Annotated in this window: 182 protein-coding genes, 3 tRNA genes and 3 pseudogenes (2 of these 188 running past the window's edge); 85 read left to right on the top strand and 103 right to left on the bottom strand. The window is 64.7% G+C overall.

Features of this window, described 5'->3' with window-relative positions:
• Positions 1-456, bottom strand: partial view of a helix-turn-helix domain-containing protein gene (locus tag ACW7G0_RS05775; RefSeq protein WP_456988238.1) — the 5' portion only. Its footprint begins 318 nt before the window's first position; the window shows 456 of its 774 coding nt (coding positions 1-456); it begins with the start codon at positions 454-456; its stop codon lies beyond the left edge, outside the window.
• Between the two features lie 218 nt (positions 457-674).
• Between ACW7G0_RS05775 and ACW7G0_RS05770 the strand changes: the two genes are divergently transcribed.
• On the top strand, positions 675-1,544 hold the full coding sequence (locus ACW7G0_RS05770) for an NAD(P)-dependent oxidoreductase (RefSeq protein WP_456988236.1): 870 nt from the start codon (positions 675-677) through the stop codon (positions 1,542-1,544).
• Positions 1,545-1,717: 173 nt separating this feature from the next.
• On the opposite strand, the gene ACW7G0_RS05765 is transcribed toward ACW7G0_RS05770, so the two are convergent.
• Positions 1,718-2,686, bottom strand: coding sequence for a LysR substrate-binding domain-containing protein (locus tag ACW7G0_RS05765; protein WP_456988234.1), 969 nt, complete (start codon positions 2,684-2,686; stop codon positions 1,718-1,720).
• Positions 2,687-2,801: 115 nt separating this feature from the next.
• Here ACW7G0_RS05765 and ACW7G0_RS05760 point away from each other — a divergent pair, with 115 nt between their 5' ends.
• The 3 genes and pseudogenes from ACW7G0_RS05760 to ACW7G0_RS05750 all read left to right on the top strand — a co-directional run.
• Positions 2,802-3,683 carry a PhzF family phenazine biosynthesis protein gene (locus ACW7G0_RS05760; protein WP_456988232.1) on the top strand — a complete coding sequence of 294 codons (882 nt, stop codon included), beginning with the start codon at positions 2,802-2,804 and terminating at the stop codon, positions 3,681-3,683.
• A gap of 127 nt (positions 3,684-3,810) precedes the next feature.
• Positions 3,811-5,208, top strand: a complete 1,398-nt coding sequence (locus ACW7G0_RS05755; RefSeq protein WP_456989460.1) for a leucyl aminopeptidase family protein — start codon at positions 3,811-3,813, stop codon at positions 5,206-5,208.
• 22 nt (positions 5,209-5,230) lie between these two features.
• Positions 5,231-5,443 (top strand): annotated as a pseudogene (locus ACW7G0_RS05750) (pirin-like C-terminal cupin domain-containing protein); the annotation flags it as partial.
• Here the strand turns inward: ACW7G0_RS05750 and ACW7G0_RS05745 are convergent.
• Positions 5,440-5,634 carry a hypothetical protein gene (locus tag ACW7G0_RS05745; RefSeq protein ID WP_456988230.1) on the bottom strand — a complete coding sequence of 65 codons (195 nt, stop codon included), beginning with the start codon at positions 5,632-5,634 and terminating at the stop codon, positions 5,440-5,442. The pseudogene ACW7G0_RS05750 and the gene ACW7G0_RS05745 sit on opposite strands and share 4 nt — an antisense overlap.
• Positions 5,635-5,642: 8 nt before the next feature.
• The gene (locus ACW7G0_RS05740; protein ID WP_456988229.1) at positions 5,643-6,122 is read right to left on the bottom strand and encodes an NADPH-dependent F420 reductase; all 480 of its coding nucleotides are present in this window, start codon (positions 6,120-6,122) and stop codon (positions 5,643-5,645) included.
• Positions 6,123-6,459: 337 nt separating this feature from the next.
• Between ACW7G0_RS05740 and ACW7G0_RS05735 the strand changes: the two genes are divergently transcribed.
• On the top strand, positions 6,460-7,284 hold the full coding sequence (locus ACW7G0_RS05735) for a S1 family peptidase (RefSeq protein WP_456988227.1): 825 nt from the start codon (positions 6,460-6,462) through the stop codon (positions 7,282-7,284).
• 250 nt (positions 7,285-7,534) lie between these two features.
• Here the strand turns inward: ACW7G0_RS05735 and ACW7G0_RS05730 are convergent, their stop codons facing one another.
• Positions 7,535-7,654, bottom strand: coding sequence for a LytTR family DNA-binding domain-containing protein (locus ACW7G0_RS05730; protein WP_456988226.1), 120 nt, complete (start codon positions 7,652-7,654; stop codon positions 7,535-7,537).
• 284 nt (positions 7,655-7,938) lie between these two features.
• On the opposite strand from ACW7G0_RS05730, the gene ACW7G0_RS05725 reads away from it, so the two are divergent.
• The 3 genes from ACW7G0_RS05725 to ACW7G0_RS05715 all read left to right on the top strand — a co-directional run bounded on the left by ACW7G0_RS05725 (position 7,939) and on the right by ACW7G0_RS05715 (position 14,467).
• On the top strand, positions 7,939-9,420 hold the full coding sequence (locus ACW7G0_RS05725; protein WP_456988225.1) for a hypothetical protein: 1,482 nt from the start codon (positions 7,939-7,941) through the stop codon (positions 9,418-9,420).
• A gap of 110 nt (positions 9,421-9,530) precedes the next feature.
• Entirely contained in the window at positions 9,531-12,524 is a 2,994-nt protein-coding gene (locus tag ACW7G0_RS05720) for a TonB-dependent receptor (protein WP_456988223.1), read from the top strand.
• A 95-nt stretch (positions 12,525-12,619) separates the two neighbouring features.
• Positions 12,620-14,467, top strand: coding sequence for a fibronectin type III domain-containing protein (locus tag ACW7G0_RS05715; RefSeq protein ID WP_456988222.1), 1,848 nt, complete (start codon positions 12,620-12,622; stop codon positions 14,465-14,467).
• Positions 14,468-14,625: 158 nt separating this feature from the next.
• Here ACW7G0_RS05715 and ACW7G0_RS05710 read toward each other — a convergent pair whose 3' ends face one another.
• A complete protein-coding gene (locus ACW7G0_RS05710) occupies positions 14,626-15,393 on the bottom strand; it encodes a SapC family protein (protein ID WP_456988221.1) in 768 nt (255 codons plus the stop codon).
• A 38-nt stretch (positions 15,394-15,431) separates the two neighbouring features.
• On the bottom strand, positions 15,432-29,867 hold the full coding sequence (locus ACW7G0_RS05705) for an autotransporter-associated beta strand repeat-containing protein (RefSeq protein WP_456988220.1): 14,436 nt from the start codon (positions 29,865-29,867) through the stop codon (positions 15,432-15,434).
• A gap of 562 nt (positions 29,868-30,429) precedes the next feature.
• On the opposite strand from ACW7G0_RS05705, the gene ACW7G0_RS05700 reads away from it, so the two are divergent.
• Complete coding sequence (locus ACW7G0_RS05700) at positions 30,430-31,992, top strand: sulfotransferase (protein ID WP_456988219.1); 1,563 nt, start codon at positions 30,430-30,432, stop codon at positions 31,990-31,992.
• A gap of 72 nt (positions 31,993-32,064) precedes the next feature.
• On the opposite strand, the gene ACW7G0_RS05695 is transcribed toward ACW7G0_RS05700, so the two are convergent.
• Both ACW7G0_RS05695 and ACW7G0_RS05690 read right to left on the bottom strand, forming a co-directional pair.
• Positions 32,065-34,476 (bottom strand): catalase, encoded by a 2,412-nt coding sequence (locus tag ACW7G0_RS05695; protein WP_456988217.1) that lies wholly within the window; start codon positions 34,474-34,476, stop codon positions 32,065-32,067.
• 152 nt (positions 34,477-34,628) lie between these two features.
• Positions 34,629-38,630: a GH36-type glycosyl hydrolase domain-containing protein gene (locus tag ACW7G0_RS05690; RefSeq protein ID WP_456988216.1), complete on the bottom strand. Its 4,002-nt coding sequence runs from the start codon at positions 38,628-38,630 to the stop codon at positions 34,629-34,631.
• An 85-nt stretch (positions 38,631-38,715) separates the two neighbouring features.
• On the opposite strand from ACW7G0_RS05690, the gene ACW7G0_RS05685 reads away from it, so the two are divergent.
• From ACW7G0_RS05685 to ACW7G0_RS05665, 5 genes are all read left to right on the top strand, one after another.
• Positions 38,716-40,008, top strand: a complete 1,293-nt coding sequence (locus ACW7G0_RS05685; protein WP_456988215.1) for a glucoamylase family protein — start codon at positions 38,716-38,718, stop codon at positions 40,006-40,008.
• A 5-nt stretch (positions 40,009-40,013) separates the two neighbouring features.
• Complete coding sequence (locus ACW7G0_RS05680) at positions 40,014-41,492, top strand: mercuric reductase (RefSeq protein WP_456988213.1); 1,479 nt, start codon at positions 40,014-40,016, stop codon at positions 41,490-41,492.
• The gene (gnd, locus tag ACW7G0_RS05675; protein ID WP_456988211.1) at positions 41,489-42,394 is read left to right on the top strand and encodes a phosphogluconate dehydrogenase (NAD(+)-dependent, decarboxylating); all 906 of its coding nucleotides are present in this window, start codon (positions 41,489-41,491) and stop codon (positions 42,392-42,394) included. Before ACW7G0_RS05680 ends, gnd begins: the two co-directional genes overlap by 4 nt.
• Positions 42,391-43,155: a 6-phosphogluconolactonase gene (pgl, locus tag ACW7G0_RS05670; protein WP_456988210.1), complete on the top strand. Its 765-nt coding sequence runs from the start codon at positions 42,391-42,393 to the stop codon at positions 43,153-43,155. Before gnd ends, pgl begins: the two co-directional genes overlap by 4 nt.
• A gap of 244 nt (positions 43,156-43,399) precedes the next feature.
• Positions 43,400-44,074, top strand: coding sequence for a hypothetical protein (locus tag ACW7G0_RS05665; protein WP_456988209.1), 675 nt, complete (start codon positions 43,400-43,402; stop codon positions 44,072-44,074).
• Positions 44,075-44,103: 29 nt separating this feature from the next.
• On the opposite strand, the gene tkt is transcribed toward ACW7G0_RS05665, so the two are convergent.
• The 5 genes from tkt to zwf all read right to left on the bottom strand — a co-directional run bounded on the left by tkt (position 44,104) and on the right by zwf (position 52,059).
• The gene (gene tkt, locus ACW7G0_RS05660) at positions 44,104-46,152 is read right to left on the bottom strand and encodes a transketolase (protein ID WP_456988207.1); all 2,049 of its coding nucleotides are present in this window, start codon (positions 46,150-46,152) and stop codon (positions 44,104-44,106) included.
• Positions 46,153-46,172: 20 nt separating this feature from the next.
• The gene (pgm, locus tag ACW7G0_RS05655; protein ID WP_456988205.1) at positions 46,173-47,825 is read right to left on the bottom strand and encodes a phosphoglucomutase (alpha-D-glucose-1,6-bisphosphate-dependent); all 1,653 of its coding nucleotides are present in this window, start codon (positions 47,823-47,825) and stop codon (positions 46,173-46,175) included.
• Complete coding sequence (pgi, locus tag ACW7G0_RS05650; protein WP_456988203.1) at positions 47,825-49,471, bottom strand: glucose-6-phosphate isomerase; 1,647 nt, start codon at positions 49,469-49,471, stop codon at positions 47,825-47,827. The genes pgm and pgi overlap by 1 nt, the downstream gene beginning before the upstream one ends.
• Entirely contained in the window at positions 49,468-50,580 is a 1,113-nt protein-coding gene (tal, locus tag ACW7G0_RS05645; protein WP_456988202.1) for a transaldolase, read from the bottom strand. Before tal ends, pgi begins: the two co-directional genes overlap by 4 nt.
• Positions 50,581-50,652: 72 nt before the next feature.
• Positions 50,653-52,059: a glucose-6-phosphate dehydrogenase gene (gene zwf, locus ACW7G0_RS05640; protein ID WP_456988200.1), complete on the bottom strand. Its 1,407-nt coding sequence runs from the start codon at positions 52,057-52,059 to the stop codon at positions 50,653-50,655.
• Between the two features lie 141 nt (positions 52,060-52,200).
• On the opposite strand from zwf, the gene ACW7G0_RS05635 reads away from it, so the two are divergent.
• Positions 52,201-52,626, top strand: coding sequence for a hypothetical protein (locus ACW7G0_RS05635; RefSeq protein ID WP_456988199.1), 426 nt, complete (start codon positions 52,201-52,203; stop codon positions 52,624-52,626).
• A 50-nt stretch (positions 52,627-52,676) separates the two neighbouring features.
• On the opposite strand, the gene ACW7G0_RS05630 is transcribed toward ACW7G0_RS05635, so the two are convergent.
• Positions 52,677-53,711 carry a LysR substrate-binding domain-containing protein gene (locus ACW7G0_RS05630; protein WP_456988198.1) on the bottom strand — a complete coding sequence of 345 codons (1,035 nt, stop codon included), beginning with the start codon at positions 53,709-53,711 and terminating at the stop codon, positions 52,677-52,679.
• A 377-nt stretch (positions 53,712-54,088) separates the two neighbouring features.
• On the opposite strand from ACW7G0_RS05630, the gene ACW7G0_RS05625 reads away from it, so the two are divergent.
• The 4 genes from ACW7G0_RS05625 to ACW7G0_RS05610 all read left to right on the top strand — a co-directional run bounded on the left by ACW7G0_RS05625 (position 54,089) and on the right by ACW7G0_RS05610 (position 61,007).
• The gene (locus ACW7G0_RS05625) at positions 54,089-54,898 is read left to right on the top strand and encodes an SDR family NAD(P)-dependent oxidoreductase (protein ID WP_456988197.1); all 810 of its coding nucleotides are present in this window, start codon (positions 54,089-54,091) and stop codon (positions 54,896-54,898) included.
• Between the two features lie 32 nt (positions 54,899-54,930).
• The gene (locus ACW7G0_RS05620; RefSeq protein WP_456989459.1) at positions 54,931-56,133 is read left to right on the top strand and encodes an efflux RND transporter periplasmic adaptor subunit; all 1,203 of its coding nucleotides are present in this window, start codon (positions 54,931-54,933) and stop codon (positions 56,131-56,133) included.
• 235 nt (positions 56,134-56,368) lie between these two features.
• Positions 56,369-59,539 carry an efflux RND transporter permease subunit gene (locus ACW7G0_RS05615; RefSeq protein ID WP_456988196.1) on the top strand — a complete coding sequence of 1,057 codons (3,171 nt, stop codon included), beginning with the start codon at positions 56,369-56,371 and terminating at the stop codon, positions 59,537-59,539.
• Positions 59,532-61,007 (top strand): efflux transporter outer membrane subunit, encoded by a 1,476-nt coding sequence (locus tag ACW7G0_RS05610; protein WP_456988195.1) that lies wholly within the window; start codon positions 59,532-59,534, stop codon positions 61,005-61,007. Before ACW7G0_RS05615 ends, ACW7G0_RS05610 begins: the two co-directional genes overlap by 8 nt.
• 274 nt (positions 61,008-61,281) lie before the next feature.
• Here ACW7G0_RS05610 and prpB read toward each other — a convergent pair whose 3' ends face one another.
• Positions 61,282-62,166, bottom strand: a complete 885-nt coding sequence (gene prpB / locus ACW7G0_RS05605; RefSeq protein WP_456988193.1) for a methylisocitrate lyase — start codon at positions 62,164-62,166, stop codon at positions 61,282-61,284.
• A gap of 74 nt (positions 62,167-62,240) precedes the next feature.
• Here prpB and ACW7G0_RS05600 point away from each other — a divergent pair, with 74 nt between their 5' ends.
• Both ACW7G0_RS05600 and ACW7G0_RS05595 read left to right on the top strand, forming a co-directional pair.
• The gene (locus ACW7G0_RS05600) at positions 62,241-62,411 is read left to right on the top strand and encodes a carbohydrate porin (protein WP_456989458.1); all 171 of its coding nucleotides are present in this window, start codon (positions 62,241-62,243) and stop codon (positions 62,409-62,411) included.
• 75 nt (positions 62,412-62,486) lie between these two features.
• Complete coding sequence (locus ACW7G0_RS05595) at positions 62,487-65,075, top strand: glucose/quinate/shikimate family membrane-bound PQQ-dependent dehydrogenase (protein ID WP_456988192.1); 2,589 nt, start codon at positions 62,487-62,489, stop codon at positions 65,073-65,075.
• Positions 65,076-65,204: 129 nt separating this feature from the next.
• On the opposite strand, the gene ACW7G0_RS05590 is transcribed toward ACW7G0_RS05595, so the two are convergent.
• From ACW7G0_RS05590 to ACW7G0_RS05565, 6 genes are all read right to left on the bottom strand, one after another.
• Entirely contained in the window at positions 65,205-65,909 is a 705-nt protein-coding gene (locus ACW7G0_RS05590; RefSeq protein ID WP_456988191.1) for an OmpA family protein, read from the bottom strand.
• A gap of 122 nt (positions 65,910-66,031) precedes the next feature.
• Positions 66,032-67,456: a replicative DNA helicase gene (locus ACW7G0_RS05585; protein ID WP_456988189.1), complete on the bottom strand. Its 1,425-nt coding sequence runs from the start codon at positions 67,454-67,456 to the stop codon at positions 66,032-66,034.
• Between the two features lie 224 nt (positions 67,457-67,680).
• Positions 67,681-68,133 carry a 50S ribosomal protein L9 gene (gene rplI, locus ACW7G0_RS05580; protein WP_456988187.1) on the bottom strand — a complete coding sequence of 151 codons (453 nt, stop codon included), beginning with the start codon at positions 68,131-68,133 and terminating at the stop codon, positions 67,681-67,683.
• A 63-nt stretch (positions 68,134-68,196) separates the two neighbouring features.
• Positions 68,197-68,427: a 30S ribosomal protein S18 gene (gene rpsR, locus ACW7G0_RS05575; RefSeq protein ID WP_456961590.1), complete on the bottom strand. Its 231-nt coding sequence runs from the start codon at positions 68,425-68,427 to the stop codon at positions 68,197-68,199.
• Between the two features lie 26 nt (positions 68,428-68,453).
• The gene (rpsF, locus tag ACW7G0_RS05570; RefSeq protein WP_456961591.1) at positions 68,454-68,918 is read right to left on the bottom strand and encodes a 30S ribosomal protein S6; all 465 of its coding nucleotides are present in this window, start codon (positions 68,916-68,918) and stop codon (positions 68,454-68,456) included.
• 223 nt (positions 68,919-69,141) lie between these two features.
• Complete coding sequence (locus ACW7G0_RS05565; protein WP_456961592.1) at positions 69,142-69,480, bottom strand: HesB/IscA family protein; 339 nt, start codon at positions 69,478-69,480, stop codon at positions 69,142-69,144.
• A 141-nt stretch (positions 69,481-69,621) separates the two neighbouring features.
• Between ACW7G0_RS05565 and asnS the strand changes: the two genes are divergently transcribed.
• From asnS to ACW7G0_RS05495, 14 genes are read left to right on the top strand one after another with little or no spacing between them, the layout of a single operon-like run.
• The gene (gene asnS / locus ACW7G0_RS05560; protein WP_456988186.1) at positions 69,622-71,022 is read left to right on the top strand and encodes an asparagine--tRNA ligase; all 1,401 of its coding nucleotides are present in this window, start codon (positions 69,622-69,624) and stop codon (positions 71,020-71,022) included.
• 29 nt (positions 71,023-71,051) lie between these two features.
• Entirely contained in the window at positions 71,052-71,357 is a 306-nt protein-coding gene (locus ACW7G0_RS05555; protein ID WP_456979506.1) for a hypothetical protein, read from the top strand.
• Positions 71,354-71,662: a hypothetical protein gene (locus ACW7G0_RS05550; RefSeq protein WP_456988184.1), complete on the top strand. Its 309-nt coding sequence runs from the start codon at positions 71,354-71,356 to the stop codon at positions 71,660-71,662. Before ACW7G0_RS05555 ends, ACW7G0_RS05550 begins: the two co-directional genes overlap by 4 nt.
• A 1-nt stretch (position 71,663) precedes the next feature.
• The gene (locus ACW7G0_RS05545) at positions 71,664-72,452 is read left to right on the top strand and encodes an SDR family oxidoreductase (protein ID WP_456988183.1); all 789 of its coding nucleotides are present in this window, start codon (positions 71,664-71,666) and stop codon (positions 72,450-72,452) included.
• Positions 72,453-72,482: 30 nt separating this feature from the next.
• The gene (locus tag ACW7G0_RS05540) at positions 72,483-73,907 is read left to right on the top strand and encodes an aldehyde dehydrogenase (RefSeq protein ID WP_456988182.1); all 1,425 of its coding nucleotides are present in this window, start codon (positions 72,483-72,485) and stop codon (positions 73,905-73,907) included.
• Between the two features lie 6 nt (positions 73,908-73,913).
• Positions 73,914-74,576: a carbonate dehydratase gene (can, locus tag ACW7G0_RS05535; protein WP_456988180.1), complete on the top strand. Its 663-nt coding sequence runs from the start codon at positions 73,914-73,916 to the stop codon at positions 74,574-74,576.
• Position 74,577: 1 nt separating this feature from the next.
• On the top strand, positions 74,578-75,003 hold the full coding sequence (locus ACW7G0_RS05530) for a RidA family protein (protein ID WP_456988178.1): 426 nt from the start codon (positions 74,578-74,580) through the stop codon (positions 75,001-75,003).
• Positions 75,004-75,006: 3 nt separating this feature from the next.
• A complete protein-coding gene (locus tag ACW7G0_RS05525) occupies positions 75,007-75,552 on the top strand; it encodes a 3-hydroxyanthranilate 3,4-dioxygenase (RefSeq protein ID WP_456988177.1) in 546 nt (181 codons plus the stop codon).
• Between the two features lie 22 nt (positions 75,553-75,574).
• Positions 75,575-76,585, top strand: a complete 1,011-nt coding sequence (locus tag ACW7G0_RS05520) for an amidohydrolase family protein (RefSeq protein WP_456988175.1) — start codon at positions 75,575-75,577, stop codon at positions 76,583-76,585.
• A 40-nt stretch (positions 76,586-76,625) separates the two neighbouring features.
• Positions 76,626-77,900 carry a kynureninase gene (gene kynU / locus ACW7G0_RS05515; protein ID WP_456988173.1) on the top strand — a complete coding sequence of 425 codons (1,275 nt, stop codon included), beginning with the start codon at positions 76,626-76,628 and terminating at the stop codon, positions 77,898-77,900.
• A gap of 33 nt (positions 77,901-77,933) precedes the next feature.
• Positions 77,934-79,322 (top strand): FAD-dependent oxidoreductase, encoded by a 1,389-nt coding sequence (locus ACW7G0_RS05510; protein WP_456988171.1) that lies wholly within the window; start codon positions 77,934-77,936, stop codon positions 79,320-79,322.
• Between the two features lie 4 nt (positions 79,323-79,326).
• Positions 79,327-80,805, top strand: a complete 1,479-nt coding sequence (gene sbcB, locus ACW7G0_RS05505) for an exodeoxyribonuclease I (RefSeq protein ID WP_456988170.1) — start codon at positions 79,327-79,329, stop codon at positions 80,803-80,805.
• Positions 80,802-81,488 carry a DUF2461 domain-containing protein gene (locus tag ACW7G0_RS05500; RefSeq protein ID WP_456988169.1) on the top strand — a complete coding sequence of 229 codons (687 nt, stop codon included), beginning with the start codon at positions 80,802-80,804 and terminating at the stop codon, positions 81,486-81,488. Before sbcB ends, ACW7G0_RS05500 begins: the two co-directional genes overlap by 4 nt.
• Positions 81,489-81,491: 3 nt before the next feature.
• Positions 81,492-82,049 carry a DUF2939 domain-containing protein gene (locus ACW7G0_RS05495; RefSeq protein WP_456988167.1) on the top strand — a complete coding sequence of 186 codons (558 nt, stop codon included), beginning with the start codon at positions 81,492-81,494 and terminating at the stop codon, positions 82,047-82,049.
• 30 nt (positions 82,050-82,079) lie between these two features.
• Here ACW7G0_RS05495 and ACW7G0_RS05490 read toward each other — a convergent pair whose 3' ends face one another.
• The 4 genes from ACW7G0_RS05490 to ACW7G0_RS05475 form a co-directional block, all read right to left on the bottom strand.
• Positions 82,080-82,985, bottom strand: a complete 906-nt coding sequence (locus tag ACW7G0_RS05490) for a 5'-nucleotidase (protein ID WP_456988166.1) — start codon at positions 82,983-82,985, stop codon at positions 82,080-82,082.
• Positions 82,986-83,026: 41 nt separating this feature from the next.
• Entirely contained in the window at positions 83,027-83,800 is a 774-nt protein-coding gene (locus tag ACW7G0_RS05485) for an NAD kinase (protein WP_456988164.1), read from the bottom strand.
• Positions 83,801-83,905: 105 nt separating this feature from the next.
• On the bottom strand, positions 83,906-88,924 hold the full coding sequence (locus ACW7G0_RS05480) for an NAD-glutamate dehydrogenase (protein WP_456988162.1): 5,019 nt from the start codon (positions 88,922-88,924) through the stop codon (positions 83,906-83,908).
• A 213-nt stretch (positions 88,925-89,137) separates the two neighbouring features.
• Positions 89,138-90,319 (bottom strand): acyl-CoA dehydrogenase family protein, encoded by a 1,182-nt coding sequence (locus ACW7G0_RS05475; protein ID WP_456988158.1) that lies wholly within the window; start codon positions 90,317-90,319, stop codon positions 89,138-89,140.
• 142 nt (positions 90,320-90,461) lie between these two features.
• Here ACW7G0_RS05475 and ACW7G0_RS05470 point away from each other — a divergent pair, with 142 nt between their 5' ends.
• Genes ACW7G0_RS05470 through metH form a run of 3 tightly spaced genes read left to right on the top strand, consistent with a single transcriptional unit; the run spans position 90,462 to position 95,278 of the window.
• Positions 90,462-91,442 carry an ArsR/SmtB family transcription factor gene (locus ACW7G0_RS05470; RefSeq protein ID WP_456988157.1) on the top strand — a complete coding sequence of 327 codons (981 nt, stop codon included), beginning with the start codon at positions 90,462-90,464 and terminating at the stop codon, positions 91,440-91,442.
• Between the two features lie 18 nt (positions 91,443-91,460).
• Positions 91,461-92,567, top strand: coding sequence for a homocysteine S-methyltransferase family protein (locus ACW7G0_RS05465; protein WP_456988156.1), 1,107 nt, complete (start codon positions 91,461-91,463; stop codon positions 92,565-92,567).
• Positions 92,568-92,587: 20 nt separating this feature from the next.
• Positions 92,588-95,278, top strand: a complete 2,691-nt coding sequence (metH, locus tag ACW7G0_RS05460) for a methionine synthase (protein ID WP_456988154.1) — start codon at positions 92,588-92,590, stop codon at positions 95,276-95,278.
• A gap of 189 nt (positions 95,279-95,467) precedes the next feature.
• Here the strand turns inward: metH and ACW7G0_RS05455 are convergent, their stop codons facing one another.
• The 5 genes from ACW7G0_RS05455 to ACW7G0_RS05435 all read right to left on the bottom strand — a co-directional run bounded on the left by ACW7G0_RS05455 (position 95,468) and on the right by ACW7G0_RS05435 (position 99,769).
• Positions 95,468-96,187, bottom strand: coding sequence for a DUF2058 domain-containing protein (locus ACW7G0_RS05455; protein WP_456988153.1), 720 nt, complete (start codon positions 96,185-96,187; stop codon positions 95,468-95,470).
• Between the two features lie 39 nt (positions 96,188-96,226).
• Positions 96,227-96,469 carry a SlyX family protein gene (locus ACW7G0_RS05450; protein ID WP_456961615.1) on the bottom strand — a complete coding sequence of 81 codons (243 nt, stop codon included), beginning with the start codon at positions 96,467-96,469 and terminating at the stop codon, positions 96,227-96,229.
• The gene (locus ACW7G0_RS05445; protein ID WP_456988151.1) at positions 96,466-97,845 is read right to left on the bottom strand and encodes a UDP-glucose dehydrogenase family protein; all 1,380 of its coding nucleotides are present in this window, start codon (positions 97,843-97,845) and stop codon (positions 96,466-96,468) included. The genes ACW7G0_RS05450 and ACW7G0_RS05445 overlap by 4 nt, the downstream gene beginning before the upstream one ends.
• Before the next feature lie 44 nt (positions 97,846-97,889).
• Positions 97,890-98,675 (bottom strand): FKBP-type peptidyl-prolyl cis-trans isomerase, encoded by a 786-nt coding sequence (locus ACW7G0_RS05440; protein ID WP_456988149.1) that lies wholly within the window; start codon positions 98,673-98,675, stop codon positions 97,890-97,892.
• 125 nt (positions 98,676-98,800) lie between these two features.
• On the bottom strand, positions 98,801-99,769 hold the full coding sequence (locus ACW7G0_RS05435; protein ID WP_456988147.1) for an FKBP-type peptidyl-prolyl cis-trans isomerase N-terminal domain-containing protein: 969 nt from the start codon (positions 99,767-99,769) through the stop codon (positions 98,801-98,803).
• 195 nt (positions 99,770-99,964) lie between these two features.
• On the opposite strand from ACW7G0_RS05435, the gene ACW7G0_RS05430 reads away from it, so the two are divergent.
• The 7 genes from ACW7G0_RS05430 to ACW7G0_RS05400 all read left to right on the top strand — a co-directional run bounded on the left by ACW7G0_RS05430 (position 99,965) and on the right by ACW7G0_RS05400 (position 104,919).
• Positions 99,965-100,204: a hypothetical protein gene (locus tag ACW7G0_RS05430; protein ID WP_456988146.1), complete on the top strand. Its 240-nt coding sequence runs from the start codon at positions 99,965-99,967 to the stop codon at positions 100,202-100,204.
• Positions 100,205-100,208: 4 nt separating this feature from the next.
• Positions 100,209-100,583, top strand: coding sequence for a GntR family transcriptional regulator (locus ACW7G0_RS05425; protein WP_456961620.1), 375 nt, complete (start codon positions 100,209-100,211; stop codon positions 100,581-100,583).
• Positions 100,580-101,491 carry an ABC transporter ATP-binding protein gene (locus ACW7G0_RS05420; RefSeq protein WP_456988145.1) on the top strand — a complete coding sequence of 304 codons (912 nt, stop codon included), beginning with the start codon at positions 100,580-100,582 and terminating at the stop codon, positions 101,489-101,491. The genes ACW7G0_RS05425 and ACW7G0_RS05420 overlap by 4 nt, the downstream gene beginning before the upstream one ends.
• A complete protein-coding gene (locus ACW7G0_RS05415) occupies positions 101,488-102,549 on the top strand; it encodes a hypothetical protein (protein ID WP_456988143.1) in 1,062 nt (353 codons plus the stop codon). Before ACW7G0_RS05420 ends, ACW7G0_RS05415 begins: the two co-directional genes overlap by 4 nt.
• Positions 102,550-102,576: 27 nt before the next feature.
• Positions 102,577-103,266, top strand: coding sequence for a hypothetical protein (locus ACW7G0_RS05410; RefSeq protein WP_456988141.1), 690 nt, complete (start codon positions 102,577-102,579; stop codon positions 103,264-103,266).
• 208 nt (positions 103,267-103,474) lie between these two features.
• Entirely contained in the window at positions 103,475-104,098 is a 624-nt protein-coding gene (locus tag ACW7G0_RS05405) for a DUF2884 family protein (protein ID WP_456988139.1), read from the top strand.
• A 50-nt stretch (positions 104,099-104,148) separates the two neighbouring features.
• A complete protein-coding gene (locus ACW7G0_RS05400; protein WP_456988138.1) occupies positions 104,149-104,919 on the top strand; it encodes a DUF4097 family beta strand repeat-containing protein in 771 nt (256 codons plus the stop codon).
• A gap of 58 nt (positions 104,920-104,977) precedes the next feature.
• Here ACW7G0_RS05400 and ACW7G0_RS05395 read toward each other — a convergent pair whose 3' ends face one another.
• Positions 104,978-106,369, bottom strand: coding sequence for a class II fumarate hydratase (locus ACW7G0_RS05395; RefSeq protein ID WP_456988136.1), 1,392 nt, complete (start codon positions 106,367-106,369; stop codon positions 104,978-104,980).
• A gap of 90 nt (positions 106,370-106,459) precedes the next feature.
• Here ACW7G0_RS05395 and purB point away from each other — a divergent pair, with 90 nt between their 5' ends.
• From purB to ACW7G0_RS05340, 11 genes are all read left to right on the top strand, one after another.
• Positions 106,460-107,836, top strand: coding sequence for an adenylosuccinate lyase (gene purB / locus ACW7G0_RS05390; protein WP_456988134.1), 1,377 nt, complete (start codon positions 106,460-106,462; stop codon positions 107,834-107,836).
• Positions 107,837-107,839: 3 nt separating this feature from the next.
• The gene (bla, locus tag ACW7G0_RS05385) at positions 107,840-108,760 is read left to right on the top strand and encodes a subclass B3 metallo-beta-lactamase (RefSeq protein ID WP_456988133.1); all 921 of its coding nucleotides are present in this window, start codon (positions 107,840-107,842) and stop codon (positions 108,758-108,760) included.
• Positions 108,682-109,953 (top strand): JmjC domain-containing protein, encoded by a 1,272-nt coding sequence (locus tag ACW7G0_RS05380; protein ID WP_456988132.1) that lies wholly within the window; start codon positions 108,682-108,684, stop codon positions 109,951-109,953. Before bla ends, ACW7G0_RS05380 begins: the two co-directional genes overlap by 79 nt.
• Positions 109,950-110,390, top strand: coding sequence for a GNAT family N-acetyltransferase (locus ACW7G0_RS05375; protein ID WP_456961629.1), 441 nt, complete (start codon positions 109,950-109,952; stop codon positions 110,388-110,390). The genes ACW7G0_RS05380 and ACW7G0_RS05375 overlap by 4 nt, the downstream gene beginning before the upstream one ends.
• Positions 110,391-110,566: 176 nt before the next feature.
• The gene (locus ACW7G0_RS05370) at positions 110,567-113,383 is read left to right on the top strand and encodes a 2-oxoglutarate dehydrogenase E1 component (RefSeq protein WP_456988131.1); all 2,817 of its coding nucleotides are present in this window, start codon (positions 110,567-110,569) and stop codon (positions 113,381-113,383) included.
• Positions 113,384-113,455: 72 nt separating this feature from the next.
• Positions 113,456-114,688 (top strand): dihydrolipoyllysine-residue succinyltransferase, encoded by a 1,233-nt coding sequence (sucB, locus tag ACW7G0_RS05365; RefSeq protein WP_456988130.1) that lies wholly within the window; start codon positions 113,456-113,458, stop codon positions 114,686-114,688.
• 17 nt (positions 114,689-114,705) lie between these two features.
• Positions 114,706-116,136 (top strand): dihydrolipoyl dehydrogenase, encoded by a 1,431-nt coding sequence (gene lpdA / locus ACW7G0_RS05360; RefSeq protein ID WP_456988129.1) that lies wholly within the window; start codon positions 114,706-114,708, stop codon positions 116,134-116,136.
• 89 nt (positions 116,137-116,225) lie between these two features.
• Positions 116,226-116,819: an LOG family protein gene (locus tag ACW7G0_RS05355; RefSeq protein ID WP_456988127.1), complete on the top strand. Its 594-nt coding sequence runs from the start codon at positions 116,226-116,228 to the stop codon at positions 116,817-116,819.
• A gap of 69 nt (positions 116,820-116,888) precedes the next feature.
• On the top strand, positions 116,889-117,881 hold the full coding sequence (locus ACW7G0_RS05350; protein ID WP_456988125.1) for a YhdH/YhfP family quinone oxidoreductase: 993 nt from the start codon (positions 116,889-116,891) through the stop codon (positions 117,879-117,881).
• Between the two features lie 58 nt (positions 117,882-117,939).
• Positions 117,940-118,305, top strand: coding sequence for a response regulator (locus ACW7G0_RS05345; RefSeq protein WP_456961635.1), 366 nt, complete (start codon positions 117,940-117,942; stop codon positions 118,303-118,305).
• Positions 118,302-118,436: a hypothetical protein gene (locus ACW7G0_RS05340; RefSeq protein ID WP_456988124.1), complete on the top strand. Its 135-nt coding sequence runs from the start codon at positions 118,302-118,304 to the stop codon at positions 118,434-118,436. The genes ACW7G0_RS05345 and ACW7G0_RS05340 overlap by 4 nt, the downstream gene beginning before the upstream one ends.
• On the opposite strand, the gene ACW7G0_RS05335 is transcribed toward ACW7G0_RS05340, so the two are convergent.
• Positions 118,391-119,317 (bottom strand): DnaJ C-terminal domain-containing protein, encoded by a 927-nt coding sequence (locus ACW7G0_RS05335; RefSeq protein ID WP_456988122.1) that lies wholly within the window; start codon positions 119,315-119,317, stop codon positions 118,391-118,393. The genes ACW7G0_RS05340 and ACW7G0_RS05335 overlap by 46 nt on opposite strands.
• 138 nt (positions 119,318-119,455) lie before the next feature.
• Here ACW7G0_RS05335 and ACW7G0_RS05330 point away from each other — a divergent pair, with 138 nt between their 5' ends.
• A complete protein-coding gene (locus tag ACW7G0_RS05330) occupies positions 119,456-119,935 on the top strand; it encodes a redoxin family protein (RefSeq protein WP_456988120.1) in 480 nt (159 codons plus the stop codon).
• An 80-nt stretch (positions 119,936-120,015) separates the two neighbouring features.
• Here ACW7G0_RS05330 and gyrA read toward each other — a convergent pair whose 3' ends face one another.
• From gyrA to ACW7G0_RS05295, 7 genes are all read right to left on the bottom strand, one after another.
• Positions 120,016-122,658: a DNA gyrase subunit A gene (gyrA, locus tag ACW7G0_RS05325; RefSeq protein ID WP_456988118.1), complete on the bottom strand. Its 2,643-nt coding sequence runs from the start codon at positions 122,656-122,658 to the stop codon at positions 120,016-120,018.
• A gap of 232 nt (positions 122,659-122,890) precedes the next feature.
• Positions 122,891-123,949: an S-methyl-5-thioribose-1-phosphate isomerase gene (mtnA, locus tag ACW7G0_RS05320; protein ID WP_456988116.1), complete on the bottom strand. Its 1,059-nt coding sequence runs from the start codon at positions 123,947-123,949 to the stop codon at positions 122,891-122,893.
• Positions 123,950-123,956: 7 nt separating this feature from the next.
• Positions 123,957-124,940, bottom strand: coding sequence for an EF-P lysine aminoacylase EpmA (epmA, locus tag ACW7G0_RS05315; protein ID WP_456988114.1), 984 nt, complete (start codon positions 124,938-124,940; stop codon positions 123,957-123,959).
• A 7-nt stretch (positions 124,941-124,947) separates the two neighbouring features.
• Positions 124,948-127,350 (bottom strand): NAD-dependent DNA ligase LigA, encoded by a 2,403-nt coding sequence (gene ligA, locus ACW7G0_RS05310; RefSeq protein WP_456988113.1) that lies wholly within the window; start codon positions 127,348-127,350, stop codon positions 124,948-124,950.
• Between the two features lie 37 nt (positions 127,351-127,387).
• Complete coding sequence (zipA, locus tag ACW7G0_RS05305) at positions 127,388-128,140, bottom strand: cell division protein ZipA (protein WP_456988111.1); 753 nt, start codon at positions 128,138-128,140, stop codon at positions 127,388-127,390.
• A gap of 51 nt (positions 128,141-128,191) precedes the next feature.
• Positions 128,192-131,695, bottom strand: coding sequence for a chromosome segregation protein SMC (gene smc, locus ACW7G0_RS05300; RefSeq protein ID WP_456988109.1), 3,504 nt, complete (start codon positions 131,693-131,695; stop codon positions 128,192-128,194).
• A gap of 166 nt (positions 131,696-131,861) precedes the next feature.
• Positions 131,862-132,998, bottom strand: coding sequence for an ABC transporter ATP-binding protein (locus ACW7G0_RS05295; protein WP_456988107.1), 1,137 nt, complete (start codon positions 132,996-132,998; stop codon positions 131,862-131,864).
• Between the two features lie 142 nt (positions 132,999-133,140).
• Between ACW7G0_RS05295 and ACW7G0_RS05290 the strand changes: the two genes are divergently transcribed.
• Positions 133,141-134,499: a GH1 family beta-glucosidase gene (locus tag ACW7G0_RS05290; protein WP_456988105.1), complete on the top strand. Its 1,359-nt coding sequence runs from the start codon at positions 133,141-133,143 to the stop codon at positions 134,497-134,499.
• Positions 134,500-134,515: 16 nt separating this feature from the next.
• On the opposite strand, the gene ACW7G0_RS05285 is transcribed toward ACW7G0_RS05290, so the two are convergent.
• The 10 genes from ACW7G0_RS05285 to ACW7G0_RS05240 all read right to left on the bottom strand — a co-directional run bounded on the left by ACW7G0_RS05285 (position 134,516) and on the right by ACW7G0_RS05240 (position 148,921).
• Complete coding sequence (locus ACW7G0_RS05285) at positions 134,516-134,785, bottom strand: hypothetical protein (RefSeq protein ID WP_456988104.1); 270 nt, start codon at positions 134,783-134,785, stop codon at positions 134,516-134,518.
• A gap of 2 nt (positions 134,786-134,787) precedes the next feature.
• Positions 134,788-136,101 (bottom strand): TFIIB-type zinc ribbon-containing protein, encoded by a 1,314-nt coding sequence (locus ACW7G0_RS05280; RefSeq protein ID WP_456988102.1) that lies wholly within the window; start codon positions 136,099-136,101, stop codon positions 134,788-134,790.
• Positions 136,102-136,122: 21 nt separating this feature from the next.
• Complete coding sequence (locus ACW7G0_RS05275; protein WP_456989457.1) at positions 136,123-137,274, bottom strand: SPFH domain-containing protein; 1,152 nt, start codon at positions 137,272-137,274, stop codon at positions 136,123-136,125.
• Positions 137,275-137,424: 150 nt separating this feature from the next.
• Positions 137,425-140,715 (bottom strand): discoidin domain-containing protein, encoded by a 3,291-nt coding sequence (locus ACW7G0_RS05270; RefSeq protein WP_456988100.1) that lies wholly within the window; start codon positions 140,713-140,715, stop codon positions 137,425-137,427.
• 20 nt (positions 140,716-140,735) lie between these two features.
• Positions 140,736-141,557 carry a carbohydrate ABC transporter permease gene (locus ACW7G0_RS05265; RefSeq protein WP_456979561.1) on the bottom strand — a complete coding sequence of 274 codons (822 nt, stop codon included), beginning with the start codon at positions 141,555-141,557 and terminating at the stop codon, positions 140,736-140,738.
• Positions 141,558-141,576: 19 nt separating this feature from the next.
• Positions 141,577-142,455 (bottom strand): carbohydrate ABC transporter permease, encoded by an 879-nt coding sequence (locus tag ACW7G0_RS05260; protein WP_456988098.1) that lies wholly within the window; start codon positions 142,453-142,455, stop codon positions 141,577-141,579.
• Complete coding sequence (locus tag ACW7G0_RS05255) at positions 142,452-143,780, bottom strand: sugar ABC transporter substrate-binding protein (protein WP_456988096.1); 1,329 nt, start codon at positions 143,778-143,780, stop codon at positions 142,452-142,454. The genes ACW7G0_RS05260 and ACW7G0_RS05255 overlap by 4 nt, the downstream gene beginning before the upstream one ends.
• Positions 143,781-143,805: 25 nt before the next feature.
• A complete protein-coding gene (locus ACW7G0_RS05250; RefSeq protein ID WP_456988094.1) occupies positions 143,806-145,485 on the bottom strand; it encodes a glucoamylase family protein in 1,680 nt (559 codons plus the stop codon).
• A gap of 3 nt (positions 145,486-145,488) precedes the next feature.
• On the bottom strand, positions 145,489-148,503 hold the full coding sequence (locus ACW7G0_RS05245; RefSeq protein ID WP_456988093.1) for a TonB-dependent receptor domain-containing protein: 3,015 nt from the start codon (positions 148,501-148,503) through the stop codon (positions 145,489-145,491).
• 118 nt (positions 148,504-148,621) lie between these two features.
• A complete protein-coding gene (locus tag ACW7G0_RS05240; RefSeq protein ID WP_456988091.1) occupies positions 148,622-148,921 on the bottom strand; it encodes a YciI family protein in 300 nt (99 codons plus the stop codon).
• A 355-nt stretch (positions 148,922-149,276) separates the two neighbouring features.
• On the opposite strand from ACW7G0_RS05240, the gene ACW7G0_RS05235 reads away from it, so the two are divergent.
• From ACW7G0_RS05235 to ACW7G0_RS05225, 3 genes and pseudogenes are all read left to right on the top strand, one after another.
• Positions 149,277-150,182, top strand: a complete 906-nt coding sequence (locus ACW7G0_RS05235; RefSeq protein WP_456989456.1) for a segregation and condensation protein A — start codon at positions 149,277-149,279, stop codon at positions 150,180-150,182.
• Positions 150,183-150,248: 66 nt separating this feature from the next.
• A pseudogene (scpB, locus tag ACW7G0_RS05230) lies at positions 150,249-150,992 on the top strand (SMC-Scp complex subunit ScpB); the annotation flags it as partial.
• Positions 150,993-151,015: 23 nt separating this feature from the next.
• Entirely contained in the window at positions 151,016-152,548 is a 1,533-nt protein-coding gene (locus ACW7G0_RS05225; RefSeq protein WP_456988090.1) for a pseudouridine synthase, read from the top strand.
• Between the two features lie 61 nt (positions 152,549-152,609).
• Here ACW7G0_RS05225 and ACW7G0_RS05220 read toward each other — a convergent pair whose 3' ends face one another.
• Positions 152,610-154,424, bottom strand: a complete 1,815-nt coding sequence (locus ACW7G0_RS05220) for a 3-hydroxybutyrate oligomer hydrolase family protein (protein ID WP_456988088.1) — start codon at positions 154,422-154,424, stop codon at positions 152,610-152,612.
• Positions 154,425-154,543: 119 nt separating this feature from the next.
• Between ACW7G0_RS05220 and ACW7G0_RS05215 the strand changes: the two genes are divergently transcribed.
• Positions 154,544-155,209: a response regulator transcription factor gene (locus tag ACW7G0_RS05215; RefSeq protein ID WP_456988086.1), complete on the top strand. Its 666-nt coding sequence runs from the start codon at positions 154,544-154,546 to the stop codon at positions 155,207-155,209.
• 35 nt (positions 155,210-155,244) lie between these two features.
• Here ACW7G0_RS05215 and ACW7G0_RS05210 read toward each other — a convergent pair whose 3' ends face one another.
• Complete coding sequence (locus ACW7G0_RS05210; RefSeq protein ID WP_456988084.1) at positions 155,245-158,613, bottom strand: PAS-domain containing protein; 3,369 nt, start codon at positions 158,611-158,613, stop codon at positions 155,245-155,247.
• A gap of 99 nt (positions 158,614-158,712) precedes the next feature.
• Positions 158,713-160,986: a TonB-dependent receptor gene (locus ACW7G0_RS05205; RefSeq protein WP_456988082.1), complete on the bottom strand. Its 2,274-nt coding sequence runs from the start codon at positions 160,984-160,986 to the stop codon at positions 158,713-158,715.
• A gap of 172 nt (positions 160,987-161,158) precedes the next feature.
• On the opposite strand from ACW7G0_RS05205, the gene ACW7G0_RS05200 reads away from it, so the two are divergent.
• Positions 161,159-162,562, top strand: a complete 1,404-nt coding sequence (locus ACW7G0_RS05200) for a GntP family permease (protein WP_456961661.1) — start codon at positions 161,159-161,161, stop codon at positions 162,560-162,562.
• Between the two features lie 65 nt (positions 162,563-162,627).
• On the opposite strand, the gene dsbG is transcribed toward ACW7G0_RS05200, so the two are convergent.
• Both dsbG and ACW7G0_RS05190 read right to left on the bottom strand, forming a co-directional pair.
• Positions 162,628-163,395, bottom strand: coding sequence for a thiol:disulfide interchange protein DsbG (dsbG, locus tag ACW7G0_RS05195; RefSeq protein ID WP_456988080.1), 768 nt, complete (start codon positions 163,393-163,395; stop codon positions 162,628-162,630).
• Entirely contained in the window at positions 163,395-164,258 is an 864-nt protein-coding gene (locus tag ACW7G0_RS05190) for a redoxin domain-containing protein (RefSeq protein WP_456988079.1), read from the bottom strand. Before ACW7G0_RS05190 ends, dsbG begins: the two co-directional genes overlap by 1 nt.
• A gap of 62 nt (positions 164,259-164,320) precedes the next feature.
• On the opposite strand from ACW7G0_RS05190, the gene ACW7G0_RS05185 reads away from it, so the two are divergent.
• Complete coding sequence (locus ACW7G0_RS05185) at positions 164,321-164,986, top strand: response regulator (RefSeq protein WP_456988077.1); 666 nt, start codon at positions 164,321-164,323, stop codon at positions 164,984-164,986.
• 10 nt (positions 164,987-164,996) lie between these two features.
• Positions 164,997-166,328 carry an ATP-binding protein gene (locus tag ACW7G0_RS05180; protein WP_456988075.1) on the top strand — a complete coding sequence of 444 codons (1,332 nt, stop codon included), beginning with the start codon at positions 164,997-164,999 and terminating at the stop codon, positions 166,326-166,328.
• A 56-nt stretch (positions 166,329-166,384) separates the two neighbouring features.
• Here ACW7G0_RS05180 and arsC read toward each other — a convergent pair whose 3' ends face one another.
• Together arsC and arsH are read right to left on the bottom strand one after the other, a co-directional pair.
• Entirely contained in the window at positions 166,385-166,804 is a 420-nt protein-coding gene (arsC, locus tag ACW7G0_RS05175) for an arsenate reductase (glutaredoxin) (protein ID WP_456988074.1), read from the bottom strand.
• Between the two features lie 10 nt (positions 166,805-166,814).
• On the bottom strand, positions 166,815-167,666 hold the full coding sequence (gene arsH, locus ACW7G0_RS05170; protein WP_456988072.1) for an arsenical resistance protein ArsH: 852 nt from the start codon (positions 167,664-167,666) through the stop codon (positions 166,815-166,817).
• Between the two features lie 17 nt (positions 167,667-167,683).
• Between arsH and ACW7G0_RS05165 the strand changes: the two genes are divergently transcribed.
• Both ACW7G0_RS05165 and ACW7G0_RS05160 read left to right on the top strand, forming a co-directional pair.
• Positions 167,684-168,034: an ArsR/SmtB family transcription factor gene (locus ACW7G0_RS05165; protein WP_456988071.1), complete on the top strand. Its 351-nt coding sequence runs from the start codon at positions 167,684-167,686 to the stop codon at positions 168,032-168,034.
• Positions 168,035-168,037: 3 nt separating this feature from the next.
• Complete coding sequence (locus ACW7G0_RS05160) at positions 168,038-169,324, top strand: arsenic transporter (RefSeq protein WP_456988069.1); 1,287 nt, start codon at positions 168,038-168,040, stop codon at positions 169,322-169,324.
• Positions 169,325-169,462: 138 nt separating this feature from the next.
• On the opposite strand, the gene ACW7G0_RS05155 is transcribed toward ACW7G0_RS05160, so the two are convergent.
• From ACW7G0_RS05155 to ACW7G0_RS05120, 8 genes are all read right to left on the bottom strand, one after another.
• Entirely contained in the window at positions 169,463-170,053 is a 591-nt protein-coding gene (locus tag ACW7G0_RS05155) for a COG4315 family predicted lipoprotein (protein WP_456988067.1), read from the bottom strand.
• Between the two features lie 79 nt (positions 170,054-170,132).
• Entirely contained in the window at positions 170,133-170,465 is a 333-nt protein-coding gene (locus ACW7G0_RS05150) for a YnfA family protein (RefSeq protein WP_456989455.1), read from the bottom strand.
• Between the two features lie 171 nt (positions 170,466-170,636).
• On the bottom strand, positions 170,637-171,209 hold the full coding sequence (locus ACW7G0_RS05145) for an OmpA family protein (RefSeq protein WP_456988065.1): 573 nt from the start codon (positions 171,207-171,209) through the stop codon (positions 170,637-170,639).
• A gap of 337 nt (positions 171,210-171,546) precedes the next feature.
• The gene (locus ACW7G0_RS05140) at positions 171,547-171,861 is read right to left on the bottom strand and encodes an MliC family protein (protein ID WP_456988064.1); all 315 of its coding nucleotides are present in this window, start codon (positions 171,859-171,861) and stop codon (positions 171,547-171,549) included.
• 80 nt (positions 171,862-171,941) lie between these two features.
• Complete coding sequence (locus tag ACW7G0_RS05135) at positions 171,942-172,706, bottom strand: slipin family protein (RefSeq protein WP_456988063.1); 765 nt, start codon at positions 172,704-172,706, stop codon at positions 171,942-171,944.
• The gene (locus ACW7G0_RS05130; protein ID WP_456988061.1) at positions 172,703-174,262 is read right to left on the bottom strand and encodes an NfeD family protein; all 1,560 of its coding nucleotides are present in this window, start codon (positions 174,260-174,262) and stop codon (positions 172,703-172,705) included. Before ACW7G0_RS05130 ends, ACW7G0_RS05135 begins: the two co-directional genes overlap by 4 nt.
• Before the next feature lie 175 nt (positions 174,263-174,437).
• Positions 174,438-175,235 carry an amidohydrolase gene (locus ACW7G0_RS05125; RefSeq protein WP_456988059.1) on the bottom strand — a complete coding sequence of 266 codons (798 nt, stop codon included), beginning with the start codon at positions 175,233-175,235 and terminating at the stop codon, positions 174,438-174,440.
• Complete coding sequence (locus ACW7G0_RS05120) at positions 175,232-176,401, bottom strand: pyridoxal phosphate-dependent aminotransferase (RefSeq protein WP_456988057.1); 1,170 nt, start codon at positions 176,399-176,401, stop codon at positions 175,232-175,234. The genes ACW7G0_RS05125 and ACW7G0_RS05120 overlap by 4 nt, the downstream gene beginning before the upstream one ends.
• A gap of 162 nt (positions 176,402-176,563) precedes the next feature.
• Between ACW7G0_RS05120 and ACW7G0_RS05115 the strand changes: the two genes are divergently transcribed.
• From ACW7G0_RS05115 to ACW7G0_RS05060, 12 genes are read left to right on the top strand one after another with little or no spacing between them, the layout of a single operon-like run.
• Complete coding sequence (locus ACW7G0_RS05115) at positions 176,564-177,073, top strand: DUF3293 domain-containing protein (RefSeq protein ID WP_456988055.1); 510 nt, start codon at positions 176,564-176,566, stop codon at positions 177,071-177,073.
• Positions 177,074-177,112: 39 nt separating this feature from the next.
• Complete coding sequence (gene ccmA, locus ACW7G0_RS05110; protein ID WP_456988053.1) at positions 177,113-177,772, top strand: heme ABC exporter ATP-binding protein CcmA; 660 nt, start codon at positions 177,113-177,115, stop codon at positions 177,770-177,772.
• Positions 177,769-178,458: a heme exporter protein CcmB gene (gene ccmB, locus ACW7G0_RS05105; RefSeq protein WP_456961688.1), complete on the top strand. Its 690-nt coding sequence runs from the start codon at positions 177,769-177,771 to the stop codon at positions 178,456-178,458. The genes ccmA and ccmB overlap by 4 nt, the downstream gene beginning before the upstream one ends.
• Before the next feature lie 5 nt (positions 178,459-178,463).
• A complete protein-coding gene (gene ccmC / locus ACW7G0_RS05100; protein WP_456979590.1) occupies positions 178,464-179,237 on the top strand; it encodes a heme ABC transporter permease CcmC in 774 nt (257 codons plus the stop codon).
• Complete coding sequence (gene ccmD, locus ACW7G0_RS05095; protein ID WP_456988051.1) at positions 179,234-179,422, top strand: heme exporter protein CcmD; 189 nt, start codon at positions 179,234-179,236, stop codon at positions 179,420-179,422. Before ccmC ends, ccmD begins: the two co-directional genes overlap by 4 nt.
• Positions 179,419-179,922 carry a cytochrome c maturation protein CcmE gene (gene ccmE / locus ACW7G0_RS05090; protein WP_456988050.1) on the top strand — a complete coding sequence of 168 codons (504 nt, stop codon included), beginning with the start codon at positions 179,419-179,421 and terminating at the stop codon, positions 179,920-179,922. The genes ccmD and ccmE overlap by 4 nt, the downstream gene beginning before the upstream one ends.
• Positions 179,923-179,924: 2 nt before the next feature.
• Complete coding sequence (locus ACW7G0_RS05085) at positions 179,925-181,874, top strand: heme lyase CcmF/NrfE family subunit (protein WP_456988048.1); 1,950 nt, start codon at positions 179,925-179,927, stop codon at positions 181,872-181,874.
• Positions 181,871-182,443, top strand: coding sequence for a DsbE family thiol:disulfide interchange protein (locus ACW7G0_RS05080; RefSeq protein WP_456988046.1), 573 nt, complete (start codon positions 181,871-181,873; stop codon positions 182,441-182,443). Before ACW7G0_RS05085 ends, ACW7G0_RS05080 begins: the two co-directional genes overlap by 4 nt.
• On the top strand, positions 182,440-182,898 hold the full coding sequence (locus ACW7G0_RS05075) for a cytochrome c-type biogenesis protein (RefSeq protein WP_456988044.1): 459 nt from the start codon (positions 182,440-182,442) through the stop codon (positions 182,896-182,898). Before ACW7G0_RS05080 ends, ACW7G0_RS05075 begins: the two co-directional genes overlap by 4 nt.
• A complete protein-coding gene (locus ACW7G0_RS05070; protein WP_456988042.1) occupies positions 182,892-183,902 on the top strand; it encodes a tetratricopeptide repeat protein in 1,011 nt (336 codons plus the stop codon). Before ACW7G0_RS05075 ends, ACW7G0_RS05070 begins: the two co-directional genes overlap by 7 nt.
• Before the next feature lie 19 nt (positions 183,903-183,921).
• Positions 183,922-185,055, top strand: a complete 1,134-nt coding sequence (metX, locus tag ACW7G0_RS05065) for a homoserine O-acetyltransferase MetX (RefSeq protein ID WP_456988040.1) — start codon at positions 183,922-183,924, stop codon at positions 185,053-185,055.
• A gap of 53 nt (positions 185,056-185,108) precedes the next feature.
• On the top strand, positions 185,109-185,702 hold the full coding sequence (locus ACW7G0_RS05060) for a cysteine dioxygenase (protein ID WP_456988038.1): 594 nt from the start codon (positions 185,109-185,111) through the stop codon (positions 185,700-185,702).
• A gap of 70 nt (positions 185,703-185,772) precedes the next feature.
• On the opposite strand, the gene ACW7G0_RS05055 is transcribed toward ACW7G0_RS05060, so the two are convergent.
• The 6 genes from ACW7G0_RS05055 to ACW7G0_RS05030 all read right to left on the bottom strand — a co-directional run bounded on the left by ACW7G0_RS05055 (position 185,773) and on the right by ACW7G0_RS05030 (position 189,756).
• Positions 185,773-185,859 (bottom strand) — tRNA-Leu (locus tag ACW7G0_RS05055).
• 65 nt (positions 185,860-185,924) lie between these two features.
• Positions 185,925-186,353 carry a hypothetical protein gene (locus ACW7G0_RS05050; protein WP_456988036.1) on the bottom strand — a complete coding sequence of 143 codons (429 nt, stop codon included), beginning with the start codon at positions 186,351-186,353 and terminating at the stop codon, positions 185,925-185,927.
• Between the two features lie 38 nt (positions 186,354-186,391).
• Positions 186,392-186,595 carry a PspC domain-containing protein gene (locus ACW7G0_RS05045; protein ID WP_456961699.1) on the bottom strand — a complete coding sequence of 68 codons (204 nt, stop codon included), beginning with the start codon at positions 186,593-186,595 and terminating at the stop codon, positions 186,392-186,394.
• 79 nt (positions 186,596-186,674) lie between these two features.
• Positions 186,675-187,781 (bottom strand): class III poly(R)-hydroxyalkanoic acid synthase subunit PhaC, encoded by a 1,107-nt coding sequence (locus ACW7G0_RS05040; RefSeq protein WP_456988034.1) that lies wholly within the window; start codon positions 187,779-187,781, stop codon positions 186,675-186,677.
• 1 nt (position 187,782) lies between these two features.
• Positions 187,783-189,075, bottom strand: a complete 1,293-nt coding sequence (gene phaE / locus ACW7G0_RS05035; RefSeq protein WP_456988032.1) for a class III poly(R)-hydroxyalkanoic acid synthase subunit PhaE — start codon at positions 189,073-189,075, stop codon at positions 187,783-187,785.
• Between the two features lie 60 nt (positions 189,076-189,135).
• Positions 189,136-189,756, bottom strand: coding sequence for a CDP-alcohol phosphatidyltransferase family protein (locus tag ACW7G0_RS05030; protein WP_456988031.1), 621 nt, complete (start codon positions 189,754-189,756; stop codon positions 189,136-189,138).
• A gap of 228 nt (positions 189,757-189,984) precedes the next feature.
• Between ACW7G0_RS05030 and dinB the strand changes: the two genes are divergently transcribed.
• The 6 genes and pseudogenes from dinB to ACW7G0_RS05000 all read left to right on the top strand — a co-directional run bounded on the left by dinB (position 189,985) and on the right by ACW7G0_RS05000 (position 197,917).
• Complete coding sequence (gene dinB, locus ACW7G0_RS05025) at positions 189,985-191,076, top strand: DNA polymerase IV (protein ID WP_456988030.1); 1,092 nt, start codon at positions 189,985-189,987, stop codon at positions 191,074-191,076.
• A gap of 322 nt (positions 191,077-191,398) precedes the next feature.
• Positions 191,399-192,034: a transcriptional repressor LexA gene (lexA, locus tag ACW7G0_RS05020; RefSeq protein ID WP_456988029.1), complete on the top strand. Its 636-nt coding sequence runs from the start codon at positions 191,399-191,401 to the stop codon at positions 192,032-192,034.
• Positions 192,034-192,639 (top strand): annotated as a pseudogene (gene imuA / locus ACW7G0_RS05015) (translesion DNA synthesis-associated protein ImuA); the annotation flags it as partial. The gene lexA and the pseudogene imuA, both read left to right, overlap by 1 nt.
• Positions 192,640-192,780: 141 nt before the next feature.
• Positions 192,781-194,205, top strand: coding sequence for a Y-family DNA polymerase (locus tag ACW7G0_RS05010; RefSeq protein ID WP_456988028.1), 1,425 nt, complete (start codon positions 192,781-192,783; stop codon positions 194,203-194,205).
• An 85-nt stretch (positions 194,206-194,290) separates the two neighbouring features.
• Entirely contained in the window at positions 194,291-197,545 is a 3,255-nt protein-coding gene (locus tag ACW7G0_RS05005; RefSeq protein WP_456988026.1) for an error-prone DNA polymerase, read from the top strand.
• A gap of 114 nt (positions 197,546-197,659) precedes the next feature.
• Entirely contained in the window at positions 197,660-197,917 is a 258-nt protein-coding gene (locus ACW7G0_RS05000; protein ID WP_456988025.1) for a hypothetical protein, read from the top strand.
• An 82-nt stretch (positions 197,918-197,999) separates the two neighbouring features.
• Here ACW7G0_RS05000 and pnp read toward each other — a convergent pair whose 3' ends face one another.
• The 32 genes from pnp to truA form a co-directional block, all read right to left on the bottom strand.
• On the bottom strand, positions 198,000-200,108 hold the full coding sequence (gene pnp / locus ACW7G0_RS04995; RefSeq protein ID WP_456988023.1) for a polyribonucleotide nucleotidyltransferase: 2,109 nt from the start codon (positions 200,106-200,108) through the stop codon (positions 198,000-198,002).
• A gap of 137 nt (positions 200,109-200,245) precedes the next feature.
• Positions 200,246-200,506, bottom strand: coding sequence for a 30S ribosomal protein S15 (gene rpsO, locus ACW7G0_RS04990; RefSeq protein ID WP_456961709.1), 261 nt, complete (start codon positions 200,504-200,506; stop codon positions 200,246-200,248).
• A gap of 188 nt (positions 200,507-200,694) precedes the next feature.
• A complete protein-coding gene (truB, locus tag ACW7G0_RS04985) occupies positions 200,695-201,633 on the bottom strand; it encodes a tRNA pseudouridine(55) synthase TruB (RefSeq protein ID WP_456988022.1) in 939 nt (312 codons plus the stop codon).
• Between the two features lie 32 nt (positions 201,634-201,665).
• A complete protein-coding gene (rbfA, locus tag ACW7G0_RS04980) occupies positions 201,666-202,031 on the bottom strand; it encodes a 30S ribosome-binding factor RbfA (protein ID WP_456961711.1) in 366 nt (121 codons plus the stop codon).
• 4 nt (positions 202,032-202,035) lie between these two features.
• Positions 202,036-204,612 (bottom strand): translation initiation factor IF-2, encoded by a 2,577-nt coding sequence (gene infB / locus ACW7G0_RS04975; protein ID WP_456988020.1) that lies wholly within the window; start codon positions 204,610-204,612, stop codon positions 202,036-202,038.
• A 122-nt stretch (positions 204,613-204,734) separates the two neighbouring features.
• Entirely contained in the window at positions 204,735-206,222 is a 1,488-nt protein-coding gene (gene nusA / locus ACW7G0_RS04970; RefSeq protein ID WP_456988018.1) for a transcription termination factor NusA, read from the bottom strand.
• A gap of 4 nt (positions 206,223-206,226) precedes the next feature.
• Positions 206,227-206,853: a ribosome maturation factor RimP gene (locus ACW7G0_RS04965; RefSeq protein ID WP_456988016.1), complete on the bottom strand. Its 627-nt coding sequence runs from the start codon at positions 206,851-206,853 to the stop codon at positions 206,227-206,229.
• 216 nt (positions 206,854-207,069) lie between these two features.
• A tRNA-Met gene (locus ACW7G0_RS04960) sits at positions 207,070-207,146 on the bottom strand.
• Positions 207,147-207,361: 215 nt separating this feature from the next.
• Positions 207,362-208,804, bottom strand: a complete 1,443-nt coding sequence (gene nuoN / locus ACW7G0_RS04955; RefSeq protein ID WP_456988015.1) for an NADH-quinone oxidoreductase subunit NuoN — start codon at positions 208,802-208,804, stop codon at positions 207,362-207,364.
• Between the two features lie 53 nt (positions 208,805-208,857).
• Positions 208,858-210,357, bottom strand: a complete 1,500-nt coding sequence (locus ACW7G0_RS04950) for an NADH-quinone oxidoreductase subunit M (RefSeq protein ID WP_456989454.1) — start codon at positions 210,355-210,357, stop codon at positions 208,858-208,860.
• A 40-nt stretch (positions 210,358-210,397) separates the two neighbouring features.
• Positions 210,398-212,455, bottom strand: a complete 2,058-nt coding sequence (nuoL, locus tag ACW7G0_RS04945) for an NADH-quinone oxidoreductase subunit L (protein WP_456988013.1) — start codon at positions 212,453-212,455, stop codon at positions 210,398-210,400.
• 13 nt (positions 212,456-212,468) lie between these two features.
• Positions 212,469-212,786 (bottom strand): NADH-quinone oxidoreductase subunit NuoK, encoded by a 318-nt coding sequence (gene nuoK / locus ACW7G0_RS04940; RefSeq protein WP_456962966.1) that lies wholly within the window; start codon positions 212,784-212,786, stop codon positions 212,469-212,471.
• Between the two features lie 5 nt (positions 212,787-212,791).
• Positions 212,792-213,445 (bottom strand): NADH-quinone oxidoreductase subunit J, encoded by a 654-nt coding sequence (locus ACW7G0_RS04935; protein WP_456988011.1) that lies wholly within the window; start codon positions 213,443-213,445, stop codon positions 212,792-212,794.
• An 8-nt stretch (positions 213,446-213,453) separates the two neighbouring features.
• Positions 213,454-213,942, bottom strand: coding sequence for an NADH-quinone oxidoreductase subunit NuoI (nuoI, locus tag ACW7G0_RS04930; RefSeq protein ID WP_456961718.1), 489 nt, complete (start codon positions 213,940-213,942; stop codon positions 213,454-213,456).
• 9 nt (positions 213,943-213,951) lie between these two features.
• Positions 213,952-215,013, bottom strand: a complete 1,062-nt coding sequence (gene nuoH, locus ACW7G0_RS04925; RefSeq protein ID WP_456961719.1) for an NADH-quinone oxidoreductase subunit NuoH — start codon at positions 215,011-215,013, stop codon at positions 213,952-213,954.
• A gap of 5 nt (positions 215,014-215,018) precedes the next feature.
• Positions 215,019-217,280 carry an NADH-quinone oxidoreductase subunit NuoG gene (gene nuoG, locus ACW7G0_RS04920; RefSeq protein ID WP_456988010.1) on the bottom strand — a complete coding sequence of 754 codons (2,262 nt, stop codon included), beginning with the start codon at positions 217,278-217,280 and terminating at the stop codon, positions 215,019-215,021.
• Positions 217,277-218,632: an NADH-quinone oxidoreductase subunit NuoF gene (gene nuoF, locus ACW7G0_RS04915; protein WP_456988008.1), complete on the bottom strand. Its 1,356-nt coding sequence runs from the start codon at positions 218,630-218,632 to the stop codon at positions 217,277-217,279. The genes nuoG and nuoF overlap by 4 nt, the downstream gene beginning before the upstream one ends.
• Positions 218,633-218,640: 8 nt before the next feature.
• Positions 218,641-219,168, bottom strand: a complete 528-nt coding sequence (gene nuoE / locus ACW7G0_RS04910) for an NADH-quinone oxidoreductase subunit NuoE (protein WP_456961722.1) — start codon at positions 219,166-219,168, stop codon at positions 218,641-218,643.
• A gap of 28 nt (positions 219,169-219,196) precedes the next feature.
• Positions 219,197-220,426 carry an NADH-quinone oxidoreductase subunit D gene (locus tag ACW7G0_RS04905; RefSeq protein WP_456962967.1) on the bottom strand — a complete coding sequence of 410 codons (1,230 nt, stop codon included), beginning with the start codon at positions 220,424-220,426 and terminating at the stop codon, positions 219,197-219,199.
• Positions 220,427-220,524: 98 nt separating this feature from the next.
• Positions 220,525-221,253, bottom strand: coding sequence for an NADH-quinone oxidoreductase subunit C (locus ACW7G0_RS04900; RefSeq protein ID WP_456988007.1), 729 nt, complete (start codon positions 221,251-221,253; stop codon positions 220,525-220,527).
• Positions 221,246-221,824 carry a NuoB/complex I 20 kDa subunit family protein gene (locus ACW7G0_RS04895; RefSeq protein WP_456961724.1) on the bottom strand — a complete coding sequence of 193 codons (579 nt, stop codon included), beginning with the start codon at positions 221,822-221,824 and terminating at the stop codon, positions 221,246-221,248. The genes ACW7G0_RS04900 and ACW7G0_RS04895 overlap by 8 nt, the downstream gene beginning before the upstream one ends.
• Entirely contained in the window at positions 221,815-222,171 is a 357-nt protein-coding gene (locus ACW7G0_RS04890; RefSeq protein ID WP_456961725.1) for an NADH-quinone oxidoreductase subunit A, read from the bottom strand. Before ACW7G0_RS04890 ends, ACW7G0_RS04895 begins: the two co-directional genes overlap by 10 nt.
• Positions 222,172-222,261: 90 nt before the next feature.
• A tRNA-Leu gene (locus tag ACW7G0_RS04885) sits at positions 222,262-222,346 on the bottom strand.
• Positions 222,347-222,478: 132 nt separating this feature from the next.
• On the bottom strand, positions 222,479-222,919 hold the full coding sequence (gene secG / locus ACW7G0_RS04880; protein ID WP_456988005.1) for a preprotein translocase subunit SecG: 441 nt from the start codon (positions 222,917-222,919) through the stop codon (positions 222,479-222,481).
• A gap of 43 nt (positions 222,920-222,962) precedes the next feature.
• On the bottom strand, positions 222,963-223,715 hold the full coding sequence (gene tpiA / locus ACW7G0_RS04875) for a triose-phosphate isomerase (RefSeq protein WP_456988003.1): 753 nt from the start codon (positions 223,713-223,715) through the stop codon (positions 222,963-222,965).
• 107 nt (positions 223,716-223,822) lie between these two features.
• A complete protein-coding gene (locus ACW7G0_RS04870; RefSeq protein WP_456988002.1) occupies positions 223,823-224,770 on the bottom strand; it encodes an isopenicillin N synthase family dioxygenase in 948 nt (315 codons plus the stop codon).
• Positions 224,771-224,814: 44 nt separating this feature from the next.
• The gene (gene glmM, locus ACW7G0_RS04865; protein ID WP_456989453.1) at positions 224,815-226,197 is read right to left on the bottom strand and encodes a phosphoglucosamine mutase; all 1,383 of its coding nucleotides are present in this window, start codon (positions 226,195-226,197) and stop codon (positions 224,815-224,817) included.
• Positions 226,198-226,239: 42 nt separating this feature from the next.
• A complete protein-coding gene (gene accD, locus ACW7G0_RS04860) occupies positions 226,240-227,130 on the bottom strand; it encodes an acetyl-CoA carboxylase, carboxyltransferase subunit beta (RefSeq protein ID WP_456979622.1) in 891 nt (296 codons plus the stop codon).
• A 77-nt stretch (positions 227,131-227,207) separates the two neighbouring features.
• Positions 227,208-228,020 carry a tryptophan synthase subunit alpha gene (gene trpA, locus ACW7G0_RS04855; protein WP_456988001.1) on the bottom strand — a complete coding sequence of 271 codons (813 nt, stop codon included), beginning with the start codon at positions 228,018-228,020 and terminating at the stop codon, positions 227,208-227,210.
• Positions 228,017-229,258, bottom strand: a complete 1,242-nt coding sequence (gene trpB / locus ACW7G0_RS04850; protein ID WP_456989452.1) for a tryptophan synthase subunit beta — start codon at positions 229,256-229,258, stop codon at positions 228,017-228,019. Before trpB ends, trpA begins: the two co-directional genes overlap by 4 nt.
• A 132-nt stretch (positions 229,259-229,390) precedes the next feature.
• Positions 229,391-230,050, bottom strand: coding sequence for a phosphoribosylanthranilate isomerase (locus ACW7G0_RS04845; RefSeq protein ID WP_456987999.1), 660 nt, complete (start codon positions 230,048-230,050; stop codon positions 229,391-229,393).
• 10 nt (positions 230,051-230,060) lie between these two features.
• Positions 230,061-230,686, bottom strand: partial view of a tRNA pseudouridine(38-40) synthase TruA gene (gene truA, locus ACW7G0_RS04840; RefSeq protein ID WP_456987997.1) — the 3' portion only. 169 nt of this gene lie beyond the right edge of the window; 626 of the gene's 795 nt are visible here — the last part of the coding sequence; its start codon lies off the right edge, out of view — the gene reads right to left on this strand; its stop codon occupies positions 230,061-230,063.

Here is a 230,686-nt window from a genome sequence, read left to right as displayed (position 1 = left end):
TTTTGACAAGCCTCGTAAGGGCGGTTGTGGGACGCGGTGGCGGCTGACCAGGTATGTCGCCAATGCTGTGGTGAGGCTATCGACATACAACCTCCCGCCAGGGTTCCCCGCCTCGCGGTCGGCATCCAATGCCCAGGCAATGTGCTCGATCTGTGAGTCGCGCAACTTGTGCCGCGGAATGAGGCCTACCCGCGATCCATCCAGGCCCAGTTCGTCGGCGACCCCCACCAGCAGCGACGGTGGGAGTTGCAACATCACCGATGTGCTGCCGGTGTCCTCCTCCCAATGATCCGAACTGCCTGCAGGAAGCAGGTCGATGTCACCGTGGTCGTAGCGAAATCGGTTGCTGCCGCAACTGCCGGTGACGGGCGCACCGGTATGGACCTTGACCCGGTGGTACGGGACGGCCGCCAGGATCACTTGGCCTGGCCGGGTGACATGGCGTCCGATCCGCATAGCACTTGCGTGGATCGAGCTTGAGACGGAGAGGTCTGTGGTTGCCATCGGACGGGGCCGCGCTCGGAATCTGCACTGATTGTCGGTGTTCAATTGGCCCATGGGGACGAAGACAGCATCCCATTGTCCGAACGTGCTCCAGCCGCGGCCGATTTGGAGCGACCCCGATTCCCGACCACCGCAGGATGGCTCCTCCAATCCAACGTGTAGGGGGAATCATGAAAAGTGCAACGGTGATCGGACTCGGGCAGATGGGCAGCACGTTGGCCCGGCTGTTGCTGGACAGCGGCTATCGGGTGAGCGTGTGGAACCGGACCGCGGCGAAAGCGGAACCACTGGTAGCCCGGGGTGCGGTGCGCGCACCCACCGCGCTGGCGGCGGTGTCGGCCAGCACGGTCGTGGTGGTTTGCGTGCATGACTATGCGGCGACGCATGACATTTTGGGAGCGGACGACATTGCCGCTGCCCTGGCAGGAAAAGTGCTGGTGCAGTTGACAACTGGCAGCCCCGTCGAGGCGCGCGAGGGCGATGCTTGGGCACGCGCTCACGGAAGCGACTACCTTGATGGCGCCATCCAAGCCGCCCCGAGCCAGATGGGACGTCCGGACACACCGATCCTGCTCTCCGGCACGGAAGCTACCTATCGCGAACACGAGGCGCTATTGCGGGTATTCGGTGGCGGACCCCGCTACCTGGGCCCGGATCCCGGCGCCGCCGCCGCGATCGACATGGCAACGCTGTCGTACATCTATGGCGCCTCGATCGGCTTCTTCCATGGCGCGCGTATCGCAGAAGCCGAGGGTTTCCCGGTGGACCAGTACGGTGCCCTGGTAGCGGACATCGGTCCAACCTTCGCCGACTTCCTCAAGTACGAGGGCGAGGTAATCCAGTCCGGCGACTTCAGTGTTGGGGAGAGTCCACTGAGCATTTCGGTGGAAACCACCGAACGGATCGCACGCGCGGCGCGCGCGAGCGGCATCAACGACGAGTTCCCATCCTTCGCTTCCGATCTGTTCAAGCGCGCTGCCGAGGCCGGACTCGGCGGCGAGGAGATTGCAGCGATCGTCAAGGTGCTGCGCGTGACGTAGACGCTTCAGAGCTGGGCACGCGCATAACCGCGCTGTAAGGACGATAAGGTTGCGTCGGCCGTAAATCGATTGGCGTCGATCTCTGGGTGAGCACCAATTGACGCGACGCCTCTCCACGCCAGGCGACCCCGGTTACGATCGGTGCACCGCATACGAGCTATGTGGCTCTGTCCCTACGAACGTAGCGAGGTATTCGTTTTTCCGGCTTCGAGCGCTATCCACCTGTGAAACGCTCCTATGCGAGCCTCTTTCACCCGATCCTTCCGGCGCCCAATCCAATAGAAAAACGGGTCAGGAATGCTTATAGCGAACGGTGTCGTAAGCCGTCCTGATCGAAGAGCGTCCTGAACCAGAACGGCGGGAGCGAGCGCAATGCCGCGCCCAGCCATCGCTGCTTCCAGTGCTAGCTGCGTACTGTCGAAAAGCGGACCACGCTCCGCCGCGCGTGTCGCGACGGTACCCGTCATGCCCGCTGCTGCAAACCAGGCCAACCAATCGGGCCGTCCCGCAATACCAGTCCCCTCTGGGGGCACCGTCCGCAGCAGCGCATGAAGAACAAGATCTTCGGGGCAATCGAGGGCTCCGCTGGCAGCTAAAGACGGCGCACATACGGGAAACACCTCACCCGAAGGCCAAAGTCGTTCCACTTCCAGCTCGTCGCTATAAGACCCCGGACCGTAGCGCAACACGACATCGACACTTACGTCGCGCGCCAGATCCACAATCATGTTGTCAGCTGCAAGCCGGAGCTCGATTGCCGGATGCAAAGCTTGGAAAAGATGCAGTCGCGGCGCGAGCCACATCGCAGCGAAAGAAGGAACGGCGCTGATGCTCAAGGTCGAGGGCCCCGCGGCGAGCCCATCAGACTTCAACTCCATCAGCGTTCGACCAATATCCTTGAACGCCTGCTGTGTGGTGGCAGCCAACCGCTCGCCAGCGCTTGTCAGTCGCACGGCGCGATAGAGCCGGTCAAACAGTACTGCCCCCAGATAGGCTTCGAGCGCCTTGATCTGATGACTTACCGCAGCCGGCGTCACAGCGAGTTCTTCGGCGGCGGCTTTGAGGCTACCGAGACGGGACGCCGCCTCAAAAGCGCGGATCGCGGCGAGTGGCAGGCTTGAAAGCGGAGCACGCGGTTGCATCAAATGTCTTACAAGTTAGTTTATCTAACCTTACTCCCTAAAAACATCATTTGGCGAGCGTGTGGCGTGGAGGCACCCTTCCGTTGTTGAACTTCAACCACCTAGGAGATGATTCATGTCCAAGCTCGACTTTGCCATCATCGATGTGTTCGCGGAGAGCCCTCTGAGCGGCAATCCCTTGGCCGTCGTGAGCGGCGGTGATGCTCTGCCAGATGACGTACTTCGTGCAGTGGCGCGCGAGTTCAATCAAGCGGAAACCACTTTCGTTCATGCACCTATGGCGGCGGGGGCCGACCGGAAATTGCGTTCCTTCACTGCAAGTGGAGCGGAGGTATTCGGTGCCGGTCACAACGCTCTGGGAGCGTGGCTGTGGTTGGCCGAAACCGGGCAATTGGGCGACTTGAGTACAGAGCGGGAATTCTGGCAGGAGATAGGGCCGCTTGTGTTGCCGGTGCGCATCAAGGTTGAAGGTGGGCGCGCCAGTGCGGTCATGACGCAAGGCCCACCGGAGTTCCTCGCCTACGGCGCAGATATGGCGGGCCTTGCGGATGCGCTCGGGATTGACCCGCAGGATATTTGCTCTCCTCCGCCACAGGTAGTGTCGACCGGAGCGCCTCACTTGCTCGTGGCCGTGCGAACGCGCGCGGATGTGGACAAGGCGCGCCCCGATGCGCAGCGCCTTCTCACCCAACTGGGCGCCGCTGATGGTGAGGGTTGCTACCTCTTCTCGATGGAATCCAATGGAGATGACATCACGGCGTACGCTCGGTTCTTCAATCCGACGGTCGGCTTGTGGGAGGACTCGGCGACGGGCACCGCGGCGGGACCGCTCGCAGCATCCCTCGACGTCCATGGGCTCGTTGAGAGGGGTCGACCGATCGTTATCGAGCAAGGCCGATACATGGGCCGCCCCAGCAGGCTCAACCTCGATCTCCGGCACGGAGTAAAGCTTTCCGGCAGCGGAGTCATCGTGATGACGGGTGCACTAACGCTCTGATGCGCTGGTGCATCGAATCGATCGGCAAGGCGCCGACCTGCACCTGATCACCGGATTTTCAGCCTCGCGCACTCGCCGACTGGCTGTGTCCTTTTTTCCTTTGCTCTTCCTTCGCAGACCGCCACACATGACTTCCCCACATGGCCTTGCGGCCGACCCCAGCGTGAACCTACGCCCGCTGCATTTGATCAACCATAGCGATCTCGCCCGCTGGAGCGAGCAGCAACCGCCGAAGATGACGCAATGGCTGATGGCGAACGGCTTCGATGCCACCCCCGGCTCGTGGCTGGCGTTGCCCGGCGACGACGGAAACCTGGCGGGCGCGGTGCTAGGCGTCGGTGACGCGCTTGACCCCTATAGCTACGCACATGCGCCTTATGCGCTGCCGACCGGCGACTGGCGGGTGGTAGGTGAACTCGACGAGGCCACAGCCGCCGCGCTGCAGCTCGGCTGGGGCCTGGGCAGCTATCGCTACACACAGTTCAGTGGTCCGCCGCGTACCCCGGCACGGCTGCTGCTCGACGTGCCGGACGCCGAAACCTCCGATGTGCTGGCCGCCTGCACGCGTGTGCGTGATCTGGTCAATACGCCGACCGAACAGCTGGGTCCCGAACAGCTTGAGCAGGTCGTTCGGGAAATAGCGACAACGTATGGCGCGAAGTTTGAGAGCATCGTCGGTGACGCATTGCTACAGCAGAACTTCCCCGCGATCCATGCCGTCGGTCGCGCCTCGCACCGCGCGCCGAGACTGATCGAACTGCAGTGGGGCGACGCTGCGCACCCGCACGTCGCGATTGTCGGAAAGGGCGTTTGCTTCGACACCGGAGGTCTTTCCATAAAGGCCGCCGACGGCATGCGCAACATGAAAAAGGACATGGGTGGGGCGGCGCACGCGATCGCGCTGGCCGAACTTGTCATGGCACGCAAGCTGCCACTGCGGATCACATTGCTGGTACCTGCAGTGGAGAATGCAGTCGGCCCGGAGTCCTTCCGTCCGGGCGACGTGGTCCATACCCGCGGCGGGGTGCACGTGGAGATCGACAACACCGACGCCGAGGGCAGGGTGGTGCTCGGCGATGTGCTGACGTATGCCGGCGAACAGTCGCCCGCGCTGTTGCTCGACTTCGCCACCTTGACCGGTGCCGCGCGTGTCGCGCTTGGACCCGACCTGCCAGCGCTCTATGCCAACGACGATGCCCTTGCCGATGCCTGGCTTGATGCGGGCAAGCGCGTGCGCGATCCGCTTTGGCGCATGCCGCTGTGGCGACCGTATCTGCGCTACCTCACCAGCACCATCGCCGACATCGCCAACTCCAGTGCAACGCGGATGGCCGGTAGCGTCACCGCCGCGTTGTATCTCGAGCGCTTCGTGCCTGTACAACAGAAATGGGCGCACCTGGATGTCTACAGCTGGAACGACAACGACCGTCCCGGTCGTCCGACTGGCGGTGAAGCACAGGGCATGCGCGCTGTGTTTTCGATGCTAAAGCAAGATTTTCGTCGGGAAAGGCTAGAGACTCCGTGACGTCAACGGAGTTGAAGTCGACGGACAGCGGGTCGAGCCCGTGGCAGTGCTCACCCCCGGCAAGGCCGTCACCATCGCCGCCCTCGACGATGCCGTGATCATGGCCCTGGGCGGCGAGCCGGTGGGGCCGCGCTATATCGACTGGAGCTTCGTGTCGTCGTCGAAGGAGCGTATCGACCAGGCGCGTGAGGACTGGAAGGCCGGGCGCATGAAGCTGCCCGACCTCGACAACTAGAAGTAGGCGCGCGCGGCTTCATCCGCTTGCGCACGGTATTCCGGGATCTGCGCGGCGTCCGCCTTGGCCAGGGCGGCTTCAAGTCCCGCGGCATCCAGATCCTGGCAGTACGCCGGTGTGCCTGGCTGCTGCCGCCAGGAGTCAGCGAGCGAACCGGCGTCGACGCCATCAAAGCCAATCGCGTCGATCAAGCCCAGCGTCAACTCCTTGGCGTGCTTATCGTCACCGGCGACGGAAAGGCTGATGCGCCCTGGTGTGCCCGCTGGCGCGCCGCGTGACGCAAGACTACTGGCGAGACTATGTTGTTGAATGCCTTGACGACAGGTCGACCGAGCACCCCCGTGACCCATTCGCTTTCGGTCAATCCGCCATCGATCTCGGCGATGCGACCGTCGCGGGACGGGTAGTAGTTCCCAGTGTCGACAACCACAGCCGATGTGGTGGCGAGGCTATCGCGTGGCAGTTGCGGAACCGCTTTCTCCGGGACAGTGATGATGACCAAGTCTTGCGCGCGTGCTGCCTGCTCCACCGTCACTGCGGTTGCGCGCGTTTCCGCGGCCAGCGTCGCCAGCGAGGCGGGGCCGCGCGAGTTGGCGATCGACACCTGGTGACCGAGACCCGTGAGGTGGCGCGCGAGAGTGCTGCCGATGTTCCCCGAACCTATGATTCCAATGTCCATGTTCATTTCCTGTGCCAGCGGAGTTGGCATCCAAACACCTATATGGGGGCGCACATCGGGCTGCGAAAGGCCATCTACGCAGGCTGCTTGAACCGCCGCGAAAAAATTAGCCTATTGGCCAACCTTTGGGTGAACGCGCATGACGGCACAGTCGACCCGCCAGCAAAGGATGGCCGCTTCTGGTCGGAAAACGGACACCGGCCGCAGGAAAGGGCCAGCCGGTCTTGTCGGGGTAGGGAAGGCAGCTTCCGACCCTCAGCAGACATCTCGAGATGGGCATATAGCCAATCAGCGTCTCGGGCTCGACAATGAGCGTTCCTGACAACGGATGTTGAAAATGCGTCGTGCAGCCTTTCTGCTCCTCTTGGCCTCTTTCGGCGCCGATGCAGTCGTCATCCGCGACGACGTCCCGGATCTACAGTATCGGATGGCTGCATCCGAGTTCCCGGCGCTGGCGGATCTACCTGGCGAGGGCCATGGAGTCCTCATCGCGCCCGAATGGATTATTACGGCTGCCCACGCGGTCAGCTGGCAGCACTCGGTGGATGTGGTCGTTGTCGGTGGCACTCCCCGTGCCGTCAGCCGTGTCGTAATCCACCCGGGTTACAAGAAGGCGCCCCAAGCGATGATCGACGCCGCTATGAAGTCAGGTGATTGGGCGGGTTTCTTCGACTTCATCGTGTCGTCCGACGATATCGCGCTGATTCAGCTCGCCGAGGCGGTTCGCGACGTTACACCTGCCCGGATCTACAACGGCTCGGCATTGGGGCAGGTCGTACGAATCATGGGGCGTGGGGCCACGGGAACCGGCTCCAAGGGACACCCTCTGCACGGTCCTAACCGGACTGACCTGCGTCATGGCTATAACGAGGTCTCTATCTCGGACGGTCGATGGATCGGATATACCTTCGACAAGCCGCCGAATGCGCTCCCCCTCGAGGCAACGACCGGTAGTGGGGACAGCGGCGGGCCGATCTTGGTCGCCGTGGATAACGAGTGGCACGTTGCAGGGATCACTGCATGGAAGCGTGCCGAGGTCAACGGTACGGAACTCTGCCCAGGCAGGTACGGGGAGACAAGTTACGGCGTGCGGCTGGGCAACTACGCTGACTGGATCGAAACGACAATGGCCAAGGGCAGCGCTGTCGGAAAGGCGCGCTGAGCATCAACACAGCGGCAGTCCAAGATCTCTCGATCCCTATGGAAAGAGCTTTCAAGGCGCCCAACCGGACGCCGCCTAGTGGCAAAGTTCAACTCAGGTGTCGACTGGCACGACAATGGCCGCTGTTGGCGGCGGTTTCATACGATCGATGCAACACGTCGAAGGTTGTGAGTTACCAGACAGACCGTTCACATCGTACGGAACAGGTGCAGATAGCTGCGGCTGACCGGTAGCACCTCACGGCGCCCCTTCAGGTGGATGCCCCGGCGGTTTCGTTATCGCCGCGGACGACATGGCTGATAGCCCGGAGATTGACCACGACGGATCGGTGGATCTGCGCGAAGTGTGCGGGGTCGAGCTGTGCGACCAATTCCTTGTTTCTGCGCCGGCGCTCCTAACATCTCTGCGATGAACACGTAGTTTGATGAAAACTGGGGCGGCAGGCACCTTCTTGCGGGGCCTTCGTACTTCGCATAATGCATATTATGTAAATACACGTAACAGAAACGTCACTTGGTTGTTCCCCTCCCGTCACCTCTCACAACGACCATGAGCCCTGTTCATGAAGCGGCGAATGCGCCATACCGCGCAACGCCTGAAGTCGCCCGACTCGGATGAGGTATGCCTCCGGCCAGCCCTGAGGGGATGCAACGAATGAAAATTGGAACTCTTGCCTGCGGTTTGTTGCTCGCGGGTCTGTCTGGTTGCGCGCTGCATCAGGGCCAGGTGCTTGAAACCGCCGGTGCGGCGGATCTGGTCTTCGATACCGGCGAGCGGCGCTGGCTGGCCGGCGATCACCACATCCACAGCGAGTTCAGCGCCAAGTACGTCGACAGCACGAATCCGGGCCAGCCACCCACTCCGGTGTTCGGTGGCGACGGCCGCTATTCCATTACCGACAATGCACTGAAGGCGCGTGAGCATGGACTGGCCTGGATGGTCTCCACCGACCACGGCGGCCCCAACCACTCCAAGATCAACCACGATGACGCCTGGCCGGCGCTGCAGCAGGCTCGGCGGGAAGTGCCCGAGGTGGTGCAGTTCTTCGGCATGGAGTTCGATACGCCGGGCGGCGATCACAGCAGCCTGATCATGCCGCACAGCCACGACGAGCGAAGCCACCTGCACACGATCGAATCGCGTTGGTCGCAGCGGGATGCCTGGCCGCGCGACCCGGCCCGCGACGCCGAGCCGAAGATGCTCGAAGCGCTGGAGCACATGCGCCAGTTGGAGGCACCGCCGGTGCTCATCGCCAACCACCCGTCCCGCTCAGCGACGGACGTGGGCGTGTACGGCAAGTACGCCCCGGCCGAGTTCCGGGCCTGGAACGACACCGCGCCGCAGGTCGCGGTCGGCATGGAAGGCGCGCCCGGCCACCAGGCCGCAGCCATTGCCCCGGATGGCGGCATCGACCCCGAGGGCGCTCGCGGCGGTTACAAGAATGCGCCGACGATGGGCGGCTTCGACCAGATGACCGCGCGTCTGGGCGGGTTCTGGGACTCGATGCTTGGCGAGGGCCGGCGCTGGTGGGTGACCTCGACCTCCGACGCCCACCGCCACTGGCGCGAAGGCGGCAGCGACTTCTACCCCGGCGAGTACTCCAAGACCTACGTGTTGGCCGAGCACGGGCACGACGACATTCTCGACGGCATCCGCAACGGTCGCGTGTTCGTCACCACCGGCGACCTGATCTCGGAGCTGGATGTGGTCGTGCGCAGCAGCACCGAGCCGGACACCCGCGCCGGCATCGGCGGCAGCCTGCACGCCCATTCCGGCAGCGACGTCGAGGTCGCGATCCGGGTTCGCGATCCGGCCGGCACCAACTACGGCGGCCACTCGCCGGAGGTTGCGCGCATCGACCTGATCATCGGCGAGGTCACCGGCCCAGCCGTTGACCGCAGCAACGACTCGAATCCAACCACCCGCGTGGTGCGCCGCTTTACTGCCACCGACTGGGTGCGCGACGGCGAGTACCTGACGATGACCCACACCCTGCCCGCCATCGCGACGCCGGGTTACCTGCGGGTGCGCGGCACCAGCACCACCGACCTCGAGCCGGCCGCCGACCCGCGTGGCGAGGACCCGTGGACGGATCTGTGGTTCTACAGCAACCCGGTGTTCATCGACGTCCATTGACCCGGGCGGTCTCAACGACTGCCCCGCCCTCTCCTACCGCACTCCGCATCCCGCTGGTCACCCGATGACCGGCTCCACTTCCGTACAACTTCACTCCAGGGAAAATCACGATGTTCAGGACCACCTCGCTCGCCACGGCGCTGGCTATCGCGCTGACCATGCATGTCCAGGCGCACGCCCAGACCGTTTCCGGTCCGTCTCCGGATCCGGCCGGCATGGGTGACCCAGCCTCCCGCGCCGAGAGCGGCACCATCTCCGGCGTGGTGTCCGACAGCGGTCGCGGCGGCTACCTCGCGGGTGCCGAAGTCCGCGTGAGCGGACTCAACGTGGTCGCGGTCACCGGTTCGGACGGCCGCTTCACCCTGCACCGCGTGCCCGCCGGCCAGCACCAGCTGACCGTCAGCTACGTCGGCCGCCCGGACGTGCGTGAGAACGTAACCGTCACCATCGGGCAGACCACCCCGGTCAGCCTCGACGTGGCCGCCAATGGCAACGCCACCGACCTGGACAGCGTGGTAGTCACTGCGCCGCGCCCGATCGCCGAATCCGAGTACGCCGCACTGCAGGCTCAGCGTGCTTCGACCTCGCTGGTCAACGTGGTCGCCGCCGACTCGATCGGCCGCTTCCCCGACCAGAACGTCGCCGCTGCGCTCAGCCGCCTGCCCGGCATCGCGGTCGAGCGCGATCAGGGCCAGGAACGCTACGTCAACCTGCGTGGCGCGCCGTCGCGCTGGACCACCATCGCCTTCGACGGCGTCAACGTGATCAGCCCGGCCGGCCGCACCGCGCGCCTGGACACCATCCCCTCCTCGATCGCCAGCCAGGTCATCGCCCGCAAGGCGATCACCGCGGCCATGCCCAGCGAGACGCTGGCCGGCAACATCGACATCATCACCCGCAGCCCGTTCGACTATGAAGGCCTGAAGGTGGGCGCCGACATCGGCATCGGCTACAACGACCTGGGCGGCGGCAAGCAGTACAACTGGGGCGGCTTCATCTCCAACAAGTTCGCCGACGACCGTTGGGGCGTGCTGCTGTCCGCGTCCAAGTACTCGCGCGACATGGTCACCGACAACTTCGAGTCCGATCCCGAAGTCGCCAGCGAGGACCAGGAGCCGGGTGGCGATGAGCGTGTGTGGTTCGACGCCCACCAGAACAAGCTCTACCGCCTGACCCGCGAGAACGAGTCGGTCAGCGGCCGCCTCGAGTTCCGCCCGAATGACCAGCACCGCTTCTTCCTGAGCTCGATCTATACCGAGTTCAGCGACCACGAGATGCGCAATGCGATGGAGTTCGACCTGGACGCGAACGCGGTCAAGACCTCCGATACCCGTCCGCAGTCCGAGGCGCAGCGCACTGGCTATGCCGACGTCCGCACCGGCAACACCCCGTGGAGCGGCACCGTGTATGGCGTGGAGATGGACAGCACGCTCAACATCAACAACACGGTGCAGAGCATCTTCACCACCACCCTGGGCGGCGACCAGGACTTCGACGCCTGGCGCACCAGCTGGCGCCTGAACTACACCAAGGCCGAGGAGGACAAGGGGCCGTCGTTCAACTCCAGCTGGGTCAGCCCCGCCGAGCGCACCCTGCGTCCGACCGTGGACTACGACTTCACCAACCGCGAGCTGCACCGCGTGACCCTGTGGGACACCATCCGCAACGCCGATGGCTCGTTCTCCAAGGGCAACCTCAAGCGTTCGCTGGACTCACACGACTACAACTTCGTCAATCTGCGCAGCAACCGCGGCCTCGCGGTAACCGACTCCTATAGTGGGCGCATGGACCTGTTCCGTGACACCGAGCTGTTCGGCCGTCCGACCGAACTGCAGTTCGGCGTGCAGTACGACGACCGCACCAAGGAGAACAACCAGAGCCGCTTCGAGATAACCGCCGCGCAGCTGTCCGCGATGGGCATCGCTCAGCCGACCATGGCCGACTTCGCTTCCGACAAGCCCTACAAGGGCAACCTGCCGCTGGGTTACAGCTTCCGTTACCACGACGAAGGACGCGCCTGGGACCTGCTTGACGACCTGCGCGGGCAGGGTGCCGGCCGGATGGTGGACAGCGTGGCGATGGACGAGTGGTACGAGGTTTCGGAGAAGATCGGTGCCGTCTACGGCATGGCCACCACCCACTTCGACTGGGGCAACATGGTTGCAGGCGTGCGCGGTGAGTACACCCGCAACGAGTCCTCGGCGTTCATGGAGGACGACAACGGCTACGAGCGGATCACCGTCAGCGATAGCGGCGTGGAGTTCTTCCCCAGCGTGCATGTGAACTGGGATCTCAACGACGAAATGAAGTTGCGCTTCTCGGCTAACACCGGTGCCGCGCGCCCGGACTACACCGACCTGCGGCCGAACTTCGCCATCAGCGACGAGGACCAGGAGATCGACGGCGGCAACCCGTATGCCGACACCGAGAAGTCGATCGGCTTCGACGCCTACTTCGAGTGGTACATGCGCCCGCAGGGCTTCTTCTCGGCCGGCGTGTACTACAAGGACCTGCGTGACGTGCTGTTCGACGTGGCGATTCCGCAGTTCGGCAGCAACGACCTCAACACCCCGGACATCGACCGTTCCGAGTACACGTATTACACCCTTGCCAACGGTGGCGAGGGCTACCTCCAGGGCCTGGAGCTGGCCTACTCGCAGAAGTTCGGAGGGCTGGCCGAGCGCTTCAACCTGCCGATGTGGGTCGGTGACTTCGGCATCACCGCCAACGTCAACTTCAACGACAGCGAGGCCACGACCCCGGACGGCCGCAAGGTGTCCCTGCCGGGCACCTCGGACGTGATCTACAACGCCTCGGTGTACTACGAGGCCCACGGCCTGTCGACCCGCCTGAGCTGGCAGCACCGTGATGAGTGGATCGACGGCATCGGTGAGGGCGGCGTGATGGGCGACGAGTATTGGAGCGACGTCGGTCGTCTCGACTTCTCGCTGCGCTACGCGTTCAACGACAACGTCGAGATGTACTTCGACGCCAACAACCTGCTCAACGAGTCGGGCATCCGCTACCAGGGCGATCGTCAGCGCACCACCGAGTTCGAGCAGTTCGGCAAGCGCTTCATGATCGGCGTGCGGATGAACTTCTGATCCGATTCCGCGCCTCCTTCGGGCCGGGCCGTGCGGTGGATGCCGCCTGGTCCGGCCTTTTGCGTATTTCGCGACACCCGTTATGGAGACCTCTGATGAACCTGCACCCCACCCTGCGCTCGCTGCTTTCCACCGCGCTGGCCATCGGCCTGCTTGCCGCCTGCTCGCCCGCACCCGACAGCGGCGCCACGCCGGAAGTCACCGCGGTCGTAGCGGCCAATGCCGGCGTCGAGGCGGCGACTCCGGTCACCGCCGCGGTTGGCGCGATCCGCGCGCGCATGCTGCAGCAACTGCCTGCCGTCGACCTCGCCGATGCGGGCGTGGACGACGTCCTGCCCTTGCTCACTCCGGACGAGCTGGAACTGCTTTCGACCGGCTTCCTGCACTTCACCGTCGACGCGCCGGCCAGCATTTACGTGATGCAGTCGCCGGACTCGGAAGCCGAGCCGTTCTGGCTTGAAGCCCAGGGTTTCGAACGCGCCGCCCTTGATGCCGTTGTCGATGGCGACGACACCTACATCGCGTGGCGCAAGCAGGTCCCGGCGGGTCCGGTCGACCTGGGCGTCCCGTCCATCGAGGGCGGGATCAAGCCCTACTTCGTGCTGGTCGGCCCGGCCGAAACAGGCGGTGCCGCACCTGCGGTCGTTGCGATGCAGCCTGCCGCAATGTCCTTGGGCACCGCTACGGTCGGGGAACCGGTCTACGCCGACGAGGAGGACGCGCTCGACCGGATCGATCCGGCACTGGACGGCCTGACCCTGGTGCGCACGTTGGAAGATCGCGAGGACGAGGCGCGCCTGCTGGGCTGGTTCCGCAACACGCCTCACCCGAGCAGCGCCGATGCCGACCATGTGGTGCTGACCTGGAACGGCGACCCGCGCACCACCCAGTCGGTGCAATGGCGGACCGCGCCGGGCAGCGCCAACAGCCGCCTGCGTTACACCGTGGAAGGCAGCGATGCGGCCCCGGTTGTGATCGAAGCCGATAGCCATGAGATCCACACGCCCGACGTGGCCAACGACCCGAAGGTCACGCGCCACACCGTCGCGCTGCAGGGTCTGCAGCCGGGCACCGCTTACCACTATGCGATCGGCGACGGTCAGGCATGGGGCGAGACGCGTCGCTTCACCACCGCACCGGCGCAGGACGAGGCCTTCAGCTTCGTCTATATGGGCGACGCCCAGAATGGCCTGGATACCTGGGGCGGACTGGTTCGCAAGGCCCGCACCGCGCACCCGGAGGCCGCGTTCTACGTCATGGCCGGCGACCTGGTGAACTGGGGCGAGCGCCGCGACGACTGGGATCTGCTGTTCCAAAACTCCGGTGGCGTCTACGACAATCGCCCGCTGGTGCCGGCGCTCGGAAACCACGAAGTCGACCAGGGCCGCGCCGCGCTCTACGTCGACCAGTTCGACCTGCCTCGCAACGGCCCGGCCGGCGTCGAACCCGAACGCGTCTACGCGATGGAGTACGCCGGCGCCCAGTTCGTGGTGCTCGACTCGAACCTGCCGCCCGAGCATCAGACCGAGTGGCTGGATCGGACCCTGGCCGCCTCGGACGCACAGTGGAAATTCGTGGTCTACCACCATCCGCTGTATTCGACCAAGCCCAATGACCGCGGCCAACCCGAGCTCAAGGCGGCGTGGGGACCGGTATTCGAGAAGCACGGCGTCGACCTCGTCCTGCAAGGTGACGACCACGCCTACCTGCGCACCTTCCCGATGAAAGGCGACCAGGTGGTGTCCTCGCCGGCCGAGGGCCCGGTCTACATCCATGCGGTGGCCGGCACCAAGATGTACAAGCAGTCCGACGCCCCGTACATCGCCAAGCGCTTCACCGACACCTCGACCTATCAGGTGATCGACATCGATGGCGGGCGTCTGGCTTACAAGGCCTATGACCTCCAGGGCAACGTGCTGGACGAATTCACGATCGAAAAGTAGCAGCGGCATTGCTGGCGGCCTCTCTCATCGTCAAGACGATGCTTCGGGCCGCCAGTTCATCCGATCTTTGCCAACGCGCGGAATAGCCGACCAGGCACGCGCAGGTCAGTTCGGATGTTTCTTCCTGGTACTCACGGCGATGTCAGGTGTCTGGGGACTTAGCCGCCTTGCGCCACGCGACGGACCTGCCGTTCCATGAGAGCCGACAGCCGTCCAAGGGAGGCCAGATGCAGACTGACCAGCGAAAGCCAGCCCTTGCGATGCCAATCCACGATCGTCGCCTGGTCCAGATCCCTGAAACGATCCGGATCGACGACCTGGAAGCCATCCAGCGCGTAGCGTCTGCCGTCGGCAAGCGTCGCGTCCGCCCGCTTGTCGATCAGAAGATCGTGGTCCCGAAGCGCGGCAACGAAGGACTGCGTGCCCACGAATTCCGCCTGATAGGCCTCGCAGAACTGCAGGGCCTGACCAGTGAGATGGCTGGGGCCGCCCTCCTCGAACAGCGGCATGCCCTCCTCACCCTCGCGGACGACGCGTTCGGACGCCGTATCCAGGGCCAGCGCAAAGCGCTCCGATTGCGGAATCGAGACAAAGCCGAATGGATAGCGCCTCACGTAGGCGGGAACATAATGTTCCGGGGCCCATGTGCTCTCCTCGACGAAGAGATTCTCTCCTTCGCAGAGTCCCAGGATCACGACGGGAAGGAGTGTGTCGCCGGCAAAGACCACCGGATAGCTACGGCTGGCCTCGCCGATTTCGCCTATGACGATCGGCACATACGGCGTGCTGGCGGCAAAAGCCGTATCACCGTCCTTCAACCGCCAGCTTGCGTGCGTTTCCGAGTGAAGAACCGTGGGCTTGCGGTAGAACAGCGGCAGTGCTGATGCCGCGGGAGTATCCGTAGTGTTGGCGAAACCGGTGGTCATAATGTCTCCTGTAGATGTTGAGTGCTTCAGGCGCTCGCTCAGAAGCTGGCCCTGATGCCGATGGTTCCCTTGAAGCCGTATGCATTACCGAAGTCGGCGATGGGCGTGTCGGCAGAGATTTCAGTGTAAATCGTGTATGCGCCGCGGCCCCAGTTATAGCTGCCGCCGAGGCCCAGTTCGCCCCACATCCTGCGATCGCGGCTGCCGATCGACGTGCCGGAGACATCGACGCCGGTGCCGTCGCGCCATTCGTAGGTCAGATTGGCCAGGCCATACAGATGCGTGCGACGGACGTCGCCCGAGGCGCTGCTCCAGCTCGTCTGGTGGTCGAGCGAGACCCCCCCGCGGGTCTTCAAGCTGCTGCCCTTGTCCGCCGAAACGATTGCGCCCGCCGGGTCGGCATAGCGATCGAAGTCGACATGGGCATAGATCGCCTGGAACTGCGGCGTCAGCGCAAGCTCGTCGCTCACCGCGTACCGCTTGCCGACCTCGACGCTGACCGCTTCGCCCTTGCCGTTGTTGCTTTTGACGAGATTACCAAGCGTGGCTGAGTTCAGGTCACTTGCGAACCAGCTGAGCTTCGTCTGGGCATCCAGGTAGAACCCCTGTGGGCCGTACCATGTGAGCGTTGCGCCAAGACCATGGGCGTGGGTATCGATCGAACCGTTGCCGAAGATCGAAGTGACGCTGGCATCGGCCCTACCATCGTGCACGCTGACCCCGCCAATCAGCACCGAGCCATCCTCACGCTCGGACACGAGCGCATCGATGCCCATCTGAATTTGCCGGCTGTCGATGTTCCGATCGGCACCGCTGGTCGAGGAGATGGGCTCCGGGCGCTGATTACTGGACTCCACCCGGCCCCAGATACCCACGCCGGCTCCGACGAGTTCCACCCCCCAGAAGCGGTTCCCGACCCGCTGTTGCAGGGTCGAAAGGTTACTGAGCGCAAGCAGGGTCTGCGAATAGCCTTCATACACCGGGACGCCAGGTTGGTAGAGCGTATCCGTGTCCGGATCGCCGGGCGAGGAACCGTCGAGCAGCGACGAACGCAAATACCAGTCGCCGTCCCCGGGCTCAGCAACGCCGTTCTTGTAGAGGCGATAGCCGAAGGCGCCGGCGATCACCGCCTGCTCGCCCTGGAACACGTAGTCGCCATCCAGTGCGAACGCGCCGTTCGAGGCGCCGGCGACATCGACGATCTTGATGCCTTCGACGGTCTGCGCGCCGAGCCCGCCGCGGTTGATCACGGTGACCAGGGTGTCGCCGGAGGTGGCGCCGTTCACCACCAGCCGGTCCGTGGCCGAAAGATCGTCGCCGAGCGCGGCCTCGATCTCCAGCGTGCCGCCGCTGCCCACATAGTCGCCCGCGACGGTCAGCGTGCCGATACTGCTGCCGGGCGCCACGACACCCGCGTTGGTGATGCTGCCGACCCGACCGGTTCCTTGAAGGCGTCCGTTCGTCTGCACGTTCAACTCACCTCCCAGGCTGCCCTGCACATCGAGCGTGCCGGCGGTAACCGCCGCCATGCCGGCAAAGCTGTCGTTGTCGCCGGTGACGAGCAGCGTGCCTGCTCCGGCCTTGGACAATGTCCCCGAACCGGAGAACAGTCCACCGAAAGTGAAGGTCGTATCCGTCGCGGTCGCGATCGTCCCGTTGCCCGCGAGTTCGATCCCGCGTGCGCTGGTGAGGTCGGCGCTCGTCGCCAGCGTACCGCCGCCGAGCGTGACGTTGCCCGCCGCCGCACCGAGATTGGTATCGCTTGCGATCTGGAGCGTGCCGCCGCTGATCAGCGTGCCGCCGGCATAGCCGTTGTCCGCCGTCAGCACCAGCGTGCCCGCATCGGTCTTCACGAGCCGGGCCTCGCCATCGAGCACCGAATCGATGGTGGCGGTGTAGCCAGAGCCGACCGTGGTGCCGTCACCGACCCGGATCGTCGCCTCCAGTCCGGCAAGGGCGATGTCGTCGCCGACGATCGTGTAGCCATCGGCCGCGAACTGCATGCCGCTCGCCGAGACGGCGCCCAGGCCGTTGTCGACTTCGACAGTACCGCCGGTGCCACCGAAGACCGCGAAAGCGTCGTCGGTGTACGGTGCATTCACCGCTCCGGTCGCATTGGTCCAGTTGTCATTGCCGGCGCTGTTCTGCCACACGCCGCCGCCACCATTGATGACGCTATCGTTCTTCGGACCGGCCGCACCGTCCCAGAAGTTGAGCGTGAGGCCCGCGCTGTTGACCAGGTTGACCTGCCCCGTGATCGAGGTCTGCACCGCCGCGTTGCTGCCATCGGGCAGCGTGCCGAGCTCGAGGCCGTTGTTGGTCAACGATCCACCGTAGTTGAACACCCGGTAGACGCCGGCCCCGAAGTCGCCGCCTGCCGGCACGGACACGTCGATCATGCCGTCGAGCACGAGGTCGCCGCCTACGTTGACGAGGTCATTGAGCGCTCCGCCTGCTACGTTGGCTTCGCCGAACTCGAAGGCAAGCAGGCTGCCGGAGGCGAGCGAGAGATTGCCGTCGATGGTGAGCGTGCCCGGCCCGCCTGCCCCTGGAGTGAGGACCGCGCCGTCGGCAAGCGTCACATCGCCGCCGATCGTGCCGGTGCCACCCAGTGTCGCCCCCAGCAAGACGTTGGTCGGACCCGTCGCGGCCGCATAGTTGCCGTTGAGAAGCAGCGTGCCTGCATCAACGCTCATTCCGCCGCTGTTGCTGCCTGCTCCGGACAGCACCAGCGTGCCGTCACCGAGCTTGGAGAAGCCGCCCGCGCCCGACAGTGCGCCGGAAAGTACGAGCGAGGTGTCCGCATCGACATCGGTCCCACCTGCGCCGGTGAGCACGACATCGCGGCCCGATGCCACATCGGCCGTCGTATGAAGCGTGCCGCCATCGAAGCCGAGCCCGCCCGCCACCACGCCGAGGTTGGCGTCGTTCGAGATCTGGAGCGTGCCGCCATCGATCAGCGTGCCGCCCGCATAGCTGTTTGCGCCCGACAGGACCAGCGTGCCGGCGTCGCTCTTCACCAGTTGCGCCGAACCGGCCAGTTCCGCCGCGATGGTGGTGGTGTAGTCACTCCCCTGGTCGGTGCCGTCGCCGACGCGGAGGATCGCCTGCGACCCGACCAGATCGATACGGTCGCCCTCGATCTCATAGCCGTCGGCCGCGAACTGCATGCCGGTGACGTTGATGGCACCCAAGCTGTCGTCCACGGTGACGGTGCCTCCCGTCCCCTGAAAGATCGCGAACGCGCTGTCGAGGAACGGCGCGTTGATCGAGCCGTCGTCGGTCGTCCAGTTGTCGTTGCCGGCCGTGTTCTGCCAGATGCCGTCGCCGCCGGTGATCGTGCCGTCGTTGCGCCCACCTGCGGCACCGTCCCAGAAGCGCAGTGCCAGGCCGCTGGTGTTGATGAGGTTGACCTCATGAGCGACTGACGTCTGCACATAGAAATCCGTGCCCGACGGCAGGGTGCCCAACGTCAGGCCCGGCCCGCTCAGCGCGCCTCCGTAGTTGAGCACGCGGTAGATGCCAGGTCCGAAGCTGCCGCCGGCGCTCGTGGCGACGTCGAGGGTACCGCCGAGCACCAGATCGCCACCGACGTCGATCAGGTCGTTGAATGCGCCACCGACGACATCGGACTCTCCGAAGTCGTAGTTGAGCATGGCGCCGCTGGCGAGCGACAGATCGCCATTGATCGTGAGCACGCCGGGCGTTGCGCCGGCAAGACCGGGGTTGATGCTGGCCCCGCTGGCGATGGCAACGTCACCACCGATAATGCCCGCGCCACCCAGCGTCGTGCCGCCACTCGCCGTGGTGGCGCCGGTCGCCGCCGACTGGTCGCCGTTGACCAGCAGCGTGCCGGCGTTCAGTACCGTCGCGCCGCCATAACTGTTATCGGCCGTCAGCGTGACGACACCGGAGCCGTTCTGGACGACTACGCCGCTGCCGGAAACGAGACCGGTGAAGGTCGCGTCGTCGGATCGGTCGAACTCCAGCGTGCCGTCGTTGGCGACATCGCCCAGGATCCAGCCGCTGGTGCCGCCCGCGCCGAGTTGCAGTGTGCCGCCCGCGATCGTCGTGCCGCCGCTGTAGTCGTTGTCGGCGGTCAGCGTGAGGATGTTGCCGCCCTGCTTCACCACCGTGCCGGTGCCGGAAACGAGACCGGCGAAGGTCACGTCGTCGGAACGGTTGAACACCAACGTGCCGTTGTTCGCGACGTCGCCCAGAATCCAGCCGCTGGTGCCGCCCGTGCCGAGCTGCAGCGTGCCGCCCGCGATCGTCGTGCCGCCGGCATAGTCGTTGTCCGCCGTCAGCACCAGCGCGCCTATGCCCGCCTTGGTGAGATCTCCTGCGCCAGAGATCGTGCCGCCGACTTCGAAGCTCGTGTCGGCGTCGGTCAGGATCGTGCCCGCATCCGCGAGTACCGCACCGCGGCCGCTGCTGATGTCGGCCGTCGTGTTCAGCGTGCCGCCGTCGAACGTCAGTCCGCCGGTGACGGCGCCGAGATTGGCATCGCTCGAAATCCGCAGCGTGCCGTCCGCGATTGTCGTCCCGCCGAGGTAGCCGTTGATGGCGGTGAGCGTGAGCACGCCGCCGCCCTGCTTCACGACCGCGCCGTCGCCGGAAATCGTTCCGTCGAAGGCCAGGTCGTCCGAGCGGTTGAACGCCAGCGTGCCGTCGTTGGCGACATCGCCCGTGATTGAACCGGTGGCGCCGCCATTGCCGATTTGCAGCTGGCCGCCCGCGGCGATCGCCGTTCCACCCGCATAGGTGTTGGTGCCGGTCAGGACCAGTGTCCCCAGGCCTGTCTTGGCAAGTCCGCCCGCGCCCGAGATCGTGCCGCCGAGTTCGAAGGTCGTACCCGCATCGGTCAGGATCGTACCCGCGCCCACGAGTACCGCATCTCGGCCGCTGGTGATGTCGGCCGTCGTGTTCAACGTGCCGCCGTCGAAAGTCAGTCCGCCCTCGGCGGCGCCGAGATTGGCGTCGCTCGAAATCCGGAGCGTGCCGCCCTCGATCGTTGTCCCGCCCAGGTAGCCGTTGGCGCCGGCGAGCGTGACGACACCGCCGCCCTGCTTCACCACCCCGCCACTGCCGGAGATGATCCCGTCGAAGCTCACGTCGTCCGAACGGTTGAATGCCAGTGTGCCGTCGTTGACGACATCGCCCAGGATCGAACCGCTCGCGCCGCCATCGCCCAGCTGCAGCGTTCCTCCGCTGATCCTGGTGCCATCCGAATAGGTGTTTTCGCCTGTCAGCACGAGCGTGCCGAGGTCGGTCTTCACCAGCTGCACGCCGTCGCCGACAAGTTCCGCCGCGATGGTCGTGGTATACCCCGCACCCGCCTCGGTGCCGTCACCGACACGGATCACCGACTCCGCTTCGGCCAGCGTCAGCGCGTCACCGGTGATGACATAGCCGTCGCTCGCGAATTGCAAGCCCGACGCCGTGACCGCACCGTCGCCGTTGTCGATCGTGACCGAGTCACCGACGCCGGCGAAAACCGCGAAGCTGCCGTCCGCATAACCGGCGTTGATGGATCCGTCCAGACCCGTCCAGTTGTTGTCGGTGCCGCCCAGGTGCCAAGTACCCGCACCGCCATCGACCATGTCATTGAACTTCGGACCGGCATCGCCGTCCCAGAAATTCAGTTCCAGCCCCGCGGAATTGACCAGGTTGACCTGACCGGCCACGGATGTCTGGACCGTGACTTCGGCACCAGCGGGCAGCGTGCCGAGGTTGAGGCCGTTGTCGGCCAGCATGCCCCCATAGTTGAAGACACGGTGGATGCCGCCACCGAAGTCGCCGCCTGCGGACACGCTGACATTGATCGTGCCGTCGAGCGCGAGGTTGCCGCCGACCTCGACGAGGTCGTTGAGCGGACCGCCAACAACATTCGCTTCGCCGAATTCGAAATCCAGCACGGAGCCGGTGGACAGCGACAGGTTTCCGCCGATCGTCAGCGTGCCGACGCTGTCGCCTGGCGACAGGGTGCCGCCATTGTTCACGACGACGTCGCCGCCGAGGACGCCGAAGCCGCCCAGCGTCGCACCGGAATTGACCGTCGTCAGCCCGGTCGCCGCCGCCTGGTCGCCGTTGACCAGCAGCGTACCGGTGTTAAGCACGGTCGCCCCGCCATAGCTGTTGTCGGCCGTCAGCGTGACGACACCGGAGCCGTTCTGGATCATCCCGCCGCTGCCGGAAACGAGACCGGCGAAGGTCACGTCGTCGGAACGATCGAACACCAGCGTGCCGTTGTTCGCGACGTCGCCCAGGATCCAGCCGCTGGTGCCGCCCGCGCCGAGTTGCAGCGTGCCGCCCGCTATCGTCGTGCCGCCGCTGTAGTCGTTGTCGGCGGTCAGGGTGAGGATGTTGCCGCCCTGCTTCACCATCGTGCCAGTGCCGGAAACGAGACCGGCGAAGGTCGTGTCGTCGGATCGATTGAACACCAGCATGCCGTTGTTCGCGACGTCGCCCAGGATCCAGCCACTGGTGCCGCCCGCTCCGAGCTGCAGCGTGCCGCCCGCTATCGTCGTGCCGCCGGCATAGTCGTTGTCCGCCGTCAGTACCAGCGTGCCCGCGCCCGACTTGGTGAACGCGCCCGCGCCCGAGACCGTGCCGTCGAGTTCGAAGGTGGTGCCCGCATCGGTCAGCACCGTACCCGCACCCGTCAATGTCACGTCACGACCGCTGGCGATGTCGGCGGTGCTGCGCAGCGTGCCGCTGTCGAACGTCAGCCCGCCTGCGGCGGCGCCGAGGTTCGCGTCGTTTGACATCTGCAGCGTGCCGGCGTTGATTGTCGTCCCGCCGGCATAAGTGTTAGTGCCGGTCAGGATCAGTGTCCCGAGGCCCGCCTTGGTGAGATCACCTGCGCCAGAGATCGTGCCGCCGAGTTCGAAGCTCGTGTCGGCGTCGGTCAGGATCGTGCCGGTGTCCGCCAGCGTCACGTCGCGACCGCTGGCAATATCGGCGGTGGTGTTCAGCATGCCGCCGTCGAACGTCAGTCCGCCAGTGACGGCACCGAGATTGGCATCGCTCGAAATCCGCAGGGTGCCGTCCTCGATTGTCGTCCCGCCGAGGTAGCCGTTGATGGCGGTGAGCGTGAGCACACCGTCCCCTTGCTTCACCACCGCGCCGTCGCCGGAGATGGTTCCGTCGAAGGCCATTGCATCCGAGCGGTTGAACGCCAGCGTGCCGTCGTTTGCGACATCGCCCGTGATTGAACCGCTGGTGCCCCCATTGCCGAGTTGCAGCTGGCCGCCCGCGTCGATCGTCGTTCCACCCGCATAGGTATTGCTGCCGGTCAGAATCAGTGTTCCGAGGCCTGTCTTGACGAGATTGCCCGCGCCCGAGATCGTACCGCCGAGTTCGAAGGTCGTACCCGCATCGGTCAGGATCGTACCAGCGCCCGCGAGTGCCGCAGCGCGGGCGCTGGTGATGTCGGACGTCGTGTTCAGCGTGCCACCGTCGAAGGTCAGTCCGCCGCTCGCGGCGCCGAGATTGGCGTCGCTCGAAATCCGGAGCGTGCCGCCCTCGATCGTCGTCCCGCCCAGGTAGCCGTTGGCGCCGGCGAGCGTGACGACACCGCCGCCCTGCTTCACCACCCCGCCACTGCCGGAGATGATCCCGTCGAAGATCGCGTCGTCCGAACGGTTGAATGCCAGCGTGCCGTCGTTGACGACATCACCCAGGATAGAACCGCTGGTTCCACCGTCGCCCAGCTGCAGCGTGCCTCCGTTGATCCTGGTGCCGCCCGAATAGGTGTTCGTGTCCGTCAGCACCAGCGTGCCGAAGTCGGTCTTCACGAGCCCCGCGTTGCCGGCGAGTTCGGCCGCGATGGTCGCTATGAATCCGGCGCCAGTCGCGGTGCCGTCACCGACACGGATCACCGACTCCGCTTCGGCCAGCGTCAGCGCGTCACCGGTGATGACATAACCATCGCTCGCGAATTGCAAGCCCGACGCCGTGACCGCACCGTCGCCGTTGTCGATCGTGACCGAGTCACCGACGCCGGCGAAAACCGCGAAGCTGCCGTCCGCATAACCGGCGTTGATGGATCCGTCCAGACCCGTCCAGTTGTTGTCGGTGCCGCCCAGGTGCCAAGTACCCGCGCCGCCATCGACCATGTCATTGAACTTCGGACCGGCATCGCCGTCCCAGAAATTCAGTTCCAGCCCCGCGGAATTGACCAGGTTGACCTGACCGGCCACGGATGTCTGGACCGTGACTTCGGCACCAGCGGGCAGCGTTCCGAGGTTGAGGCCGTTGTCGGCCAGCGTGCCACCATAGTTGAAGGCGCGGTAGATGCCGCCGCCGAAGTCGCCGCCCGTGGGCACGCTGACATTGATCGTGCCGTCGAGCACGAGGTTGCCGCCGACCTCGACGAGGTCGTTGAGCGGACCACCGACGACATTCGCTTCGCCGAATTCGAAATCCAGCACGGAGCCGGTGGACAGCGACAGGTTTCCGCCGATCGTCAGCGTGCCGGCGCTGTCGCCTGGCGACAGGGTGCCGCCATTGTTCACGACAACGTCGCCGCCGATGACGCCGAAGCCGCCCAGCGTCGCGCCGGTATTGACCGTCGTCAGCCCGGTCGCCGCCGCCTGGTCGCCGTTGACCAGCAACGTGCCGGTGTTAAGCACGGTCGCGCCGCCATAGTTGTTGTCGGCCGTCAGCGTGACGACACCGGAGCCGTTCTGGATCATCCCGCCGCTGCCGGAAACGAGGCCGGCGAAGGTCACGTCGTCGGAACGATCGAACACCAGCGTGCCGTTGTTCACGACGTCGCCCAGGATCCAGCCGCTGGTGCCGCCCGTGCCGAGCTGCAGCGTGCCGCCCGCGATCGTCGTGCCGCCGCTGTAGTCGTTGTCCGCCGTCAGTACCAGCGTGCCCGCGGCCGACTTGGTGAGGGCGCCCGCGCCCGAGGCTGTGCCACCCAGTTCGAAGGTCGTGCCCGCATCGGTCAGCACCGTACCCGCACCCGTCAATGTCACGTCGCGACCGCTGGCGATATCGGCGGTGGCGCGCAGCGTGCCGCCGTCGAACGTCAGCTCGCCTGCGGCGGCGCCCAGGTTCGCGTCGTTCGAGATCTGCAGCGTACCGGCGTTGATCGTCGTCCCGCCCGCATAGCTGTTGGTGCCCGTCAGGATCGTCGTGCCCGAGCCGTCCTGGGCGACTGCCCCGCCGCCGGAGATGACACCGTCGAAGGTGTAGTTGTTGTTGCGGTTGAAGACCAGCGCCCCGTCGTTCACGACATCGCCGACGATGCTGCCCGTCGCCCCACCATCGCCGAGCTGGAGCGTTCCCGCGTCGATCGTGGTGCCGCCCGAATAGCTGCTCGAGCCGGTGAGAACGGTCGTGCCCGTCCCCGCCTGGAGCAGGGAGCCGGTGCCTACGATCGAGCCGCCATAGGTGATGGCATCGCTGCGATTGAAGCCCAGCATGCCGAAATTGTTGATCGTGGCACTGGCGACCGAGCCAGTCGTGCCGCCATTGCCGATGAACAGCATGCCGCCGTTGACGTTGGTCGAACCGGTGTAGCTGTGGTTTCCCGTCAGCACCCAGGTGCCGCTGTCGTTCTTCGCCAGCGTGGTGACGCCGGTGCCAGCGTTTCCGATCGATCCGGCAAGCGTGTTGAGGCCGGTGTTGGTTCCGCCCAGCGCGATCGTGCGCGCCTGGTTGTTGCCTTGGAGCGTCACCGGACCGGTGTCGGTGAAGACGATCGCGCCCGTACCGGAGGATTCGATGAAGGTGACGCCAGAAGAGAGCGTGAACAGGCGGTTCGTGGTGTCGCCGGAGCCCGTGTAGCGCAAGGTCGAGCCGTTGCCGATGACCAGGTTCGCGGCGTCCGCGGAGGATGCGCCGATGCTGCTGGCAACGCCGCCGTCGGAAAATTTGTCCACGCCGAGGACGCCACCGCTGATCGTGGTGATGCCGGTGTAGTCGCTGGCGGAATTGGTCAGGATCCAGGTGCCCGCACCGGTCTTGCTCAGGCGGGTGACACCGGTTCCGTTGTCCGTGATCCGGGCGGCGAGCGTGTTGTCGCCGGTGCTGGTGCCACCGAGCGTCAGCGCCTGCGCAGTGTTCGGGGTCGAGAACGAGATCGCCGATGTATCGGTGAAGGCGATCGCCCCGGCTCCGGATGCGTCGAGCCCGCTCGTGGCCGATGGTCCCAGCGTGAACTGCCGGTCGGTGCTCCCGCCCGCGCCGATGTACTGCAGCGTGCCGCCATTGAGGACGAGATTGCTCGCCGCAGCCGAGGACGATCCGATCGAACTGTTGGCCCCGCCATCATCCAGGCATGCCACGGCGATCGTGCCGCCATTGATGGTGGTGACGCCGTCGTAGCTGCTGGAGCAGCCCGACAACTGCTGGATGCTTCCGCCATTCTTGACGAGGTCGCCGCTGCCCGTGATCGCGCCCGCGTAGTTGGCGTTCGCGTAGCTGTTGCCGGCATTTATGGTGAGCGTCGCGCCGTCCAGCTCGATGTCGCCGCCGTTCGCGCCGCCGCCGGCGAGAAAGCCGACGCTGTTGTCGAAGCCGTCGAGGTCGAGCAATACGCCCGCGGCATTGTCGAGCGTGAGCGCGCCGCTGCCCAGCGCCGTGGTCGACCCCGCGCGCAGGATTCCGCCGGTGACCCGGGCATTGCCCGTTGAGCTGTTCACGCCTGACAGGACGAGCGTGCCGGGACCATCCTTGCGCAAACCGCCCGGACCCAGGATGTCGCCGGTGAACTCGAGCGTCGTCGCGGCGGAATTCACGCGCATGGCGCCGGTGCCGGCCACCGTGAAGCCGCGATCCGTGATCGCCGTGCCGCCGGTGTAGTTCAGGATTCCGTTGCTGAGCACCAGGCTGGACGGTGCGTTGCTGGACGCGCCGATGCCGCTTGCCGCGCCGCCATCGGCAAGGCAGTCGGTGGCGAGCGTGGTGCCGTTGGTGATGGTGGTGGTGCCGGTGTAGGTGTTGTTGCAGCCGTCGAGGGTCAACGTGAACTGGTTGGTTCCCGAGCGCGTGAGTCCGCCGCTGCCGCTGATCGTGCCGGTGAACGTGCCGCCGCTATTGACGGTGAGGGTGGCCGAGCCGAGATCGATGTCTCCGGCTCCGTTCAACGTGGTGACCGCGTTGTTGAAGTTGTCGAGGTCGAGCAAGGTTCCAGCGGCGACGCTCATGCCGCCGCTGCCGAATACGTTTTCGGATCCGGCGCGCAGGATACCCTCGTTGATCGAGGTCCCGTTCGCGTAGGTGTTGGCTCCGCCGAGCACGAGCGTGCCCGCACCCGTCTTGCGCAGGCTGGTGCCAGTGAGAACACCGGAGAGCGTCAGTGTGCTGGCGGCATCGGTCACGCCGATCCCGCCGCCGCCGGCTCCGAACGTCATCCCCCGGTTGCTGCCGGTCGTGGCGCCGGTGTAGGCGAGCGTTCCGCCCGCGAGCACGATGTTAGCGGGGTCGTTCGATGCCGCGCCGATGCTGCTGGCGACTCCACCGTCGGTGAGCGTGGTCGCGGCCAGCGTGCCGCCGGTGACCGTGGTCACGCCGACGTAATCGTTCGCGGCGTTGGCGAGCGTCAGCGTCCCCGCGCCGGTCTTGATGAAGCCGGCGTCGTCCGGGCTGGTCACCTGCCCCGTGAACGTCAGGTCGGTCGCGCCATTGGAGACTTCGATCGTCCTGGAAGGGCTGCCGTTGACGAGCGTGAACCCGCGGTCGGTGGTGGCGGTCGCTCCCCCGTACTGAAGGGTTCCGCCCTCAAGGACGAGATTCGACGATGCCGCCGTGGACGCGCCGATATTGCTCGCGACGCCGCCGTTGCCGATGCTGCCGACCCGGAGGGTGCCGTCGGTCAGCGTCGTCGTACCGGTGTAGGTGTTGGCACCGGTCAACACCGCCAATCCGGCGCCGCCCTTGGCGAAGGACGTAACGCCGGTGTTGTCGACGATCGTCGAGCCGATCGTGAAGGTGCCCTCGCCGTTCTGCTGAAGCCCGAGCGCACCCCCACCGATGCCGCTGGTCAGGGAACCGCCGGTGATGGTCTGATCATTGTCGGCCACACTGGGCGCGACGATGATCGTCCCGTCGACGCCGAGCGTGTTTCCTGCCCCGATCGTGACAGTGGAGTCCGCGGCGGCGGTATAGCGCAGGCCGCCCAGAGCGACATCGCCGCCGACGGTGCCGAAGAAAGGCGAATCGGCAAGGCCTTCGGTGTCGCTGATGATCTCGCCGGTCAGCCAGGTGCCGGCATCGTCCTTGTCGGTGTAGTCGGTCTCGTCGAACGCGACGATGTCCCCGCCCACAACCTTGGCGTAGTCGGTTCCGGCGATGGTCGCCCAGCCGCCAAGCAATCCGTCTGCGTTGGTTGTGGAAATGGCACCGGCGGTCGGCAGTACGAAGTTGACGAGTCCGCCGGCGCGGGTGATCGCGCCGAGGCTGAGGTCCACCGACCCGCCCGCGCCCGCGATCGCGCGCACCGTGTTGCTACCCGCGTTCACCGTCAGCCCGTTGAAGGCCTGGCTGTTGTTTTCCCCTGCCGCGCCCAGGACGTCGAGGACGCCGCCGGACAGGACCAGGGGCGACGATGCCGAAAGAATGTTGTTGGCGGGGCCGCCGGCGCCGGTGAAGTCAAGCGCGAGCCTGCCGCCGTTGATCGTCGTGGCGCCACTGTAGGTGCTGGCGCCGGTAAGGGTCAGCGTGCCCGCACCGCTCTTGGTGAGACCGCCGCTACCAGCGATGCTGCCTGCATAGCTCTGCGCTGTGGTCGCCTTGACGGTCAGGGTGGCGCTGCCCAAAGCAATCGACCCGCCGGTTCCGGCAATCGAAGGTGCAATGAGATCGAAGCTGTTCAAATCCAGCGTGCCGCCGTTGACGGTGAAGCCCGTCGCCTCCCCGAACGCCGAGGCATTGCCGGCACGCAGGACGCCGTTGTTGACCGTCACCGACCCAATGAATGTGTTCGCGCCGTCCAGGCTCCAGGTTCCCAAACCGGCGCTGACCAGGTTGCCGTTGCCCGAGATGATCCCGGAGAAGCTGTTGTTGCCCGCGAAACTACCGCCAAGTGTCAGGGTGTCGATGGCTGGATTGCCGGGATTGAAGGCAAGACCCCCGCTCAGTGCCAGCGCGCCGCTGCCATCGTTGAGGATGCTGTTGGCACCGTTGACGCCCCATGTCCGGTTGCTGCTCGAACCGCCTCCCGTATAGCTGAGGATGCCGTTGCTCAGGTTGATGCTTGTCCCCATGCCCAGCGAACTGGCGCTGCCGACGTCCGCCAGCACCGATGCCCGCACCAGCCCGCCGATGCTCGCCGTGCCGGAAAACGTATTCGCACCGGCCAACGTGACGGTACGGCCGGGATTCGCGATGAAGTTGTAGTTGGCCCCGCTCAGGACACCCAGCAGTTCGATGTCCGCACCTTCCGCGTTGAACGCTGCGCCCGCGGAAACGTCGACATCGCCTGTGATCGTCAGGGTGCCCGTGCCGCGATTCCGGATCTGGGCGGCGCCGCCATTGATATCCCAGTTCCTGTTCGAACTGTCGCCGTCGCCGACGTAGATGACGTTGTCGCTGTACTGGCTGGCTTGGTTGAAGACGATCGTGCCGTCGACAACGGTCGTCGGCGCACCGAGCGAGCTTGCCAGGCCAAGATCGGCGATCGAGGTGAAATACGCGCTGCAAACGCCGTTGCAGCCGTTGAAGATCGTTGCGCCGGTATAGCTGTTGGCGTCATTCGTCAGCTGGACGATGCTGAGTGCATTGTTGGAAGGCGCGACATTGACCCTGCCATTTCCGCTGATCAGGGCCGAGCCGACGCCGGCACCACTCACGGTCAGGGTGCCGCCATCTCCGATCGTGATCGACCTCGCGGTTCCCGCGCCGTCTATTCTGAGGCCGACAGTGGTGCCTGCCGCGGTAGTGATGTCGTTGCCCGCCGCACCGAGTGCACCGTCGGTGACGCCATACAGGGTGCCGCCGAGAAGGGAGATGCCGCCGCTGTATGTATTTGCGCCCGACAGTTGCAGCGTCCCGGCACCGGCCTTGGTGAGACCCGATGTGCCGGCGATGATCGAATTGATCGTGGCGCTGCCAGCCGTGGTGATGGTGGGCGATGCGCCGCCGAGCGTCAGCGTACCGCCGGTGAGGACATAACCTGCCGTATTGAAGTTGAGGTTTTGAACCGCGATCGGATCACCCAGGTTCACGGTTCCGGCGGTGCCGCCGAAGATCGCGTTGTCGAGCAGCGCGTTGCTCCAGGGAAGCGCGAAAGGACCGCTGACGCCGTCGCCGTTGGGACTCCAGTTGAGGTTGCTCAGGTTCCACGTTCCGGAACCACCGGAACCGACAGCCGTGCCGTTCGCATCCCAGTAACGATCTTCCGCATGGGTGACCGATGGAACGCCGGCAGCCAGGACCGCCGCGAGCGCAGTGCACAGCAGACTCTTCGAAAGCGTTCTCGAACCACGAGTGCGTTGAATCTGCTTCGTCCTGTCGGCCATGGATTTTTCCCCTGTAGTGCAGCAGGCCTCATTCCACGAGTGGGCATGATGGCGGGATTGGTAAAACTCACCATCTAGGTGAGATGAACTGGATCAGTTCGACTGTCGAAAGCAATGGCACCGGGCCTTATCAGACCGGCGACTGTGACGATTTCTATCGTTCCCATTTTCCCCGCATACCGCCATCGCCGATCCCCGGAAAATAACCGAGTTGGATATTCCATCGTCGTCGACGTTTTTTACGTTAACCGATCGCCTTAGCTGGGTGTTTGTCTGGCGTCACGCTGGTGTTTGTCAGTCGTCACACTCCGCAACTCCCCTGAATGTCGACGTGAGTTTTCGAAATCAATGGTGATTTTCTCTCATGATCAGGATCAATGAGAACTCGCAAATGCTCCTGAAAATTCCATTCCAGATCATTTTTTTCGAAAAGCGCTGGGCCGCATTACCGCTTTATCGCCGGGACGCGGCACACTCGCGACAGTGAGTACATGGGATCCGACCAATCCCGAGCGCATCCCGATACAACCGCCATCGTGACGAACATCCATCCAGGCCACTCGTGACCACCGCACAAACGCCCCTGACAGCGGCTCTACACGCCTTGCAATCCAATGAACTGGCAAAAGCCGAGGCGCTCGTCCGCTCCCGTTTGGCGGAGGCGTCCGATGACGTCGAAGCCTTGCGTCTGCTCGCCATGACCGCAGTCAGAACCGGACGTGCCGCGGATGCCGAACGGTTGCTGCGAAGCGCCATCGCCTATCGACCAGATTTCGTCCTCGGTCATGCGGATCTGTCGTCGCTGCTTTGTCGCATGGGGCGGGACGATGAAGCACTCGTGCTTCTCGACCTCGAAATAGTCCGGCACCCGGCCAGCATCTGGCCGCTGTCGATCAAGTCGGGCGTACTCTCGGCCGCGCGCCGGATCGAGGAGTCCCTTCACGTCCACGAGGAATTGGTGGCGCGAGCGCCGGACTCGTCCGTGTTGTGGATGAACTATGGATACGCCCTGAAAACCATGGGCCAGACCGAACAGGCCGTAGCGGCCTATCGCAGGTCATTGCAGCTGGATCCCGAAAATGGCGCTGCATGGTGGAACCTTGCCAATCTGCGCACGATCCCGCTGGGCGCGGACGACATCCGGATGATGGAACAGGTATTGCCGGAGGCCCGCGATCCGTTTCAGAAAGTCCAGTTCCAGTTCGCACTTGGAAAGGCGTTCGCCGACCATGGGCGGTTCGAGCAGTCCTTCGGCCATTACCAACAGGCAAATGCTCTGCGTGGAACGCTCGTCCCTTACGATCCACGAAGAATCCGAGAGCTGGTTGTGTCCCATGAAGAAGCACTTTCTCCTTCATTTTTTTCCGAACGCCATGGTTGCGGACATCCGGCCGACGATGTGGTCTTCATCGTCGGCATGCCCCGCTCCGGCTCTACGCTCGTCGAACAGATGCTTGCAAGCCACCCGATGGTGGAGGGTGCCGGGGAGTTGTCCGAGCTTCAGGACATTGCGGCCTCGATCTCCGGCAATGATACGACAGGGGAATCGCTGCCCGGCGCCATGGCAAGGCTCACACCGAGCGAACTGGAGGCACTGGGGCGACGCTATCTTGACGCAACGCTTCGACACAGAAGAAGCGGCCGCCGCTATTTCACCGACAAGATGCCGGCCAATTGGCGATTCATCGCGCTTATCCGGCTGATCCTGCCGAATGCCAGGATCGTGGACGTCAGGCGAGACCCTTTGTCGTGCTGTCTTTCGACTTACTTCACTTATTTCAATCGGGAAAGCAGTTTGCCTGCCAATCTGCACGATCTGGCCCGATATAATAATGACTACATTCGAATGATGGATTATATCGACGCGATCCTTCCAGGGCATGTCTATCGACTGCACTACGAATCGCTGGTGGAAAACCCGGATGCGGAGATTCGCCGTCTTCTCAACTATATGGGGCTGGACTTCGATCAGTCCTGCCTCCGTTTCCACGAGAATCGCCGACCCGTTCACACTCCGAGCGCCCAGCAGGTCCGGCTCCCGATCAACCGGTCCGGACTGGATCGCTGGCGCAATTACGAACCGTGGCTCTCGCCGTTGATCAACGGCCTCGCATCAGTCCGGTAAGGCAGGTTCCAACAATCCGTCTCTGCATGACAAGCGCATTCACCGCAGCTTCGGCTGCAGCGATGGAGGCGATCACACCATGGGAGGATCGGTCTCACGCTCGGGGTGGCGATGGCGGGAAACAGCACTGATAAAACCCTCAATGCTGCGACCAAGCTTCTTGACACCCCCGATTACAATCCCGGGATCGTCTTCACCTGTCGGCAATGTATGGGGCACTCCGGCGCTCTCCAGAAGCGCCAGCGATTCACCCAATGCCAGGATCGCCTTGCCGTGACGGTACTGGTCCTTGATGAATTCGGCCGTGTGCCCGTCCTGTTTCAACGCTGCCACCCCGGCAGCACCATCGGGCAGCACCAGCGCGTCGAACAACACCGCCGGCTCATTCTCCATTGATGCATCCGCGTCGAGCATGTCGCCCGCCGCAGTCTTGAATGGGCCGATGCGACTACCGACCAGGCGCGGCACCGCGCCGGCCGCAAGCAATGCCGCCTGCACGGCGGTCACGGCCTCGCCGTCAACGCCGTCGGCGACCAGCAGCGCGACCTTGCGCGTGCGGATACCGCCATCGCCCGGGCGCGCCAGCAGTGACAGCGCGGGCGACCGATCTACTTCGGGCTTGGGCGGTTTGGCCAGTGCTCGCGGCATGGGCGCCGGCATTGCCATGCCCAGACCCTGCGCAACACCGTTCGCCAGTGGGTCGGACACGTTGCGCAACATCGACACCACGCGCTCACGGATCGCCGGCACGGTGCATTTGCTCAGCTCGAAACGGAACGCGGCGATGATGTGCGCCTGCTCGGGCGGGCTCTGGCTGTCAAAAAACAACGCCGCCTGGTTGTAGTGTTCGGCGAACTTCTCCGGCTTGCCGCGTACCTCGTCCTGCTGCACCGGTTCCGGGAACGACACGAAACCCGCCGTACCCGCCTGGAATGGACAACCGCCGCCGAGGCTGTTGGGCTCGTAAGCGGCAGCGCCACGATGGATCGCCTGCCGATGCATGCCATCGCGCTGGTTGTTCTGCACCGGCGCGATCGGCGCATTGATCGGGATCTCGTGGAAGTTCGGCCCGCCCAGTCGCGTCAACTGGGTGTCGACATACGAATGGATGCGGCCGGCCAGCAGCGGATCGTTGGTGAAATCAATGCCGGGCACGACGTGCGCGCTGCAGAACGCGACCTGCTCGGTCTCGGCGAAGAAGTTGTCGGGGTTGCGGTTGAGCGTCATGCGCCCGATCGGCGTCACCGGCACCAGCTCTTCAGGCACGATCTTGGTCGAGTCGAGTACGTCGAAGCTGAACTTGTTGGCCTGTTCTTCGGTGAATACCTGCACGCCCAGTTCCCACGATGGGTACTCGCCTGCTTCAATCGCCTCCCACAGGTCACGACGGTTGTAGTCCGGGTCCGCGCCGGCAATCTTGACCGCCTCGTCCCAGACCAGCGAGTGGGTGCCGAGCAGCGGGTTCCAGTGGAATTTCACGAACACCGACTCGCCGGCCTCGTTGACGAAGCGGAACGTGTGCACGCCGAAGCCCTGCATCATCCGGAAGCTGCGCGGGATCGCGCGGTCGGACATCAGCCACAGGATCGTGTGCATGGACTCGGGCATCAGCCCGACGAAGTCCCAGAACGTGTTGTGGGCCGAGGCGGCCTGTGGCATTGCGTTGTTCGGCTCGGGCTTGACCGCGTGCACTAGGTCGGGGAACTTCATCGCGTCCTGGATGAAGAACACCGGCATGTTGTTGCCGACAAGGTCCCAGTTGCCTTCGTCGGTATAAAACTTGACTGCGAACCCGCGCACATCGCGCGCAGTGTCCTTCGAGCCACGCTCGCCGGCGACAGTGGAGAAACGCACGAACACCGGCGTGGTCTTGCCGGCGGTCTGGAACGGCGCCGCGCGAGTGAGTTTGGTCAGCGGCTTGTAGCACTCGAACACCCCATGCGCACCCGACCCACGCGCATGCACGACGCGCTCGGGGATGCGCTCGTGGTCGAAGTGGGTGACTTTCTCGCGCAGGATGAAATCCTTTAGTAGCGCGGGGCCACGTAGGCCGGCCTTGAGCGAATTCTGGTTGTCGGCGACCGCCACGCCCTGGTTGGTGGTCAGGCGCTGGCCGCTGCCATCCACGCGCACGCGATCCAGCGGACCGACGGTCGGGTTGCTGCCCGCTACGGCCGGATTGCCGGTCTTGCTGGAGCGGTTCGCTTCGGCTAGCGTGCTGGCGCCGACGAGGTCGGATGGTGGTTCGACGTGCAGGCCTTCGGGTGGCGCGAGTGCATTTTCGTGACCGTGTTCGGCAGCCTTGTTGGCGTTGTGCGGCATAGCCGCGACGGTGGCCTCGACATCTGCCGCCCGTTGGGCGAGCGCGTCGCCGGTGCCCGAAGGCGGCGCAGTCGAGGCGCCGCTATCGGACGCTCGCGCTGCCGATTTTCCGGCAACCTTCTTCGCCTTGCCGTTGGAACGGGTACGCTTCGAAGTGGTCATTGGATTGGTCCTTTGCGCGTTCCTCTGGAGTACCAGAGTCGGTGACGGTGCACTCAACTTGAGCGGCTGGGCGTGACGCCAACGCGAAGCATTTCCACGGAGTAACGACCGCAGGCATGCCCCATTACCCCGGGTGAAATGGATCGGGCAATTCAGCCCAGCTGAATACGCACCTGGTGCTCCGCGCCGTCGTCCATCAAGGCGATCACCCCACCCCGCTGACCGTCTTGTTGCGATGGCACGACGACACCATCCAGCTCCGCCGTGGCAACGCCGTGGCTGACCCCATCCGGATTCTCCACGTTGATGACATACCGCGACGCACCATACCGATAGCGGATAGTGAAACCCGGCCATGTGGTGGGAATGCACGGGTCGATCAGCAGATGGTCGCCGCGCAGGTTGAAGCCCAACATCGCTTCCAGGCCGGCACGGTACAGCCATCCACCCGAGCCGGTGTACCAGGTCCAACCGCCCCGCCCCGCCAGTTCGTCTACCGAGTACACATCGGCGCAGGATACGTAGGGTTCGACCTTGTAGTGCTCGGCAGCGGCTGCGGTTTTGCTGTGGCGGATCGGGTTGAAGATGTCGAACAATTCGCCGGCCTTGTCGCCGTCGCCCAGTTTCGCCCAGGCAAAAATCGCCCACAGCGAGCCGTGGGTGTACTGGCCGCCGTTCTCACGGATGCCCGGCAGGTAGCCCTTGATGTAGCCGGGGTCATTCGTGGACTTGTCGAACGGTGGAGTGAACAACATCGCGACCTGGTGCTCCCGGTCGACCAGGTGCTTGTCCACCGACGCCATGGCCTGCGCGGCATGGGCCGGGTCACCCATGTCCGAGATGACGCTCCACGATTGGGCGATGGTGTCGATCCGGCACTCCTTGCTGGTGTGCGAACCCAGCGGGGTGCCGTCGTCGTAGTACGCGCGGCGGTACCACTGGCCGTCCCAACCGGCGGTTTCCAGTGCGGCCTTGACGGTCGTAGCGCAATCACGCCAGCGCGCAACCCGTTCGTGGTCGCCACGTGCTTCGGCGATCGGCGCAAAACGCTGGATATTGTCCAACAGGAACCACGCCAGCCAGATGCTCTCACCCCTGCCCTGCTCGCCCACCCGGTTCATGCCGTCGTTCCAGTCGCCGGTGCCGATCAGCGGCAGGTCGTGCGGGCCCAGCGACAGGCTGACATCCAGTGCCAGTGCGCAATGTTCGTACAGGCTGCCGTGCTGGTCGGACACCTTGGGCAGGAAGAACGCCTCGTGCTGGCCGTCCTCCAGCAGCGGCCCTTCCAGGAAAGGCAAGTCCTCATCAAGCACGCCGGTATCGCCGGTGGTGTCCATGTAATGCATCGCGACAAACGGCAACCAGATCCGGTCATCGGTCATTCGCGTGCGTACACCCTGCCCCGATGGTGGCAGCCACCAATGCTGCACGTCGCCTTCCACGAACTGCCGGGCGCCTGCGCGCAACAACTGTTCGCGCGCGATATCCGGCCGGGTGATACACAGCGCGGTGACATCCTGCAGTTGATCGCGGAACCCATAGGCGCCGCTGGACTGGTAATACGCCGTGCGCGCCCACATCCGGCACGACAGGGTCTGGTAGAGCAGCCAATCGTTGAGCAGGATGTCCATCGCCCGGTCCGGCGTCTGCACTTGCACCTGGTCCAGCACGTCGTCCCACAATGCCGTGACGTCCGCGAGCACGCGTTCGATGTCCTGGTCACGGTAGCGGGCCAGCAACTGCCGCGCCTCGCCGGCCGATGGCGCGTCGCCGAGCAGGAACATGACATCGACCTGCTCGCCAGGGGCCAACTCGATGCCGGTCTGCAGCGCGGCACATGGATCCAGCGCGGCGCCCACGTGACCAGACAGCGCCGCATCGGTCATCAGCGCGGCGGGCGCATCTACCGATCCCAGCCTACCCAGGAACTCGCCGCGGTCGCCGGTCCACGATGTCTGCCGGCCGCCCAGGTCGGCATAGGCAACGCGTTCGGCAAACTCGGCGCGCCAGCGGTTGCAGGCAAACACCGCGCCGGTCTCGTCGTCGTGGCGGGTGACCACGTACGGTGCCGGCACTTTCCCGTTTGGCCCCAACGCCCATTCGACATAAGCGGTGATCGACAATCGCCGTGCGTTGCCCGATGGGTTGCTGATGCGCAGTCGCGACAGCTTGATCGGGTCAGCTGTCGGCACGCATTGCAGCAATTCGATTTCCAGCTCGTAGGCGGTATGGGTGTAGCGGGTCCAGCCTTTGCCGTGCTCGCTGGTGTAGTCCGCACCCGGTACCCGGATCGGAGACGGCGTCGCGCTCCACAGCTCGCCACTGTCCAGATCACGCAGGTACAACACCTCGCCGGGCATGTCGCTGACCGGGTCGTTCGGCCACGGCGTCAGCGGGTTCAGCTGACTGGTTCCCGAGAACGTGTGCCCGCCCCCCTCGGCCGTTGCCATGAAGCCGAAGTCGGGATTGGCGACCACGTTGGTCCACGGTGACGGCGTACACCGACTGCCGGACAGACGGATTGTGTAGTGACGACCCTTGCCGGTGAACCCCCCGTATGTGTTGTCGAACTCGATCCCGGCAATCGGCGTTGTAACCGACCGTGGTTCGGGTTGGGTGTCAGGTCCAGACGTGGCCTGGCGTTGGTCGCTATCGCGCAGGTGCCCGTCGCCGGCTCGGCTGGGCTGTGCCCTGGACTGACCTGCCACGGCAGGACTCGCTTCTGCGTGATCCAACTTGGCCGCATCGCGATGTTTGCCACCCGTACCGGCGTCCAGGATCACCCGCGCAGCCGTTGCCAGGTTGTCGCGCTGCGCCTGATCGGTCTGGTCGCCGCGCACGAGGAACACACTGGCATCGACACCGCGACCCGCCGCCGTGGCATCGGATTCCAATGTCCCGGCTTGCGCCTCGATCCTGCTGGCGAGGGATTCTTGCAGCGTGTCGCCGTCATCGCCGGAGGCGCCGTTCAACAGCACGATGTCAGCGCCGAGTCCCTGCCAATGCAGGTAACGCTGTACCCGCAGCAGTTGGTCGATCCCTTCCAGGTCGGCCGCGCTGGAAACATGCAGCAACACGATGGGCCGGTCGCCGGATATGCCCAATGGCCACAGGCTCGGTTGGCCGCCAGCGCCCCGCTCGATCTGCTGCGCTGGCGCACGCCATGCTGGATCGGCATACAGCAATGGCGACGCAAGCTCACGGGCGCGATTGCCAGCGGCGTCATCGATACCGAACCGCTCACGCTGCTTGCGCGCCTGGGTAACTCCCGCCTCCAAGGTCTGCTCGCACCGTTGGCGGCTGCCGAGGCCATCGGCCAGCCTGCGCGCGGTTTCCAGCACCGCGTCCCGGTTCGGCCCGACACAGGTCCAGAACGTGATCCGCGCCGAGGAGCCCGGCTCGACGGACACTCGTCGGCGCAAGCTGAACACCGGGTCCAGCACCGAGCCGGCGGTGTTCGACAACGCCACGCCATCCTGCATTGCCGCCGCATTGCGCAATGTCCGGCCGCGGCCGAGGAACCGGGCGCGATCGCTCTCGTATTCACTGGTCGTGCTGCCCTGCCCTTCCACCACTGCCACGTGTGCCGCCCAGGTTTGCGACTCGCCGGCATCGCGGAGACGCCGGGTCGCCAACAGGATGCCGGCATCGGGCAGCCATTCGGTCTGCACGAACATCTTGGAAAAAGACGGGTGGGACGCATCCCCTGCCGCCGAGCCAAGGATCAGCTCCGCATAGGAGGTCAGCTCGACAACGCGCGCTTGATCGCCAGTATTGACCAGCCTGATGCGTCGCAGCTCCGCATCGACACCTTCCGTATCGAAGCCGGCCGCGACGGCAACCTGCAGGATCGTGTCCAAGCTCCCATCGCGTCGTTCAATGCGGAACATGCCATCTTCCGCGAACGTCTCGTAGCTATCCGGCCGTCCCGCGCAAGGCTGCAAGCCGGCCGACCATGAGGCACCGTTGCCGACGTCGCGCAACAGGATGTAGTTGCCCCACGGGTCGCGGGTCGGGTCTTCGCGCCAGCGGGTGACGGCCAGCCCATTCCAGTGACTGAAACCCGACCCGGCATCGGTGATCATTACCGTGTAACGGCCGTTGGACAGCAGGTTGGCGCGCGGCGCGGCGGCGACAGGCGGCATCGTTGGCATGGCAATCGGACCTCACTGAACCCGCTTTCCATCCTACGCGGCGGCCGTGACGGTTCCTTGCACGCCACTCCGCTACGCTCCGTGAATGGCGAACTTCGCTCCCGATGACGATGCGTTGCTGGACCAGTTGCAACACGCGGCGTTCGGTTACTTCCAGCAAGTCTTCAATCCGCTCAACGGATTGGTGGCCGACACATCGCGGCCCGGCTCTCCCTGCAGCATTGCGGTAGTGGGGTTCATGCTTTCGTCCTGCCCGGTTGCGGTTGAACGCGGTTGGATGGACCGAAGCGAAGCCACTCACCGCTGCCTGGCGTCACTACGGTTTTTCGCTGGCAGCGACCAGAGCGGGAGCGAGACGGCCACCGGCTATCGAGGCTTTTATTACCATTTCCTGGATATGGATACCGGCGCTCGCATGTGGCGCTCCGAGCTGTCGACCATCGATACCGCCCTGCTGATGGCCGGCGTATTGCTCGTGGCGGAATACTTCGACGCGGACAACCCGGATGAGACCGAGTTGCGGCAGCTCGCCGACACCCTGTATCGGCGCGTGGAATGGGAGTGGGCACAAGGCGGCAAGGCCACCATCCGGCATGGCTGGAAACCCGAATGCGGGTTCCTTCATTACGGCTGGGATGGTTATGACGAGGGCATCATCCTGTACATCCTTGCACTCGGATCACCCACGCATCCCATTGACCCGAAGCGCTACGACGCGTGGACGGCTACCTACCAGTGGGAGAACCTGTACGGCCATGAATTCCTGTTCGCCGGGCCGTTGTTCGTGCATCAGTTCTCCCACACCTGGATCGATTTTCGCGGCATCCAGGACGAGTTCATGCGCCAGAAGAATTGTGATTACTTCGAGAACACGCGACGAGCGGTGGCGGTCCAGCGTGAGTACGCATGGCGCAACCCGCGCTGGTTCCGCGGCTACGACAGGGACTGTTGGGGCCTGACCGCTTGCGATGGACCCAACGAGGGCACCGCCGCGGTCGTCCAGGGAGTGCAACGCCTGTACGGCTATGCCGCCCGCGCCGTGCCGTATGGCCCTGACGACGGCACCTTGAGCGGCTGGGCGGCGATCGCCTGCATGCCCTTCGATCCCGCCGCCTCGCTGGCCGCGGCGCGCCATATGCTGAAACGCTATCCGGAGATGCTGACGCAGGGCAAGTACGCGAGCAGCTTCAACCCGACCCTGGGCGGTGAGCAGCCGCCAGCATGGACATCGGATGGGTACTTCGGACTCGATCAGGGCATCGTGGTGCTGATGATCGAGAATTATCGTACCGGCCTGCCCTGGCGGCTGATGCGCGACTGCGACTATCTACAGCCCGGCTTGCGCCATGCCGGATACCGTGGAGGCTGGCTGGAATGAGCACGATGCATACGCCCAGCGTCAACGAGCGCGATCGGCTCGACAACCTGCGCCCGCCGGATTGGCGTAATCCCCCACCGGCGATGCGGTATGACCTGGTGGTGATCGGCGCGGGACCGGCCGGTCTGGTTGCCGCCCAGGAAGCCGCGGCACTCGGGTTGAGGGTCGCCCTGGTCGAGCGCGAAATGCTCGGCGGCAACTGCGTGAATACCGGGTGCGTGCCGTCCAAGGCAATGCTGCGTACGTCGCGGGTGTACGCACAGATGCATGAGGCAACCCGGTATGGCGCGCAGGTGCCACCGGAGATGCCGGTCGATTTTGCGGCGTTGATGGAGCGCATTCGCGGGGTTCGCGCGCGCATCAGTCGTGCCGACGCGGCGCACCGTTTGGCGCATGCCGGCATCGATGTGTTCTTTGGCCAGGCACGCTTCCTTGGCAACGACTCGGTTGAGGTGGACGGGGCGACATTGCGGTTCCGCAAGGCGATTATCGCAACCGGCGCGCACGCACTGATCCCTGACATTCCGGGTCTCGCGGCGGCCGGTTACCTGACCAATCACAACGCGTTCGAGATCACCGAACTGCCTCGCCGGCTGCTGGTCATCGGCGGCGGCCCGTTGGGTTGCGAGTTAGCGCAGGCGTTCTCCCGCTTTGGCAGCCGGACCACGATTGCCCAGCATTGGCCGCTGTTCCTGCCCAGGGAGGAGCGCGACGCCGCGCAGGTCCTGTCCAGCGTACTGGCCCGTGATGGGCTGGAGATCCGGCTCAATACCCGCGCCGTCCGGGTCCGGGTGGAGGCGGGACGCAAGCTCATCGACCTGGTCAGCGACGATTTCGAAAGCACGGTGGAGGCCGATGCCATTCTGACCGCAACCGGCCGCGCACCAAACGTCGATGGTCTGGAGCTGGAAGCCGCCGGGGTTGAATACGACCCGGACCGGGGGATCCATGTCGATGACTTCCTGCAGACCACCAACCCGCTGGTTTATGCGGCCGGTGATGTTTGCCTGGAGCACAAGTTCACCAATGTCGCCGAGGCTTCGGCACGGATCGCACTCCACAACGGTCTGTTCGATGCCGGCGAGAAGTTGAGCGAGCTGGTCATCCCCTGGTGCACCTACACTGATCCCGAGATCGCCCACGTCGGCCTGCACGTGCGCCGTGCCCGCGAGCTTGGCATCCCGGTGACCACCTTCACCGTCCCGATGCACGATGTGGACCGCGCGATTACCGACAACGAGGAGGTCGGCTTCGTGAAGATCCACGTCCGGGACGGCAGCGACCTGATCATCGGCGCGACCATCGTCGCCCGCCACGCCGGCGAGATGATCAGCGAGATCACCTTGGCCATGGTGGCGGGGATTGGCCTGAGCACGCTGTCCCGGGTCATCCACGCCTACCCCACCCAGGCCGACGCGATCAGGAAGGCCGCCCAAGCCTACGTCGCCGGCCTGGCCACCACATCGACAAGGAGACAATCATGAAACTTGGAATGATCGGATTGGGACGAATGGGCGCCAACATGGCCGAACGGCTGATGCGCGGTGGCCATGAAATCGTCGGCTTTGACCCCAGGCCCGAGGCGCGCACCGAACTGGAGGACAAGGGAGGTCAGTCGGCGGCCTCGTTGGAGGAGATGGTAGGCAAACTCCCGGCACCGCGAACCGTGTGGATGATGGTGCCGGCCGGCGACATCACCGAAAGCACCGTCACTGCCCTGTTGAAGCTGCTGCAGGCTGACGACATTGTGGTGGACGGGGGCAACTCCAATTACAAGGACACACTGCGTCGCGGCCAGCTGACGGCCGACAGGCAGATCCACTACGTCGACTGCGGTACCAGCGGCGGGGTCTGGGGGCTGGCGGAAGGGTTCAGCCTGATGATCGGCGGAGAGAAAGAGCCGGTCGAGCGGTTGCGGGGCGTGTTCGAAGTGCTGGCGCCGGGCAAGGACCAGGGTTGGGGCCACGTCGGCCCGGTTGGTGCCGGCCATTTCACCAAGATGGTTCACAACGGCATCGAGTACGGAATGATGCAGGCCTACGCCGAAGGCTTCTCGATCATGGAGCACAAGAAGGATTTCGGTCTGGACCTGCACCAGGTAGCCGAGATCTGGCGCAGCGGCAGTGTGGTGCGCTCCTGGCTGCTGGACCTCACCGCCCGCGCGCTGGACAAGAACCCGAGCCTGGACGGGATCGCACCATGGGTCGACGACTCCGGCGAGGGACGCTGGACGGTGGCCGAAGCCATCGACCTGGACGTCTCGGCACCGGTCATCACCTTGTCGCTGTTGCAGCGTTTGCGCTCGCGCGATACCGACTCCTATTCCGACAAGCTGCTGGCGGCGATGCGCCACCAGTTCGGCGGTCACGCGGTGAAAAAAGAATGAGCATCGTCGATGCAGCCGGCCCCCTGCCCCAGCGGGTGCGCTGGCATCAGGTCGAGGGTTCGGCGGTACTCACGCAAGCGGCCTGTCTGTGGGTCCTGGACGCGTCGAAGCGCGCCATCGCCGCACGGGGACAGTTCGTACTCGTCCTGTCCGGGGGCCGCACGCCACAGGATGTCCATGCGCTTCTGCGCACCGCCGACACCGACTGGTCACGCTGGGAAATCTGGTTTGGCGACGAGCGTTGCCTGCCGGTGGGCGACCCGGGGCGCAACAGCCTCATGGCCAGTGACGCCTGGCTCTCGCATGTCCCGATACCATCGGGCCAGGTCCATGTGATGCCGGCCGAACTGGGTGCCGAGGCCGCCGCGGTTGCCTATGCCGAAGCCCTGAAAGCGCCAGGGCCGAACGGATCGCCGCCGGCCAGTGCCGAGCCATTCGACCTGGTGATGCTGGGCATCGGCGAGGACGGACATACCGCCAGCCTGTTTCCGGGGCACGACTGGGGAGTACCGGACAATGCCGACGACGTATTGGCCGTCTTCGACTCGCCCAAACCGCCGTCGCAGCGGGTGTCGCTCAGCGCCGCCCGGTTGAGCCGGGCTCGCGAGGTGCTGTTCCTGATCGAGGGAGATTCCAAGCGCGATGCCGTGGCCCAGTGGCGAACGGGCAATGACTTGCCGGCCGCGGCCATCTGTCCACCCGCCGGAGTCGATGTGCTGCTGGACGCGTCGTTGCTGCCGTCGACGGGACACCCGGCATGAGCTGACAATTGGTCAAGCTACGATCAGCAACAGTATGGTCATACCTTGTCGAGATCATAGCTGCAGCCACTGGTTACGGCCGTTGCCAAGCGTAGGATTGCGGGCAGATTGAGGGTCAAGTGAAGCGATGGCAAATATCAGTACGAACCAGCTCTTCCTGCCGGCGGTATTGGGCATGCTATTGGCGACACCAAGCTTCGGATCCGAGCGTATAGCGCCTGCAGGCAACTGCCTGGATACCCGATTGGTCAATGAAGTGTTCCAGGCGGATGAGCGCACTCTTGCCGTGGCGGCATCCGACGGGCTGCGTTATCGATTGAGCTTCGCGGATGCTTGCGGTGACGTCACCACCGCCTCCGACGCGAAGATGCTGGCCAAGGACGGGTGGATGTGCGGCACCGGCAACGAGTTCATCGCGATGAACGATCGTCTCTGCCCGGTAGACAGTGTCGCCAGGATCAGTGCTGCCGAGTATGCCGAGCACGCCCGGGCCAGTCATACCAGCCCGGACGGCACCGTAACGCTGTCCACCGTCAAGGTACAGGGCGAACGGCGACGTGGATTCGCAGCCTCTTCCAACTACTGCATCAACCCTCGATATATACGGGGCTGGTCGGAAGACCCCGAAGGCGTGGTTGTGGAAATGGACCCACGCCGCTCCGGCGGTAACCGGTTCTATCGGGTGGAACTGACCGGTTCATGCCCTCAACTGTCAGGCGGCAGCGCCATGTCCATGCGTTCCGGCATGGGTATCGGTCTGGTTTGCGGAAACCCGGGGGACACGATCCAGGCTGGAACCCGCGCATTTGCCGGCGGTAGGCCGCCGGATTTCCTTATGACGGGAAGCGACCGACTGCAGATACTGGGGGCAAAGTTTGGATGCCCTGTCCGGTCCGTTTACCCTATGGATGCCCACTGATTCGAGCGATCTGCAGTCGGCGCGATACATCAGCGCCGCAGCGCCAGCGCGTGCTGGCAGACGTTGTCCACGGTCAACCCGTACTCACGCGCAATGTCAGCCGCCGGTGCCGAGGCTCCGAAGCGATCGACACCGATCACATCGCCGCCATCACCCACGTAGCGGTGCCAGCCGAGGGAACTGCCCGCCTCTACCGCCAGCCGCGCCGTGACTGCCGGCGGCAATACACCATTGCGATAATCCTGCGGCTGCGCATCGAAAAGATCCCAGCTGGGCATCGACACACACCGCACCACGATGCCCTGCTCGCGCAGACGGCTGGCCGCTTCCACGATGAGGCCGACTTCCGAACCGCTGGCGATCAGGATCAACTCGGGCTTGCCGTCGTCGGCGTCGCTCAACACGTAGGCGCCCTGCCGTAACCCGTCGGCGGATGCGAACTGGTCGCGGTCCAAGGTAGACAGATCCTGCCGGGTCAACACCAGTAATACCGGGCGTTCCTTCGTCTCTATTGCGACCCGCCAGGCCACCGCGGTCTCGTTGGCATCCGCGGGGCGTATCAGGGTGAGGCCGGGCACGGCGCGCAAGCCGATCAGTTGCTCGACCGGCTGGTGGGTCGGGCCGTCCTCGCCGAGCAGGACGCTGTCGTGGGTGAACACGTGGATGACGTGCAAACCCATCAGCGCCGCCAACCGGATCGGTGGCCGCATGTAATCGGAGAAGATCAGGAAGGTCGCGCCATACGGGATGAAACCACCATGGGCGGCCATGCCATTGACGATGGCGCCCATCGCATGTTCGCGGACGCCGAAGTGGACATTGCGACCGGCATAACTCCAACCACCACCGTCCGACCCTTGCAGGTCCTCGCCGGTGGTGGCGGGTGGATTGAAGTCGCCCAGACCTTTGAGCGCGGTCTTGGTGGACGGGTCCAGGTCCGCCGAACCACCACTCAGGGCAGGCAGCTTGGGAGCGATGGCGTTCATGACCTTACCGCTGGCGGCGCGCGTCGCCATGCCCTTGGCGTCGGCCGGGAACACCGGAATGTCCGCATCCCAGCCCGAGGGCAATTGAGCACGCAAGCTGCCCTGCAACTCCTTCGCCAGCTCGGGAAACGCTTGCGCGTAGGCCTCCATGCGCCGGTTCCATGCATCCTCCCCGGCAGCGCCGCGATCAAGCGCTCCGCGCATATGTGCCAAGGCCTTGTCGGGCACCAGGAATGGCGGTTCGGTCGGCCAGTCCAGGTTCTCCTTGGTCAGGCGGACCTCCTTCTCGCCCAGCGGTGAACCGTGCGCTTCGAAAGTGTTGTGCTTGTTGGGGGAGCCGTAGCCGATCACGGTGCGCACCAGGATCAGCGATGGACGCGTCGGTTCTTCGTGCGCCGCCTTCAGTGCGGCATCGATCGCGGCCACGTCGTTGCCATCGGCGACCGACACGGTATGCCATCCGTACGCCCGGAAGCGCGCCGCGCGGTCTTCGGAAAACGTGATATCCGTACCGGCGGCCAAGGTGATCTGGTTGTCGTCATACAGGCAGGTCAGCTTGCCCAGCTTCAGGTGCCCGGCCAGCGAGGCTGCCTCCGAAGCGACGCCCTCCATCAAGTCGCCATCGCTGGCCAGGACATAGCTGCGGTGGTCAACGATCGCGTGGTCGGGTCGGTTGTAGCGCGCGGCCAACTGCGCCTCGGCGATTGCCATGCCGACTGCGTTGGCGAAGCCCTGCCCCAACGGCCCGGTGGTCACTTCCACGCCGGGCGTGTGCTCGCGCTCGGGGTGACCAGGCGCCTTGCTGCCCCATTGGCGGAAGCTCTTGATGTCATCCAGTGACAAGTCGTATCCACTCATGTGCAGCAGGCTGTAAAGCAACGCCGAGCCATGTCCTGCCGAGAGCACGAAGCGATCGCGATCCGCCCAGGCCGGATTGCGCGGATTGTCCTTGAGCCACCGCGTCCACAACACGTAAGCCATCGGCGCGGCATCCAGCGGCAGCCCGGGATGTCCGCTCTCCGCCTTCTGCACCATGTCCACGGACAGGAAGCGCAGCGTGTTGATGCACAGTTGGTCGAGTTCGGCGGACATGGCGGAATCCTCTTGTGTGGTTACGTGTCGGCCAGTGCAGCGTCCACGATCGCTTGGGCCTCCTGCAGCAGGCGTTGCAAATGGGCCTCATCACGAAAACTTTCTGCGTAGATCTTGTAGATATCCTCGGTGCCCGAGGGGCGCGCGGCGAACCAGCCATTGGCGGAGGTCACCTTGATGCCACCAATCGGCGCGTCGTTGCCCGGCGCCTTGTCCAGCACGTCGACGATGGGATCGCCTGCCAGTTCGGTCTGGGTGACTTGCGCCGGCGCCAGCTTGGCCAGTACACGCTTCTGGGCCGGGTTCGCTGCCGCTTCGATCCGGTCTGCGAACACCTCGCCGTAGCGGTTGCACAGATCCCGGTAACCGATCGCAGGGTCCGCGCCGTTGCCGGCAGTGATCTCGCCAGCCAGCAATGCCGCGGCGATGCCGTCCTTGTCAGTGGTCCACGTCCGGCCGTCGCGACGGAGGAACGTAGCACCGGCGCTCTCCTCGCAACCAAAGCCCAACGAGCCGTCGAACAATCCGTCCACGAACCATTTGAACCCGACTGGGACCTCATGCAGACGGCGACCCAGGCCAGTCGCGACCCGATCGATCATCGCGCTGCTGACCACGGTCTTGCCGACCGCGGCGTTGTCGCTCCACTGCGGCCGGTGACAGAACAGGTAGTCGACGGCCACGCTGAGGTAGTGGTTGGGCGGCATGAGGCCAGCCTCGGGGGTGACGATGCCGTGGCGGTCGTGGTCGGTATCGCAGGCGAACGCGATGTCGTAGTGATCCTTGATACCGATCAGGCGTTGCATCGCATACGTCGATGAAGGGTCCATCCGGATCCGGCCATCCCAGTCCAGGCTCATGAAACCGAACTGCGGATCGACCTGCTCGCTGACGACCGCCAGGTCGATCCGGTAGTGCTCCGCGATGCGGGCCCAGTAGTGCACCCCCGCCCCGCCCAGCGGATCCACGCCCATGCGCAGGCCGGATGCGCGGATCAGGTCGAAGTCGATCACGTTGCCCAGGTCAGCGACGTAGGCGCCGAGGTAATCGTGCGCGCGCGTGGTGGATGCAGCACGCGCCCTTTCAGCCGGGATGCGTCGCACGTCTTTCAGCCCGGCCTCCAGGATGGCGTTGGCGCGCTGCTGGATCCAGCCGGTCACCTGGGTATCGGCCGGTCCGCCGTTGGGCGGGTTGTACTTGAACCCACCGTCGGCGGGCGGGTTGTGCGATGGCGTGATCACCACGCCGTCGGCCTGCCCGCTCGTGCGCCCCAGGTTATGGCACAGGATCGCGTGGGAAATTGCAGGGGTCGGCACATACTCGCCGCCCTGCGAGAGGCGGACTTCGACCTCGTTGGCCGCCAGCACTTCCAGCGCCGTGTCCAATGCGGGCCCCGACAATGCGTGGGTGTCGATGCCGATGTACAACGGCCCATCGATCTTCTGGCCAACGCGATACGCGCAAATCGCCTGGGTGATGGCGAGGATGTGGTTCTCGTTGAAGCTGCCCTCCAGCGATGAGCCCCGGTGCCCCGACGTGCCGAACGACACTCGCTGGGCGGCAGTCCCCGGGTCGGGCTTCACCTGGTAATAGGCATCCACCAGCTTGCCGATATCGACCAGGTCTTCCGGGCGCGCGGGAGTGCCGGCACGTGGGCTGACATCGGTGCCCATCAACGCGCTACCCGCACTTTTCGATAACGCCGGATCAAGGCGTTGCTGGAGCTGTCATGGGACAGCTCAGGCTCGGCTTCGGCGGTCAGCTCGGCCGCAGTCGCCTTCGCCAGCTGCTTGCCCAGCTCAACACCCCACTGGTCGAATGAATCGATGTTCCAGATCGTGCCCTGCACGAACACACTGTGCTCGTACAGCGCGACCAGCGTTCCCAGCGAGAATGGCGTGAGCCGTTCCGCGAGGATCGTGTTGCTCGGCCGGTTGCCCTCGAACACCCGATGCGGCACCACGGATTCCTCGGTGCCTTCAGCGCGTACCTGGGCCTCGGTCTTGCCAAACGCGAGCGCTTCGCTCTGCGCGAACAGGCTGGCCATCAGCAAGTCGTGCTGATCGCCCTCGGCGGTGGGCAGCGGGTTGAGCGGCTGGCAGAACCCGATGAAATCGCAGGGAATCAGCCGCGTGCCCTGATGGATCAGCTGATAGAACGAATGCTGGCCGTTGGTTCCCGGCTCGCCCCAGTAAATGGGGCCGGTCTGATAATCCACCTGTCGGCCATCGTTGGTGACGTGCTTGCCGTTGCTTTCCATCGTCAGCTGCTGAAGGTAGGCGGGGAAGCGCTTGAGGTACTGCGCGTACGGCAACACCGCAACGGTATCGGCGCCCAGGAAGTTGTTGTTCCAGATCGCCAGCAGGCCCATCAGCACCGGCAGGTTGCGTTCCAGCGGTGCGTGGCGAAAGTGCTCGTCCATGGCGCGGAACCCGGCCAGCATGTCCCGGAATCCATTGGCGCCGATGGCCAGCATCGTCGACAGACCGATTGCCGAATCCATCGAATAGCGCCCGCCCACCCAGTCCCAGAACTCGAACATATTGGCGGTGTCGATGCCGAATGCCTGCACACCGTCGGCGTTGGTGGATACGGCGACGAAATGTTTCGCGATTGCCGTCTCGTCAGCCAGACCCTCCAGGCACCATCGGCGCGCGGCATGCGCATTGGCCAGCGTCTCCAGCGTGGTGAAGGTCTTGGAACACACCACGAACAGGGTCTGGGCCGGGTCGAGGCCACGTGTCGCTTCCACGAAGTCGGTGCCATCGACGTTGGACACGAAGCGGAAGTCGATATCACGCTGGCTGTAATCGCGCAGCGCCTCGTAGGCCATGACCGGGCCGAGATCCGAGCCTCCGATGCCGATGTTGACCACATGGGTGATGCGCTTGCCGGTGTGTCCGGTCCACTCGCCGCTGCGGACCTTGTCGCTGAACCCTGCCATCCGCTCAAGCACCGCGTGCACGTCGGCAACCACGTCGTGACCATCGACGCGGATGCTTGCATCGACAGGCGCGCGCAGGGCGACGTGAAGCACCGCCCGCTGCTCGGTGGCGTTGATAACCTCGCCGCCGAACATCGCATCGCGGCGTTCGGTCACGCCGCATGCGCTCGCCAGCTGCAACAGCAAGTCGAGCGTCTCGTCGGTGATCCGGTTCTTGGAATAGTCCAGGTACAGCCCGGCCGCCTCTGCCGCCATGCGTTCACCGCGTTGCGGATCCTGGGCAAACAGCTCGCGCAGGTGTCGGGACTGGACCTGCGCCAGATGCTGCTTCAGCGCCGTCCATTGCGGTCGCGCGGTAAGTGGGACTGGTGTCACGCGCCGCCCTTCCCCGCCAATGCCTGGCCCTTGGATTCGATGCAGCCCATGAGCTCCTTCCATGAGTCGACGAACGACTGCGCACCTTCGTGCTGCAATTGCGTTGCCAGGGCGTCGATATCGACCCCGGCCTTGGTGAACTCCGCCAACGTCGCTTCCGCATCGCCGCCATCCACGGCCATCTCGTCACCGAGCGTGCCGTGATCCTGGAACGCGCGCAGGGTTTTCTCCGGAATGGTGTTGATCGTGTCCGGTGCGGCGAGCGCTTCGATATACAGGGTGTCGGACGCCTTCGGGTCCTTGGTCCCGGTGCTCGCCCACAACAGCCGTTGCGGCAACGCGCCTTGCCCGGCCAACCGTTGCCAGCGATCGGATGCCAGTAGTTCGCGGTAGGCGCGGTAAGTGCGTTGGCCTACCGCGATGCCCAGCCGGTTGTGCAGGCTGTCATCCACCTGGTCGGCCACCGCCTTGTCCCAGCGGCTGACGAATAGCGACGCAACCGATGCGACCTTGGGGTCGAGACCGGCCTGGAGTCGGCGCTCGATGCCGCGCAGGTACGCCTCGGCGGACGCCAGGTACTGGTCGGTCGAGAACAACAGGGTCACGTTGATCGGCACCCCGGCGAAGATCGACTCCTCGATGGCAGGAACGCCTTCCGGTGTGCCCGGAATCTTGACGAACAGGTTCTCGCACGCCGCCTCGTCGTGGATCTTGCGCGCGGCGGCGATGCTGCCCTGGGTGTCGGCGGCAAGCAGCGGCGAGACCTCCATCGAGACCCAGCCATCAACGCCGTTGGTGGACTGGTGGATCGGCTGGAACAGCTTGGCGGCCCGTCGCAGGTCCTCCAACGCGAGCTCGATGAACAATGTCTCGCCGGACTTCCCCGATGCCACCTTCGACCGGATTCCCTCGTCGTAGGTGTCGCCGCCGCCGATCGCCTGGTTGAAGATGCTCGGGTTGGAGGTCAGCCCGGTAATGGAGAACTTCTCGATGTAATCGGCCAATCCGCCGTTATCGAGCAGCTCGCGGGAGATGTTGTCCAGCCACAGGCTCTGACCCAACTGGTGCAGTCGTTCGGTGGTGGTGATGGGTGCATTGATCGTGCTCATGTGTCCTCCGGTGGATGCCGTCTGGACCCATGGTAGATCACGCAATGACGACTGGAAGGTTACGCCTGGCCATCAGCATGGATGGCTGGTCTCGGGCCTGGGGTCATGCCAGCCTTCGTCGCCGACGACAATATCCGACGCCGTCGACGGACCCCAACTGCCCGGCTCATAGATAGTGATCGGGGCGGCGTGATCGCCGTGCGAATCGGACAGCACCGGGCCCACCACGCGCCAGGCCTCCTCGACCGAATCATCGCGGGTAAACAGCGATGCATCGCCACGAATCGCATCGCCCAGCAACTGCTCATACGGTGATTTTCCCGCATCGGGGCGGCTGCGCGCGACGAGCTCCACTTGCTCGCCGACCATGGCTTCACCGGGCTTCTTGACCTGTGCGCCAGTGGCGATCACCACCTCCGGGCCGAGCCGGAAGCGGAAGTAGTTGGACTGTTCGACCGAAATTTCATCGAAGATCGGCAACGGCGGGCGTTTCAGGTCCACCACCACCTGGGTGCTCGTCAGCGGCAGGTGCTTGCCGGCGCGGATGTAGAACGGCACCCCGGCCCAGCGCCAATTGTCGATATGCAGCCGCAGCGCGACAAAGGTCTCCACCTGCGAATCGGGCGCGACACCCGCCACATCGCGGTAGCCGGCAAACTGACCACGCACCACCTCGTCCAGTTCCAGCGACCGGATGGCGCGGAACAGGCGCAGCTTTTCCGCGCGCATGGAATCGGGGTCGCCGCCAACGGGTGCGTCCATCCCGAGCAATGCAATGACCTGCAGCAAGTGGTTCTGGACGACGTCGCGGACCGCACCGACCTCATCGTAGAAGCTGCCCCGGCCTTGCACGCCAAAAGACTCGGCCATGGTGACCTGGACGCTGGCGACATAGTTGCGGTTCCATATCGGCTCCAGGAAGGTGTTGGCGAAACGGAAATACAGCAGGTTTCGCACCGCTTCCTTGCCCAGGTAGTGGTCGATGCGGAACACCGACGACTCCGGAAACACTTCATGCAAGGTGTGGTTGAGGGCCGCGGCGGAGGCCTGGTCGCGCCCGAAGGGCTTCTCCACGATCACCCGCGCATCCCTGGTGCAATCCGCCTGGGCCAGACCCTTTACGACGGCGCCGAACATGCTCGGCGGAATCGCCAGATAATGGATCGGCCGCGCCGCGTCCTTCAGTGCCTGCTTGATCTGGACGAAGGTCGACGCATCGTTGTAGTCGCCGTTGACGTACTGCAGTTGTGCGGACAGCTGGGCGAACGCCGCAGGATCCACGTCGCCGTTGTCGCGCAGGCTGTCATGCACGCGTTGGCGCAGCTTCTCCAGTGTCCAGTCGCCCCGGGCCACGCCAATCAGCGGCATCGACAAGCCACCCTGCTTGATCATCGCCTGCAGTGCCGGGAATATTTTCTTGTAGGCAAGATCGCCGGTGGCACCAAAAAACACGAAGGCATCCGAGCTGGGTATCGTCATACCGATTCACCTGATAGTTGGCTGACGCAAACTACAGTCTGCCCGGTGGCGCGTGATGAAATCCGAAAAAATCGCCCCCGGCCAGGCTGGCGCTGGTCATCGGACGTAAGCTGTCATCCATTGATAAAAGGGGGAGCCCGCATGTCGATCCAGTCCAAAGCCAAACGTGATGCGAACCGGAAGAAAGCGGCCCGCCAACGGGTGGTTACCGGCACCCTGCGCCCGGCGATCGAGGCACATGCCGAGCTGCGCCACGAAGACGGCACCCTGCTTGGCGGCATTGCCAGGCGCGATGGCGATTGGGAGCTCGGGCTGGACGGCAAGATGGTTGGCGGTTCCACCAGCGCCGCCACGATCCTGGCGATGATCAAGCGCGCCGCGGCGATGCTTGAGCGCACCGGCACCAAGGTCACCTTGAATTTCTCCGACGCGCTGCGCGACGCCGCCAACGAGGAGGCGCGCGCGCAGGGCCTGAGCCTGGAGCAGTTCGAGGCACGACTGGACGACGACATGACCGGGAGCCGGCCGGCCGCGACATCCGAGCAATCCGGATCCGCGGCCCACTGAAGTCCGGCCCGAGCGGGAGCTGCGCGGCCTGCACCACCCGGCGAGACACGTCAGGCAGCGACCTCCAGCTCCTCATCCTCGTCGGCTGACGCCATCGATGCGGCTTTCCCCTGCCGCGCCTCCATCGGATCAACCGCCTTCTGCTCCCCGCATTGGCGACGATTGGGACACAGGGTCTGCATGTAGTCGGCGTCGAAGTTGAGGCGTTCGACCAGGAAGTCGACGAACGCGCGGACCTTCGGCGAGGTCACCTGGCCGCGAGGGAACAACGCGTTGAGTTCGAGTTCCGGGCCGGTCCAGCCGGCCAGCACCCGGCGTACATAACCCTTCTCAGCGTAGTCCTTGACCATGATGTCACTGGCCAGCATCAGGCCTTCGCCGCACACCAATGCGCCGCGCACGCCGGCCGGGTCATTGGCGATCATGATCGGATCGATGCGGTACTCAACCGTGCTTTCGCCATCGCTCAGCGGCCAGTGGAAATGGCCGTTGCGACGCATCTTCTGCATGCCCAGGGTTCGATGGTGCTGCAGGTCGTCCGGATGCAGCGGTTCGCCGTGGCGTTCGATATAGGCGGGGCTGGCGTAGACCTGGGTGCGCAACACCGCAAGCCGGCGTGCGACCAGATTGGAATCAGGCAGGGTGCCGAGCCGCAGGGCGACGTCGATCTCCTTGCCGATCAGGTCCAGCGATTCGTTGGCCAGCAACATCTCCACCCGCACCTCGGGATGGCGGGCATGGAACTCGCCCAGCAACGGCGCGATGCGTTCGATGCCCAGCGAATACGGGGCGGTGATGCGGAGCCAGCCGCGTGGGCCGCCCTGCAACTGGCCGACCGCGTTCTCTGCTTCGGCGAGGTCGCTGGCAATGCGCTTGCAGTGTTCGTAATAGATATTACCGGCCTCGGTCAGGCCAAGCTTGCGGGTAGTGCGGTGCAGCAGCTGCGCACCAAGACGGGATTCCAGTTCCTGCACCTTGCGGCTGACGGTGGTCTTGGGCAGGCGCAGCGACCGGGCCGCGGCGATGAAGCTGCCGTGCTCGATCACCTGGACGAAGATCAGGGTGTCGTTGAGATCGCGGGCCATGTGGGGGCTCCTTTAAGCGCGTGCCAGCATTGGCCCGCAGCCGGGACAATTATTCCCCGATTTGCTGACTAATCAAGTGCCGGTTTCACCCCTAGGCTGTGTCGCATCCGAACAGGAAGTGCCGCAGGCCGTCTCGTGAACCTTATCCCGCTCAACCAGTTTGCCCCCACCGGCTCCATGCAGGCGGAGCTCGTTCCACGCGTTATTCGACGCCGGAACGGGTCAACAGCGGGTTCTGCCGCCCTCGACGGGCATCGGTGGCGGACGGCGGCATCGCTATCCAACCGCGGGGCGTTTGGCCTTTCGTGTCCGACGAATCACCTGTCGATGAAATATTCCGCGTCAATTTTGGGAGAGAAAATCCCGGGAGCGGGACAATGAAGGCCGCTCTCGTCATTCTCGGCGCGAGCGGCGGCATCGGCCGGGGTGTGGTCCAGGCAGCGCTCGAGCGCAAACATCCGGTGATCGCGGTGGCGCGCCACGCAGATGCCCTCGACGCTTTGGCGCTCGAAAACCCCGGCACCGACCTCACCACCCTGCCCGGCTCGGTTGCCAGCGATCTCGAAGGCGCCACCTTGGCCGATCGGCTGCGTGATCTCCAGCGCCCATTCGCCGGCATCGTCGCCTCGGTCTGCGGCAGCGCCAGCAGCGGCCGGGTACTCGACCAGCCCGCCGATTTCCTGCGCCGCAAGCTCGACGAGGACCTGCTGCCGCACCTTGCCGCGGCCCGACATCTGCTGCCATTGCTGTCCGAGGCCGGGCACGGCAATTACCTGCTGATCGGCGGCCCCGGCAGCGAGAGCCCCTGGGCCGGCTACGGCCACCGCTCGATCGGCGCGGCGGCGTTGCGGATGCTCGCCTGTGTCCTGCACGACGAGGCCCGTGCACTGGATGTGCGGGTGCAACTGCTGACCGTCGACATGCCGGTCTGCACCGGCGCCAACCGCAAGCACGCCTGCGATCGCTGGCCCAGCGCGCTGGCGATCGGCCAGCAGGCGGTGGCGCTGATCGAACGGTCCCCGCCCGACACCCCAGTGGTGCGTTACGCACCATCACCCGAAACCTCTTTTCACTTTGGCCCGGACAGCGCACCTCCCCCACCGGACAGCTGCCCCTCCCTCGTCGCCGTCCGCGCGCTGCTGGGCCGTTTTTCTTCCCCTGGTTCCAAAAAGGATATTTCGCCATGACCTCCCCCCTGATCAAAAAGCACGCCGCCCGGTTGAACCGCAGCGCCCTGCCCGAACTCACCCTCGCCATCGTCGCTGCCTTGCTGGCCCTGGGCCTGTCAGGCTGCGGCAGCCAGGCCGCCCCTGTTGACGCCATGCCGGCGCCTGCAGTCAGCGTTGCCCAGGTGATCGAGAAACCCGTCCAGCAATGGGACGAATTCACTGGCCGGATCGAAGCGGTGAAATCGGTCGAGTTGCGCCCGCGGGTCAGCGGCTACGTCGAACGCGTTGCTTTTGACGAGGGCGAGGAAGTCGCCAAGGGCGACCTGTTGTTCGTGATCGACCCGCGCCCGTACAAGGCGGCGCTGGCGCAGGCCCAGGCCAATCTGGAGCGCGCGCGCAGCGAAGCCGGACTCGCTCGGGCACAGAGCAAGCGCGCACAGACGCTGGTGGAAGCCAAGGCGATATCGCGCGAGGAAGCCGAAGCCCGCCGGGCCGGTGCAGCCCAGGGCAGTGCCGCAGTGCGCGCCGCCGAGGCGGCGGTCGCCACCGCGCGGCTCGACCTGCAGTTCACCGAGATTCGATCACCGATTGACGGCCGCGCGGGACGTGCGCTCATCACCGCCGGGAACCTCGCCCAAGCCGATTCCACGGTGCTGACCAGCGTGGTCTCGCTGGACCCGGTCCACGTGTATTTCGAGGGTGATGAGCAGACCTACCTGAATTATCGCGAGTTGACCCGCAACGGCGACCGCGCCAACTCGAGCAACCCGGTCCGGGTCGGCCTGGCCAACGAGACCGGTTTCCCGCATGAGGGCACGGTCGACTTCGTCAACAACCAGGTCGACCCGGCCACCGGCACCATCCGCCTGCGTGCGGTGCTGCCCGATCCGGAGCACGTGTTCACCCCGGGCCTGTTCGCCCGCGTGCAACTGGCCGGCGGCAACAAGTCCGAGGCGCTGCTGATCGACGACAAGGCGGTCATGACCGACCAGACCCGCAAGTACGTCTACGTGCTGGGCGAGGACAACAAGGCTGTGCGCAAGGACGTGCAACTGGGCGACAAGGCCGAGGGCCTGCGCGTGGTGACGGCGGGGTTGACTGCGAAGGACAAAGTAATCGTGCACGGGGTGCAGAAGGTGTTTTTCCCCGGCATGCAGGTCGATCCGAAGACCATCGCGATGGGCGGGCCACCGGCCGGAAAGCCGGTCGTGGAGCCGGTCGACCAGGTGGCCACCACGGCCGGCTCGAAGTGATGCCCTCGCCCACCTGACTTCCGTCCTCACCGTCATCCCCGCGAAAGCGGGGACCCAGTGACTTTGGCGCTCGACGTGGCACTGGATTCCCACCTTCGCGGGAATGACGGCCCTTCGCAATGACGACCCCTTCGCAATGACAGCTCCTCCGCTTTCGCTGAGGCACTGAATTCCGCTTTTTCCCGGCAACGACGGCTCCTCGCTGACACCACAAGCCCGAAACAGGACATCCCCCATGGATTTCTCCAAGTTCTTCATCGACCGGCCGATCTTCGCCGCAGTGCTGTCGATCGTGATCTTTGCCGCTGGCCTGATCGCGATCCCGCTGCTGCCGATCAGCGAGTACCCCGACGTCGTGCCGCCCTCGGTGCAGGTGCGCGCGGTCTACCCCGGCGCCAACCCCAAAGTGATCGCCGAGACCGTCGCCACGCCATTGGAGGAAGCGATCAACGGCGTCGAGGACATGATGTACGTCAAGTCGGTCGCCGGCTCCGACGGCGTCCTCGTCACCACCGTGACCTTCCGCCCCGGCACCGATCCCGACCAGGCCCAGGTGCAGGTTCAGAACCGGGTCAGCCAGGCGCTCGCCCGGTTGCCCGAGGACGTACGCCGGCAAGGCGTGACCACCCAGAAGCAGTCGCCAACACTGACCATGGTGGTGCACCTGATCTCGCCGGACGGCGAGTACGACTCGCTGTACATGCGCAACTACGCGACCTTGAAAATCAAGGACGAGCTGGCGCGCATTCCCGGCGTCGGCCAGGCCTCGTTGTTCGGTTCCGGCGACTATGCGATGCGGCTGTGGCTGGACCCGGACAAGCTCGCTTCCCGCGGCCTGACCGCGAGCGACGTGGTCAACGCGGTGCGCGAGCAGAACGTGCAGGTCTCGGCCGGCCAACTCGGCGCCGAGCCGACTCCGAACGACAGCGACTTCCTGATCTCGATCAACGCCCGCGGCCGCCTGCAGACCGAGCAGGAATTCGGCGACATCGTGATCAAGAGCGGCAACGACGGCGAGATCGTGCGGTTGTCCGATGTCGCCCGTATCGAACTGGGCGCCGGTGACTACACCCTGCGCGCGCAGCTGGACAACAAGGACGCGGTCGCGATCCCGATCTTCCAGTCACCCGGCGCCAACTCCATCGAGCTGTCCGACGCGGTGCGCGCGAAGATGGCCGAGTTGTCGACGCGCTTCCCCGAGGGCATGGAATACAAGGTCGTCTACGACCCCACCGTATTCGTGCGCGACTCGATCAAGTCGGTCGTCACCACCCTGCTTGAAGCGGTGCTGCTGGTGGTGCTGGTGGTGATCCTGTTCCTGCAGACCTGGCGCGCCTCGATCATCCCCCTGCTGGCGGTACCGGTGTCGATCGTCGGCACCTTCGCTGCGTTGTACCTATTGGGGTTCTCGATCAACACGCTGACGTTGTTTGGCTTGGTGCTGGCCATTGGCATCGTGGTCGATGACGCGATCGTGGTGGTCGAGAACGTCGAGCGCAATATCGAGGAAGGCAAGACTCCACTTGAAGCCGCACACCAGGCCATGCGTGAGGTCTCCGGGCCGATCGTTGCGATCGCGCTGGTGCTGTGCGCGGTATTCGTGCCGATGGCGTTCCTGTCAGGCGTGACCGGCCAGTTCTACAAGCAGTTCGCGGTGACGATCGCCATCTCCACGGTGATTTCGGCGATCAATTCGCTGACGTTGTCGCCGGCGCTGGCTGCTTTGCTGTTGAAGCCGCGCGGCGCGGCCAAGGATGCGCCGACGCGATTGATCGACCGGCTGTTCGGTTGGATCTTCCGGCCATTCAACCGCTTCTTCGGCAAGAGTTCCGAGCGTTATCAAAGCGCGGTGTCGCGTTCGCTCAACAAGCGTGGTGCGGTGTTCGCGGTCTATGCGGTGCTGCTGGTAGCCGCCGGCCTGATGTTCCAGGCGGTGCCCGGTGGCTTCATCCCGACCCAGGACAAGCTGTACCTGCTCGGTGGCGCCAAGTTGCCCGAAGGCGCATCGCTGGAACGTACCGACGCGATGATCCGCAAGATGAGCCAGATCGCATTGGAGACCGAAGGCGTCGATTCCGCGATCGCATTCCCCGGCCTCAACGCGCTGCAGTTCACCAACACGCCCAACACCGGCACCGTGTTCTTCGGCCTCAAGCCGTTCAGTGAGCGCGACCGCACGGCCACCGAGATCAACGCCGAGCTCAACCAGAAGATCGCCGGCATCCAGGAAGGCTTCGGCTTCTCGATCATGCCGCCGCCAATCCTCGGCCTCGGCACCGGCTCGGGCTATTCGTTGTTCATCCAGGACCGTGCGGGATTGGGCTACGGCGCGCTGCAGGATGCGGTCAGCGGCTTCCAGGGCGCAATCTCGCAAACGCCGGGCATGGGCTTCCCGATCAGCAGCTACCAGGCCAACGTGCCGCAGCTCGACATCGAGGTCGATCGGGTCAAGGCCAAGGCACAGGGCGTGTCGCTGACCAACCTGTTCGACACCTTGCAGACCTATCTCGGCTCGGCCTACGTCAATGACTTCAACCGCTTCGGCCGCACCTACCAGGTGATCGCGCAGGCGGATGGCCAGTTCCGCGACGAGATCGGCGACATCGCCGACCTGCGCACGCGCAACAACAACGGCGAGATGGTGCCGATCGGCAGCATGGTGAAGATCAGCCGCACCTTCGGTCCCGACCCGGTGATCCGCTACAACGGCTATCCGGCCGCCGACCTGATCGGTGACGCGGATCCGAGCGTGCTGTCGTCGAGTGAGGCCATGGAGACCCTCGTCGCGATGGCGCCGCAGGTGCTGCCCAATGGCATGGAGATCGAGTGGACCGACCTGAGCTTCCAGCAGGCGACCCAGGGCAATTCGGCACTGGTCGTGTTCCCGCTCGCGGTCATGCTCGCCTTCCTCGTGTTGGCCGCGTTGTACGAGAGCTGGACGCTGCCGCTGGCGGTGATCCTGATCGTGCCGATGACCCTGTTGTCGGCCCTGGTCGGCGTGTGGATGACCGGCGGCGACAACAACGTGTTCGTGCAGGTCGGGCTGGTCGTTCTGATGGGGCTGGCGTGCAAGAACGCGATTCTGATCGTCGAGTTCGCCCGAGAACTGGAGATGCAGGGCATGGGGATCGTGGAGGCCGCGCTGGAAGCGTGCCGCCTGCGCCTGCGCCCGATCGTGATGACCTCGATCGCCTTCATCGCCGGCACCATCCCACTGGTATTGGCCACCGGTGCCGGCGCGGAGGTGCGCTCGGTCACTGGAATAACCGTCTTCGCCGGCATGCTCGGCGTAACCCTGTTCGGCCTGTTCCTGACCCCGGTGTTCTATGTCGCCCTGCGCAAGCTGGTGTCGCGACGTGCCGGCAAGCGGGCGCACAGCGAACTGAAGGAGATCACCCATGCGTAACTTCAACCCCGCGGCGCGAACCGCCTCGCGCGCCTTTGCAATCGCGCTGCTGCCAATCGCCCTCGCCGCCTGCATGGTCGGTCCCGACCATGTCCGCCCCACCCTGTCGGTGCCAGAGCAGTTCGTCCGCGACGACACCAATCCCGTCGCGGTCGCGCCACAGCCCCAGCCGGATGCGGACTTCTGGAACGCCTTCGACGACTCGATGCTGACCCGGCTCGTCGATGAGGCGCTGGTGGCCAACTACGACCTGCGCATCGCCCTGACCCGCTTCGACCGCGCCAATGCCCTGCTGCGCGGCTCAGGCTTCGACCGGTTGCCGGCCGTTACCGCCGGCGCCGAGGCGAGCGATGGACGCGCCAGCGCCGACCAGACGCCGGGCCTGTCGCGCGAGCAACGCGACAGCGAAAGCTACTCGGCAGGTATCAACGTGGTCTGGGAACTCGACCTGTTCGGCCGCATCCGCCGTGGGGTCGAGTCGCAACGCGCCGAAACCGCCGCGACCGCGGCCGACCTCGCCGCGCTGCAGGTCGCCATCGTCGCCGAGGTCGCGCGCAGCTACATCGATCTGCGCGGCCTACAGGAGCGCCTCGATGTCGCCCGCGAAAACGCCGACAACCAGCGCGAGACCCTGCGCATCGTGCAGGTCCGGCTCGACGCAGGTAGTGCCACCGGCTTCGATCGCGCCCGCGCCAGCGCCCAGTTGCAGGCGACCCTCGCCCGCGTGCCGGCGCTGGAGGCCGACGCCGCGGTAATGATGCACCGACTCGCGGTGTTGACCGGCAAGGCACCGGGCGCTCTCGTCGTCGAACTGGAACAACCCGCCAACCTTCCGGCCCTGCCCGCCCCGATCGATCCCGGCACCCCCGGCGAGTTGCTGCGCCGTCGCCCCGACATCACCGCCGCCGAGCAGCGCCTGCACGCCGCCACTGCGCGCATCGGCGTCGCCACCGCCGACCTGTTCCCACGCTTCACCCTGGGCGGGCTGATCGGCAGCCAGGCCATCGACACCGGCAACCTGTTTGAACGCGACAGTGAAACCAGCCTGATTGCACTGGGCATCGACTGGTCGTTCCTCGACATCGGCCGCGTCCGCGCCCGCATGGCCGCCGCCGATGCCGATGCCGCCGGTGAGTTGGCGGCATACCAGCAGACGGTGATGCTGGCGCTGGAGGAAACCGAAAACGCGCTGGTCCGCTACGCCCGCACCCGCACCGAGGACGAGCATCTGCAGCAGGCCGCTACCGACAGCGCTCGCGCCGCTGAACTGGCCCACGTCCGCTACGACGCCGGCGCGACCAGTTTGCTGGAAGTGCTTGATGCCGAGCGCACGAAACTGCAGGCACAGGACGCGCTCGCCGATGTCCGCACCCGGGCAGCGACCAGCGCGGTAGCGCTCTACAAGGCCATGGCCGGGGGCTGGCCGAGCCGCATTCCGCTGCGGGAGGACGTGGCAAGCGCCGATTGAGCCCCCGGTGAATCAGGCGCTCGACAGCCTTGGTTGTGTTGCTGACCCCGCCGGCGGGCCTACTGCTGGGCGGCGCGCTGATCATATTGGGTGCGCGCACGCCGTCCGAAGCATTTCACTCGCCTTCAGTCCAGGCACTCCCATGGTGGAGTGTCGCCCCACCGCTCGGCGAGGAAATCGACGAACGCGCGCGCGAAACGACGGAGAGTTGCCAACCAGATGAGGCGAACCGGTAATCCCCTGGAGCGCGCCGAGGACGACATCCAGCTGCATCCTACCGACCTTGCGCGAACAACTGATCGAGTCTGTCCTCGTACGCGTGATAGTCGAGAAAATCGTAGAGTTCGGTCCGCGTCTGCAGCGTTTCCACGATGCTCTTCTGCGTGCCCTCGCGACGTACCGTCTCATAGAAGTTCAGCGCGGCCTTGTTCATCGCTCGATACGCGCCGCAACAGTAGAGTGCAATGTCGATCCCGGCATCCCCAAGTTCGCCGGTGCTGAAGAAAGGAGTCTCGCCAAACTCGGTGAGGTTCGCTACCACCGGCACCTTCACCGCCGCCTTGAACCGGCCGAAGTCCTCCAGCGTACTGATTGCCTCGGGGAAAATCATGTCGGCACCGGCCTCCACGTAGGCCGTCGCACGCTCGATCGCCGCATCAACGCCTTCGGCTGCCGCTGCGTCGGTGCGCGCCATGATCACGAACCCATCATCTGTGCGCGAATCCACCGCCGCCTTGATCCGGTCGACCATTTCCTGTTTCGTCACGACTTCTTTGCCAGGACGGTGGCCGCAGCGTTTCTGGCCAACCTGATCCTCCATATGAACCGCAGCGACGCCGGCGTTAATGAAAGAGCGGATGGTGCGGCCAATGTTGAAGGCGCCGCCCCAGCCGGTATCGATGTCGACCAGCAACGGCATCTGCGTGGCATCGACAATGCGACGCGCGTCCGTGAGCACATCCTCCATCGTACTGATACCCAAATCGGGCATACCCAGAGAGTTGGCTGCGACACCGCCACCGGAAAGATACAACGCCTTGTAGCCCGTACGCTTGGCCATTAGGCCGGCGTAGGCAGTAATGGCACCCATCACTTGAAGCGGGGACTCTTCGGAAACGGCTGCGCGAAAACGTGCGCCTGCAGAAATTGGGGTCGACATCAATGGTGTCCTTGTAAAATGCGCATGAAGTCAGCGGATTCAACTTTGAAGTGCGCGCTGATCATGGCTGAAGAATACCTCGCTCGGGGTCAGGCAACCGATATGTAGCCGAGTTGATCTATGCCTGGCGTCCCATCCCGGGGACTCACATTGCGGCCAACTTCCAATACGTCGTCCACCCGGGCGGCAACAGCCGCAACAGCGACGCGCTCGTGGTCGGACTCAAAAGCAGCCTCGTCTTCTGAGCGTCGAACGCTTGTATACATCTCGCAGACGTCCGCTGCGGGAAGGTTGCAGGGCCATCACCGGAGGAAATCACTGTGCCAGATACCCAGTCGCATCGCGCCCCCATGATCACCGGCGCCGTTTTCCTGGTGATCGGCTTGGCCCTTGTGGGCGGCGGCGGGTGGCTGGTGCTGCTTGGCGGGTCCTGGTATTACCTGCTCGCCGGCCTGGGTTTCGCATTGGTAGGGGTGCTTCTGTGCATGCGCCGCCGGATGGCGCTGATCCTCTATGCCTTGTTGATGCTGGCCACGCTGGTCTGGGCGTTGTGGGAGTCGGGGCTGGACTGGTGGCCACTGGCCAGCCGGCTCGGGGTGCCTTTCCTGCTCGGTATCTGGCTGTTGCTGCCCTGGGTCCGCCGCGGGCTGGATCAGCACCACTCCAGGATCGCCGGACCTGACCGGCAACCTGCTCCGCGCAGCTCCTGGATACCCCTGGCGGGCGTCGTCACCGCGACCTTGTTGCTGTCGGTTGCCTCGTGGTGGAACAACCCGCATCGCATCGAGGGCAATGCACCCGGTCCGCGACCCGCGACCGGCGCCCTCACCGAGGCCGTGCCCACCGACGAGTGGCATGCCTACGGACGTACCCAGCAGGGCCAGCGCTACTCACCACTGACCCAACTCACCCCGGCCAATGTGGCCGACCTGGAGGTCGCCTGGACGTACCGCACCGGCGATTTTCTGGGCCAGCCCGGCGACCCGGTAGAAACCACCTTCGAGGTCACGCCACTGAAGGTCGGCAATCGCCTGTTCCTTTGCACGCCGCATCAGTCCGTCATTGCCCTGGACGCCACCACCGGCGAGGAGGTATGGCGGCTGGACCCGAGGATCCAGGGCAAACTCGCACTGCAGCACCTGACCTGCAGGGGGTTGTCGTACGCTGCCAAGCCCGCTGACACGGGAGATAACGTGGATAACGCGGCGACTAGCGCAAGCCCGGGCGACCATCCGGAACTGGCTGGTGATGCGCTCGCCGCCGATGATGGCACCTCGCCTGTGTCCGGCACGCAAACCGATGCTGGCAATGATTCCGCGACGTCGCAGCGCACCTCCTCCGGCGCGCCCGTCGCCGTCACCCATCTGCCGATAGCCGACGGCTGCAGCGCTCAATTGTTCATGCCCACCGCTGATGGGCGCCTGATCTCGATCAATCCCGAAAATGGCAAGGTCTGTCCAAACTTCGGCGACGGCCGCGGCCAGATCGACCTGTGGCAGAACATGCCGAACGTCAACCCGGGTTCCTATTACTCCACCTCGCCGGTGGTGGTGACCGACTCACTGGTCATCGTCGGCGGCACGGTGCTGGACAACGTGAGCGTCAACGAAGCGTCGGGCGTGATCCGCGCGTTCGATGTCGATACCGGCGAGCTGGCGTGGAACTGGGATTCGGGCAACCCCGACGACACCGCGCCGCTGGCCCCCGGCGAGACCTACACGCCTTCCTCGCCCAACAGCTGGTCCATCTCCAGTGTCGACGAGGCGCTGGGGCTGGTGTACGTACCGCTCGGCAACCAGCCGCCCGACCAGTGGGGCGGTGATCGCAGCGAGTCGGTCGAACGTTTCTCCTCCAGCGTCGTCGCGCTCGATCTCGCTACCGGACAGGTGCGTTGGGTATTCCAGACCGTGCACCACGACCTGTGGGACTACGACGTACCGGCCCAGCCGACATTGATCGACCTCACCGTGGATGGCCGCACCGTCCCGGCGCTGGTGCAACCGACCAAACAGGGAGAATTGTTCGTGCTCGACCGCCGCACTGGCGAGCCGTTGTTGCCTGTCACCGAGATGCCCGCGCCACAAGGTGCCACGGAAGGCGACTGGACCGCCTCGACGCAGCCGGTGTCGGCGCTGTCGTTCAATCCGCCGCCACTGACCGGCGCCGACATGTGGGGCGCGACCCTGTTCGACCAGCTCGCCTGTCGGATCGCGTTGCGCAAGCTGCGTTACGAGGGTCGCTACACCCCGCCGTCCGAGCAGGGATCGCTGATCTACCCGGGCAACTTCGGCGTCTTCAACTGGGGTGGCATAGCGGTGGATCCGGTGCGTCAGATCGCATTCGCCATGCCGACCTACCTGGCGTTCACCTCCACCCTGGTTCCGCGCGAAGACGACGAAACGCTATACGTGCAGCCCGGCGGCGCACCTCCACATGGCGCGCTACCGAGCCTGAACGAGAACTTCGGCGCGCCATTCGCGGTCGAGATGGGGCCATTCCTGTCGCCCATCGGCCTGCCCTGCCAGCAGCCGCCATGGGGCTACGTGGCCGCCGCAGACCTCACCACTGGCGAGGTCATCTGGCAACACCGCAACGGCACCGTGCGCGACCTCTCGCCGGTGCCGCTTCCCTTCCGGATGGGCGTGCCCGGTATTGGCGGTCCGATCATGACCGGCGGCGGCGTGGCGTTCCTGTCCGGCAACCTGGATGATTACGTGCGCGGTTACGACGTCACCACCGGAAAACAGTTGTGGCAGCAGCGCCTGCCCGCCGGCGGACAGGCCACGCCGATGACTTACACCGGAACGGATGGGCGCCAGTACCTGGTGGTGGTCGCCGGTGGGCACGGCTCGCTGGGCACCACGCCGGGTGATTACGTGATCGCCTACGCGCTGCCGTCTGCTCAATGAACCCTTGAACCCCGGTCCGTCCGGGCGTCATGGGTTCTCGACCGCTCACATACAAAAACGGGCTCCCTGGGGAGCCCGTTTGAAGTTGCGCTGCCGGGGCAAGCCCGGCAGACACGCCCGTTAGATCGGTCAGGAGCGCAGCGGCACCAGCGTTATCTCGACGCGGCGGTTCTGCGCGCGACCCGAATCGGTGTCGTTACTGGCAACCGGACGGCTCTCGCCGGCACCGGTAATGATGAACCGGTCACGTATCACTCCCCTGGCCATCAGGTAATCGCCCACCGCGTCCGCCCGACGCACGGACAGTTGCTGGTTGTAGGCATCGGTACCCTTGCTGTCGGTATGGCCGGCGACCTCGATGATGGTCTGGTTATACTGGGTCAACGTGCCGGCCAGGTTGTTGAGCACCGGATAGAACTGGGCCTGCAGCGATGAGCTGTCAAAGCCGAAGGTGATGTTGTCCGGCATGCTCAGGGTGATGTTGTCGCCCTGGCGCACGATATCCACGCCGGTGCCCGCCATCTGGTCACGCAATGCGCGTTCCTGGCGGTCCTGATAGTTGCCGATCGCACCGCCGGCCAGGCCGCCGACACCAGCGCCGACCAGCGCACGCTGGCGGCGTTCGGTGGCGTCGCCGCCGCTGAGCAGGCCCGCAACCGCTCCCGCCACCGCACCGATGATCGCGCCCTTCTTGGTGCGGTCATTGCTGGGGTCGGTCTGCTGTGCATACGGGTCCTGCGGTTGGCCGTAGTACCCGCCGCCGCCGGTAGCGCAACCACCGAGCAACGCGGTCGTCATGGCAACGGCGAGTACGATCTTGACTGGGTTTTTCATGGGAGTGTCCTTCCTGACAGTGAGCCTGAGAAACATACGGCGAAGCTAACCACGTTCCTGTATGAACAAGGTGACGGCGAATTTTACCTGTTCAGCATTCGGCAGGCATAGCAGCCGGCAAGTTACTCGAAGCTGCCGATTGAATCGTGCGACAGGTTGTCGAATCGCGTGTACTCACCGAAGAACTTCAGCTTCAGCGATCCGGTCGGGCCGTTACGCTGCTTGCCGATGATGATCTCGGCCAAGCCCTTGTCGGGCGAGTTTTCCTTGTTGTAGTAGTCATCGCGGTAGATGAACATGATGACGTCCGCATCCTGCTCGATTGCGCCGGACTCCCGGAGGTCGGCCATCACCGGGCGCTTGTCGGCGCGGGTTTCCAGCGAGCGGTTAAGCTGCGACAGCGCGATCACCGGCACGTTGAGCTCTTTGGCCAAGTGCTTCAGGGAGCGTGAGATCTCGGAGATCTCGGTGGCGCGGTTTTCGGTATTTCCCGGCACTGCCATCAACTGCAGGTAGTCGACCACCACCAACCCCAGGTCGTGCTCGCGCTTGAGCCGACGGGCCTTGGCGCGCAGTGCGTCCGGCGACAGGCCGGGCGTGTCGTCGATGAATATCTTGGATTCCTTCAACATCCGGATCGCGCTGGTGACCCGGCTCCAGTCTTCGTCCTCCAACTGACCACTGCGCAGGCGCTGGGCATTGACGCGTCCGTTGGAGGAAATCAGGCGCAATGCTAGCTGGCTGGCCGACATTTCCATCGAGAACACCGCGACCGCCTTCTTGCTCTTGATCGCGGCGTACTCGGCGATGTTCAGCGCCAGCGTGGTCTTGCCCATCGCAGGACGCGCCGCCAGGATCAGCAGGTCGGTCGGCTGCAGTCCGGCGGTCATCTCATCCAGCTCGGTGTAACCCGTCGGCAGGCCGGTGACCGTGCCGCCGGCGGCGTAGCGCGTCTGCAGGACATCGAAGGCTTCCGACAACGCGGAGTTGATGGCGGTGAAATCGGTGCGGCCCCGCGCACCGGCCTCGGCGATCGCGAATACCTGCTGCTCCGCCGAAGACAGCAGCTCGCTGCTCTCGCGGCCCCCGGGCTGGAAACCATCGTTGACGATGGTGGTGCCGACCTCGATCAATTTGCGCAGCACGGCCTTGTCGCGGACGATTTCGGCGTAAGCCTTGATGTTGGCCGCCGATGGCGTGGTGCTGGCCAGCTCGATCAGGTAGGCGCCGCCAGCAACCTGCTCGCCCTCCCCCATCGATTCGAACCACTCGCCCAGGGTGACCGCGTCGAAGGGTTTGTTCTTTTCGGCCAGCTCGCGGATCGCGCGGAAGATCAGCTGGTGGTCGCGCCGGTAGAAGTCATGTTCGGCGAGGCTGTCAGCGACCTGGTCATAAGCGTCCGGAGCCAGCATCAGGCCGCCCAGCACGGCCTGCTCGGCTTCGATCGATTGTGGTGGAATCCGCAACTGGTCCAATCGTTGGTCGGAGCGGGTCTCGAAGCGCGAATCACTGCGCTGTTCACCGCGGAAGCCGGGGCGTGCACTCATCAAGGACAGGTTCCTGGCAGTGGCCGTGCGGCAGGGACGCGCGCAGGTCGAACAAGCATCCTAGTGCGGGATGCGCGTGAGGGTTGCAGACAAGTCTGTGGATAACTGGTGGATAGCGCGGGACAAGTCGGCAAAAACACGAAAGGCGCCTCGCGGCGCCCCTCGCTTTATCAGACAAACGTGCCCAGCGTGCGGACCGGGGCGAACCCCCGGGCCGGCAGCAATCAGGTGACGTCGCCTTCGACAATCACCGTAACGGTGGCTTCGACATCGGTGTGCAGGTGCACCACGACTTCGTAGGTGCCGGTGTGGTGGATGGGACCCTTGCCCATGATCACCTCGGACTTCTCGACCGGCTGGCCCAGCTTGGTCAGCTCCACGGCGATATCGTTGCTGGTGATGGAGCCGTACAGCTTGCCTTCGGCGACGGCGTTGGCGTGGATCGTGATGGACACGTCCTCGAGGCCGGCACGGCGGGCTTCGGCGTCGTCATGGCGCGTCTTGGCCTTGGCTTCGTACTCGGCACGACGGGTCTCGAACTCGGCCAGGTTGGCGGCGGTAGCCGGCGTGGCCTTGCCCTGGGGGACCAGGAAGTTGCGCGCGTAGCCCGGCTTGACGTCGACCTTGTCGCCGAGCCTGCCGAGGTTCTGCACGTTTTGCAGGAGGATCAATTGCATGGTGTTGCTCCGTATTCGTTAGCGGGACGCGAGGCCCCGCAACTGGTGGCTGTCCGAATGGTCTCAGGCGTGGTGGTTGTCGGTGTACGGGATCAGGGCCAGGAAACGGGCACGCTTGATCGCGGTCGCCAACTGACGCTGGTACTTCGCCTTGGTGCCGGTGACCCGGCTGGGAACGATTTTGCCGGTCTCGGAAACGTTCTGGCGCAAGGTATTGAGATCCTTGTAATCGATCTCCTTGACGCCTTCGGCGGTGAATTTGCAGAACTTGCGACGGCGGAAGAATTTGGACATGGGTGCGCTGCTCCAGGAGGGCGTGATCAGGCGGTTTCGGTGCTGTCGTCGGACGTGGCTTCCGGCTCGGCTTCAGGCTTGGCGGCGGGCTTGTCGCCGGCGCCGTCGTGGCTGCTGCCTTCGTCGTCGCGACGACGACGATCGCCACGGTCGGGCTTGTCACCCTTCTCGTCCTTGAACTTCATGATCAGCGACTGCTCGGTGTCCGCCTCGTCACGCTTGATGACCAGGTGGCGCAGGATCGCGTCGTTGAAGCGGAAGCTGTCGACCAACTCGGCCAGCACGGTCTGGTTGCACTCGATGTTCATGAGTACGTAATGGGCCTTGACCAGGTTCGCGATCGGGTACGCCAGCTGACGCCGGCCCCAATCCTCGAGGCGATGGATCTTGCCTTCGCCGCCCTCGATCAAGCCCTTGTAGCGCTCGATCATGGCCGGCACCTGCTCGCTCTGGTCGGGATGGACCAGGAACACGACTTCGTAATGACGCATGGTGTTGTCCTTGTGGATATCGGCCTTGTTGGCCGGTCAGCCCCCCGTGGCCGTGGCTCGACACGCGGTGGGGCAAGGTTCCTGCGGCAAGATGCCGAAGGAAGCCGGCGATTATCGCAGTTTTCCGGCATGGGAACCATAGGCGCGCTTCCACCTGGCAACCCGGCCCGCATGGCGAGCCGCTCCGGTACTTGCGCGCGGGTTCCGGCGCGCGCGGTTTCGTCTAGGCGAGGTCGGCGCTGGTGGTAAAACTTTCCCCACAGCCGCATTCGGCACTGGCATTGGGGTTGCGGAACAGGAACTGCTCGCCCAGGCGCTGCTTGACCACGTCAATCTGGGTTCCATCGACTTGCGGCAGGCTGAGCATGTCCACGTAGACGCGCACGCCGTCCTGCTCGAACACGGTGTCGCCGGGACGCTCTTCGGTGGCCAGGTCAGCATGATGCTGCCAACCCGAGCACCCGGTTTTGGCGGCCCCGAAGCGCAGGCCGATGGCATCCGGGCTGTCGCCGAGAAAGCGCTGCACGCGAGCCAGCGCGGCCGGGGTCATGGTGACGCTCATAAAAAAACCTCCGTTGATGCTGCCATTATAGGTGAACGGCAACGCGATGCCTCGCAAGCACGCCGGCCCACCCGTAAACTCCAACTCCCAACCATATCGGCCCCCAAGGGCAAGGAATCAAGGCATGACGGCGGTTTGCGCATGACGATAACCAGCGTCCAGCACGCGCTCGCAGGCCAACTGCCGGTCGGTGGTGAAATCACCGTCCGCGGCTGGGTGCGCACCCGACGTGACTCCAAGGCCGGCCTGAGTTTCGTGAATGTCAGTGACGGCTCCTGTTTCGCGCCCATCCAGGTCGTCGCGCCCGCCACCTTGTCCAACTACGAGGACGAGGTGAAGCACCTGACCGCGGGCTGTTCGGTGATCGCCACCGGTGAGCTGGTCGCCTCCCAGGGCCAGGGCCAGGGGTTCGAGATCCAGGCCCACAAGCTTGAGGTGGTCGGCTGGGTCGATGACCCAGAAACCTACCCGATCCAGCCCAAGGCCCACTCGCTGGAGTTCCTGCGCGAGGTCGCCCATCTGCGCCCACGCACCAACCTGTTTGGCGCCGTCACCCGCATCCGCCACTGTCTGGCCCAGGCCGTGCATCGGTATTTCCACGAGAACGGCTACTTCTGGATCAGTACGCCGATCATCACTACTTCCGATGCGGAGGGCGCCGGACAGATGTTCCGGGTCTCGACTCTGGACGTGGCCAACCTGCCGCGCGACAAGACCGGTGCGGTCGACTTCAGCCGCGACTTCTTCGGCAAGGAGACCTTCCTGACCGTGTCCGGGCAGCTCAACGCCGAGGCCTATGCGCTGGCGCTGAGCAAGGTGTATACGTTCGGGCCGACCTTCCGTGCCGAGAACTCCAACACCACCCGCCACCTGGCCGAGTTCTGGATGGTCGAACCGGAGATCGCGTTCGCCGACCTGATGGAGAACGCGCGGGTCGCCGAGGACTTCCTCAAGTACCTGTTCCGCGCGGTGCTGGACGAGCGCGCGGACGACATGGCCTTCATCGACCAGCGCGTGCAGAAAGGTGCGGTGGATCGGCTGGAAGGATTCATCAACGCGCCGTTCGAGCAGATCGACTACACCGATGCGATCAAGTTGCTGCAGGACTCCGGGCACAAGTTCGAGTTCCCGGTCGAATGGGGCCTGGACCTTCAGACCGAGCACGAGCGCTGGCTGACCGAGCAACACGTCGGCCGGCCGGTGGTGGTGACCAATTATCCCGAGCACATCAAGGCCTTCTACATGCGCCTGAACGACGACGGCAAGACCGTCGCCGCGATGGACGTGCTGGCGCCGGGCATTGGCGAGATCATCGGCGGCAGCCAGCGCGAGGAACGGCTGGACGTGCTTGACGCGCGCATGCGCCAGTTCGGGCTGGATCCGGAGCATTACCAGTGGTACCGCGACTTCCGTCGTTATGGTTCGGTGCCGCACGCCGGCTTTGGGCTCGGTTTCGAGCGGCTGGTGGTCTACGTCTGCGGACTGAGCAACATCCGCGACGCGATCGCCTTCCCGCGCGCGCCGGGCAACGCCGAGTACTGAATGCCAATGACCCGCCGAGGTGGTGATTCGTGATCCTGTTCTTTGCCCTGCTTTGCCTTGCCGTCGCCATCGCCGGCGCAACCGCGTTCGTCATCTTCTGGCCACTGACGCTGGTGCACATGCGTGATCGCCAGCCGGAACTGCTGGAAAGCCTCGGTCCCAACGCGTTTGCCCGCCCGCCGGCGTGGTTGTGGTTGCTGCGCGGCCACTATCGCTCGGCCGCCGACCACAACCTCAATGGCCTTGCCACCCCGGCACGGATCGCACTGCTGACCATCGTCGGCGGATTGCTGAGCTCCGGCGTGTTGACGCTGATCGCCAAGGCCGCGTCATGAGCGCCGGACAGTGGTGGCTGGCGACGCTTGGACGCACGGTGGTCTGGGCCCGGATGCGGGTACTGGAGGCCGGCACCGCAGAAATACTCGACAGCGATGGCAATACCCTGCCCTTCGACAGTGAGGACTCCGCCCGATCGACGTTGATGGATGCCGAGTTCGCGGAGCTGTCCGGCATGGACGAGGACGATGCCAACTCACGCGGCTTCATGCTTGCCGAGCTGATTGCGCCCCAGGCCGACGATGACGGGCAATTGCGCGCGCGGATGGTGCAGACGCTCACATCCAGACCAAAGGGGAACTGACATGGACATGGATCTCGGCGGGAAGCACGCGTTGGTGTGCGGTGCCAGCCAGGGCATCGGATGGGCCACCGCCAAGGCGTTGGCGCAGCTGGGCGCCGATGTCACGTTGCTGGCGCGCCGCGAGCCATTGTTGCGCGACTTGACCGCACAACTACCCATGCCTCGCAGCAGCCAGCAGCATGGCTGGATCGCGGTCGACGCCGCCGATACCGGGCGATTGCGCGCCCAGGTCGAATCGCTGGTTGCCGCCAGGCCGGTGCATATCCTGGTCAACAACAGCGGCGGGCCGCCGCCCGGAGCCGTGCATGGCGCCGACGTCGCCGCGTTCGAGTCCGCACTGCGCCAACACCTGCTCGGCAACCATGTGCTCGCCGAGGCGGTGATCCCGGGCATGCAGCGCGACGGGTTCGGCCGCATCGTCAACGTGATCTCGACCTCGGTAAAGGAACCGATCAAGGGCCTGGGTGTATCCAACACCACCCGCTGGGCCGTCGCCAGCTGGGCCAAGACCCTGGCCGGTGAGCTGGCACCGTCCGGCATTACCGTGAACAACGTGTTGCCCGGCTCGACCCAGACGCCACGCATCGAGCAGATCATCGACGCCACCGCGACCCGTAGCGGCCGCAACCGCGAAGAGGTCGTCGCCGACATGGTCTCTGCAATCCCGATCGGGCGCTTTGCCAAGCCGGAGGAAACGGCTGCGGCAATTGCGTTCCTGTGCTCTCCGGCGGCCAGCTACATCACCGGCATCAACCTGCCCGTGGACGGCGGCCGCACGCGGTCCCTGTAACCGAGCTGTCGCTGGCGGTAAGCTAGCCCAATGCACCTGACCCACTGGATCGACGGCAAACCATCCGGCCCTGCTGGCGATGGCGACATCGATGTGTTTGATCCGGCAACGGGACAGGTTTTCGCCACGGTTGCCGGCGGCGACAGCGCGGTGGTCGGCACCGCCGTCAGCGCCGCACAAACCGCGTTCCCCGGTTGGGCGGGCCTGCCCAATTCCGAACGATCACGCTGGCTGGAAAAGCTCGCCAACGCGCTGGAAGCGCGCGCCGAGGATTTTGCGCTGGCGGAGTCACGCGATGCCGGCAAACCCATATCGCTGGCACGCGAGGTGGAAATCCCACGGGCCATCAGCAACCTGCGTTTCTTTGCGCATGCCGCGACCCAGTTCGCCAGCCAGTCCCACCACGGCCAGGCCGGATTGAACTACACCCTGCGCCCGCCACTGGGCGTGGTGGCGACCATTTCACCGTGGAACCTGCCGCTCTACCTGCTGACCTGGAAGATTGCACCGGCGCTGGCCGCGGGCAACACCGTTGTCGCCAAGCCCTCGGAGATCACGCCTGTCACAGCGAGCATGCTGGGCGAGCTGGCGGCGGAGATCGGCTTTCCTCCCGGTGTGCTCAACATCATCCACGGACACGGCACTGCAGTTGGCGAGCCATTGGTGATCGACCCCCGTGTGAAGGCCGTGTCGTTCACCGGCAGTACCGCGGTCGGGCGCCGGCTCGCCGGCTTGACCGGCCCACTGTTGAAGAAGACCTCACTGGAGTTGGGTGGCAAGAACGCAACGCTGGTGTTTGCCGACAGCTCCTGGCGCGAGGACCTGGACCTGCTGGTGCGCTCCGCGTTCCAGAACTCCGGCCAGATCTGTCTGTGCGGTTCGCGGATACTGGTCGAGCGCGGCATCCACGACGAGTTTCGCGATGCCTTCGTCGAGCGTGTAAGCCAGCTGCGGATCGGCGAACCGGCTGCCCGGGACACCCAGGTTGGCCCGCTGGTCTCCCAGACCCATTTCGACAAGGTCGTCGCTGCGATCGAATGCGCACGCGAGGAAGGTGGCTCGATCAGGTGCGGCGGGCATGCGCTCGACCGCCCCGGCTGGTTCGTCAGCCCGACGGTGATCGAAGGCCTGCCGCCCGATTGCACAAGCAACCGCGAGGAGATCTTCGGCCCCGTTGCCACGCTGCAAACGTTCGACGATGACCAGCAGGCATTGGACCTCGCCAACGCAGGCGACTACGGATTGGCCGCCTCGCTCTGGACCCGCGACCTCAACCGCGCCCATCTCCTGGCCGCCCGGCTGCAGGTCGGCATGGTCTGGATCAACACCTGGCTGCAACGCGACCTGCGCACGCCGTTCGGCGGCATCGGCAACTCCGGGCTCGGCCGCGAAGGCGGCTTTGAGGCCATGCAATTTTTCACCGACGCCAAGAACGTCGGTCTCCACATCGGATAACCCTGCATGAACTCACTGAAAGACCTGCTCCACAAAAACCGCGAATGGGCCGACCGCATCAGCGCCGAGGACCCCGGGTTCTTCGAGCGACTGTCCCGCCAGCAGGCGCCGGAGTTCCTCTGGATCGGCTGCTCGGATTCGCGGGTGCCGGCCAACCAGATCATCGACGTCTCACCGGGCGAGGTGTTCGTCCACCGCAATATCGCCAATGTCGTCGTCACCACCGACCTCAACTGCCTGTCGGTGATCCAGTTTGCAGTCGACGTTCTCAAGGTCAAGCACATCCTGGTGGTCGGCCACTACGGCTGCGGCGGCGTGCACGCGGCCCTGCACGACCAGCGGCTGGGGCTGTCCGACAACTGGGTGCGACACGTCGCCGACGTCGCCGAGAAGCACGAGGCCAGCCTGCTCGCGTTCGAAGACGACGAGTTGAAGCATGACCGCCTGTGCGAGCTGAACGTACTGGAACAGGTGGTCAACGTCTGCCACACCACCATCGTGCGCGACGCGTGGGCACGCGGCCAGGCGGTGTCGGTACACGGCTGGGTCTATACCCTGCGCGATGGCCGCGTGCACGACCTCGGCGTCGACGTAGCCGCAGCCAAGAGCCTGTCCTCCATCTATGCCGAAGCGTTGGCTCGCATCCGCGCCGACCGGGAGGATCGATGAGATGAGCGGCGCAATACGCGCAACCGGCGCGCCGCGGCCGGTCGGCCTGTATCCACACGCGCGTCGTGTCGGCAACCTGCTGTTGCTGTCGGGCATCGGACCGCGCGATCCCGTCAGCAATGCGATCGTCGGCAACGTGCATGATGCCGACGACCGCCTGATCAGCTACGACATCGACGCCCAGACGCGTGCGGTGTTCGCCAACGTGCGCTCGGTGCTGGAGGCCAGTGGCGCGCATTGGCGGGACCTCGTCGATGTGACCGTCTACCTGACCGACATGGACGCCGACTTCCCACGCTACAACGCGGTCTGGGCCGAATACTTCCCCGACATCGACACCGCACCATGCCGCACCACCGTGGGTATCAGTGCCTTGCCGACGCCGATCGCCATCGAACTGAAGTGTATTGCTGCCCTGAAGGAGTAAGCCATGCTGCCCAGCCCACTCAACCTGCACGCCTGGATCGAGGAGCATCGCCAACTGCTCAAGCCGCCGGTCGGCAACAAGGTGGTCCACGATGGCGACTTCATCGTAATGGTGGTCGGCGGCCCCAACGTACGCAGCGATTATCACTTCGACGAGGGACCGGAATGGTTCTACCAGATCGAGGGCGAGATGATCCTGCGGATCCAGGAGGCTGGCGCGGATGGGCGTTGCGCGGTGCGCGACATCCCGATCCGCGCCGGTGAGATCTTCCTGCTGCCACCGCGGGTACCGCATTCGCCACAACGCATGCCCGGCTCCATTGGGCTGGTGGTCGAGCGCAAGCGGCTGCCCCACGAGGACGACGGGCTGATGTGGTTCTGCGAGCGCTGCAACCACAAGTTGTACGAGGAATTTTTCCACCTGGAGGACATCGAGACCGATTTCCCGCCGGTCTTCGAGCACTTCTATGCCTCCCGTGAGCACCGTAGCTGCAAGCAGTGCGGCCACCTCAACCCGGCGCCCGACAAGTACGTCATGGCCGACACCTGACCTGCACGGATAGACTGGACTCATGCTCAAGATCGATACCCACGCGCACTACCTGCCACGCGACTGGCCCGACCTGGCGCGCAAGTACGGCGAGCTGCGTTTTCCGGTGATCCACCACACCGAAGACGGACGGCACCGCATCTACAAGGATGGCAGGTTTTTCCGCGAGATCTGGTCCAACACCTGGGATCCGCAGGAGCGCGTGGCGGACTACGCCAAGTTCGATGTGCAGGTGCAGGTACTGAGCACGGTACCGGTGATGTTTTGCTACTGGGCGCGGCCGCACCACGCACTGGAACTGCACCAGGCGCTCAACGACCACATGGCCTTGACCTGCCACGACTATCCGCGGCATTACGCCGGCATCGGCACGGTACCGATGCAATCACCGCGGCTGGCGGTTCAGGAGTTGGAGCGATGCATGGACCAGTTGGGTCTGCAGGGCGTGCAAATTGGCAGCCATGTCGGCGACTGGAACCTGGACGCGCCGGAGCTGTTTGAATTTTTCCAGGCAGCCAGTGAGCTGGGTGCGGCAATCCTGGTGCACCCCTGGGACATGATGGGCGCCGACAGCATGCCCAAGTACTGGCTGCCGTGGCTGGTCGGCATGCCGGCGGAGCAATCACGCGCGGCCTGTTGCCTGGTCTTTGGCGGCGTGCTGGAACGACTGCCGAAGCTGAAAATCTGTCTGGCGCATGGCGGCGGCAGCTTCCCGTACACCATCGGCCGCATCGAGCACGGCTTCAACATGCGCCCCGACCTTGTCGCCACCGACAACCCGCGCAATCCCCGCGAATACCTGCGCAGGCTGTATTTCGATTCCTGGGTCGCCGACGATGCCGCCTTGCGTTATCTGCTCGATGCCTGCGGCGCGGACCGGGTGATGCTGGGCACGGACTACCCGTTCCCGCTGGGCGAGCAAACGCCGGGCGCGGGCATCGATGCGCTGGGACTGGATGAAGTCCAGCAAGCCCGGCTGTACCACGGCACCGCGCTGGAATGGCTGGGACTGCCAAAGTCGCGTTTTGCATGACCGCCACTGCCCGCCTTCCTTCTTCGAGGACCCTGACCAAGTGACCGATATCCAATCCCCGGACCATGCCCGGGCGCTCGATGCCGCCGATCCGCTGCCCAGCCTGCGTGACGAGTTCCATATCCCGCAGCACGAAGGCGGTGACCAGGCCTATTTCGTGGGGAACTCACTCGGCCTGCAGCCGCGAGGCGTGCGCGCCCAGGTCGATGACGTGCTGGACAAGTGGTCGATGGAAGCGGTCGAAGGCCATTTTCGCGGCAATTCGCAATGGATGAGCTACCACCAGCTGATGCGTGAGCCCTTGGCGCGCATCGTTGGCGCCCAGCCCGAGGAAGTGGTCGCGATGAACTCGCTGACCGCCAACCTGCACCTGATGATGGCCAGCTTCTACCGGCCAACGCGGCAGCGACCGGCAATCCTGATCGAAGCCGGCTCGTTTCCATCGGATCGCTATGCGGTGTCCTCGCAGATTGCGCTGCACGGATTTGCCCCCGAAACCGAGCTGATCGAACTGGAGGCCGACCAGCCCGGCGGCGTGTTCTCCATGGCGGCGATTGAGCGGGCGATCACCCAGCACGGCCATCGCCTGGCGCTGGTGCTGTGGCCCGGCGTGCAATACCGCACCGGGCAGGCTTTCGACATCGGCGAAATCACCCGACTCAGTCATGCAGCCGGTGCTGTGTGTGGAGTCGACCTGGCCCACGCGGTCGGCAACACCGAGCTGGCCTTGCACGACAGCGGGGTCGATTTCGCGGTCTGGTGCCATTACAAGTACCTCAACAGTGGCCCGGGCGCCGTCGGCGGCTGCTTCGTCCATGAGCGCCATGCCCACGCGAGCGTCCCGCGCATGGCCGGTTGGTGGGGCCATGAGCCCTCGACACGCTTCCAGATGGGCCCGCAGTTCGTACCCACGGCCGGCGCGGAGGGCTGGCAGTTGAGCAATCCGCCGATCCTTGCCCTGGCGCCGCTGCGTGCGTCGCTGGATCTGTTCGATCGGGTCGGCATGCACGCGTTGCGCGAGAAATCACGACGGCTGACCGGCTACCTGGAATCACTGATCCAGCACCATCTCGACGGCGTGCTGCAGATACTGACTCCCACCGACCCCGCGCAGCGCGGCTGCCAGTTGTCGATCCGGGTCCGTGGCGGTCGCGAGCACGGTCGCGCCTTGTTCGACCACCTCGCCGCCAACGGCGTGCTGGGTGACTGGCGCGAGCCCGATGTCATCCGCATCTCGCCGGCACCGCTCTACAACACCCATCAGGACGTCTTGCGCTTCGCCCACGGCGTCGAGACCTGGCAGCAGGCACGCTGACGGCACACCGCTTCGAAAGGCAGGCCTTCCCCAATGTCAGACTTCGATCCGACCGATTCCACAAAACACCTGACCATCATTGGCGCCGGCCTTGCCGGCGCCCTTCTCGCCACCCTGCTTGCCCGACGTGGCTGGCAAGTCGACGTTTACGAGAAGCGCGGCGACCTGCGCGAACTGGGTTACGAGCGTGGCCGATCGATCAATCTCGCCCTGGCCGAGCGCGGACGCCATGCGCTTCGACAAGCCGATGCGGACGATGCGGTAATGGCGCAGACGGTGATGATGCGCGGCCGCATGATCCATTTCGACGATGGTCGCGTCGACCTGCAGCGCTATGGCCGCGACGACAGCGAGGTGATCTGGTCGGTCCATCGTGGTCAGCTCAACGAGGTCCTGCTGAACATCGCCGAACAGGCCGGCGCCCGTATCCACTTCCACCACCGGCTTGACAGCGTCGACTTCGACCACTGCGTTGCCCGGTTTGGTGACGACCGTGGTGACGGGGTCCGCGAGATCCCGTTCCAGACCCTGGTGGGTGCCGATGGGGCCGGCTCATCATTGCGACAGGCGATGGCCGCTGCCACCGACCTGGGCGAGCGCGGCGAGTTCCTCGACCATTCCTACAAGGAGTTGGAGATCCCGCCCGGTCCGGACCAGGGCTTCCAGATCGAGCCCCATGCGCTGCACATATGGCCTCGCGGGCGTTACATGTGCATCGCGCTGCCCAACAGCGAGTCCACGTTTACCGTGACCTTGTTCCTGCCCAACCACGCGGCCGGCGAAACTCCCGGGTTCGACACCATCCGCACCGGCGCCGAGGCGCGGGCGCTGTTCGACCGGGACTTCGCAGATGCCTCAAAACTGATCCCGGAGCTGGAACACGATTTCGACCACAACCCGACCGGCGTGCTGGGCACCCTGTACCTCGACCGCTGGCATCTGGATCACCGGGCGGTACTGATCGGCGACGCCGCCCACGCCATGGTCCCGTTCCACGGCCAGGGCATGAACTGCGCCTTCGAAGATTGCGTGTCGCTGGCGAACCACCTGGCCCGCAGCGAGGACCGCGCCGACGCCTTCGCCGGCTTCCAGGCCGAGCGTCTTCCCAACGCCCGCGCAATCCAGCACATGGCACTGGAGAACTACCTGGAGATGCGCGATCGCGTCGACGATGAGGATTACCTGTTGCAGCGCCAACTCGAACATCGGCTGGCCGAGCGCCACCCCGCCCGCTTCGTGCCCCGCTACGCGATGGTCACCTTCCGCCACATGCCCTACGCACTGGCGCTGGAACGCGGCAACCTGCAACGTGAATTGCTGGTCGAACTGACCCGCGGCCGCGAAAACCTCGAAGGCCTGGACTGGGACGCCGTCGATGCCGCCGTCGTAGCACGCCTGCCACCGCTACCGCCGGAAGACTGAATCGATGCCCGCGACGTTCCTGTTCTACGACCTGGAAACCTTCGGCGCCGATCCTCGCAGGACCCGTATCGCCCAGTTCGCCGCGATCCGCACCGACGCCGACCTCAACCCGGTCGACGAACCGATCAGTATCTTCGTCAAGCCCGCGGACGACCTGCTGCCCTCCCCCGTCGCAACCCTGATCACCGGCATCACCCCACAGCAAGCGCTGCATGAAGGGATGCGCGAATGTGATGCGTTGGCGCTGATCTCCGAAGAAATGTCGCGACCGGAAACCTGCACGCTCGGCTACAACTCGCTGCGTTTCGACGACGAGTTCGTTCGACACGGCTTTTTCCGGAACTTTTTTGACGCTTACGAGCGCGAATGGCGCGGCGGAAATTCGCGCTGGGACTTACTTGACGTGTTCCGTTTCGCCCACGCACTTCGCCCCGAAGGCCTGGTCTGGCCAAAGCGTGAGGACGGCGCCACCTCGTTCAAACTGGAGCACCTGGCTGAAGCCAACCATGTCCGTGAGGGTGATGCCCACGAGGCACTGTCAGACGTGCGCGCGTTGATCGGCCTGGCCCGCAAACTCAAAACCGCCCAACCCCGGCTGTGGGACTACGCGCTGCGGTTGCGCGACAAGCGCCATGCCGCCAGCCTGCTCGACGTGGTCGCGATGACGCCGGTGTTGAATGTATCCCAGCGCTTCCCCGCCAGCCGCCTGTGCGCCGCACCGGTGATCCCGCTTGCGCGACATCCGTATATCGACAGCCGGGTGCTGGTGTACGACCTGACCCAGGATCCCGAGGCCTTGCTCACACTGGATGCGGACACGATTGCCGCACGCCTGTATGTACGTGCGGCGGACCTGCCCGAGGGGGTGGAGCGCATCGCGCTGAAGGAGATCCACCTCAACCGCAGCCCGGCCCTGTCGGCCTGGGATCACCTGCGGCCGACCGACTTCGAGCGCCTGGGCATCGACCGCGAACTGGCTGAGCAGCGGGCCCGGCGTTTGCGCGACGCCGGCCCGGCATTGGTGGAGAAGGTACGCGCCGTGTTTTCCCGCGAACGCGAGTTCGACACCCCTGACGTCGATGCCAGCCTGTACGACGGGTTTGTCGATGGCGCCGACAAACGATTGTTCTCCGACATCCGCAACACGGCCCCGGAAGCGCTGGGCGCGCGCAGGTTCGACTTCCGCGACCCACGTCTGCCGGAACTGCTGTTCCGCTACCGCGCCCGCAACTTCCCCGAGCATCTCGATACCGACGAACGCATCCGCTGGGACGACTATCGCCGCTCTCGCCTGCAATCGGGGACGACGTTGTCGGAGTACAGCTTCGCCAGTTTTGATGCCGAGCTGGCAAGCCTGCGCGATCAGCACTCGGCTGATCCAGCTCGACTGGCGTTGCTGGGCCAGATCGACCAGTGGCGTCAGGATATCGAACGCAGTTTGTCGCCCGCCGGCACGCCGCCGCGGCCTGCCGAACCCGCATGAACGCCTATTTCAGTCCCGCCACCTTCACGTTTTTCCGTGGTCTGGCGCGCAACAACTCACGCGACTGGTTCCATGCCAACAAGGCCCGCTACGAGAAGCATGTACGCGAGCCGTTCCAGCGCCTGCTGGACGACCTGCAACCCGTGCTGGCCGAGATCAGTCCGCATTACCGCGCCGAAAGCCGGAAAGTCGGCGGCTCGCTGTTTCGCATCCACCGCGACATCCGCTTCGCCAATGACAAGTCGCCCTACAAGACCTGGCAAGGGGTGAAGTTGTTCCATGAGCGCAGCCGCCAGATCGAAGCGCCGTCGTTCCACATCCATGTGCAGCCCGGCCGTTGCTTCATCGGCAGTGGCCTGTGGCACCCTGAGTCGGACACCTTGCGCCGAGTGCGCAACTTCATCCTCGACAATCCCGCCGGCTGGAAGGCCGCCGCGCACGGTACAAGCTTCCGCAAGCGATTCACCTTGGACGACAGCGAGATATTGATACGGATGCCGCGGGGTTTCCCCGCCGAGTTCGAGTTTGCCCAAGACCTGCGGCGCAAGAATTTCATCGGTTCGCGGGCACTGGAGGACAGCGTGGTCACTGGCCCCGACCTGTTGGAAACCCTCAAGACCGACCTCGCCGGCCTGGCCGGCTTCACCGATTACCTGTGCGCCGCCGTCGACCTGGAGTTCTGAGTCATGAGAAAGCTGCTTGTATTGGCGGGTCTGCTCGCGATCGTGTTGCTGGGCTATGTCGCCGCCGGCCCGTATCTGGCGTATAGCGCCATCCGCGACGCGGTGGAGACCAAGAACATGGCAAAGCTCGACAAGCATGTCGACTTCCCGGCCCTGCGCGAAAACCTCAAGCTGCAAATCGATGATTACGTGGTGCGTCGGGCCGGACCGGATCTGCAGTCCAGCCTGCTGGGCGCGGTCGCCACACGCATGGCCAGCGGCATGGCGGGGGTGGCCGTCGACACCATGGTCAGCCCTGCGGGACTGGCGGCGTTGCTTGAGGGCCGCAGCACCTGGCATCGGATCGTCGGCGATACGGGCGACAATGCCTTCACCCCGGAGCCACCGGCGAACCCGCTGCGCGAACCCAGCTACCGGTTCCAGTCGCCGTCGCGCTTCACAGCCACCGTCCACTCAGACGGCGGCGAGCCCATCCGGTTTGTCCTCACCCGGGATGGACTGCGCTGGAAGCTGACCGATATCCGCCTGCCCCTGGACGGCACGGAAATGCGGCACTACTGAACGACGCAGCCCGCGCGCGCGAAACTGCCGTCAGTACGGGTTGGCAACCCCATGCGGAACATGACCGGCTGTAACCAGTCCACGCGCAGATTCGATGTTGTGCTCGGAATCGTCGAAGAAAATGTCGGCGCCGAACGCTTCCAGGAAGGGCCCTTTCGAGCGTCCACCCAGGAACAGGGCCTCGTCGAGTCGGATACCCCAATCGCGCAGGGTGCGGATTACCCGTTCGTGCGCCGGTATCGAGCGAGCGGTAACCAATGCGGTCCGGATCGGCGCATCCTCTCCCGCCGGAAAGGCCTTCTGCAAACGCTGCAGGGCATCCAGGAAGCCGCGGAATGGCCCGCCCGACAACGGCACCCCGGCATGGCTGCGCTCATGCTCGGCGAACGCGAGCAGGCCTCCCTCCCGCGATACCCGCTCGCCCTCATCACCAAAGATCACCGCATCACCATCAAACGCGATGCGCAGTTGGTCCTGTCGCTGCAGCAGCGCCTTGGCCGGCAACAAGGTCGCCGCCGCCACTCCCGCGGCCAGCGCATTGCGCACATCCTCGGCGTGGGTGGACAGGAACAGGTCGGCCCCGAATGGGCGGATATAGGGGAACGGCGGCGCACCATTGCTGAATGCGGCACGTTGGATCGACAAGCCGTGGTGTGCAATGGAGTTGAATATCCGCAGGCCGGTGTCGGCCGAGTTGCGCGAGATCAGGATCACCTCGACCCGCGGCGCCTCCGGTGGTGAGCCATCGTTGAGGCCCAGCAGCTTCCGCACCAGCGGGAACGCGACGCCCGGCTCCAGCAGATCGTCTTCGTGGCTGCGCTGATACGTGGCGTAGGCTTCCAGGCCCTGGCTTTCGAACAGGGCGTGGCCATCCTCCAGGTCGAACAGGGTCCGCGAGGAAATGGCAACGATCAACGGGTCTACATGGTCTGGCATGACCCCATTGTGCGCGATCCCCGTCGCAGCCGATGAGATCGTCATCCACTGATGAACTGCTCGGCCAGCATCCTCTCCTCAAGGTTGTGTTCTGGGTCGAACAGCAGCGTGACGGTGCGGTCGTGCGATTCGCGGATGGTCACCTCCACCACGTCCCGGACCTCGTGCGAATCTGCGGTGGCGCTGACCGGCCGCTTGTACGGGTCCAGCACCCGGAAGCGAACCTCGGTATCGGCCTTGAGCACCGCACCTCGCCAGCGCCGCGGCCGGAACGCAGCAATCGGGGTCAACGCCATCACGTTCGCGCCCAGTGGCAGGATCGGCCCAAGCGCGGAAAAATTGTAGGCGGTGCTGCCGGCTGGGGTTGCCACCAACACGCCATCGCAGATCAGCTCCTCCAGGCGAATCTGGCCATTGAGCTCGATCGACAGGTGCGCGGCTTGCCGGGTCTGCCGCAACAGGGATACCTCGTTGTAGGCCAGCGAGCCCACCGATACGCCGGACTCGGTGTGCACCACCATCTCCAGCGGCCGCAGCACGGCAGGCTCGGCGGCATGGATGCGCTCGACCAGCCCGTCCATCTGGCAATGGTTCATCAGGAAGCCGACCGAACCCAGCTTCATCCCATACACCGGCTTGTTCAGTCCGCCGTGGCGATGCAGCGTCTGCAGCATGAAGCCGTCACCGCCCAAGGCCACCAGCGTGTCGGCTTGCTCGGGCGGATGGTCGCCGTGAATCGCGGCCAGCCGTTTGCACACCGCCTGCGCGTCGGCGGTGGGACTGGCAAGAAACGCAATGCGGGATGTCGCGGTCATCGGCGGCTCCGGAAGGTCGCCTGCAGGATAGCGCGAGTGGTGTCATGACCAGAAAAAACGGCGGCCCTGAGGCCGCCGCTGCGTGTGCATCATCAAACGAACCGCTTACGCGCCGGCTGCGGCTACCTGCGCCAGCCGACGTACCGCGACCGAGACGGTCGGGTAATCCAGGGTCTTCTGGGTAGTCAGCTCATCCAGCATCGACTGGGCAAAGCGCAGGCTGGCGTCGTCGCGTTGCAGCCAGTCAGCTACTTTCGATGCGGCCGGCTTCTTGCCGCCACTGGCAAGAATCTGGCTGGCCAGAACGCGTTGCTGGGTCGCAAGCTCGTCACGCAAAGCCCCCCGCGCCAGCGCCTGCCAACGACCGTCCACCGGCAATGCATCGATCTGCTCGTGCAACCAGGGCAGGTTCAATGCCGCCCCCAGGTCGAAGTACGCCTGCGATGCCTCCACCGGGGACAACTTGCGTGCGTTGGCGATCTCGATGATGTCGCAACCAAACTCGAGTGCCGGCAGCGCCGCCAGTTGTGCCGCCAACGCGCTCGGCACACCCTTGGCCTTCCACTCGGCCAAGTGGGTGTTGAAGGCCTCCTGGCGAACCGGAGACATGGTGTCGGGCAATGCCGCATGCACCGCCTTCAAGCCATCGCCAAAGCGAGCCATCGCCGTGGTGATCTCGGGCATCGGGCCGGGACGGGACAGCAACCAGCGCGACACCGAACGCAGCAGGTCCCAGACCGTCTGCAGGGCATCGATCTGGACCGATTCCATGACCTTGCCGTCCATCGCGTCGATCTTTGCCCACAGCGCCCGCGCATCCACTGCCTCGCGGGCAATGGTGTAAGCCTCGGCCACTTCGCCGGCGGAACGGCCGGTGTCTTCCTGCATGCGCAAGGTGAAGGTGGCGCCCATCCGGTTGACGATCGAGTTGGTCACCGCGGTGGCGATGATCTCGCGCTTCAGGCGGTGGTCCTGCATCGCCTTGGCGTACTTGTCCTGCAGTGGCACCGGGAAGTAGCGCACCAGCTCCTTCGACAGGTACTTGTCTTCCGGCACGCTGGAGTCGACCAGTTGCTGGAACAACACCAGCTTGCTGTATGACAACAGTACGGCCAGCTCGGGCCGGGTCAGGCCCTGTCCGCGTGCCTTGCGTTCGGCCAGTTCCGCATCCGAAGGCAGGTACTCGATCTGGCGATCCAGCAGGCCTTGCGACTCCAGGGTCTGGATGAAGTGCTGCTTGGAGCCCAGCCGTGGCGCGCTCATGCGCTCCATCAGGCTGATCGCCTGGTTCTGGCGGTAGTTGTCCACCAGCACCAGCCCGGCCAGCTCCTCGGTCATCGAGGCCAGCAACTTGTTGCGAGCCGGCAGGGTCAGCTTCTTCGACTTCACCAGCTCGTTGAGCAGGATCTTGATATTGACTTCGCGATCGGAGGTGCCCACCCCGGCCGAGTTGTCGATGAAGTCGGCGTTGAGCAACGTGCCCGCATGGGCCGCTTCGATCCGCCCCAACTGGGTCATGCCCAGGTTGCCGCCCTCGCCGATCACCTTGCAACGCACATCGCGACCGTCGATACGCAAACCATTGTTGCCGCGGTCGCCCACATCGGCATGCGACTCGCTGCTGGCCTTGATGTAGGTGCCGATGCCGCCGTTCCACAGCAGGTCGACCGGCGCCTTCAGGATGGCGCCCATCAACTCGTTGGGGCTCATCGCGGCGACGTCCGGGTCGATGCCAAGCACGGCCTTGACCGGCGCGGTCAGCGGAATCGACTTGGCGCTGCGCGGGAACACGCCGCCTCCCTTGCTGATCAGGTCCCGGCTGTAGTCATCCCAACTGGAGCCGGGCAGCTTGAACAAACGCTGGCGCTCCTTGAACGACGTCGCAGCCACCGGATCCGGATCAAGGAAGATGTGACGATGGTCGAACGCGGCCGCCAGGCGAATGTGTTTGGACAGCAGCATGCCGTTGCCGAATACGTCACCTGACATGTCGCCGATACCCACCGCGACGAAGTCTTCTTTCTGGGTGTTGACCCCGAGCGAGCGGAAGTGGCGCTTGACCGACTCCCACGCGCCGCGGGCAGTGATGCCCATGCCCTTGTGGTCATAACCCACCGAACCACCGGACGCGAATGCATCGCCCATCCAGTAGTGATGGTCGGCGGAGATGGCGTTGGCGGTATCGGAGAAGCGCGCGGTGCCCTTGTCGGCGGCGACCACCATGTACGGGTCGTCATCATCGTGACGCACCACGTCATCGGGATGCACGACCTTGCCGTCCACCAGGTTGTCGGTGATGTCGAGCAAACCGTTGATGAACATCTTGTAGCAGGCCACGCCTTCGGCTTGCAGCTCGGCGCGATCGGCCGGCGGACGCTTGACGATGAAGCCGCCCTTGGCACCGACCGGCACGATGATGGTGTTCTTGACCATCTGCGCCTTGACCAGGCCCAGAACCTCGGTACGGAAATCTTCGCGACGGTCCGACCAGCGCAAGCCACCGCGTGCCACGGGACCAAAGCGCAGGTGGATGCCTTCCACGCGCGGACCGTAGACGAAGATCTCGCGATACGGAACCGGCTTGGGCAGGTCGGGGACCAGTGCAGAATCGAATTTGTAGGCGACATAGCCACAATCGGCGCCGCCAATACCGTCCTGGTAATAGCTGGTGCGCAGGGTCGCTTCGATCACGTCCATGAAGCTGCGCAGGATGCGGTCCTCATCAAGGCTGGAAACCTGGTCCAGCAGCAGTTTGAGGGCCGTCCTGGTGGCGTCCAACTGGACGGCCCGGCTGCCGCTTCGTGCGCTGACAACCGGCTCCAACGCGGCGCGCAAGGCCTGGTCATCCCCACACAGGCGCCTGAGCTGGTCCTTGAACCGCTCTATCCCGGCCTTGACCTCGGCCTTGGACTCGCGACCGGTGGAAGGATCGAAGCGGGCTTCGAACAACTCCACCAGCAAGCGCGCCAGGGCCGGATAGCGGGCAAAGGTCTCTTCCACGTAACTGTGTGAGAACGGCACGCCCACTTGCTGGATGTACTTGCTGTAGGCACGCAATACGGACACCTGGCGCCAGGTCAGGCCAGCGGCCAGGATCAGGCGGTTGAAGCCGTCGTTCTCGGCATCACCGCGCCAGATCCGCCCGAATGCATCCTCGAAGTTCTCACCGACGCCCTCGATATCGGTATTGGGGTTGCTGGTCTCGACCTCGAAATCCTGGATATACATCAGGTTGGTGCCGGCATACATCCGGTAGGGGTGCTCGGAGATCACCCGCAGACCCATGTTTTCCATCAGCGGCAGGGCATCGGAAAGGGAGATGTCCTCGCGTTGACGGTAGAACTTGAAGCGCAACCCGCCAGCTCCGGGGCTGCGACGATACAGGCTCAGGCGCAGGTCGTCGGGACCGTCCAGCGCGGCCAGGTGCTCCACGTCGTCCGCCGCGACCGCCACCGACACGTCCTCGATGTAGCCTGCCGGCAACGCTCGTCCGTAGGTCTCGGCAATGCTCAGGCCGCGTTCCTCGCCGTGGCGCTGCACCAGCAGCTCGGCCAGGTCGTCACGCCAGTTGCGCACGATTTCCGCCAACTCGACCTCGATCGCCGCGTTATCGACCTTCACCATCCCACCCGGACCGGACTGGCCGGTCTTCGGTCGTACCAGCAAGTGCAACTGGGCCAGCGGTGATTCGCCCAGCAGCACCGTGGTGTCGATGCGTTCGCCGTGCAGGACGCGTTTCAGCATGGCCTCGATGCGCAGGCGCACATCGGTGTTGAAACGCTCGCGCGGAATGTAGACCAGCCCGGAGAAGAACCGGCCGTAACGGTCGCGACGCAAGAACAGCTTGCTGCGCACGCGCTCCTGCAAGCCGAGGATGCCCTGGGCGGTCTTCAGCAGTTCCTCTCCAGATGACTGGAACAGCTCGTCGCGCGGCAGCGTTTCCAGGATGTGGCGAAGCGCCTTGCCACTGTGGCTGTCTTCGGCCAGGCCGGACTGCTTCATCACGTATTCGTGGCGCTGGCGCACCAGCGGAATGTCCCATGGCCGCCGGGTGTATGCGCTGGAGGTATACAGGCCCAGGAAGCGCTCTTCGCGCGTCGGCTTGCCGTTGTCGTCGAAGCTCAGCACGCCGATATAGTCCATGTACCCGGGGCGGTGAACGGTGGCGCGCGCGTTGGTCTTGGTCAGGATCAGCGCATCGACCGATCCGGAATGGGGCATGTAATGCGCGGCCAGGGTGGCCAATGCACGTGGCTTGCCCGTGTCCTTGCCGCGCAGCAGGCCCAGCCCGCTGCCCTTGACGGCGCGCAGGAGGTCCTCGCCGCCCTGGTCGACCACGTCGTATTCGCGGTAACCCAGGAAAATGAAGTGGTCGTCGGCGGCCCAGCGCAGGAATTGCTGGCCTTCCTCGCGACCGGCCTCGCTGACCGGAAGCTTTCGTTCCGTCAGGTCGTCGGCGACCGAAACCATCTTGCCGTGCATTTCGGCCCAGTCACTGACGATTGCCCGCACATCGGCAAGCACGCCTTGCACCGCCTTCTCGATATCCGGCATCGCCTCGTGCGGCAGGCGGTCGAGCTCCAGGTGCATCATTGATTCCGGCTCGCCCTCGCCCACTTTCAGCAGCTTGCCGGTCTTGTCACGCGAGACCTGGATGACCGGATGGCCCAGCACATGCAAGCCGATATTCTGCTCGGCCAATGACATGGTCACCGAATCGACCAGGAACGGCATGTCGTCATTGGCGATCTGCAGCACCGTGTGCGGCGATTCCCAACCATGACTGGCCCGGGTCGGGTTGAACAGGCGCACCAACGCCACGCCAGGCTTGCGCTTGCGCGCGAAATCGAGCATGTCGGCAGCCAGTGCCGCCCAGCCCTCAGCAGTATGTTTGGGCAGCTCGTCATCACCCATGCGCTGGTAGAAAGCCTTGGCGAAGGCCTCGCCCTCGGCATGCTGCGCCTTGGGCAGGCGTTTGCGGATTGCGGCCAGGATGGGCTCCAGCGTCACGCCGTCGCTCGTGTTGCGCGGTGCGGTCTTTGCGGTCTTGGTCGCGACTGTTTTCTTGGTGGTGGCGGTCTTGCCGGCAGCGGCGCGCGCGGGGGCTTTTCGTTGAGTGCTCATGCGATCGTTGGGTCCAATGCAGTGAGGCCCACGCAATTGCGTGGGCCAAGGCTCGGGAATCAGTAGACAGAAAATGGCATGCAGGCAGCGTCCGGGACCCGTAAACGGACCCCATTGCCAGCTGCAACGATCGGGATATCGCGGCGATCGCAGCCGCGCTGCCCATGGAAGGCAGCGATCAAACGACAGTTATGGAAGTGCCGGGTCTGCATGTCAGCGCAGGCCAGTCTCGTTGCGCGCAATCACCAGGCGCTGGATCTCGCTGGTGCCCTCGTAGATCTCGGTGATCTTGGCGTCGCGGAAATAACGCTCGATCGGCATCTCTTTGGAGTAGCCCATGCCGCCGTGGATCTGCAACGCCTGGTGGGCGATCCACATCGCCGCCTCGGACGCGGTCAGCTTGGCGATGGCGGCTTCATTGCTGAAGCGCGCCCCGCCGTTGTCGAACTCGCCCTTCTGCCACGCCGCACGCAACGTCAGCAGCATGGCGGCGTCGAGCTTGCACTTCATGTCGGCGATCTTCGCCTGGGTCATCTGGAAGGCACCGATCGGCTGCCCGAATGCCTTGCGCTCCTTGACGTAGTCCAGGGTAGCCTCGTACGCCGCACGGGCGATACCGATCGCCTGGCTGGCGATGCCGATGCGGCCGGCGTCCAGCACCGTCATAGCGATCTTGAAGCCCTCACCTTCCGCGCCCAGCACTTCGTCGGGCTGGACCACGTAATCGTTGAACTCGATCTCGCAGGTCGCCGAGGCGCGGATGCCCAGCTTCGGCTCGGTCTTGCCACGATGGAAGCCGGCACGCTCGCCATCGATCATGAAAGCAGTGATGCCCCGCGCGCCCTTGTCGGGATCGGTCATCGCGAACAGCACAAAATATTTCGCGACTGGGCCGGAAGTGATCCAGCTCTTCTTGCCGTTGACCACAAAGCTGCCGTCCGCCTGTTTGGTCGCCTTGCAACGCATCGCCGTAGCATCGGAGCCCGATTGCGGCTCGGTGAGCGCGAACGCGCCGATCTCCTTGCCCTCCGCGATCGCGCGCACGTAAAGCTGCTTTTGCTCCTCGGTGCCGAACTTGAGGATGCCGTTGCAGAACAACGAGTTGTTGACCGAGACGATGGTGGAGTGCGCGGCGTCGGCCGCGGCAATCTCGATCATCGCCAACACATAGGAGATCGGGTCCATGCCGGCGCCGCCGTACTCGGTCGGCACCTCGATGCCCATCAGGCCGTTCTCGCCGAGGGTGCGGATATTGTCCAGTGGAAATTCGCCGGTGCGGTCGTGGTGCTCCGCGCTGGGTGCGATCTTTTCGCGGGCGATACGCCGCGCGACATCCTGGATCATCAACTGCTCTTCGCTGAAACGAAAATCCACGCTGATACCTCTGCTGGTCACGAATGCTGCAATTGTAGCCCTGCGCGAGAATTAACCGAACCCACAACCGGACTCGTGACTGAACTCCTCGGCGCGTCCCTCGCTTGACCCGGGCCCCACCACGGCAGCAAACTTATCGCTATATCGCGATAGGTGCATATGTATGGATCTGGAAGGCTGGTCATCACGCCTCAAGGTATTTGCCGACGCCACCCGGGTGCGGCTGCTGGCGCTGCTGGAGAGCGAGGAGTTGACTGTCGCTGAACTGTCGGCCATCACCCGGCTGGCACAGCCACGCGTTTCCACCCACCTGGCCAAGCTCAAGGAAGCCGGTCTGGTGCGTGATCGCCGCGCCGGGGTGTCGGCGTATTACCGGTTCGACGGACCGGCTCTGGACCCGGCGCAACGCGCGTTGTGGACGACCCTGCGTGAGGGTAGCGACGACCCGCTGCTGCGGCAGGACGCGGAACGGGTGGCGGATGTGCTGGCGATGCGCGCGGCCGACCAGAACTGGGCCGATACCGTGGCCGGTGACATGGAGCGCCATTACTCGCCCGGCCGGACCTGGGAGGCGATGGCACGCTCGGCGTTGCCGCTGCTTGAGCCCGGCGACGTGCTCGACGTCGCTTCCGGCGATGGCGTCCTAGCCGAACTGCTGGCGCCGCATTCCAATCGTTACGTGTGCCTGGACTCCAGCACCAAGGTGGTACTTGCCGCCTCCGAAAGGCTGCGCAAGCTCGAGAACGTGGAGGTGCAGGAAGGCGACATGCACGAACTTCCGTTTGCCGACGCCAGCTTCGACCTGGTGGTACTGATGCACGCGCTGACCTACGCCGATCATCCCGCCCACGCCGTCGCCGAGGCAGCGCGTGTGCTGCGTCCCAACGGTCGCCTGTTGTTGACCAGCCTGGCCAGCCACGAGCATCGCTCGGTGGTGGACGCGTATGGCCACGTCAACCTGGGTTTCAGCGAGAAGGAGCTGAGCCGGTTCGCCAGCAAGGCCGGCTTCGCGATCGAGAGCTGCGAGTCGGTGACCCGGGAGCGCCGCCCGCCACATTTCGAGGTGATTGCGCTGCTGGGCCGAAAGCCTGCAGACGGTAAAAAACCCAAGTCGACCAAAACCACCGCACCCACCAAACGTTAGCCAAAGCGAGATACCGCGATGACGACCCTGCCCTGGCTCAACCCCGACCGTGCCGAAACCCTGCAACGGGTCCTGCAAGAACGCATCCTTGTAATCGACGGGGCGATGGGAACGATGATCCAGCAACACCGATTGGAGGAAGTCGACTACCGCGGCGAGCGTTTCGTCGATGGCTTCGACCGCGATCACTCGATCGACGGCCACGCCCACGGCCCCGATTGCGGCTGCGTTCGCGACCAACGCGGCAACAATGACCTGCTGAGCCTGACCCGACCGGACCTCATCGGCGCGATCCATGCCGAATACCTCAATGCCGGTGCCGACCTGGTCGAGACCAATACCTTCAACTCGACCACCACGTCGCTGGGTGACTACGGCCTGCAGCACCTTGCCCGCGAGTTGAACGAGACCGGCGCACGCCTGGCTCGTGACGCTTGCGACGCGGCCGAGGCAACGACGCCGGAGCAACCACGCTTCGTGATCGGCGTAATCGGACCGACCAGTCGCACCGCGTCCTTGAGCCCGGACGTCAATCGTCCCGGCTTCCGCGCGGTCAGCTTCGACGACCTGCGGATCGCCTACCGCGAAGCCACCGATGGCCTGATCGACGGCGGCGCGGACGTATTGATGGTGGAAACGGTGTTCGACACCCTCAACGCCAAGGCCGCACTGTTTGCGATTGCCGAGGCGTTCGAGGCACGTGGCGCCCGCCTGCCGGTGATGGTGTCGGGCACGATTACCGATGCCTCCGGGCGCACGCTCTCGGGCCAGACCGCCGAAGCATTCTGGTACTCGTTGCGCCATGCCGAACCGCTGTCCATCGGCTTGAATTGCGCCCTTGGCGCCAAGGAGCTCCGGCCCCACGTCGATACCTTGTCGCGGATCGCCGACACCTGCGTCAGCGCCCACCCCAATGCCGGGCTGCCGAATGCGTTCGGCGGCTACGACCAGACGCCCGAAGACATGGCCGGGATGCTGGGCGAGTTTGCCAGGTCCGGGTTGTTGAACCTGGTAGGCGGCTGTTGTGGCACCACGCCGGCCCACATCGCCGCGATCGTCGAGGCCGTGCGCGGCGTTGCGCCGCGGCGGCTGCCGAGCCTTGCCGACGCGGCCGTCCCGGCATGACGACCGTCGAGGCCGCTGGAATGAATTCGCCCATCGCCCGCCAGACCCGCCTCAGCGGCCTGGAACCGCTGACGATCACGCCGCAAAGCAACTTCATCAATGTCGGTGAACGCACCAACGTCACCGGCAGCGCGCAGTTCAAGAAACTGATCAAGGACGACCGCTTCGACGAGGCGGTTGCCGTGGCGCGGCAACAGGTGGAGAACGGCGCCCAGGTGCTGGATGTCAACATGGACGAGGGCCTGCTGGATTCCGAGCAGGCGATGGTCACCTACCTCAACTTGATTGCCGCCGAGCCCGACATCGCCCGCATCCCGGTAATGGTCGACAGCTCCAAGTGGAGCGTGATCGAGGCCGGGCTGAAGTGCCTGCAGGGCAAGGGCATCGTCAACTCGATCTCGATGAAGGAAGGCGAGGACGAGTTCCTGCGGCAGGCGCGGCTGGTGCGTCGCTATGGCGCGGCGGTGGTGGTGATGGCGTTCGACGAGGAGGGCCAGGGCGACACCGTGCAGCGCAAGGTCGATATCTGTTCGCGCGCCTACCGGCTACTGACCGAGGAGGTCGGATTCCCGCCCGAGGACATCATCTTCGACCCCAACGTGTTCGCGATCGCCACCGGTATCGAGGAGCACAACGACTACGCGGTCGCGTTCATCGAAGCCGCCCGTGAGATCAAGCGTCGTTTCCCATACAGCCACATCTCCGGCGGCGTCTCCAACGTCAGTTTCTCGTTCCGCGGCAACGAGCTGGTGCGTCAGGCCATCCACGTCGTGTTCCTGTACCACGCGATCAAGGCCGGCATGGACATGGGCATCGTCAACGCCGGCGCGCTGCCGCTGTACGACACCCTCGACGCCGAGCTTCGTCACGCGGTCGAGGACGTGGTGCTCAACCGCAATCCGGAGGCCACCGAGACGCTGCTGGCGCTGGCCGAACGCTATCGCGGCAAGAAGGGCGAGAAGCGGGTCGAGGATCTGTCCTGGCGCGAGCAACCGGTGCGCGCGCGGCTGAGCCATTCGCTGGTGCAGGGCATCGACCAGTGGATCGTGGAGGACACCGAGCAGGCGCGCGCCGAAGCCACCCGCCCGCTGGACGTGATCGAAGGCGCGTTGATGGATGGCATGAACGTGGTCGGCGACCTGTTCGGCGCCGGCAAGATGTTCCTGCCGCAAGTGGTCAAGTCGGCGCGGGTGATGAAGAAAGCCGTGGCCTACCTGCTGCCGTTCATCGAGGCCGAGAAGCTGCGCACCGGCGACACCGGCAAGACCAACGGCAAGATCGTCATGGCCACGGTCAAGGGCGACGTCCACGACATCGGCAAGAACATCGTCGGCGTGGTACTGGCATGCAACAACTTCGAGGTGATCGACCTGGGCGTAATGGTGCCTTCCCAGGTCATCCTGGACCGCGCCATCGCCGAGAACGCCGACATGATCGGCCTGTCCGGCCTGATCACCCCGTCGCTGGAGGAAATGGGCCACGTCGCCCGCGAAATGCAGCGCCAGGGCTTCACCATGCCGCTGTTGATTGGCGGTGCGACCACGTCGCGGGCGCACACCGCGTTGAAGATCGACCCGTTCTACAAGCCGGCCACGATCTGGGTGAAAGACGCCTCGCGTGCCGTCGGCGTGGCCCAGACCATGATCAGCGCCGAACAACGCGCTGCCTTCGTGGCCACCACCGCATCCGATTACGCGGAGATCCGCGAGCGCCATCGCAAGCGTGGCAACGGGAAGCGGCTGGTATCGCTGGACAAGGCGCGCAGCCAGCGTTTCCAGGGTGGCTGGGACGACTACACCCCGCCCGCACCGAAACAGCCCGGCCTGCATGTATTCGACGACTACCCGTTGACCGAACTGGTTGAGTTGATCGACTGGACCCCGTTCTTCCAGGCTTGGGAACTCGCGGGCCGCTATCCGGCCATCCTCACCGACGAGGTCGTCGGTGCGTCCGCCAGCGACCTGTTCCGCGATGCCCAGGCGATGCTCAAGCGGATCATCGACGAGAAATGGCTGACCGCGAAGGCCGTGTTCGGACTATGGCCAGCCAACAGTGATGGCGACGACATCGTCGCCCAGGTCGATGGCAAGCCGGAAACGATCCATTGCCTGCGCCAGCAAGTCGACAAGCCCGTTGAGCGCCCGGATTTCTGCCTGGCCGATTTCATCGCCCCACAAGACAGTGGCAAACAGGACTGGATCGGCGCGTTCGCGGTGACCGCCGGGATCGGGATCGAGCCGCATATCCAGCGCTTCGAGGCCGACCACGACGACTACAACGCGATCCTGCTCAAAGCGCTCGCCGATCGTCTCGCCGAAACCCTGGCAGAGCGACTCCACCAGCGGGTGCGCACCGAGTTCTGGGGCTACGCGCCGGATGAGTCACTCGATGCCGAGGCGCTGATCGACGAGAAATACCTCGGCATCCGCCCCGCCCCCGGCTACCCGGCGTGTCCCGAGCACAGCGAGAAGGCGACGATCTTCCGCCTGCTCGACCCGACCACCAACGCCGGCATGACCTTGACCGAAAACTTCGCGATGACGCCGGCCGCGGCGGTCTCTGGCTTCTACTTCAGCCACCCGCGCAGCCAATATTTCGTGGTCGGCCGGGTGTCCAAGGAACAGGCAGTCGATTACGCCCGCCGCAAGGGCGTCGACCTGGCCCAGGCCGAACGCTGGCTGGCATCGAACCTCGACTACGACCCGGAATGAGGTTCCTCGCCCGACGGGCCTGCGCTTCTGGAACCACCGCCACGCTGGAACGACGGGTGCGAATGCCCTTGGGTGTGAAATAAAGGAGGAGGCACCGGCTTCATCGGTGCCGGGGGACATTCGCACCCAAGGGCATTCGTTCCCGGCGCCCCCGCCACCCCGCAGATGGATCGAACCGGAGCTGAAGTATCACCAGACCAGGTCGTCAGGCACCTGGTACTGCGGGTCGGCGTAGGAACCGTCGGCAACAGGCGCATCCGGATCGACCTTCAGGGCGACCGAAGGCGCGAAGACCTGCTCGGCCTGTGCCAGCAACTCGGCGGTAACCAGCAGGTAACGTCCGTCCATCTGCAGCACCCCCAACTCACCGGCATTCAGCGCCTTGAGCTGGTCGGCGGTGACGTGGATGCGCTTGATCTTGCCGCCGTAGGGGAAATGCCGGGCGATGTCGGCCGCTTCAGCATTGAGGGCCTTGCCTTTCAACAGCTCGGCCAGCTTCGCGCGCGCCTCACGCCGCAGGCGCGCTTCGTCCTGCTTGACTTTTTCCGCCGCGATACGCTCGTTCTTCTCGCGCTGGGCGCGGATGGCATACGCCTTGGCCAGATCGATGTCCTCGCGCGAGCGCGGGTTGCCCGGCTTACCTTGCCCTGGCTTGCCCTGCCCGCCACGGGATTGCCCTGCCCGGCCAGGCCCCGGACGAGCTGCTCCGGAAGGAGGCGGACTGGACGGCTTCCCAGACCGGTTCGCTGCGGTGCCCGAGCGGTTCTGCGCACCTGGGCGCCGCTCGCCACGGGCATCCGATGCTTTTCGATCCGGGCGGCCGTCGCGCGTGTGGCCCGCAGGACGCTTGGGTTCGGGCGCAGGCTTGAAGCCCAGCCCCAGCAGCTGATCGCGAAGAGTGTCGTTCATAGGGGTCGTCGGGTCCGGCGCGAAGCCGGGACGCGGCCTTCAATAATGAGGTGGTGGTGGTTCGCTGGACGGATCAGCCGAAAGCGGATTGGCGGCAACCGAGACCCGCAATTGCCTCAGCTCCTGCAGCGCACGATGCAATAGCAGTGCATTGCCTGCCTCCTCGTCGCGAGCCGCCGCGAGGGCATCGCTGAGTTCGCCAATGCTGTGCTCCTGGAACGACAGCCGCGTTTCCAGCTCGACCAGCCGTTGCTCGACACTGGTGCCAGGACGATCGCTCATCGGGGCACCCTGCCCGCCGGACCGGCATCATGATCGCCCGCCGCCAGGATCGAGCGGCCACGACCAATGCCGTAATAGGCGATACCCGCCGTTTCCACTTCGTCTGGCGGATACAGGTTACGCCCGTCGAAAATGACCGCGTCGGCAAGTTCCTCGCTGAGGCGGGAGAAGTCCGGGCTGCGGAACTGCTTCCACTCGGTCACCACCACGAGCGCATCGGCACCGGACAACGCGGCGTACTCCGAATCGCACAACAGCAGATCCTCGCGATCGCCGAAGATGCGGCGGGTTTCGGCAGCCGCCTCGGGATCGAACGCCTGCACCTTCGCGCCGACCGACCACAGCTGTTCCAGCAATCGACGGCTGGGCGCGGCGCGCATGTCGTCGGTATTGGGCTTGAACGCCAATCCCCATACCGCAACGGTCTTGCCCGCCAATGCATCGCCGTAGTGACGTTGCATCAACTCGAAAAGATGATCTTTCTGGCGCTCGTTGACCCTCTCGACCGCATTCAGCAGCTGAGGCTCATGACCATGTTGGTGGGCAGTGCGGGCCAATGCCTGCACATCCTTGGGAAAGCACGAACCGCCGTAACCGGCGCCGGGATAGATGAACTGCCAACCGATACGCGGGTCCGAGCCGATGCCCTGACGCACCATTTCGACATCCGCGCCGACCCGTTCGGCGATGTGGGCGATCTCGTTCATGAAGGAAATCTTGGTCGCCAACATGGCGTTGGCGGCGTACTTGGTCAGCTCGGCCGAGCGCACGTCCATCACCACGAAGCGGTCGTGACTGCGCACGAAAGGCGCATACAGGTGCCGCATCTTATCCACGGCATCGAGATCATCGGTGCCCAGGATGATCCGGTCCGGCCGCATGAAATCGTTGACGGCATCGCCTTCCTTCAGAAACTCGGGATTGGACACAACCTCGAAATCAATCCGGACGCCGCGTTTGTCCAGCTCGGCCGCGATCGTCGCGCGCACGGTGTCCGCGGTGCCTACCGGGACGGTCGACTTGTCGACCACCAACGTCGATTGCGACAGGTGCTGGCCGATGGTCGCCGCCACTGCCAGGACGTATTGCAGGTCCGCGCTGCCATCCTCGTCGGGCGGCGTGCCCACGGCGATGAATATCACCTCGCCATGAGCAATCGCATCGACCGCATTGGAGGTGAACTGGAGTCGGCCGGCCGCGTGGTTGGCTTGCACCATCGGGGTCAGGCCCGGCTCGAAGATGGATACCTCGCCGCGGTTCAGCCCGTCCACCTTGGACTGGTCGATATCGACGCAGACCACGTCGTGACCCACCTCCGCCAGGCAGGTACCGGTTACCAATCCGACGTAACCGGTCCCGAAAATACTGATCTTCATATACGCCCCGTTCGACACCGCTGCCGCAGCGGTGGTGGCTCATCTTATTCGGTCGGTGCCTGGACGATTTCCTGCAGCTCGACCTCGAACACCAGCACCGCGTTCGGGCCAATCGGGCCACCCGGGGTGCCAGTAGCGCCATAGCCCAACTCACCGGGAATCCAGAAGCGGTACTTGCTGCCCACCGGCATCAATGCGATCCCCTCCTGCCAACCCGGCACCACCTGCTGCAACGGGAAGACGGCCGGCTCACCACGATCGTAGGAACTGTCGAAAGTCTCGCCATCCAGCAAGGTGCCCTTGTAATGCACCTTGACCAGGTCATCAACGGTCGGTTTCGGACCCGTACCCTCGGTCAACACCTGGTACTGCAAACCCGACTCGGTCGTCTTGACGTCCGGCTTCTTGGCATTGGCGGCAAGAAATGCGGCGCCCTCGGTCTTGTTCTTCTCGGCCGTGGCAGCAGCTTCCGCCTCACGCTTCGCCTGCAGGCGCTCGCCGAACGACGCTGCAACGTCACTCGCCTGCTCGTCGGTCATCAGCGATTGCCCCCCATCCAGATGGGTCTTGATCGCTTTGGCGAGCGTGTCGACGTCGATCTCGTCCTTGATCTGCTCCAGCGACTTGGCCATGTCCATGCCGATCATGTAGCTGACCTGGTCCTTCTGGGTGGGCAGGCCCTTGATCTCCAGTGTCTCAGCCGATGCGCCGTCGGCGGCCTTGTCAGCGGTCTCGGCGGTGGTCTTGTCCTCCGGCTGGCACGCGGCAATGGCGAGGGTCAGGCTGGCGGCGGCCAGTAGGGCTGTGGCGGGACGGGCAAATCGCATCATCGGGTCGTAACTCCTGGTGTCAAAAGGCGCGGGCGGCGTTGTCGCCGACGCGCGCAAGCGTCGTACTGTGTCGCCCCGGGGCTGAACATGCCCCATCGGACGACCGCGTTGTCATACCTGGTTTGCTAGTCGAGGATCGACTGCAACTCGACATCGAACACGAGGGTCGCATTCGGGCCGATCGGACCACCGGGCGTGCCCTGACTGCCGTAAGCCAGGTTGCCGGGAATCCAGAAGCGGTACTTCGCACCCACCGGCATCAGGCCCAATCCCTCGGTCCAACCCGGAATCACCTGGTTCAGGCCAAACTGGGTCGGCTCGCCGCGCTCGTAGGAGCTGTCGAATACCGTGCCGTCAAGCAGCTTGCCCTCGTAGTTGACCTGTACCCGGTCGCTCGGCTTCGGCCGTAGGCCCGCGCCCTGGCGCAGGACCATGTACTGCAAGCCGGATGGGGTGCTGAAAACCCCCTTGACCTGCTTGTTCTGGGCCAGAAACTTCTCGCCTTCAGCCTGGTTGGCGCCTGCCTGTTGCTCCGTGCGTGCCGCCATCTCACCTTGCATCCGCTGCGCGAACGCGTCGCGCACGCTGGTGAGCTGGCCCTCGTCCAGCAACAACGTTTCACCGGAGAACGTGGCGCGCACGCCCTGCAGCAACACCGGCAGGTCCAGCTCGTCCTTGATCGTCACCAGCGAGCGGCCGACATCGGCACCGACCAGGTACGCCACCTTCTGCTTGTCGACCTCGGGGATCGTCGCATCCGCCGGCGCCTTGCCCGCCCGCGAGGCAATACGCATCATCAGCGCGCGCCCGGTGTCCTGCGCCTCGCCTTGGTCGATCAGCGGCTCCTTGCCCTGGAAGGCATTGCCAATGGCGCGCTCGAATGCCGCCAGGTCGATGTCCGGTGCGGCCGGAGTAATGGAGCGGGCAATGTCATGGCCAACCATGTAACTGGTTTTTGCGCGATCGGTGCTGAGCACGGCGTTATCCTGGGTTGAGACGCCCTGCGCATGGGCGGTGGTGGCGGAAACCATCGCAACACAGGACAGCGACGCGGTGGTCAAAAACACGGCAACGCCGCGTAGGAAGGGTGTCATCCGGTGTGCTCCTGTCGAATCGCAAGAATGGTGACGAAGGTGGCGACGTAAAGACGCCATTGTCGCGGCCGGAGACGATACCCGCAATCGTGAACGATAAACGGATCCGCGCGCCCCTCCCGAAAAACATTGTTGACAAGGCGTGTTCTGGTGTTATAGTTGCATACAACACCGACTGACCAAAGGCAGTGTCCCATGAACCGCAAGCTTCACAACACGCTCCCCGCGCTGACGGCCAGTGCTGCGTTGCTGGTGTCGGGACTGATTGCCATGGCGCCGGTGATGCAGCCGGAGGCGTCGGAAAACGCGACGTCAACGCTCGATTCCGCCGTCACGGTACAGACGGACGCCGATTCGCCGCGTACCACCACAACCAAGTCCAATCACCTGCGGATGTTCGCAATGCCTTATTTCTCATTTATCCCGCGGGGTTGACCCAATGACCGCATTCCAATGGAGCGATGGCGCTCCGATCTATCGCCAGCTGAAAGAACGCGTCGTGGCAATGATGCTCGACGGCGTGCTCAAGCCCGGCGACGCCCTGCCCTCGGTAAGGCAGGTCGCCGCCGAGTACCAGCTCAATCCAATCACCGTCTCGCGCGCCTACCAGGAGTTGGTGGACGAGGCACTCGTCGAAAAACGCAGGGGTCTGGGCATGTACATGACCGAAGGTGCGGCAAAAAAACTGCTGGCAAGCGAGCGCGATCGCTTCCTTACCGAAGAATGGCCCCTGGTGCTGGAGCGCATCGCGCGCCTGGGACTGGCTGTGGAAGAGTTGCTGGGCCCAGGTCTGTCCAAGGAGAACGCGCAATGAGCCCCTCATCCTCTCGCTCGGCTGTGGCAACGACCGAGCCGACGTTGGCCGGCACCGTGGTCAGCGCACGCAACCTGCGCAAGGCCTACAAGAACAAGCTCGCGCTCGACGACACCACGTTCGAGATCCCGGCCGGACGCATCGTCGGCCTGATCGGCCCCAACGGCGCCGGCAAGACCACCGCACTCAAGGCGATGCTCGGCCTGATCCCGTTCGAAGGACAGATGACCGTGCTCGGTCGCGACCCTCGCACCTCGCGTGACGAGTTGATGCGTGATGTCTGTTTCATCGCCGACGTTGCCGTGTTGCCGCGCTGGATCCGGGTGCGCGAGGCGATCGAATTCGTCGCCGGCGTGCATCCGCGCTTCGATCGAGCCCGCTGCCAGCGCTTCCTGAAAGGCACCCAACTCACACCGAAGATGCGCGTGCGTGAAATGTCCAAGGGCATGATCGTGCAGCTGCACCTGGCGCTGGTGATGGCGATCGACGCCAAGCTGCTGGTCCTGGACGAGCCGACCCTGGGCCTGGACATCCTGTACCGCAAGCAGTTCTACCAGCGCTTGCTGGAGGACTACTTCGACGAGGACAAGACCATTGTGATCACCACCCACCAGGTCGAGGAAGTCGAGCACATCCTGACCGACGTGATGTTCATCAGTGACGGCAAGATCGTGTTGAGCAGCGAAATGGACGCCGTCGGCGAGCGCTTCACCGAAGTGCTGGTCAGCGCCGACCATGCCGATGCGGCCCGCGCGCTGACGCCGCTGGATGAACGCTCCCTGCCGTTTGGCAAGACCGTGATGCTGTTCGACGGCGTACCACGCGAGCAGTTGGCCGGCCTCGGCGAGATCCGCACTCCGGGCCTGGCCGACCTGTTTGTCGCCACCATGAAGGGGACCTACGAATGAACGCTGTCGTCCAAACCCAAGCACCCCAGCCCAACCCGCCGGTAGCGGCGTCCCACACCACCCATAAATTCAAGTTGTTGCTGCGGCGCGAATTTTGGGAGCACAAGGGCGGATTCCTGTGGGCCCCATTGATCGCCGGCGGCATCTCGTTGTTGTTGACGTTGATGGCGGTCATCGTCGCCGAGGTCGCCGCTCGACGCGCCCTGGGCCGGGGCGACCTGATGATCGACGGCGATATCGTCGTCAACGGGTTGGACATTGGCGCGCTGACCGGCAAGCTCGACGCCGGGCACATGCAACAACTGGCCGAAGGACTGGACCTGTCATTGCTGCTGTCGTCGTTCTGGCCGTTCATCGTGTTGGCGTTCGTGGTGTTCTTCTACTGCCTGGGCGCGCTTTATGACGACCGCAAGGATCGCAGCGTCCTGTTCTGGAAGTCGCTGCCGCTGTCCGACACCCAGACCGTGTTGTCCAAAGTCGTCAGCGCCACGGTCGTCGCCCCGCTGCTGGCCATCGTGATGGCGTTTGCCACGATGGTCGGGTTCATGGTGCTGGTGAGCGCGCTGGTGCTGCTGCACGGCGGAAACCCGATCACCCTCTTGTGGGGACCGGCCAACCCGCTGTCGGTCAGTGCAAGCCTGTTCGCCGCCCTGCCCGTCTACGCCTTGTGGGCGATGCCGACCGTCGGCTGGCTGCTGCTGTGCTCGGCATGGGCCCGCACCAAGCCGTTCCTGTGGGCCATCATGATTCCGCTGTTCGCGGGCATCTTCGTCAGCTGGTTCGACCTGATGGAACTGTTCGACCTGGACAGCTCGTGGTTCTGGTCCAACGTCGTGGGTCGCATGTTGCTGGGTACGATGCCCGGTATTGATCTGGCTTATCGCAACAATGTGCTCGATGTTTCCGGGCCGGACGGCGCCCAGGCGTTGTTGCATACCTTCTCCGCGCAGAACGTCCTGTCCAGCCTGTCCATGCCCGGGTTGTGGATCGGCGTGATCGCCGGCGCGGTAATGATCTTCGCCGCGATCCGCCTGCGCCGCTGGCGCGATGAAGGCTGATCCGATCTCAACACAGAGAACCATGACATGAACCTATCCGTCATCAATTTGAGTCTCGCTGCGGCACTGGTCGCAACCCTCGCCGCGTGCGAGCCATCACCAACGCCGGCACAGAATGCGCCGGCACCGGCCGCCGTCACGATGCCCGATGGCGAGCCGCAGACCGTGCTCGGCAAAGCCGCCCAGCGGGGAATCGAAAAGGCGCGTGACGAACTGGCACGCTCCAACATCAACCTCAACAACGAGTTCCGGTACGACGGCGACCGTGGCCAGACGGTCGCCAAGACCAGCGACAAGGATCCGGCCGATCCACGCGCCAACGCCGAACTCACCCCGCAAGGCGAATTGCTGCTCGATGGCCGCAAGGTCGAAACCACCCCTGCGCAGCACGCATTGCTGGTGAAATACCGCCAGCAGATCATGGACGTGGCCGAGACCGGCATGGCCCTGGGCGTGCAGGGCGCCGACCTGGGCGGAACGGCGATCCGCGAGGTCGTCAATGGCCTGCTGAGCGGCAATCCCGGTCAGATCGACGCCAAGATCGAGGCCGAAGCGGCCAAGCTTGAAGTCAATGCGAAGCGCCTGTGCATGCAACTGCCCCCGCTGCACGAGACTCAACAGCAACTGGCCGTCGCACTGCCGGAGTTCAAGCCTTACGCGACCATCGAGAAGGAAGACCTCGAGGACTGTCGCGGCGGCAGCTTCACCACCCAATGAACCCCGCCCGGGCTCCATTGCCCAGCTTTATCCCAAAGGAAAAAATCATGCGCAAGATCCTGCTTGGCTGCGTGCCTGACCATGCCCGGGTTGTGGATCGGCGTGGCCGCCGGCGCGGTCATGATCTTCGCCGCGATCCGCCTGCGCCGCTGGCGCGATGAAGGCTGGCCATGAACGCGTCGCAACCCATCACCTGCCGAGATCTGACATGAACATCAAACTTTTTCCAATCCTGGTCCTGCTCGCGTGCACGCCTTGGTTGAGCGCCTGCGGCAAGGACGAGCCGGCGCAAGAGCCGACGCAATCTACGACCGGCGTATTCGCCGAAGTCAGCTCGGAGATCCAAAAGGAGATGCAGGGCGTCTCCCGGGAAGTACGCGAGACGATGGCCACCGAGAACCTCGACATCGCCGACGACAGCGAAACGCCCGCCGAGATCACCCCCCAGGGTGACCTGTTGATCGACGGCCGCACGGTCGACATCACCGCCGAGCAGCGCGCACTGCTGCTGGAGTACCGGGGCCAGATTGCCTACATGGCCGAGACTGGTGCTGCCATCGGCATGCAAGGCGCGAGCCTGGCCACCGATGCGATGGGCCAGGCTTTCGCCAGCGTGTTTTCCGGCAACACCGAAAAAATGGAAGCCGACATCGAGGCCAAGGCGGGAAAAATCGCGCAGCAGGTCCTGACCGAAGTGTGCGGCAGGATGCCCGCTTTGATGCAGACCGAGCAGCAACTAGCCGCGTCGCTGCCGGAGTTCGCTCCGTACGCCGACATCACCCAGGCCGACATCGACGACTGCCGCGACGGCGACGGCCACTTCAGCACCTGATGAAGCCCGCCCTGTCTTCAATCCCCACTTTGACTCCATAAGGAAAAATTATGCGCAAGATCCTGCTTGGCTGCGTACTGATGCTGCCCCTGGCGGCCTTCGCCCAACAGAAGTGCGAGCACACACGGGCGTTCGAACTAAGCCCCGACCTGGCCGGCATCGAGACCGTGGTGTTCGAGGTCGGCGGCTTCGATCTCGACCTCAAGGCCGCGGCCGGTGCGTCGGCACAACTGCAAGGCAAGGCCTGCGCATCCAGCGCGGAGAAGCTGGAGCAATTGCAATTCCAGCACCAGCGCCGCGGCGACAAGCTGGTGGTGTCGATGGACGGTGACGGTGACGGTTGGCAGTTCAGCCTGTTCGGCAACAACTACGCCTACATGCAGCTGACGGCCACCCTGCCCGACAATGTGGCGGTCCAGGTCGACACCGGTTCCGGCGATGCCAACATCGACGGCGTGGCCAGCCTCGACCTGGTGGTCGGTTCCGGCGATGCCGATGTGCGCCGCGTTCCCGGATTGGTGAGCGTGGTGGTCGGCTCCGGCGATGCCGAGTTGGCCGACATCGGGCCGCTGGAAGTCGGATCGGTGGGATCGGGCGACCTGGAGGCCAGCGACGTGGCCGGCGACGTCAAGATCGGCAGCATCGGTTCCGGCGACATCGACCTGGCCCGGGTGAAAGGAAGTGTCCAGGTCGGCACGATCGGTTCGGGCAGCCTGGACGTCGATACCGTCAGCGGCGACCTGCGCGTACGCAGCATCGGCAGCGGCGACGTCAATCACCGCGATGTGGGCGGGACGCGCGATCTGCCGGGACAGGGCTGACTAAACCAGAGCTGATCGTTGCAGGCGCGGCTTCGGCCGCGACCTGCCTGTCCCGCAACTATTTGTGGATACCGCCGCGGGTCAGCGCGACCGGATCCAGCAGCCGGCGCAGTGCCTGCTCGGTCATGCCGGTGACTTCCATCGCCACCTCCAGCACCGGACGCTGTTGCTTGTAAGCCTGCTTGGCAATGGCCGCCGCTTTCTCGTAACCGATCACCGGGTTGAGCGCGGTGACCAGGATCGGGTTGCGTTGCAGCGCATCGGCGACCACGTCGCGACGCACCTGCAGGTCGGCGATCACGTTGTCGGCCAGCAACCGCATCGTGTTGCCCAGCAGCCCGATGGAGTCCAACAAGTCCAGTGCGATCAGCGGCAGCATCACGTTGAGCTGGAAGTTACCGCTCTGGCCGGCTACGGTAATGGCGGTGTGGTGGCCCATCACCTGCGCGCAGACCATGCAGGCAGCCTCCGGGATCACCGGATTGACCTTGCCCGGCATGATCGAACTGCCCGGCTGCAAGGCCGGCAATTCGACTTCGCCCAAGCCCGCCAGCGGACCGGAATTCATCCAGCGCAGGTCATTGGCGATCTTCATCACCGCCACCGCCAGCACACTGAGCTGCCCGGACAATTCCACCGCATCGTCCTGCGATGCCAACCCTTCGAACTTGTTCTCGGCCGACTCGAACCGGGTTTTGCTCAGTGATGACAATGCCTTCGCCATCGCCTTGCCGAAGCGCGGATCGGCATTGATGCCGGTGCCGATGGCCGTGCCACCGATGGGCAGCCGTCGCAGACGCTTGAGTGCGTCCTCGATCCGCGCCTGCGCCGAGGCCAGCTGCGCCGACCACGCGCCGAACTCCTGACCGAAGGTCAATGGCATCGCATCCATCAAATGCGTGCGGCCTGTCTTGGTGACCTTGCCCAACGCCTTGCCGCGGCGGTCGATCACCCGTCGCAGGTGCTTGAGCGCCGGCAGCAACGACTCGACCGTCGCCAGCTGGGCCGACACCCGCAGCGCGGTCGGAATCACGTCGTTCGAGCTCTGGCCCAGGTTGACGTCATCATTGGGATGCACCGCCTTGCCACGCACCGAACGTGAGGCGAGCGTGGCGATCACCTCGTTGGCGTTCATGTTGCTGGAGGTGCCGGAGCCGGTCTGGAACACGTCGATCGGGAACTGGGCGTCGAACTCGCCGCCGGCCACGGACAGGGCCGCCTTGCGGATCGCCGCCGAACGTCCCTTCGGCAGCAGGCCCAGATCACCATTGACCTGCGCCGCCGCCGCCTTGACCAGCCCCAGTGCGCGGATGAATCCACGCGGCATCGGCCGGCCGGAGATCGGAAAGTTCTCCACCGCGCGCTGGGTCTGCGCGCCCCACAAGGCATCGGCGGGCACCTGGAGCTCGCCCATGCTGTCGTGTTCGATGCGGTAATCCTGCTTGGCCATGACGTCCTCCGTATGAGAAGCCGAGGATACGCCGCCGCGACTCCCGCCTCGCGCTAGAATGCGTGACTGCCACCCACACGCCCCAAAGCCATGCCCGCCAACGTTGAATCCCAGCTGCTCGCCCTGTCCCCGCTCGATGGCCGTTACGCCGGCAAGGTCGATGCGCTGCGGCCGATATTCTCCGAGTTCGGCCTGATCAAGGCACGGGTCAAGGTCGAGGTGGAATGGCTGCTGGCACTGGCCAATGAACCCGGCATCGAGGAACTCGCGCCGTTCTCGGCCGAAGCCACCGTACGGCTGCGCGAGCTCGCCGACGGGCTTTCGGTGGAGGACGCGGCGCGGGTCAAGGAAATCGAACGCACCACCAATCACGACGTCAAGGCGGTCGAGTACCTGATCAAGGAGCGACTGAAGGACGATGCCGAACTGGGCCCGGCGCTGGAGTTCGTGCACTTCGCCTGCACCTCCGAGGACATCAACAACCTCAGCTACGCGTTGATGCTGAACGAGGCGCGGCAGACGGTGCTGCTGCCCAGGCTCGACCAACTGATCGAGAAATTGCGCGCGATGGCGCACGAACACGCGGCGCTGCCGATGCTCTCGCGCACCCACGGACAGACAGCGTCGCCGACCACCGTTGGCAAGGAGCTGGCCAACGTCGTCGCCCGCCTGCGGCGCCAGGGCGAGACCCTCGCTGCCGCGCCGATGCCGGGCAAGATCAACGGCGCGGTCGGCAACTACAACGCCCATGTCGCCGCGTACCCGGACGTCGACTGGCCGGCTTTCTCGCAACACTTCGTGCACTCACTGGGCCTCAATTGGCAGCCTTACACCACCCAGATCGAGCCGCACGACGGCATCGCCGAGATCTGCGATGCCCAGCGTCGCATCGACACCATCGCCATCGACCTGTGCCGCGACATCTGGGGCTACATCTCGCTGGGCTATTTCAAGCAATCGGTGAAGGCCGGCGAAGTCGGCAGCTCGACCATGCCGCACAAGGTCAACCCGATCGATTTCGAGAACGCCGAGGGCAACTTCGGCATCGCCAATGCCCTGTTCGGGCATTTCGCGGTCAAGCTGCCGATCAGCCGCTTCCAACGCGACCTGACCGACTCGACTGTATTGCGTGCGCTGGGCACCGCGTTTGGCCACGCCCTGATTGGTTACGACGCATTGCTGCGCGGCCTCGACAAGCTGACCGCCAACCCGGAGCGCCTCGCCGCCGACCTCGATGCGAGCTGGGAAGTGCTGGCCGAGGCCGTACAGACGGTGATGCGCCGTCACGGCCTGCCCAACCCCTACGAACAGCTGAAGGCGCTCACCCGCGGCCACGGCATCAACGAGGCCTCGATGCGCGAGTTCATCGATGGTCTCGAGCTGCCGGCCGATGCCAGGCAACGCCTGCGCGGTTTGATCCCCGCAACTTACATTGGCCTTGCAGAAAAGCTCGCAAAGGAAATCTGACGCATGCGCGCTGCATTCGCTCTTGCTGCGCTGCTCGCGTTGCCCGCCTGCGCAGATTCCTCACCGCAACCTGCAGTCGAACCTGCGCTACCGACTGTCACACCGGCCAACGTTCCAGAATGCCCTGCTGATGCCGGCGTGATGGACGGTTGGAACGACCGTGCGCCACCACGCAAGATTTTCGGAAACGTGTATTACGTCGGAACCTGCGGCATCACTGCATTGCTGGTGACTTCGTTGCAAGGCCACATACTGCTCGACGGCGCCACCGAGCCAGGCGGCCCGGCGATTGCCGCGAACATCGAAGCGCTGGGCTTCAAGCTCGCGGACGTAAAGTTCATCCTCAACTCGCACGAGCATTCCGACCACGCTGGTGGCCTTGCCTATCTGCAACGCGTCACCGACGCGTCGGTTCTGGCGCGCGAGCCGTCCGCTGCGACGCTGGAACGCGGAGCGAGCGATCGCGGCGATCCTCAGTTCGGTGTGCTGGAAAAATTCCCGCCAGTGGCGAACGTGCAAGTGCTGCCCGACGACCAGACCGTCCGCATCGGCGATCTTGCACTAACCGCACACGCCACCCCAGGCCACGCCCCGGGCAGTACCAGTTGGACGTGGGCTTCCTGCGAGAGCTCGCATTGCCTGCAGATGGTTTATGCGGATAGCTTGAGCGCGGCTTCGGACAAGACCTACCTTTTTTCCGATCACGCGGATTACCTCGCCGCGTTCCACCGCAGCATCGACACGGTTGCGTCACTGCCCTGCGACATCCTGATTTCGCCACATCCACTGGTCTCCGATCTGTTCGCACGCTTCGACGGCAAGGCGCCGTTGATGGATGCCGACTCATGCAAGCGCTACGCCGACGACGCGCGCACCAACCTCGAACAACGCCTGCAAGACGAAAAGCAACACAGCGACCCATGATCGAAGTCCACGCCACCGCAAAGCATTTCCTCGGTATGCCGCCAGCGAAGTTCCTTCGCGAGTACTGGCAGAAGAAGCCGCTGCTGATCCGCAACGCATTTCCGGATTTCGACTCGCCGATGCAACCCGATGACCTCGCAGGCCTGGCCTGCGAGGACGGCGCCTTGTCGCGGCTCATCTCCCACGACAAGCCCAATGACCGGTGGACGGTCAGCCACGGGCCATTCCCTGAGGAGATGTTCCCGGGCCTGCCGCACCAGGACTGGACCTTGCTGGTGCAGGACGTGGACAAGTGGGATGCGGACGTCGCCGAACTGATCGGCCACTTCAATTTCCTGCCGCGCTGGCGGATCGACGACGTCATGGTGTCGTTTGCCGCGCCTGGCGGTTCAGTGGGCGCGCATGTCGATCAGTACGACGTGTTCCTGCTGCAAGCGGTTGGCCACCGCCGCTGGCAGGTCGATGCGAGCGACAGCCCGCCGATGGACTTTCGCGACGACGTCGAGCTGCGGTTGCTGCAGCAGTTCACGCCCAGCCACGACTGGGTGCTCAGCCCCGGCGACATGCTCTACCTGCCGCCGGGAGTGCCCCATCACGGCATCGCCGAGGATGCCTGCCTGACGTTTTCGTTTGGCATGCGTGCACCGTCGGCTTCGGAGCTGTTGGGCGACCTGGCCGACACGTTGACGGTGGATGCGGACGAATCACTGCGCTACCGCGACCCCGACCTGGCACCCGCGGATGACCCGGGCGAGATCGATGCTTCCGCGATGACCCGGGTGGTCGCCGCACTGGACCTGTTGCGCACCAGCGACCCGGAGCGGCTGGGCGACTGGTTCGGCAACTTCATCACCGTGTACCGCAACGCCGTCGACGTGGTCCCGGCGCAACTGCCACCCGGCGAGCTTCCCCGCTCGCGGATCGAGGTCGAATGGGACCTGCAGCACGGCGCCACCCTGCATCGTCATCCTTACTCGCGCATGGCCTGGCGCAAGACGACCAGCGGCGCACGATTGCATGCCAATGGCGAAGGCCACTCGCTGCCGGCCGCCGACGCGAGCCGGATTGCCAATACCACCGTCCTGGATGGCGCGACTTACGCCGCCCTGTCCGAAGGCGGCCGCAACTGCGTCCTCGGCCTGGTGGAAGCCGGCCACTACCACCTCGCGCTCCTGGAGGACGAAGACGAGTGAGTCCGACACCGGCTTTCCACGTCGAGGCGATCGATTACGCCAGCGGCCTGTCCGACCTGCGCACGGTCCGGGAATCCGTGTTCGTCCACGAACAGGGCGTTCCGCTGTCGCTGGAATGGGACGAGCTGGACCCGCGCTGCCACCATGTCATCGCTCGTGACCTGGAAGGCAAGCCTATCGGCACCGGCCGGCTCACCCCGGATCATTGCATCGGCCGGATGGCGGTGTTGAAACACTGGCGCGGATGCGGCGTTGGTGACGCACTGTTGGGCGCCCTGATCGAGCAAGGCCGGAGCCTGGGCTGGCGCGAGCTGTCATTGCATGCCCAGGTACAGGCGATCGACTTCTATGCGCGCCACGGTTTCCTGCCGCACGGCGAACGGTTCCAGGAGGCCGGCATCGAGCATCAGGCGATGCGCGTCAGTCTCGCTAACTGAACAGGGGCGAACCCAGAGCCGGCGTTATCGGCAACACCGCGTCTTTTTCGTGCCTGTCAAGGGCCTCCCCGCGGGTTCTAACGGCTATAATTCGAAGCCTTGGGTGTCTGAATAGCCGCAAGCAGGCCAATCCGGCGCTCTCAACTTCCCTCCCTGACGAGTTTCGCGACGCCATCGTGGCCAATCTCCTGAAGCAGTTCTCGCAGTCATCACAACTGGGCGCCAGCGGCGCATACATCGAAGACCTCTACGAGCAGTATCTGGTCTCACCGGAAAGCATCGAACCTGGTTGGAAAGCCTATTTCGACGGCTTTCAGGGTCGCCAGGCGGGTGACGTACCACATTCGGCCGTCATCGCCAGTATCACCGAGGCCGCCCGGCACGCCGGCAAGTCCAGCGCCACTGGCACCGCAGACGAGCGCGAACGCTTCGTGGGCAAGCTGATCACGGCGTATCGCTCGCGCGGCCACCTGGGTGCGAACCTGGATCCGCTCGGCTTGTTGCAAAAGCCCGATGCGCCCGACCTGAACCTCGGATTCCATGGCCTGTCCGGCAGCGACCTGGCCGACGAGTTCAGCACCGGCGGCGTGGCTGGCCAGGACCGGATGAAGCTGGGTGACCTGCTCAGCCTGCTGCAGGCGACCTACACCGGCTCGATCGGCAGCGAGTTCATGCATATCGCCGATGCCGAGCAACGGCGCTGGCTGTACAGCCGGCTGGAAAAAGCCGCCGGCAAGTATCACCGCAGCGCCGAAGACAAGAAGCGCATCCTGGAGCGGTTGACCGCCGCGGACGGGCTGGAGCGTTACCTGCATACCAAGTACGTCGGCCAGAAGCGATTCTCGCTGGAAGGTGGCGACGCGCTGATCCCGCTGATGGACACCGTCATCCGTCGTGCCGGCGAGCAAGGCACCCAGGACGTCGTGATCGGCATGGCCCATCGCGGCCGCCTGAACGTGCTGATCAATACGCTGGGCAAATCCCCGCGCAAGCTGTTCGACGAGTTCGAAGGCAAGTTCGACCATGTCGAGCTCGCCCACACCGGCGACGTGAAGTACCACCTCGGCTTCAGTGCCGACGTCGCGACTCCCGGCGGTCCGGTGCACCTGGCGCTGGCGTTCAACCCGTCGCACCTGGAGATCGTTGACCCGGTGGTCGTCGGTTCGGTTCGCTCGCGCCAGACCCGCCGCAGCGACACCGGCCGCACCCAGGTGTTGCCAATCCTGATCCATGGCGACGCCGCGTTTGCGGGACAGGGCGTGGTGATGGAGCTGTTCCAGATGTCGCAGGCCCGTGGTTTCCGGGTCGGCGGCACCGTCCACATCGTGATCAACAACCAGATCGGCTTCACTACCAGTGACCACGAGGACGCGCGTTCCACGCTGTACTGCACCGACGTGGCGAAGATGGTCGGCGCGCCGGTCCTGCACGTGAACGGTGATGACCCCGAGGCGGTGGCATTTTGCGCCGAGCTCGCGCTCGATTTCCGTAACACCTTCGCCAAGGACGTGGTCATTGACCTGGTCTGCTACCGCCGCCACGGTCACAACGAGGCCGACGAGCCTGCCGCCACGCAACCGGTGATGTACCAGGCGATCCGCCAGCACAAGACGCCGCGTGAGCTGTATGCCGACCGGCTGATTGCCGAAGGCACCCTGAGCGCCGACGATGCCAAGGCCGTGGTCGACCAGTACCGTGACAAGCTCGATGCCGGAGAGGTCACCACCGACCTGGTCACGGTCAAGCCCGATGAGTTCACCGTCGACTGGACCAAGTTCCTCAAGGGCACTCTGGCCGACATCGTCGACACCACGTTCGACCGCGACAACCTCAACCAGCTGGCCAAGCGGATCAACACGATCCCCGCCGACGTCAAGCTGCACCCGCGCGTGGCCAAGATCTACGAAGACCGTCGCAAGATGTCGGCCGGCGAGCAGGCCGGTGACTGGGGCTTTGCCGAAAACCTGGCCTACGCGTCACTGCTCAGCGAGGGTTACAAGCTGCGTCTGGTCGGCCAGGATTGCGGTCGCGGCACATTCTTCCATCGGCACGCCATCCTGCACGAGCAGACCAGCGACGAGTACTACCTGCCGCTGCGCGAGCTGGTGCAGAACCCGCTGGACGTGGAAATCATCGACTCGCTGCTCAGCGAGGAAGCGGTGATGGCATTCGAGTACGGTCACGCCACCGCAGACCCGGACACCCTGGCCATCTGGGAAGCGCAGTTCGGCGACTTCGCCAACGGCGCCCAGGTGGTGATCGACCAGTTCCTGTCCTCTGGCGAAGCCAAGTGGGGCCGGCTGTGCGGCTTGGCGCTGTTCTTGCCACATGGTTACGAAGGCCAGGGCCCGGAGCACAGCTCGGCACGGCTTGAACGCTTCCTGCAACTGTGTGCGCTGGACAACATGATGGTGTGCACGCCGACTACCCCGGCGCAGGCGTACCACATGATCCGCCGCCAGATGCGCATGCAGACCCGCAAGCCATTGGTGGTGATGACTCCCAAGTCGCTGTTGCGCCACAAGCTGGCGGTATCGTCGCTGGACGAGCTGGCCACCGGTGGTTTCCAGACCCTGATCCCGGATGCCAAGGCCGACCCGAAGAAGATCAAGCGGGTCGTGGTGTGCGGCGGCAAGGTCTATTACGACCTGCTGGAAGATGCCACCAAGCGGGGCGCCGATGACGTGGCCATTATTCGCGTGGAACAGCTGTACCCGTTCCCGCGCGAGGCACTGGCCGCCGAACTCAAGCGCTTCTCATCGGCCCGGGAAGTGATCTGGTGCCAGGAGGAGCCGCAGAACCAGGGTGCGTGGTATCAGATCGGCCATCACCTGACCTTCTGCCTGGCACCGAAACAGACCTTGCACTATGCCGGTCGCCTGCGATCACCCTCACCGGCGGTCGGCCACATGAGCGATCATCTCGCGGAACAGGCCCAGCTGGTCGCCGACGCGTTGGTGAATCCCGCCCAGGGCAACCCGGCTCCCGAATAACCGCATGCTTGTTCCGCTACTCTCAACCCTTCGCCATTCGTCCCACTTTCAAGTTACCCAGGATGTCTTTCCATGAGCACCGAGATCAAAGTTCCGGTCCTGCCCGAGTCCGTCTCCGACGCCACCATCGCTACCTGGCACAAGAAACCAGGCGATACGGTCAAGCGTGATGAGAACCTGGTCGACCTCGAAACCGACAAGGTTGTATTGGAGGTCCCCTCCCCGATTGATGGCGTGCTCAAGGAAATCAAGTTCGACACTGGCGCGACGGTGACCAGCGAGCAGGTACTGGCGGTCATTGACGACGCCGCGGCGCCCGCGGCCGACGCCGGCGACAAGAAAGCCGAGAAGATCGACAGCAAGAACGATGCCGCTGCGACCGACGTGGCCCAGCCGGTACAGCCCAAGGACGAGGCACCCAAGGCGGCCAAGGCTCCTGCGGCCGCCGGCAAGTCCGCTGACCTGCCTCCCGGTGCACGATTCACCTCGAACAAGGAAGGCATCGATCCGGCCAACGTCGACGGCACTGGCCGCCGAGGTGCCGTGACCAAGGAAGACCTGCTCAACTACGCGAAAAATGCAGGCGTCGGCAAGGCCGGTGGTGCGCGTCCGGAAGAGCGCGTCCCCATGACCCGGATGCGCGCACGCATCGCCGAGCGCCTGATGGAATCAAAGAATTCCACCGCGATGTTGACCTCCTCCAACGAGGTCAACATGAAGGCGGTCATGGACATGCGCAAATCCCAGGGCGAAGCGTTCAAGAACGCCTACGGGATCAAGCTGGGCTTCATGAGCTTCTTCGTCAAGGCTGCCGCCAACGCGCTGCAGCGCTACCCGCTGGTCAACGCGTCGGTAGATGACAAGGACATCATCTATCACGGTTACGCGGATATCTCGATCGCAGTGTCGACCGACCGGGGCCTGGTCACGCCGGTGCTTCGCAATGCCGAGTCGATGAGCTTCGCCGAAGTCGAGCAGGCCATCGACGGTTACGCCAAGGCCGCCCGCGAAGGTGGCCTGAAGCTGGAGGACCTCCAGGGCGGCACCTTCACCATCACCAATGGCGGCACGTTCGGCTCGTTGTTCTCGACCCCGATCATCAACCCGCCACAAAGCGCCATCCTGGGCATGCATGCCATCAAGGAACGCGCGATCGTGGAGAACGGCCAGGTGATCGCCGCGCCGATGATGTACATCGCATTGAGCTACGACCATCGCATTGTCGATGGCAAGGATGCGGTGCTGTTCCTGGTCGACATCAAGAACCAGCTCGAGAACCCGCATCGCATGCTGCTGGGCATGTAACCAAAGGATCATTTGAGATGAGCGAACAACAGAATTTCGACGTCGTGGTGATTGGCGCCGGTCCCGGCGGCTATGTGGCCGCGATCCGCGCCGCGCAGCTTGGCCTGAAGACCGCGTGCATCGACGCCGGAGTGGGCAAGGACGGCAAGCCCGCGCTGGGCGGGACCTGCCTGCGGGTGGGTTGCATCCCGTCCAAGGCATTGCTGGACAGCTCGCGCCAGTTCCACAACCTGACCCACATGTTTTCCGACCACGGCATCTCGGCCGACAAGCCGAAGATCGATGTCGGCGTCATGGTGGGGCGCAAGGACAAGATCGTGAACCAGTTCACTGGCGGCATCACGATGCTGTTCAAGGCCAACAAGGTCACCCCGTTCTACGGTTTCGGCACCCTGCACCAGGGCAACGTGGTCAAGGTCAAGCAGCACGACGGCTCCGAGATCGAGCTGAAGGCCGCCAACGTCATCATCGCCGCCGGTTCGGACTCCATCGAGTTGCCGTTCGCGAAGTTCGACGGCGACAAGATCGTCGACAACGTCGGTGCCCTGGATTTCGACAAGGTACCCAAGCGCCTGGGCGTGATCGGTGCCGGTGTGATCGGCCTGGAGCTGGGTAGCGTCTGGAAGCGCCTGGGCTCGGAAGTCACCATCCTAGAAGCCCTGCCCGGCTTCCTGGCGGCCGCCGACGCCGACATCAGCAAGGTCGCTGCGCGTGAATTCAAGAAGCAGGGCCTGGATATCAAGCTCGGCGCGAAGGTCAGCAAGGCGGAGATCAAGAAAGACGGTGTCCACCTGTCCTACAACGACGGCAAGCAAGAGCAGTCGCTGGTGGTCGACAAGCTGCTGGTGGCCGTTGGTCGCCGCGCGGCAACCAAGGGCCTGCTGGCCGACGACACCGGGGTCAAGGTCAGCGAGCGCGGCCAGATCGAGGTCGACGAGCATTGCCACACCGGCGTCGATGGCGTCTGGGCGATAGGCGACTGCATCCGCGGTCCGATGCTGGCGCACAAGGCGTCCGAAGAAGGCATCGCGGTCGCCGAGCTGATCGCCGGCCTGCCCGGTCATGTCAACCTGGATACCGTGCCGTGGGTCATCTACACCGAGCCCGAAATCGCCTGGGTCGGAAAGACCGAGGCCCAGTGCAAGGACGAGGGTATTCCCTACAAGACCGGGAGCTTCCCGTTTGCCGCCAACGGCCGTGCCGTAGCGATGAATGAACCCGCCGGCCTGGTCAAGGTGATCGCCCATGCCGAAACCGACCGCATCCTGGGCATGCACCTGTGCGGCCCGAGCGTGTCCGAGCTGGTCCACAGCGGCGTGATCGCGATGGAGTTCAATGGAGCGGCCGATGATCTGGCACGGATCTGCTTCGCGCATCCGGCGCTGAGTGAAGTAGTGCATGAGGCTGCCATGGCAGTCGAAAAGCGCGCCATCCACAAGGCAAACTGATCGCGTCATCATTGATCTGCGAACCAGAACGGCGCACCCAGGTGCGCCGTTCTGGTTTGGAAGCCCCCACCTTCGGAGCAAATACCACCATGCGGTCCATCTGCGTTTACTGCGGATCCAATCCCGGTGCCCGCCCCATCTATGCCGAGCGCGCCGCACTGCTGGGCACCCAACTGGGAAGCCAGGGCCTGACGGTCGTTTACGGTGGTGGCGATGTCGGCTTGATGGGCATCGTCGCCGATGCCGCGCTGGCGGCTGGCGGCGAGGTGATCGGGGTGATTCCCGAGCAACTGGTCAACCTGGAAGTTGCCCATCGCGGCCTGACCAGGCTCGACGTCGTGGCCAACATGCACGAACGCAAGAAACGCATGTTCGACCTGTCCGATGCTTTCGTCGCCCTTCCCGGCGGTTTCGGGACCATGGACGAGATGTTCGAGATGCTGACTTGGCGACAGCTCGGCATTGGCGACAAGCCATGCGCTTTCCTTGACGTGGATGGATTCTTCGCTCCGCTGATCGCAATGATGGATCGCATGGTCGCCGAAGGCTTCGTCCACCCCGGGCAGCGACAGGACCTGTGGCATGGCGAGGACATCGACACGATGTTGGACTGGATGCGCGCCTATACGCCCGCCCATGCAGAGAAGTGGCTGGAAGCGAAACGTCGCAGCGCCTTGCGCTAGCGCCATCGGGATATGATCCGGCAGACCTGTCCCACGCAGTAGCCGGCGGTTGCCGGAAGGAAGAACCACATGACGATCCCGGCCACCTTCAACGCCTTTCGCATCCATGATGACGAGGCAGGCTATCGCAGCGGTATCGAGCCGATCTCGCTGGATGACCTCGCCCCCGGCGAAGTCGTGGTCAAGGCCGTGCATTCCTCGGTCAACTTCAAGGACGCGCTGGCGGGCACTGGCAAGGGCAAGATCCTGCGGCGATTTCCGCTGGTCGGCGGGATCGATGTTGCCGGCCATGTGGTGGCCTCCACCGATCCGTCTTTCAAGGAAGGCGATGCCGTGCTGGCGACTGGCAGCGGCCTGAGCGAAACCCGCGACGGTGGCTACGGACAGTACGCCCGGCTGGAGGCGAAGTGGACCATTGCGTTGCCCGATGGCCTTGACCTGCGCGAGAGCATGATCCTGGGTACTGCCGGCTTTACTGCGGCACTGGCGCTGTTCCGCATGACCGAGAACCGGCAGCGACCCGAGATGGGACCGCTCGCGGTAACCGGCGCGTCCGGCGGCGTGGGCTCGTTGGCGGTCGATATTTTCAGCCGCGCCGGCTTCGAGGTACATGCCATCAGCGGCAAGGCCGACCAACATGCCTACCTGAGGGAAATTGGTGCCAGCCAGGTCCTGGGGCGTGACGCGTTGGCCACGACCCGGCCGATGGAGTCGGCGCGGTTCGGCGGTGGCCTGGACAACGTCGGTGGTCCGATGCTGACCAGCCTGCTCGCTCAATGCGCGCCGTACGGCAATATCGCCAGCGCCGGGCTGGCCGCTTCTGACGGACTCGATGCCACGGTGATGCCGTTCATCATCCGCGGCGTGTCACTGCTTGGTGTTGCCTCCGCCGGCACCGCACGTGCTATCCGTGAGGCGGTCTGGCAACATCTGGCCAGCGACTGGAAACCGAGGCACCTTGATCGCATCTGCACCCGCGAAGTGTCTTTGGCCGAGTTGCCACAGGTATTTTCGAACATGCTCGGCGGCGGTTCGCTGGGGCGCACGCTGGTGACGATGTGAGCCATTTGCGGCGTCGTCATACGAAGCTACAATCAAACCGATCTCCTGGGGGAAATACATGGCGCGCATCCTGATCGTCGACGACTCACCGTCACAACTGATGGGCATCCGCCGCATCGTCGAGAAACTGGGCCACGAAGCCCTGACTGCCGAAGACGGCGCCGCCGGGGTCGCCGCGGCCAAGCAGGAACTGCCGGACCTGGTGCTGATGGACGTGGTGATGCCCAACCTCAATGGGTTCCAGGCCACCCGCGCGATTTGCCGAGACGTCGATACCAAGCATATCCCGGTCATCCTGGTTACCACCAAGGACCAGCAAACCGACCGCGTCTGGGGCATGCGCCAGGGTGCGAAGGCCTACATCACCAAGCCGTTCAGTGAGGCCGATCTGGCCGAAGTGCTCGGCCAACTGCTACCCGGTTGAAGCAAGCCCGGTTGAAGCAAGCCCGGTTGAAGCAAGCCCGGTTGCAGCAAGCCCGGTTGCAGCAAGCCCCCGCGCCGAGCGAGCGCTACTCTCGGCGCCAATCCTCGCCGAACGCATCGCGCATGGTCTGATAGGCGTCGCTCTGTGCGTCGGTATGCGGTCGCGGCGCCAGCACTTCCAGCTCCACGATCTGGTCTCCTGCATCCGGCTTGGCGGGCAGGCCGCGGCCGCGCAGGCGAAGCTTGCTGCCGGCTTCCGAGTTGGCCGGGATCTTCAATTCCACTGACCCACCCAGGGTCGGCACGCTGATCGTCGCGCCCAACGCCGCCTCCCACGGCGCGATCGGCAGGACGTGGATCACATTGCGGCCGTCGACCTCGAACTGTGGATGGGCCGCGTAATCGATTTCCAGCAGCAGCGCACCGCCGTTGCTGCCCTGGCCACCCAACCGGATCGATTGCCCTTCGCGGATGCCCTTGGGCACGCGCACATCCAGGGTCTTGCCGTTGATCCCGACCCTGACGCTTGCGCCGGAATATACCGTCTCCAGTGGGACCGAGAGCTTGGCACGGGTATCGGCGTGCGGATTTGCACCCGGGCGCGGGGCGAATCCGCCATTGGCGCCAGCCGGGCCTCCTCCGCCCGGCCCACGACCGCGCCCAAACAGTGTCTCGAAGAAATCGCTGAAACCACCGCCCGCCCCACCGCCGGCAAATATCTCTTCGAAATCGACCCCCGAGCCACCCTGCCCGCCAAAGCCGCCGGCCGGCTGATGCACCTCATCGCCCGGACGATACCCACGCGTGCGCAACTGGTCGTAAGCCGCTCGCTTCTGCGGATCACGCAAAGCCTCGTAAGCCTCGTTGACGGCTTTGAACTTCTCCTCCGCACCCGCCTCCTTGCTGACATCCGGATGGTATTTTCGCGCCATCCTGCGATAGGCGGTCTTGATCTCGGCATCACCCGCGCTGGGTTCCACGCCGAGGGTTTGGTAATAGTCCTTGAAATGCATGGATACTCCGGAAATGCCCTTGACCGCAGCGTTGCGGGGCGTATGAATTTCAACGAGCGTTGACGTGCATTCTAGAAGCGTAGCCCTACACTGTCACTGCGTACATGCGCCAATCCGCGCGCCAGACAAGGAAACAAGATGACCATCCAGGTGGGAGAACGCCTCCCGGAAGCTCCGCTGCAACGTATTGCCGATGGCGTTGAAACCGTTGATGCCTCGGTACTGTTCAACCAGAAAAAGGTGGTGATATTCGCCGTCCCCGGCGCTTTCACCCCGACTTGCTCGGAGAAGCACCTCCCCGGATTTGTCGCCCATTACCAGAAGTTCCGCGACAAGGGAATCGATGTGGCCTGTGTGTCGGTCAACGACCCGTTCGTGATGCAAGCCTGGGGAAAGAGCCAGGACGTGCCAGAAGGACTGATGATGCTGGCCGATGGCAACGCCGAGTTCACTCGCGCCCTAGGTCTGGAGCTCGATGCCAGCTCCTACGGCATGGGCGTGCGTTCCAAGCGCTTCGCGCTGTATGCCGAGGACGGCGTGGTGAAGCAGCTGTACGTGGAGGCACCGGGTGAGTACCGGGTATCCACCGCCGAGCACATGCTTTCCCAACTGGCCTGACCCGCACCAAGCCCCTAGCGCCGGTAGACCCACGAAGAAACGCCGCCCTCAAGGGGCGGCGTTTCTTCTTGTCAGACCGATCAGTCCGGCGACTCTGGGGTGTGCGCGTCGTCGGCACGCGGGCCAACTACCAACGATGGGCCGGTAGTCGCCGCAATCCCCTCGTCGTCGCCCGTCCCGTCACCGAGTTCGTCGTCCAGTGATGCATCCAGACGTTCAACGGCCTGCAAGGTCTCGTTGGCCGCCAGCTTCATCAAAGTCACCCCTTGGGTGTTTCGGCTGACCTGGGATATCTCCGATGCGTGGGTACGCACCAAGGTGCCGCCGTCGGATATCAGCAACACCTCGTGGTCGTCGCTGAGCTGGATCGCACCGACCAGCTTGCCATTGCGCTCGGTGGTCTTGAGTGCAATCACGCCCTGGGTGCCACGCCCCTTGCAGGGGTATTGCTCCAGCTCGGTGCGTTTGCCGTAGCCACGCTCACTGGCGGTCAGGATATCGCCGTCGCCCTCGACCACGATCAGGCTGACCACCTTGGCGTCCTCACCCAGGCGCATGCCACGCACGCCCCGGGCGGTACGTCCCATGGAGCGCACGTGGCTCCCGGCGAAACGGACCGCCTTGCCCGCACTGGAGAACAGCATGATGTCGCAGCTGCCATCGGAAAGGCCGACGCCGATCAGTGCATCGCCCTCGTCCAGGTTGATCGCGATCTTGCCGCGTTGCAGGCGATAGGCATATTCCGTCAGCGGCGTCTTCTTGACGACGCCATTGCGGGTCGCGAAGAAAACATACCGACCACCGTCGTAATCACGCACCGGAACCACGGCCTGGACCTGCTCGTCAGGTTCCAGCGGGATCCAGTTGATGATAGGCCGCCCGCGGGCATTGGGCCCCGCGTCCGGCAGCTGGTACACCGGCAGCCAGAACACCCGGCCGGCACTGGTGAACGTCAGCAAGGTGTCGTGGGTGTTCACCAGCCACAAGCTGTCGATGAAGTCCTCATCCTTGGTCGCCGCCGCGTTGCGCCCCCGGCCACCGCGCTTCTGCGCGCGGTAACTGCTGACCGGCTGGCGCTTGGCATAGCCGGAGTGCGACAACGTCACCACGACGTCCTCGGGTGCGATCAGGTCGAGGATATCGAGGTCTTCCTCGCTCTCGCGGATCTCGGTGCGGCGCTCATCGCCGAACTCGACCTTGACGTTGTCCAGCTCGGTGCGGATCACCTCCAGCAGCACGTTGGGGTCTACCAGGATCTCGATCAGGCCACGGATGGCCTCCAGCAGCAGCTTGTATTCGTCGGTCAGCTTCTCCTGCTCCAGCCCGGTCAGGCGGTGCAGGCGCATCTCCAGGATCTGCTGGGCCTGGATTTCAGTCAGCTGGTATCGGCCATCAACCAGGCCGACGCCCTTGGGCAAGTCGTCCGGACGCGAGTCTTCCGCCCCGGCCGCGCCCAGCAGTGCACCGACCAGCCCGGGCTCCCAGGTCTTGGCCAGCATGCGCTCGCGAGCTTCGTTGGGATTGGCCGAGGTCTTGATCAGCTCGATCATCTCGTCGATGTTGGCCAGCGCGACAGTCAGGCCTTCCAAAATATGTGCACGTGCGCGAGCCTTGCGCAGCTCGAAGATGGTGCGACGGGTCACCACTTCGCGGCGATGGCGAACGAACGACTGCAGGATCTGCTTGAGATTCAGCAGCTGCGGGCGGCCGTCTACCAAGGCCACCATGTTGATGCTGAACGACGACTCCATCTGGGTCTGTTGATAGAGGTTGTTGAGCACCACGTCGGCCGAGTCGCCACGCTTGATCTCGATGTAGATGCGCATGCCGTCCTTGTCGGACTCGTCACGCAACTCACTGATGCCTTCGAGCTTCTTTTCCTTGACCAGCTCGGCGATCTTCTCGATCAACCGCGCCTTGTTGACCTGGTACGGGATCTCGCTGACCGCGATCGCCTCACGGCCGTTGTCGGCCACTTCAATCTCGGCCCTGGCGCGCATGCGCACGCGACCGCGACCGGTGTGGTACGCGTTGATGATCCCGGAGGTGCCGTTGATGATGCCGGCAGTCGGGAAGTCCGGGCCGGGCACGTGCACCATCAGCCCATCGATGTCGATCTCGGGGTTCTCGATCAACGCGATCGTCGCGTCGATGATCTCCGACAGGTTGTGCGGCGGGATGTTGGTCGCCATGCCGACCGCAATACCGGCCGAACCGTTGATGAGCAGGTTCGGGATCCGGGTCGGCATGACCGTCGGCTCGAATTCCTTCTCGTCGTAGTTCGGCTGGAAGTCGACGGTTTCCTTCTCGATGTCCGCCATCAACTCATGGGTGAGCTTGGACATGCGCGCTTCGGTGTAGCGCATCGCCGCGGCGGAGTCGCCATCCACTGAACCGAAGTTGCCCTGGCCATCGACCAGCATGTAGCGCAGCGAGAACGGCTGCGCCATGCGCACCAGCGTGTCGTAGACCGACTGGTCGCCGTGCGGATGGTATTTACCGATCACGTCACCGACGATTCGCGCCGACTTGAAGTACGGCTTGTTGGAGTGGGCACCCAACACGCTCATCGCGTACAAAACGCGTCGGTGCACCGGCTTGAGCCCGTCCCGAACGTCCGGAAGCGCGCGTCCGACGATCACGCTCATGGCGTAATCGAGGTAGCTGCGACGCATCTCGTCTTCGAGGTTTACCGGGATGATTTCCTTGGCAAATTCGGCCATCAGGTTTCCGTGTTTTGACAGGGGTTAGAGCGATATCGATCGCTGCCCGCGCCTATCGGAAACCACCCAAGCAATTCTTCCTGCGCGGCGATTTCTCGATCCGCGACAAGCAGATGAAAAAGACACTGAATCATAGCACAAAACGCGCTCTGACGCCCCGCTATTTTCCCCGGAAACAATGACTTAGCGCGGTTTTACGGTCGAATCGGACGCTGACGGAGACTCGCGCCGCTCAATCGGGAAATGCGAGCCGCATCGCAGCCTCGTCCGGACGCTCGATCACCCCACGCTCGGTAATGATTGCGGTGATCAGATCATGCGCCGTGACGTCGAAGACCGGGTTCCAGGCACGGATGCCATCGGCCGCCGTACGGGTCCCGGCGACGCCGAACAATTCGTCGGGGTCGCGCTCTTCGATATGGATGAAGTCGCCCGACGCGGTGTCCATGTCCACCGTCGATGACGGCGCGACCACCATGAACCCGACCCCGTAATGCCATGCCGAGATGGCGAGCTGGCAGGTACCGATCTTGTTGGCGACATCGCCGTTGGCGCAGATGCGGTCCGCCCCCACCACGACCCATTGCACCTTGCCGGTTTTCATCAGGTGCGCGGCTGCCGCGTCGGCGATCAGGGTCGGGGCAATACCGTCCTGTTGCAGTTCCCATGCGGTCAGTCGCGCGCCCTGCAACCATGGGCGGGTCTCGCCCGCATACACCTCCTCGATTCGCCCCTGGGCGACGCCGGCACGAATCACCCCCAGCGCGGTGCCGAAACCGGCGGTTGCCAGCGAGCCGGTGTTGCAATGGGTCAGGACGCTGCTACCGGGTGCGATCAGGGCCGAACCAAGCACACCCATCTGGCGATTGGCCGCCAGATCCTCGCGGGTGATTGCCTCGGCCTCGGCGGCGAGGACCCCGCGCCACTGCTCACCGGCACCGGTGAGGACGCGCCGCATCCGCGCCAACGCCCAGGCAAGGTTGACCGCCGTGGGCCTGGCCGAATTTAGGTGGGCGATGGTCGGGGTGAGCTTGCCGGCTGCCTCGGGGCCATCGGCCGCGGTGATCTCACGGGCCGCCAGCACCAAGCCCCAGGCGGCAGCGATTCCAATGGCAGGAGCACCACGAACGACCAGCGTGCGGATCGCGTCGAATACCTCGTCACTGGTGTGGCAGGTGACGTATTCCACGTGGAAGGGAAGCTTACGCTGATCCAGCAGCTCCAGTGCGTCACTGGTCCAGCGGATGGGCCGGACTCGGTCATAACGGTCGAAATCGAAGGTATCGGTCATGGCGCTCTCAAGCTCGAAAAAAGTCGAATGCCAGCACGTCGGCGATCCGGTCGGTACCCAGCATCGCCATCATCAGCCGGTCGACACCGAGGGCGACCCCGGCGCAATGGGGAAAGCCGGCGGCCAACGATGCAAGGAAGCGCTCGTCCAATTGCGGCACGATATCCCCACGACTCGCACGCACCTGCCGGTCCCTCTGGAAACGCGCCGCCTGCTCCACCGCATCGGCCAGCTCGTGATAGCCATTGGCAAGCTCCAGCGGCCCCAGATACAACTCGAAACGCTCGGCGACCGGTGGCTCGCCATTGCCGTCATCGCGCAGGCGCGCCAACGCGCATTGGCTGGCCGGGTAATCGTGGATTGCCAGCATCTGGTCGTCATCGAAGTGTGGCTGCAACCGGTGAGTCATCAACAGGTCCAGCCAATCGTCACGCACCAGCCCGCGCGGATCGATAACGACCTCACCCAGCGCGTGACGCAGCTCGTCTTCGCTGGCGGTCATCGGGTCCAGGCCCAGCCGGTCGCGATAGAGGTCGCGGTAGCGAACCTGGACCAACGGGACCTGGCGACCGATCAGCGCCAGGGCGGCATTGATCACCTCGGCGGTTTCCGCAATCAACGCACGATGGTCCCAGCCGAGGCGATACCACTCCAGCATGGTGAATTCCGGATTGTGGCGGACACCGGCCTCTCCATCGCGAAACACCCGGCCCAGCTCGTAGCAATCGCCAAAACCGGCCGCCAGCAGGCGCTTGAGCGGGTACTCGGGGGAGGTACGCAACCATCGCGTTGGCGGCGCGCCATCGGTGCGGCCGCTGAATTGCAGCGAGAACGAGGCGATATTGGGCTCGGTGTTGCCGGCCCCCGACATCATCGGCGTCTCGACCTCAGTGACGCCACGCTCGGCGAAGAACGTGCGGATGCAGGCGTTGAGTGCGGCGCGCAGGCGCAGCGCGTCGAAGCTCGCCGTCGGCGGCCAGTCCGACGTCATGACGATCTCATTCGTGTGCAGCCAGGTAGGCGATCAGCTTCGCCTCGTCCCAGATGGCGACGCCGAGCTCCTCGGCCTTGGCAAGTTTGGAGCCGGCAGCCTCGCCGGCGACGACAAAGCCGGTTTTCTTCGACACGCTGCCGGCGGACTTTGCGCCCAGGGCTTCCAGCCGGGCCTTGGCCTCATCGCGGGTCATCGACGACAAGGTTCCCGTCAGCACCACGGTCTGGCCGTCCAGCACACCGGTAACGCGTGTCTCGTTCTGCGGAACCCGCGCCTCCAATCGTTCCACCGCAGCGGCCGACGCGGACAGCAGCCCGGCGTTGCCGGCATCCTGCAACCAGTCGAACAGCGCCGTCGCGGTATCGTTCGGCAAACCGGCGGTAACAAAGTCATGTTGCGGCGCCTTCAGCAGGCGCGCCACCGCAGCGGTGGGCTGATCCGCAAGCGGAAATGCCGCTGCCACCTGTTCGGCGCGAATGCGGGTGATCTTCGGGATATCCAGGTCGACCAGCAGCGTCGCCACGCCCAGGTCATCGCGCAGCTTCGGCGACGGCTCATGGGCATCGTTGATGGTGACGCCGCGCGCCAACAACTCGTCGATGACCTGCTGGTTGCCCGGCTGATCCAGGAAATGGCCGATGGCACGGGCAACCTCACCACCTATATCGGGCACTCGCTTGAATAACGGCCACGGCAAGTGACGGATTATTTCCAGGTCGCCGAACCAGGTCGCCAACGCCTTCGCGGTGCTCTCGCCGACATGCTGGATGCCCAGACCGAACAGAAAACGCTCCAGCGTCGTGTCGCGGCTGCGGTCAATCGCCTCGATCAGGTTCTCAGCCCATTTGGTCGCGACCTTGGCCGGCTTGCCGTTGCTTGACGCGGGCACGTCCGTCGGCGCTTCCGGCAGCGCCCCCTGCGCGTCATCACCGCGGCGCTTCATCTCCAGCAGGTCATCGAGGGTCAGTTTGTACAGATCGGCAACGGTCGTGACGTAATCGAGATCCGACAGGTACTCGATGTAGCGCTCGCCGAGACCATCGATGTCCATCGCCCGGCGCGAGGCGAAATGCCCGATGGCTTCCTTGCGCTGGGCCGCGCAGGTCAACTCGCCCGAGCAGCGCCAAACCACGCCGCCCTCCTCGCGGACGATCTGCGAGCCGCAGACCGGGCACTGGGTCGGCATCACCCATGCCGGCACACCGGGCGCGCGCTGGTCAGGCACGACCCGGACGATCTCCGGGATCACATCGCCGGCGCGGCGCACGATCACCGTATCGCCGATCCGCACGTCCAGTCGCGCGATCTGGTCGGCGTTATGCAAGGTCGCCTTGCTGACCACCACGCCAGCGACCTGCACCGGGCGCAAGCGCGCCAGTGGCGTTGCCGCACCGGTGCGGCCGATATTGATATCGATCGCCTCAAGCACCGTCGACTGCTCCTGGGCGGGGAACTTGTGCGCGATCGCCCAACGCGGTGCGCGTGAGACAAAGCCCAACTCGCGCTGTCCCGCGTAATCGTCGAGTTTGTAGACCACTCCGTCGATATCGAATGGCAATCCGGCACGACGCTCGCCCAGACGCTCGTAATAGTCGAGCAGGCCCCGGGTTCCGGCCACCACCGAGCTTTCAGCACTGACCGGCAAGCCCCATTCGCGCAACCGCTGCAATGTCTCCGAGTGGGTTTCGGGCAGCTCGCCGCCTTCCACCACCCCCACCGCGTAGGCGTAGAACGCCAGTGGGCGGCGCGCCGTGATGCGTGGATCCAGCTGGCGCAGCGAGCCGGCAGCCCCATTGCGCGGGTTGGCAAGCACCTTGCCGCCCTCGGCCAATGCGCGCTCGTTGTAACGCTTGAACCCGTCCAGCGGCATGTAGACCTCGCCGCGCACTTCCAGCACGTCGGGCCAGTCCGCGCCACGCAGCTGCAACGCGATCGCCTTCACCGTGCGCAGGTTGGCGGTGACATCCTCGCCGGTGGCACCGTCGCCGCGGGTCGCGCCCTGGACGAAGCGGCCGTGCTCGTAGCGCAAGCTGATTGCCAGGCCATCGAGCTTTGGCTCAACCGAAAACAGCGGGTTGTCCCGGCCGGTCTTGTGCTCGATCCGGCGCACGAAGTCCGCCACTTCCTGTTCGGTAAAGGCATTGGCCAGCGACAACATCGGCACTGCGTGTCGTACCGGCGCAAAGGCGCCTGACGGTGCCGCCCCGACACGCTGGGTGGGCGAATCCTCGCTCGCCAGCGACGGAAACTCCGCTTCCAATGCCTCCAACTCGCGCAACAGCCGGTCGTACTGAGCGTCCGCCAGCGCCGCATCATCAAGCACGTGGTACCGGTAATTGGCGTCATCAAGCTGGCGGCGCAGCTCGGCGATACGGTTTTCAGCTTCAGCGGTGGCGGCTGCGGACATGACTTTTATGCACGGGACGGCGGTGCCAGGACACGGCTTACCAGCGCGTCGGCTTGCTCAACGGCGGGGCTTCGCGCTGGCGATCGTAGGCACGCAGCTCGTCGCGGATATGGCCGATACGCTGGCGCCCGAGGTTGTTGCGTTGCTCGTCCAGCACGATGCCGTCGAGCAGCTCGGCCATGCGCTCTGCGGTCGGCAGCATGGTCTCCCAGGCGTCCAGCGCGGCAATCGGCGCCGGCAGGGTCAGGAAAAACGCAATCGCCGGGGTTTCCAGCTCCTGGATGTTCGCCATGTCGAAGTTGCCGGACTTGGTGATATTGGCAACGCTGAACACCGGCCCGCGCTCGGGTCGTTGATCAAGCAGCCGGTGGAACACGCCCATGTGGCCGTACACCAGGCCGGCCTTCTCGGCCGCCACCACGATGTCGGGACCGCGGAGCTTGTGGCCGGCGCGGGCTGCCAGGTAAACGGTCACGATCTTGTCGAACTCGTCGCTGACCCGGCGCCCCAGCTCGGCGCTGGCGATATCGGCCGTGCCGTCGAGGCTGCGCTCAAACAGCTCCAGTTCTGCCTGACTGGTGGCATCACCGGTGGCGGGCAGCTCGCCAGCCAGCTCATCTTCCAGTTGCTCGCCCAAGGTGGGCTCGCGACGCTCGCCCGTCGTTTTGGCATCGCGGGGAACCCGCCTGCCCTGTCCGGGTTTGCGCGGGCGACCGAAGAATACGATCGCGCCAATCAGGATCAGGCCGGCGATCAGGATTCCGATCCGCAGCAGGGTCATGTCCGACATTGTTTCGCTACTCCTTGCTGGTGCGGTTGTACGGCAATGGTGCGCTGCCGATCACGCTGCGCCGGCCAGGCGGGTGGCCTCGGCCAGGTCCACCGATACCAGGCGGCTCACACCAGGCTCGCGCATGGTGACGCCAGCCAGCTGATGCGCTGCTTCCATGGTCGCCTTGTTGTGGCTGACGAACAAGAACTGTACCTGTTCGCTCATCTCGCTGACCATCGCCGCCAATCGTCCGACGTTGGCTTCATCCAATGGCGCATCCACCTCGTCGAGCAGGCAGAACGGCGCCGGATTGAGCTGGAAGATCGCGAACACCAACGCCACCGCGGTCATCGCCTTCTCGCCGCCAGACAGCAGCGAGATATTCGATACCCGTTTGCCGGGCGGCCGGGCCATGATCGCCACGCCGGCATCGAGCAGATCCTCGCCGGTGAGCTCCAGGTAGGCGTGCCCGCCACCAAACAGGCGCGGATACAGCTGCTGGACGCCGGCATTGACGCGGTCAAAGGTGTCCTTGAAGCGGCCCCGGGTTTCCCGGTCGATCTTCCGGATCGCCTCCTCCAGGGTCTCCAGCGCGGTGGTCAGGTCGGTGTCCTGGGCGTCCAGGTAATCCTTGCGCTGGGCGGCTTCGGCATGCTCGGCGATCGCGGCCAGGTTGACCGGCTCCAGCCGGCGCAGTTTGGCGTCCAGTTCGCTGACCGTCTTCTCCCATGCCGCTGGTTCCATCTCGTCGGTCAGGGTATTGGCGACATCCTCAAGCACGAAACCGGCCTCAACCACGTCCTCGGCCAGCGATTCGGCCTTCAGCACGATCGCTTGCTGGTCTAGCCGGCGCTGGCCGATCGCCTCGCGCTGCGCCAATGCCTGCTCATCGCGCTGCTGGCGGGTCTGCTCGAACCGGCGCAGATCATTGTCGATGCCATCCACGGCCGTACGCGCCGCGGTGAGCTTGTGCTCGACCTGAACCCGCTGTTCCAGGGTGGCTTGTCGCTGCTGCTCAAGCTCCAGCACCGGGTCGTCACCTGCGACCAGTTGGCTGGCCAGTTCACCCAGGCGCAGGTCGAGCACGCCGCGTTGGCCGCCCATCCGGTCCAGCGCCTGGGCCAGCGAGGTGACCTGGGCGCGTTGCGACTCCAGGGTCAGTGCCAGCGCATGGCTGGCGTCGCGCGATTCATGGGCCAGGTTGCGGGCCTGGTCGCGGGCTTCCATCAGGTGGCGGCGCTCGCCATCCAGCACCAGCCGCGCATCCTCCAGCTCGGTCATCCGCATGACCGCCTCTTCCTGGCGGTTGCGCGACTCGCGACCCTGCTCCCGCGCGTCGTCCAGCGACCCGACCAACTGGGTCAGTTCAACCTCGATCTTCTCGATCCGGCCGCGCGCCGAATCCAGTCGGCCCTGCTGGCTCTGCAACCGGCCAGCCATCTCCGAGACGCTGCGATGGGCCGTGTACAGGCTGCGCTGGGCGTCTTCGCGCTGCTGCTCGGCCGCCAGCAGGCGATCACGCAACTGGCTCAGGCCGGAGTCCAGCTCGCGCTCGCGCTCCTGCAAGACCTCGATCTGTTCACGCAGCGACTGGATCTCCTTCTCCCGGAGCAACGCGCCCTGCTGGGCCGCGCCCGAGCGCAATACCTGCATCCAGCCAGCGCCCAGGCGTTCACCATTACGGGTGATGACCGACTCGTCCGCAGCCAGTCCAGGCAGCAGCGCACGCGCGGCTTGCAGGTCCTCGGCCACATGCAATCGGGACAAGAGCCGGCGAATCGCCACCGGGCCGCGCACCTTGGACGCCAGCGAAGTCGGCGCGACATCAAGCGGGTCGGCTTGGGATGACACCAGCGATAGACGACCCTCGCCCAGCTCGCCAATCGCCGCCACCAACGCCTCGGGCGATTCGACCAACACCCCTTCGATCAGCTGGCCCAGCGCGTCTTCCACCGCGTTTTCCCAGCCCGCGTCGACCTCCGCCGCTTCGCCAACACGGGTTGCCGAGTCCAGCCCACGTGCCTGCAACCAGGCCGTCGCAGCGCCCTGCTCCTGGCCCAGCGCGGCATTCTGCAACGCCTCCAGGGACGACAGGCGACCACGCGCCGCCTGTGCCTGCTTGCGCACGTCGGCCAGCCCGGACTGGGTGGCGCGTTGTTGCTCCTGCAATCCGTCGACGCTGGATTTCCGGCCCTCCACGGCGTCGGTCAGGCTGTCCAGCGACAGTTTGTGGGTCTCGTGCTGCTCTTCCAGCTCGGCAAACGTCGCGGCCAGCGTGGTCAGGTCCAGGCCGGCACGTTCGGCGGTCAACGCCTCGCGACGGCGATCCGCTTCCAGCGCCTGGCGGTCCAGATGCTCGATCCGGGTACGTTCGACATCGGCGGCACGGGTCGCTTCGGACTGGGCACGGGTGTGCTCATCCCAGCGCTGCTGCCACGCTGCCAGCGCGGTCTCGGCTTCGCGCAGGACGTCCTGGCGGGCGACATCCTCCTCGCGCATCTGCTCCAACCGTGGCTCATCACTCTCGATTGCCGCGGCCAACACATCCAGGCGGGATTGATCGCTGCCGATATGCTCGGCGATCTGCGCCAGTTGGGTCTGCGCCTCGTCGCGCGCTTTCTGCAGCCGGGTCGACATCTCGCGTTGGTGCTGGATCTGCTGCTCGATCCGGGCCAGCGCGCCGCCGACCTCGTAACTGTTCGCCTGCGCCTTGCTCAGCGCCTCGGCGGCTTCTTCCCTTCGTACCCGGCCGGTCTCGATTTCACGCTCGGCCTCGCGCTGCTCCGCGATCAACTGCTGCAGGCGGGTCTCCTGCTGGGCCAGTTTTTCGCGTTGTCCCTGCAGCTTGCGGTCCAGCGCGCGATGCTCAAGCGCCTTCCATTCCGCGTCCCGGATTCTCCGGTCGGTCTGGATGGCTTGGTACTGCTCGGCCTGACGGGCCTGGCGGGCAAGATGCTCCAGCTGCTTGCCGACCTCCTCGCGCAGGTCGCTGAGCCGGTCGAGGTTCTCCCGGGTGTGCCGGATGCGGGTCTCGGTCTCCTTGCGACGCTCCTTGTACTTGGAGATGCCGGCCGCCTCTTCCAGGTACACGCGCAGATCCTCGGGGCGGGCCTCGATGATCTGGCTGATCATCCCCTGCTCGATGATCGAATAACTGCGTGGACCGAGTCCGGTGCCCAGGAACAGGTCGGTGATGTCGCGTCGGCGGCACTTGCTGCCATTGAGGTAGTACTGGCTGCCCCCATCGCGGCTGACCAGGCGCTTGACCGATATCTCGTCGAAGGCGCCGTACTCACCGGTGATGGTGTGGTCGGAGTTGTCGAACACCAACTCGACGGTGGCCTGCGACACCGGCTTGCGCGCCGAGGAGCCGGCGAAGATCACGTCGGTCAACGAATCCCCGCGCAGCCGGCTGGCCGAGCTTTCGCCCATCACCCAGCGCACCGCGTCGATGATGTTGGACTTGCCGCAGCCGTTCGGCCCGACCACGCCGGTCATGTTGGACGGCAGGTGCAGGGTGGTCGGATCGACGAAGGACTTGAAGCCGGACAGCTTGATCGTGGACAGACGCATGCGTCGCGGGAACCTCTTGAGCGCCACACGGGCGCTTCCATTAATGCCAAATGAGTTTAACTATATCGCCCAAGCTATTGAATCCTATGAAACAAGATCCTAGAGAAGCCTGCGCCCATCGGCAAGTATAACGGGCGAAGGCAAACGGCCGAACCACAACAAACCGTCATCCCCGCGAAGGCGGGGATCCATGGACTTCAAGCCCATCACCGTCCAGGCGCTCGCCGCTGTCGGGATCAAAGAAGTGGACGCTGCGCGGGGCAAGCGACAAGGGCAGCTTCTCCCCCACCTCGGGCAGTTCCTGGGGCGGACAGCGCGCAACCAGCGCATCGGAACCATGACGCAGGTTGACGAAGATCTCGTTGCCGACCGGCTCAAGCATCTCGATCCCGGCCACGAAACTCGGGCTGGCTCCATCGGTCGCCGGCTGCAGGTGCTCGGGCCGAAAGCCGATCGTCACGTCGCGCTGCAGCCATGGCGTCGGGACGTCTCCCGCGGCCTCGTCCAAGCCGATGCGATCGCCTTCGGCGGTACGCAGCGACAACCCCTGGTCGTCACGCAGCAACCGGCCGTGCAGCACATTCATTGCCGGGCTGCCCAGGAACGTGGCGACAAACAGGTTCGCCGGCTTGGCGTACAGGTTCATCGGAGTGTCGATCTGCTGGATCAGGCCATCGTTGAGCACCACGATCCGCTGCCCCAGCGTCATCGCCTCGATCTGGTCATGGGTCACATACACCATCGTCGCGCCCAACTGGCGATGCAGACGGGCGATCTCCACCCGCATCCCGGCGCGCAGCTTGGCATCCAGGTTGGACAGCGGCTCATCCAGCAGGAACACCTGTGGCTGTCGAACCAGTGCCCGTCCAAGCGCCACCCGCTGGCGCTGGCCACCCGACAGCACGGCCGGTTTGCGCTCCAGCAACTCGTCCAGCTGCAGCATCGTGGCTGCCTCACCGACCCGGGCGCGGATCTCGGCCTTGGCCATCCCGCGCAGCTTGAGCCCGAAGCCCAGGTTCTCCGCCACCGTCATGTGCGGATACAACGCGTAGCTCTGGAACACCATCGCGATGTCGCGATCCTTGGGTGGCAGATCGTTGACCACGCGCTCGCCAATCCGCAATTCGCCGGCGGTCACGGTTTCCAGCCCGGCGATCATCCGCAGCAGCGTTGACTTGCCACAGCCCGACGGCCCCACCAGCACCAGCAATTCACCATCGGCGACCACGAAGCTGGCCTCGGCAACGCCAACGTGACCATTCGGGTAGACCTTGCGCACACGCTCCAGGCTGACCTTGGCCATGCACCCTCCTGCGGTTGTGACCCAAGGTTACCGCGATGGGCCGGCCGGCGACCCGCCTGCCTCGGCTATCCTGCCACGCAACCACTTCACGCCTCCCGTCGATCCCGTCGCCGGGCCGCCATTTCCCAGAGATCCCGTATTCATGAGCGATGCACGCGTTTTCCCGGACGGCTTCCTGTGGGGCGCCGCCACGGCCGCCCACCAGATAGAAGGCTCGCCGCTGGCCGATGGTGCCGGCGCAAGCATCTGGACCCGCTTCGCCCACACCCCCGGCATGACTGTCGACGGCGCCACCGGTGATGTCGCCTGCGATCATTACCGGCGCTGGAAGGAAGACGTGGCCTTGATGCGCGAACTGGGCCTGACGGCCTACCGCTTCAGCGTGTCGTGGTCGCGGATCCTGCCGGACGGCACCGGCCGGGTAAACCAGGCCGGGCTGGACTTCTACTCCAACCTGGTCGACGAACTGCTGGCCAACGGCATCGAGCCGATGCTGACGCTTTACCACTGGGACCTGCCGGCGGCGCTGGACGACCGCGGCGGGTGGCTCAACCCGGACAGCGCCGACTGGTTCGCCGAGTATGCCAGCGTCATGTATCGCGCCCTCGACGGTCGGGTGAAGAAGTGGGTGACACTCAACGAGCCGTGGGTGATCACCGATGGCGGTTACCTGCACGGTGCCCTCGCCCCCGGCCACCGCAGCCGCTACGAGGCGCCGATTGCCAGCCACAACCTGATGCGGGCCCATGGCGCGGCGGTAAAAGCCTACCGCGACATCGGCCAACACGAGATCGGCCTGGTGGTGAACATCGAGCCGAAATACCCCGCAAGCGACTCACCCGACGACCATGCCGCCGTCGCCCGCGCGCACGCCTACATGAATGGCCAGTACCTGGACCCCGCCCTGCTCGGTCATTACCCGCCCGAGATGAAAGAAATATTCGGCGACGCGTGGCCGGATTGGCCGGCGCAGGACTTCGAGTTGATCCGGCAGGAGCTCGACTTCATCGGCATCAACTACTACACCCGCAGCGTCACCCGGGCCGACGACAGCTACCCGCTGAACGCCGGTGCCGTGCGCCAACCGCTCGGCACCTACAGCGAGACGGGCTGGGAGGTGTTCCCGCAAGGTCTGGTCGACCTGCTGTCCTGGGCCAGGGACCGCTACGGCAACATCCCCACCTACATCACCGAAAATGGCGCCGCGTTCTTTGACCCGCCGGTAGCCGAGGATGGCCGTGTGCGCGACCCGTTGCGGACCGACTACCTGCGCAAGCACATCGGCGCCGTGCACCAGGCGATAGCGGCCGGCTGCGACATCCGCGGCTACATGCTGTGGTCGCTGATGGACAACCTGGAATGGTCACTGGGCTACACCAAGCGCTTTGGCATGGTGCACGTGAACTACACCACCCAGCAGCGCACACCGAAGGACAGCGCCCGCTGGTATTCGAAGGTCATCGCCAGCCACGGCCGCCACCTGGAGGAGCCGTTGCCGTGACGCTCGCTCTGACGCCCTATTCCCCTTGTTCGGTAATGTCCCGGACACGCTGCACGCGCCTACGATACTCACCGACGTTGTCGCCATCGATACGTGTCTTCTGCGTGCCTTTCAGCTCTTTGACCTTCTGGTCCGAGCCGGTCACCGGCTTGGCTTCGACGGCGGTATCGCGTTCGAAGGCATGAGATTTATCGGTGTTGCGGTAATACCGGTACAAGGCCCAGTACAGGCCGGTGGCGCCGGCCGGGCCGAGCAGGAGCAGCCATAGTCCGCCATCGTCGCTCATCACTAGTTCCCCATCATGATCATGAGTGCAATGCCTTCGAGAAAGCTGCCGGCGGTGAGCGCAGCCAACAGAAGCTTCCATTGCTGCACCGGCACGCTGCCCATGGTCTCGCCGGTGCGACCGTTCACCGCGATGTAGTGCAGCATGCCGCCGTTGCTGCCCGGCTGGTGGTACGAGTACAGCCAGACCGGCAGGTACATAGCCACCCAGCGGGTGCCGTGAACGGTGAGGCCTTCCTGCTCCCAGCGCACGCCGCGATCGTAACGGTCTACCGATTTTTCGACCTGGGAGCGGGCGATCGACAGCAACTGGTCTTCCAGGCGTGGGCGCAGGTGCTCCACGTCCCGGTCGCGCTTCTCCGAGCTGAAGCCGGCCAGGAAGGAAGCGTTCCACTTCACGGCGTTCTTGGTGTCGAACGGCAGGATCGTGTTGATGATGTTGTTGGTGTTGGTGCCCGTGTCGAGGTTGCCGCGCTCGGTGGAGGATTCCATTGGCAGGTCATCAACGGTGAAGTCCACGTGCCGATCGATCTGGTACACGTCGGCGTCGTAGTAGGTCTCTTTTTTGTCGCCGCTGCCGCGCGTGTAACGGCGCGTCTCGATCTCGCCCTGACCAGTGACGTCGGCGCTCGCATTGCCATCGACGATCATGTACGGCAGGTAGACGCCAACAACGTTATCGGGGGTGAACTGCTCCTTGAATTCCTTCAGCGCGAACATTCGCCGTTTGTCCACGAACTGGCGGATGCGCGCGACCGCATCGTCCTTGCCGATGTGGAAAGGCAGCACCGCATCGGGCACCGCGCCGTTGGCCACCTGCTCGTTGACGCCGAAAACGTGACGACACCAGTGGCAGCGCGCCGTCATCGCGTTTTCGGTATTGATCGTCACCTCGGCGCCGCAGCCGGTGCACTTGAAGCTCATCAGGCTGGCGGCGTCGGCCTCGATCTCCCGCGCACCCGACGCGATCACCGTGCCGGTGAGTTCGTCGAGGCCTTCGCCGAGCCCGAATTCCTCCTCGACCCGCATGGCTTGCCATTGGTGGCGGCAAAAGAGGCAGACCAACAGGTCGCTGCCGGACTTTTGCCGGACCTCGGTGGCGCCGCATTTGGGGCAGCGGTTGAGGCCGTCCTCAAGCTCGGTGGCAGAGGTATCGATGGCGACCGGATCGGGCGCCAGCAATTCGTCTCGGATCGGTTCGGGCAGCGTGGCCGGGTCGACAGGAAAACTGCCGGGTGGCGGCGGCACGTCCTGCGGCGAGCCGGGGCCGGTATAGGGCGGCACCGGCGGCGGCGATGGCGTAGTGGTATCAGGCATGGTCGTTCTGCGAGTGCGGCCTTACAGGCCCAGTGCCTTGGCTTTGGCCGCGTCGTAGTCCGCCTGCGTAATCAGGCCGAGATCAAGCATTTCCTTCGCCTTCTTCAATTTCGCAATCGGGTCATCGGCGGCTGGCGCGGCTGGTGCCACCGGTTGCTGCAAGTTGCCGATGCCGCCCATCATTCCGCTCGCCATCCCTATGCCCATGACGCCTGCAGCACCGCTGGTTTCGCCTGCCGACTGGATGCCCTGCGCAACGCTGGCCTGCAGGTTGGAATTGCCGCGCGCACCGGCCAGCGCGTCGGCGCGCTGCACGGTCTTGAGCAGTTCCCGCGTATTCGGGTCGTACTCAATGGAAATGATGGCGGTCTTGAAGATGGCCAGGCCACGGTCGGATTTCCACTGATAGGCGTTTTCCACCGCGTCGGACAGGCTCTTGGCAAAACCAATCGAATCCTGCTGCAGCTTGGTGATGCGATTGCCCTTGGCCGGATCGTTCGTGTACAGACTGAAGGCCGGCGCGAGTGAACCCACCACTTCGTTGAACAGCTGGCTGGCGGCGGCATTGTCGATGTCGGTGAAATCGAAGACCTGGCCCGGCTGGAGATAGGCGGCCGGCACGAAGTTTTTCACGAACAGGATCGGATCGACGATCTTCAGCGTGTAGGTGCCACGCGTCACCGCGCCGACCTGCGTGCCCAGGAAGCCATCGTCCCAATAGATTTCCGATTGGGTACCGAAGCGGTTGTTCGGCAGTTCCTTCAGTGAGACGAAGAAAGCGGCCTGCTGCGAGCCGGGCTGGCCGCCGAACTTGAAGCGCTCCCAGCTCTGCTTGATCAGCGAAGAGACAAGACCGTCGCCTGCGAAGACCGACTTCGAGTTGAGGTCATCCGATCGCCATTCATAACCACCCGGCTCGGCCGCGAAGCCGGTGATCGCGCCGTCCTGGAACAGCAACAGCCCGTAACCCTCGGGCACGATGATCTTCGAACCGTTGGTGATGATGTTCGAGGACGCCTTGGTATTGGAGCCGCGCCCTGCATTGGTGCCATGCGGCACCGCGGCGAACAACGCCGCAGTCGACGGCAAACCCTCCGGCACCGTGTAGAAGTCCTTCCACTGGTCGGCGAGCGCACCACTGACCGAACCCACCACTGCTTGAATAAGCCCCATGCCAACTCTCCCCTGATTCCTTGCCGGGTACTGTACCCGCCATGCTGCGGGCAACTATACCTGCGCATAGTTATCAGTCAGGAAACCGCCATGAAAATGAATGGGTGCAAGCGATTTGTTCGCACCGGCCTGGCATATTGCATCTGCGCACTACTTCGGCGACACCCTAACCTCCACGTCTGCTTGCAATCGGTCGATTCGCAGCTCGCTTCCCTGCCACGTGCGCGGCTCGCCATCGATGCGTGCATTGCCGCCGGTCATCGGCTTCGGCAGCTGCAGCACCACGCCGCCGGGCGGCAGCCGGATGCCGGGGTGCAGCTTGAGCCGGACCGTGTCGCCATCGCGACGCAAGGTGTAGCCCAACTCGCCATACGGCGTGCGCAGGCCGTCAATGGTGATCCCCTGCCCGTCCAGCCAACTGGCCGGGATGCCGGCGGCGATCACCAGCGATTGGTCGATCTCGCGGCTGTAGGCAAACAGGTCCAGCGCGGAACGCACGTAGTCCGATGCCACCCAGGCGTGCGGCAGGTCACCGAGGAAAAACGGTTTGCGCGGCGTACGCGAGACTACCTCGGCCCACTGGTTCCAGCCTGGCGGCTGCTGGTCGGCGAAGAAGAACGCGAGCGCTTCATGGGCGCGCTCGCGCCAGCCCAGGCGGACGAAGGTACCGACGGTCCGCAGCTCATACGGGGTGTAGTCCTTCCAGTCCCGGGTGCCGTCACGACGACCCACAAACTCGCGCCAGTAACGCTCGAAGGTGTTCTGCAATAGATCTGTTGGCAGCCGACCCTGCTCTCCACCCGGCGCCAGCGCGATGGTGGTCGAGGTTGCGTCGAAATCGCCCAACTCGGCCGCGCCGGGGATGTAATCGATATCGTGTTGCCCGGTCGCCGCCTTGATGGAGGCATACAAATCGGCGCGGAACTGGTCGCGCGACGCCGCGAAACGCTTGGCATCGGCATCACGGCCCAGCCATTGCGCGATCAGCACCGCGTCCTTGTAGCCACGCAGCGTCCAGAAGTTGTCCCAGTACGAGTGCATCGGCTTGGCCGAGTAGCCCTCGTGGCTGATCGAGGCCGGCATCATGCCGTAGAACGCCGGGTTGATGGCACGGTTGGCCGCGGTGCGCTCGCTCAGGCGCAACTGGTCCATGTAGGCCACCGCAGCCGCCACGTGGGGCCACAGGTCTTCGAGCAATTGCCGGTCGCGGCGATGGCGGTAGACCTCGGCGATGGTGAATATCAGCTCGCCGTGGCTATCGTTCTCCGGCACCGGATCGCTGCCGCGGCCGTCGACGCAACACGGGACTTTGCCGCTATCGAACTGATACGGCGCGTACCAGCGCACGAAGGCTTCGGCGACATCCCCGCGGCCCAGCCGCAACAGGCCCTCGGAAATCATCGCTCCATCGCGGATCCAGGTCCGGGCGTAGGAACGAGTGCCCGGTCGCAGCTGAGGGCCATTGCGGCTGATCAGCATGTGGGCCAGCCCGGTGCGCAGGGTATCGACCGCGTGCTGGCCGGCAGCAGGCACCTCCAGGGTCACCCGGTCCAGTTTGTCGTGCCAGTCGATCGCCGCGCGCGCCTGCCGGGCCGCCGCATCGCCGGCCAGAACGCCGTCGACCGCAAGATCGCCGGTCAGTGGTGCACGCCAATCGAAGCTGCGGCTCTCACCCGCTGCCAGCCGGACCCGGTACAGCATCGCGCCCGACGCCAGGCCGGTGGGGTCGTGCTCGACCCGGGCACGGATTCCGACGGGGCCCGAATCGTCGCGTGGCTCGGGATCGGTCTGGAATCCGGCCGCCGCCCTTGCCCCGAGTCGCTCGACGACCGTGCCGGCATCGAAGGTGGAGGCGATGGTGGCATCGGGTAGTTGTGACGGTGCGATTTTGCGTTCGTCATTGACGGTCCAGACGCCCGCCTGCGCCGACAACGGGCCACCCGGAGCGTCGAATGCCAGACGGTTGATCGGGCTGACGCCACCGGGCGTGCTCAGGAACTGGGACGGCGGATTGACCTGCAGCGGCCGCAGCGCCAACGCCAGGGTGTAGTCGCGGGATTGCCCGCTGGTATTGGTGAGCACGTAACGGGCACTCAGCTGCGATTGCCCGGGCTGACCTTCGGCGAAGGCGGTGATCGCAAGATCGAACTGCGGATGACGCCACCCGACGGTCGGGATCGGCAGATAGCCATCGAGCAGCGACTGACTGGCCTCCACATCCGCCCAGCTGACCAACTCGCCATCGCTGATCACGAACGGTTCGATGCGCAAGCCGCCGCGCGCCACTTCCACCGCGCCATCCTCACCGATCAAGCCCTGCTCGGCGCCGCCGTCGGTCCCGACCACTGTCCAGTACGGCTGCACGCCAACGAAGCCGCGCGGGTAATGTCCACGTGGCTGGGTCGCGGCGATGGCGCGGATGAAATCGTTCGGGGTCGATGCAAACCCGAGTGGTTCGATGGTGATCCCGGCCAGCGCGAACGCCGCGCCCGTGCCGCCCATAGGTCGCAAACGCAGGTAGCGCGCCTCCGACTCCGGCAAGGCGATCCAGTCCTGGCCTCCGTTGCCGTCGGTCACCCGGCGGACGTCGCGCCACTGCCGGCGGTCGCTGGACAAGGCGATGGCGTAATCGCGGGCATGCCGGCCACCCCATTGCAGGCTGAGTCCGCCGAACTCGCGGAGGCGGCCGAGGTCCAGCACCAGTCCGGCGCCATCCCGGAAACGCGCCTGCCAAACGGTTTCGGGGTCATCGTCGGTGACGGCGTCCACGGCACCGACCGCAGGCTCGCCCTCGCCCACGCCCTTGCCTGCTTCGACACTTGCGGTGGCGGTCAACGGTGAGCCGTCGTCCGGCGTCCGCTCCCGGAACACCAGGCTATCGAAACAAACGGACCCGGCGCCGCCGGCGCTGCTGTAGACCGTGAACTCGATGCTGGCGCTGCGGTGCAATGCCGGATCGGGGGACGGCCCCCATGCCCGACTGATGTGGCGCTTCTTGTAGACCACCGGTGTCCACTGCGCCGGCAGTTCGACCTTGGGCCGGTTGACCCACCACACGTTGTCGCCGCTGGCATCCACCAGTTTGAACTGAAGGTCATTGACGGGTGCATCGCCGCGCAACTGGAACGAGAACTGATAATCCGCGGGGTACTCCATCGGCAGCTCACGTTGCAGACCAACGTAACCGGAGACGCCATTGAAATCGTAGTCCAGGCACAGTGCGCGACCCTGGACGCCATCGACTTCACGCAAGCTGCCACTGACCTGGTCGGAGGTGACGACGCTCCAGTCGGCCGCATGGTCGAAGCCATCCAGCGTGCGCGGCTGGCCGTGGGCAAGCACTGGCAGCGACTGCGCCGATACAAGCAACAGGCCGAACGCAAGCAGGACCCGCCGGCGAGTCTTCCCGCCGGTCGATTCCGGGTCAACACGACTGGACATATACATTGATCGTGCCTCCTTCAGCCCTTGACACTGCCCACCAGCAATCCCTGCATGTAATAGCGCTGCAGCACCAGGAACAACACCAGTACCGGCAGCACGGTGACCACCGAGCCGGCCATCATCAGTTCGTTGTCCTGCACGTGCTCGCGCGACAGCGACGCCAGCGCCACCGGCAGCGTGTACAGATCGGCATCACTAAGCACGATCAGTGGCCACATGAAGTCGTTCCAGGCGGCCAGGAAGCTGAAAATCGCGAGCGTCACCAGGATCGGCTTGAGCGCCGGCAGCACGATCTGGAAGAAGATCCGGAACTCGCCGGCGCCATCGATCCGCGCGGCCTCCAGAAGTTCATCCGGGATCGAGCGCGCGTACTGGCGCACCAGGAAAATGCCGAATATACCCGCCATCCCGGGCACGATCGCGGCGGCATAGGTATTCACCAGCCCGACCTGCTTGAGCATCAGGAACAGCGGCATCATCGCCACCTGCGCCGGGATCACCAGCGCCGCCAGCAGCACCCGGAACACCGGCTCGCGGCCGGCAAAACGCAGCTTCGCAAAGGCGTAACCAGCCAGGGTGTTGAGCAACACGGCGATCAGTGTGGTCAGCGTCGCCACCAGGAAGCTGTTGAACAGGTAGCGCCCCATCCCGGCCTTGGCGAACAGTTCGTGATAGTTGCCCCACGTCGCCGCGGATGGCAACAACGGCGGTGGAAAGCTGCTGGCCTCCCCGGGCTGCATGAATGACACCGACGCCATCCACAGCAACGGCGCCAGGCTCAACACCCCCAATGCCAGCATCAGGCCATTGACGATGCTTTGGGCGATGCGCGGGCTCATGCGCCCTCCCCGGCCCGCATCATTCGGCTCCCTTGCGCCGCGCGAACCACAGCAGCGCGCTGGTGATGGTGGTCATCAGCACGAACAACAGGAACGCGACCGCCGATGCGTTGCCCAGGTTCCACCACTTGAAGCCCTCCTCGTACATCAGGTACAGCACGCTGACGGTGCTCTGCAGCGGCCCGCCCTGGGTCATCACGTAGGGCTCGGCGAACAGTTGGAAGTAGCCGGCCAGGGTCAGGATGGTGACCAGCAGCATCACCGGCCCCAGCGTCGGCAGGGTGATATGCCAGAACTGCCGCCAGCGCGAGGCACCATCGATGCGCGCGGCTTCGTACAGATCCTCCGGGACCGCCTGCAGGCCGGCGATAAAGATGATCATGTTGTAGCCGAAGTTCTTCCACACCGCGAACGCGATGATTGTCGGCATCGCCCAGTGCGGGTCGCCGAGCCAGTCGACCGGGTTGATGCCGAACCCCGACAGCGCCCAGTTCACCAGTCCGTAGCGGGTATGGAACAGGTACCGCCAGATCACCGCCACCGCCACCACCGTGGTCACCACCGGCGCGAAAAATGCCGTGCGGAACAGCGGCTTCAGCAGCCCGAGCTTCGAGTGCAGCAGCAACGCGGCGCCCAGCGACACCGCGATCGACAGCGGCACCCCGACCACCACGAAGTACAGGGTATTGCCCAGCGCCTTCCAGAACAGCGGCGTTTGCAGCAGCTCGATGTAGTTGCCCAGGCCCACGAAACGCAGGTTGCCGATGTCGGCCAGGGCGTAGATGTCGAAATCGGTCAGGCTCAGCGCGAATGCGGCGAACACCGGCAGGCCGAAAAACAGGCCGATGACGATGAGTGCGGGCGCGGCGAAGATCCAACCGGCGGTTGAGGACTTCATGGCGCAACCTGCGCCGGGCCGTTGTCGTTGTCGCGATCACTTTCGCGGTCCAGCATCCAGCGGCGCTTCTCCAGTATCGCGTCGGTGCGACGGTCAAGCTCCGTGGCGGCTTCATCCACGCTCAGCCGGCCGGCGACCATGCGTTCGCTGACCACCAGCATCTCGTTGGCGATGCGCTCCCATTCGGGCACCTTCGGCGTGGGTTTGGCGCGTTCCAGTTGGTCGCGGAAGGCACGCGCGTAGACATCCTCGACCAACGCATCGCTTTGCCATGCGCTGCGTCGCGGTGGCAAGTCACCGGTGCGGGCATGGAAACGGGCCTGGATCTCCGGGCGCGACAGGAAACTGATCCACTCCCATGCCGCGTCCTTGTGCGGGGAGTCGCTGAAGATCACGAAGCTGGCCCCGCCGGCCACCGATGCACCGGGGCCGTCGGGGCCGGGCAGCGGCATGGTCATCCACGCCTCCGCCAGCTCGGCCGGCAGACGCTTGCGGAACTCGGCGATATTCCAGGGCCCGTTGATGTAGAAGGAGAAAAAGCCACGCCCGAACTCATCCCAGACGTTGGAAATCTGCGTGTTCGCGACCTGCGGTGCCCAGCCCTTGTCGAACATCTCCTTGTAGAACGCCAGCGCTCGCTTGAACCCGGGGCTGCGGAAGTTGCCGTAGCGGCCACCGTCGCGCAGCAGCGGCTCGGGCTGTTGCATGGCCAGGTTGAGCAGCGGTTCGGACTCGTTCAGTGGCAACAGGATCGCGTACCGGTCGGGGCCGACCATCTGCTTGACCGCGGCCATCGCGGTACGCCATTCGTCCCAGCTGGCGGGCGGCTGGTCGATCCCTGCCTGGCGCAGCAGGTCGCGCCGATAGAACGGCAGGCGGGTCTCCACGTACCACGGGACCGCGTAGGTATGGCCATCCACCACGCCGCTGTCCCAAGCACCCGGGAAATAGTCTTGCGGCTGGAGTTGCGGGGTCGCCACGATGTGCGGTTCCAACGCCGTCAACGCTCCCAGCAACGCGAACTCGGAAATCCAGGTGTTGCCAATCGCGCATACATCCGGCAAGGAATCGCCCGCGTAAGCGGTCAACAGCTTCTCGTGGGCGGCGGTCACGGGCAGTTGCTGCAACGCAATGCGGATGTGCGGGTGTTCGCGCTCGAACAGGGGCACCAGTTCGGCGACGACTTCGCCTTCGTACCCCATCGCCCAGAACTCGACCACGGTACGGCCGTCGTCCTGGCGCGCGCAGGCTGACAGCAACAAGAGGCCCAGGACCAGCGAGAGAATGCTACCGACGCAGGCCGTATCCGATATCCACCGCTTCATGCTCACTCTGGCATCTTCATGCCACTCACGGCACCGGCAACGGTACCGGGGCGGGTTCGGCAGGCGGACGCCGCGAACGTGCCTCGGCCTGCCCCATCGAGCGGGCGGCGCCGGCTTGAGCGTCGGCTTCCTCTTCGGCGGGCGTCGGCTCTGGCTCCGGTGCCAGCCAGCCACCGGTAAACCCGGCGTGCTCCAGACCGGCGCGGATGTACTTGTTGCGTTTCATGACATCCCAGACGAAATCATTGCGGTAGTTCGCGATCATGGTCAGGATCGGCCCCTGGTCGATCCCGATGTAGTCGCTGGACACCCAGCCCTTGCCCGGCACGATGCGTCCGTTCTTCAACGGGATCTCATAGTTGAAGCTGGGGTTGAACGCATCCAGGAACCCATAGCTCGAGTACAGGAAATCGCCGTAGCGCTTGTGCATCTCCACCGTTGCCGGGATCACGATCTCGGGCGCGAACGGCAGCGACGCAATCGCCGCAGTCGGCGCGATCGTGCCGTCGTCGAAGTTGATGCTCAACCCCGCGCCACGGGCGGTGTAATGGTGGAACTGGCGCTGCTCACCGGCATACTCCTGCAAGGTGTTTTGCGGACCGTCACTGGCAGTCAGTCCCCAGACGTTCTCGCCATACCCTTTCCAGCCCATCGGGTTGGCAATGGCGTAAGCGCGGTGGGCGTAGGCGGCGCGGCGGCTGTTCTCGAAATAATCGATCCCGCGCTCACGCATGTACTCATCCCGGATGCCCCGAAAGTCGATCCAGACGTGGCTGAACTGATGGCCGAACAATGGGCCGAATGACAGGTATTCCTCGCCTTGATAGACGCCCCAGACCTCGTTGTAGGTCCGGGTCCAGACCGTCCATGCCTCCGGCTCCACCGGGTGGGTGGGCGAGCCCAACGCCAGCACGTACAACAGCATCGCCTCGTCGTAGCCCTTCCAGTCGTACTCGATGAAGCCGCTCTCGGGATACCAGCCCATCGATATCAACGGTGGGTTGCGCTGCAGCCAGGTCCACTCAACGCGGCGGTACAGCTCATCGGCGATCTCGCGGATCTCCACCGCCCGCGGATCGTCGCCCTCGTAGTACGACTGTGCAAACAGCACGCCCATCATCAGCAGGCCGGTATCGACGCTGGACAGCTCGACCCAGCTGGAATAACGCTCACCGCTGTCGATATCCAGGAAGTGATAGAAAAAGCCGTGCCATGCGCCGTTGCCCGTCGCCTCCTTTCCGCTGGGAATGTCGCGCAGGAACTTCAGCGTGGTGAGGGTACGGTCGAGTGCCTGGGTACGGCTGATCCAGCCGTTCTCGATTCCGATCGGGTAGGCGGTCAGTGCAAACCCGATGGCGGCAACACTGGAAAACGGGCGCGACGGGTAACGGTCCGGGGTCAGGCCGTTGCGCTCATTGGTGGTGTCCCAGAAAAACTGGAACGTACGCCGCTCGATATCGTCGAACAGCTCGGGCAGCACCGGCTTTTCCGGCACCGCCTCCACCACCGGCTCGGCAGGCGGCGTGACCTGCACCTGTTGTGCCTGCTGGATCTGCTCCTGGCGCGCCTCGACCGAGGTCTTCGGCGGCTCGGCTGGTTTGCACGCAAACAGCAGCAGCGAACACAGCAACGCTGCAACCAGCCGGCCCGCGCCGCCACGGCGTGACTCAATGGCTCCCGGCGGCGAAACGGGCGATACCGTCATGCGTTACCAGTCCAGGCCAAACGACAGTTTGAAGGTGCGCGTTGGCAGCAGGATGCCGTCGCCGTTGCGGTCCCCGAATGCCATGTTGGGGTCGTCGGGTCCGCCACGCCAATTGTCGTAATCGGTCCAGTTGCGCCAGTTGAAGGCGTTGATCAGGTCGGCGCGCGCCCACAAGCGCAGTTCGCTGCCGGTATCCCATTCCTTCTGCAACGCCAGGTCGAACTGCTTGAACCCGATCGACTCATCAGGGATGAAGGGATCGAAATAGCAATTGTCGAAGGTCGCCGCCGCGTAGCAGTTGGTGGCATCGCGAGCGACCGGACTGGCCAGACTCAGCTTCGCCGATACGGTGATCCCCCACGGCGCATCGTAGATGCCGGTGGTCACCAGGCGATGCTTGGCGATCCCCACCGAGCGCAGGAATGGCTGCCCCACCAGGTCGCCGTAGTCGAACAGATAATGCTCGTCGGCATTGGCCGCGTTGAGGCGGTTCTCCTTGGCGTCACTGTAGGTATAGGCGATGGTCACCCCCCAGCCCGAGTCCTGGGTATAGGGCTTGTTCATCGATACCAGCAGGCTGTTGAGCTTGGTCTCGATGCCATTGCGGGCAATCAGCAGGGTGCCGTAACCCGGGATCGGATGGCCCCACGGCTGGCTTCCCCAGGTGGCGTCGGGCTTGGCCGGGTCGCGAAAGTCACCGTTCGGATAACGGTTGCCCAGCGCGAAATAGATGCCGTCGTAGCTGCGGATATGGGCCACGGTGACCGAGCTGTCCCAGTCCTGGCCGCCCAGGGTGATCATGTTGCGCATGCCCAGGCTGTACTGGTCCGAATAGGGCGTCTTCAGGTCGTTGTCGATCAAGTTGATTTCCACCCCCTGGTTGGGATTTGCCGCCACCAGTTGCGCCAGCCGGTCCGGATCCAGGTACGCCGCGTCCCATTCCAGGCAGTTGTCGACGCCAACCACGCAGGGGTGTTGCGCGGTGTCGAACCGGTACTGGTAGCTGGGGAAGGTGTGCTTGGCCTGCTCCAGCGCCAGGTAATCAAACAGGTTGCGGTCATAGGAGCGGCCGGCTCCGCCGAAGATCACGTGGCGGCTGTCGGCGTTGAGGTCGTAGGAAAACCCCAACCGTGGCTGCCAGGCATTCTTGAACGCCTTGCGGTTGTTGCCGGTGGAGATGAAATTCTCGATGTCGTAATTGGCGCCGTCGAGGTTGCTCCAGTCGCGCAACGCCGCGGCAATGCCCGGATCGGTCTGGTAATCCAGGAACCCCGGCGTCTGCTCGTAATCCCAGCGCAGGCCGAGGTTCAGGATCAGGTGCTGGTTGACCTCCCAATCGTCCTGCACGTAGACACCAAGCTGCTTGTTGCGGGAGCTGATCGCGCGGTCGCCGGTAACGGTGCTGGCATTGAAGTTGACCTGGTACGGCAGCATCGGGTCGCCGGCGATGTCGTAACGGAACTGCGGGTTGTACGGCTGTTGCTCCAAGGAGCTGACCTCGACGCTCTTGAACTTGATGCCGGCCTTGACCGTGTGGCCGGCCCAGCCCAGGAACGTGAAATCGTTCTGCAGCCCGTACCCTTCCTGGCCCTTGTCCTGGTAATCGCTGCCACCGCCGGAGGCCAGCACCAGCCGCTCCTGTGGATTGCCGGCATCGTCCAGTGGCCAGGTGTAGAGCAGGTAGCCGGGCGCGATCACGTTCGAGCGTGGGCTCCAATAGCTCTCCTCATAGGTGAGATGGACGTCATTGAGCCAGTTCTCGGCGTTGAACTGGTGGCGCAGGTCAATCCGCGTCTCCTCGTTGTTGTCGGTCTTGGCGCGGCTGGCGGTATTGACCCCGCTATCGAGCAGCAGGCCCTCCTCCACCCGATGCTTGGCGGTCAACTCGACCAGTTGGCTGTCACTGGCCTGCCAGCTCAGTTTCCCGAAGTACAGGTCCTCGTTGAAGGTGGCCTGGTTATTGCCAATCAGCGGGCGCAGGTGCGCGGGCAACTGATCCACGGTGAAGTTCTCGCCGATGCGCACTTCACGTGGCTGGGAGTAATCCTTGGCCTCGTAGGTGACAAAGAAATGCAGCTTGTCCTCGATGATGGGGCCGCCAAGGGCAAAGCCGTATTGCTCCTCGCTCGAGGGCACCTTCTCGCCGGTCTGGCTCTCGCGCACGGTCGGCGCCCGCCATTGATCCGACGTGCGGTCCCAGAAGAAACTGCCGTCGAACTGGTTGCCGCCGGACTTGGTGACCGCCGTCACCGCGGCGCTGCTGATCTGGTCGTATTCGGCCTTGTAGTTGGAGGTGATGACCTTGTACTCGCCGATCGCCAGCTGCGGGAACGGGTTGCCCCGGCTGCTGTCCTGTCCACTGATGCCGCCCTTGAGCACGTAGTTCTTCTGGCCGACGCCATCGATGAATACATTGATGCCGTTGGACGACTGGGCGCCGCTGCGCAGACTGGTGTAACCACTCTCCCCGGAGCCCGTGAACTGCATGCCCGGGACCGTGTCGGCGAAGGCCAGGAAGTTGCGCGATACCTGCGGCAACGCCTCGATCTGCTTCTGGCTGACGTAGGTCGCCACCTCCGAGGTCTTGGTCTCCACCAGCGCGTGCGCCGTGACCTGCACCGCCGCCACTTCGGTCGCCTCGCCCGAGGGGCCAGTCTCGGCCAGCCCACCCGCCGCCAGGTCCAGTGTTGCCGTCTGGCCGACCCTCACGGTCACCACCTGGGAATTGCTGCGGTCACCGGCGGTGACTTCGACCCGGTAGTTTCCTGGTGGTAGTCCTGCCAGCGAATAGCGGCCGTCGGCAGAAGACTGGACGCTACGGGTCAGTCCGCTGGCCAGGTTGGTCGCCGTCACCTGGGCATTGTCGGCCGGAGCCGCATCCAGGGTGACCTGGCCACGGATCGTGGCGGCGGTGCTCTGCGCAAGTACGGTGGGGGCGGCGAACGCGAGACAACTGGCCAATGCACAGGCGAGCAGCTTCGGGGTCGGACGGCGGAGACGATGCGGACACGGCTTCATTAGCAGTTCCTCGATCCAGCGTTCAATCGACTCTAACCGTTTTACACCCAATGTTTTCGCCAGATGCGGGGCAATACCGATTCTATGGATCAGTCGGCATCTGTCTCTGCCCCCGTGGTCAGGGCAATACCGGGTTGAACGGTCGCACCTCGGTGCGCACGTAAACCTTCGCGCCCACGTAGGGATCGGCCTGCGCCCAGTCACGGGCGGCCTCGAGGGATTCGAATTCGGCCACCACCACGCTGCCGCTGAAGCCCGCCGGGCCGGGGTCTTGTGCATCGATCGCCGGACACGGGCCGGCCAGCAACAATCGGCCCGCGTCACGCAGCGCAGTCAACCTAGCGAGGTGTTCCGCCCGCGCCTTCTTTCGTTGCGCCAGCACATCGTCACCGTCATACCCCTCGATCACGTACCACATGGCCTGTATTCCTCCTGGATGTCGCTGAATTGTAGGTCACACTGTCGCAAAAGCCGCTGGACAGCGGTTTCCCCAGCCCGTACCCTACGATCAACCTGAGGCCACTGAGCCGTTTGCCGAAGACGTCCGCGCGCCCAGCGTGGCACTTGTCTTCCACGGCCCACGTTCAACGCCACAGCGCGACACTCCAAGCCCGGGATTTCCGAAACCGTTTGCTGCCACGCTGCCACGTGGTGCGTATACCGGGGTCGCTGGAACGATTTCCCCGGCCGTGTTCCGTTCTTCCGATATTGCAGCGCCACGACCCAGAGGGGGTCGGCCCCGCATGACAAACGATCCCGCGCCCGACGCGAGCATGCAAAATTTGACGCTGGTCCAGGATGGGGACGCCTCACGGTTGGTACCACCGCGCCAGCAGGAAATGCCGCTGGCAATGGTGCATGGCCAGCCGGTGCTGCAGATTCCGCAGGACCTGTACATTCCTCCGGACGCGCTGGAAGTCATCCTCGATGCGTTTGAAGGCCCGCTGGACCTGTTGCTGTACCTGATCCGCCGGCAGAATCTTGAGATCCTCGACATTCCGGTGGCCGAGATCACCCGCCAGTACGTCGACTACATCCAGGCCATGCATCACTTGCGCTTCGAGCTGGCCGCCGAATACCTGGTGATGGCCGCGATCCTGGCCGAGATCAAGTCGCGGATGTTGCTACCGCGCGCCATGGCCGAGGAGGACGTGGAAGACGACCCCCGCGCCGAACTGGTACGCCGGCTGCAGGAGTACGAACGTTTCAAGAAGGCGGCCGAAGACATCGATGCCCTGCCCCGGCAGGATCGCGATACCGTTCCTGCGAACGCGTTCGTTCCGGATCGGGCATCAATCAAGCTGCCGCCGGAGGTCGACCTGCGCGAGATGTTGTTGGCCCTGCACGACGTGTTCAAGCGCGCCGAGCTGTACACCGAACATGCCATCAAGCGCGATGCGCTGAGCGTGCGCCAGCGGATGGCGGAGCTTCTGGCGCGACTGGAAGATGGCGCATTTCACCGTTTCGAGAGCCTGTTTGAAGTGCACGAAGGCCGGCTCGGCGTGGTGGTCACGTTTCTCGGCCTGCTCACTTTGGCCAAGGAACAGTTGGTCGACATCGTCCAGGAAGCCGCATTGGCGCCCATTTATGTCAAGTCACTTGCGCTTGGTACCGACCCGTCGGAGATCCAGCTCAGCGACGAGTTCGACCAGGCGGCCAACGACGACGCCACACCCTGAGCGGCATCGCCCGCGCACGGCCCCAAAGCTATTTTTCACCACAGAATCATCGCCATAGAATCATCCATGGACCAAATCCTGATTACCCGAATCGTCGAGGCTGCATTGCTCGCCGCCAGCCAGCCGCTGACGGTGGCCCAGCTCAACGAGTTGTTTGCCGCCGACGTCGCCACCGGTGAGCCGTCCCCGACTGGCAGCGTCGCCCAGGCACTGGAAACGCTGCAGGCCGCCTGCGCCGATCGGGGCGTCGAACTGGTGGAGCTGGCGTCGGGATTCCGCTACCAGGTCAAGGCCGACGTCCACCCCTGGGTCGCGCGCCTGTGGACCGAGCGCCAGACCCGCTACACCCGCGCCACGCTGGAAACGCTGGCGTTGATCGCCTACCGGCAACCGGTCACCCGCGGGGAGATCGAGCAGGTGCGCGGCGTGGCGGTCAGCAGCAACATCATCCGGGCGCTGGAAGAACGCGAATGGATCCGCGTCGTCGGCCATCGGGATGTCCCCGGTCGGCCGGCCTTGTTTGGCACCACCCGGGGTTTCCTGGACTACTTCGGACTCAAGCGGCTGGACGAGTTGCCGCCGCTGTCGGAGCTGAAGGAAATCGGCGAGCTGGAGCCACAACTGCGCTTCAACGACAAGGACGCGCCAAACCCACCACAGACAATCGATGCCGGAAGCATCGGTGTCGACGACACCGCTACCGACACTGCCCCCGCGCAGGACGCACGGGATGCAGACGAACCCACCACCGCCAACCCGGCCATCGACGCGATGCCGGGAACCGCACCACTCGAAGAAGACGACGCCTTGCTGGTCTCGTCGGAGCAACAGAAATGACTGAAGAAACCCGCGGAAAGCTTTCCCTCAAGCACGGCAACGACGCCGGTGACAACCCCGCTGTGCGCATGCAGGAACGGCTGCACAAAGTGCTCGCGCAAGCCGGTCTCGGCTCGCGCCGGGCACTGGAACAACGCATCGCCGATGGCCTGGTCAAGGTCAATGGCGAGGTTGCCCAGGTCGGTGTATCCATCGGCAGTGGCGACAAGGTCGAGATCGACGGCCGCCACTTCATCGCCAGCGCGCTGACCGAAGCGTCCCGGGTGTTGATGTACAACAAGCCCGAGGGCGAGGTCACCACGCGTGAAGATCCCGAAGGCCGTCCGACCATCTTCGACGCCCTGCCCGCCCTGAAGGGCGCGCGCTGGATCGCGATCGGCCGTCTGGACATCAACACCACCGGCCTGCTCATGCTGACCACCGATGGTGAGCTGGCCAATACCCTGATGCACCCCTCGTTCGAGGTGTCGCGCGAGTACGTTTGCCGGGTGCGCGCGCCCGAAGGCCAGGACCACGTTGAAGATTCCACTGCCGACCGCCTCAAGCGTGGCGTCGCACTGGAGGACGGCCCGGCAAAGTTCGATGAGGTCGAACGCATCGGCGGTGCGGACTCGCACGACTGGTTCCGGGTCGTGGTGAAGGAAGGACGCAACCGCGAAGTGCGTCGCCTGTGGGAATCACAGGGGTGTCAGGTCAGCCGCCTGAAGCGGATCAAATACGGCTCGGTCGACCTGCCCCGCGAATTGCTGCGCGGCCAGTCGCAGGAGCTGACCACCGAGCGTGTCGAGAGCCTGCGCAAGGGCTTGGGACTGGAAGACGGCGCACCGTCCGCGCTGACCCTGCAGCCGGTGATTGGCCAACGCAAGGCGGCCCGCTCGACCATCAACCTCACTGGCAGGGCACAGAGTCCCGGCTACGTCGGTGGCCATGTCACTTCGGCCGACGAGGGCCGCGAGTTGCGCCGTTTCGACAATGTTCGCGAGGACCGTGGTCGCGGCCGTGGCGCGCCCAAGCGGCATGGCGGATTGACCGTCAGCGGTGAAGCCGCCGCCAAGCAGTCGCAAAAGCCCTTCAAGCAACGCGCTCCCAAGGGCCAGAAGCCATTGCCGGACGGCAACCCCGCCGCATTCCGCAGTTGGTACGTGCCTGACGGCGTGAATACCGGCCCCACCGGTCACCGCAACGCGGATGGCCGCACCCCGAAGCCGTATGGCAAGCCGGGTGGCGGTCATGGGCGTCCGGGCGGCGCGGGTCGTCCGGGCGCTGGTCGTCCGGGCGGCGGCCAGGGACGCAGCGAGCGCGGCCCTGCCAGTTCGCCGAGCTTTCCGTCTGATCATGCCAACCCGGGCGGGTTCAATCCCTACGGCGACAAGTCACGTAGTTCGCGCGCTCCCGGCGGCAATCCGGGCGCACGGGCACCGGGCGGTCGACCGGGCAACAAACCCGGTGGGAATCGTTCCGGCGGTCCGGGTGGTCCGCGCCAGGGCGGGCCACACAGTGGCGGACGCGGGGGTTCGCGCGGCGCCTGAGCATCGGTAGTGCTTGATCGAATGCCGCCGCGCGCGGCATTCGATCATCAGGCGACGGCGATCAGCGTGGAATCGCCAGGTGGCGTGCTTCCAACGGATTCCCCGCGCCGCGCGGGATGGTCTCGATCACGGCGTCTGCCGGCATCGGTGCTCCTGCCTGCAGATGCGCCCAGGTCTGATCCAGTGCCTCATGGACGTACGGCAGCAACGGCAGGTACTGCGCGCCGTAGACCGGCAGGCCGAGGAATCCATCGAAATGCTGTGCGTTGCGCACCTGCCAGTAGTGCACGTCGCGACCCGCGGCCTGCGCGGCGGCGACATACGGCGCGCTGCTGAACGCCGGTGGGATCAGGCCGTCGTCGAGCCCGTGGATCACCATGATCGGCAGGTCCGCGCGCGGCAGGCTGGCGCGCACGGCAGCGATGCCATCGCGTACGCGTTCGGCGTCCGCACCTTCGCCGTCCCACAACCCGCGCAGGCATTGCAGCTGAGCCAACGGGGCGTCGGGATCGAGCGCCGGCGCGATGATGGCGACACCGGCTCCGGGCGGGATACCACCACCATCCGCCGACCAGGCGGCGCGTTCGACAGCCGTCGCGGCGCGTGGCGCGCCCTCCGGGGCCTGCGCGGCAAACGAATATCCACACGGATGCTCGGCCACGCCGTAGCGACCATAGGTGGACGCGTAGGTCACCGCCACCGAGCGCCACAAATCGAACGCCACGCTGATTGAGCCGGCCCGCAATGCCGCGGCGGTCCAGCCATTCGCGTGCAGGGTGTCGTACGCAGACTTCTGCTGCTCTTCGATGGTCGCGCCCGTCACCAGACCGGCTTCGGCCAACGCCTCGCACTGGGCCGCGGCCGTCGGCATCGGCGGGATGCCCAGCGCTGGCAACGCACAGGGCATCAGCAACGCCGCCTCGGTGGTGTAGTCATACAACGGGCGCGCACCTGCCACTTGCACGTTCGGCTCACCGGCCACCACCGCATCCAGCCAGTCACCGTCAAGCTCGGCCGCGCGCAACACCGCGCCGCCGCCATTGGACAGTCCGACCGCGATCACCGTGGTGTTGTCGAACTGGAACGCGGGCGAGTCCGGGAATGCCCGGTCCAGCGCCAGCAGGGCGAACTCGGCAGCCTGCTTTACGTGCCGGCCCCAGTCCGCCTCGGGGTTGTCACGCGAGTGCGCATGCTTGACCGCGACGCCGTGACCCGTCGCCGGTTCCGGCACGAAGGCCAGGCCCTCGTCCGGGCTGCCCACGGTTCCGTCGAGCCGGACCCCCAACCCTGCATCCAGGTCGAAGTAATCGTTGCCGCCACCCTTGTCGGTATAGGCGACCGCGCAACCCTTCGGCAACGCCCACGGCCCCGCAACCGCGATCGCGCCGAGCACTCCGCGCGACCCCGACGCCGGCGCCACCACAATGCAGCGGGTCTCATGGTCGAAGTTGTCGGGTACCTGCACCAGCACGCGATGCGGCTGGCTCGCGTCAGTGATCCGTGCGAATGCCTGGTACTCGCGACCCGGTACCGACGCGACGCTGCCGTAAAGCTCGCCATAGCCCCCGCCCGGTGCCAGGTCGGCGATGCCACGCCAATTGCTCCACATCGCACGACGGCGCACTTCCTCGACCGTCGGCGCAGCCGGGTCGGCGAATGACGGCGGGGTCATCGCGCGCAAGCCGTCCAGACCGAGACCTGCGGTCAGCAGATCATCATCGGGGCCGCGATGCTCGCTGACTCGTATCGATCCGAATGCCGTCGCGTCGGACTGGTTGGCGGAACTGACGTCGACAGGCGTGCTCCCGGTGTGATGGGCAGGTGTCGCGCAACCGGCCAACACGGCCAAGGCGGCAACCACGGATAACTCAAGCATGGAAAGGTTCATTTGCCGACCTTAGCAAGACCGGTGCTCGCCGCCATCGTACTTTCGTACCGTCCGCAATTCCCGGCCGCTTGCTAGGCTGAGCTACTACCTGTCCGACAAATCGTCCGATGCCCACCTTGCTCATTGCCGACGACCACCCCCTGTTCCGGGCCGCCTTGCGCGGCGCTGCGGTGGATGCGGTCGAGGATATCTCGGTACACGAAGCCGAATCGCTGGATGGCGTGCTGGCCGTGCTGGAAGCGCAATCCGATGTCGACCTGGTTCTGCTCGACCTGCATATGCCCGGCAACCACGGGTTGGCCGGCCTTGCCGCGATTCGTGCGCAGTACCCGGGTGTCGCCGTCGTGGTGGTGTCGGCCAACGACGATCCACGGGTGGTGCGTCGCGCGCTCGACCATGGTGCCGCGGGCTACCTGCCCAAGAGTTCCGGGCTGGACGAACTGCGCGACGCGATCCGCGCCGTGCTCGGCTGTGAGCAGTGGCTGCCGCCATCATTGCGGGCCGCTGTCTCGCGGACGCAAAGCTCCCGGGATGACGCCGACCTCGCCGCGCGGCTGGCGAGCCTGTCGCCGCAGCAGTTCCGGGTGCTGACCCTGGTCGCCCAGGGCTTGCTGAACAAGCAGATCGCCGATCGGCTGGACGTACAGGAACGCACGGTAAAGGCGCATCTGTCGGCCATTTTCGAACGCCTCGGGGTGCGCAACCGGACCCAGGCTGGCGTGGTGCTGCGCGAGTTGGAGCTGACCGATCCGTCGCGCCGAATCGCGGACTGACGCCCCGAAGGAAGCCCCCTTGGGAGACGTCGCTCCTAGATCCTGGCAGCGGGACGTATCTCGGTGGCGGCAATCAGCCGATCCAGCACCGACTTCAGCGCCAACGGCTTGAGTGGCTTGGCCAGCAGCGAATAGCCCGCTTCCAGCACGGCCCGGCGCACCGCGTGGGTACCATCGGCGCTGAGCAACAGGGTCGGACGCGGACCATGCCGTTCACCGAGGTAGGCAGCCAGCGCGATACCGGTATCGCCGTGGTCCAGGTGATAGTCGAATAACCACAGCGACGCGGGAGCCTCCACCACTTGCCGCTCCGCACTCTCGCGATCCACCGCCGCCGCCACCTCGCAGCCCCAGCCGCGCAACACCCCGGCAAGTGCATCCAGCGCCTGGGGGTCGTTGTCGACCAGCAACACCCGCAGGCTGGCGAGACTGCGCACGGCACGGGGCGCGACCACCGCAGCCGGCGTCGGGGCCTGCACCACCCGCATCGCGAACACCGTGCCCCGGCCCAGCGTACTGCGCAACGTCAACGGAGCATGCAGCAACTGGGCGATTCGATCGGCGATCGACAACCCCAGGCCGAGGCCCTGCCCCGGGGCATTCTCGCCACGCCGGAACTCCTCGAAGATCGCATCCTGCAGCGCCGGGTCGATACCGGACCCGGTGTCATGCACCTCGATCCGCAGGCCGCCGTGGTCGCGGCGAACCCCGAACAGGATGCCGCCGGCGTCGGTATAGCGAACCGCATTGGCAAGGAAGTTCTGCAGCGCGCGGCGCAGCAATTGGGGGTCACTGCGGACCCAGGCACTGGTGCGCACGAAACGGAACCGCAGTCCCCGCGCCGCGGCAATCGCGTTGAACTCCGAGGCCAGCGGCTCAAGCACCTCGGCCAACGGAAAATCCCGTAGCTCGGGTACCAGCCCACCCGCCTCCAGCCGCGACATGTCGAGCAGCCCGGTCAGCAGGTCACTGGTGGAATCCAGCGCACCGCCGATCTGCGCCAGCACGTCGCGCTGGGTTTGCCCGGCCAGCTGGGTGGTCAGCGCGTCGGTGAACAACTGCGCGGCGTGCAAGGGCTGCATCAGGTCGTGGCCGATGGCGGCCAGGAAGCGGCTCTTGGCATCGTTGGCGCGCTCGGCCTCGCGGGTGGCTACCTGGAGATCGGCGGTTCGCTCGGCCACGCGCTGCTCCAGGGTTTCGTTGGCTTGCAACAGGCCCCTCTCGGCATGGCGAAAATCAGTGACATCGGTGAAGGTCGCGACGAATCCTCCGCCGGGCATCGGGTTGCCGCGGATCTCGATGATGTTGCCGTCGGGCAGTACCCGTTCGCTCAGGTGTGGGGTACGGGCGCGCATGAACGCCAGGCGTCGTTCAAGCGCCCGTTCGAGGTCGCCCTTGGGAGGCAGTTTCCCCAGCGCCCAACGCGACAGGTCAGCGATTGGCCGGCCCACCTGCAGCAGCTCGGCGGGATACTGGAACAGCTCGGCGTAGCGCCGGTTCCATGCCACCAGACGCAACTGCGCGTCGACCACGCTGATGCCCTGGCTCATGTTCTGCAAGGCGGCCTCCAGAACCCGCTGGTTGAAGCGCAGGTCGGCCGAAGCCTCGCCGACGATTGCGGCGACGGTATCCAGGCCGCGGCCGCCCTCACTGCGGGCGGCATCCAGCAACACCCGGGCCGATGCCGAACCCAACACCGCCGCCAGCTCACGTTCGATCCCGGCCTCGATCGGCACTGGCACCGCGCCAACCGCTGGTACGCCATCCAACAACTGCAGCACCCTTTCCCGTGGCAGGAACCGCAGGCTCGCATCCCGGAGCGTCTTCGCATCCAGTCCACGATAGCTTTGACGCGGTGTATCGCGTCGCCAGATCCAGCCCAACACCGTGGCGATCGTCCCCAGGAACAGGCTCGCCCCCACGGCTCGTCCGAGCCGGCTCCAACCGGTCAATCCAAACAGCCCATCGGGCGACAACAGGGCCACGCCGAAAGGTCCGGACTCGATCCACGCCGGTGGCCTGCCGCCCAGCTCGAACATCGTCGGCAACAGCAGTACCCAGGCCCACGCCGCAAACCCGACCGCGACGCCGATCACGGCGGCGCGCGGCGGCGTCTGCGGTCGCCACACCGCGAACGCCAACGCCGGCGCCAGCGTCGCCAGCGCCGAGAACGACACCGCACCGACATCCGCCAACGCCTCGCTGCCACCGACCAGACGGCTGTAGCCCCAGGCCAGCAGCATGATCACCATGATGCCGCCGCGACGCAGCAACAACACGCTGCCGCGCAGGTCGCTGCCGTCGTTGCGCGACCACGCTCCACGCAACAACCCCGGCGCGAACCAGTGGTTGCCAATCATCAGGCCCAGGGTCAGGGTGCTGACCACGACCATCCCCGTGGCGGCGCTCAGGCCGCCCAGGAATGCGAACAGCGCCAAGCCTTCGTGGCCCTGCGACAACGGCAACGCGAGCACGTACATGTCCGATGGCACGCTATCGCCCAGCAGCGCCGCACCGGCGGTCGCCAGTGGCAGTACCGGCAGCGCGATCAACACCAGGTACAAGGGGAACTGCCAGCGTGCGGTGCGCACGTCGTCCTCGTCGCGGCATTCGACCACGCCGATATGGAACTGGTGCGGCAGGATGAACATCGCCAATGCACCCAGCAGTACCAGCGGCACGAAGCCGCCGGATGGCTCGGCCGGGGTCGCCGCAGGCAGTTGACCCTGCAATTGCTCCAGGCCCGCCGCGGATCCGATATCCAGGCCGAACCAGACGAATACCCCAATGGCCAGCATCGCGGCCAGCTTGAACAACGACTCGAACGCGATCGCCAGCACCAGCCCGCGATTGTGCTCGGTCGCGCTCGCGCGCCGGGTGCCAAACAGCATTGCGAACACCGCCATCGCCAGGGCGACGTACAACGCGCTGTCCTGCCAGGCCGCCGCAGTACTGCCGGCATCGCTGGTGGTCAGCAAGGCAAAACTCATCGCCACCGCCTTCAACTGCAGCGCGATGTAGGGAATCAGGCCCAGCGCGGCCACCAGGGTGACCGTCGCCGCCAGCCACGCATCCTTGCCCAGTCGGGTGGCGATCAGGTCGGCGATCGAGGTGGCGTTGGTCTCGCGCGCCAGCCGCACCAGCTTGATCATGAAGCCGACCGCCAGCGCGTACAGCACGATCGCGCCCAGGAACGTCGGTGGTAGCGGCCAACCGTAGCGCGCGGCCTGGGTAACGGTGCCGTAGAACGTCCACGAGGTGCAGTGCACCGCCAGCGACAACGCGTAGACATGTCGCCAGTGCCGCGCGAACGCGGCCGGACGGCGCTCGCCGTACAGCGCGGCGCCGAACATCAATGCAAGCCAGGCCAGGCTTGCCAGGGCGACAGTGGTCAGACTCAGCATGCAGCGAGGATACCCAAAAACAAAACAGCGACGACGAGCCGAAGCCCGCCGCCGCCGGACCGGGGGTCAGCCGGAAGCGGGTTGCCGGATGGATACCGGTCAGAAGTTGTAGCGCACCGACAGGTAGTAGTTCCGTGGCAGGCCGTAGTACGCCGTCTGGATGTTGCCGACGCTGGCGAACTCCTGGCCCTCGGTCATGTAGACCTCGTCGGTCAGGTTGCGCACACCGGCACGGACCTGCCAAACGTAGGCCGGAGAATCCCAGACGCCATAGGCGCCGGCCACGGTGTAGGCGTCCTGCTTGAGCACGTCGCGGTTGTCCACCGACAGCCAGGTGTCGGCGCGGTACGAGATGTCTGCGCCCAGGGTCAGCATGCCCGCGCCATCCAGCTGGAACCCATGTTGCAGCGCGACGCGCCCGGTGAACTCCGGCGAGAACGGCACGTGATCATGGTTCAGCGCCGGGTCGTAGCCGGGGTACGTGGGATCCAGGCGGAAGTCATCGAACCGTGCGTACTTCGCGTCCAGCCAGCCCAACTGCGCGCTGAGGGTGGTCGACTCGCCCAGCAACGCGATGCCCTCGAACTCGATACCGCTGATGTCGAGCTCGGCGGCGTTGAGTACCGGGAAGGTGCCGACGTCCTGCGAGACCCGCGCCTGGAAGTCGCTGTAATCACTCTTGAATGCCGCCACGCTGCCGCGCAACCGATTGTCGGACGAACTCGCCTTCAACCCGACCTCGTAAGTCCAGACGTACTCGGGGTCGTATTCGGCGTTCAGGGTGTCATAGACGGTGTTGGCGCGGCCGTTGAAGCCGCCCGACTTGAAGCCGCGGTTGGCCGATACGTAGCCCATCACATTGTCGCTGAAGGCTTTTTGCAGGCTCAGCGACGGCGTCACCGCAGTCCAGTCCGCCTCCGCGCTGAAGGCGACGGTCTCGTTCAGCGCCGGGAACGGCAGGAAGCCACCAAACAATGAAGTGGAATTCCAGAAAGTGCTGGTGGTGCGGTCGTATTCCTTGTTGTCACGGGTCCAGCGCACCCCGGCGGCGAGCGACCAGGTCGGCACGAACTCCCAGCTGGCATGGGCGAACGCGGCAATGCTGGTGGTGGTCAGGTCGTCGTCGATCGTGCGCAAAAAGTCCACCGGAACGCCAGCATTGGCGAACAGGTCATCGGCATAGGCCTCCTGGTGCGACGGCACGTTCTCGCGCATGTAGTAGGCGCCGAAAGTGGCCTGCAGGTTGTCGCCGTTGTCGTACTGCAACTGGAATTCCTGGCTGACCTGGTCCTGGTCCAGCGCCACCAGTACATCGCCGAGCTCGAACTCGGAGGCGTCGATGTCGATGAACGAATGGGTCGATAGTTCGCGGTAGGCACTGATGCTCTTGAACAGCCACTGGGAATTCAGGTCCCACTCCATCGCCAGCGACGCGCCGGAGTGTTCGAGGCTCTGGCCGTGTCCCGGCGGGGCAAACGAGGTGCGGGAGCGGTAGTCCCACTCACCCGTCTCCGCCGGGCGCAGCACGACCGGGCCAAACGCCAGGTCAGTCTGCATCAGTGGCGCCATCGGCCGGCCGAGGGTCGGCGCAACGTCCTGCTTGCTGTGGTCCAGTGACAACGTGGCGCGGAACCCATCACTCGGACGGAAGGCGAACTTCGCGCGCAGCGACTGGGTGTCGTCGTTGTTGAAATGGCGGCCGGTATCGGGGTCGCGGACATAGCCGTCGTTGCGGACAAAGGCGCCGGCGAGGCTGGCGGCGACCGTCTCGCTCAGCTGGTGGGCGACATAGAAGCGGCTTTCCAGGCGACCGTAGTCGCCGGCCGTCAACTCGACCGAGCCCCCGGTGTAGTCGAACGGATCCTTGGTGGTGACCTTGATCGCACCGCCGGTGGAGTTCTTGCCGTAAAGCGTGCCCTGCGGACCGCGCAACACTTCGATCTGGGCTATATCGAACAGCGAGAACATCGAGCCGTTGATGCGCGAGTAGTAGATGTCGTCGACATACATGCCGACACCCGGGTCGAAGGTCTGCAGCGCGTCGGGCTGGCCGATGCCGCGGATGAACACGTTGGTGCTGTTGGCCGAGCCGCGGCCCTGGACGATATTGAGGTTGGGCACCGCTCCCTGCAGGCCGGTCACGTCACTGGCCTGCAGATCCTTCAGCGAATCCTCGGTGAAGGCGGTGACAGCCACCGGCACGTCCTGGAGCGATTCGGCGCGCCGGCGCGCGGTCACCGTGACCTTGTCCAGCGTCAACGCCTGGTTGTCCGGTGCGGCATCCTCGCTCGTCGGGCTTGTGGACGACTGCGCCCAGGCACATGGCGCGAGCAATGCGGCAACGATGGCGACGGTCAATTGCTTGCGGTACATGCGGTGTCTCCCCTGGAAACTGTCGAATACGGATTGCGTGACGGACCCATGCCGTCATGGCAGCAAGATTAGGAGAGGACGCCCGTCGGAACAGTTGTACCTTCGGACAATGCCCCGATGGAGGCCCGACGCGGACACTCCATCCCCATTGGTCTGGCTTGGGGTGTGGCGTATGGATTTCCTGATCGTGCTGGGCGCACTGGCGTTCCTGATGTTCGTGGCCTACCGCGGTTACAGCGTGATCCTGTTCGCCCCGGTGGCGGCGTTGGGGGCGGTACTGCTGACCGAGCCAAGCCTGGTCGCGCCGATGTTCACTGGCCTGTTCATGGCCAAGATGGTCGGTTTCCTGCAACTGTATTTCCCGGTATTCCTGCTCGGCGCGATCTTCGGCAAGGTGATCGAGCTGTCGGGTTTCTCCAAGGCAATCGTCGCCGCGACCATCCGAATGTTTGGCGCGAGCCGGGCGATCCTGTCGATCGTGGTCGTCTGCGCGGTGCTGACCTACGGCGGCGTGTCGTTGTTCGTGGTGGTGTTCGCGGTGTACCCGTTCGCCGCGGAACTGTTCCGCCAGAGCGACATCCCGAAACGGCTGATCCCCGGCACCATCGCGCTCGGTGCGTTCACCTTCACCATGGACGCCCTGCCCGGCACGCCGCAGATCCAGAACATCATCCCGACCACATTCTTCGGCACCAACACCTGGGCCGCCCCGTGGCTGGGCACCATCGGCGGCGTGTTCATCCTAGCCGTCGGACTGGCCTACCTCGACTGGCGCCGGCGCGTCGCGCTCAAGGCCGGCGAGGGTTACGCGGGTGATGCGGTTCTGGTCAACGAGCCGGTTCCCTTCACCGGCGGCCACCTCGCCAATCCGTTCATCGCGATCCTGCCGCTGGTGCTGGTCGGTGTCGCCAACAAGCTGTTCACGATCTGGATCCCGCGGTTCTATGGCGAGAGCCATTCGTTCGACCCGGCAGTAATCGGCGACGCCGCACCCATCGTGCAGACCATCGCTTCGGTGACCGCGATCTGGGCGGTCGAGGGCGCCCTGCTGGTCGGCATCATCAGCGTGATCGCCTTTGCCTGGAAGCCGGTCATTACCAGCTTCGCGACCGGCACCAAGGATGCGATCGGCGGCGCCTTGCTGGCCGGGATGAACACCGCTTCGGAGTATGGATTCGGCGCCGTGATCGCCGCCCTGCCCGGCTTCCTGGTCGTCGCCAATGCGCTCAGCACGATTGACGACCCATTGATCAACGAGGCGGTCACCGTGACGGCGCTGGCCGGCATCACCGGCTCCGCATCGGGCGGCATGGGCATCGCCCTGGCGGCGATGGCCGACACCTTCATCGCCAATGCCAATGCCGCCGGGATCCCGATGGAAGTGCTGCACCGCGTCGCCGCGATGGCGTCCGGCGGCATGGACACCCTGCCCCACAACGGCGCGGTGATCACCCTGCTCGCGGTGACCGGTTTGACCCACCGGCAGGCCTACAAGGACATCTTCGCGATCACGATCATCAAGACCCTGGCGGTGATGGTGATCATCGGCGTGTTCTATGCGACCGGGATTGTTTGAGCGGCGCCAATCAGAGAGTCAGGACTTGAGCTGTTGGCAAGTACCGGAGACGTGATATCAACTCATCAACGCGGGCCCAGGACGGTGGCCAGGTCTTCCGGGCGTGGCATCCCGGCGCGGCGCTGCAGCAGCCCTTCGGCATCGAGGAACAGGATGCCGGGTGTTCCCTGGAAGCCCATCTCAAGCATCAACAGCTGGTTGGAGTCGAGCTTCTTGCGTACGGCTGCCGGCACCGTTGCGGCCGGCTTGATGCCACCGTTCGCGAACGCGCGCTCGTTATTGGCCAATGCCGCTTCGGGTGAAGGCGCGGCAAGTATCGCGGCCACCTTGTTGGCACTGTCCTGGCGGATAACGCCGACCATGACGTGGCGCAGTTGCACCTTGCCGGAGTCCACCCACGGCCGGGCGGCTTCCCAGAAACGGTTGCAGTAGGGGCAGTTCGGGTCGCTGAAGGTGTAAACCACGCGCGGCGCCGTCGCCTTGCCGTCGGCGATCCAGGTCGAGACCTCCAGCTTGTCCCAGGAGCGCTCGGTCATCGGCTTCATCACCAGTTCCTTCACCGCTTGCGCACCGACATCCTCACCCTTGGCATTGACCAGAGAGCCGACCAGCGCGTGCTGGCCATCTTCGGTCACGTAGACGGCGATGGGATTCTGGCCAGCCAGGCCGGCATAGCCGCTCAGCCCGGATGGCGCGTCGAATTCACCGATGACTTCAAGCCCCTGGGCCTCCAGCGCCTGGATCGGCGCCGGCCGCTCCTGCGCCTGACTGCAACCGGTGACCATCAACAAGGCCGAAGACAGCAACAGCCAGTGTGGGGTAATTCGAGCCATTACGGCATCTCCTCGGAGGGGTCGGCAGGCGCGCCAAGCTCGAAGCGCTGCAGTTTCTGGGTGAGGCTCGCCGCGGACAACTCGCCCATGTGGGTATCGACCAAAGTGCCATTGGCATCGAAGAACAGCGTGGTCGGCAAGCCGCGCGAACCCACTTGCTGCATCACCGATGAAAACGGGTCCAGCAACACATTATCCAGCACCAGGCCTTCCGCCCGCAGGTAGTCCCGGATCTCGTCGGGCCCTTCGCCCTGGTTGACCAGGACGATGCTGACATCGGCGTACTGCTGCTGCGCCTGTGCCAGTGCCGGCATCTCGCGCCGGCACGGCGGGCACCAGGTGGCCCACAGGTTGACCACCATCGGCCGGCCGGACATTGCCTGCAGGCTGGTCGAGCCGCCATCCAGGGTGTTGAGCGCCGTGGTTGGGAGTGCTGCCGATGAATGCTGCAGCAGCGTCAGGGCGCCGCCGAGGAAGGCCCATGACAGCAGGCCCGCCACCACACCGGCCGCCAGCGGACGACGCAGTGACGGCAGCTTTCGAATGCGCCAGACACCCCATCCGATCGCTGCGACAATACCGGCCCAGAGCGTAAAACCGCCATCGCCAATGCGTACCATCGACCATGGATCTTCCAGGTATTGCGGCAACCACTGGACGATGAAGGCGACCCGGGCCACGACGACCCCGATGAATGCCATGTCCACGATGATCGAACCTGGGCGGGCTGATCCAGAACGAGTTGATGCGGAACCGGCTGATCCGGAACCGGCCGTCGGGCCACCATCGACGGTGCGGCGGTGCAACCAGCGCGCCGACAGCACCGCAGACGCCAGCGCAATCAGCAGCACGACCAGTGACATGGGAAATGGACCAACACTAAGCATCCGCCAATGGTGGCGCATGCCGATTAAGTGAGCATTAAATGAGAGTTCTGGTAGTCGAAGATGACGCGCTGATCGCCCGCGGGATCGTCGCGGGCCTGAGGTCGCACGGCATCACCGCAGACGCCGTGGGCACTGCCGGCCAGGCCGAGGCGGCGGCAGCCACCGGGCACCTGGACGTCATGGTTCTCGATCTGGGCCTGCCCGATGCCGATGGCACCGAGTTGCTGCTGCGCCTGCGCGATGCCGGCCATACGCTGCCCATCCTGCTGCTGACGGCCCGTGACGCCGTGGAAGACCGCATCGCCGGTCTCCAGGGCGGCGCGGACGACTACATGGTCAAGCCGTTCGATCTGGGCGAACTGGTCGCCCGCCTGCACGTCCTGTTGCGGCGCGCCGGCGGGCGCAGCGTCAACCTGCTCGAATCCGGCCGACTGGCGATCGATCCCGCCAGCGGCGAGGCTTGGCTGGCCGGTGAACCCTTGTCCCTGTCGCGGCGCGAAACGGCCCTGCTCACCGCCTTGATGGAAGCCGGCGGCCGCTGCTTGTCCGCCAACCAGATCAAGGACAGCCTGTACGGCTATGAGCAGAATGTGGGCAGCAATGCGGTCAACGTCCACATCCACAACCTGCGGCGCAAACTCGGCGCCGGCGTGGTGGAAACCGTCCGCGGCATCGGCTACCGCTTTGGCGGTATGCCGTCATGAGCCCGCTGTCATGAGCCTGCGACTGCGACTGGCGCTGGGTATCGGCCTCGCCCTGACGGTGTTGTGGGTAGCAGCGGCGCTATGGATGCTGCGTGACCTCGACCATAGCCTGCAGCGCACCCTGGATGACCGGCTGGCGATGTCCACGCGCATGGTCTCGGGGCTGATCGAGCAATCGCTGACGCCGCAGGAGGGTGGCAACCTCGCGATCGACCAGGCAGTGACGGTGCCCGGCAACCGCAGCATGGCCTGCCAGGTGCGCTCATTACGCGGCGAGGTCATCGCCACCACCCGCGGCGCCGCCGGGTTGCCGCTGGACGGCAGCACCCCGGGCTACGACACCCGCCTGGCCGACGGCACCTACTGGCGTACCTACACCTTGCAGACCGACCACTTCAGCATTACCACGGCCGACCGCATGGACGAACGCGACGAGCTGCGCAAGAACATCGCCCTCGCCGCCGGCCTGCCATTCCTGATCGCGGCCGTCGGCGGATTGCTCGCGCTGTGGTTCGGGGTTGGCCGGGGCCTGTCGCCGCTGGAACGGCTGCGTCGCACCGTCGCCGCCCGCGAACCCAACGCCGTTACACCGCTGGATGCAGGTCCACTGCCCAGCGAGTTGCAGCCGCTGACCGACGCCCTCAACCATCACCTGCGCCACACCGCCGAGGCGATGCAGCGCGAGCGCCACTTCACCAACGATGCCGCGCACGAACTGCGCACCCCACTGACTGCGATCGACACCCACCTGCAAGTCGCGCGGATCACCAGCGGCGAGACCCACGAGCAGGCCCTGGAGGATGCGGAAGAAGGCGTGCACCGCATGCGCTCCACGCTGGAACAGCTGCTGCTGTTGGCGCGAGTCGAAGGACGCGTGTCGTTTGACCAGTCCGAAGCCATTGACGCCAACCAGGTACTCGACCGCGCGATCGCCGATGGCACCGAGGGCGCCGCCAAACGCATCGTGCGCCGAGCTGAAGACGCCGCGGTGATGGTCGCGATACCACCGGCGCTTGCCGTCACCGCCCTGCGTAACCTGACTGACAACGCGGTACGCTATTCGCCGCCCGACACCGCCGTGGAAGTTGTCATCGACACCGTACCGGGCAGCGTAATTTTCACCGTCATCGACCACGGCCCGGGACTCGGCCCTGATGTCACGCGCGTCAAGGAACGCTTCTGGCGTGGAGGCATCACCGGCGCCGGAACCGGCAGCGGCCTGGGCCTGACCATCGTGGAGGCGATCGCCTGCCGCTACGGCGGGTCACTCGAGCTCTCGCCCGGGAGCGACGGCGGCACCAGGGCGCGCCTGACTCTGCCGCGCCCATCGATGCAAGCGTAGCCGTTCGCCCCAACAGGGACGCGGCCAGGTCGTCCTTGGTGCCTGGCGCCGGCCTGCTACCTGACTCGATGACCACTCTGATCGATAACCACTTCGCCGTCTTCCTTGGCGAACGGACGGGTCACTGCCGGCAGAATGTCGAGCACGACCTCCGAGGGTCGGCACAAGCGGGTGCCCAGCGGCGTTTCCACGAACGGTCGGTTGATCAGGATCGGATCGGCCAACATCGCATCGAGCAGTTGCTCGTCCGACAGGGCCGGATCGTCCAGCCCGAGTTCCACGTATGGCGTGCCTTTCTGCCGCACAGCATCACGCACGCTCAGGCCCGCCGCCGCAATCAGCTCGATCAGGCGATCGCGCGCAGGTGGATTCCGCAGGTACTCGATGATCGTGGGCTCGATGCCCGCATGGCGGATCAGCGCCAGCGTGTTCCGCGAGGTGCCGCAGTTCGGGTTGTGATAGATCATCGCGTTCACGGCCGGTTCCTCAGCTGCAGGTCGATGTGGTCCCGCAACATGCGGCTCGCGCGGGCTGAGCGACGTCGGCATCCAATGCGGTCTCCGCCGAGGTTGCGGGCGCGATCGTCATAACCGGGGGCACGGTAACCGCGCCGGAGGCAGCGGCCAGCGTCGCGGCGGCCAGGTCGCCCTTGCGTTCGCTGTAGCGGTTGGTCAGATAGTCGCTGCGGTCGCGCACCAGCAGGGTGAACTTCACCAGCTCCTCCATCACGTCGACCACGCGGTCGTAGTACTGCGAGGGCTTCATCCGCCCGTCGTCGTTGAACTCCTGCCAGGCCTTCGGTACGGATGACTGGTTGGGGATGGTGACCATGCGCATCCAGCGACCCAGTTGGCGCAGCGCGTTGACCACGTTGAACGACTGCGAGCCGCCACACACTTGCATCACCGCCAGGGTCCGGCCCTGGGTCGGGCGCACCCCGGCCAGCTCCAGCGGCAACCAGTCGATCTGGTTCTTGAACACCGCCGTCATCGTGCCATGGCGCTCCGGGCTCACCCAGACCTGGCCTTCGGACCACTGCGACCATTCGCGCAGTTGCTGCACCTTGGGGTGGTCCGCACCCACACTGTCCACCATCGGCAGGTCGTGCGGGTCGAACACCCGGGTTTCCGCGCCGAAGTGGCGCAGCAGCCTCTCTGCTTCCAGCGCGAGCTTGTGGCTGACCGACTGCGGCCGCAACGCGCCGTACAGGATCAGGATCCGTGGCGGGTGCGTCGCCCCGTGAAGACCAAGCTTGTCATGGGCGGGGATGTCCACCGCCGCTGGGACAAGATTGTCGAGGTCGGATGTCGTCGAGGTGATTGCTTCATTCGGTTTCATTCCAGTATTCTAGAAACATGGAACTAAAGAATGCAACCACCGCATTGGCCGCCCTAGGGCAAACCACGCGGCTGTCCGTCTTCCGCCTGCTGGTCGAGGCCGGTCCCGAGGGGCGGATGCCCGGCGAGATCGCCGAAACGCTATCGCTGCCCGGGGCGACCTTGTCGTTTCACCTCAAGGAACTCACCGCGGCACGCCTGATACAGGGCCAGGCGCAAGGTCGCCACATCTGCTATCGCGCCGATTTCGACGCCATGAATGGCCTGATCGAATTCCTGACGCACAACTGCTGCAACGGCGACCAGAGTCGCTGTCTTCCTGTCTCCCGCCCCTCCCCCAAGGGTGCGCAGAAAGTGGGCAAGGTCTGAGCCGTGCTGGTTGCGCTGCTGATCTTCGTCGCCACCATCGTCCTGGTCATATGGCAGCCGAAAGGTTTGGGCGTTGGCTGGAGCGCCATGCTGGGTGCCGCATTGGCACTACTGACCGGCGTGGTGGGGCTGGCGGATATCGCAACGGTCTGGGGCTTTGTCTGGAACGCCACGTTCACTTTCGTGGCGGTGATCATCATCAGTCTGGTGCTCGATGAAGCCGGGTTTTTCGAGTGGGCAGCGCTGCACGTGGCGCGTTGGGGCAAGGGCAGCGGGCGCAGGCTGTTCGTGTTCCTGATACTGCTCGGCGCGGCGGTCGCGGCATTGTTCGCCAACGATGGCGCCGCGCTGATCCTGACCCCGATCGTCATCGCCATGCTTCTGGCGCTCAGGTTCACTCCGGCGGCAACGCTCGCGTTCGTGATGGCGGCCGGGTTCATAGCCGACACCGCCAGCCTGCCGCTGGTCGTTTCCAACCTGGTCAACATCGTCTCGGCGGACTACTTCGATATCGGCTTTGCCGAATATGCCTCGGTCATGGTGCCGGTCAACCTGGTCTCCGTTGCCGCGACGCTGGGCATGCTGATGTGGTTCTTTCGCCGCGACATCCCGGACAACTACGACGTGACCCAGTTGAAGGACCCGCGATCGGCGATTGTCGACCGCACCACCTTCAACGCAGGCTGGGGGGTGTTGGTGCTCCTGCTGGTGGGATTCTTCGGGCTGGAGAGGATTGGCGTGCCCATCAGCGCAGTGGCTGGCGCCGGGGCACTGGTGCTGCTGGCGGTGGCGGCGAAGGGGCACGTGATATCGACCCGCAAGGTCGTCCGGGAAGCGCCGTGGCAGATCGTGGTGTTCTCGCTCGGCATGTACCTGGTGGTGTATGGCCTGCGCAATGAGGGTTTGACCGACCATCTGGCGAAGCTGCTGGACGTTTTTGCCGGTTACGGCTTGTGGGGAGCGACGATCGGGACCGGCCTGCTGACGGCGTTCCTGTCTTCGGTCATGAACAACATGCCCACCGTGCTGGTTGGCGCGCTATCCATCGACGCCAGTCAGGCCGAAGGGGCCGTGCGCGAGGCGATGATCTACGCCAACGTCATTGGCAGCGACCTGGGTCCGAAGTTCACCCCGATCGGCAGCCTGGCCACGTTGTTGTGGTTGCACGTGCTGGCACGCAAGAACATCAGGATCACCTGGGGCTATTACTTCAAGGTCGGTGTCGTCCTGACGCTCCCAGTGCTGCTCGTGACCTTGGCGGCTTTGGCGATCCGGCTGAGCCTTGCGTGATGCGCTGACCGCTGCGATTGCCCAGTCCTACGAAAGATCGTTTGCTCGCCTGCGCGACACGACCTCAACGCCCGATAGCTGCTGCCCTCGAAGGAATCGCCTGAGCTGATCAGTGCATCTTCGATGCTATCGGCATCATCAATCCAGCTTGCCGACCTCCTCGCCCAACGCGTTGCCCTGCGGCGTGACCAGATACCACTCGCCCCACTCGTCATCGCGCTCATGCCCCAGCGTGCTGCCCGGCCGCGTGTCTCCCACGTAGTGGTACAGCGGGTGGCCGTTGTAGGTGACCTGTTTGGACCCGTCGGCGCGATCGATCGTGCCTACCAGTACCGGTGCGAGGTTGCCGCTGACAGTCGGTTCGGTGGTGGGCGGAAACAACGGCGCCCACTGGCGCAGGCAGGCATCAACGCACTGGTTGCCATCGGTATCGCCTTCCAGCAGGTAGACCGCACGACGGCTGTCGTCGGCCACGTAATCGGCCGGCCCGCCGACGGACATCACCGTCAAGCTGCCGGCGGCATCCGCCGCATCGGTCACCAGGGTGCCGCCCTCGCCCACGATTGATGGGGTTTCATCGGTTGCCTGCGCGGGCGACGGGTCCCCCAACGAGTTGCCTTCGCCGGGCTCGTTGCAACCGGCCAGACCGATGGCCAGCGCGACGCTCAACCATGCGGCCATCGGGCCCGGACCCACGCGGGGCCAATCCACCTTGCGTGAAATCGTCACGACATCTCCTTGCGCGGACCTTGCGTCCGCCTTGCAACCGACACTGCGGTCGTTGCATCGAGTGATAGACGGGCCGGCGTTAAGACCCGGTCGAGACCCAGTGACCGCTGATGATCACCACGGCTCCCGCAAGGATCAGCCCGCCGCCAAGCAGGTCGAACACACCCGGCCGCACGCCGTCCACCGCCCACAGCCACACCAGCGCGGTGGCGACATACACCCCGCCATACGCCGCATACACCCGACCCGAGGCCGCCGGGTGCAAGGTCAACAACCACGCGAACGCCGCCAAGCTGAGCGCCGCAGGCACCAGAAGCCACGCCGCACCTTCCGGCTTGCGCCACATCAGCACCAGCCAGCAACCGACGATCTCGGCGACCGCGGTCAGGGTGAACAGGCCAAGTGTTTGCAGAAGCGGCATCAGTCGTTGCTCAACGATGAAAGCAAACGGGCGTCGGAATACGCCGCCCTGTGGGGAGCCACGATATCCCAACCGTTTCCGGATCGACTGCCAGCGACGGAAAATGAGCGAAAAGAAAGGACGCCATCGGGCGTCCTTTCCGGTATCACCAAGCCGCGCCGATTACATCGTCGAGGCGGTCTTCGGACCAGCGTAGTCAACCACCAGCGCGACGCGGCGGTTGTCCTGGCCGGCATCACCGGTCGCACCCGGACGGACTTGGCGGTTCTTGTCTTCGCCATAGCTCACGGCACGGACCTGTTCCGCAGGCAAGCCGGCGGTGACGAGGTAGTCACGCACGGCGTCGGCGCGGCTTTGGCCGAGACGCTTGTTGAGCGCGGTCGAGCCGGACGGATCGGCGAAACCCTCCACGGTGATCAACGCATCGGTGTGGCTGCTGCTGATCGCGCGCGCAAAGTCATTCAGCAGCGGCTCGGCCTGTGCGCCGAGAGTCGCATCACCGACGCTGAAGTAGGCAGCGGTATCCACGCGGGTACGGCCGGCCAGTTGGGTCACCAGGGCGTCGTACTTCTGGCCCATGGTCTGGATCTGCGACTCCAGGCGGGCATCGGTGGCACGAAGATCGGCGATGGTGGCGTCGAACTCATCGCGTTTGATGAAGCTGCTGCAACTGGCAAGGGTCACGCTTGCCAATGCGACCGCAAGGACCGCTTTACGGGACAGGGAAGTGGCCATGATCTGAATCTCCTGGGTTCGGTGTGGCGCCCTGGCGCGAACTGCGCGCGCTAATCGGGGGATGGCGCCGGAACCGAAGCTAGCCGGGTGACTCTTTGCGTCAGGTGAACGGAGAACCCTGCCCTGCAAGGCATGGCGAGAAACGTGACAGAGGCCCTTGAAAGTGGTTGTAACCACAAGCGGACCGAAATCCATTTGCGAGCCACCGATGGGCATTACCGACACATCCGGGCGATATACGGGGACGAAGAGCTGACCGAGGGGCAACTTGTAAGGATTACTTACAAGTTCAAACCGAGGGCGTACTCCCGGTAACTATTTGCGTCAGGTGAAACGATCAGCTCGCCGTGCACTGGATCGGCACCATCCGGCCGATCTCGACCGTCAGGTCGTCGCCCTTGCCGCGGATCGTGTTCGGGCCGTTGCTATAGATGAAGCCCGAGCCGCTGGGCATCTGTTTCAGCTCGATCGCGTCGCCGTGGCGCGTCATGATCGCGACCTCACGTGACGTGATGAACCGCACTGACAGGGTCTCGTCGTTGTCGCAGGAGAACGTCACATCGTGCACATCTGCCGACCCGCTGCCGGGCGGAACCGTGCTGGCGCAGCCCGCGCCGATGACCGCCACCATTGCCGCTACGAGGACCTTCATGCCGCGCTCCTTCCGATATTGGGACACCGGTTATAACCGGGCGCATGTCGATCCGCAGTGAGCCTCGCGGCGCCAACGACTCATTCGCGCGGTGGCGCTTTCAACCGCGCCAGCATCGGTTCCACCAGGTCCAATGGCAGCGGGAAGACGATCGTCGAGCTCCTGTCGCCGGCGATCTCGGTCAGGGTCTGCAGGTAGCGCAACTGGATCGCGCGCGGGTCGGCACCCAGCAGCTTGGCGGCCTCGACCAGCTTCTCGGCGGCCTGCTGCTCGCCCTCTGCGTGGATGATCTTGGCCCGGCGCACGCGCTCGGCTTCGGCCTGGCGGGCAATCGCGCGGACCATGGTCTCGTTGATATCGACGTGCTTGATCTCGACGTTGGCGACCTTGATGCCCCAGGCGTCGGTCTGGCTGTCGAGGATGGTGCGCACGTCGTGGTTGAGCTTGTCGCGTTCGGCCAGCAACTGGTCCAGCTCGTGCTGGCCGAGCACCGAGCGCAGGGTCGTCTGGGCGAGCTGGCTGGTGGCGTCGTAGAAGTGTTCGACCGCGATGATCGCCTTCTCCGGATCGACCACGCGGAAGTACACCACTGCGTTGACCTGCACGGAGACGTTATCGCGGGTGATCAGGTCTTGCGATGGCACGTCCATGACGATGGTCCGCAGGTCGACCCGGACCATCTGCTGGACGATCGGGATCAGGAAGATCAACCCCGGCCCCTTGACCTTCCAGAAGCGTCCCAGCTGGAACACTACGCCGCGTTCGTACTCACGCAATATCTTGATGGCACTGAAAAAAAACAGCGCGATGACGATCAGGATCGGGAGAAACACGAGCATGTTCATGGACGAACTCCGGGTTCTGGGGTGTGCACGGCAGGCGATTCGACAACCGGGGCGACCTGCAGGACCAGGCCATCAAGGGCGAGTACCTGCAGCGTTTGGCCACGGGTGACGGGCGTGGTTGATACGGCCTGCCAGATCTCTCCGCGAATCCGCACGTGGCCGTGGCCGTGAAAGTCCGCGATCGCGGTTGCGTGGTGGCCGACCATCTCATCGGCGCCGGTGGTCACCGGTTTGGCGCGTGCGCGCATCGCCAACCAGATCAGGCCCATGAAGCCCAGCCCGCTGGTGACGCCAATCGCGGCGATCAGCTGCCCGGGCACGCCGAACCCGGGCACGTCGGTATCGAACATGATCAGCGAGCCGATCATCAACGCAATCAAGCCTCCTATGCCGAGCGCGCCGAAGCTCGGCATCGCGAACTCAAGCCCCATCAAGACGATACCGAGCACAATCAATCCCACCCCGGCGTAGTTCACCGGCAGCACCTGCATCGCATACAGGGCCAGTAGCAGGCAGATCGCACCGACCACGCCCGGCAGCACCGCGCCGGGGCTGTAGCCTTCCAGCAGCAGGCCGTACATCCCGGCCAGCAACAGCATGTAGGCCACCGTCGGGTTGGTCAGCACCGCGAGCAACTTGAAGCGCCAGTCGGGCTCGATGCTGGTAACCGACTGGCCTGCAGTGTCCAGGGTGACGGTGGCGTGGTGCAGTTTGACCTGGCGCCCGTCGGCCTGGGCCAGCAAGCTGTCCAGGTCGTTGGCGACAATTTCGATCACGTTGCGTTGCAGGGCCTGCTCGGCGGTCAGGGTGGCCGCTTCACGCACGGCACGCTCGGCAAAGTCGGCATTGCGGCCGCGCAACTCGGCCAGGCTGCGCAGGTAGGCGGCAGCATCATTGACGACCTTGTGCGCCATCGCGCCGCCGGCACCTGGGGCTGGTTTGGCCGCGACTGGATCGCCTTGGACCGGATTGTCTTGCGTCGGATTGTCTTGAGCCGGATTACCCTGGCCGGGACTGTCCCGACCAGGGTCGCTCCCGGCGGCACCTGCGGATGGTTCGTCTTCGGATTGCCCATTTCTGTCCCCGGGAACGATGTCCGGCCCACCACCGCCCATCGATACCGGCGTAGCAGCACCCAATGCAGTCGCCGGCGCCATCGCCGCCAGATGACAGGCATACAGGATGTAGGTACCGGCACTGGCGGCACGTGCGCCCTGGGGCGCGACCCAGCCGATCACCGGCACCGTGGACGCCAGGATCGCCTGGTTGATGTCGCGGGTGGACAGGTCCAACCCGCCTGGCGTGTCGATCCGCAACACCACGGCGACGGCGTTCTGCTCGGCAGCGCGATCCAGGCCACGCTTCACATAGTCGCGCGTGGCCGGGCCAATGCCGCCCTGAACCTCCAACAGCACCACCCCGGCGCGTGTCGTGTTACCCGGATCGAGCGCAGGCGTCGGCTCCGCCGACTGGGACACTGCGGCCAATGCCGGCAGCGAGACTGCCAATCCAACGCTGAAGATCAATAACCAGAACGCTCGTGCGATCAAGTTCATGACGCCCCCGAACCGCGGCGCGACTCCGCCCATGACCCCAGTTGACACTGATGGGTGTTAGGACAGTGGCAACACCGTGAATGCGGACACGCAAATCACCCGGCTCAAGCCGTAAGGCGCAATAACCGAAGCGCATTACGCCGTGCCGAGACGACGGTATTGCCTAAGCCCCGGCTCAAGTGATCTCGAACGCGTCCCCGTCCAGCATTGCCGGAAATCGCTCGCGGTGAGCCTGCAGTTCGGACGCAAGCAAGGTCGTGGTGGTGGTCATTTCCGAGTCGGTGCATTCGCTCAGCGCGTCACCGACGAAATCAATCACCGAGCTGTCGCCCGCATACGCAATGCCGTTGCCATCGGTGCCGACACGGTTGAGGCCAGCGACATAGCTCAGGTTCTCGATCGCTCGGGCGCGCAGCAACGTCTTCCAGGCGTGGGCGCGGGCGGCGGGCCAGTTGGCCACGTACAACGCCAGGTCGTAATCCGGCAGGCCCGGGCGCTCCACATCGAAGCGATTGCGCGAGAACACCGGGAAGCGCAGGTCGTAGCAGACCAGCGGACAGATGCTCCAACCCTTCCATTGCACCGTGATTCTGTCGCGACCGGCCGCGTACCGCTTGTGCTCGCCGGCGTAACGGAACAGGTGGCGCTTGTCGTAGGTGTGCAGCTCACCGTCGGGCTTGGCAAACAGCATCCGGTTGAACACCTGGTCGCCTTCGCGGATCTGCAGGCTGCCGGTCACGGCGGCATCCAGGCTCGACGCCTGCTCGCGGATCCAGGCGACCGTCGGGCCGTCCATGGTCTCGGCGTCCCCGATCGCGTCATTGGAGAAGCCGCTGGTGAAGGTCTCCGGCAGCACGACCAGATCGGTCAGTCCGTGCAACGGCGCTGCCAGCGCGCCGTAATAGTCGCGATTGCCGGCAGGGTCGTGCCACAGGGTGGAACCCTGGATAAGGGAGATACGCAGGTTCTTCATAATTTCCTCAGTCGTTCGATGGCCGCATCCAGGGTTGTCTCACTCTTGGCGAAACACAGCCGCACCAGACGCTGTCCCTTGGGCGGCGTGCCGTAGAACGGCGACAGCGGAATCGCGGCCACGCCATGCTCCACCGCCAGCCAGCGGCAGAACTCGGCATCGTCCAGATCGCTGACGGCGGAGTAGTCCACCAGCTGGAAATACCCGCCCGGCACCGGCAGCGGCTTGAACCGGGTGGTCAGCAATTGCTCGCGGAAACGGTCGCGCATCGGCTGGTAGAACGCGCCCAGTTGCTCATAGTGCTCCGGCTCGTCCTGGATCATCTCAGCGAACGCAAACTGCGCCGGGGTGAAGGTGCAGAAGGTGTTGTACTGGTGGACCTTGCGGAACTCGACGCTCAAGGCCGGCGGCGCAATGCAGTAGCCGGCCTTCCAGCCGGTGCAGTGGTAGGTCTTGCCGAAACTGGAGACCACGAACGCACGCTCGCGCAGCTCCGGATAGCGCAACACCGACTCGTGGCGGGCGCCGTCATACACGATGTGCTCGTAGACCTCGTCCGACAGCAGGATGATGCTGGTGTCGCGCAGCAGCTCGGTCAGCTGGCGGATGTCATCGGTGCTGAACGTTGCCCCCGATGGGTTGTGCGGGCTGTTGATCATCAGCATCCGCGTCTTCGGCGTGATGGCGTCGCGAACCAGATCCCAGTCGGGGGCGAAGGTTCGCGGATCCAGCGGCACATGCACCGCGATGCCGCCGGCCAGCTCGATCGCCGGCTCGTAGCAGTCGTAGCACGGGTCGAGCACGATCACTTCCTCACCCGGCCGCACCACCGCATGGACCGCATCCAGGATCGCTTCGCTGCCACCCGAGGTCACGGTGATCTCCGCCTCCACGTCGGGGCGATAGCCGTAGCAACGCTCGGTCTTGGCCGCGATTGCCTCGCGCAACGCGGGGATGCCGGTCATCGGCGAGTACTGGTTGCGGCCATCGCGCATGGCCCGGGTCAACGCCGACGTCAGTCTCTCCGGCGGGTCAAAGTCAGGAAATCCCTGGCCCAGGTTGACCGCGTCGTGCTCGGCGGCGAGCTGCGACATCACCGTAAAGATGGTTGTGCCGACCTTTGGCAGCTTGGTCTGCAAGTGGGGCGTCGCCGTATCTGGAGTCATCGGTTGTCGATCCGCGGAGTTGGGCTCCTTAGTCTACGAAATACCGGCCTCCGGGGATTTTGCCTTCCGGCACGCACCCTGGCCCGCGGCATGTGTTGAAATACAAGGAAAAAACAAGGTTCCGGACTTGCATCCCGGCCGTGACCGCCAGACACTGCGGAAATGCGAGAACTTACCGTCGTCGACCCCATCGAATTGTCCGCCGCCTACGCTTCAGCGCGATACGTGGTCAAGCTGGACGGCGATACGCTGCCGCTGCAGGTCGGCCATCACGCGGCTGACCTGGAGGCGTATTGGCCCGCCGGGCGTTACCTGTTCATCACCGCCTGGAATCCTGCTTCCGAACCGCGCTCGGACACGGCCAATACGGCCGCTGACGTCGTGCTGGAAACCCGACTCGACGCTATCGGTGCCGCGCGCCTGCGCGCCTGGGCCGAAGCTCCGGACGGCGGCTGGCAGGAACCGGGCTGGCTGTTGGCCGATATCGACGACAACACGGTCGATCGTCTCGCCAGCGAGTTCGGCCAGGCCGCCGTGCTGGCATGGTGCCGTGGCGAACCGGTCCGGTTACGGATGTCGATCGAGCGTCCGCCCGGTCACGATCCCGAGGAGGCGTTCGGTTCGCACGTCGACTGGATCGGCGAACGGGTGAACCCGGCGGCGACCGCGTAACATGGTCGTTTCGCATTCCGTTGGCTCCTGTCCCTGTCGATGAGTCCTCCTGATCGATCCGCCCCGCCGCTGCTCGCAGCCCGCGGGTTGTCCTTTGCCCGCAATGATGAACCGGTTTTCGGGCCGCTGGATTTCTCGGTCGATGCTGGCGAGGCGTTGCTGGTGCAAGGTGACAATGGCGCCGGCAAGACCACCCTGCTACGGGTACTTTCGGGCCTGTTGCGCGCCGATGCCGGCGAGGTGGATATCGACGGTCAACGCGCACGCGTGTCGCGACGTGCACGGGCGATCGCCTACATGGGCCATCTGCCCGGCTTCAAGGCCGACCTGAGCACGCTGGAGAACCTGGAGTTCCTGTGCGGTTTGCAAGGCCGGCGTCGTAACCAGAACTCGATCAACGCGTTGGGCATCGTCGGCTTGTCAGGTTATGAGGATGCGCTGGCCCGGCAACTGTCAGCGGGCCAGAAGCGACGGCTTTCGCTGGCACGGCTGTGGTTATCGCCGGCACCGCTGTGGCTGCTTGATGAGCCCTACGCCAACCTGGACTTGCAAGGCATCGAGCTGGTCAACCGCATGGTCCAGGCCCATCTGCGCGGTGGTGGCGCGGCGCTGGTCACCACCCACGGCGCCTACGCGGCGCCGCCGGTCCGCACCCGGATGCTGACCCTGCTGAAGCCGGCCGCGGAGTACACGGCATGAGTCTCGCGACTCCCGGTTTGGTCGGTTCGGCCAAGGCCCTGTTGCTGCGTGACCTGCGGCTGCTGTGGCGCCGCCGGGGCGATGCGCTGCAGCCGGCGCTGTTCGCGCTGTTGGTGGTGGTGCTGTTTGCACTGGCGCTGGGCGGCGAGGCGGAGACCTTGTCCCGGGTCGCCGCCGCGGTGCTTTGGGTCGCGGTATTGCTGGCCGGCCTGTTGTCGCTGGACACTCTGTTCCGCGGCGATGCCGAGGATGGCTCGCTGGAGCAATGGATGCTGGCACCGGTGCCACTGGGCTGGCTGGTCGCGGTGCGCACCTTCACCCATTGGGCGACCACGGCTTTGCCCCTGCTGCTGGCCACGCCGTTCCTGGCCGAACTGATGCACTTGCCACACCAGCAATTGCCGGTGCTGATGGCCTCGCTGGCATTGGGCACGCCGCTGTTGAGCCTGCTGGGCGCCGTAGTCGCCGCGCTGACCGTCGGCATGAGGCGCTCCGGTATACTGGTTGCGCTGTTGGCACTGCCCTTGTACGTGCCGGTATTGGTGTTTGGCGCAGGCAGCGTGGCCGCATCAACCCAGGGATTGGATCCGGTCGGCGCACTGCTGTTGCTGGGCGCCGGACTGGTTGTCGCGTTGGTACTGGCGCCGTTGACCGCCGCGGCCGCGATCCGGATCGCTCTGAATTGAGGCATATGAATCCAATCATCCTGTGGTTCCACAAACTGGGCTCGCCACCTAATTTCGACCGGTTTGCCGCGCGCTGGGCGCCATGGGCGTATGCGCTCGGCCTGGCGGTCATGGCCTGGGGCATGTACGGCGCGCTGTTCGTGGTCCCCGCCGATTACCAGCAAGGCGACAGCTTCCGCATCCTCTACATCCACGTGCCCAGTGCCTGGATGAGCTTGGCGGTATTCGGACTGATGGCGATTTATTCGGCGATTGCACTGATCTGGCGGATCAAGCTGTGCGAAATCCTGGCCATGGCCTGCGCGCCGATCGGCGCCGGGTTCACCCTGATCACCCTGTTGACCGGCGCGATCTGGGGCAAGCCGATGTGGGGTACGTGGTGGGATTGGGACCCGCGCCTGACCACCGAGCTGATCCTGCTGTTCCTCTACCTGGGCGTCATCGGTCTTTACAACGCGATTGACGACCGCCGCGCCGCCGCCCGCGCCGCCGGCCTACTGGCGATTGTCGGGGTGGTGTTGCTGCCGGTGATCCGATACTCGGTGGTGTGGTGGAACTCGCTGCACCAGGGCCAGACGATCCGCCTGTTTGGCGAGTCGACGATGGACGCGAGCATGGTCCAGCCGCTGATCTGGATGCTGGTCGGGACCAAACTGTGGTTTGTCGGCGCACTGCTGGTGCGTGCGCGGGCGGACAACCTGCGCCGCGAATCCGGCAAGGCCTGGGTGGCCGCGCTGGCCACCGGAAAACCTTCCATAAGGCGCGGAGCCGGATCGTGAGTTATCTGAATTACGTCATTGCCGGTTATGCGGTGTTCGTGCTTGTGCTTGGCTGGGATTTTCTCGCCAGCGCGTGGCAACTGCGACGGGAGCTGCGCAATGCCCGTCGCCGCGCGGCCAGGCAGGCGGCAAGAACCGATAATCAAGCCAGCCAACCTCCCATTTCCAATGAGTTGACCCGATGAATCCGATTAGACGTCGCCGCCTGATGTGGATACTGGCCCTGGTGGCAGCGGCTGCCGTTGCGACCGCGCTGGTCGCCATGGCACTGCAGCGCAACGTGGCCTACCTGTACACGCCCAACGAGATAATCACCGGTGAGGCCGGTGCCGAGGTCGCCTCTGGCCAAGCCCGGTTCCGCCTGGGCGGGATGGTCGCGGAGGGATCCCTGCAACGTCAGGAAGGAACGCTTGAATCGCACTTTGCCGTTACCGACGGCGATGCGCAGATGCCGGTGACCTACACCGGCATCCTGCCCGACCTGTTCCGTGAGAACCAGGCGGTCATCGCGACCGGCCGCATGGACGGCAACCGCTTCGTCGCCGAGGAAGTGCTGGCCAAGCACGACGAGGCCTACATGCCCAAGGAGGTTGCCGACAAGATGGGCATCGCCCACCAGAAGCATGACGTTGACAAGCCTGACGTTGACAAGCACGAAGTCGACGCACCCGCGGCGGGGCAATAACGATGCTGCCTGAACTCGGCCAGGTGGCCCTGCTCCTGGCGCTGCTGGTCGCGATGGTGCAGACGGCGCTGCCGCTGGTCGGCGCCCATCGCGACATTGGCAGCTGGATGGCCGTTGCGCGTCCGGCGGCATACGCCCAGTTGCTACTGGTCGGGTTGGCGTTCGTGATCCTGACCCTGGGCTTCGTCAACCAGGATTTCTCACTGCGCTATGTCGCCGAGAACTCCAATTCAATGTTGCCGGTGGGGTATCGCTATACCGCGGTGTGGGGCGCGCACGAAGGTTCGCTGCTGTTGTGGGCGATGGTGTTGGCATTGTGGAGCGGTGCAGTCGCGCTCTTTTCGCAGCGCTTGCCGACCCCGGTGATCGCCCGCGTGCTCGGCGTCATGGGCATTGTCAGCATCGGCTTCCTGGCGTTCCTGATCTTCACCAGCAACCCGTTCGAGCGCCTGTTGCCGGCGGTCGTCGAGGGTCGCGACCTCAACCCGCTGTTGCAGGACCCGGGGATGATCATCCACCCGCCGATGCTGTATTTCGGCTACGTCGGGTTCTCGGTGCCGTTCGCGTTCGCGATCGCCGCGCTGCTCGACGGCAAGGTCGATGCGCGTTGGCTACGCTGGGTCCGGCCGTGGACCAACGTGGCCTGGGCGTTCCTGACCTTCGGCATCGCATTGGGCAGCTGGTGGGCTTATTACGAACTGGGCTGGGGTGGCTGGTGGTTCTGGGACCCGGTCGAGAACGCGAGCTTCATGCCGTGGCTGGCCGGCACTGCGCTGTTGCACTCGCAGGCGGTGACCGAGAAGCGCGGCAGTTTCCGTGGCTGGACCTTGTTGCTCGCCATCGCGACCTTCTCGCTGTCGTTGCTGGGCACCTTCCTGGTCCGCTCGGGTGTCTTGACCAGCGTGCACGCCTTTGCCGCCGACCCGACCCGCGGCTTGTTCATCCTGATCTTCCTGGGCATCGTGATTGGTGGCTCGCTGGTGCTTTACGCACTGCGGGCCCCGAGCGAGGCAGATGGCAAGCCGTTTGCGGTGTGCTCGCGCGAGACCCTGCTGCTGGGCAACAACCTGCTGTTGTCGATCGCGTGCGCGATGGTGCTGCTGGGCACCCTGTACCCATTGCTGGCCGATGCGCTGGAACTGGGCAAGATCTCGGTCGGCCCGCCCTACTTCGCCCTGTTGTTTACCCTGCTGATGGCGCCGTTGGTGCTGCTGTTGCCGTTCGGCCCACTGACCCGCTGGCAACGCGACCAGGCCTCCAGGCCGGCGGCGATGTTGTTGCCGTGGGCCGGTGTGGCCGTGGTCATGGGCGTGGGCGCGTTCTTCCTCGCCCCGCAAGGTGGCTGGAAGGTCGTTGCCGGCGTGGCGGGTGCCAGCTGGGTGGCCTTGGGCACGTTGCGCTTCGTGTGGACGCGGCTGAAGGGCCGCGGCACGCGGATGACCGCGGAGATGCTGGGCATGACGCTCGCCCACCTTGGCGTCGCGGTATTTCTGGTCGGCGCCTTGCTGGTGGAAGGACTGGAACAGCAACACGAGACTGCGGTGAGGCCGGGCCAGACCATCGAGCTGGATAAGTACTCGTTCCGCTTCGATGGCGTAGCAGAGCGTAATGGCCCCAATTTCCAGGCCAGCTACGCCACCGTGCAGGTATTCGTCGGCGACAAGCCACTGGCCCTGCTGCACCCCGAAAAACGCACCTATCTCGGTGGCCAGGTGATGACCGAGGCCGCGATCATTGCCGGCGTCACCCGCGATGTCTTTGTCGCCATCGGCGAGCCGTTGGGGGGTGGTGCCTGGGCGCTGCGGGTGCAGGTAAAGCCATTTATCCGCTGGGTCTGGGCCGGCGCCATCCTGATGATGCTCGGTGGCCTGGTGACTGCGGCCGACAAGCGCTTCCGCCGGACCTCCGGCCCGAAGCGTGCGACCGGCAACGAACAGGAGGCTGCCAAATGAGCCCCCCAACCAGGCAACCGCCAAAATCGGCGATGCGCTGGCTGCCGCTGTTGGTATTCGCGCTGCTGGCCGCGCTGCTGGCGGCCGGGGTGAAGATGAGCCGCAACCAGAACCGCGACGCCCTGCCGTCTGCGTTGATCGGCAAGCCTGCGCCGACCTTCGAACTGCCGGTACTGCACGAGCCGGGGCGGTTGGTATCGTCCGAAGAATTGAGCGGCGAGCCCTACCTGATGAACGTATGGGGCAGCTGGTGTCCGGAATGCCGGGTCGAACACCCGATCCTGACCCGCTTCTCCGAGACCAAACGTGTGCGGGTGATCGGCTACAACCTGAAAGACGAACACGCCGACGCGCTGCGCTGGCTGGAGCAATACGGCAACCCGTATTGGCTGGTGCTGACCGACTACACCGGCGAGAAGGCGATCGACTGGGGCATTTACGGTGCGCCTGAGACATTCCTGGTCGACGGTGAAGGCATCGTGCGCTGGAAACATGTCGGCGCGGTCAGCGAGGAGATCATCCAGACCGAGATAGTGCCGCTGTTGGCCCGGATCGAGGCGGAACAATGAACCGCTACCTGGTGATGATCGTCCTGCCGGTCCTGCTTGCGCTGCTGCCGACCGTGGCACTCGCCCAGGCCACCGGTGACCGGACGCCAATCGAGTTCAGCGACCAGGCAGAGGCCGACCGCTTCCACGCCCTGACCGAAGAACTGCGATGCGTGAAGTGCCAGAACCAGTCGCTGGCGGACTCCGATGCGCCGATCGCCCACGACCTGCGCCACGAAGTGCTGACATTGATGCGCCAGGACAAGACCGACGGCGAGGTCAAGCAGTACCTGGTCGCCCGTTATGGCGAGTTCGTGCTCTACCGCCCCCAGGTCGATGCCAGCACCTGGTTGTTGTGGTTCGGCCCAGCGGTACTGCTGCTGTTTGGCGGCCTGGTGGTCGTCAACGTGGTGCGCAAACGCAGTGGCAGCAACAAGACCGCCAATGAGGCAATCAACGAGGACCAGGAATGGTGACCACCGTGTTCGTGATCGCCAGCGTGGTGCTGGTATTGCTGGTACTGGGCTATGTCCTGCAACCCATCTGGCGGGCCCGGCCCGCGGCCGGGATCGGCGCGATCGTGCTGATCGGCATCAGCGTCGGCCTGTTGTACACCGTGGTCGGCACGCCGCGGGCGCTGGACCCGGCCCAGCGGGCGATACCGGAGACCTTGGCCGATGCGATCACCCAGTTGCAGACCGAACTGGACCGCGACCCCAACCAGGTCGAGGGCTGGCGATTGCTGGCCCGGGCCTACCTGGCCCAGGGCGACATGAGCGAAGCCGGCGATGCCTTCGGCCGCGCCCTGAAACTCGCCCCGGATGATCCGGACATCCTGACCGAGGCCGCGGAGGCGCGCGCATTGGCCTCCGATGAACGCAGCTTCGACCAGCAGGCGGTATCGATGCTGCAGCGCGCACTGTCCTTGCAGCCAAACCACCAGCGGGCGCGATGGTTCCTGGGCATCTCCCAGCGCCAGGCCGGGGATGCGGCGGGGGCGGCCAAAACCTGGGCGCCATTGCTGACCCAGGTCGACCCGGCGACCGCGGCGACCCTGCGACCGCAGATCAACCAGGCACGGGTCGATGCCGGACTCGACCCTCTGCCAGAGGTGGCCGTGGCGGACGCGTCGCCGGTCCGGATCACCATCAGCGTGTCGCTGGATCCGGCATTGGCAATGCAGTATCCGCAGGGTGCCAGCGTGTTCGTGATCGCCCGCCAGGCCAGCGGCGCGCCAATGCCGGTCGCGGTGGAGAAACTGCAGGCGACGCAGTTCCCGTTCACCATCGTCCTTGACGACAACGACAGTCTGATGCCGACGATGAAGCTGTCGCAGCTCGACCAGGTCCAGCTCAGCGCGCGGATCTCCGCCAGCGGCGATGCCAGCGCGCAGCCGGGCGACTTCGAATCGGCCTCGGTGACCATCGATACCGGGCCGGAAGCCGCTGCGGCGCTGTTGATCGACCAGGTCGTTAAATAACCAGGGAAGGCAATCCGACGTGACCGAGTTCATCCCACCAGGTACCCGCTGGATCGACCTGCCTTCACCGTTTCCGATGAAGCGTGGCGGTGAGTTGCACGGCGCGCGCATGGCCTACGAGACCTGGGGCACGCTCAACGCGGCACGCGACAATGCGGTGTTGATCGTCCCCGGGCTGTCCCCCAACGCGCACGCCGCGGCCAACCCAGCCAACCCGGAGCCGGGCTGGTGGGAGCCGATGGTCGGTCCGGGCAAACCGATCGACAGTGATCGCTGGTTCGTGATCTGCACCAATTCGCTGGGCAGCTGCAAGGGCTCGACCGGGCCAGCGTCGATCAACCCGGACAACGGCGCACCTTATCGGTTCGACTTTCCCGAGTTGTCGATCGAGGATGGCGCACAGGCGGCGGCCCACGTGGTTCGCCAGCTCGGCATCGAGCAACTGGCCTGCCTGGTCGGCAACTCGATGGGCGGGATGGCCGCACTGGCGATGCTTGCCCTGCAACCGGGCATCGCCCGTACCCACCTGAATATTTCCGGTGCCGCCCGCGCGCTGCCCTGGTCGATTGCAATCCGCTCGCTGCAACGCGAGGCCATCCGGCTGGATCCCAACTTCAACCAAGGCACTTACGACGATGAGCACTACCCCGAGTCGGGCATGCGGATGGCGCGCAAACTTGGGGTGATCACCTACCGTTCCGCGCTGGAATGGGATGGCCGGTTCGGCCGCGTGCGCCTGGACTCCGATGACACCGACGACGAACCGTTCGGGCTCGAATTCCAGGTCGAGAGCTACCTGGAGGCACACGCCCGTCGCTTCGTGCGCCACTTCGACCCCAATTGCTACCTCTACCTCAGCCGCTCGATGGACTGGTTCGACCTGGGCGACCATTGCCCGCAGGCCAGCGGCGACAACCGGGCGCGCACGCGTTCCGGCCTGGCCGCGATCCGGATCGACAAGGCGCTGTCGATCGGTGCCGAGAGCGACATCCTGTTCCCCCTGCAACAACAACAGGAGATCGCCGACGGCCTGGCCGACGGTGGTGCCGACGCGCGCTGCCTGCCGATGCCTTCGCCGCAGGGACACGATGCCTTCCTGGTCGACTTCGACCGTTATGGCCCCGCCGTGCGCGGTTTTCTCGACAGCCTGTAGGGTCATTCAGCCATCGCCTGTCACGCGCGCCTGTCTTGCGTAGAATCAATGCCATGACCAACCAAGCCCTGCCCGACGTTGCCTTCACCGGCCGCGCCAAACTCGTTACCGCCCTGGACGCCGCCGTGGCTCATGGCGACGAGCACGAGATCACCGCCGCACTGCGCAACACCTTGTGCCGGATGATCCGCGATCGCGATATCCAGCTGCCCGAGTGCGTCTTCGAACCGATCGAGTCCCACTACGCCCGCCGCGAGATCTATCGCAGCCCCGAGCACGGCTACAGCGTCGTGGCGATGACCTGGGGGCCCGGCCAGGGCACACCGGTACACGACCACTGCGGCCTGTGGTGCGTGGAGGGGGTCTGGGATGGCGGGCTGGAAATCACCCAGTACGAGCTGCTCGAACGCGATGGCGAGCGCTTCCGCTTCCGTGGCGCCGGCGGCATGGTCGCCGGCCCCGGCAGCGCAGGCAGCCTGATCCCGCCCCACGAATACCACTCCATCCGCAACAGCAGCAACGACGAGATCGCGATCTCGGTGCACATCTACAAGGCCCCGATGGAAGCTTGCTCGATGTTCGTGCCCGATCAAGGCGAGTGGTTCACCCGCGCCGCGCAGGCACTGGAAACCGACGAGGCCGGCTGAGACCCACCGCATTACCGCCTGACAAACAAGAAAGGCCTGCGATCGTTCGCAGGCCTTTCTTGTTTGTCTCTGGTGCCGAAGGGGGGACTCGAACCCCCACAGTGTCTCCACCGGCGGATTTTGAATCCGCTGCGTCTACCGATTCCGCCACTTCGGCCAGCCCGGAAGTATAACGGACCCATGGGGACACACTCCAGCTTTTTGCCGCACCGCGTCCAAGATCTATGTCCGATGCGGCGGCAGCGGCGGTGCCGGCCAGGGCCACCAACCCTGCCCGCTCATGGCGTAGCGATCCGCCGCCCGCTCGAACCGGTTGTGCACGCTTACTGCGCCACACAGCAGGTATAGCGGCAGGAACAGCACGCCCAGCGCCATGTATTGGTAGACGTGGGCGCGTTCGTGATCGCCCAGACGCACCGGCGGGTCTTCACACAACCCGGCTCGATGCGCGTAGGTCCGACAAGTGCTGTCGAGGTCGCCGCCGGTATGGATGATCACATTGCCCAGCGTGAGCGCACCACCCGGCCCCCAACGCCAGCCATGGAATACCACCGCCAGCTCAGCAGGTTGCCAATGCACATGCGCGCCAGACGGCATCCCCGCAACACCAAGCAGTAATCCGACCAGCGTGTTGGGCGACGTCCACGCCATTCCCAGGACCAGCGCCACCCGCCGCCATGACACTTCCGTCAGCCAGCCTCTTCGGGCATCAGCAGCCACAGGATCAGGTACGCCAGGATGCCGGGGAACGCCGCGGAGGCGATCGAGACGATCACGAAAACGACCCGCACCAATGTCGAGCTCCAGCCGAAGCGCCGGGCAATGCCACCCATGACGCCGGCCAGCATGCGATCGTGACGCGATCGGGTGAACGGACGTGATGAAGATTCCATGCGATTTCGGGGTCAGCGGAGGAGTAAAACCAGTCTAGCGCGGCAAGGTGACGACCGCGTCGCGCCGGAGGACCGTTCGCTACCCACTGCGCGACGCCAGCCAGTCGTGGATCGATTGCGGGACCTCGCGCTGGGCGCGGCTGGAGACGTAGATGCCGATATGACCGCCACGGAATGACAGCTCGCTGTAGTCGTCGCTGCCGACCAGGCCACCCAGCGCCTTGGACGAAGACGGCGGAACCAGATGGTCGTGCTGGGCGAAGACATTCAATACCGGCATGTCGACGTCGGCCAGGTCGACCGCCTTTCCGCCGATCTCGATCCCCCCATTGAGGAACCCGTTGGCCTGGTAGAACTGCTTGGCGAACTGGCGGAATGCCTCACCAGCCTGGTCGGGCGAATCGAAGATCCAGTTCTCCATGCGCAGGAAATCCTCCAGCGCATCCCTGTCATCGAGGATGTCGACCAGCCCGACGTACTTCTGCACGAACAGCCGCCACGGCTTGAGCGTCAGGTAGGTGAAATTCATCATGTCGGCCGGGATGTTGCCCAGCGCGTCGACCATCGCGTCGACGTCGATCCCGCGTACCCAGTTGGCGAGCATGTTGTCGTCGGTGTGGAAATCGACCGGGGTGACCATGGTGACCAGGTTCTGCACTTTCCCCGGGTTGAGCGCGGCGTAGCACAACGAGAACGCACCGCCCTGGCAGATGCCGAGCAGATTGATGGCATCCAGTTGGTGCGCAGCGCGCAGATGGTCAACCGCGCCACCGAGGTAGCGCTGGATGTAGTCCTCCAGCTCCAGGTAGCGGTCGGAACGATCCGGATAACCCCAGTCGAGGATGTAGACGTCCTCGCCGCGCTCAAGCAGCCCGCGCACGATCGATTTGTTGGCCTGCAAGTCGACCATGTAGGGACGATTGACCAACGCGTAGGCGATCAGCAATGGCACCTTTGCCGTCGGCGCGCGCCCGCCCTCCAGCGTGGCACCCTGATAGCGATACAACACCACCTTGCCGTCGCGCCAGACCTCTTGCCTGGGCGTTGCGCCATAGCTGATATCACCCACTTCATGCAGCGTGTCGAGGCCGGCGCGCAGCCTGGCCTGCATCTGGATCGCGTCCTTCGCCATCGTTTCGGGGCTGAAGTCGAGCGGGCCGGTGTTGAACATATTGGGCTTGTCCATGTCAGCGTGCCTTTGCGGCGGACTTGGCTACCCCGCGTCGTGATGCGGACGCGGGCTTGCCGGTTGTGGATTTCGTTTTCTTCGCAGCCGGTTTCTTGGCAACCGGTTTTTTGGCCGTGGATTTCTTTGCCGGTGCCTTCGTGACTTTCTTCACGGTCTTCTTCGCGACCTTTTTCACCGGCTTCGCTTTTGCGGCCTTGTTCGTCGCCGCCGTCGAAGGCGCACGCCCGTTATTGGGACTGGGCCTTGTCGGTGGCGACCCGGTCGCGCCGGAAGCCAGCTGGTCGCGCAAGCGACGCAGCTCGCGTTCCAGCTGGACGATCTTGCGATGCACCGTATCCACCTCGCTGCGGGTGGGCACGCCCATTGCCTCACCAACCTGTTCGATCTCGCGTTGCACCGCGGTGCGCAGCCGCATCTGCGAGTTCACCATCGCGCCGTAGGCCTCACGGAAGCGCGGCGACAACGCGATCTCGGAGTACGTCTCCTCAGCGGCATCAATCCACAGGTCAAACAGTGCCCGCGCGGATTCAAGCTTCTTGCCGGGCTCGCTGCACTCGGTCAGTTTCTCTTCGAAACGCTTGAATGCATCCTGCAACGCCTGCGCCATCAGTGCCTGGTACGCCCGGCCCTGCTGCTGGTGGTCTTGCTGCGCCTGGGCAAGCTGCTGCCAGCGCTGCTGGTGCTCGCGGGTGAATCCCACTGCGGGCGTGCCCAGCCAGGTTTGCCCACCGGCCTGCATTTTCTCCAGCCACGGAGTCACCTGCTCGAACCATTGCTCGAAGCCTTGCTGACCCGGTCCGTGCATGTCCCGCAGCGCATCGGCAAACGGGTTGCCACCGGCGCCGCCGAGGATACTTTTCCAGGCCTCCGCGATCTCCGTCGCGCCCGCATCCTGGCCTGCGAATCGGGTGGCCAACTGCTGCATCTGCGCGAACCAGCCGCGTGTCTGGTCGGTAAAGCGCTCGACGGCCGCATCGGCCGGACCCTTGCCGCCACTGGCCAGTTGCGACCACCATGCGGTCGCCTCGTTCCAGCCCGGCATCGCGGCTGCCGCACCCGGAGACGCCGCGCCTGCGAAACCGGCACCCGGGAAACCTCCGCCGGGAAACCCGGCGGCCGAGACTCCTGGCATCGACGGCGTCGTCGCGGGCGCGGCGCGCAACATCTCGCCCCAGCGACTCCAATACTGCCGCGCCAGCGACTCGAAATCGTCATTGCCGGAACCGCCTCCGGCACCACTGCCAAAACCCCCGGGCGAAAAGCCACCCGTACCGAACCCGTGATTGGCCATTTCATCCTCCAAGCGTGAGCTTGATCATAACAACGCGACACCTGGATGCGTGGTGGATGCCTAGGGTTTGGGAATGCGCACCGTCTTGCTGATCATCAAGGTGCCCGACAAAGCGAACATCAACACCAGCGGATGGAACTGCCACGGCCCCAGCTTGACCATGCCCAGCCACAGGTCGGCGCCGATTGCGCCCTGCCCGGCCGCGATCCACAGCACCACCACCAACACCAGGCTGGTCGGGATCGGCGTGCCCTCGAAGAACTTGACCTTGCCCTCGGCGCCGGACAACTGCTCGGCTGTGACGTTGTAGCGCGCCAGCCGGCTGACCCCGCAACCGACGAAGTAACTCAGCACCACCCAGTCCCAGCCACCCTGAAGACCACAGGCGTAAGCCAGTGCGGCGGGGGCGACCCCGAACGAGATCACATCGGCCAGCGAGTCCAGCTCCCGGCCCAGGGTGGACGCCGACTTGCGCCAACGCGCGATGCGACCGTCAAGCGCATCGAATATGAAAGCCAGCGGGATCAGCGCCATGCCGATCATCAAGTCGAACACGATCCCTTCCTGGAGGAAGCGCATCGCGGCAAAAACCGCCCCGGTGCCGCAGAAGGCGTTGCCGAGGGTGAACCAGTCCGCGAGGGCGAATTCGCGAAGCATCGAGAAATGGCGGCGTTGCTGCATTCATTGGCTCCCGTGTGGTTCGCCATCATCGCGCAAACCGAGGCGTCCAGCCTGCCAAATGGCGGGTGAAAGCAAAATCATCCCGTCGATCCACCCGCATGGCCCGAGCGTTGCGGGAGCGACGTCAGCCGCGATCACAGGGTCGGTGCGCGCGATCCACCATCCGATCGCGGCTGAAGCCGCTCCTACAATAGGTTTCGAAGGACGCTACCCGGAAACAGTATCGCGATGGCCCCACCCCGCAAAATCCTGCATGTCGACATGGATGCGTTCTACGCGTCGGTCGAGCAGCGCGACGACCCTTCGCTGCGCGGTCGACCGGTGGTCGTCGCCTGGCGAGGCGGGCGCTCGGTGGTGTGCGCGGCCAGCTACGAGGCGCGCAAGTTCGGGGTGCATTCGGCGATGCCCGCGATCCGCGCCGAGCGGCTGTGTCCGCAGGCGGTATTCGTACCGCCGGATTTCGTCCGTTACAAGGCGGCATCAAGGCAGGTGCGCGAGATCTTCGCCCGCCACACCGACCTCATCGAACCGCTGTCGCTGGACGAGGCTTACCTCGACGTCACGGCTGCCAAGACCGGTCTGCCGTCGGCCACCGCGACCGCCGAGGCGATCCGTGCCGCAATTTTTGATGAGACCGGGTTGACCGCCTCGGCCGGGGTTGCGCCGAACAAGTTCCTGGCCAAGATCGCCTCGGACTGGAACAAACCCGATGGCATCTGCGTGGTGCGCCCGCGGCAGGTCGATGCATTCCTGTTGCCGCTGGCCGTCGGTCGCTTGCCGGGAGTCGGCAAGGTGATGCAGGGCAAGCTGGCCGAACTGGGTATCGCCACGGTCGGTCAGTTGCGCTCGCTGCCGGCGGCCGAACTGGAGTTGCGTTTCGGCCGCTGGGGGCGACGCCTGCACGAACTCTCGCTCGGCATTGACGACAACCCCGTGCGCTCCGAGCGCCCGACCATGCAGATCTCGTCAGAAGACACCTTCGAGCACGACCTGCTGCTGGATGCGCTGGAACCGCACATCCGACGCCTCGCCGAGAAGACCTGGGCGGGTTACCAGCGCGAACGCACCCGGCACCAAGGCCGGCTTGCCCGCACCGTGGTGCTCAAGCTCAAGACCCATGACTTCCGCACCCTCACCCGCAGCCTGACCCCGGCCATGCAACCGACGACACTGGAAGTGCTGGCCGACATCGCCTGTGAGTTGCGCACGCGGGTGGAATTGCCGGCGGGTACGCGTTATCGACTGGTGGGGGTCGGACTGTCCGGTTTCGTCGACCAGGACGATGTGCGCGTCCAGTCGGACCTGTTCGAGCACGACTGACTTCCTCCTTTCGTTGTCTTTCGTCTTCGCCGTCTTTGGTGGCGCACGACGATTCCCGGCAGTCTCATGCATTGGGACGGTCGACGGAAATACTGGACTGACGGAGGCAACTGCCTTCGGCTTCTACCAGGAACGTCTGGACCATTCGGCTTTTGCCCGCCATGCCCGCGAAGTTTGCCCGTCATTCCCGCGAAGGCGGGAATCCAGAGTCCGTTCGCGGGGATGATGGCCACAGATCAGAATCCACCTTAACTTTAATATTCAACTAATTGATTTTAATGACTTCTACTTCTATCGCCTGATTGTTACTAGAATTAGTACCATGCATCTGACCGATACCCAACGCCGCCTGCTCGACTTCCTCCGCGAACACATCGCCGAGCACGGCTATCCGCCGTCGCAGATGGACATCGCCCGGGCGTTCGGGTTCCGCCAGAACCGTTCGGCGCGCTATCACCTGGAGGCGCTGGCCCAGGCGGGATTGATTGAGCTGTCGGCCGGGCTTGCACGCGGCATCCGGCTCACGTCGCCGCGTCGCACTTCCGCCGTCAACGCCGGCCTGCTGCAGGTACCTTTGCTCGGCCGGGTCGCTGCAGGCACACCAATCGGCTCAGACCCCGAGATACGGCGCGAAGTCACCCTTGATCCGTCATTGTTCCGCCTGCGCCCGGACTACCTGCTGGAGGTCGAGGGCGAGTCGATGCTGCTCGACGGCATCCTGCCCGGCGACCTGATCGGGGTGCACCGCATTGTCCAGGCGCGCAACGGCCAAACCGTGGTCGCGCGGGTCGAGGGCGAGCTGACGGTGAAACGGCTCGACAACGGCGGCTCCGAGACCGGCAGCCGGCACCTGCGCCTGCTACCGCGCAATCCGGCCTATGCACCGATCGAGATCGATGCGAGCGTCACCGATTTCGCGATCGAAGGGCTGTTTGCCGGATTGGTGAGGCCAAGCTGATGAGCGCCGTGGTCGCCCTTGATGCCTTGCTGAAATCGCGTCAGGTCTGGCGTGGCCAGCCGGCGCCGCGCGCACCGTCGCGACATCCCACCGGCTTCGCGCTGCTGGACGACGCCCTGCCCGACGGCGGCTGGCCCGAAACCGCATTGACCGAACTGCTGCTGCCGGCCGACGGCGTAGGCGAGTTGCGCCTGCTGTGGCCCACCCTCGCCCGGCTGTCGCGCGCCGACGGCATGGTCGCGCTGATCGCACCACCGTACTTGCCGTTTGCCGCCGCCTGGGCAAGCGCCGGAGTGCAACTCAACCGCTTGCAGATAATCCGCACCGACCCGCGCAATGCATTGTGGGCCGCCGAGCAGTGCCTGCGCTCGGCCGCCTGCTCGGCCGTGTTGTGCTGGCCACAAAACGCCAACGACCGTGCCCTACGTCGCCTGCAGGTCGCCGCAGAAACCGGCCAGTGCCTCGGTTTCGCGATGCGCCCAATGAAGGCGGCAACGAACCCGTCGCCGGCCGCGTTGCGGATCGCAATCGACGTCGACCCGGCGCAACTGCGCGTACTCAAGTGCCGCGGCGGCAACCCGCCCACGCGAGCCATCCCGTTTGCGCAAGCCACGGTTTTATCTGCTCAACCGCCAGCAGTCACTGCTCTTCCCATCCAGTCGCCCACGACAATCGGACAGGGGGTGGCCGCCCCCATTCCCTTCCGCCCCCGCGCCCTTCCGACGCAGGCGCAGTGAGCACGACCGATGCTCTGGGCCTGCATCCTCCTGCCGCAACTGGCGCTCGACGGCGTCCTGCGCCGCCACCACGACTCCGACGCCCCGCTGGTATTGGTGACCGGGCCGGCGCAACGCCGCGTGCTGCGCGCAGTCAACACCGCAGCGAAAACCGCCGGTCTGCGCGCCGGCCAATCGTTGGGCGCGGCGCAAGCACTCTGCAGCCGATTCACTGCCGCCGAGCATGATCCGGCCGAGGTCGAGCGCTGGCATGACTTCCTGGCCGCCTGGGCGTACCGCTACAGCTCGCTGGTCAACCGCACCATGCCCTCGGCGCTGCTGCTGGAGGTCGAAGCCAGCTTCAAGCTGTTCGGCCCGTGGCCACGGTTCGAGACCCAACTGCGCGCAGACCTGACCGAACTCGGCTTCCGCCACCGCATCACCCTGGCGCCCAACCCGTACGCCGCCCGCGCACTGGCCAACGTGCACGACGGCCTGGCGATTGCCCACGACATGCCGCTGCACAATGCGCTGGGCCAGTTGCCGGTCGAACGCAGTGGACTGGCCCCGGAAGTGGCGACCAGCCTCGCCCGCATGGGCCTGCGCAAGCTGCGGCAAGTCCTCGTCCTGCCCCGCGCCGCGCTCGGCAAACGGGTCGGCAAGGACGCGCTCGCCCACTTGGACCGGCTGACCGGCGCGCTGCCAACGCCGCTGCGCTACTACCAGCCACCGGACTCGTTCACTTCACGGATCGAGCTCAACTACGACGTCGAATCCAGCCAGGCGCTGCTGTTCCCGCTACGCCGGCTGACCGGCGACCTGGCCGCCTACCTGGCCGGTCGCGACGGCGGCGTGCAGCGTTTCACCCTGGTGCTGGAACACGAACGCTGCGCCGACAGCGAGCTGGTGGTTGGCCTGCTCGCACCCGAGCGCAACCCGGCGATGCTGTTCGAACTGGCCCGCAGCCGACTCGAGCAGATGCGGGTGCCCGCCCCGGTACGCGGCTTGCGATTGATTGCCTGCGAGCTGCCACCGTTCGTGCCCGCCGGCCGGGATCTGTTTGACACCCGGCCGCAGCAGGCGGTGCCGTGGGAGCAACTGCGCGAACGCCTGCGTGCGCGCCTCGGCGACGAGGCGGTGCATGGCCTTGGCATGCGCGCCGACCACCGCCCGGAACGCTCATGGCAGGCCGAACCGGCACGCGTGATTGATGTCCCCACTACACCACGCCCCGGCTGGCTGCTGTCGAAACCACTGCCGCTGCGGGACCGCCATGTCCGCATCGTCGCCGGCCCCGAACGGATCGAGACTGGCTGGTGGAATGGCGACGTGCGCCGCGATTACTACCAGGTCGAGACCAGCCACGGCCAGCGCGCCTGGGCGTTCCGGCAGGCCGGCGATGCCGCCGGTGACGGGCGCGCCGATGGCTTCATGCTGCACGGGTGGTTCGGGTGAGGCGGGGATCCAGTGCCTCGGTTGCTGGCAGAGCCAAAGTCGCTGGGTTCCCGCCTTCGCGGGAACGACGGGGGAGCGGACGCACATGATCCCCTTACCCGCCTACGCCGAACTGCACTGCCTGTCCGCCTTCAGCTTCCAGCGCGGCGCCTCGACCGCTCCCGAGCTGTTCGAGCGCGCCAGACAGCAAAGCTACACCGCGCTGGCGATCACCGACGAGTGCTCGCTGGCCGGCATCGTGCGTGCGCTGGAAGCTTCCGACCGGTTCGGCGTGAAGCTGATCGTCGGCAGCGAAATGCAAATCGAGGACGGTCCCAAACTGGTACTGCTGGTCGAGGACGCCACCGGTTACACCGCGCTGTGCCGCCTGATCACCCTCGCCCGCCGCCGCGCGCGCAAGGGAGAATATCGATTGCTGCGCGAGGACTTCGTCGACACCGACGGCCTGCTTGCACTCTGGCTACCCGGCGAACAGCCCGACAGGGCGCACGCAGGCTGGGTGAAGACCACCTTCCCCGACCGCGCCTGGCTTGCGGTCGAGCTGCACCGCGGCCCTGACGACGAGGCGCGGGCAGCGCAACTACGGCAAGCCGCCGACTGCCTCGGCCTGCCGCTGGTCGCCGCCGGCGACGTCCACATGCACGTGCGCGGCCGTCGCGCGTTGCAGGACACGATGACCGCGATCCGCTACCACGTCACCGTTGCCGAAGCCGGCCACCGCCTGTTCCCGAACGGCGAACGTCATTTGCGCAGCCGTCGCGCGCTGGCCGCGATCTACCGACCCGACGACCAGGCCGACCTGCTCGCCGAAACCCTGCGCATCGCCGATCGCTGCAGTTTCAGCCTGCGCGACGACCTTAAATACCAGTACCCGCACGAACTGGTCCCATCCGGCCATGACGCCACCAGCTGGCTGCGCCACCTGGTTGAGCAAGGTGCGCGCTGGCGCTGGCCCGACGGCATGGATGACAAGGCCCACGCATTGATCGACAAGGAACTCGCCCTCGTCACCGAGAAGCGCTACGAGTCCTACTTCCTGACCGTGCACGACATCGTCCGCTTTGCCCGTTCGCAGGGCATCCTGTGCCAGGGCCGCGGTTCGGCCGCCAACTCGGTGATCTGCTACACGCTGGGCGTGACCGAAATCGATCCTGTCCGCATGAACATGTTGTTTGAGCGATTCCTGTCGAAGGAACGCGACGAACCGCCGGACATCGATATCGACTTCGAGCACGAGCGCCGCGAGGAAGTGCTGCAGTATGTGTTCAACCGCTACGGCCGCGAACGCGCCGCGCTGACCGCGGTAGCCACCCAGTACCGCGGCCGCGGCGCGGTGCGCGATGTCGGCCGCGCGCTCGGCCTGCCGACCGACGTGGTCGGCGAGCTGGCATCGACGATGGATCGCTGGGGCGGCCACGCACCCATCGCCGAGCATCTGCGCGAACGCGGCTTCGACCCTGACTCACCGCTGCTGCACCAGGTGATCGCGTTGACCGCCGAGTTGATCGGCATGCCCCGCCACCTGTCGCAGCATCCCGGCGGCTTCGTGATCTCCGAATACCCCTTGCACACCCTGGTGCCGGTGGAAAATGCGGCAATGGACGACCGCACCATCATCCAGTGGGACAAGGACGACCTCGACGAGATCGGCCTGATGAAGGTCGACTGCCTTGCGCTGGGCATGCTGACCGCGGTCCGCAAGACGTTCGACCTGTTGCGTGGATCCGGTCGGCGCGACATGGCGGCGCTGGCCGATATCCCGCCCGAGGACACCCAGACCTACGAGATGATCGGCCGGGCCGACACTATCGGCGTGTTTCAGATCGAATCGCGGGCGCAGATGGCGATGTTGCCGCGACTGCGTCCCAAGGAATTCTACGACCTGGTGATCCAGGTCGCGATCGTCCGCCCCGGCCCGATCCAGGGCGACATGGTCAATCCCTACCTGCTGCGCCGCACCGGCAAGGAGCCGGTCGAATACCCCTCCGAAAAACTGAAGGCCGTGCTGGAACGCACCCTCGGCGTGCCGCTGTTTCAGGAACAGGTGATGCAGATTGCGATGGCCGCGGCCGATTACACCCCCGGTGAAGCCGACCAACTGCGCCGCTCGATGGCGGCCTGGAAGCGCCGTGGCGGACTGGAGCCGCACCGCGAGCGGTTGATGACCGGCATGCTCCGCAATGGTTACAGGCGCGAGTACGCCGAGCGTATCTTCGAGCAGATCAAGGGCTTCGGCGACTACGGCTTTCCCGAGTCGCACGCGGCCAGCTTCGCCCTGATCGCCTACGCCAGCAGCTGGCTCAAATGCCACGAGCCAGCCGCATTCGCCTGCGCGCTGATCAACTCCTGGCCGATGGGCTTCTACTCGCCCGACCAGTTGCTGCAGGACGCTCGCCGGCACGGCATCCGCACCCTGCCCGTGGACGTGCGCCACAGCAATTGGGATTGCAGCCTGGAAGCGTTGCCCTCCCTGCTCCCGTCGCCCCCCTCATTACCGTCATCCCCGGCACCATCACCCCCGATGCCGTCATTCCCGCGAAAGCGGGAACCCAGCGACTTGGATACCGCGGGTCCGCCAGATACACCAAAGTCACTGGATCCCCGCTTTCGCGGGGATGACGCACGACAACCTGCGATCCGCCTCGGCCTGCGGATGATCCGTGGCTTCCCGCCCGACGCCGCGGGCCGCATCGAGGTCGCGCGCAAGCAGCGCGCGTTCACCGACGTCGCCGATCTGTGCGCCCGCGCCGCACTCGACCGCCGCCAGCAATCCCTGCTCGCCGATGCCGGTGCCCTGCGCGGCCTCGCCGGCCATCGCCACCGCGCCCGTTGGGCGATCACCGGGGTCGAGCCGCAGTTGCCGCTGTTCGCCGACACCCCGGCGACGCGAGAAAGCGAGACGATCGTGTTGCCGCTGCCCAGTGCCGACGAGGACATGCGTGCCGACTACGCGATGATCGGCACCACCCTTGGCCGCCATCCGCTGGCGCTGATCCGCAAGCAACTGTCGGCACGCCGCTACCAACGTTCCGGCGAAGTCGCTGCATTGCCGCACGGCCGCCACGTCCGCATCGCCGGCCTGGTCACCCTGCGCCAGCGCCCGCAGACCGCCAGCGGCGTTATCTTCATGACCTTGGAGGACGAGGACGGCATGACCAACGTGGTGGTCTGGCGCGACCTCGCCGAACGCCAGCGCCGCGAGTTGCTGGAGTCGCGACTGCTCGCGGTCGAGGGCCGGCTGGAGTGCAAGGACGGCGTGCAACACCTGGTCGCGAAGCGGCTGCAGAACCTGAGCGGACTGCTCGGCGACCTCGACACCCGCTCGCGCGATTTCCATTGATTCCGCGACTTTTACCCATCGCCTTGACCTCGGCGCCGCCCATCCGTGGCCTATTTTCCCTTCGCTCCACGTTCGCCGGATAACAGGGAGCTGCGCGTTCAGGAGACAAAGACCATGGTCAACGGCCTCGTACACGACCGCCGTCGCGTGACCCCCAGTGATGGGCACAGCTTGCGTAGTTGCCTCAACGAAGCCCAATGCGGCGCATTGCGTGCCTTGGAATATTTCGGCTGGACGTTGCGTTTTGTACGCAATCCGTCCGCGCCGATACCCGTGATGTTCGCCACCGACAACACCTTTCTGGTAATCCGCGCGGATGGCAGCATCGATGACCGCGCCAAGCTCGCGGTCCGGAAGCAGGCCGACGGCTGATATCGCCATCGACGCGGCGACCGTGCGCGCACGAAAAAGCGGGCCGAAGCCCGCTTTTTCGTGACGATGATGCGTGCGCGGCTTACTCGGCCGGCGTGCCCTCGCCGTCGTTGACCGCCTTCATCGACAGGCGGATACGGCCCTGCTTGTCGACTTCCAGCACCTTGACCTTGACCACGTCGCCTTCCTTGAGCACGTCGCTGACCTTCTCGACGCGATCGTTGGAGATCTGCGAGACGTGCACCAGTCCGTCCTTTCCGGGGGAGATGGTGACGAACGCGCCGAAGTCCATGATCTTGGCGACCTTGCCTTCGTAGATGCGGCCCGGCTCGACGTCGGAAGTGATCTGCTCGATCCGGTCCTTGGCCGCCTGGCCGGCAGCCGCATTGACGGAGGCAACGGTGATCGTGCCATCGTCCTGGATGTCGATCTGGGTGCCGGTCTCCTTGGTGATCGCCTGGATCACCGAGCCGCCCTTGCCGATCACTTCGCGGATCTTGTCGGGGTGGATCTTGATCGTGATCAGGCGCGGTGCGAATTCGCTGAGCTCGCCACGCGGGGCGGTCATTGCACTTTCCATCTCGCTAAGGATGTGCAGGCGGCCTTGCTTGGCCTGGGCCAGCGCGGCTTTCATGATCTCTTCGGTGATGCCCTGGATCTTGATGTCCATCTGCAGGGCGGAGATGCCCTCGCTGGTGCCGGCGACCTTGAAGTCCATGTCGCCGAGATGATCCTCGTCACCCAGGATGTCGGACAACACGACGAAGTCGTTGCCTTCCTTGACCAGGCCCATCGCGATACCGGCAACCGGCGCCTTGATCGGCACGCCGGCGTCCATCAGCGCCAGCGACGAGCCGCAGACCGAGGCCATCGAGGACGAACCGTTGGACTCGGTGATCTCCGAGACCACGCGGATGGTGTACGGGAACGCTTCCATCGTCGGCATCACTGCCAGCACGCCGCGCTTGGCAAGGCGGCCGTGGCCGATCTCGCGACGCTTCGGGCCCATCATGCGACCGGCTTCACCCACCGAGTAGGGAGGGAAGTTGTAATGGAACAGGAAGTGGTCCTTGTACTCGCCCGCGACGGCGTCGATGACCTGGCCATCACGCGCGGTGCCCAGGGTGACCGCAACGATGGCCTGGGTCTCGCCGCGGGTAAACAACGCCGAGCCGTGCACACGTGGCAGGATGCCTACCCGCGAGGCAATCGGGCGCACGGTGTCCAGCGCACGGCCGTCGATACGGACCTTGCTGCTCAACACCGAGCCACGCATGGTGCCGTACTCGAACACGCTGAACTGCTTGGACAGGTCAGAGGTCTTCCAATCGTTGGCTTCCGCCTGCGGCGCCAGTGACGCAATCACGTCTTTCTTCAACGCCGAGATGGCGTCCTTGCGCTCCAGCTTGTCGCTGACCGCGAAAGCCTGGGTCAGTCGATCACCAATGGCGGTCTTGAGCGCGTCAACCAGAGCCGGATCAGCGGCCGGTGCGGCCCAGGTCCACTTCGGCTTGCCGGCTTCGGCAACCAGCTCGTTAATCGCATTGATCGCGACCTGCATTTCCCTGTGGCCGAACATCACCGCGCCGAGCATCACGTCTTCCGACAGCACGTCGGCTTCGGATTCAACCATCAGCACCGCATCGGCGGTACCGGCGACGACCAGCTCCAGCTGGGAATCCTCCAGCTCGGTCTTGGTCGGGTTGAGCAAATACTGGCCGTCCTTGTAACCGACCTTGGCGGCGGCAATCGGGCCGTCAAACGGGGCACCCGACAACGCCAGCGCGGCGGATGCACCCAGCAGCGCCGGGATGTCGCCGTCGATTTCCGGGTTCATCGACATCACGGTGGCGATGATCTGGACTTCGTTGCGGAAGCCGTCCGGGAACAGCGGGCGGATCGGGCGATCGATCAGACGCGAGATCAGGGTCTCTTTTTCAGTCTGACGGCCCTCACGCTTGAAGAAGCCACCCGGGATACGGCCACCGGCGTAGAACTTCTCCTGGTAGTCGACGGTCAGGGGGAAGAAATCCTGACCCTCGCGCGCAGTCTTGTTGGCGACGGCGCTGACCAGCAGCACGGTGTCCTCGATGCGAACGATCACGGCGCCGCCTGCCTGGCGCGCGATCTCACCGGTTTCCAGGGTTACCTGGTGATTGCCGTACTGAAAGGTCTTGGTAATTTTCGCCACGTTGGTTTCCTATCGGTGCTGTGCGATCCGGTCATGGCCCTTGCCTTGCCCGGTCGGTCGCCGGCTCGCGACCTGGTGGGTCTTGCGACCCCGAAAACAGTCGCGGCGCATCACTGCGCCGCGAGGGAATACTTCGATCAGCGGCGCAGACCGAGCTTCGCGATCAATGCCTTGTAACGCGTGCTGTCCTTGCGCTTCAGGTAGTCGAGCAGGCGGCGGCGACGGTTGACCATCATCAGCAGGCCGCGACGGCTGTGGTGATCCTGCTTGTGCTCCTTGAAGTGGCCCTGGAGCTGCTCGATGCGACCGGTGAGCAGGGCGACCTGGACTTCCGGGGAGCCGGTGTCGTTCTCGCCGCGCTTGTTGTCTTCAATGATCTTGCTGGTGTCAATGGACATGGGTTTGCCTCGTTGATGCGCGACCCGCAGAACGCGTCCGATGCCGGGCAATGCCAGCACCGGCGCACCGCCTGGTCCGCCGCTTGTTTACAAAATTGGATGATGAAACGTGGGTTTGCTTGGGAAAGCCCGCAAATTGTAGCCCTCTGTCCCCGGGACAACAAGGCGCGTCAGCGCTTTCGCTGCAATCAGCACGCTGCCGGCGTGGCCCACGCGAACAATCGCTGCGGATGCAGCAATCCGGTCTCGTCGACTCGGCCCAGGCCCAGCACCCGGTCGTCCTGATCGTGAACCGCTACGACCACCGGGCCCGGCAGCGCGACGTCCGGGCGGACTGGCTGGCCATGGCCCAGGGATTGCGCTTGTTCCGGGTCCAGGGTGATCCGGGGATAATCGGCCAGCCCCGCCTCGATCGGCAACAAGCAGGCATCAAGAAGGTCCGCGCCCTGCCCCGCCAATGCCTCCAACTCGGGGAGTGAATACATCCCGGGATCAGTGAACGGCTCAACCCAGAGCCGGCGCAGGACCTCCACATGCGCCCCACAACCCAGCGATTCGCCGATCTCGCGAACCAGGCTGCGCACATAGGTTCCTGAACCGCATTCGATCGACAGCACCAAGCGCGGCCCATCGTGCTCCAGCAGTTCAAGTCGGTGTACCTCGACATCGCGAACTGGCGCGTCGATCGGCTCGCCACGTCGGGCCTTGGCATACAGCGGCTCACCGCCCTGTTTCAGGGCCGAATAGATGGGTGCACGCTGGCGGATGTTGCCACGCAGCGGCGCCAAAGCCGCTTCTATATCGGCGGAGTGCAATGACGGAACCGGTCGTTGTTGCAGCACCAGGCCATCGGCGTCGTCGGTGTCGGTGGTGGAACCCAGCACCGCGGTGGTCTGGTAGGCCTTGCGTGAGCCCAACAACAAACCCGCGATCTTGGTGCCTTCACCAAAACAGATCGGCAGCAGACCGGTGGCGAGCGGGTCAAGACTGCCGGCATGGCCAGCCTTGCGGGCATGAAACAACCGGCGAACCTGTTGCAAGGCCTGGTTGGAACTCAGTCCGGCGGGCTTGTCGAGCAACAACAGCCCGTCGACTGGACGGAAGTTGGCACGGCGACGCTTGCTCATCGATCCGATCCGCTCCGATCCATCTGGATCAATCAGGCAGGGTCTTCGGTGTCGCCTACCGGCGGATTCTCGCGCAGCAGGTTCTCGATGCGCTCACCACGATCCACCGAGTCGTCGTAATGGAAATGCAGTTCCGGCACGTGGCGCAACTGCATGGCGCGCCCGAGTCCGTAACGCAGCGGCTTGGTCAGCTCTTTCAGCCCTTCCATCGCCTCTTGCGCACGCTCTGGCTGCAATGCCGTCACGAATACCTTGGCATGCGCCAGGTCGCGGGTGACTTCAACGTCGGACACGCTCACCGACGGCAGGCCATGCTCGCGAACGGCCTCGTGCACGAGGGTGCCCAGCTCACGTCGGAGCTGGGCGGAAACGCGATCGGTACGATGGAAAGTCTTCATGGCATCACAGCGTGCGCTGGACCTCGATGCGCTCGAAGCACTCGATCATGTCGCCCGGCTTGACGTCGTTGTACTGCTTCACGCCGATGCCACACTCGGTGTTGACCCGGACCTCGTCGACGTTCTCCTTGAAGCGGCGCAGCGATTCCAGCTCGCCCTCGAAGATCACGACGCTGTCGCGCAGCACGCGGATCGGTTTGGTCCGCTTGACCACGCCCTCCACCACCATGCAACCGGCGACGGCGCCGAACTTGGAGCTGCGGAACACATCGCGAACCTCGGCATTGCCGATGATTTCCTCGCGGATCTCCACACCCAGGATGCCCGAGGCAACCTGCTTCACCTGATCGATCACGTCATAGATGATCGAGAAGTAACGCAGGTCCACGCCGTTGGTCTCGATGACCTTGCGGGCGGACGCGTCGGCGCGCACGTTGAATCCGATGATGGTGGCCTTGGAGGTCGATGCCAGCTGCGCATCGGACTCGTTGATACCACCGACGCCGGAGCCAATGACGTTGATGCGGATCTCGCTGGTGGACAGCGCGGTCAGCGCCTCGCGCAGTGCCTGCACCGAGCCTTGCACATCGGCCTTGATGATCAGTGGCAGGCTGAGCTGGTCTCCACCCTGACCCAACTGGGCCATGATGTCTTCCATCCGGGTGCCACTCTGGGCAACCAGGCGCGACTCGCGACGCTGGGCATCACGTTGGCCGGCCACATCCTTGGCCAGGCGCTCGTCCTCGACCACGACGAAATCGTCACCGGCATCGGGAACACCCGACAAACCCAGTACCTGCACCGGAATCGAGGGGCCGGCCGAATCGACCTGGGCACCGGTCTCATCGAACAACGCCCGCACGCGGCCGTACTGCACGCCGCAGACCAGATAATCGCCCTTCTTCAGCTCGCCCTGCTGGACCAGCACGGTGGCCACCGGGCCTCGACCCTTGTCGAGCGCCGACTCGATCACCACACCGTTGGCGCGGCCTTCGGCGACGGCACGAAGCTCCAGGAATTCCGCCTGCAGTGAAATCGCGTCCAGCAATCCGTCGATGTTCTGGCCGGTCTTCGCGGACAACTCGACGAACTGCGTCTCGCCACCGAATTCCTCGGCAACGACTTGTTGTTCCAGCAGCTCGTTCTTTACCCGCAACGGATCGGCGCTGGGCTTGTCGACTTTGTTGATTGCCACGATCAACGGCACGTTGGCAGCGCGGGCATGTTGCACCGCTTCGATGGTCTGTGGCTTGACGCCGTCGTCGGCGGCCACCACCAGCACCACGATATCGGTCAGCTGCGCGCCTCGCGCCCGCATCGAGGAGAACGCCGCGTGACCCGGCGTATCCAGGAAACTGATGATGCCCTTGTCGGTCTGCACGTGGTACGCGCCGATATGCTGGGTAATGCCGCCAGCCTCGCCGGTCGCGATCTTGGTGCGACGGATCTGATCCAGCAACGAGGTCTTGCCGTGGTCGACATGGCCCATAATGGTCACCACCGGTGGACGCGCCACCTGCTCGCCATCGTTGTTTTCCACGTGCGCCAACAGGACGTTTTCAACGTCGGCTGCATCGGCGCGGACCACGTTGTGGCCAAGCTCCTCGGTCACCAGTGCCGCGGTGTCATGGTCGATGCTCTGGGTGATGGTGGCCATCACGCCCATCTTGAACAGCGCCTTGACCACCTCCCCACCCTTCAACGACATTTTCTGGGCGAGGTCGGCAACCGTGATGGTCTCGCCAATCGCAACATCGCGCACGATGGGTGCGGTCGGCTTGCTGAACCCGGTACCGCTGCGCGCCTGGTTGCCCTGGCGCCGCGGCGTCGAGCGCCCACGGGTGTTGGTGCTGCGACGCGCACGGTCGGACGCACTCAAGTGCATCTGCCCGGCGAAACGCTTGTCGCGTCCATCGTCGTCGGCGCCGGCGGGAGCGGCATTGGAACCACGCTTGTGGCGTGAAGTCCCGCGCTCGTCGCCAGCCCGCGGCGCGGCGGGCTTCGGATGGCCGTGACCATGGGTCACAGCGGGCTTGGGCTCGCCCTCCACGGCTGCCTGAGCCGCGGGTGCCGCCGCAGCAGCAGCCTGCTCAACCTTCAGTTGTGCGGCCTGCTCGGCTTCACGCTTCACCCGCTCGGCTTCGTCGGCGCGGCGCTTGTCGGCCTCTGCCAGTGCCTTTTGCTCGGCGAGGTTGCGCTGCCTGGAAGCTTCCAGCTTGCGCAGGATCTCGGCGCGCTCGTCGGTTGGCTCACCCTGCTTCTCGTCGGGGCGGATCACGGTGACCTTCTTCCGTACCACCACGTCAACCGTGGCGCGGCTTTTCCCGCCTCCGACCGTAAGCTCCTGCTTGCGGCTCCGGCTGAGAGTGATCTTCTTGGCAGGGCCGCCAACGGCGAGGGGCGCGTTGCCCTTGCCATGGGCGCTGCGCAGGAAGCCGAGCAGCTTGCCCTTCTCGGCGCTGGTGACCGCCTGGTCAGGCCCGTCGAAGGGCATGCCAGCCTCGGCCAACTGCTCCAGCAGCTTCTCGACCGGCGTATTCACCAGTGCGGCCAACTTGCGGATAGTGGTTTCCTGCGACATTCGGTTTCCGTGTCCTGTGGCACGGACCAATGCCCGTGCGTAATGATGCATTCTAACGGCTGGGTTTCTGGAACCCGTTCAACAACCTTTACCGTTCTACTCGGCGGCCTTGTTCGGCCGTCCTACTCAAACCAATGTTTGCGCGCTTCCATGATCAGTGCCGCGGCCCGGGCCTCGTCCACGTTTTCCAGCTCGGCCAGCTCATCGGTCGCCAGATCGGCCAGATCATCGCGCGTGACCACGCCTTGCGCCGCCAATGCGAACGCCAACTCGTCGTCCATGCCTTCCAGCGACAGCAAGTCTTCGGCCGGATGATGCTCGTCCAGCACTTCCTCGGCCGCCAATGCCTCGTTCAGCAACGCATCGCGGGCGCGGGCGCGGAGTTCCTCGACGATGTTCTCGTCGAAACCCTCCACTGCCAACAACTCCCCGACCGGGACATAGGCGATCTCCTCCACCGTGTTGAACCCCTCGCTGACCAGGATCGCGGCGATTTCCTCGTCGACCTCCAGCCTGCTCTGGAACAACTGCCGCGCGACGGCCTGCTCGGTCTCGGTCTTCTCGATGACCTGGTCCTGGGTCATCACGTTGAGCTGCCAACCCGCCAGGCGGCTGGCCAGGCGTACGTTCTGGCCGCCCTTGCCGATCGCCTGGGCGAGACGATCCTCGGCTACCGCCAGGTCCATCGAGTGCTTGTCTTCATCAACGATGATTGACTGCACCTCAGCCGGTGCCATGGCGTTGATCACGAACTGCGCCGGGTTGTCCGACCACAGCACGATATCGACCCGCTCACCGTTGAGCTCGTTGGTCACCGCCTGCACGCGTGAACCGCGCATGCCGATGCACGCGCCGATTGGATCGGTGCGGTTGTCATGGGCGAGTACCGCGATCTTGGCGCGATCGCCTGGATCACGCGCGCAACCCATGATCGACACCAGGCCCTGGCCGACTTCCGGAACCTCCAGCTGGAACAGCTCCATCATGAATTCCGGAGCCGCGCGGCTGATGAACAACTGCGGCCCACGTGGCTCGGGGCGCACGTCATACAGGTAGCCACGAACGCGGTCACCGGCGCGCAGCACATCACGCGGGATGCCCTTGTCCTTGGGAATGATCGCCTCGGCGTTGCCGCCCAGGTCGACATAGATATTGCCGCGCTCGACCCGCTTGACGATGCCGGTCACCAGCTCGCCGACGCGATCCTTCCATGCGTCGATGACCTGCGCACGCTCGGCGTCGCGCACCCGCTGCACGATGACCTGCTTCGCGGCCTGGGCTGCAATGCGGCCGAAGCCGGGGTTCTCGATCTGCTCGTCGATGTAGTCGCCAACCTCGACCCCTTCGACCTCGTCGATGGCGTCCATCAGTCGCAGCTGGCGGTCAGGCGACTCCATCACCACGTCGTCGGCAACCACTTCCATCCGGCGGAAGGTTTCGTAACTGCCGTCCTCGGGATTGATCTTGACCCGGACCAGCACGTCTTCATCGTGGTAACGCTTCTTCGCCGCAGACGCCAGTGCCGCCTCGATCGCTTCGAGGATCACCGATTCCGGCACGCCCTTTTCATGGGCTACCGCATCAACGACCAGCAACAGTTCCTTGCTCATCTGCTTACTCCGCCGAGGACGGCTTTGCCGCCGGCTTGTTGGTTGGTGTGTTGGTTGGATTCTTGCGCTGTCCCGGTTTGGAGCCGGGCTTGCTGGGCTCGAGTCCCAACCCCGCCCAGTCCGGGACCAGGCGAGCCTTGTCGACATTGTCCTGCTGGATCACCAGCGGCGCGCCGTCGACCAGGAAGGTCATGTCGTCGTCGGTGACCTGTGAAATCACACCGGTCAGGCGACGACGACCGTCTTGCGGCAGCCGCAACGTAACCTTCGCAGTTTCACCGATAAAGCGGGTGAAATGCGCGGCGGTGAACAACGGCCGATCAAGCCCGGGGGAAGACACTTCCAGGGTGTAGTTGCCGCTGATCGGATCTTCCACGTCGAGCTGGGCGGAAACCTCGCGGCTGACGGCCTCACAGTCTTCGATGGAGACCGCTCGTGGCGCACCGTCATCGGTGCCATCGTCACCCGCCTGGGCGTCACCGTTGGCCTGCTCGCTCGCGGGCAAGTCGATATACAGCCGGACAACCGCCCCACCCGGGGACGGGAGGTACTCGATGCCCAACAGTTCGACACCCAACGAAGCAACCGTGGGGGCCAGCAATTGAGAGATTTCGGCCGCTTTGTCCGTCACGCGTTCCTACTCCTGCGATTGGCAACTGGCGCGTCGATCCGCGAGTCAATACTGCAAATGCAACAAAGGGCCCATTGGGCCCCTTGTCCGTACCGCTGGATGTCGGTGTGACGCGCGAGCAGAACGCGTCACCAAGCCCGAGCTGTTGGCCAAAAAAGAAAGCCTCTAAACGAGGCTTTCAGCGAACTGCCCAAACACTGCAGTCCCGGCCGAAGCTGGTAGCGGGGGCAGGATTTGAACCTGCGACCTTCGGGTTATGAGCCCGACGAGCTGCCAGACTGCTCCACCCCGCATCAGGCCGCCCATGATAGCGGCGGACTTTGAACTTCGCAAGCCCGATCAGGCTTTTTCTTTGCTCGACACTACTAGTGCCGATCCAACCCGGGGCCCCATTTCATGGCCTCGCCCCGGTTGGGGGAGGCAGAGCTTAACCGACCCACGCACTTGTTGCAAAGCTTGCCGCACAAGCGCGTCCCGCGAGTGCGGAAACGCGGCCAAACCCCGTTAATCAGGGCCCGAATGAACGCTGGCACCACTCCATGATCGGGCTCCAAGCCAGGCCAAGCGCCAATAGCGCGACGGCATTGACGCCAAACACGATCCGCAACGGACGATTCTGCGACGGCGGCGGCATCTCGCCGATCGGCTCATCGAAGTACATCATCTTGACCACGTGCAGGTAGTAGAACGCGCCGATCACCGCAAACACGATGCCGACGATGGCCAGCCAGAGCATGTCGCCCTGGATCGCCGCCTGCAACACAGCCAGCTTCGCCCAGAAGCCAATGAAGGGCGGCACGCCGGCCAACGAGAACATCACCAGCAGAACCATTCCGGCCATCCACGGGCTACGGGCATTGAGTCCCTTGTAATCGACCAGTTCATCGGCTTCGAAACCACGGCTGGACAGCACCACGATTGCACCGAAGGCCGCCGCGGCCATCAGCGCGTAGCTGATCGCATAGAACATCGCCGCGGCAAACCCGATCGCTCCGGCACCGGCAAATCCCATCAACAGGAAGCCGACATGGGAGATGGTCGAGTAGGCGAGCATGCGCTTGAAATTGCTCTGCATCAGCGCGCCGAGGTTGCCAATCGCCAGCGACATCACCACCAGCGCGGCCAGCATGATCCGCCAGTGGTCATCGGCCGATCCAAGCCCCTGCTCCAGCAGGCGGAAGGTCATCCCGAACGCCGCCAGCTTGGGCGCCGAGCCGATGAACAGGGTGATCGGGGTCGGCGCACCGTGGTAGACGTCCGGCAACCACATATGGAATGGCGCGGCACCGAACTTGAAACCGATGCCGACTACCGCGAACACCACGCCGGTGACCAGCATTGTCTGCGACGAGGTGGTCTGCGCGGCAAGCGCGATGGCATCCAGGTCCAGAGTGCCGGTGGCTCCGTAGATCAGCGACAGGCCGTACAGCAGCAGGCCCGATGCCAGCGAACCCAGAACGAAATACTTGATTCCCGCCTCCGAGGCCAGCGGGTTGTCGCGGTCGATCGCCACCAGCGCGTAGGAGCACAACGCCAGCATCTCCAGCCCGACGTAGATCATCACCAGGCTGCCGGCAGAGACCAGCAGCATCATGCCCAGCGCTGCAAACAGCATCAGCACCGACATCTCGCCCTTGTAGATGCCGCGGTCACGCATGTAGGGCCACAGATAGACCATCGACAACGCGGTCGCAATGGCGATGCCGACCTTCAGTACATCAGCCATGGTGTCGCGCACGAACATACCGCTGAACACAGTGGCGTGGCCGCCGACCCCGCAGGCGATCAGGCCAGCGGTGACCAGCAACAACACCATCGCCAGGACATGAACCATCACCCGGCGGCGGTCGGACAGGAACAGGTCGAGCATCAGCAGCGCGAAAGCGCCGCCGACCAGCACCAGTTCCGGCAACAACGGCATCAATTCGGCGGCGGAGCGTACGTGGATCATTGGCAATCTCTGATAGGTCGGTGCTTATGGCACGAGCGCCCGACTGGGCGTGTCTACAGTTTGGAGGCAGCGATCTGCATCGCCAGGTTGGCGATGGACGGTTCCATCATGTCGGTCAACGGCTTCGGCCATACGCCTATAAACAAGGTTCCGGCCGCGAACACTCCCAGCACGAACAACTCGCGGGCGCCGATGTCCTTCATGGTCTTGACCGGCTCGTTGACCACCGGTCCCCACAGCACGCGCTTGACCAGCCACAGGCTGTAGCCGGCGCTGATGATCAGCGTCAGTGCCGCGCCGAGCGCGATCAACGGATTGCTCTGGAAGCTGGCCAGGATGACCATGAACTCGCCCACGAACGCGGACGTCCCGGGCAAGCCGGAGTTGGCCATCGCGAACAGCACATAGAACACCGCGAACATCGGCATCATTACCGCCACGCCGCCGTAGTCCTTGATGCTGCGCGTGTGCAGGCGGTCGTACAACACGCCGATGCAGGTAAACAGGGCCGCCGAAATGAAGCCATGACTGACCATCTGCACCATCGCGCCCTGCAGGCCCAGCCGCGCGGCGTCCATGTCGCCGAAGTCGCGCACCAGTCCGAAGGCAATGAAGGTACCCAGGGTCACGAAGCCCATGTGCGCGACCGACGAGTACGCCACCAGCCGCTTCATGTCCTCCTGCACTAGGGCGACCAGCCCGACATAGATCACCGCGATCAGGCTCAACGCGATCATCAGCCAAGCCCATTCCGCACCGGCATCAGGCACGATCGGCAGGGCAAAACGCAGGAAACCGTAGCCGCCGATCTTCAACATGATGGCGGCCAGGATCACCGAGCCGGCGGTCGGCGCCTCGACGTGGGCGTCGGGCAGCCAGGTATGGACCGGGAACATCGGGATCTTGATCGCGAACCCAAGCAGGAAGCCGAAGAAAATCCAGGTCTGTTCGCCCGCCGACAGCTGCAACTGGACCATGTCGGCGATCTGCCAGCTGCCACCCTTCATGTACAGGTAGATCAGCGCGATCAGCATGAACAGCGAGCCGAGGAACGTGTACAGGAAGAACTTCATCGCGGCGTAGACGCGACGCGGCCCGCCCCAGACGCCGATGATGATGAACATCGGGATCAACATGCACTCGAAGAACACGTAGAACATCATCGAGTCCAGCGCGCTGAACACCCCGATCATCAACCCTTCCAGGATCAGGAACGATGCGTAGTACTGGCTGACCCGCTTATCCACGCTCCAGGCATAGACCAGCACCAGCATCGATGTCAGGGCGGTCAATCCGATCAGCGGCACCGAGAACCCATCAACCCCGAGGTGGTAACGCACATCGAAAGCCGGGATCCAGGCGTTGTTCTCCACGAACTGCATCGCTGCGGTGCCGGAATCAAACCCGGTGAACAACAACACGCTCAGCGCCAGGGTGACGGTCGCCACCGCGGTGGCAAACCAGCGCGCGGCGTTGGCGCGTTCATTGCCCAATGCGAGGGTCAGCAGGCCGCCGATGATCGGCAACCAGACAATCAGGCTCAGCAAAGGCAGCGCGCTGTGTAAAGGCTCTGGGGTCACGTCGCGGTCCTTCTCAGATCAGGTTGCGGATGAGTGCGGCCAGCAACACGATCAAGCCGATAATCATCACAAAAGCGTAGTGGTACAGGAAGCCGGACTGGATCCGGCGGCTCAGGTTGGCGATCAGCTCGACTACGCGAACACTGCCATTGACGGCAACGCCATCGATCAAGCGGCTGTCGATCATTCGTGACGCCTTGCCCAACTGGACGCTTCCACCGGCAAGGCCCTTGATCCACAGCGTGTCGAAACCGTATTTGTTTTCCAGTACCCGGACCGGCCACGCAAAGACCCTGCGTGCCTTGGCGTGCAGCTCGGGCTTCCACAGGTACATCACCGTAGCCAGCGCAAAACCGGCAAACGCCAGCCAGAACGCCGGCGCCCTGAATCCATGCAGCGCGAAGGCAACCGGGCCGTGCCAGACCTGGCTGGCAAGCGTTGCCACCACGTCACGCGCCGCCGCCACGTCGATCGAGCCGAGGAAGAATGGGAGCTGCGCGATATCCCCATTCCAATTGGTCCCGAACAACACCGGACCCGCTGTGAAGAATCCGATCACCACCGAAGGGACCGCCAGCGCGATCAGCGGCACGGTCACCGTCCACGGCGACTCGTGTGGTTCGTGGTTGCCGTGGTCCTCGCCATGGTCATCATGGCCGGCCTCGTGCACCGCTGGCGCATCACGGAACCGTTCCTTGCCGTGGAAGGTCAGGTACAACAGACGGAAGCTGTAGAACGCGGTCACGAATGCGCCCGCCAGCACGGCCCAATAGGCGTACTGGGCAATCCATCCACCATGCTGGCTGGCGTGGTGCGCCGCCTCGATGATGGTGTCCTTGGAGTAGAAGCCGCTGAAGAACGGCGTACCGACCAGCGCCAACGTCCCCAGCAACATGGTCCAGTAGGTGATCGGCATGTACTTCTTCAGCCCGCCCATCCGGCGCATGTCCTGCTGATGGTGCATGCCGATGATCACCGAACCGGCCGCCAGGAACAGCAGCGCCTTGAAGAACGCATGGGTCATCAGGTGGAACACCGCTGCGCTGTAGGCGGACACGCCCAGCGCAACCGTCATGTAGCCCAGCTGCGACAGCGTCGAATAGGCGATGACGCGCTTGATGTCGTTCTGCACGATGCCGATCAGGCCGGTGAAAAACGCGGTCGTCGCGCCCAGGAACAGGACCAGCTGCAACGCGGTATCGGACAGCTCGAACAGCGGCGACATCCGCGCCACCATGAAGATGCCGGCGGTTACCATCGTCGCAGCGTGGATCAGCGCCGAGATCGGGGTCGGGCCTTCCATCGAGTCCGGCAGCCACACGTGCAACGGAACCTGCGCCGATTTCCCCATCGCGCCGATAAACAGGCAGATGCAGATCACCGTCGCGATCGACCACTCGTGGCCGGCGAAGACCGCAATGGATTCCCCTACCAGGCTTGGCGCGTTGGCAAACACGGTCGCGTAATCGAGCGAATCGAAATGCCACGCCACCGCGGCAATACCCAGGATGAAGCCGAAGTCACCCACCCGGTTGACCATGAACGCCTTGAGGTTGGCGAACACCGCACTGGGGCGCTTGAACCAGAAACCGATCAGCAGGTAGGACACCAGGCCCACCGCTTCCCAGCCAAAAAACAACTGCAGGAAGTTGTTGCTCATCACCAGCATCAGCATTGAGAAGGTGAACAGGCTGATGTAGCTGAAGAAGCGCTGATAACCGTCGTCGCCAGCCATGTAGCCGATGCTGTAGATATGCACCAGCAGCGATACCGAGGTCACCACCACCAGCATCATCGCGGTCAGCGTGTCGACCATGAAGCCGATGTGTGCCTCGAACCCGCCGACCTTGAACCAGGTGTAGAGGTTCTCGTTGAACGGCGCCGCGCCCTGCCCGACCAGTTGCCACAGCACCCACACCGACAGCGCGCAACTCACCGCCAGCCCGGCGATGGTGACGCTGTGTGCACCGGCGCGACCGATCCTGCGGCCAAAGAAGCCCGCGATGATCGTGCCCAACAGCGGTGCCAGCGCGATGGCCAGCAGCACCCACTTGGAAATGGCGAACTCCATACCCGACATCCGATCAGCCCTTCAACGAGTCAATTTCGGCGACATTGATCGTGCGCCGGTTACGGAACAGCGTGACGAGGATCGCCAGGCCGATGGCGGCTTCCGCCGCGGCCACGGTCAGGATGAAGAACACGAACACCTGGCCAGACGGGTCACCGAGTTCACGCGAGAACCCCACGAAGTTGATGTTGACCGAAAGCAGCATCAGCTCGATGCACATCAGCAACACGATGATGTTTTTGCGGTTGAGGAATATCCCGGCCACGGAGATGCAGAACAACACGGTTCCCAAGGTGAGGAAGTGGCCCAGCGCCAAGCCTGAAGCGAACATATCCATTACTTGCCCTCCCCGGGATTGCCCGTGCTATCGACGTCATCCAGCGGTCGCGGCTTGACCGCGTCCATCTTGACCACGCGCAGCCGGTCGGCGGCGCGCACCCGCACCTGGTCGCCGGGGTTCTGCTTCTTGCCGCCCTCACGCGGCGGGCGCAGCGTCAGCGTCACCGCCGCGATCACCGCCACGGTCAGGATCACCGCCGCGGTTTCGAACGGCAGCAGGAATTCGGTGAACAATGCATGCGCCAGCCATTCGGTATTGGGCAGGCCGGCAGCGGCCGCGCCATCGACCGGGAACGGCGTGTCCATCAGCGCTTTCGCGCCGATCAGTACCAGCATCTCCACCAGCATCACTACCGCAACCAGCAATCCGACCGGCAGATAGCGCACATATCCCTCACGCAGCGGAATGATGTCGATATCGAGCATCATCACCACGAACAGGAACAGCACCATCACCGCGCCGACATAGATCAGCACCAGCGCCACACCGAGGAACTCGGCGTCGCCGATGATCCACACGCAAGCCACCGAAAAAAACGTCAGTACCAGCGACAGCGCGGAATGCACCGGATTGCGGACGCTGATGACGGCGGTTGCCGCCGCGATCGCCGCAAGGGAAAAAACAATGAAGGCTATGAAGACAAAATCCATGGGGGCACTCAGCGGAAGGGTGCGTCGGTGGCACGACGTTCTGCGATTTCGGCTTCAAGCCGGTCGCCGATGGCCAGCAGCTGCGGCTTGGTGAGGACGTTCTGGCCGCGCTGGTCGAAGTGGTATTCGTGGATATGGGTTTCCACGATCGAATCCACCGGGCACGACTCCTCGCAGAAGCCGCAATAGATGCATTTGAACAGGTCGATCTCATAACGCGTGGTGCGGCGGCTGCCGTCTTCGCGCTTCTCCGAATCGATCGTGATCGCCAGTGCCGGGCATACCGCCTCGCACAATTTGCAGGCGATGCAACGCTCCTCGCCGTTGGGATACCGGCGCAGCGCATGGATGCCCCGGAAACGGGGCGACTGCGGCGTCTTTTCCATCGGATACATCAACGTGTACTTGGTCTTGAACGCGTACTTGAGCGTCAATCCCATGCCACGCAGCAGCTCGATGAGCAGCAGGCTTTTGAAGAAGGAAACGATGCGATTCATGGCTCTACCTTATTGCCCCGGCTCGAACACGCCGAAATACGCCATCAGCGCGACCACGACGATCCAGAAGATCGCCAGCGGAACGAATACCTTCCAGCCGAGGCGCATGATCTGGTCGTAGCGATAGCGCGGAAACGAGGCGCGGAACCAGACGAAGCAACTGGCAAAGAAGAACACCTTCGCAAACAGCCACCACCAGCCATCCACCGACAACAGCGGAATGCCCCAGCCCTGCAGCGGGCTCAGCCAGCCACCAACGAAGAAGATCGAGACCAGGAAGCTGATCAGGATCATGTTCGCGTATTCGGCCAGGAAGAACAGCGCGAAACCGGCACCGGAATACTCGACCAGATGGCCACCGGTGATTTCCGACTCACCCTCGACCATGTCGAACGGCAGCCGGTTGGTCTCCGCCACGCCGGACACAAAATAGATCACAAACAACGGCAGCAACGGCAGCCAGAACCACTCGAACAGGCCCGCATTACCAGACTGCGCCATCACAATTTCGGTCAGGTTCAAGCTGCCGGCGGCAACCATTACCCCGACCAGAGCGAAGCCCATCGCGATCTCGTAGGCGACCATTTGCGCCGCGCCGCGCATGGCGCCCAACAAGGCGTACTTCGAGTTGGTTGCCCAGCCGGCGAGAATCACTCCGTAGACCCCCATCGAGGTCATGGCCAACAGGTACAGCAGGCCCGCGTTGGCGTTGGACAGCACGACCTGGGCGTCAAACGGGATGACCGCCCACGCCGCCAGCGCCGGAATCAGCGCCAGCATCGGCGCCAACTTGTAGAGGAACGGCGACGCAGCAGCCGGCTGCAACAACTCCTTGAACAGCAGCTTGAACACGTCGGCGAACGTCTGCAACAGACCGCCAAAACCGACGTATTTCGGCCCGACGCGGACATGCATCCAGCCGATCAGCTTGCGCTCCCAGAGCACATAGAAGGCCACCGCGATGATCAGTGGCACCGTGATCGTCAGGATCATCAATACCAGCCAGGCCACGGTCCCTACCGCCCCGAACGAGCTCAGCCAACCGTGGAACGGAGTGATCAGGTCATTCATCACGCTCACGCTCCCCGTACCTTGACGCGCCCGGCGCCCATGGGTGCGGTGGCGCCGTAGCCGCTTTCAATCCACACCGTGCCGGCGGCGACCTGGTCGCTTACCAGAACAGGCAAGCTCGCAATGCCGGCAGTGGTATCGAACTTGCCGGTAGCACCGTCTTCCAGCCCCAGAGGCCCGGCGTCGGAAGGATGAATCATCGCTCGCGGACCTACATTGAGCGGATGGGCCTGCAGCGCGGAAGCGCGGCGCACGACTGCATCGCAGCGATAGATCGCCACGCTGGTGGCAATCTCCAGACCCTCACCGGAAGCATCGACGGACACGCTCTGGCCGGCGACCGGCTTGACCTCGCGTTTGACCAGGCTCGCGCGCAGGCCCGCCAGGTCGGTGAATTCAAACCCTTGCACCGCGGTCTGCCCGCCAAGTTGACCGCCCAGGGCACGCAACACGCGCCAGCCGGCACGCGCCTGGCCCGGGAGCTTCCCAGCCGCTACCGCCGCTTGTTCGCGGCCATCGACGTTGGTCAGGGTGGCGTCGATTTCGGGCAATAGACCGATCGGCAGGATCACGTCGGCGACCGCACGGGTCGACTCGCACGCAAAGTGACTGAACGCGACGACCTGCGCGCTGCCCAACGCCTTCAAGGCGGCGGCGGTATCGGCAAAATCCAGGCCCGGCTCAATCCCGTACAGCAGGTAGGCGGTACGCGGCTCGCGCAGCATGGCGCCAGCGTCGCGCGCGGTGGGCAGCACGCCATGATCGGCCAGTCCAACGGCATTGGCTCCCTGTGGAATGCGGCACAGGCGCGCACCCGTGGCTGCCGCAAAATCGGCTGCGGCGGCCCGGATCGCGGAGGCATGCGGGCTGTTCTCGGCCAGCGCGCCGATAAACACAACGGCGCGCGAAGCCGTCTTGGCCGCATCGCGCAACCCGGTATCGGCAAGCGCTGCCGCCAACCTGGATGGCGCCACGATCTGCTTGCCGGCAAGGTCGAAGGTCTGATCGAAATCAACCGGGTTGACCACGTGGACCTTGGCGCCGTTCTGCCACGCCTTGCGTACCCGTGCATTCACCAGCGGCAGTTCGTGCCGCAGGTTGGCGCCGACGATGAGCACCATGTCCGCCTGTTCGACATCGGCGACCTGCATCTGGAAAACATCGGCGATCGCGGCGTCGGACAGGTCGCACTGACTGAGTCGATGATCGATGTTGCCGGTTCCCAGCAAGTCGCCAAGACGGGTCAGCAAAGCACCCTCCTCATTGGAGGTCGCAGGGTGCACCAGCATCCCCAACTGGTCCGCCGCGTTGTCACGCAGGATGGTCGCGGCTTTCGCCAGCGCCTCCTCCCACGTGGCATCACGCCACTGGCCACCGTCCTTGATCATCGGCTCCAGCGCGCGGTCACTCGCGTACAGGCCCTGATGGGAATAGCGATCGCGATCCGACAACCAGCACTCGTTGACCATGTCGTTGTCACGCGGCACGCTGCGCATCACCTCGCTACGGCGCACGTGCAGGAACAAGTTGCTGCCCAGCGCGTCGTGGTAACCCAGCGACTCGCGCGCCTGCATCTCCCAGGCGCGGGCGCGGAACTGGAATGGCTTGTTGGTCAGCGCGCCGACCGGGCATACATCGATGACGTTGCCGGACAACTCGGTCGTCAACGGCTTGCCGTCGTAGGTGCCGATCTGCAAGTCCTCGCCTCGATACATGCCACCCAACTCGTAGGTCCCGGCGATCTCGGCGGTAAATCGGACACATCGCGTGCAGTGGATGCAGCGGGTCATCTCGGTCGCCACCAGCGGCCCGATGTCCTCATCGGCGACCACGCGTTTGCGTTCCGCGAAACGACTCACCGAGCGGCCGTAACCGAGCGACAGGTCCTGCAACTCGCACTCGCCACCCTGGTCGCAGATCGGGCAGTCCAACGGATGGTTGATCAGCAGGAACTCCATCACGTTGCGCTGCGATTTCAGCGCCTTCTCGCTGCGGGTGCTGACCTTCATGCCATCCATGACCGGCGTGGCGCAGGCCGGCGCGGGCTTGCCCATCTTCTCCACGTCCACCAGGCACATCCGGCAGTTCGCCGCGATCGACAATTTGTCGTGGTAGCAGAACCGCGGGATCGGAATGCCGACCTTGTCCGCGGCCTGGATGATCATCGAACCCTTCGGCGCGGTGGTGGCGACGCCATCGATCTCGATCGCGACATGCCCTTCCGGCACTACTGGGGCGACGCTGGTGTTTTCCGCTTCGGCGCTCATGCCACCTTCTCCACGCGCCCGTCGCGCTGGTCATCCACCAGGAAACGCTTGTTCACGATGGCGTACTCGAACTCCGCCCAGTAATGGCGCAGGAAGCCCTGCACCGGCCATGCCGCGGCTTCACCGAATGCACAGATGGTGTGCCCCTCGATCTGTCCGGCGGATTCGCGCAGCACCTGGAGATCCTCCACGGTCGCGCGCATGTCGACGACGCGGCTGATCATGCGGTACATCCAGCCGGTGCCTTCGCGACATGGCGTGCATTGACCGCAGCTTTCCTTGTAGTAGAACCGCGCGATGCGTTGGCAGGCGCGCACCATGCAGGCGGTCTCGTCCATCACGATCACTGCGCCGGAGCCAAGGCCGGAGCCGGCCTTCTGCAACGCGTCGTAATCCATGGTCAGGCCCATCATGGTCTCGCCCGGCAGTACCGGCATCGAGGATCCACCGGGGATCACCGCCTTGATCTTGTGGCCTGGGCGGATACCCCCGGCCATCTCCAGCAACTCGGAGAACGGTGTACCCAGGCGGATCTCGTAGTTGCCCGGTTTGGCGACGTGGCCGGACACCGAGAACACCTTGGCGCCGCCATTGTTCGGCTTGCCGAGGTTGAGGAACCATTCCGGACCGTTGCGGATGATGGTCGGCACCGAGGCGTAGGTCTCGGTGTTGTTGATCGTGGTCGGCTTGCCGTACAGACCGAAGTTGGCCGGGAATGGCGGCTTGTAGCGCGGTTGGCCCTTCTTGCCTTCCAGCGACTCCATCAATGCGGTTTCTTCACCACAGATATAGGCACCCGCACCCAATGCATTATGGATGTCGATGTCGATACCCGAGCCAAGGATGTCCTTGCCCAGCCAGCCGTTGTCGTAGGCTTCCTTCAGCGCCTGCTCGATACGCTCGAACGGCTCATGGTGGAACTCGCCGCGCAGGTAGTTGTAGGCCACCGTCGAGCCGGTCGCATAGCAGGCGATCGCCATGCCCTCGATCACCGAATGCGGGTTGAAACGCAGGATGTCGCGATCCTTGCAGGTGCCCGGCTCTGATTCGTCGGAATTGCACAGGATGTATTTCTGGACCTCGTCGCCCTTGGGCATGAAGCTCCACTTCAGACCGGTCGGAAAGCCCGCGCCACCGCGTCCCCGCAGACCGGACTGCTTGACCATCTCGACCACGTCGGCCGGCGCGATCTTCTCGTCGAGGATCTTGCGCCAGGCGCTGTAACCACCGGTCTTGAGGTAGTTGTCATACGACCACGGCGTGTCGTAGTGGAGCGTCGTGTACACGACACTGTGCTCCTGCGGAGCAGGACCGACCGGACCGTAGCCCTTGGAATAATCGTGGTGCGCCATGTCCCCTCTCACTCCAGCCCGTCGAGCAGCGCGTCGACCTGCGCCGCATCGAGCTTCTCGTGGTAATGGCCGTTGACCAGCATCACCGGTGCGCCGCAGCAGGCAGCGACGCACTCTTCCTCGCGCTTGAGGAAGACGCGGCCGTCGGCAGTGGATTCACCCAGCTTGCAACCGAGCTTGTTCTCCGCGTGGGCGACCAGGTCTTCGGCGCCGTTGAGCCAACAGCTGATGTTGGTGCAGAAAGCGACGTTGTTGCGGCCCACCGGCTGCAACACGAACATCGAGTAGAAACTCGCCACTTCGTAGGCATGCACCGGCGGCAGGCCCAGGTACTTGGCCACAGCGCAGATCAGCTCGTCGCTCAGCCAGCCATGGTTCTGCTCCTGGGTTGCGAACAACCCCTGGATCACGGCCGAACGCTTGCGCTCGGGCGGGAACTTGGCCACCCAGTGATCGATCTGCGCGCGGGTGTCATCCGACAACGCAACCATCGGGTCGACGTTCTTGCACGCCTCGAAATTTCCAGTCGCTTTCATGCTTTCAAATCCTCAGCGATCGCCACGATCAGCGATCCACCTCGCCGAACACGAGGTCATAGGTACCAATCATCGCCACGGCGTCGGCCAGCATATGGCCCCGGACGACCGTGTCCATTGACGACAGATGCGCGAAACCAGGCGCGCGCAGCTTGACCCGGAAAGGCTTGTTGGCGCCGTCCGATACCAGATAACAGCCAAACTCGCCCTTGGGTGCCTCCACTGCGCAGTAGGTCTCGCCGGCGGGCACGCAATAACCCTCGGTGAAGAACTTGAAGTGATGGATCAACGCTTCCATCGACTCCTTCATTTCCTCACGTTCTGGCGGCCGCACCTTGTAGTTGTCGACCATCACCGGGCCGGGATTCACCCGCAGCCATTTGACGCACTGCTGGATGATCCGGGTCGATTGACGCATCTCGGCGATACGGACCAGGTAGCGGTCGTAGCAGTCACCTTCGGTGCCCAGCGGGATATCGAAATCCATCTCCGCATACTTCGCGTACGGCTGCTTCTTGCGCAGGTCCCAGGCAACACCCGAGCCGCGCAACATCACCCCGGTCATGCCCCAGGCCTTGGCCAGCTCCGGGCTGATCACGCCGATTCCGACGGTGCGCTGCTTCCAGATCCGGTTGTCGGTCAGCAGGGTTTCATACTCGTCCACGCGATGCGGGAAATCGTTGCAGAACGCTTCCAGGTAATCGAGCATCGAGCCATCGCGCCAGTCATTGAAGCGCTTGAGCTTGGCACCCTTGCGCCACGGCGACTCCTTGTAACGCGGCATCTGCCCCGGGAGGTCGCGATAGACGCCGCCGGGCCGGTAGTAGGTCGCGTGCATGCGCGCCCCGGATACCGCTTCGTAGCAATCCATCAACTCCTCGCGCTCGCGGAACGCGTACAGCATCACCGCCATCGCACCCAGGTCGAGGGCGTTGGAACCCAGCCACATCAGATGGTTCAACAGGCGGGTGATCTCATCGAACATGGTGCGGATGTACTGCGCGCGCTCCGGCACCTCGATATCCAGCAGGGTCTCGATCGCACGCACATAGGCGTGCTCGTTGCACATCATCGACACGTAGTCGAGCCGGTCCATGTAACCGATGGACTGGTTGAACGGCTTGGATTCGGCCAGTTTCTCGGTACCGCGATGCAGCAAGCCGACATGCGGGTCGACACGCTGCACGACCTCGCCGTCCATTTCCAGGATCAGGCGCAGTACACCATGGGCGGCCGGATGCTGCGGGCCGAAGTTCATGGTGTAGTTGCGGATCTCCGGACTGCCCTTCAACCCTGAAATCGGGCTGGGGTCGAGTCGGGCCTGGTTGACCAGCGGCATCTGGTGGGTGGGCGTGCTCATGGCTTGACCTCGCGACGGGCCGCCGATTCACCGACAGCAGTCTGGTAACGCGAGTCGTCGCGGATCACACGCGGCACCAATACCCGCGGCTCTATCGATACCGGTTCGTAGATCACGCGCTTCTTTTCTGCGTCGTAGCGGACCTCGACGTTGCCGATCAGCGGGAAGTCCTTCCGGAACGGGTGGCCGATGAAGCCGTAATCGGTAAGGATCCGGCGCAAGTCCGGGTGGCCCTCGAAAATGATGCCGAACAGATCGAACGCCTCACGCTCGAACCAGTTCGCGCCCGCCCAGACCGAGGTCAGCGAGTCCACGACCGGCATCGCGTCATCCGCGGCAAAGGTACGCAGGCGAAGCCGTCGGTTGTGCTGATAGGACAACAGGTGGGCGACCGCGGCAAAACGGCGATCCGGCGCGTCGGCCGCACCGTTGGGCGACTCGCCCCAGACAAAGCGCCCCGGGCCTTTGCCTTCGACGCCGCGCGAGAATCCCTCGAACGTGGCTTCGGTATTCCACTCATCGCTGCCGTAGCTCAGGTAGTCGACGCCGCTGACATCGGTCAGCTGCTCGAAACCGAACTCGTCGCGCAACGCCAGCGCAGCCGCCAGCCACTGCGTCGGATCGACATCCAGGGTGATCTCGCCACGCGGCTCGGCCACCGTCACCAGGCCATCGGCGAAACGCTCGCGCAAGCGATCGGCATACGCTGCAACCGACTCACTCATCCCGCACACCCTGCTTGGCCCCACCAAAGTTGGTGCCACGACGGATCTTCTTCTGCAACTGCAGGATGCCGTACACCAGCGCCTCGGCCGTTGGCGGGCAACCCGGCACGTAAATATCCACTGGCACGATACGGTCGCACCCGCGCACGACGGAATAGGAATAGTGGTAATAGCCGCCGCCATTGGCGCAGCTGCCCATCGAGATCACCCACTTGGGGTCGGGCATCTGGTCGTAGACCTTGCGCAGCGCCGGGGCCATCTTGTTGACCAGGGTGCCGGCCACGATCATCACGTCGGACTGGCGCGGAGACGGGCGGAAGATCACGCCGTAACGGTCCAGGTCCAGGCGCGCCGCGCCGGCGTGCATCATTTCCACCGCGCAACAGGCCAGGCCGAACGACACCGGCCACATCGAGCCGGTTCGCGCCCAATTCCACAGCGCATCCAGGTTGGTGGTGACGAAACCCTGCTGCATCAACGGGTTGTCAGCCTCGGGAAGCAGGATGTCATCAAGGCGCCCTACCGGCACCGGATTGTGCATCAGACCCGAGATGGTCTCACTCACTCCCATTCCAGCGCCCCTTTCTTCCATACATAGATGAAACTCAACAGCAACATGCTGACAAAGATCGCCATCTCGACCAGGCCGACCAGGCCAAGATCCCGGAATACCGTTGCCCACGGCACGATGAAGATGATCTCCAGGTCGAAGATGATGAACTGGATCGCGATCAGGTAGTAGCGCACGTCGAACTGCATGCGCGCATCTTCGAATGCTTCGAATCCGCATTCGTAGGGAGACAGTTTGGCCAGACTCGGGCGCCTGGGGCCGAGCACGTAGCCGGCGACCAACAACACCACGCCAATACCGGTGGCGACAATAAGGAACAACAGGGTCGGCAGATATTCGCCCAGCACTTCCGTTCTCTCTCGGCTACGCCGCGCGAACGCGGACTTGGCTCGGCGGCACCAAACTGCGTAGGTACCGTTGACTAATGCAAACTGGAGTGGTGCCCAAGGGGGGACTCGAACCCCCACGACCTAAGCCGCTACCACCTCAAGGTAGTGCGTCTACCAATTCCGCCACCTGGGCACAATCTCCAAAACCTCCTTCGTCCCTGATTCCGCGCCCCACTCACTGGCAACGACGGTTTTTGGTCATCATGACCGGACACCCGGCGCTCCATGCCGGACGTCACTTTTGCTCCTATTGTATCGCGCTGCCTCAGTTGCCGACGGGTTTCGGTGTCTCTGCGTCGGCGGGGACTGCTGGCACGCCGTCGGCATCGATCGGGGCCTGCACGGGCACGGGTGTCGCCTGCTCCGGCGTTGCGGGAATGGTCGCGGGAACGGCCGCATTCTCCTGGGGCAGTGCGGGCGCAACCGGCACCTGCGACATCACGCCAAGATCCTGACTTGCCGCGGCTGGGCCGAGCACTTTGGTCGCCTGCCACGCCATGAACATGCTGATGCAGAAAAACGTGATGGCCAGCCATTTGGTCGACTTGGACAGGAAACTCGATGCACCGCGCGCGCCGAACACGGTCGCCGAAGCACCGCCGCCAAACCCTGCGCCCGCTTGCGCACCTGCGCCGCGCTGCATCAGGATCATGGCGATCATGGCGATCGCGATAATCAAATAGATGACGTTGAGGAACAACAGCATCGGAAAGCTCTTCAGTCAATCGTCCGGGGTGAACCGGAACCGGTCAGGGCACCAACGCAGCCGCGATGGCGTTGAAGTCGGCAGCTGCCAGTGCGGCGCCGCCAATAAGGCCGCCATCAACGTCCGCTTGTGAAAACAGTGCGGCGGCATTGTCGGCCTTCACGCTACCGCCGTACAGGATCGGCAGCGAGTCAGCGATTCTAGCATCGTGGGCAGCGACTTCGCTACGGATGAATGCATGAACCGCCTGCACCTGCTCCGGAGTCGCGGTCTTGCCGGTACCAATGGCCCATACCGGCTCGTAGGCCACGATCGCGCCATCGAACGCACCGGCTCCGTCCTTGAGCAACGGAGCCAGCTGTTCTTGCAGCCGCCACTCGGTCTGCCCGTCCTCCCGCTCGCTCAGGCTCTCGCCGATGCAAAGGATCGGGGCAAGCCCGGCAGCCTTGGCCGCAAGGAACTTCCCGGCGACCAGTTCGCTGGTTTCATTGTGGTACTGGCGACGTTCCGAATGACCCACCAGGCCATAGCGCGCGCCGATATCGACCAACATTGCCGCGGAAACCTCACCGGTGTAGGCGCCTTTCTGGTTGCGACTGACGTCCTGCGCGCCAAAGACCAGTCCGCGACTTGCATAGCGCGCCACCAGTTCACCCAGATAGGGCATGGGCGGCAGGATGATCCGCTCGACCCCGGGCGAAACGCTCGCAGCGCTGATGGCATCCAGCAATTCCGCGGCGAAATGACGATCACCGTGCAGCTTCCAGTTCCCTGCGACGATCTTGCGACGAGCCATGCCAACTCCGATGTTGAAAGCCGCGATTGTAAAAAACCGCGATTTTGAAGACCGCGATTCTACCCCAGTACCCACTGCGCCGGTTGCGGGACTAGCCAGCGACGGGACTACTTCAAATTGATTTCACGCAAACGCTGGTCCAGGTAATCCTGCGCGCTAATCGGCTCGGGATAACGGCTGGGGTTGTCGGCGGTGATCGTGCCGGGCAACACGTCGATCAGGAAGTCGGGATTCGGGTGCAGGAAGAATGGAACCGAGTAGCGTGGCTGGCGCGCCGCCTCCCCCATGGGGTTCACCACCCGATGTGTGGTCGAGGGATACACGTGGTTGGTCAAACGCTGCAGCATGTCGCCAATGTTGACCACGATGGTGTCGGCCTCCGCGGTGAATGGCACCCACTGCCCGCCGCGCGAGAGCACCTCCAGGCCTGCGGCGCTGGCGCCCACCAGCAACGTGATCAGGTTGATGTCTTCGTGCGCACCCGCGCGCACGTTGGGCACTTGGGCGGAGGTGATCGGCGGGTAATGGATCGGCCGCAGGATCGAATTGCCGGAGTCGATCTTGTCGTCGAACCAATCCGCCGGAAGGTCGATATGCAACGCCAACGCGCTGAGCACCTTCGCGCCCAACCCGTCAAGCGACTGATACAGGCCATAGGCGATCCGATGCAGCTCGGGAATCTCCGACGGCCAGATATTGGGCGGCATGACGCCTGCGTGCCTGGAGTCGCGCGGGATCTCGCGACCGATATGCCAGAACTCCTTCAGGTCATGATGGACGGCACCCTTCGCGGTCTCGACTCCGAACGGCGTGTAGCCACGCGCGCCGCCGCCGCCCGCGACGTGATACCCCCGTTTGACGTCGTCGCGCAGCGCAAACAGGCGCTGGAACACGTCGTAGCTTTCGGCGATCCGGTCAGCCGGGATGCCATGGCCGCGAATCCCGGCAAAACCCCATTCGCGGTAGGCATCGCCGAGCTGCGCGACGAATCCGTCACGTTGCGCCGGATCATCGAAGCGTCGGATGTCAAAAACGGGGATGCGGGTCTGGCTCATGTCCTATCCATTGCAATGAAGCGCTGTGTGGAACGCAGCGCGAACTACTTTTCCTGGGGGCTGCCCTGCTTCGCAGCCTGGCGCACGGCCTCGGCCAGGCGGTCGAGCGTGGATTGCACGAGTTCGGCGCCATCGGCCTCGACGGTGACCCGAACCACCGGCTCGGTGCCCGAGGGCCGCAAGAATGCACGTCCGCGCCCTTTTACCGCCAGCTGCGCGTCGGCCAATGCCGCCTGCACCGATGCCGCCTCGGCAGGACGGGTGCCATTGCTGAAGCGGACATTGACGGTCCGCTGGGGCACCTTTTCCAGCCCGGCCAACGCTTGGGCCAGCTCGACACCACGACGATGCAGCACCTCCAGCACCTGCAACGCGCTGACGATGCCATCGCCAGTACCGCTCTGGTCCAGGCACAGCAGGTGGCCCGAAGCTTCCCCGCCCAGCACCCCGCCATGCGCGACCAGTTGCTGGTGTACGTGACGGTCGCCCACCTTGGCCCGGACAAAACCAATCCCTTCACTCTCGAACGCGCGCTCCAGTCCGTAATTGGTCATCACCGTACCGACCACCGGGCCGCGCAGGCGACCGCTCTGGCGCCAGTCATTGGCCAGCACGTAGAGCAGGTCGTCACCATCGCAAACCTCGCCCTGGCGGTCGACGAACATCACCCGGTCACCGTCACCATCAAACGCAATGCCCAGCACCGCGCCGGTCTCGCGCACCCGTCGGGCCAGCGCCTGCGGGTGGGTCGAACCGACCCCGTCATTGATATTCAGGCCGTTGGGCTCGACCCCGATTGCGTCAACCTGGGCGCCCAACTCACGCAACACCAACGGGGCCAGCTGGTAGGTCGCACCGTTGGCACAATCCAGCACGATGCGCATGCCGCCCAGGTCGAAACCCTTGGGCACGGAGTTCTTGCAGGCCTCCACGTAGCGACCGATCGCGTCGCGGGTGCGCTCGGTCTTGCCCAGTTCCTCCGAGGGCACGGTACTGAAAGGCTCCTCCAGCGATGCCTCGATCGCCAACTCGGTAGCGTCGTCCAGCTTCTCGCCATGCGCGGAGAAAAACTTGATGCCATTGTCAAAATGCGGGTTGTGCGACGCGGAGATCACGATCCCGCCGTCAGCGCGCATCGAGCGGGTCAGATGGGCGACCGCCGGGGTCGGCATCGGCCCCATCAACTGCACATCGACGCCGGCCGCGACCAGACCCGCCTCCAGCGCGGCCTCGAACATGTAGTTCGAGATCCGGGTGTCCTTGCCGATGATCACCACCGGCTTGCGCCACGCGCGCTCGCCCTGCGCCGCGCGCTTGAGCGCAAAGCCGTAAGCGTTGCCCAGCCGCAGCACGAAGTCGGCGGAAATAGCGCCCTCGCCGACCCGGCCACGGATGCCGTCGGTACCAAAATATTTACGACTCATCAGATTTCACTCACGTCATGCCACGTGACGTCATGCCACGTGAAGTCATGCCACGACTTCGGCATCGTCCTGCGGCTGGGGTTGTTTCATCATCATCGCCAACAAGTCGGCAAGCCGGTCGCGCATCTCGCGACGGTCGCAGATCTGGTCGATCGCACCGTGCTCAAGCAGGAACTCGGCGCGCTGGAAGCCCTCAGGCAGCGTCTCGCGCACGGTTTGCTCGATCACGCGCGGGCCGGCGAAACCGATCAACGCCTCCGGCTCGGCCATGTTGATGTCGCCAAGCATCGCAAACGACGCCGACACGCCGCCGAAGCTGGGATTGGTCATCACCGAAATATAGGGCAGCCCGGCTTCACGCAAGCGCCCCAGCGCCGCGGAGGTCTTGGCCATCTGCATCAACGAGAACAGGCCTTCCTGCATGCGCATGCCGCCACTGGAGGAAAAACACACCAAGGGCGAGCCGTCGGCCAGCGCCTGCTCGGCGGCGCGGGCGAAGCGCTCACCGCCGACCGAGCCCATCGAGCCGCCCATAAAGGCGAAGTCCATCGCGCAGGCGACCAGCGGGCGCTGTTTGAGCGTGCCGCGCAAGGCCACCAGCGCGTCGCGTTCGCCGGTGGACTTGTGTGCGGCCTTGAGCCGGTCCGAGTACCTCTTTTGATCCCTGAACTTGAGCACATCGACCGGCGCAAGCTCGGCGGCGATCTCGCTGGTGCTGCCAGGGTCGAACAAGGCCTTGAGCCGTACCCGGGCACGGATCGCCCGGTGGTGGTTGCACTTCGGACAGACCTCCAGGTTCTCCTCCAGCTCCGGCCGGTACAGTACCGCGCCGCACCGGTCGCACTTTTCCCACAAGCCTTCGGGCACGCTGCGACGCTTGGCAGCAGCGGCATCGGTCCGGATGCCGGACGGCATTAATTTCTTGAGCCAGGACATGCGTTTACGAGATTTCCTGTAACGGGTGGCGGGAGCCGGGATCGCCGGCCAACATGCGAGTTTAGCGCAGCGCGCCCTCAGGCCGGACCCGATCCATCGATAGCCTGCCGCAACGGCGCCAGGAAGGCGCCCGCGCGCCGCGCCGCGTCGGCCGGGTCGTCCGCCCCTGCCATCGCCGCGACCAGTGCACTGCCGACCACGACACCGTCGGCCTGGCTCGCCATTGCCGCGGCGCTGGCCTCATCCTTGATGCCGAAGCCGGCAACTACCGGCACCTTACCCAGTGCCCGGATCGCACCCAGGCGATCACTGGCCGTTCCCGAATCCAGATGGTCGGCCCCGGTGACGCCGGCGTAATTGACGTAGTAAAGATACCCGGTCGCCAGCTCGCACAGTTGATCCATGCGTGCCGGCGAGGTCGTGGGCGCCGCCAGCAGGATCAGGTCCAGTCCGCACGCGGCAAACGCGAGCCGGTACTCGGCGGCCTCCTCGGGCGGCAGGTCAACCAGCAACGCACCGTCGATGCCGGCGCTCACCGCCTGCGCGGCGTAGCGCTCGGGCCCACGGACCTCGACCGGGTTGAGGTAGCCCATCAGCACCACCGGCGTCTCATCATCGGTTTCGCGGAACCGCCGCACCGTCTCGAAGACGTAGTTCATCCCGGCCCCGCGGCTGAGCGCACGCTCGGAGCTGTGCTGGATGGTCGGCCCATCCGCCATCGGGTCGGAAAATGGAACTCCGATCTCGATCACGTCGGCCCCGGCGGCCACCAGGGCGTGCATCACCGGCAAGGTCGCCTCCAGCGACGGATCACCGGCGGTGATGAACGGCACCAGCGCCTTGCGGGCGTCGGCTTTCAACTTGGAAAAACGGCTTGCAATACGGCTCATAGCACCATCCCCTCGCGCGCCGCGATGGTGTGCACGTCCTTGTCGCCGCGACCGGACAGGTTGCACAGCACGATCGCGTCTTTGGGCAGTTCACGCGCCAGCTTCACCGCCTGGGCGACCGCATGGCTGGACTCCAGCGCCGGCAGGATGCCTTCGGTACGGATCAGCTGGTGGAAGGCCTGCAGTGCCTCGTCATCGGTGACGCCGATATAGTCGGCGCGCCCGGTTTCCTTCAGGAACGCATGCTCAGGGCCGACGCCCGGGTAGTCCAGGCCGGCCGAGATCGAATGGGTGGGGATGATCTGGCCATCGTCATCGCACAACAGATACGTGCGGTTGCCGTGCAGCACCCCCGGCCGTCCCGCCGCCAGGGACGCGGCATGGCGACCGGTATCCATGCCCTCGCCCGCCGCCTCGGCACCGACAATCCGCACCCCCGGGTCATTCAGGAACGCATGGAAAATCCCGATGGCGTTGCTGCCGCCGCCGACGCAGGCGGTGATCGCATCGGGCAGGCGACCGTACTCGGCCAGCATCTGCTCGCGCGCCTCGCGCCCGACCACGGCGTTGAAGTCGCGCACCATGCGTGGGTACGGGTCGGGCCCGGCCACGGTGCCGATGATGTAGAACGTGTCGGCGACATTGGTGACCCAGTCGCGCATGGCCTCGTTGAGGGCGTCCTTCAAAGTCGCCGGGCCGCTGCTCACCGGCACCACGGTCGCGCCGAGCAACTGCATCCGGTAGACATTGATCTTCTGCCGCTCGATGTCGGTCGCGCCCATGTAGACCACGCATTCCAGCCCCAGACGGGCCGCCACGGTGGCCGATGCAACGCCGTGCTGTCCGGCGCCGGTCTCGGCGATGATCCGGGTCTTGCCCATGCGGCTGGCCAGCAGGGCCTGGCCAATGGTGTTGTTGATCTTGTGCGCGCCGGTATGGTTCAGGTCCTCGCGTTTGAGCAGGATGCGCGCGCCGCCGACCTCGTGGCTCAGCCGCTGTGCGTGGTAGATCGGGCTGGGTCGGCCAACATAATGGGCCAGGTCGCGCTCGAACTCGGCCACGAAAGCCGGGTCGATGCGGGCGGCGTCATAGGCGGCCGCCAGCTCCTGCAAGGGGCCGACCAGGGTCTCGGCCACGAAACGCCCGCCGAAGCGGCCGAAATGTCCGGATGCGTCCGGGAAAGCGTGGTAATCAACGGCGCCAGGGGGCGCCGAAGAGACGGGGGTGGAAGGGTTTATCGCAACGTTGGCAGCGAACCGACCGGGGGGAGATTGGAAGGGCATTTCTCGCTCGTCTGTGGGCCCGGCATCATCACCGCCGGGAGGGTAATCAGTCACCGCGCCAGCTGGCGCAGGTCAGTCTGGCTGGGATCACTCTGGCTGGTAACAGTCGGCGCGCCGAACCTGTTCAACGAAATGTCGCATCTTGTCGCCATCTTTCACACCCGGCGCGCTCTCAATGCCACTGGACACGTCCACGCCCCACGGCAAGGCGGCCTGGATCGCGTCGAATACGTTATTGGCCGACAAACCGCCGGCGAGCACGAATGGTTTCTGCACACCGGCCGGAATCCGCCGCCAGTCAAATACCTTGCCGCTGCCACCGGCGCCGCCGACGTCGTGGCTGTCGAACAGGAATCCGGCGGCGGCGGGATAGCTGCGATGCAGCATCACCGGATGCTCCCGCGCAATCGGACTGCCCATCGGGATCGCCTTCAGGTACGGGACGCCAAAGGCGCTGCAGAAGGCGTCGTCCTCGTTGCCGTGGAATTGCAGCAGGCTCGGTCGGACCTGGCGCACGACCTGGCGGACTTCATCGGCCGGGTTGTCACTGAACAACGCGACCGCATCGACCAGCGGCGCCAGTGCCTGGCGCATCGCACGCGCCTGCTGCGGCGCAACCCGACGCGTGCTTTGGCTGGCAAACACGAACCCGATCGCATCGGCACCCAGTTCGCATGCCAACCGCACGTCACCGGGGCGGGTGAGGCCACAGAACTTCACGCGGGTGCGGAACAGGATGCGGCTCAAGATACGGCCCTCACAATGTGACTTCGGCAGGAAGCAACCATTGTGCAGGGTAGCGCGGCCCGAGAAACACCAGCCCGGCGGAAGGGGCCGTCGGGCCGGCCAGCGCACGATCGCGGCCAGCCAGCAGCTGCGCGATCCATTCTCCCGGCCGCTCGCCACGGCCTACCGGCAACAGGCTGCCGACGATATTGCGGACCATATGGTGCAAAAATCCATTCGCCTGCACCTCGATCGTCACGATGTCGTCGTGTCGGGTGACGCTGATGTCCTGCAAGTCACGTCGCGGATGCGGGGCTTGGCAGTGCACGGTCCGGAACGCAGAAAAATCATGCATGCCCCGCAGTGCCTGGGCCGCCTCATGCATCGCCTCGGCGTCCAGCGGCAGGCGCTCCCAACTCAGGTATTGGCGATGCAGGGCGGGGCGCATCGCGCGGTTGAGTATCCGGTATTGGTAGCGCCGGGCGCGTGCACAGTAGCGGGCATGGAACTCAAACGGAACCGGCACACACCACCGTACGCAGACCGAGGGCGGGAGCCGGCTGCTGGTGCCCAGTACCCAGCTACGGGGTTCGCGCTCCGCGGGACCATCAAAGTGAACCACTTGGGCGGACGCGTGCACGCCCGCGTCGGTCCGGC

This window comes from Lysobacter sp. A286 (assembly GCF_054052105.1).
This window is presented reverse-complemented; position numbering and strand designations above follow the sequence as displayed.

Excerpts from the sequence above, each read along its gene's own strand:
- ACW7G0_RS05770 (WP_456988236.1), top strand. The coding sequence starts at position 675 with ATGAAAAGTGCAACGGTGATCGGACTCGGGCAGATGGGCAGCACGTTG.
- ACW7G0_RS05765 (WP_456988234.1), bottom strand. The coding sequence starts at position 2,686 with ATGCAACCGCGTGCTCCGCTTTCAAGCCTGCCACTCGCCGCGATCCGC.
- ACW7G0_RS05760 (WP_456988232.1), top strand. The coding sequence starts at position 2,802 with ATGTCCAAGCTCGACTTTGCCATCATCGATGTGTTCGCGGAGAGCCCT.
- ACW7G0_RS05755 (WP_456989460.1), top strand. The coding sequence starts at position 3,811 with ATGACTTCCCCACATGGCCTTGCGGCCGACCCCAGCGTGAACCTACGC.
- ACW7G0_RS05740 (WP_456988229.1), bottom strand. The coding sequence starts at position 6,122 with ATGGACATTGGAATCATAGGTTCGGGGAACATCGGCAGCACTCTCGCG.
- ACW7G0_RS05735 (WP_456988227.1), top strand. The coding sequence starts at position 6,460 with ATGCGTCGTGCAGCCTTTCTGCTCCTCTTGGCCTCTTTCGGCGCCGAT.
- ACW7G0_RS05725 (WP_456988225.1), top strand. The coding sequence starts at position 7,939 with ATGAAAATTGGAACTCTTGCCTGCGGTTTGTTGCTCGCGGGTCTGTCT.
- ACW7G0_RS05720 (WP_456988223.1), top strand. The coding sequence starts at position 9,531 with ATGTTCAGGACCACCTCGCTCGCCACGGCGCTGGCTATCGCGCTGACC.
- ACW7G0_RS05715 (WP_456988222.1), top strand. The coding sequence starts at position 12,620 with ATGAACCTGCACCCCACCCTGCGCTCGCTGCTTTCCACCGCGCTGGCC.
- ACW7G0_RS05710 (WP_456988221.1), bottom strand. The coding sequence starts at position 15,393 with ATGACCACCGGTTTCGCCAACACTACGGATACTCCCGCGGCATCAGCA.
- ACW7G0_RS05705 (WP_456988220.1), bottom strand. The coding sequence starts at position 29,867 with ATGGCCGACAGGACGAAGCAGATTCAACGCACTCGTGGTTCGAGAACG.
- ACW7G0_RS05695 (WP_456988217.1), bottom strand. The coding sequence starts at position 34,476 with ATGACCACTTCGAAGCGTACCCGTTCCAACGGCAAGGCGAAGAAGGTT.
- ACW7G0_RS05690 (WP_456988216.1), bottom strand. The coding sequence starts at position 38,630 with ATGCCAACGATGCCGCCTGTCGCCGCCGCGCCGCGCGCCAACCTGCTG.
- ACW7G0_RS05685 (WP_456988215.1), top strand. The coding sequence starts at position 38,716 with ATGGCGAACTTCGCTCCCGATGACGATGCGTTGCTGGACCAGTTGCAA.
- ACW7G0_RS05680 (WP_456988213.1), top strand. The coding sequence starts at position 40,014 with ATGCATACGCCCAGCGTCAACGAGCGCGATCGGCTCGACAACCTGCGC.
- gnd (WP_456988211.1), top strand. The coding sequence starts at position 41,489 with ATGAAACTTGGAATGATCGGATTGGGACGAATGGGCGCCAACATGGCC.
- pgl (WP_456988210.1), top strand. The coding sequence starts at position 42,391 with ATGAGCATCGTCGATGCAGCCGGCCCCCTGCCCCAGCGGGTGCGCTGG.
- tkt (WP_456988207.1), bottom strand. The coding sequence starts at position 46,152 with ATGTCCGCCGAACTCGACCAACTGTGCATCAACACGCTGCGCTTCCTG.
- pgm (WP_456988205.1), bottom strand. The coding sequence starts at position 47,825 with ATGGGCACCGATGTCAGCCCACGTGCCGGCACTCCCGCGCGCCCGGAA.
- tal (WP_456988202.1), bottom strand. The coding sequence starts at position 50,580 with ATGAGCACGATCAATGCACCCATCACCACCACCGAACGACTGCACCAG.
- zwf (WP_456988200.1), bottom strand. The coding sequence starts at position 52,059 with ATGACGATACCCAGCTCGGATGCCTTCGTGTTTTTTGGTGCCACCGGC.
- ACW7G0_RS05635 (WP_456988199.1), top strand. The coding sequence starts at position 52,201 with ATGTCGATCCAGTCCAAAGCCAAACGTGATGCGAACCGGAAGAAAGCG.
- ACW7G0_RS05630 (WP_456988198.1), bottom strand. The coding sequence starts at position 53,711 with ATGGCCCGCGATCTCAACGACACCCTGATCTTCGTCCAGGTGATCGAG.
- ACW7G0_RS05625 (WP_456988197.1), top strand. The coding sequence starts at position 54,089 with ATGAAGGCCGCTCTCGTCATTCTCGGCGCGAGCGGCGGCATCGGCCGG.
- ACW7G0_RS05615 (WP_456988196.1), top strand. The coding sequence starts at position 56,369 with ATGGATTTCTCCAAGTTCTTCATCGACCGGCCGATCTTCGCCGCAGTG.
- ACW7G0_RS05610 (WP_456988195.1), top strand. The coding sequence starts at position 59,532 with ATGCGTAACTTCAACCCCGCGGCGCGAACCGCCTCGCGCGCCTTTGCA.
- prpB (WP_456988193.1), bottom strand. The coding sequence starts at position 62,166 with ATGTCGACCCCAATTTCTGCAGGCGCACGTTTTCGCGCAGCCGTTTCC.
- ACW7G0_RS05590 (WP_456988191.1), bottom strand. The coding sequence starts at position 65,909 with ATGAAAAACCCAGTCAAGATCGTACTCGCCGTTGCCATGACGACCGCG.
- ACW7G0_RS05585 (WP_456988189.1), bottom strand. The coding sequence starts at position 67,456 with ATGAGTGCACGCCCCGGCTTCCGCGGTGAACAGCGCAGTGATTCGCGC.
- rplI (WP_456988187.1), bottom strand. The coding sequence starts at position 68,133 with ATGCAATTGATCCTCCTGCAAAACGTGCAGAACCTCGGCAGGCTCGGC.
- rpsR (WP_456961590.1), bottom strand. The coding sequence starts at position 68,427 with ATGTCCAAATTCTTCCGCCGTCGCAAGTTCTGCAAATTCACCGCCGAA.
- rpsF (WP_456961591.1), bottom strand. The coding sequence starts at position 68,918 with ATGCGTCATTACGAAGTCGTGTTCCTGGTCCATCCCGACCAGAGCGAG.
- ACW7G0_RS05565 (WP_456961592.1), bottom strand. The coding sequence starts at position 69,480 with ATGAGCGTCACCATGACCCCGGCCGCGCTGGCTCGCGTGCAGCGCTTT.
- asnS (WP_456988186.1), top strand. The coding sequence starts at position 69,622 with ATGACGATAACCAGCGTCCAGCACGCGCTCGCAGGCCAACTGCCGGTC.
- ACW7G0_RS05550 (WP_456988184.1), top strand. The coding sequence starts at position 71,354 with ATGAGCGCCGGACAGTGGTGGCTGGCGACGCTTGGACGCACGGTGGTC.
- ACW7G0_RS05545 (WP_456988183.1), top strand. The coding sequence starts at position 71,664 with ATGGACATGGATCTCGGCGGGAAGCACGCGTTGGTGTGCGGTGCCAGC.
- ACW7G0_RS05540 (WP_456988182.1), top strand. The coding sequence starts at position 72,483 with ATGCACCTGACCCACTGGATCGACGGCAAACCATCCGGCCCTGCTGGC.
- can (WP_456988180.1), top strand. The coding sequence starts at position 73,914 with ATGAACTCACTGAAAGACCTGCTCCACAAAAACCGCGAATGGGCCGAC.
- ACW7G0_RS05530 (WP_456988178.1), top strand. The coding sequence starts at position 74,578 with ATGAGCGGCGCAATACGCGCAACCGGCGCGCCGCGGCCGGTCGGCCTG.
- ACW7G0_RS05525 (WP_456988177.1), top strand. The coding sequence starts at position 75,007 with ATGCTGCCCAGCCCACTCAACCTGCACGCCTGGATCGAGGAGCATCGC.
- ACW7G0_RS05520 (WP_456988175.1), top strand. The coding sequence starts at position 75,575 with ATGCTCAAGATCGATACCCACGCGCACTACCTGCCACGCGACTGGCCC.
- ACW7G0_RS05510 (WP_456988171.1), top strand. The coding sequence starts at position 77,934 with ATGTCAGACTTCGATCCGACCGATTCCACAAAACACCTGACCATCATT.
- sbcB (WP_456988170.1), top strand. The coding sequence starts at position 79,327 with ATGCCCGCGACGTTCCTGTTCTACGACCTGGAAACCTTCGGCGCCGAT.
- ACW7G0_RS05500 (WP_456988169.1), top strand. The coding sequence starts at position 80,802 with ATGAACGCCTATTTCAGTCCCGCCACCTTCACGTTTTTCCGTGGTCTG.
- ACW7G0_RS05495 (WP_456988167.1), top strand. The coding sequence starts at position 81,492 with ATGAGAAAGCTGCTTGTATTGGCGGGTCTGCTCGCGATCGTGTTGCTG.
- ACW7G0_RS05490 (WP_456988166.1), bottom strand. The coding sequence starts at position 82,985 with ATGCCAGACCATGTAGACCCGTTGATCGTTGCCATTTCCTCGCGGACC.
- ACW7G0_RS05485 (WP_456988164.1), bottom strand. The coding sequence starts at position 83,800 with ATGACCGCGACATCCCGCATTGCGTTTCTTGCCAGTCCCACCGCCGAC.
- ACW7G0_RS05480 (WP_456988162.1), bottom strand. The coding sequence starts at position 88,924 with ATGAGCACTCAACGAAAAGCCCCCGCGCGCGCCGCTGCCGGCAAGACC.
- ACW7G0_RS05470 (WP_456988157.1), top strand. The coding sequence starts at position 90,462 with ATGGATCTGGAAGGCTGGTCATCACGCCTCAAGGTATTTGCCGACGCC.
- ACW7G0_RS05465 (WP_456988156.1), top strand. The coding sequence starts at position 91,461 with ATGACGACCCTGCCCTGGCTCAACCCCGACCGTGCCGAAACCCTGCAA.
- metH (WP_456988154.1), top strand. The coding sequence starts at position 92,588 with ATGAATTCGCCCATCGCCCGCCAGACCCGCCTCAGCGGCCTGGAACCG.
- ACW7G0_RS05455 (WP_456988153.1), bottom strand. The coding sequence starts at position 96,187 with ATGAACGACACTCTTCGCGATCAGCTGCTGGGGCTGGGCTTCAAGCCT.
- ACW7G0_RS05450 (WP_456961615.1), bottom strand. The coding sequence starts at position 96,469 with ATGAGCGATCGTCCTGGCACCAGTGTCGAGCAACGGCTGGTCGAGCTG.
- ACW7G0_RS05445 (WP_456988151.1), bottom strand. The coding sequence starts at position 97,845 with ATGAAGATCAGTATTTTCGGGACCGGTTACGTCGGATTGGTAACCGGT.
- ACW7G0_RS05440 (WP_456988149.1), bottom strand. The coding sequence starts at position 98,675 with ATGATGCGATTTGCCCGTCCCGCCACAGCCCTACTGGCCGCCGCCAGC.
- ACW7G0_RS05435 (WP_456988147.1), bottom strand. The coding sequence starts at position 99,769 with ATGACACCCTTCCTACGCGGCGTTGCCGTGTTTTTGACCACCGCGTCG.
- ACW7G0_RS05430 (WP_456988146.1), top strand. The coding sequence starts at position 99,965 with ATGAACCGCAAGCTTCACAACACGCTCCCCGCGCTGACGGCCAGTGCT.
- ACW7G0_RS05425 (WP_456961620.1), top strand. The coding sequence starts at position 100,209 with ATGACCGCATTCCAATGGAGCGATGGCGCTCCGATCTATCGCCAGCTG.
- ACW7G0_RS05420 (WP_456988145.1), top strand. The coding sequence starts at position 100,580 with ATGAGCCCCTCATCCTCTCGCTCGGCTGTGGCAACGACCGAGCCGACG.
- ACW7G0_RS05415 (WP_456988143.1), top strand. The coding sequence starts at position 101,488 with ATGAACGCTGTCGTCCAAACCCAAGCACCCCAGCCCAACCCGCCGGTA.
- ACW7G0_RS05410 (WP_456988141.1), top strand. The coding sequence starts at position 102,577 with ATGAACCTATCCGTCATCAATTTGAGTCTCGCTGCGGCACTGGTCGCA.
- ACW7G0_RS05405 (WP_456988139.1), top strand. The coding sequence starts at position 103,475 with ATGAACATCAAACTTTTTCCAATCCTGGTCCTGCTCGCGTGCACGCCT.
- ACW7G0_RS05400 (WP_456988138.1), top strand. The coding sequence starts at position 104,149 with ATGCGCAAGATCCTGCTTGGCTGCGTACTGATGCTGCCCCTGGCGGCC.
- ACW7G0_RS05395 (WP_456988136.1), bottom strand. The coding sequence starts at position 106,369 with ATGGCCAAGCAGGATTACCGCATCGAACACGACAGCATGGGCGAGCTC.
- purB (WP_456988134.1), top strand. The coding sequence starts at position 106,460 with ATGCCCGCCAACGTTGAATCCCAGCTGCTCGCCCTGTCCCCGCTCGAT.
- bla (WP_456988133.1), top strand. The coding sequence starts at position 107,840 with ATGCGCGCTGCATTCGCTCTTGCTGCGCTGCTCGCGTTGCCCGCCTGC.
- ACW7G0_RS05380 (WP_456988132.1), top strand. The coding sequence starts at position 108,682 with ATGCAAGCGCTACGCCGACGACGCGCGCACCAACCTCGAACAACGCCT.
- sucB (WP_456988130.1), top strand. The coding sequence starts at position 113,456 with ATGAGCACCGAGATCAAAGTTCCGGTCCTGCCCGAGTCCGTCTCCGAC.
- lpdA (WP_456988129.1), top strand. The coding sequence starts at position 114,706 with ATGAGCGAACAACAGAATTTCGACGTCGTGGTGATTGGCGCCGGTCCC.
- ACW7G0_RS05355 (WP_456988127.1), top strand. The coding sequence starts at position 116,226 with ATGCGGTCCATCTGCGTTTACTGCGGATCCAATCCCGGTGCCCGCCCC.
- ACW7G0_RS05350 (WP_456988125.1), top strand. The coding sequence starts at position 116,889 with ATGACGATCCCGGCCACCTTCAACGCCTTTCGCATCCATGATGACGAG.
- ACW7G0_RS05345 (WP_456961635.1), top strand. The coding sequence starts at position 117,940 with ATGGCGCGCATCCTGATCGTCGACGACTCACCGTCACAACTGATGGGC.
- ACW7G0_RS05335 (WP_456988122.1), bottom strand. The coding sequence starts at position 119,317 with ATGCATTTCAAGGACTATTACCAAACCCTCGGCGTGGAACCCAGCGCG.
- ACW7G0_RS05330 (WP_456988120.1), top strand. The coding sequence starts at position 119,456 with ATGACCATCCAGGTGGGAGAACGCCTCCCGGAAGCTCCGCTGCAACGT.
- gyrA (WP_456988118.1), bottom strand. The coding sequence starts at position 122,658 with ATGGCCGAATTTGCCAAGGAAATCATCCCGGTAAACCTCGAAGACGAG.
- mtnA (WP_456988116.1), bottom strand. The coding sequence starts at position 123,949 with ATGACCGATACCTTCGATTTCGACCGTTATGACCGAGTCCGGCCCATC.
- epmA (WP_456988114.1), bottom strand. The coding sequence starts at position 124,940 with ATGACGTCGGACTGGCCGCCGACGGCGAGCTTCGACGCGCTGCGCCTG.
- ligA (WP_456988113.1), bottom strand. The coding sequence starts at position 127,350 with ATGTCCGCAGCCGCCACCGCTGAAGCTGAAAACCGTATCGCCGAGCTG.
- zipA (WP_456988111.1), bottom strand. The coding sequence starts at position 128,140 with ATGTCGGACATGACCCTGCTGCGGATCGGAATCCTGATCGCCGGCCTG.
- smc (WP_456988109.1), bottom strand. The coding sequence starts at position 131,695 with ATGCGTCTGTCCACGATCAAGCTGTCCGGCTTCAAGTCCTTCGTCGAT.
- ACW7G0_RS05295 (WP_456988107.1), bottom strand. The coding sequence starts at position 132,998 with ATGGCCAAGGTCAGCCTGGAGCGTGTGCGCAAGGTCTACCCGAATGGT.
- ACW7G0_RS05290 (WP_456988105.1), top strand. The coding sequence starts at position 133,141 with ATGAGCGATGCACGCGTTTTCCCGGACGGCTTCCTGTGGGGCGCCGCC.
- ACW7G0_RS05285 (WP_456988104.1), bottom strand. The coding sequence starts at position 134,785 with ATGAGCGACGATGGCGGACTATGGCTGCTCCTGCTCGGCCCGGCCGGC.
- ACW7G0_RS05280 (WP_456988102.1), bottom strand. The coding sequence starts at position 136,101 with ATGCCTGATACCACTACGCCATCGCCGCCGCCGGTGCCGCCCTATACC.
- ACW7G0_RS05275 (WP_456989457.1), bottom strand. The coding sequence starts at position 137,274 with ATGGGGCTTATTCAAGCAGTGGTGGGTTCGGTCAGTGGTGCGCTCGCC.
- ACW7G0_RS05270 (WP_456988100.1), bottom strand. The coding sequence starts at position 140,715 with ATGTCCAGTCGTGTTGACCCGGAATCGACCGGCGGGAAGACTCGCCGG.
- ACW7G0_RS05265 (WP_456979561.1), bottom strand. The coding sequence starts at position 141,557 with ATGAGCCCGCGCATCGCCCAAAGCATCGTCAATGGCCTGATGCTGGCA.
- ACW7G0_RS05260 (WP_456988098.1), bottom strand. The coding sequence starts at position 142,455 with ATGAAGTCCTCAACCGCCGGTTGGATCTTCGCCGCGCCCGCACTCATC.
- ACW7G0_RS05255 (WP_456988096.1), bottom strand. The coding sequence starts at position 143,780 with ATGAAGCGGTGGATATCGGATACGGCCTGCGTCGGTAGCATTCTCTCG.
- ACW7G0_RS05250 (WP_456988094.1), bottom strand. The coding sequence starts at position 145,485 with ATGACGGTATCGCCCGTTTCGCCGCCGGGAGCCATTGAGTCACGCCGT.
- ACW7G0_RS05245 (WP_456988093.1), bottom strand. The coding sequence starts at position 148,503 with ATGAAGCCGTGTCCGCATCGTCTCCGCCGTCCGACCCCGAAGCTGCTC.
- ACW7G0_RS05240 (WP_456988091.1), bottom strand. The coding sequence starts at position 148,921 with ATGTGGTACGTGATCGAGGGGTATGACGGTGACGATGTGCTGGCGCAA.
- ACW7G0_RS05235 (WP_456989456.1), top strand. The coding sequence starts at position 149,277 with ATGCAAAATTTGACGCTGGTCCAGGATGGGGACGCCTCACGGTTGGTA.
- ACW7G0_RS05225 (WP_456988090.1), top strand. The coding sequence starts at position 151,016 with ATGACTGAAGAAACCCGCGGAAAGCTTTCCCTCAAGCACGGCAACGAC.
- ACW7G0_RS05220 (WP_456988088.1), bottom strand. The coding sequence starts at position 154,424 with ATGCTTGAGTTATCCGTGGTTGCCGCCTTGGCCGTGTTGGCCGGTTGC.
- ACW7G0_RS05215 (WP_456988086.1), top strand. The coding sequence starts at position 154,544 with ATGCCCACCTTGCTCATTGCCGACGACCACCCCCTGTTCCGGGCCGCC.
- ACW7G0_RS05210 (WP_456988084.1), bottom strand. The coding sequence starts at position 158,613 with ATGCTGAGTCTGACCACTGTCGCCCTGGCAAGCCTGGCCTGGCTTGCA.
- ACW7G0_RS05205 (WP_456988082.1), bottom strand. The coding sequence starts at position 160,986 with ATGTACCGCAAGCAATTGACCGTCGCCATCGTTGCCGCATTGCTCGCG.
- ACW7G0_RS05200 (WP_456961661.1), top strand. The coding sequence starts at position 161,159 with ATGGATTTCCTGATCGTGCTGGGCGCACTGGCGTTCCTGATGTTCGTG.
- dsbG (WP_456988080.1), bottom strand. The coding sequence starts at position 163,395 with ATGGCTCGAATTACCCCACACTGGCTGTTGCTGTCTTCGGCCTTGTTG.
- ACW7G0_RS05190 (WP_456988079.1), bottom strand. The coding sequence starts at position 164,258 with ATGTCACTGGTCGTGCTGCTGATTGCGCTGGCGTCTGCGGTGCTGTCG.
- ACW7G0_RS05185 (WP_456988077.1), top strand. The coding sequence starts at position 164,321 with ATGAGAGTTCTGGTAGTCGAAGATGACGCGCTGATCGCCCGCGGGATC.
- ACW7G0_RS05180 (WP_456988075.1), top strand. The coding sequence starts at position 164,997 with ATGAGCCTGCGACTGCGACTGGCGCTGGGTATCGGCCTCGCCCTGACG.
- arsH (WP_456988072.1), bottom strand. The coding sequence starts at position 167,666 with ATGAAACCGAATGAAGCAATCACCTCGACGACATCCGACCTCGACAAT.
- ACW7G0_RS05165 (WP_456988071.1), top strand. The coding sequence starts at position 167,684 with ATGGAACTAAAGAATGCAACCACCGCATTGGCCGCCCTAGGGCAAACC.
- ACW7G0_RS05145 (WP_456988065.1), bottom strand. The coding sequence starts at position 171,209 with ATGGCCACTTCCCTGTCCCGTAAAGCGGTCCTTGCGGTCGCATTGGCA.
- ACW7G0_RS05140 (WP_456988064.1), bottom strand. The coding sequence starts at position 171,861 with ATGAAGGTCCTCGTAGCGGCAATGGTGGCGGTCATCGGCGCGGGCTGC.
- ACW7G0_RS05135 (WP_456988063.1), bottom strand. The coding sequence starts at position 172,706 with ATGAACATGCTCGTGTTTCTCCCGATCCTGATCGTCATCGCGCTGTTT.
- ACW7G0_RS05130 (WP_456988061.1), bottom strand. The coding sequence starts at position 174,262 with ATGAACTTGATCGCACGAGCGTTCTGGTTATTGATCTTCAGCGTTGGA.
- ACW7G0_RS05125 (WP_456988059.1), bottom strand. The coding sequence starts at position 175,235 with ATGAAGAACCTGCGTATCTCCCTTATCCAGGGTTCCACCCTGTGGCAC.
- ACW7G0_RS05120 (WP_456988057.1), bottom strand. The coding sequence starts at position 176,401 with ATGACTCCAGATACGGCGACGCCCCACTTGCAGACCAAGCTGCCAAAG.
- ACW7G0_RS05115 (WP_456988055.1), top strand. The coding sequence starts at position 176,564 with ATGCGAGAACTTACCGTCGTCGACCCCATCGAATTGTCCGCCGCCTAC.
- ccmA (WP_456988053.1), top strand. The coding sequence starts at position 177,113 with ATGAGTCCTCCTGATCGATCCGCCCCGCCGCTGCTCGCAGCCCGCGGG.
- ccmB (WP_456961688.1), top strand. The coding sequence starts at position 177,769 with ATGAGTCTCGCGACTCCCGGTTTGGTCGGTTCGGCCAAGGCCCTGTTG.
- ccmC (WP_456979590.1), top strand. The coding sequence starts at position 178,464 with ATGAATCCAATCATCCTGTGGTTCCACAAACTGGGCTCGCCACCTAAT.
- ccmE (WP_456988050.1), top strand. The coding sequence starts at position 179,419 with ATGAATCCGATTAGACGTCGCCGCCTGATGTGGATACTGGCCCTGGTG.
- ACW7G0_RS05085 (WP_456988048.1), top strand. The coding sequence starts at position 179,925 with ATGCTGCCTGAACTCGGCCAGGTGGCCCTGCTCCTGGCGCTGCTGGTC.
- ACW7G0_RS05080 (WP_456988046.1), top strand. The coding sequence starts at position 181,871 with ATGAGCCCCCCAACCAGGCAACCGCCAAAATCGGCGATGCGCTGGCTG.
- ACW7G0_RS05075 (WP_456988044.1), top strand. The coding sequence starts at position 182,440 with ATGAACCGCTACCTGGTGATGATCGTCCTGCCGGTCCTGCTTGCGCTG.
- ACW7G0_RS05070 (WP_456988042.1), top strand. The coding sequence starts at position 182,892 with ATGGTGACCACCGTGTTCGTGATCGCCAGCGTGGTGCTGGTATTGCTG.
- ACW7G0_RS05060 (WP_456988038.1), top strand. The coding sequence starts at position 185,109 with ATGACCAACCAAGCCCTGCCCGACGTTGCCTTCACCGGCCGCGCCAAA.
- ACW7G0_RS05050 (WP_456988036.1), bottom strand. The coding sequence starts at position 186,353 with ATGGCGTGGACGTCGCCCAACACGCTGGTCGGATTACTGCTTGGTGTT.
- ACW7G0_RS05045 (WP_456961699.1), bottom strand. The coding sequence starts at position 186,595 with ATGGAATCTTCATCACGTCCGTTCACCCGATCGCGTCACGATCGCATG.
- ACW7G0_RS05040 (WP_456988034.1), bottom strand. The coding sequence starts at position 187,781 with ATGGACAAGCCCAATATGTTCAACACCGGCCCGCTCGACTTCAGCCCC.
- phaE (WP_456988032.1), bottom strand. The coding sequence starts at position 189,075 with ATGGCCAATCACGGGTTCGGTACGGGTGGCTTTTCGCCCGGGGGTTTT.
- ACW7G0_RS05030 (WP_456988031.1), bottom strand. The coding sequence starts at position 189,756 with ATGCAGCAACGCCGCCATTTCTCGATGCTTCGCGAATTCGCCCTCGCG.
- dinB (WP_456988030.1), top strand. The coding sequence starts at position 189,985 with ATGGCCCCACCCCGCAAAATCCTGCATGTCGACATGGATGCGTTCTAC.
- lexA (WP_456988029.1), top strand. The coding sequence starts at position 191,399 with ATGCATCTGACCGATACCCAACGCCGCCTGCTCGACTTCCTCCGCGAA.
- ACW7G0_RS05010 (WP_456988028.1), top strand. The coding sequence starts at position 192,781 with ATGCTCTGGGCCTGCATCCTCCTGCCGCAACTGGCGCTCGACGGCGTC.
- ACW7G0_RS05005 (WP_456988026.1), top strand. The coding sequence starts at position 194,291 with ATGATCCCCTTACCCGCCTACGCCGAACTGCACTGCCTGTCCGCCTTC.
- ACW7G0_RS05000 (WP_456988025.1), top strand. The coding sequence starts at position 197,660 with ATGGTCAACGGCCTCGTACACGACCGCCGTCGCGTGACCCCCAGTGAT.
- rpsO (WP_456961709.1), bottom strand. The coding sequence starts at position 200,506 with ATGTCCATTGACACCAGCAAGATCATTGAAGACAACAAGCGCGGCGAG.
- truB (WP_456988022.1), bottom strand. The coding sequence starts at position 201,633 with ATGAGCAAGCGTCGCCGTGCCAACTTCCGTCCAGTCGACGGGCTGTTG.
- rbfA (WP_456961711.1), bottom strand. The coding sequence starts at position 202,031 with ATGAAGACTTTCCATCGTACCGATCGCGTTTCCGCCCAGCTCCGACGT.
- infB (WP_456988020.1), bottom strand. The coding sequence starts at position 204,612 with ATGTCGCAGGAAACCACTATCCGCAAGTTGGCCGCACTGGTGAATACG.
- nusA (WP_456988018.1), bottom strand. The coding sequence starts at position 206,222 with ATGAGCAAGGAACTGTTGCTGGTCGTTGATGCGGTAGCCCATGAAAAG.
- nuoN (WP_456988015.1), bottom strand. The coding sequence starts at position 208,804 with ATGATCCACGTACGCTCCGCCGCCGAATTGATGCCGTTGTTGCCGGAA.
- nuoL (WP_456988013.1), bottom strand. The coding sequence starts at position 212,455 with ATGGAGTTCGCCATTTCCAAGTGGGTGCTGCTGGCCATCGCGCTGGCA.
- nuoK (WP_456962966.1), bottom strand. The coding sequence starts at position 212,786 with ATGTTCGCTTCAGGCTTGGCGCTGGGCCACTTCCTCACCTTGGGAACC.
- ACW7G0_RS04935 (WP_456988011.1), bottom strand. The coding sequence starts at position 213,445 with ATGGATTTTGTCTTCATAGCCTTCATTGTTTTTTCCCTTGCGGCGATC.
- nuoI (WP_456961718.1), bottom strand. The coding sequence starts at position 213,942 with ATGAATCGCATCGTTTCCTTCTTCAAAAGCCTGCTGCTCATCGAGCTG.
- nuoH (WP_456961719.1), bottom strand. The coding sequence starts at position 215,013 with ATGAATGACCTGATCACTCCGTTCCACGGTTGGCTGAGCTCGTTCGGG.
- nuoG (WP_456988010.1), bottom strand. The coding sequence starts at position 217,280 with ATGAGCGCCGAAGCGGAAAACACCAGCGTCGCCCCAGTAGTGCCGGAA.
- nuoF (WP_456988008.1), bottom strand. The coding sequence starts at position 218,632 with ATGGCGCACCACGATTATTCCAAGGGCTACGGTCCGGTCGGTCCTGCT.
- nuoE (WP_456961722.1), bottom strand. The coding sequence starts at position 219,168 with ATGAAAGCGACTGGAAATTTCGAGGCGTGCAAGAACGTCGACCCGATG.
- ACW7G0_RS04905 (WP_456962967.1), bottom strand. The coding sequence starts at position 220,426 with ATGAACTTCGGCCCGCAGCATCCGGCCGCCCATGGTGTACTGCGCCTG.
- ACW7G0_RS04900 (WP_456988007.1), bottom strand. The coding sequence starts at position 221,253 with ATGAGTGAGTCGGTTGCAGCGTATGCCGATCGCTTGCGCGAGCGTTTC.
- ACW7G0_RS04895 (WP_456961724.1), bottom strand. The coding sequence starts at position 221,824 with ATGGGAGTGAGTGAGACCATCTCGGGTCTGATGCACAATCCGGTGCCG.
- secG (WP_456988005.1), bottom strand. The coding sequence starts at position 222,919 with ATGCTGTTGTTCCTCAACGTCATCTATTTGATTATCGCGATCGCCATG.
- tpiA (WP_456988003.1), bottom strand. The coding sequence starts at position 223,715 with ATGGCTCGTCGCAAGATCGTCGCAGGGAACTGGAAGCTGCACGGTGAT.
- ACW7G0_RS04870 (WP_456988002.1), bottom strand. The coding sequence starts at position 224,770 with ATGAGCCAGACCCGCATCCCCGTTTTTGACATCCGACGCTTCGATGAT.
- accD (WP_456979622.1), bottom strand. The coding sequence starts at position 227,130 with ATGTCCTGGCTCAAGAAATTAATGCCGTCCGGCATCCGGACCGATGCC.
- trpA (WP_456988001.1), bottom strand. The coding sequence starts at position 228,020 with ATGAGCCGTATTGCAAGCCGTTTTTCCAAGTTGAAAGCCGACGCCCGC.